174 protein-coding genes, 7 tRNA genes and 4 pseudogenes are annotated in these 190,613 nt (G+C 47.4%); 97 read left to right on the plus strand and 88 right to left on the minus strand.

The annotated features are described in order from the left end of the window. On the plus strand, window positions 1–417 hold a 417-nt coding region (locus C234_RS0100875; protein WP_027324204.1), incomplete at its 5' end, for a transposase. A gap of 416 nt (window positions 418–833) precedes the next feature. Here C234_RS0100875 and C234_RS0100880 read toward each other — a convergent pair. From C234_RS0100880 to C234_RS0100890, 3 genes are read right to left on the minus strand one after another with little or no spacing between them, the layout of a single operon-like run. After that, window positions 834–2,018: an AGE family epimerase/isomerase gene (locus C234_RS0100880; protein ID WP_027324205.1), complete on the minus strand. Its 1,185-nt coding sequence runs from the start codon at window positions 2,016–2,018 to the stop codon at window positions 834–836. An 11-nt stretch (window positions 2,019–2,029) separates the two neighbouring features. Next, window positions 2,030–2,947, minus strand: coding sequence for a dihydrodipicolinate synthase family protein (locus C234_RS0100885; RefSeq protein WP_027324206.1), 918 nt, complete (start codon window positions 2,945–2,947; stop codon window positions 2,030–2,032). A gap of 34 nt (window positions 2,948–2,981) precedes the next feature. Next, window positions 2,982–4,220 carry an MFS transporter gene (locus C234_RS0100890; protein WP_027324207.1) on the minus strand — a complete coding sequence of 413 codons (1,239 nt, stop codon included), beginning with the start codon at window positions 4,218–4,220 and terminating at the stop codon, window positions 2,982–2,984. A 355-nt stretch (window positions 4,221–4,575) separates the two neighbouring features. On the opposite strand from C234_RS0100890, the gene C234_RS0100895 reads away from it, so the two are divergent. Beyond that, complete coding sequence (locus C234_RS0100895; RefSeq protein WP_027324208.1) at window positions 4,576–5,784, plus strand: ROK family transcriptional regulator; 1,209 nt, start codon at window positions 4,576–4,578, stop codon at window positions 5,782–5,784. A 162-nt stretch (window positions 5,785–5,946) separates the two neighbouring features. After that, window positions 5,947–6,022: transfer RNA gene (locus tag C234_RS0100900), tRNA-Thr, on the plus strand. 270 nt (window positions 6,023–6,292) lie between these two features. Here C234_RS0100900 and C234_RS0100905 read toward each other — a convergent pair. Then, window positions 6,293–7,429, minus strand: coding sequence for an OmpA family protein (locus C234_RS0100905; RefSeq protein ID WP_034540471.1), 1,137 nt, complete (start codon window positions 7,427–7,429; stop codon window positions 6,293–6,295). Window positions 7,430–8,067: 638 nt separating this feature from the next. On the opposite strand from C234_RS0100905, the gene mltG reads away from it, so the two are divergent. The 5 genes from mltG (at window position 8,068) to xpt (ending at window position 13,272) form a co-directional block, all read left to right on the plus strand. After that, on the plus strand, window positions 8,068–9,099 hold the full coding sequence (mltG, locus tag C234_RS0100915; protein ID WP_027324210.1) for an endolytic transglycosylase MltG: 1,032 nt from the start codon (window positions 8,068–8,070) through the stop codon (window positions 9,097–9,099). Between the two features lie 83 nt (window positions 9,100–9,182). Continuing rightward, window positions 9,183–10,775 carry a thiamine pyrophosphate-dependent enzyme gene (locus C234_RS0100920; RefSeq protein ID WP_027324211.1) on the plus strand — a complete coding sequence of 531 codons (1,593 nt, stop codon included), beginning with the start codon at window positions 9,183–9,185 and terminating at the stop codon, window positions 10,773–10,775. 3 nt (window positions 10,776–10,778) lie between these two features. Next, complete coding sequence (locus tag C234_RS0100925) at window positions 10,779–11,360, plus strand: indolepyruvate oxidoreductase subunit beta (RefSeq protein WP_027324212.1); 582 nt, start codon at window positions 10,779–10,781, stop codon at window positions 11,358–11,360. A 12-nt stretch (window positions 11,361–11,372) separates the two neighbouring features. Then, entirely contained in the window at window positions 11,373–12,680 is a 1,308-nt protein-coding gene (locus C234_RS0100930; protein ID WP_027324213.1) for a phenylacetate--CoA ligase, read from the plus strand. 22 nt (window positions 12,681–12,702) lie between these two features. Beyond that, a complete protein-coding gene (gene xpt, locus C234_RS0100935; protein ID WP_027324214.1) occupies window positions 12,703–13,272 on the plus strand; it encodes a xanthine phosphoribosyltransferase in 570 nt (189 codons plus the stop codon). A gap of 679 nt (window positions 13,273–13,951) precedes the next feature. Here xpt and galB read toward each other — a convergent pair. The 4 genes from galB to C234_RS0100960 all read right to left on the minus strand — a co-directional run bounded on the left by galB (window position 13,952) and on the right by C234_RS0100960 (window position 23,551). After that, window positions 13,952–16,474, minus strand: a complete 2,523-nt coding sequence (gene galB, locus C234_RS0100945; RefSeq protein ID WP_021646495.1) for a beta-galactosidase GalB — start codon at window positions 16,472–16,474, stop codon at window positions 13,952–13,954. Window positions 16,475–16,488: 14 nt separating this feature from the next. Further along, a complete protein-coding gene (locus C234_RS0100950; RefSeq protein WP_027324216.1) occupies window positions 16,489–18,564 on the minus strand; it encodes a glycoside hydrolase family 20 protein in 2,076 nt (691 codons plus the stop codon). Continuing rightward, complete coding sequence (locus C234_RS0100955) at window positions 18,564–20,888, minus strand: glycoside hydrolase family 20 protein (protein ID WP_027324217.1); 2,325 nt, start codon at window positions 20,886–20,888, stop codon at window positions 18,564–18,566. Before C234_RS0100955 ends, C234_RS0100950 begins: the two co-directional genes overlap by 1 nt. A 74-nt stretch (window positions 20,889–20,962) precedes the next feature. Continuing rightward, window positions 20,963–23,551 carry a beta-mannosidase gene (locus tag C234_RS0100960; RefSeq protein ID WP_034536834.1) on the minus strand — a complete coding sequence of 863 codons (2,589 nt, stop codon included), beginning with the start codon at window positions 23,549–23,551 and terminating at the stop codon, window positions 20,963–20,965. Between the two features lie 617 nt (window positions 23,552–24,168). Between C234_RS0100960 and C234_RS0100965 the strand changes: the two genes are divergently transcribed. Both C234_RS0100965 and C234_RS0100970 read left to right on the plus strand, forming a co-directional pair. Next, the gene (locus tag C234_RS0100965) at window positions 24,169–24,861 is read left to right on the plus strand and encodes a HesA/MoeB/ThiF family protein (protein ID WP_027324219.1); all 693 of its coding nucleotides are present in this window, start codon (window positions 24,169–24,171) and stop codon (window positions 24,859–24,861) included. Window positions 24,862–24,923: 62 nt separating this feature from the next. After that, window positions 24,924–25,532, plus strand: a complete 609-nt coding sequence (locus tag C234_RS0100970; protein WP_027324220.1) for a thiamine phosphate synthase — start codon at window positions 24,924–24,926, stop codon at window positions 25,530–25,532. Between the two features lie 825 nt (window positions 25,533–26,357). On the opposite strand, the gene C234_RS0100980 is transcribed toward C234_RS0100970, so the two are convergent. From C234_RS0100980 to C234_RS0101010, 7 genes are all read right to left on the minus strand, one after another. Further along, the gene (locus C234_RS0100980) at window positions 26,358–27,071 is read right to left on the minus strand and encodes a porin family protein (RefSeq protein ID WP_027324222.1); all 714 of its coding nucleotides are present in this window, start codon (window positions 27,069–27,071) and stop codon (window positions 26,358–26,360) included. Window positions 27,072–27,238: 167 nt separating this feature from the next. Next, complete coding sequence (locus tag C234_RS0100985; RefSeq protein WP_027324223.1) at window positions 27,239–27,763, minus strand: outer membrane beta-barrel protein; 525 nt, start codon at window positions 27,761–27,763, stop codon at window positions 27,239–27,241. 142 nt (window positions 27,764–27,905) lie between these two features. Further along, window positions 27,906–28,142, minus strand: a complete 237-nt coding sequence (locus tag C234_RS15620) for a VOC family protein (RefSeq protein WP_051290105.1) — start codon at window positions 28,140–28,142, stop codon at window positions 27,906–27,908. Window positions 28,143–28,176: 34 nt separating this feature from the next. Next, window positions 28,177–28,905, minus strand: coding sequence for a hypothetical protein (locus C234_RS0100995; RefSeq protein ID WP_248596462.1), 729 nt, complete (start codon window positions 28,903–28,905; stop codon window positions 28,177–28,179). Beyond that, window positions 28,902–29,789: a carbohydrate kinase family protein gene (locus tag C234_RS0101000; RefSeq protein WP_027324225.1), complete on the minus strand. Its 888-nt coding sequence runs from the start codon at window positions 29,787–29,789 to the stop codon at window positions 28,902–28,904. The genes C234_RS0100995 and C234_RS0101000 overlap by 4 nt, the downstream gene beginning before the upstream one ends. 24 nt (window positions 29,790–29,813) lie before the next feature. Continuing rightward, the gene (locus tag C234_RS0101005) at window positions 29,814–30,860 is read right to left on the minus strand and encodes an NAD(P)-dependent alcohol dehydrogenase (RefSeq protein ID WP_027324226.1); all 1,047 of its coding nucleotides are present in this window, start codon (window positions 30,858–30,860) and stop codon (window positions 29,814–29,816) included. A gap of 17 nt (window positions 30,861–30,877) precedes the next feature. Next, entirely contained in the window at window positions 30,878–32,260 is a 1,383-nt protein-coding gene (locus C234_RS0101010) for an MFS transporter (protein ID WP_027324227.1), read from the minus strand. Window positions 32,261–32,445: 185 nt separating this feature from the next. Here C234_RS0101010 and C234_RS0101015 point away from each other — a divergent pair, with 185 nt between their 5' ends. The 23 genes from C234_RS0101015 (at window position 32,446) to C234_RS0101130 (ending at window position 55,240) form a co-directional block, all read left to right on the plus strand. Then, window positions 32,446–33,462, plus strand: a complete 1,017-nt coding sequence (locus C234_RS0101015) for a LacI family DNA-binding transcriptional regulator (RefSeq protein ID WP_027324228.1) — start codon at window positions 32,446–32,448, stop codon at window positions 33,460–33,462. 1,165 nt (window positions 33,463–34,627) lie between these two features. After that, a complete protein-coding gene (locus C234_RS0101025; protein WP_027324229.1) occupies window positions 34,628–35,212 on the plus strand; it encodes a type IV toxin-antitoxin system AbiEi family antitoxin domain-containing protein in 585 nt (194 codons plus the stop codon). Between the two features lie 68 nt (window positions 35,213–35,280). Next, window positions 35,281–36,075 carry a nucleotidyl transferase AbiEii/AbiGii toxin family protein gene (locus tag C234_RS0101030; RefSeq protein WP_345917261.1) on the plus strand — a complete coding sequence of 265 codons (795 nt, stop codon included), beginning with the start codon at window positions 35,281–35,283 and terminating at the stop codon, window positions 36,073–36,075. Between the two features lie 380 nt (window positions 36,076–36,455). Continuing rightward, on the plus strand, window positions 36,456–36,935 hold the full coding sequence (locus tag C234_RS0101035; protein ID WP_027324231.1) for a hypothetical protein: 480 nt from the start codon (window positions 36,456–36,458) through the stop codon (window positions 36,933–36,935). Next, window positions 36,916–37,263: a DUF4134 domain-containing protein gene (locus C234_RS0101040; RefSeq protein ID WP_034536820.1), complete on the plus strand. Its 348-nt coding sequence runs from the start codon at window positions 36,916–36,918 to the stop codon at window positions 37,261–37,263. Before C234_RS0101035 ends, C234_RS0101040 begins: the two co-directional genes overlap by 20 nt. A 90-nt stretch (window positions 37,264–37,353) precedes the next feature. Then, window positions 37,354–37,710, plus strand: coding sequence for a DUF4134 domain-containing protein (locus tag C234_RS0101045; protein WP_027324233.1), 357 nt, complete (start codon window positions 37,354–37,356; stop codon window positions 37,708–37,710). A 28-nt stretch (window positions 37,711–37,738) separates the two neighbouring features. Beyond that, window positions 37,739–38,041 carry a DUF4133 domain-containing protein gene (locus C234_RS16935; protein ID WP_081688085.1) on the plus strand — a complete coding sequence of 101 codons (303 nt, stop codon included), beginning with the start codon at window positions 37,739–37,741 and terminating at the stop codon, window positions 38,039–38,041. A gap of 127 nt (window positions 38,042–38,168) precedes the next feature. Further along, the gene (locus C234_RS0101055; RefSeq protein WP_027324235.1) at window positions 38,169–40,730 is read left to right on the plus strand and encodes a TraG family conjugative transposon ATPase; all 2,562 of its coding nucleotides are present in this window, start codon (window positions 38,169–38,171) and stop codon (window positions 40,728–40,730) included. 39 nt (window positions 40,731–40,769) lie between these two features. Beyond that, the gene (locus C234_RS0101060) at window positions 40,770–43,328 is read left to right on the plus strand and encodes a hypothetical protein (protein WP_027324236.1); all 2,559 of its coding nucleotides are present in this window, start codon (window positions 40,770–40,772) and stop codon (window positions 43,326–43,328) included. Beyond that, window positions 43,309–44,049 (plus strand): hypothetical protein, encoded by a 741-nt coding sequence (locus C234_RS0101065; protein ID WP_034536836.1) that lies wholly within the window; start codon window positions 43,309–43,311, stop codon window positions 44,047–44,049. The genes C234_RS0101060 and C234_RS0101065 overlap by 20 nt, the downstream gene beginning before the upstream one ends. 24 nt (window positions 44,050–44,073) lie before the next feature. Then, complete coding sequence (locus tag C234_RS0101070; protein WP_248596463.1) at window positions 44,074–44,847, plus strand: DUF5045 domain-containing protein; 774 nt, start codon at window positions 44,074–44,076, stop codon at window positions 44,845–44,847. Window positions 44,848–44,853: 6 nt separating this feature from the next. Continuing rightward, window positions 44,854–45,984 carry a hypothetical protein gene (locus C234_RS0101075; protein WP_027324239.1) on the plus strand — a complete coding sequence of 377 codons (1,131 nt, stop codon included), beginning with the start codon at window positions 44,854–44,856 and terminating at the stop codon, window positions 45,982–45,984. A 21-nt stretch (window positions 45,985–46,005) separates the two neighbouring features. Then, window positions 46,006–46,620 (plus strand): conjugative transposon protein TraK, encoded by a 615-nt coding sequence (traK, locus tag C234_RS0101080; protein ID WP_027324240.1) that lies wholly within the window; start codon window positions 46,006–46,008, stop codon window positions 46,618–46,620. A gap of 2 nt (window positions 46,621–46,622) precedes the next feature. After that, entirely contained in the window at window positions 46,623–47,045 is a 423-nt protein-coding gene (locus C234_RS0101085) for a hypothetical protein (RefSeq protein WP_027324241.1), read from the plus strand. Continuing rightward, entirely contained in the window at window positions 47,023–48,216 is a 1,194-nt protein-coding gene (gene traM / locus C234_RS0101090) for a conjugative transposon protein TraM (RefSeq protein WP_027324242.1), read from the plus strand. The genes C234_RS0101085 and traM overlap by 23 nt, the downstream gene beginning before the upstream one ends. 30 nt (window positions 48,217–48,246) lie before the next feature. After that, entirely contained in the window at window positions 48,247–49,098 is an 852-nt protein-coding gene (traN, locus tag C234_RS0101095) for a conjugative transposon protein TraN (protein WP_027324243.1), read from the plus strand. A gap of 4 nt (window positions 49,099–49,102) precedes the next feature. Further along, entirely contained in the window at window positions 49,103–49,618 is a 516-nt protein-coding gene (locus C234_RS0101100) for a hypothetical protein (protein ID WP_027324244.1), read from the plus strand. A 5-nt stretch (window positions 49,619–49,623) separates the two neighbouring features. Beyond that, complete coding sequence (locus C234_RS0101105) at window positions 49,624–50,271, plus strand: Lcl C-terminal domain-containing protein (protein WP_051290107.1); 648 nt, start codon at window positions 49,624–49,626, stop codon at window positions 50,269–50,271. Between the two features lie 99 nt (window positions 50,272–50,370). Further along, on the plus strand, window positions 50,371–51,240 hold the full coding sequence (locus C234_RS0101110; protein WP_248596464.1) for a fimbrillin family protein: 870 nt from the start codon (window positions 50,371–50,373) through the stop codon (window positions 51,238–51,240). An 81-nt stretch (window positions 51,241–51,321) separates the two neighbouring features. Beyond that, complete coding sequence (locus tag C234_RS0101115) at window positions 51,322–53,511, plus strand: type IV secretory system conjugative DNA transfer family protein (RefSeq protein ID WP_027324247.1); 2,190 nt, start codon at window positions 51,322–51,324, stop codon at window positions 53,509–53,511. A gap of 24 nt (window positions 53,512–53,535) precedes the next feature. Continuing rightward, window positions 53,536–54,171: a DUF4134 family protein gene (locus C234_RS16665; RefSeq protein WP_051290108.1), complete on the plus strand. Its 636-nt coding sequence runs from the start codon at window positions 53,536–53,538 to the stop codon at window positions 54,169–54,171. Window positions 54,172–54,188: 17 nt separating this feature from the next. Then, on the plus strand, window positions 54,189–54,722 hold the full coding sequence (locus C234_RS0101125) for a glycoside hydrolase family protein (protein WP_027324248.1): 534 nt from the start codon (window positions 54,189–54,191) through the stop codon (window positions 54,720–54,722). A gap of 140 nt (window positions 54,723–54,862) precedes the next feature. Further along, entirely contained in the window at window positions 54,863–55,240 is a 378-nt protein-coding gene (locus C234_RS0101130; protein WP_148295107.1) for a hypothetical protein, read from the plus strand. A gap of 229 nt (window positions 55,241–55,469) precedes the next feature. Here the strand turns inward: C234_RS0101130 and C234_RS0101140 are convergent, their stop codons facing one another. Next, window positions 55,470–56,357 carry a 2'-5' RNA ligase family protein gene (locus tag C234_RS0101140; RefSeq protein WP_027324250.1) on the minus strand — a complete coding sequence of 296 codons (888 nt, stop codon included), beginning with the start codon at window positions 56,355–56,357 and terminating at the stop codon, window positions 55,470–55,472. A gap of 256 nt (window positions 56,358–56,613) precedes the next feature. Between C234_RS0101140 and C234_RS0101150 the strand changes: the two genes are divergently transcribed. The 9 genes from C234_RS0101150 (at window position 56,614) to C234_RS15635 (ending at window position 69,830) form a co-directional block, all read left to right on the plus strand. Further along, complete coding sequence (locus C234_RS0101150; protein ID WP_027324251.1) at window positions 56,614–56,844, plus strand: helix-turn-helix domain-containing protein; 231 nt, start codon at window positions 56,614–56,616, stop codon at window positions 56,842–56,844. A gap of 24 nt (window positions 56,845–56,868) precedes the next feature. Next, complete coding sequence (locus tag C234_RS0101155; RefSeq protein ID WP_027324252.1) at window positions 56,869–57,903, plus strand: helix-turn-helix transcriptional regulator; 1,035 nt, start codon at window positions 56,869–56,871, stop codon at window positions 57,901–57,903. Window positions 57,904–57,936: 33 nt separating this feature from the next. Further along, window positions 57,937–60,516 carry a type I restriction-modification system subunit M gene (locus C234_RS0101160; protein ID WP_027324253.1) on the plus strand — a complete coding sequence of 860 codons (2,580 nt, stop codon included), beginning with the start codon at window positions 57,937–57,939 and terminating at the stop codon, window positions 60,514–60,516. 7 nt (window positions 60,517–60,523) lie between these two features. After that, a complete protein-coding gene (gene fic / locus C234_RS0101165) occupies window positions 60,524–61,399 on the plus strand; it encodes a protein adenylyltransferase Fic (RefSeq protein WP_027324254.1) in 876 nt (291 codons plus the stop codon). Between the two features lie 3 nt (window positions 61,400–61,402). Then, window positions 61,403–62,605, plus strand: coding sequence for a restriction endonuclease subunit S (locus C234_RS0101170; protein ID WP_051290109.1), 1,203 nt, complete (start codon window positions 61,403–61,405; stop codon window positions 62,603–62,605). A 21-nt stretch (window positions 62,606–62,626) separates the two neighbouring features. Next, on the plus strand, window positions 62,627–63,631 hold the full coding sequence (locus C234_RS0101175; RefSeq protein ID WP_027324256.1) for a virulence RhuM family protein: 1,005 nt from the start codon (window positions 62,627–62,629) through the stop codon (window positions 63,629–63,631). A 22-nt stretch (window positions 63,632–63,653) separates the two neighbouring features. Further along, complete coding sequence (locus C234_RS0101180; protein ID WP_027324257.1) at window positions 63,654–68,060, plus strand: type I restriction enzyme subunit R domain-containing protein; 4,407 nt, start codon at window positions 63,654–63,656, stop codon at window positions 68,058–68,060. A gap of 198 nt (window positions 68,061–68,258) precedes the next feature. Continuing rightward, on the plus strand, window positions 68,259–68,774 hold the full coding sequence (locus C234_RS0101185) for a hypothetical protein (protein ID WP_027324258.1): 516 nt from the start codon (window positions 68,259–68,261) through the stop codon (window positions 68,772–68,774). A 204-nt stretch (window positions 68,775–68,978) separates the two neighbouring features. After that, a complete protein-coding gene (locus C234_RS15635; RefSeq protein ID WP_052001836.1) occupies window positions 68,979–69,830 on the plus strand; it encodes a hypothetical protein in 852 nt (283 codons plus the stop codon). Between the two features lie 187 nt (window positions 69,831–70,017). Here the strand turns inward: C234_RS15635 and C234_RS0101195 are convergent, their stop codons facing one another. After that, window positions 70,018–70,686, minus strand: a complete 669-nt coding sequence (locus C234_RS0101195; RefSeq protein ID WP_027324259.1) for a M23 family metallopeptidase — start codon at window positions 70,684–70,686, stop codon at window positions 70,018–70,020. A gap of 281 nt (window positions 70,687–70,967) precedes the next feature. Between C234_RS0101195 and C234_RS0101200 the strand changes: the two genes are divergently transcribed. The 16 genes from C234_RS0101200 to C234_RS0101275 all read left to right on the plus strand — a co-directional run bounded on the left by C234_RS0101200 (window position 70,968) and on the right by C234_RS0101275 (window position 87,614). Next, the gene (locus C234_RS0101200) at window positions 70,968–71,723 is read left to right on the plus strand and encodes a DUF4099 domain-containing protein (RefSeq protein WP_027324260.1); all 756 of its coding nucleotides are present in this window, start codon (window positions 70,968–70,970) and stop codon (window positions 71,721–71,723) included. A 108-nt stretch (window positions 71,724–71,831) separates the two neighbouring features. Next, complete coding sequence (locus tag C234_RS0101205; RefSeq protein WP_027324261.1) at window positions 71,832–72,041, plus strand: hypothetical protein; 210 nt, start codon at window positions 71,832–71,834, stop codon at window positions 72,039–72,041. Window positions 72,042–72,064: 23 nt separating this feature from the next. Next, on the plus strand, window positions 72,065–73,699 hold the full coding sequence (locus C234_RS0101210; protein ID WP_027324262.1) for a hypothetical protein: 1,635 nt from the start codon (window positions 72,065–72,067) through the stop codon (window positions 73,697–73,699). A gap of 25 nt (window positions 73,700–73,724) precedes the next feature. After that, on the plus strand, window positions 73,725–75,197 hold the full coding sequence (locus tag C234_RS0101215) for a toprim domain-containing protein (RefSeq protein ID WP_027324263.1): 1,473 nt from the start codon (window positions 73,725–73,727) through the stop codon (window positions 75,195–75,197). A gap of 5 nt (window positions 75,198–75,202) precedes the next feature. Further along, window positions 75,203–75,694 carry a PH domain-containing protein gene (locus C234_RS0101220; protein WP_027324264.1) on the plus strand — a complete coding sequence of 164 codons (492 nt, stop codon included), beginning with the start codon at window positions 75,203–75,205 and terminating at the stop codon, window positions 75,692–75,694. After that, the gene (locus tag C234_RS0101225) at window positions 75,675–76,427 is read left to right on the plus strand and encodes a hypothetical protein (RefSeq protein WP_154656387.1); all 753 of its coding nucleotides are present in this window, start codon (window positions 75,675–75,677) and stop codon (window positions 76,425–76,427) included. The genes C234_RS0101220 and C234_RS0101225 overlap by 20 nt, the downstream gene beginning before the upstream one ends. A gap of 25 nt (window positions 76,428–76,452) precedes the next feature. Continuing rightward, window positions 76,453–77,166, plus strand: coding sequence for a hypothetical protein (locus C234_RS0101230; RefSeq protein ID WP_027324266.1), 714 nt, complete (start codon window positions 76,453–76,455; stop codon window positions 77,164–77,166). A 110-nt stretch (window positions 77,167–77,276) separates the two neighbouring features. After that, the gene (locus C234_RS0101235) at window positions 77,277–77,948 is read left to right on the plus strand and encodes a hypothetical protein (RefSeq protein ID WP_027324267.1); all 672 of its coding nucleotides are present in this window, start codon (window positions 77,277–77,279) and stop codon (window positions 77,946–77,948) included. A 25-nt stretch (window positions 77,949–77,973) separates the two neighbouring features. Beyond that, entirely contained in the window at window positions 77,974–78,804 is an 831-nt protein-coding gene (locus C234_RS0101240; protein ID WP_027324268.1) for a M23 family metallopeptidase, read from the plus strand. A 23-nt stretch (window positions 78,805–78,827) separates the two neighbouring features. After that, a complete protein-coding gene (locus C234_RS0101245) occupies window positions 78,828–79,109 on the plus strand; it encodes a hypothetical protein (RefSeq protein WP_027324269.1) in 282 nt (93 codons plus the stop codon). A 10-nt stretch (window positions 79,110–79,119) separates the two neighbouring features. Beyond that, the gene (locus tag C234_RS0101250) at window positions 79,120–80,523 is read left to right on the plus strand and encodes a hypothetical protein (RefSeq protein WP_027324270.1); all 1,404 of its coding nucleotides are present in this window, start codon (window positions 79,120–79,122) and stop codon (window positions 80,521–80,523) included. A gap of 10 nt (window positions 80,524–80,533) precedes the next feature. Further along, entirely contained in the window at window positions 80,534–80,974 is a 441-nt protein-coding gene (locus C234_RS0101255; RefSeq protein WP_027324271.1) for a DUF4494 domain-containing protein, read from the plus strand. Between the two features lie 16 nt (window positions 80,975–80,990). Continuing rightward, entirely contained in the window at window positions 80,991–83,417 is a 2,427-nt protein-coding gene (locus tag C234_RS0101260) for a MutS N-terminal domain-containing protein (protein ID WP_027324272.1), read from the plus strand. A 13-nt stretch (window positions 83,418–83,430) separates the two neighbouring features. Then, window positions 83,431–85,017: a glucosaminidase domain-containing protein gene (locus C234_RS0101265; protein ID WP_027324273.1), complete on the plus strand. Its 1,587-nt coding sequence runs from the start codon at window positions 83,431–83,433 to the stop codon at window positions 85,015–85,017. Window positions 85,018–85,041: 24 nt separating this feature from the next. Beyond that, window positions 85,042–85,653: a hypothetical protein gene (locus C234_RS0101270; protein WP_027324274.1), complete on the plus strand. Its 612-nt coding sequence runs from the start codon at window positions 85,042–85,044 to the stop codon at window positions 85,651–85,653. Between the two features lie 11 nt (window positions 85,654–85,664). Beyond that, window positions 85,665–87,614, plus strand: a complete 1,950-nt coding sequence (locus C234_RS0101275; protein WP_027324275.1) for an ArdC family protein — start codon at window positions 85,665–85,667, stop codon at window positions 87,612–87,614. Window positions 87,615–87,675: 61 nt separating this feature from the next. Here C234_RS0101275 and C234_RS0101280 read toward each other — a convergent pair whose 3' ends face one another. The 15 genes from C234_RS0101280 to C234_RS0101355 all read right to left on the minus strand — a co-directional run bounded on the left by C234_RS0101280 (window position 87,676) and on the right by C234_RS0101355 (window position 102,449). Further along, window positions 87,676–89,082, minus strand: coding sequence for a serpin family protein (locus C234_RS0101280; protein WP_027324276.1), 1,407 nt, complete (start codon window positions 89,080–89,082; stop codon window positions 87,676–87,678). Between the two features lie 2 nt (window positions 89,083–89,084). Next, entirely contained in the window at window positions 89,085–89,705 is a 621-nt protein-coding gene (locus tag C234_RS0101285; RefSeq protein WP_027324277.1) for a radical SAM protein, read from the minus strand. After that, window positions 89,702–90,250 carry a hypothetical protein gene (locus C234_RS0101290; RefSeq protein WP_027324278.1) on the minus strand — a complete coding sequence of 183 codons (549 nt, stop codon included), beginning with the start codon at window positions 90,248–90,250 and terminating at the stop codon, window positions 89,702–89,704. Before C234_RS0101290 ends, C234_RS0101285 begins: the two co-directional genes overlap by 4 nt. A gap of 60 nt (window positions 90,251–90,310) precedes the next feature. After that, complete coding sequence (locus C234_RS15640; protein ID WP_158330230.1) at window positions 90,311–91,273, minus strand: agmatine deiminase family protein; 963 nt, start codon at window positions 91,271–91,273, stop codon at window positions 90,311–90,313. A gap of 240 nt (window positions 91,274–91,513) precedes the next feature. After that, window positions 91,514–93,136 carry an A1S_2505 family phage non-structural protein gene (locus C234_RS17925; RefSeq protein ID WP_428829114.1) on the minus strand — a complete coding sequence of 541 codons (1,623 nt, stop codon included), beginning with the start codon at window positions 93,134–93,136 and terminating at the stop codon, window positions 91,514–91,516. After that, window positions 93,129–94,442: a hypothetical protein gene (locus tag C234_RS0101310; RefSeq protein WP_027324279.1), complete on the minus strand. Its 1,314-nt coding sequence runs from the start codon at window positions 94,440–94,442 to the stop codon at window positions 93,129–93,131. The genes C234_RS17925 and C234_RS0101310 overlap by 8 nt, the downstream gene beginning before the upstream one ends. 12 nt (window positions 94,443–94,454) lie before the next feature. Then, window positions 94,455–95,192: an NUDIX hydrolase gene (locus C234_RS15650; protein ID WP_081688088.1), complete on the minus strand. Its 738-nt coding sequence runs from the start codon at window positions 95,190–95,192 to the stop codon at window positions 94,455–94,457. Window positions 95,193–95,533: 341 nt separating this feature from the next. After that, window positions 95,534–96,883, minus strand: coding sequence for an OmpA family protein (locus tag C234_RS0101320; RefSeq protein WP_027324281.1), 1,350 nt, complete (start codon window positions 96,881–96,883; stop codon window positions 95,534–95,536). Between the two features lie 52 nt (window positions 96,884–96,935). Beyond that, window positions 96,936–98,393, minus strand: coding sequence for a MobV family relaxase (gene mobV, locus C234_RS0101325; RefSeq protein WP_027324282.1), 1,458 nt, complete (start codon window positions 98,391–98,393; stop codon window positions 96,936–96,938). Window positions 98,394–98,656: 263 nt separating this feature from the next. Further along, window positions 98,657–99,577 (minus strand): hypothetical protein, encoded by a 921-nt coding sequence (locus tag C234_RS16670; RefSeq protein ID WP_152532451.1) that lies wholly within the window; start codon window positions 99,575–99,577, stop codon window positions 98,657–98,659. A gap of 75 nt (window positions 99,578–99,652) precedes the next feature. Further along, window positions 99,653–100,150: a hypothetical protein gene (locus C234_RS0101335; protein ID WP_034536830.1), complete on the minus strand. Its 498-nt coding sequence runs from the start codon at window positions 100,148–100,150 to the stop codon at window positions 99,653–99,655. A gap of 25 nt (window positions 100,151–100,175) precedes the next feature. Continuing rightward, on the minus strand, window positions 100,176–100,583 hold the full coding sequence (locus tag C234_RS0101340) for a hypothetical protein (RefSeq protein WP_027324284.1): 408 nt from the start codon (window positions 100,581–100,583) through the stop codon (window positions 100,176–100,178). Then, window positions 100,573–100,935: a hypothetical protein gene (locus tag C234_RS0101345; protein WP_027324285.1), complete on the minus strand. Its 363-nt coding sequence runs from the start codon at window positions 100,933–100,935 to the stop codon at window positions 100,573–100,575. Before C234_RS0101345 ends, C234_RS0101340 begins: the two co-directional genes overlap by 11 nt. After that, window positions 100,935–101,390: a hypothetical protein gene (locus C234_RS0101350; RefSeq protein ID WP_027324286.1), complete on the minus strand. Its 456-nt coding sequence runs from the start codon at window positions 101,388–101,390 to the stop codon at window positions 100,935–100,937. The genes C234_RS0101345 and C234_RS0101350 overlap by 1 nt, the downstream gene beginning before the upstream one ends. A 12-nt stretch (window positions 101,391–101,402) precedes the next feature. Next, complete coding sequence (locus C234_RS0101355) at window positions 101,403–102,449, minus strand: hypothetical protein (protein ID WP_094398684.1); 1,047 nt, start codon at window positions 102,447–102,449, stop codon at window positions 101,403–101,405. 402 nt (window positions 102,450–102,851) lie between these two features. Between C234_RS0101355 and C234_RS0101360 the strand changes: the two genes are divergently transcribed. The 17 genes and pseudogenes from C234_RS0101360 (at window position 102,852) to C234_RS0101440 (ending at window position 113,216) form a co-directional block, all read left to right on the plus strand. Then, on the plus strand, window positions 102,852–103,502 hold the full coding sequence (locus tag C234_RS0101360; protein ID WP_027324288.1) for a recombinase family protein: 651 nt from the start codon (window positions 102,852–102,854) through the stop codon (window positions 103,500–103,502). 5 nt (window positions 103,503–103,507) lie between these two features. Beyond that, window positions 103,508–104,308: a YqiA/YcfP family alpha/beta fold hydrolase gene (locus tag C234_RS0101365; RefSeq protein ID WP_027324289.1), complete on the plus strand. Its 801-nt coding sequence runs from the start codon at window positions 103,508–103,510 to the stop codon at window positions 104,306–104,308. 2 nt (window positions 104,309–104,310) lie between these two features. Next, window positions 104,311–104,610 (plus strand): thioredoxin, encoded by a 300-nt coding sequence (gene trxA, locus C234_RS0101370; protein WP_027324290.1) that lies wholly within the window; start codon window positions 104,311–104,313, stop codon window positions 104,608–104,610. 4 nt (window positions 104,611–104,614) lie between these two features. Further along, window positions 104,615–104,911, plus strand: a complete 297-nt coding sequence (locus C234_RS0101375; RefSeq protein WP_027324291.1) for a nitrous oxide-stimulated promoter family protein — start codon at window positions 104,615–104,617, stop codon at window positions 104,909–104,911. Window positions 104,912–104,927: 16 nt separating this feature from the next. Then, window positions 104,928–105,563, plus strand: coding sequence for an HAD-IA family hydrolase (locus C234_RS16675; protein ID WP_158330231.1), 636 nt, complete (start codon window positions 104,928–104,930; stop codon window positions 105,561–105,563). A 4-nt stretch (window positions 105,564–105,567) separates the two neighbouring features. Then, the gene (locus tag C234_RS0101385; protein ID WP_027324292.1) at window positions 105,568–105,945 is read left to right on the plus strand and encodes a YccF domain-containing protein; all 378 of its coding nucleotides are present in this window, start codon (window positions 105,568–105,570) and stop codon (window positions 105,943–105,945) included. 66 nt (window positions 105,946–106,011) lie between these two features. Continuing rightward, complete coding sequence (locus C234_RS0101390; protein WP_027324293.1) at window positions 106,012–106,575, plus strand: flavin reductase family protein; 564 nt, start codon at window positions 106,012–106,014, stop codon at window positions 106,573–106,575. Next, window positions 106,575–107,327, plus strand: a complete 753-nt coding sequence (locus C234_RS0101395) for an MBL fold metallo-hydrolase (RefSeq protein ID WP_027324294.1) — start codon at window positions 106,575–106,577, stop codon at window positions 107,325–107,327. The genes C234_RS0101390 and C234_RS0101395 overlap by 1 nt, the downstream gene beginning before the upstream one ends. 26 nt (window positions 107,328–107,353) lie before the next feature. Next, a complete protein-coding gene (locus C234_RS0101400; RefSeq protein ID WP_005816310.1) occupies window positions 107,354–107,533 on the plus strand; it encodes a transcriptional regulator in 180 nt (59 codons plus the stop codon). A gap of 378 nt (window positions 107,534–107,911) precedes the next feature. Then, window positions 107,912–108,274: an HTH domain-containing protein gene (locus C234_RS0101405; RefSeq protein ID WP_027324295.1), complete on the plus strand. Its 363-nt coding sequence runs from the start codon at window positions 107,912–107,914 to the stop codon at window positions 108,272–108,274. An 83-nt stretch (window positions 108,275–108,357) separates the two neighbouring features. Beyond that, window positions 108,358–108,474: pseudogene (locus C234_RS17930) on the plus strand (alcohol dehydrogenase); the annotation flags it as partial. A 13-nt stretch (window positions 108,475–108,487) separates the two neighbouring features. Then, the gene (locus C234_RS16680) at window positions 108,488–110,260 is read left to right on the plus strand and encodes an alpha/beta hydrolase fold domain-containing protein (protein WP_052001842.1); all 1,773 of its coding nucleotides are present in this window, start codon (window positions 108,488–108,490) and stop codon (window positions 110,258–110,260) included. Then, complete coding sequence (locus tag C234_RS0101420; RefSeq protein ID WP_282705523.1) at window positions 110,260–110,520, plus strand: agmatine deiminase family protein; 261 nt, start codon at window positions 110,260–110,262, stop codon at window positions 110,518–110,520. Before C234_RS16680 ends, C234_RS0101420 begins: the two co-directional genes overlap by 1 nt. Before the next feature lie 22 nt (window positions 110,521–110,542). Further along, entirely contained in the window at window positions 110,543–110,746 is a 204-nt protein-coding gene (locus tag C234_RS17725) for a hypothetical protein (RefSeq protein WP_034540482.1), read from the plus strand. A gap of 53 nt (window positions 110,747–110,799) precedes the next feature. Then, complete coding sequence (locus C234_RS0101425; protein WP_027324297.1) at window positions 110,800–110,979, plus strand: transcriptional regulator; 180 nt, start codon at window positions 110,800–110,802, stop codon at window positions 110,977–110,979. A 228-nt stretch (window positions 110,980–111,207) separates the two neighbouring features. Then, a complete protein-coding gene (locus tag C234_RS0101435; RefSeq protein ID WP_027324298.1) occupies window positions 111,208–112,794 on the plus strand; it encodes a Y-family DNA polymerase in 1,587 nt (528 codons plus the stop codon). A gap of 59 nt (window positions 112,795–112,853) precedes the next feature. Beyond that, the gene (locus tag C234_RS0101440; protein ID WP_248596467.1) at window positions 112,854–113,216 is read left to right on the plus strand and encodes a YolD-like family protein; all 363 of its coding nucleotides are present in this window, start codon (window positions 112,854–112,856) and stop codon (window positions 113,214–113,216) included. 220 nt (window positions 113,217–113,436) lie between these two features. Here C234_RS0101440 and C234_RS0101445 read toward each other — a convergent pair whose 3' ends face one another. The 12 genes from C234_RS0101445 to C234_RS15680 form a co-directional block, all read right to left on the minus strand. Beyond that, complete coding sequence (locus tag C234_RS0101445; RefSeq protein WP_027324300.1) at window positions 113,437–113,934, minus strand: SLOG family protein; 498 nt, start codon at window positions 113,932–113,934, stop codon at window positions 113,437–113,439. After that, entirely contained in the window at window positions 113,931–114,512 is a 582-nt protein-coding gene (locus C234_RS0101450) for a type I phosphoribosyltransferase (protein ID WP_027324301.1), read from the minus strand. The genes C234_RS0101445 and C234_RS0101450 overlap by 4 nt, the downstream gene beginning before the upstream one ends. A 307-nt stretch (window positions 114,513–114,819) precedes the next feature. Then, the gene (locus tag C234_RS0101455; RefSeq protein WP_027324302.1) at window positions 114,820–115,086 is read right to left on the minus strand and encodes a hypothetical protein; all 267 of its coding nucleotides are present in this window, start codon (window positions 115,084–115,086) and stop codon (window positions 114,820–114,822) included. A 104-nt stretch (window positions 115,087–115,190) separates the two neighbouring features. Next, window positions 115,191–115,733: a hypothetical protein gene (locus C234_RS0101460; protein WP_027324303.1), complete on the minus strand. Its 543-nt coding sequence runs from the start codon at window positions 115,731–115,733 to the stop codon at window positions 115,191–115,193. Window positions 115,734–115,759: 26 nt separating this feature from the next. Next, window positions 115,760–116,218, minus strand: a complete 459-nt coding sequence (locus C234_RS0101465) for a DUF2958 domain-containing protein (RefSeq protein WP_235394646.1) — start codon at window positions 116,216–116,218, stop codon at window positions 115,760–115,762. A gap of 1,024 nt (window positions 116,219–117,242) precedes the next feature. Next, window positions 117,243–117,413, minus strand: coding sequence for a hypothetical protein (locus tag C234_RS17300; protein WP_154656388.1), 171 nt, complete (start codon window positions 117,411–117,413; stop codon window positions 117,243–117,245). Window positions 117,414–118,017: 604 nt separating this feature from the next. After that, the gene (locus tag C234_RS0101480; RefSeq protein WP_248596468.1) at window positions 118,018–118,368 is read right to left on the minus strand and encodes a hypothetical protein; all 351 of its coding nucleotides are present in this window, start codon (window positions 118,366–118,368) and stop codon (window positions 118,018–118,020) included. A gap of 287 nt (window positions 118,369–118,655) precedes the next feature. Further along, window positions 118,656–119,000: a hypothetical protein gene (locus C234_RS0101485; protein ID WP_027324306.1), complete on the minus strand. Its 345-nt coding sequence runs from the start codon at window positions 118,998–119,000 to the stop codon at window positions 118,656–118,658. Between the two features lie 5 nt (window positions 119,001–119,005). Next, complete coding sequence (locus tag C234_RS0101490; protein WP_027324307.1) at window positions 119,006–119,758, minus strand: ParA family protein; 753 nt, start codon at window positions 119,756–119,758, stop codon at window positions 119,006–119,008. 67 nt (window positions 119,759–119,825) lie between these two features. After that, window positions 119,826–120,767 (minus strand): toprim domain-containing protein, encoded by a 942-nt coding sequence (locus C234_RS15670; RefSeq protein WP_027324308.1) that lies wholly within the window; start codon window positions 120,765–120,767, stop codon window positions 119,826–119,828. Window positions 120,768–120,851: 84 nt separating this feature from the next. Further along, on the minus strand, window positions 120,852–121,928 hold the full coding sequence (locus tag C234_RS15675; protein ID WP_051290117.1) for an AAA family ATPase: 1,077 nt from the start codon (window positions 121,926–121,928) through the stop codon (window positions 120,852–120,854). Between the two features lie 173 nt (window positions 121,929–122,101). Next, complete coding sequence (locus C234_RS15680; RefSeq protein ID WP_052001927.1) at window positions 122,102–122,491, minus strand: helix-turn-helix domain-containing protein; 390 nt, start codon at window positions 122,489–122,491, stop codon at window positions 122,102–122,104. Between the two features lie 485 nt (window positions 122,492–122,976). Here C234_RS15680 and C234_RS0101515 point away from each other — a divergent pair, with 485 nt between their 5' ends. Both C234_RS0101515 and C234_RS0101520 read left to right on the plus strand, forming a co-directional pair. After that, the gene (locus C234_RS0101515; RefSeq protein ID WP_152532471.1) at window positions 122,977–123,693 is read left to right on the plus strand and encodes a hypothetical protein; all 717 of its coding nucleotides are present in this window, start codon (window positions 122,977–122,979) and stop codon (window positions 123,691–123,693) included. Window positions 123,694–123,864: 171 nt separating this feature from the next. Next, complete coding sequence (locus C234_RS0101520; RefSeq protein WP_027324311.1) at window positions 123,865–124,146, plus strand: MerR family transcriptional regulator; 282 nt, start codon at window positions 123,865–123,867, stop codon at window positions 124,144–124,146. 93 nt (window positions 124,147–124,239) lie between these two features. Here C234_RS0101520 and C234_RS0101525 read toward each other — a convergent pair whose 3' ends face one another. Both C234_RS0101525 and ppdK read right to left on the minus strand, forming a co-directional pair. Continuing rightward, window positions 124,240–125,700, minus strand: coding sequence for a tyrosine-type recombinase/integrase (locus C234_RS0101525; RefSeq protein WP_027324312.1), 1,461 nt, complete (start codon window positions 125,698–125,700; stop codon window positions 124,240–124,242). A 283-nt stretch (window positions 125,701–125,983) separates the two neighbouring features. Next, the gene (ppdK, locus tag C234_RS0101535; RefSeq protein WP_027324313.1) at window positions 125,984–128,704 is read right to left on the minus strand and encodes a pyruvate, phosphate dikinase; all 2,721 of its coding nucleotides are present in this window, start codon (window positions 128,702–128,704) and stop codon (window positions 125,984–125,986) included. 198 nt (window positions 128,705–128,902) lie between these two features. Between ppdK and rlmD the strand changes: the two genes are divergently transcribed. After that, window positions 128,903–130,321 carry a 23S rRNA (uracil(1939)-C(5))-methyltransferase RlmD gene (gene rlmD, locus C234_RS0101545; RefSeq protein WP_027324314.1) on the plus strand — a complete coding sequence of 473 codons (1,419 nt, stop codon included), beginning with the start codon at window positions 128,903–128,905 and terminating at the stop codon, window positions 130,319–130,321. Window positions 130,322–130,383: 62 nt separating this feature from the next. After that, on the plus strand, window positions 130,384–131,307 hold the full coding sequence (locus C234_RS0101550) for an RluA family pseudouridine synthase (RefSeq protein WP_027324315.1): 924 nt from the start codon (window positions 130,384–130,386) through the stop codon (window positions 131,305–131,307). Window positions 131,308–131,597: 290 nt separating this feature from the next. Here the strand turns inward: C234_RS0101550 and C234_RS0101560 are convergent, their stop codons facing one another. Then, a complete protein-coding gene (locus C234_RS0101560; protein WP_200865073.1) occupies window positions 131,598–132,443 on the minus strand; it encodes a mechanosensitive ion channel family protein in 846 nt (281 codons plus the stop codon). A 96-nt stretch (window positions 132,444–132,539) separates the two neighbouring features. Between C234_RS0101560 and C234_RS0101565 the strand changes: the two genes are divergently transcribed. Both C234_RS0101565 and C234_RS0101570 read left to right on the plus strand, forming a co-directional pair. Next, complete coding sequence (locus C234_RS0101565) at window positions 132,540–134,195, plus strand: B12-binding domain-containing radical SAM protein (RefSeq protein ID WP_027324318.1); 1,656 nt, start codon at window positions 132,540–132,542, stop codon at window positions 134,193–134,195. Between the two features lie 298 nt (window positions 134,196–134,493). After that, window positions 134,494–135,756, plus strand: a complete 1,263-nt coding sequence (locus tag C234_RS0101570; RefSeq protein WP_027324319.1) for a clostripain-related cysteine peptidase — start codon at window positions 134,494–134,496, stop codon at window positions 135,754–135,756. 452 nt (window positions 135,757–136,208) lie between these two features. On the opposite strand, the gene C234_RS0101575 is transcribed toward C234_RS0101570, so the two are convergent. The 5 genes from C234_RS0101575 to C234_RS0101595 all read right to left on the minus strand — a co-directional run bounded on the left by C234_RS0101575 (window position 136,209) and on the right by C234_RS0101595 (window position 142,673). Next, on the minus strand, window positions 136,209–137,090 hold the full coding sequence (locus C234_RS0101575; RefSeq protein ID WP_027324320.1) for a DUF3078 domain-containing protein: 882 nt from the start codon (window positions 137,088–137,090) through the stop codon (window positions 136,209–136,211). A gap of 297 nt (window positions 137,091–137,387) precedes the next feature. Then, entirely contained in the window at window positions 137,388–138,554 is a 1,167-nt protein-coding gene (gene purT / locus C234_RS0101580) for a formate-dependent phosphoribosylglycinamide formyltransferase (protein WP_027324321.1), read from the minus strand. Between the two features lie 59 nt (window positions 138,555–138,613). Continuing rightward, the gene (locus C234_RS16685) at window positions 138,614–139,816 is read right to left on the minus strand and encodes a bifunctional helix-turn-helix domain-containing protein/methylated-DNA--[protein]-cysteine S-methyltransferase (protein ID WP_152532472.1); all 1,203 of its coding nucleotides are present in this window, start codon (window positions 139,814–139,816) and stop codon (window positions 138,614–138,616) included. Window positions 139,817–139,901: 85 nt separating this feature from the next. Beyond that, window positions 139,902–141,140 (minus strand): acyloxyacyl hydrolase, encoded by a 1,239-nt coding sequence (locus C234_RS0101590; protein WP_027324322.1) that lies wholly within the window; start codon window positions 141,138–141,140, stop codon window positions 139,902–139,904. 15 nt (window positions 141,141–141,155) lie between these two features. Continuing rightward, complete coding sequence (locus C234_RS0101595) at window positions 141,156–142,673, minus strand: DUF4301 family protein (protein WP_027324323.1); 1,518 nt, start codon at window positions 142,671–142,673, stop codon at window positions 141,156–141,158. A 115-nt stretch (window positions 142,674–142,788) separates the two neighbouring features. On the opposite strand from C234_RS0101595, the gene C234_RS0101600 reads away from it, so the two are divergent. Continuing rightward, a complete protein-coding gene (locus C234_RS0101600) occupies window positions 142,789–145,005 on the plus strand; it encodes a RelA/SpoT family protein (RefSeq protein WP_027324324.1) in 2,217 nt (738 codons plus the stop codon). 17 nt (window positions 145,006–145,022) lie between these two features. Here the strand turns inward: C234_RS0101600 and C234_RS17305 are convergent, their stop codons facing one another. The 4 genes from C234_RS17305 to C234_RS0101615 form a co-directional block, all read right to left on the minus strand. Continuing rightward, a complete protein-coding gene (locus C234_RS17305; protein WP_148295195.1) occupies window positions 145,023–145,313 on the minus strand; it encodes a hypothetical protein in 291 nt (96 codons plus the stop codon). Beyond that, window positions 145,314–146,465: an MFS transporter gene (locus C234_RS0101605; RefSeq protein WP_027324325.1), complete on the minus strand. Its 1,152-nt coding sequence runs from the start codon at window positions 146,463–146,465 to the stop codon at window positions 145,314–145,316. Between the two features lie 8 nt (window positions 146,466–146,473). Then, complete coding sequence (gene panB, locus C234_RS0101610) at window positions 146,474–147,295, minus strand: 3-methyl-2-oxobutanoate hydroxymethyltransferase (protein WP_021646523.1); 822 nt, start codon at window positions 147,293–147,295, stop codon at window positions 146,474–146,476. A 108-nt stretch (window positions 147,296–147,403) separates the two neighbouring features. After that, a complete protein-coding gene (locus C234_RS0101615) occupies window positions 147,404–148,147 on the minus strand; it encodes an HAD family hydrolase (RefSeq protein ID WP_081688090.1) in 744 nt (247 codons plus the stop codon). Window positions 148,148–148,261: 114 nt separating this feature from the next. Between C234_RS0101615 and C234_RS0101620 the strand changes: the two genes are divergently transcribed. Beyond that, entirely contained in the window at window positions 148,262–149,626 is a 1,365-nt protein-coding gene (locus tag C234_RS0101620) for an MATE family efflux transporter (RefSeq protein ID WP_027324327.1), read from the plus strand. A 23-nt stretch (window positions 149,627–149,649) separates the two neighbouring features. On the opposite strand, the gene C234_RS0101625 is transcribed toward C234_RS0101620, so the two are convergent. The 6 genes from C234_RS0101625 to C234_RS18140 form a co-directional block, all read right to left on the minus strand. Further along, on the minus strand, window positions 149,650–151,965 hold the full coding sequence (locus C234_RS0101625; protein WP_027324328.1) for an ABC transporter permease: 2,316 nt from the start codon (window positions 151,963–151,965) through the stop codon (window positions 149,650–149,652). Between the two features lie 13 nt (window positions 151,966–151,978). Continuing rightward, window positions 151,979–152,653, minus strand: coding sequence for an ABC transporter ATP-binding protein (locus tag C234_RS0101630; protein ID WP_021646527.1), 675 nt, complete (start codon window positions 152,651–152,653; stop codon window positions 151,979–151,981). Window positions 152,654–152,709: 56 nt separating this feature from the next. Next, window positions 152,710–155,016: an FtsX-like permease family protein gene (locus tag C234_RS0101635; protein WP_027324329.1), complete on the minus strand. Its 2,307-nt coding sequence runs from the start codon at window positions 155,014–155,016 to the stop codon at window positions 152,710–152,712. 364 nt (window positions 155,017–155,380) lie between these two features. After that, the gene (locus C234_RS15690) at window positions 155,381–155,617 is read right to left on the minus strand and encodes an HNH endonuclease (protein ID WP_034538075.1); all 237 of its coding nucleotides are present in this window, start codon (window positions 155,615–155,617) and stop codon (window positions 155,381–155,383) included. 18 nt (window positions 155,618–155,635) lie between these two features. Then, window positions 155,636–156,130 carry an Abi family protein gene (locus C234_RS18135; RefSeq protein WP_278961365.1) on the minus strand — a complete coding sequence of 165 codons (495 nt, stop codon included), beginning with the start codon at window positions 156,128–156,130 and terminating at the stop codon, window positions 155,636–155,638. Then, complete coding sequence (locus tag C234_RS18140; protein ID WP_282705522.1) at window positions 156,102–156,665, minus strand: Abi family protein; 564 nt, start codon at window positions 156,663–156,665, stop codon at window positions 156,102–156,104. The genes C234_RS18135 and C234_RS18140 overlap by 29 nt, the downstream gene beginning before the upstream one ends. Before the next feature lie 458 nt (window positions 156,666–157,123). Here C234_RS18140 and C234_RS0101655 point away from each other — a divergent pair, with 458 nt between their 5' ends. Then, complete coding sequence (locus C234_RS0101655; RefSeq protein WP_081688092.1) at window positions 157,124–158,032, plus strand: metallophosphoesterase family protein; 909 nt, start codon at window positions 157,124–157,126, stop codon at window positions 158,030–158,032. A 34-nt stretch (window positions 158,033–158,066) separates the two neighbouring features. On the opposite strand, the gene C234_RS17315 is transcribed toward C234_RS0101655, so the two are convergent. Beyond that, window positions 158,067–158,297 (minus strand): hypothetical protein, encoded by a 231-nt coding sequence (locus C234_RS17315; protein ID WP_148295196.1) that lies wholly within the window; start codon window positions 158,295–158,297, stop codon window positions 158,067–158,069. Here C234_RS17315 and C234_RS0101660 point away from each other — a divergent pair. The 4 genes from C234_RS0101660 to C234_RS0101675 are packed head-to-tail and all read left to right on the plus strand — an operon-like array spanning window position 158,235 to window position 162,246. Beyond that, window positions 158,235–158,858, plus strand: a complete 624-nt coding sequence (locus C234_RS0101660; RefSeq protein WP_051290120.1) for a hypothetical protein — start codon at window positions 158,235–158,237, stop codon at window positions 158,856–158,858. The genes C234_RS17315 and C234_RS0101660 overlap by 63 nt on opposite strands. A 43-nt stretch (window positions 158,859–158,901) precedes the next feature. Next, window positions 158,902–160,248, plus strand: a complete 1,347-nt coding sequence (locus C234_RS0101665) for a sigma-54-dependent transcriptional regulator (RefSeq protein ID WP_027324334.1) — start codon at window positions 158,902–158,904, stop codon at window positions 160,246–160,248. Beyond that, complete coding sequence (locus C234_RS0101670) at window positions 160,245–161,558, plus strand: sensor histidine kinase (RefSeq protein WP_027324335.1); 1,314 nt, start codon at window positions 160,245–160,247, stop codon at window positions 161,556–161,558. The genes C234_RS0101665 and C234_RS0101670 overlap by 4 nt, the downstream gene beginning before the upstream one ends. A 19-nt stretch (window positions 161,559–161,577) precedes the next feature. Then, window positions 161,578–162,246 (plus strand): Crp/Fnr family transcriptional regulator, encoded by a 669-nt coding sequence (locus C234_RS0101675; protein ID WP_027324336.1) that lies wholly within the window; start codon window positions 161,578–161,580, stop codon window positions 162,244–162,246. Here the strand turns inward: C234_RS0101675 and C234_RS17320 are convergent. Next, on the minus strand, window positions 162,227–162,478 hold the full coding sequence (locus tag C234_RS17320; protein ID WP_034540857.1) for a hypothetical protein: 252 nt from the start codon (window positions 162,476–162,478) through the stop codon (window positions 162,227–162,229). The genes C234_RS0101675 and C234_RS17320 overlap by 20 nt on opposite strands. A 53-nt stretch (window positions 162,479–162,531) precedes the next feature. On the opposite strand from C234_RS17320, the gene hcp reads away from it, so the two are divergent. After that, window positions 162,532–164,163, plus strand: a complete 1,632-nt coding sequence (hcp, locus tag C234_RS0101680; protein WP_027324337.1) for a hydroxylamine reductase — start codon at window positions 162,532–162,534, stop codon at window positions 164,161–164,163. 335 nt (window positions 164,164–164,498) lie between these two features. On the opposite strand, the gene C234_RS0101685 is transcribed toward hcp, so the two are convergent. Continuing rightward, complete coding sequence (locus C234_RS0101685; protein ID WP_027324338.1) at window positions 164,499–165,683, minus strand: uracil-xanthine permease family protein; 1,185 nt, start codon at window positions 165,681–165,683, stop codon at window positions 164,499–164,501. 231 nt (window positions 165,684–165,914) lie between these two features. Between C234_RS0101685 and C234_RS0101690 the strand changes: the two genes are divergently transcribed. Both C234_RS0101690 and C234_RS0101695 read left to right on the plus strand, forming a co-directional pair. Continuing rightward, window positions 165,915–167,378, plus strand: coding sequence for a potassium/proton antiporter (locus C234_RS0101690; RefSeq protein WP_027324339.1), 1,464 nt, complete (start codon window positions 165,915–165,917; stop codon window positions 167,376–167,378). Between the two features lie 418 nt (window positions 167,379–167,796). Beyond that, window positions 167,797–169,461: a long-chain fatty acid--CoA ligase gene (locus tag C234_RS0101695; protein WP_027324340.1), complete on the plus strand. Its 1,665-nt coding sequence runs from the start codon at window positions 167,797–167,799 to the stop codon at window positions 169,459–169,461. 226 nt (window positions 169,462–169,687) lie between these two features. On the opposite strand, the gene C234_RS0101700 is transcribed toward C234_RS0101695, so the two are convergent. Further along, on the minus strand, window positions 169,688–169,954 hold the full coding sequence (locus tag C234_RS0101700; RefSeq protein ID WP_027324341.1) for a hypothetical protein: 267 nt from the start codon (window positions 169,952–169,954) through the stop codon (window positions 169,688–169,690). Between the two features lie 70 nt (window positions 169,955–170,024). On the opposite strand from C234_RS0101700, the gene C234_RS0101705 reads away from it, so the two are divergent. After that, window positions 170,025–170,387 (plus strand): thioredoxin family protein, encoded by a 363-nt coding sequence (locus C234_RS0101705; protein WP_027324342.1) that lies wholly within the window; start codon window positions 170,025–170,027, stop codon window positions 170,385–170,387. A gap of 257 nt (window positions 170,388–170,644) precedes the next feature. On the opposite strand, the gene C234_RS0101710 is transcribed toward C234_RS0101705, so the two are convergent. The 10 genes and pseudogenes from C234_RS0101710 to C234_RS0101750 all read right to left on the minus strand — a co-directional run. After that, window positions 170,645–170,717, minus strand: a tRNA-Gly gene (locus C234_RS0101710). A gap of 70 nt (window positions 170,718–170,787) precedes the next feature. After that, a tRNA-Leu gene (locus tag C234_RS0101715) sits at window positions 170,788–170,869 on the minus strand. Between the two features lie 29 nt (window positions 170,870–170,898). Further along, window positions 170,899–170,974, minus strand: a tRNA-Gly gene (locus C234_RS0101720). A gap of 18 nt (window positions 170,975–170,992) precedes the next feature. Beyond that, window positions 170,993–171,076: transfer RNA gene (locus tag C234_RS0101725), tRNA-Leu, on the minus strand. A gap of 26 nt (window positions 171,077–171,102) precedes the next feature. Beyond that, window positions 171,103–171,184 (minus strand) — tRNA-Leu (locus C234_RS0101730). Window positions 171,185–171,214: 30 nt separating this feature from the next. Further along, window positions 171,215–171,290 (minus strand) — tRNA-Gly (locus C234_RS0101735). 110 nt (window positions 171,291–171,400) lie between these two features. Next, window positions 171,401–172,540: a carboxynorspermidine decarboxylase gene (gene nspC / locus C234_RS0101740; RefSeq protein ID WP_027324343.1), complete on the minus strand. Its 1,140-nt coding sequence runs from the start codon at window positions 172,538–172,540 to the stop codon at window positions 171,401–171,403. A 658-nt stretch (window positions 172,541–173,198) separates the two neighbouring features. Beyond that, complete coding sequence (locus tag C234_RS0101745; protein WP_027324344.1) at window positions 173,199–173,867, minus strand: glycine zipper domain-containing protein; 669 nt, start codon at window positions 173,865–173,867, stop codon at window positions 173,199–173,201. Between the two features lie 23 nt (window positions 173,868–173,890). Further along, window positions 173,891–174,052: pseudogene (locus C234_RS18225) on the minus strand (hypothetical protein); the annotation flags it as partial. A 212-nt stretch (window positions 174,053–174,264) separates the two neighbouring features. After that, a pseudogene (locus C234_RS0101750) lies at window positions 174,265–176,227 on the minus strand (ATP-dependent helicase); the annotation flags it as partial. 198 nt (window positions 176,228–176,425) lie between these two features. Between C234_RS0101750 and C234_RS0101755 the strand changes: the two are divergent. After that, entirely contained in the window at window positions 176,426–177,043 is a 618-nt protein-coding gene (locus tag C234_RS0101755) for a superoxide dismutase (RefSeq protein WP_027324346.1), read from the plus strand. 71 nt (window positions 177,044–177,114) lie between these two features. Here the strand turns inward: C234_RS0101755 and C234_RS0101760 are convergent, their stop codons facing one another. From C234_RS0101760 to C234_RS0101815, 11 genes are all read right to left on the minus strand, one after another. Continuing rightward, window positions 177,115–177,360 (minus strand): hypothetical protein, encoded by a 246-nt coding sequence (locus tag C234_RS0101760; protein ID WP_027324347.1) that lies wholly within the window; start codon window positions 177,358–177,360, stop codon window positions 177,115–177,117. Window positions 177,361–178,074: 714 nt separating this feature from the next. Then, window positions 178,075–178,425 (minus strand): 50S ribosomal protein L20, encoded by a 351-nt coding sequence (gene rplT / locus C234_RS0101765; protein ID WP_027324348.1) that lies wholly within the window; start codon window positions 178,423–178,425, stop codon window positions 178,075–178,077. A 98-nt stretch (window positions 178,426–178,523) separates the two neighbouring features. Further along, window positions 178,524–178,721 carry a 50S ribosomal protein L35 gene (gene rpmI, locus C234_RS0101770; RefSeq protein ID WP_027324349.1) on the minus strand — a complete coding sequence of 66 codons (198 nt, stop codon included), beginning with the start codon at window positions 178,719–178,721 and terminating at the stop codon, window positions 178,524–178,526. Between the two features lie 68 nt (window positions 178,722–178,789). Beyond that, the gene (gene infC / locus C234_RS0101775) at window positions 178,790–179,395 is read right to left on the minus strand and encodes a translation initiation factor IF-3 (RefSeq protein WP_027324350.1); all 606 of its coding nucleotides are present in this window, start codon (window positions 179,393–179,395) and stop codon (window positions 178,790–178,792) included. A 74-nt stretch (window positions 179,396–179,469) separates the two neighbouring features. Then, window positions 179,470–181,410, minus strand: a complete 1,941-nt coding sequence (gene thrS / locus C234_RS0101780; protein ID WP_027324351.1) for a threonine--tRNA ligase — start codon at window positions 181,408–181,410, stop codon at window positions 179,470–179,472. Window positions 181,411–181,494: 84 nt separating this feature from the next. Further along, window positions 181,495–183,522, minus strand: coding sequence for a tetratricopeptide repeat protein (locus tag C234_RS0101785; RefSeq protein WP_027324352.1), 2,028 nt, complete (start codon window positions 183,520–183,522; stop codon window positions 181,495–181,497). Between the two features lie 77 nt (window positions 183,523–183,599). Then, window positions 183,600–184,154 carry a peptide deformylase gene (gene def, locus C234_RS0101790; RefSeq protein WP_027324353.1) on the minus strand — a complete coding sequence of 185 codons (555 nt, stop codon included), beginning with the start codon at window positions 184,152–184,154 and terminating at the stop codon, window positions 183,600–183,602. Between the two features lie 63 nt (window positions 184,155–184,217). Continuing rightward, a complete protein-coding gene (gene ruvX / locus C234_RS0101795; protein WP_027324354.1) occupies window positions 184,218–184,634 on the minus strand; it encodes a Holliday junction resolvase RuvX in 417 nt (138 codons plus the stop codon). Window positions 184,635–184,690: 56 nt separating this feature from the next. Beyond that, a complete protein-coding gene (locus C234_RS0101800) occupies window positions 184,691–185,596 on the minus strand; it encodes a PCMD domain-containing protein (protein WP_248596471.1) in 906 nt (301 codons plus the stop codon). 1,005 nt (window positions 185,597–186,601) lie between these two features. After that, window positions 186,602–187,093, minus strand: coding sequence for an SPOR domain-containing protein (locus C234_RS0101810; RefSeq protein WP_027324357.1), 492 nt, complete (start codon window positions 187,091–187,093; stop codon window positions 186,602–186,604). 113 nt (window positions 187,094–187,206) lie between these two features. Continuing rightward, on the minus strand, window positions 187,207–187,977 hold the full coding sequence (locus C234_RS0101815) for an SDR family NAD(P)-dependent oxidoreductase (RefSeq protein ID WP_027324358.1): 771 nt from the start codon (window positions 187,975–187,977) through the stop codon (window positions 187,207–187,209). 192 nt (window positions 187,978–188,169) lie between these two features. Here C234_RS0101815 and C234_RS0101820 point away from each other — a divergent pair, with 192 nt between their 5' ends. The 3 genes from C234_RS0101820 to C234_RS0101830 are packed head-to-tail and all read left to right on the plus strand — an operon-like array spanning window position 188,170 to window position 189,023. After that, window positions 188,170–188,379, plus strand: coding sequence for a YtxH domain-containing protein (locus tag C234_RS0101820; RefSeq protein WP_027324359.1), 210 nt, complete (start codon window positions 188,170–188,172; stop codon window positions 188,377–188,379). A gap of 26 nt (window positions 188,380–188,405) precedes the next feature. Continuing rightward, complete coding sequence (locus C234_RS0101825; RefSeq protein ID WP_027324360.1) at window positions 188,406–188,768, plus strand: phage holin family protein; 363 nt, start codon at window positions 188,406–188,408, stop codon at window positions 188,766–188,768. A 3-nt stretch (window positions 188,769–188,771) separates the two neighbouring features. After that, the gene (locus C234_RS0101830) at window positions 188,772–189,023 is read left to right on the plus strand and encodes a hypothetical protein (protein WP_027324361.1); all 252 of its coding nucleotides are present in this window, start codon (window positions 188,772–188,774) and stop codon (window positions 189,021–189,023) included. 31 nt (window positions 189,024–189,054) lie between these two features. On the opposite strand, the gene C234_RS0101835 is transcribed toward C234_RS0101830, so the two are convergent. Further along, window positions 189,055–190,026 carry a type I phosphomannose isomerase catalytic subunit gene (locus tag C234_RS0101835; protein ID WP_027324362.1) on the minus strand — a complete coding sequence of 324 codons (972 nt, stop codon included), beginning with the start codon at window positions 190,024–190,026 and terminating at the stop codon, window positions 189,055–189,057. A gap of 348 nt (window positions 190,027–190,374) precedes the next feature. Between C234_RS0101835 and C234_RS0101840 the strand changes: the two are divergent. After that, window positions 190,375–190,613 (plus strand): annotated as a pseudogene (locus C234_RS0101840) (ISL3 family transposase); the annotation flags it as partial.

Raw genomic sequence — 190,613 nt, forward strand, 5'->3', positions numbered from 1 at the left:
GAGAACGGTTTGGTGATAGCCGAGGAAACCACACCGGCTAACGAAAGTGACATCAAACATTTGGAAAAGCCATTAGAAAAAGCTAAACTTCCACAAGGTACACCTGTTTATGCCGACAAGGGTTATGATTCCACAGCAAACAAGGATGTACTTAAACGTATGAAGCTCAAGAGTCGTATCATGCACAAAGGAGTAAGGGGACGTAAGCTAACGGAAAGAGAGCAGCGTGTTAATGTAGCCATCAGCAAGACACGGTACAAAGTGGAACGTACCTTTGGATCTATTCACAGATGGTTTCATGGTGGGATAGCCAGATATGTAGGTTTAGCTAAGACTCACGCACAACACATCATGGAGGCTATTGCCTACAATTTATATCGAACTCCGGGGATAATTGTGTCTAATTCTCTCAAATAAGGGGAGAGTATGAGATGAAATAGAGCATATACAGCCTAAAAATCAAAAATATAGACTGAAGGTGAGCCAATAGTGCTCAAAAACAAGAATGATAGAGAATGGGGTAAGGTTTTGCAGAGGTCTCGAACTTCTATTCCATATATAGTCACCACGGTGTATATATATGGTTACCACGCTGGCAATATATGGCTACCACGCTGGCAATATATGGCTATCATGCTGGCAATATATAGCCATCATGTCGGTAATATATGTACACTATGAGAAGAATCTTCTTCTCTCCTATTCTCTCTGTTTCGGCAAATATCTAAAAATATTATCTTGCGGTGTGAGGAAACAAAATAAAAAAACTTTCTTCTTTTTCCCGGAAAGATGAAAAAGAAGAAAGTTTAAGAATGGATGGATAGAATTCGCTATTACCTGCTTTTAAGAATCTCCTCACAAAGCAAGTGACTGCGAATCATCATTCGAGGAATGTGAAAAGGCCCTTTGAAAATATTCCCTTTAGCAGGTTGCGCTACCGAACCGTCGCGATGAAGATATCCATACCACTCTCCATATTCCTTATCGGGGAAATGCGCATAAGTCCATTCACTAATTTGTTTATGCATTTCAAGGTACTTCTCATCGCAGGTCATTTTATAGGCGTAAAGAGTAGCGATGATAGCTTCGGTTTGCGGCCACCAAAATTTCATATCCTGCGAATAGTCTTGCGGAGGAAAGTTGCGGCAATCGCGGAAATTGATGATTCCGCCAAACTCTTTGTCCCATCCCCACTCCCATGACCAGTCGAGAATTTGGAGAGCCAACTGCATAAGCTCGTTGTCATCGTTCCGATAACGCGCTTCTTCCATAATAAACCATGCTGTTTCAATGCAGTGTCCCGGATTGATCACACGTCCGTTGCAAGTATCGATAAGTTCGCCCTGCGGTCCGACCATCTCAAGTAAGGCTTTAAACTCCGGATGAATGAAATATTTCCTCAATGCCGCAATCGATTCATCAATCTGCCTGTCCAACACCGGGTCGCTAATAACCTCACGAATGCGGGCAGCCGTATTAATCAGAATCATGGTAATAGAATGTCCGCGAGCCTCTAATGCCGGAAGATATTTAGGTTCCAGAAGTCCCGGAGTATTCAGAAAGTATTGTGTACGCTTAAATATTTCCAAAGCTCTCTCCGCATATATTTTCTCTCCCGTCGCCGCAGCGTATTCTGCCAGGGCAATGGCGGCAAATCCTTCGGAAAAGACATAGCGGCGTTTACGTAACGGGCGCCCGTCTTCGGTCACTTCGAAAAACATATGCCCGTCTTTGTCAAAACAATGGGTTTCAAGAAAGTCGATGCAACTCTTCGACGCCTCCAACCATTCGGGGTTCTTCTCAATATGATTGTAAGCATAAGCCGATATAAAGCCGAAACGGCCTTGGAACCATACAGATTTGGTAGTATCCATCAAAGTTCCGTCTCTATCGACACAAGTATACACACCGCCATGCTTACGGTCGAGACCGTTCTTAAGCCAGAACGGCATAATGTTATTTACCAAGTCATCTTTATAAGATGCAGACCATGATGTCAAGTATTCAGTCACGTTCATACACTTGATACTTAAAATTTATTGCATCGGTCGAAAAATCCGATAGCCTCCAACTCCAATTTCATTTGTCGCTCTTCTTCGTCGGTCATATTCTGGAAAGGAGTACGGTTTTTTCCCAAATCCAAACCTATTAATTTCATAATGCGTTTTCCGCCCACAATATTTCCCCGGAAATGGCAGATCACATTAATCACTTTCTGAGAGAAGTTCTGACGTTCGCGGGCCAATTCCAGATCGCCCTTCTCCCACGCTTCGATAATGCCTACCAACTCGCGACCATTGTAATTGGTTGTTCCGCCGATGCCTCCACGAGCTCCACCCATAGCGAGACATGGAAGAATTGTTTCGTCCTGCCCGTGCAGCATATCATATTTTCCATCCTTATACAAACGGCACTGATTATACTCATACATGCTTTCGAATGTGTATTTAATTCCTGCAAAATTCGGCACACGCCCGTCTACCGCTTCAAGCAATTTCACCATCGGCAAGAAAGCGCCGTTGAAAGCCGGTATATGATAATAATAAAAAGGAAGATTCGGAGCACCCGAAGCTATTTCTTCAATATATTTCACCAGCTCTTCAACACGTCCGATTTTAGGGAATGGAGGAGCCATGGCGCCAATGCCCCAAGCGCCGATTTTTTGCGCGTGTTCCGCCAACATCCGACTTGCTTTCACACAACAGCTTCCCACATGCACTATTACTTTAAAACCTTCGGGAGCAACAGAGATCCAGCGTTCGGCCAACTTCATTCTCTCTTCTTCGGTCAACATATACCCTTCACCCGACGAACCATTGATGAAAACTCCTTGCAGTCCGTTCTTTACTAACATTTTAGCATATCTTTCAATCGGTTCAAGATTCACTTCACCATTCTCGTAAAAAGGAGTGAACGGTGCATCGATAAGTCCAATAATTCGTTCCATAACCATACTATTTTTTTAACGTTATTATAAGTATTCAATCTTCCATATTATCCGTAGTGGGACGTAAAAAATAAATTTGCAATGCCAAAGCTACAGCTACCACTACACTCAACAGGGCAAATCCCAAACCTAAGTTACCTCCATCTGTCCATTTGCCCAATACTTCTGTCACCGCAGCTCCGGCAAAGACTCCCGTCATATTCATAATTCCATAAGCGGTTGCCCGATGCTTGGTCGATACAAACTGACAAAGAATAGGCATATTGTTAGCATCAAAAATACCAAATCCAATGCCAAAGAGCAAACCTGCACCGATCACACTGACAAAACTATGCCCAAAACCAAGTAGGAGTAAAGCCGGTATCGTCATACCCAAGCCGATAGCGCCGGTATAAACACGTCCACGAATATTTCTTTGCACCCAGCGGTCGGAAAGAATACCTCCTGATATCACACCGATAAAACAAGAAAGTGCGATGGTAATCGTAGAGATAGGTCCGGCCTCAGACATCGGGATTCCCAAACTGCTGGAGAATAAAGTAGGAAGCCAGTTTTTAGTAGCCCATCCCGGCAGACTCGGAGCTGCAAAATAAAACAGAATGATCCAGAATGCCCAATTAGAGAAGAGAAGAGACAGCCCTCCGAATAAAGAAGCTTTTTTCTTACCCGGTATATCAGACTGCTTTTGGGCCGTATTATGTATCCGGTTCTCATGTAGAAAGAATATCAAAACAAGAGAATAAAAAACTCCTACTACACCAAACCAATGAAAAGTAGCCTGCCACGAAAAAGCAGCGGCGGCCGTTGCTCCAAAACCTCCGATGGCTTGTCCGGCATAAAGCCCTGTCATATGCACTCCTACGGCCAAAGAGCGAGACTTTCCTTGGTGCCAATCCGCAATTAACGACAAACCTGCCGGAATATATAATGCTTCACTTATCCCCATTATGGCACGAAGCCAATACAACTCCCGGAAACTTTCGGCATATCCCATTAAAAAAGTAACAGCCGACCACACAAACAAACTTCCTATTACCAGCCATTTACGACTGACCCGATCGGCAATCATTCCTGCAACAGGACTCATAAACCCATAAATCCATAGAAAAACAGCCATTAAGGCTCCAAAAGCCTCAGCTTTATTTAATTCAACAATATCAGCCTTCATAGCCTCCTGCATGGTAGAAAGCATCTGACGATCCATATAATTAAGTAATGCCACTCCCCATAACAAACCAACTACTATCCAAGGATAAATATTTTTGTTTTTCATAAAAAAGATAATTTTATATTATGCAACTAAAAGTCTTGCAAACATAGAACTTTTTTCATCTACGCACAAGAGTTTAATAAAATATTTACCTATTAGCACCTCATTTAATTAAAAAGAAGAAGAATGATAATCCAAAGCGAATAGAGCAAGGCTGCAAAAGATAGTAAAAACTGTCAGTATGAAATATAATACCTTATTCAATATAATATCTCCATTGAGCACAAAAACACCCGCTATAAAACATAAGTAAATTCAAGAAAAAGCCGAAAATAGAAAATTATCTTATTTTATTTACAGTAAAATCGATTATAAAATTAGTATATTTGCGTTTATTAATATAAGAATTACTCAGAATATGAAACTGCATCTGCTAAAAGAAATAGAACTTGGCACCAAAAACGCCCTCCAAAAGAAAAAGATTATCAAGCATTATATATACAACGGAAGTTCTACCCTTACAGACTTGGCGCGGGAAATGGATTTAAGTGTTCCGACGGTTACCAAATTCATCAGCGAAATGTGCGAAGAGGGTTATATTAACGATTATGGGAAATTAGAAACAAGCGGAGGCAGACATCCAAGCTTATATGGTCTCAATCCGGAGTCAGGTTATTTCGTAGGCGTGGATATCAAACAATTCTCCATTAATATCGGATTGATGAACTTCAAAGGAGATATGGTAGAACTTGAAATGAATATTCCTCATAAGTTTGAAAACACACCGGATGCTCTTGATGCGCTTTGTAAACACATAATCTCTTTCATAGAAAAAATCAACATCAATCCGGAAAAGATACTCAACATTAATATAAATATATCCGGAAGAGTAAACCCCGAGTCGGGATATAGCTTCAGCCTGTTCAATTTTGAGGAACGACCATTAGCAGAGATCCTTACTGAAAAAATAGGGTATAACGTAAGTATCGATAACGACACACGAGCCATGACATACGGAGAATTTCTAAAAGGATGTGTAAAAGGAGAAAAAGATATCATATTCGTCAATGTAAGCTGGGGACTTGGGATCGGCATTATTATCGATGGTAAAATATACACCGGAAAATCGGGATTCTCAGGAGAATTCGGACATACCAATGTGTTCGACAATGAGATTATCTGTCATTGCGGGAAAAAGGGATGCTTGGAAACAGAGACTTCCGGCTCCGCTTTACACCGCATATTGATAGAGCGCGTTCAAAAAGGTGAAAATTCCATCCTATCCAAACGGATTACGATGAAAGACAATCCGCTGACTCTCGACGAGATTATCTCGGCAGTAAACAAAGAGGATGTGCTCTGTATCGAAATAATAGAAGAAATTGGACAAAAATTAGGTAAACAGATTGCGGGACTTATCAATATATTCAACCCCGAATTGGTGATAATCGGAGGAACACTTTCCATGACAGGAGATTATTTAACCCAGCCTATCAAAACAGCAGTCCGCAAATATTCTCTCAATTTAGTCAACAAAGACTCAGTCATCCTTACTTCTAAACTAAAAGACAGAGCAGGCATCATAGGGGCGTGTATGTTAGCGCGTAGCAGAATGTTTGAAAACTGAAAGAAGTCGAAAAGACAAGCAATAAACAAAGCGGTTTATGACAAAGGAGGGCGGAAAAACCTCCGAGGCCTATTATTTTAAACTTTGCATGCAAAAAGATTCAAAATCCTTTTGTTTTTTCAAATAAATCTGTAATTTTGCACGCCGTAAACGAAAGGAAACGCCGATATAGCTCAGTTGGTAGAGCAACGCATTCGTAACGCGTAGGTCACCAGTTCAAGTCTGGTTATCGGCTCCATAAAAAAGAGATAAGAAACAAAGGTTACACAACCATCTTTCTTATCTCTTTTTTTATAGAAGCAAGTCGAAAGCCATTCAAACAATACAAAAATATCGTAATGCACAATGCATCCAAAATCAGAGTCCGAACGTGCGAAAGGACATTTTTAGGATTAGTGTAATACCATATAAGAAAAGAGCCGTGCCATCATTTTGGCACAGCTCCTTTTTATCATCAATCAAACTTCTTAAATACAAAGAAAGATGATTTTATTGCTTACAAAACTATTTATTTTTGAGCTTCCTTGATAGTACAAATACTTACGCGATTCCAATCTGGTTCAGAGAACATATCACCCACACCTTGTCCTTCAGCGGTGATACGATCAGCAGAAATCTTATATCTCTTTATCAAAGTATTCTTAACAACTTCGGCACGTTGTCTAGCAATTCTGTCATTTACCTCCTGGCTACCTTCTGGAGATGCATATCCCTTGATAACTACTTTAGATTCGGGATATTTATTCAAATATACAGCAATACGCTCTACATTAGGAAGCTGAGAAGCGTCAATCGTAGTTCTGCCCTGACGGAACGTAACAACAGACTCCAACATGTGAGATTTCTCAGTAACAGTCTGAACGATCGGCTTTTTATTGCGACATTCTTCTAATTGCTGCTGCAATTCACCCACTCTGCGATTGGCTTCTACCAACGAAGCTTCCGCGTCTTGAGCCTGACCACGCAATTCATTCACTCTTGCGTTCAATCCGTCTACTTCAGCTTGATCGTAAGCCCTTCCGAATGACATGTGATGTTCGCCATTGCTTCCCTTGAAATGATAAACCAAACCCGCCAAAATTTCGACTGTTGCATTATTAGCATTATACTTTAATGCAGGCATCATGTGATTACCCCCCAAAGCATAGACCAATGCAGGTTTCAAAGCCAATGTCCAAGCTTTTCTTTCACCCAAATTAAAGTTGAAATTCAAACCTAATTTAGAAGTCAAGAAGTTGCGGCTTTCTAAAACATCTCCATAAAAACGCAACCAACCGGCACCGGCAACAGCTTCCATTTCAAAACAACGAGGAGCGCCTTGATATGCACCAAACAAGTTATTCAAGTTCACCCTACCCAATAAACTTACATTTGAATTGTCAAATGCTGTGCGACTTTCTGTAGTATTGATATACCCCATACCTTCGATGGTAAATCCAACAATCGGAGTCAATTGCTTACCGATTTCAACACCTACTGCAGGACGCATGTTTTTAAAAAACGCGCTGTGAGTAAGAGGAGTTACCCCACCGGCATTCAAGCCTACAGACCAATTATCAAAAACTTTACTGCCTTGCAATAAATTCTGGCTTGAAGCAGATAAAGCGACTAAGCCAAACATAGCGAAAATAAAAATCTTCTTCATAAAAATACTTTTTTTAAAAGTTACAATATATTCAACAATCAAATTAAAAAAAAGTTCTGTTATATTACATTTAAGCGAAAAGAAAAAGCGAACATTCCATATAAATAAATGTTTTAAAAGAAGAACTTAAACTTTTCATACGGCCATACAGTCTGTGAAGATAGTGGGCCGTTTTTCGTATTGTTCCCGAATCCAAACCGTATCCGTATAAGTTACATCTTAAAAATCACGATTACACAGAATCATATCCTGCACCATATTACAAGATTTACCGATTGAAGAAAACCGATGGGGGAAATTATAAATTTAACTATAGGAATCATATTTTTAAAAGCCAAAGAAAGCTCCATCATAATTTTATTCACTTTATTGTTAAGGCAAGAGGTTGATAAACAAATCAAGAATAACTAATCTTTAGAAAAGTGGCTCTCATCACTTTCAATGATTATTCAATTAACTGATCAACTTTATATAATCAAATAAAAAGACAATCAAAACAACCGAGAAGCCATCTCCAGTTATTTATCGTGAGACAAAGATATGAAAAAAAATACGAAATAACAAAAATCACTTTTCACAAACCATTCTATTTAATTTCTTTCTATCTTTGAACCGAATAAAAGATGAACCAATCTGTTATGAAAAAAAAGAAAATTATATTCCGGATTTTGACGGGAATCATTTTACTTAGCATTATAAGTGGGGGAATAGCATATTATTATTTATTCTACCCCCAATTTCATCCGCCTAAAACTGTATATATATATGTAGACCGAGATGACACAGCGGACTCCATATATAATAAGGTGAAAAAAATTGGGTATGCGGGCAACCTTATAGGATTCAAATGGTTGAGCCGATACAAAAAACCTGCCTTCGAAATTCATACCGGACGCTATGCGATTCGTCCGAAAGACAATGCATATCATGTTTTCAGCCGCTTATATCGAGGCTATCAGGAACCTGTGAATCTGACAATCGGAAGTGTCAGAACGTTGGACAGATTAGCCGGAAGCGTAGGCAAGCAACTAATGATAGACTCTGCGGAAATTGCCAGGCAAATGTTCGATCCCACTTTTCTCATTCAAATAGGATATACCAACGCAACTTTGCCTTGTCTTTTTATTCCTGACACCTATCAAGTATATTGGAACATGAGCGTAGAGGAGTTCTTCAAGCGCATGCAAAAAGAGCATGAACGCTTTTGGAATGACAAACGATTGGCTCAGGCTTCCGCTCTTGGAATGGCCCCCATAGAAATCTGTACATTGGCCTCGATTGTTGAAGAAGAAACAAATAATAACGAAGAGAAAACGATGGTAGCAGGACTGTATATGAACCGTCTGCATATGAATATGCCGTTACAAGCCGATCCGACTGTCAAATTCGCTTTGCAGGACTTTGCTTTGCGGCGTATCAGTAATGAAAATCTTCAGATAGACTCCCCATACAACACTTATATAAACACGGGGCTTCCACCCGGACCGATCCGTATTGCTACCAAGAAAGGAATTGAAAGTGTGCTCAACTATACAAAGCATGATTATATTTATATGTGCGCTAAAGAAGATTTTTCGGGAACACACAATTTCGCTTCCAATTATGCCGACCACATGATAAATGCAAGGAAATATTGGAAAGCGTTGAACGAAAGAAAGATTTTCAAATAACCTTATAATAAAGAAAACAGAAAACTTTATCTTTGTGGGATTAAACAGTGAACTGTGAATAACACTAAAAAACCTTAGAAGAAATGAGCAAACAACTCTTACTTGGCGATGAAGCCATTGCACAGGCGGCATTAGATGCCGGACTTTCGGGTGTATATGCTTATCCCGGAACCCCTTCTACAGAAATTACAGAGTATATTCAGGCGGCTCCCATCACTGCCGAACGACAGATACACAGTCGTTGGTGTACGAATGAGAAGACGGCAATGGAAGCTGCGCTCGGAATGTCGTTTGTCGGCAAAAGAGCTTTGGTGTGCATGAAACATGTAGGCATGAACGTAGCAGCCGACTGTTTCGTCAACTCGGCCGTTACGGGAATAAAAGGAGGATTGATCGTAGTAGCAGCCGATGATCCCAGCATGCACTCTTCGCAAAACGAACAAGACAGCCGGTTCTACGGAGACTTTTCACTCGTTCCGATGTATGAACCGAGCAGCCAACAGGAAGCTTACGACATGGTATACCATGGATTCGAATTTTCCGAAAAGACAGGAGAACCCTTATTGCTACGTATCGTAACACGTCTGGCACATTCCCGTTCGGGAGTGGAACCCAAAGAGCAAAAACCTCAGAATGAACTTTCTTTCAGTGACGATCCCCGACAGTTTATCTTGCTTCCGGGTATTGCGCGCAAGCGCTACAAAGCGTTGCTTGCCCGTCAGGAAGATTTCATCAAAGCTTCCGAGGAGTCACCTTACAATAAATACATCGACGGTCCTAATAAAAAGATGGGCATTATTGCTTGCGGCATCGGCTACAACTACCTGATGGAGAATTTCCCCGACGGATGTGAATATCCGGTACTTAAGATCGGACAGTATCCGTTGCCCAAGAAACAACTTCTCCGGTTGGTAGAATCTTGCGAAGAGATACTGGTGCTGGAAGACGGACAACCCTTTGTAGAAAAGCAGCTGAAAGGTTATTTAGGACTGGGCATCAACGTAAAAGGACGTTTAGACGGAACTCTTTCACAGGACGGAGAATTGAATCCGGATTCTGTTGCGCGTGCCGTAGGCAAAGAAAACAAGTCGATGTTCGGCGTGCCTGCCATTGTCGAAATGCGTCCGCCCGCTCTCTGTCAGGGATGCGGCCATCGCGACATGTATACCACTCTGACCGAAGTGCTCAGAGAAGAGTATCCTACCCACAAAGTATTCAGTGATATCGGATGCTATACATTGGGTTCCAACGCTCCTTTCAATGCCATCGACTCATGTGTGGACATGGGAGCGTCTATCACCATGGCGAAGGGAGCAGCCGATGGAGGACTTCATCCGGCGGTAGCCGTGATTGGAGATTCCACTTTTACCCATTCCGGAATGACCGGCTTGCTCGACTGTGTGAACGCGAACGCGAATGTAACCATCGTTATATCCGATAACGAAACGACAGCGATGACCGGCGGACAAGACTCTGCCGGGACGGGGCGCATAGAAGCTATCTGCGAAGGCTTGGGAGTATCTCCTTCACACATTCGCGTAGTGGTTCCGCTGAAAAAGAATTACGAAGAAATGAAGCAGGTCATACGCGAAGAAATCGAATACCGCGGCGTATCTGTCATCATCCCCCGCAGAGAATGTATCCAAACATTATCACGTAAAAAAAGGAGCAAATAAATCATGAAGAAAGACATTATATTGGCAGGAGTCGGCGGACAAGGAATTTTGTCCATCGCCACAGTGATCGGCAAAGCAGCGCTGAAAGAAGGTCTGTATATGAAACAGGCGGAAGTGCATGGCATGAGCCAGCGTGGCGGAGATGTTCAGTCGAATCTTCGCATCAGCGACCGCCCCATTGCCTCCGATTTGATTCCTTCAGGCAAATGTGATATCATTATCTCGCTGGAACCGATGGAGGGCTTGCGCTACCTCCCTTATCTCAGTCCCGAAGGATGGCTGGTGACCAACGATACTCCGTTTATCAACATCCCCCACTATCCCGAAGAGCATGTGTTGATGGCGGAAATCGATAAGCTTCCGCATAAAATTGTGCTGAATGTAGACAAAATAGCCAAGGAAACCGGTTCTGCACGAGTGGCGAACATCGTATTGTTGGGAGCCACCATTCCTTTCCTCGGCATCGACTACCGGAAAGTGCAAGAAAGTATTCGTGAAATCTTCCAACGGAAAGGGGAAGAAATCGTTGAAATGAACCTGAAAGCATTGGCTGCCGGTAAAGAAATGGCGGAAAAGCTGATGTAATAAACAACAACGATGGATAGAAAATACTGGGAAGAAGAAATAGAAACAATGAGCCGTGAAAAGTTGCACGAGCTGCAACTGCAACGGCTCAAGAAAACGATTCTCATCGCGTCGAACGCGCCTTATTATAAGAAAGTATTCCTTCAACACGGAATTACCGCCGACAGCATACAGTCGCCGGAAGATATTCGCAAACTCCCTTTTACTACCAAAGCGGACATGCGTGACCATTATCCTTTCGGGCTGGTGGCTGGCAATATGGAAGAAGACGGTGTACGCATTCATTCCTCCAGCGGAACAACCGGCAACCCGACAGTGATCGTTCATTCGCAACATGATCTCGATTCATGGGCAAATTTGGTTGCCCGTTGTTTATATATGGTAGGCATACGCAAAACCGATGTTTTCCAAAACAGCTCCGGCTACGGAATGTTTACGGGAGGACTCGGATTTCAGTACGGCGCGGAACGTCTCGGATGTCTGACGGTTCCGGCAGCAGCGGGGAACAGTAAACGGCAGATTAAATTCATCAACGATTTCCATACCACTGTTTTACATGCCATCCCCAGCTACGCCATCCGTCTCGCCGAAGTCTTTCAGGAAGAGGGCATAGATCCTAGAAAGAGCAGTCTTAAAACGTTGGTAATCGGCGCGGAACCGCATACAAACGAGCAACGCCGCAAAATAGAACAAATACTCGGTGTGAAAGCATACAATAGCTTCGGAATGACAGAGATGAACGGACCGGGTGTAGCCTTCGAATGTCAGGAGCAAAACGGAATGCATTTCTGGGAAGACTGTTATCTGGTGGAAATTATCGATCCCGAAACCGGAGACCCCGTTCCCGAAGGAGAAATAGGGGAACTGGTACTGACTACGCTCAATCGCGAAATGATGCCGCTTATCCGATATCGCACCCGCGACTTGACCCGTATTCTCCCCGGCAAATGTCCGTGTGGGCGTACGCATCTCCGCATCGACCGCATCAAGGGACGGAGCGATGATATGTTTATCATTAAAGGAGTGAACATCTTCCCCATGCAGGTAGAGAAAATTCTGGTACGTTTCCCCGCATTGGGGAGCAACTACCTTATCACGTTGCAAACGGTGAACCATCAAGACGAAATGGTGGTGGAAGTGGAGTTGAGCGACCTTTGTACCGACAATTATATAGAGTTGGAAAAAACACGCAAAGAAATCGCCCGCCGGTTGAAAGATGAAATCCTCGTTACTCCCAAAGTAAAACTGGTAAAGAAAGGCTCTTTACCGCAGAGCGAAGGAAAAGCCGTGCGAGTAAAAGACATAAGGAACAATCAATAACCACAAATAAATAACATATAAGATGCAATTATTGAAAAAGAGAATTCTGCAAGACGGGAAATGCTACGAAGGAGGAATCCTGAAAGTGGACAGTTTTATTAATCACCAGATGGATCCGGTCTTGATGAAATCGATAGGTGTAGAGTTTGTCCGCCGTTTTGCGGCAACCAATGTCAACAAGATTATGACTATCGAAGCGAGTGGAATCGCTCCGGCTATCATGACGGGCTATTTGATGGACCTGCCGGTTGTTTTTGCGAAAAAGAAATCTCCTAAAACAATACAGAATGTACTGAGTACGACTGTACACTCTTTCACGAAGGACAGAGATTATGAAGTCGTTATCAGCGCCGACTTTTTGACTCCCGACGACAACATTCTTTTCGTAGACGATTTTCTGGCTTATGGCAATGCCGCCTTAGGAGTCATCGATTTAGTGAAACAGGCGGGCGCCAATCTTGTCGGAATGGGGTTCATCATTGAGAAATCTTTCCAAGACGGACGAAGGATTCTGGAAGAGCAGGGCGTACGTGTAGAAAGTCTGGCTATCATCGAAGATTTATCGAATTGCTGTATTAAAATCAAGGAATAAAAGCCGGTTGTCTGTTGGCATGATAGGATGGAAAAACAAAGCATTCGCTTTAATTATTCACAACGGGAGCGGAAAGCTTTGGTTTCCTTTCAAAGAATACAGAAGAAGTTTTTTCATTCATTTTCTTTATTGAAAAAGATATCGCATTGTTTGATTTCATTCACGCACCGCCTTTGAAAAAAACATCACAGTGTTTGATTTCAATCACGCACGGCCTTTGAAAAAAACATCACAGTGTTTGATTTCATTCACGCAGCGCCTTTGAAAAAAACATCACAGTGTTTGATTTCAATCACGCACCGCCTTTGAAAAAAACATCACAGTGTTTGATTTCAATCACGCACCGCCTTTTTTTAAAGGCCTCAATCTATAAAAAAGAGCGATAACCAAATATGAAATCCTAAAGCAAAAAGAGTAATGATCCGCAGCACATCATTCTTTTCTATGTGAAACGAAAAGCCGCTTCAGCCGATATTTGCTCGCTGAAGCGGCTTTTCCCTATTGTTTTGTTTATAGTCGCGGCTTCGGGAGGTCCCACGAAAGGAGCCGTCACACCGCTTTCATAAACCTATCGTTACACTCTCAATCGAGGTTGTCCGGCAACATGAGGGACATTATTCGAGATTACCCCGTATGGAGAGAATGGTCCGGTTGGGGTTGTTCGACCACATGAGGGATATTATTCCGCAGTTTCCGAGCGGGAGGTGATGGTCACCGTTCCTTTCTTCAGTCCCTTTCCTGCGGCTTCCAATATTATCTCGCCTTCCTTCTCGGAGGAAGAAACCACGGCGGTCATCATTCCGTTGAAAACCTTCATCCTCGGTTGCTGGAACGACTCCAAAGAGGTGGGGTCGCCATTGGCCCCGGCACGGTAACTGCCGGCTCCTTTCACTTTAAAGCTGATGGAATGCGATGCCGTCGGGCAGAGATTTCCGTCTTTATCCACCACCTTCACCGTAACGAACGAAAGGTCTTTACCGTCCGCTTTGATGACCGAACGGTCGGCGGTCAGTTCGATACGATGGGGCCTGCCTGCCGTACGAAGTTCTTTCTCCGCCACTGCTTTTCCCTGCCCGTCGTATGCCACCACCTTTACGGTTCCCGGTTCGTATTTCGTATCCATCCACATCAACCGGTAGCGCGTTTGCCGCTTGAGATTCATCATCGACACCGAGTCGGCGCTGTTTTCAAGCGTCACCGTCAGGTCTTTGGTACGCTTGCCTTGGCTCTTTCCGTTGATAAACAGCTCTGCCGAAGGATAGTTGGTGTAGACAAACACAGGCGTCACCTCTCCTTCGCGCCCCTCCCAGTTCCAGTGAGGCAGAATGTGCAAAGTCTCCTTCTCTTTGTTCCAATGGCTGCGGTAGAGGTAGTAGCGGTCCTTCGGCAAGCCTGCAAGGTCGATGATACCGAAGAGCGACGAATGGCTGGGCCAGTCGCTGTAGTAAGGGGTAGGCTCTCCCAGATAGTCGAAGCCCGTCCACACGAACTCACCGATGCAATACGGCAGATCCTCGTGTTGCATGAAGTCGTCTTCCGGAAGATTAGACCATGAGCAATGTTCCACATCGTAAGAAGAAGACTGATGATCGTCGTATTTCTTCATCCACCGGCGGGCGACGGGGAATTTATATACTCCGCGCGAACTTACCGTCGAAGCCGTTTCGCTGCCCAAAATGATTTGCTGCGGGAGTTTGCGGTAGTTTTCACGATACTTGTGCGGGCGATAGTTGAACCCTGCCACATCCATCACCGCCGCCATATTATTGTTGACCACGGCATCGGGAGCGTCCATGCCTTGTGTCACAGGGCGCGTGGGATCTTCCCGGTGGCAGATATCCTGCAGGAAGCGCGAAAGTTTGGGACCACGCTCGCCATTCCACTGATCGGGCACTTCGTTGCCGATACACCACATCACCACGCTCGGATTGTTGCGATAATGATGCAACAGATTCACCAAATCCTTTTCCGCCCACTCGTCGAAAATCTTATGATAGCCGTTCTCCACTTTTCTGGCTTTCCATTCGTCGAAAGATTCCGGCATGAGCATCATTCCCATTTCATCGCATGCCTTTACCAATTCCGGCGCAGGCATATTGTGAGACGTGCGAATGGCATTGCAGCCCATGTCTTTCAATATGCGAACCTGCCGGCGGATGGCCGCATCGTTCACGGCAGCTCCCAACGGACCGAGGTCGTGATGGTTGCACACGCCTTTGAACACCGTTTTCTTCCCGTTCAGGAAGAAACCTTTTCCGGGAACAATCTCGATGGAACGGATGCCGAACACCGTGGTGTATTCGTCTTTCTGCACATTCCCCTCGTAGACTTTCGAAACCGCCGTATAAAGCGCCGGCGTATCGGGGCTCCACAACACGGGGTTCTCCACCGTAAAATCCTGAACAAAGAGAGCGCCGTCGAACCGGTTGCCCCGCTTCTCGTCCGTCGCCACCGTCTTCCCCGCCTTGTCGCGCAGTTCCGTCACAATGCGGTAAGCAGATATTTCCTTGCCTTCAGGCAGATTCAATTTCGTACGCAGATTTACCTTGGCAAACCGTTCATTTACCACGGGAGTCGTCAGCTGCGTTCCCCACACGGGCACATGCGCGTCTTCCGTCACCAGCAGGCGAACGTTCCGGTACAGGCCCGCTCCGGGATACCAGCGCGAAGATTCGGGCTGATTCTCCAGACGCACTGCCAAAGAGTTCACCGCTCCTTCTTTCAGGTAAGGCGTCACATCCAGCCAGAACGAGTTGTAGCCATACGGCCAGTAGCCCGCCTCCTGCCCGTTCACATATACGCGCGCATGACTCATGGCGCCGTCGAACATCAGCACCGCCCTCTTTCCTTCCGCGAAAGCGGGAGCCTCGAACGCCAGACGATACCAGCCCACGCCCACGAAAGGCAGTCCGCCCGTACGCCCGGCATGCTCCATCGCCTCCTTCTGACCGTCCTGAACGATGGCCACATTCTGCTTATCGTTGTTCACACCGAACGGCCCGTAAATAGCCCAATCGTGAGGAACGCTCACCGGTTGCCAGCGCGCATCGTCGTAACCGGGCTTCACAAAGTCCCGGTTGTCCTCGCGCGTAAACCTCCATCCCTTCTCCAATGTATAGGATGTGCGCACCTGCGCAGAAAGCACAGAAAGAGAAGAGAGCGCGATACATCCTATCAGATTCCTGATTCTTAAAGTATTCATATCATCCGTATTTCTTATTTGATTACTATTTCATCCGTAAAAACCCAACCGCCGTACTTCTTTCCGGGGCGCGCCGTATAGCGCACATACCTTCCTTTGGCGGTTCCTTCCCATCCGACGGTACGAAACCCGATCGCTTTTTCCTTGTCCGTTTCATCCCTTTGCACGTGCAACGGAACGAAGACCGAACCATCCGAAGAGATGGAGACAGAAACCTCCCCGGGCAGGAACACTTCCGCTCCGGCCACCTGCATAAAGTCGGCGGATATGGAGCGCACCTCCGTTTCCTTCCCCAGATCAACGGTCACATCCAATCCGTGGCGTGAGATGAATCCCTGCCACGCTCCGTCTCCATACGTCCAATCGCCGCGAATGCCATCCGTCAGGGCACTCTCTCCCTGTGCGGGATACGCCGTGCTGTAAGGCGCATGGTAAGTCACTTTCTTTCCAAGCGCCAGATGATCGACCGCTTCTCCGGATTCCGGGCGGCTGCCGACCTCACCCGCCGGATCGAAAGGATGATACCCTTTCGACTTCAGATGCGCCACCGCCTTCGGGACACGCTTATGGAAATCTTCCCACGCCCTGTTCTCCGGAGCCGACCATGCCACCTCCGACAATGCCAGTATGCGCGGATAAATCATATACTCGGCATGTTCGGGCGTAGCGATGTACTCCGTCCAGAGGTTAGCCTGCACCCCCCTGATCCGCTGCGCCTGTCCGGCAGGCAAGTCATCGGGAACGGGACGGTAGGCATACACCTTCTTCAACGGAAGATACCCGCCGATAGCTTCAGGCTGCGAGTATGGGGCGTCCTGATAACTATCGAAGTAGCAATAAGCACCGGGAATCATCACAGCGTCGTGCCCCGCACGAACCGCCTCCAAGCCTCCTTTCTCTCCGCGCCACGACATCACAGTGGAGCGGGGAGCCGGCCCTCCTTCCAGAATCTCATCCCATCCCAGCAGTTTGCGTCCGTTGGCATGCAGAAAATTCTCTATCCGCCGAATCAGATAGCTCTGTAATTCGTCCACATGCGAAAGGTGCTCCTCCTCCATCCTCCGGCTGCATTTCGGACAAGTGCGCCATGCCGCCTTACCCGCTTCATCACCTCCGACATGGATATACTCGGATGGGAAAAGCTCTATGACCTCCTTCAGCACATCCTCCAAAAAGGTGAAAGTCTCTTCATTGCCCACACAGAAGTCGGCATTCTTATAAGGTTTTCCCGCACAGGAGAGTTGCGGATAGACAGCCAGCACTTCTTCCGAATGTCCCGGCATCTCTATTTCGGGAATCACCGTGACGTGATGACGGCGCGCATACTCCACAATCTCACGGATATCCTCCTGCGTGTAAAAGCCTCCGTAAGCTCCGGGATCGTCGAAGCGGGCATACCTTCGGTCTCCGTTCCACCATTTTTTCCAGTTAGCCTCCGTGCGCCAGGCCGCCCGTTCCGTAAGCAAAGGATACTTCTTTATTTCGATGCGCCACCCTGCCGCATCCGTCAGATGCAGATGCAGGCGGTTGATCTTATAGAACGCCAAAGCGTCTATCTGCTTCTTCACAAACTCTTTCGTGAAGAAGTGGCGGGACACGTCGAGCATAAATCCGCGGTAAGCGAAGCGGGGAGCATCTTCTATTTCGACCGACGGGACAGCGTATCCGCCTTCCGGCAGAGGCTGTGCCAGTTGCAGAAGAGTTTGAACGGCATAGAACGCGCCGGCTCCCGATGCCGCCCGTATCTTTATCCGCTCCGGAGAAACCGAAAGCGTATAACTCTCGGACGAGGATAGCGACGGATCTCCTTCCGCCGGTTCAATCGACACGATATTCCGTCCGCCGTTCTTCCTCGCTTGCTTCCAGTCCACAGGCAATGCCTTCAGACTGTTTCTCAACAATGCCGCATCTTCCTCCGCAAATCCGGTGTAAAGCCTTACGCCGCCCGAAAGCGGAAAGGAGCCTATCCCCCGCTCCATCTTCAAAGGAGCGGGAATGACAGACTGACACTTTAAGGGATGTGCATACATGCACATCCCCATTATCCACAAGAAAAGATAAACCTGAACGTATCTGTTCTTTATTTCCATCAATCAATCACGATTTCGTCTACAAACAAGAATCCCGGCTTACCTTTTCCGCCGTGCCAGGAAGGTATCGCCTTTTCGGACAAGGCAACCACCCGCACGAACCGGGTTTTGACAGGCGTAAAGGCCAGCTTATGTTCGCATATGCCGTCGTTGTCCGATTGCTTCATCGCGGGATACTCTTCGGAGGCCACCTTCGTAAAACTCTTACCATCGTCGGAAACTTCCACCGCAAGTCCTCTGGCATCGAACACCCAGTCGCCTTTCGCCGCAAAGGCAGCGATCGAAACACTTGAGATTTCTGTGGGCTGACGCAAGTCGATAGTCATGTCCATATCGTTGTTGCGGAAAGCGATCCAGCGTCCCGTATTGTAGTTGTCGCCGCCTCTCAAACCGTCGACCAGCGAAGGAGCGCCTTTGAACATATACTGCCTGTTGACAGGCTGATTGGCTACAATCGGTTTCATCGAAGCTTTGTTGAAATGAAACTCTTCGGAAACCACACGGCTGTTGCCTGTCGGACGGATGGCAACCGCCATCAGCCGGGTGTCTTCTTTCAACTTCAGCACTCCCTCGTATTTGGGAGAAGAAGCGGTGGGTTCGCTGCCGTCGAGCGTATAATGGATGGGCGCGTTATCGACCGTAACCAATGTCACGTCGAGGGTTCCGTCTTCGGTATTCGGAGTAAACTCCGCCTTTACATCGAACACATGTTTGGCATAGTTGTATTCTTCCGCATCGTACCATTCGATCAGACGGGGCAAACGTGACAGGAAGTCCTCGTAATTCTTCTTATCGGGCATTGTCCACTGCACCTCCGCCAAAGCCGCCCAACGGGGCAATACCATATATTGAGCCTGTTCGAAAGTAGGAATGTACTCTGTCCATAGGTTAGCCTGCACGCCTTTGATGTATTTCTGCTGTTCCGGAGTGAGCGAAGAAGGCATCGGTTCATAGCCGTACACTCTTTCCACAGGCAGATAACCGCCGATAGCCAACGGCTCGTTCTTAGTGTCTTTGCTCTGGTAATAATCGAAATACAAATAGGTGTTGGGCGTCATGATGACATCGTGGTTCTGCTTCGCAGCTTCGATACCGCCTGCCTCTCCGCGCCATGACATCACCGTGGCGTTGGGAGCCAGCCCGCCTTCGAGTATCTCGTCCCAGCCTATAATCTGGCGTCCGTGCTCGTTCAGGAACTTTTCGGCGTGATTGATAACGAAACTTTGCAGACGCTCTTCCTTCGTATGCTCTTTATCCGACTTCAAACCGAGGGCTTTGATACGCGCCTGGCATTTGGGGCATTTCTCCCATTGAGTCTTCGGACATTCGTCGCCGCCCACATGAATGTATTCCGAAGGGAAAATCTCCATCACCTCGGTCAGCACATCGTCGATAAACTCCAGCGTACGGTCGTTGCCCGCACAAAGCACATTGTCGGATACTCCCCACTTCGTCCACACTTCGTACGGACCACCGGTACAGCCTAATTCGGGATAAGCCGCCAGTGCCGCCTGCATGTGACCCGGAAGGTCGATTTCGGGAATAACGGTGATGTAGCGTTCGGCCGCATACTTCACGATTTCTTTCGCTTCTTCCTGCGTATAAAAACCGCCGTGAGGCTTGCCGTCGAATTTGTCGAAGTTCTTGCCCACCATCGTTTCTTTACGAACCGAGCCTATCTCCGTCAGCTTGGGATATTTCTTGATTTCCAGACGCCATCCCTGATCTTCGGTGAGATGCCAGTGTAGGCGGTTCATGTTGTGCAGCACCATCATGTCGATATACGTCTTCACCTCGTCGAGTGTAAAGAAGTGGCGCGCCACATCGAAGTGCGCCCCGCGATAGCTGAAACGGGGATAGTCGTTGATTTCCGCCGCCGGCAAAGAGATTTCGGCATTCATCGCCACAGGCAACGACTTGCGCAACGACTGGATGCCATAGAACACTCCGGCTTCGGTAGGAGCTGCCACAGTGATACCGCTTTCCGCCACGCTCAGCCGGTAGGCTTCGGGATTCTCCGCATCCAAGCCCAGAGTCAGGACGATTGCATGCTTTCCTTCCGTTCCGGCTTCCATCGAAAAGCTCTTGCCTGTGGCTTCTTTCAGGTAACCCGCCAGAAACTCCGCATTGCGTTGCATCTTTTCGTTCCCTTCGGGATAAAGAATCTTCACGCCGCTTTTCAGCACGAACGGATTTCCCTGCGCGGTCGCAATCTCTTGCGGCAAAGGAATGATGCGGTAGTCCGCCTCTTTTTGTACCGACTGGCAAGACACTGCCAAACCTGCAATGGCCAAGCAACCGGTTAGTCTAAGGAGTTGTTTCATAAAATAAAAATTAGTGGTTAATAAATATAAGTATTTCATTTTTTCTTTTCAATAAGGCTTCCCCTGCCGGGACTTCAATCCATCGTTTGACGAAGATGCCTGATGCCGAAGGGCAGCTTCTCTCCTTTCTTGATCCGGGGCGAAGTGATGATTACTTTTTTCCGCTCGCCCGGCAAGAGGTCGAAGAAGTTGTCGCTGAAGCGGGCTCCCTGTATGGGCACTTCTATAAACACATCTTTTGCCAGTTCGGAAGCCGACAAGATGAGCTCGCACTGCCCGTCGGTCCGGCTGCTCCGCACGTCGATCGTTACCGCAGGGAGTTGCAGCTCTTTCGGTTTCCGGAAGAAGTGAACCGTTTCGGCAAGCTGCCTGCCCGCCGCATCCTTCAGGCGGATGTGCAGGAAGGAAGAAGCCGTCTCTTCAGTGCGAAGCAGTTCCGAAAGTTTCGTGCGGTGCACGCATAAGGAAGTATTGGCGGGAAGCTGCAAAGCGCGAAGCGTTGTTTTCCTGCCCACAGTCTTTCCTCCGAACGATTTGGTTTCCATTTCCAGCGTCAGGTTCGTCAGGCTTTCCAAGCGGTCGGATATGAGATAAACGCAAAGGCTGTCGTTCTGTTGGAGCGCATTCACCAGCACCGGTTCGAACGCCCGCTTCGCCTGATAGTGCAAAGCTTTCCAATTACCGTAGTAGTCGATGCCCGACCACGACACGACAGGCCAACTGTCGTTGAGTTGCCAATACAGCGTTCCCATGCAGTAGGGACGGTTGCGGCGGTGGGCTTCGAGTCCGCGACGGATGCCTCTGCCCTGCAACACCAGCCCCACGTACACAAAATCCTCGAACTTATGCGGAACCGCATAGTCGCGTTCCATATAGGTACGGATCAGCGCGTTGCCGATGCTGCTTTTCTGATGGGCGTTCATCACCTCCGATTCGATATGGTAGTCGTCGGGCGAAGCGAAAGCGGCGATGGTTTTCATCTCGGGAAACGATTGAAAGCCGAATTCGCTCATGAAGCGCGGCAAATCGGTGTCGAGCGATTCGAAAGCTTTCCTGCCGTACCACACGCCCCAATTGTGACTGTCGCCTGTTCCCCACGATTCGGGGCGTCCCCAGTTGGCCGCATAGGGAGAGCTGTGCAGATAAAACCGCCCTGCATCGAGCTGCTTCACTTTTTCGGGCAGCAGTTCCCGGAAAAATTTATCGTATCCGTCCCACATCAGTTTGTATGTTTCCGGAGAATATTTCTTTTGAAAGCCCCAGTACTTCAAGGCTTCGAGTATTTCATTGTTGCCGCACCACATGGCCAGCGACGGGTGATTCCGCAAACGGCGTATGTTGTATTCGGCTTCCGCCTCCACCCGTTGCAGGAATGCCGGGTCGGAAGGATAAGGTGTGCAGGCGAACATGAAATCCTGCCAAACGAGGATTCCGTTCTCGTCAGCCAGGTCGTAGAAGCGGTCGTCCTCATACACGCCTCCTCCCCACACGCGAACCATATTCATGTTGGCTTCCTTCATGTCGCGGAAAAGGTTGCGGTAGCGTTCGGCGGTAACGGCGGGAAGCATGGCGTCCTGCGGAATGTAGTTCGCCCCTTTGGCGAACATCGGGATGCCGTTGACTTCGAAATAGAAAGATTCTCCGTGCTTGTCTTTCTCGTTGACCAGCCGCAGGGTACGGAGCCCGATGCGGCGCGACTGCCGGGCTACTTCCTTTCCGCCGCACGATACCGTGGCGGAAAAGTCGTACAGAATGGGATCGCCCCAACCGTTGGGCATCCAACGCGCCGGTGAAAGGATTTCCAGAGGCACTTCAATGCGATTGGTTCCGGGAAGCAGCTTCACCTCCCGGCGTATTTCCCGTATCTCTTCTCCGTTCAAGGCACAGCGAATCTCCACGATGGCATCCTCCGCATGGGGAAGAATGTTTTCCACTTCCAGTTCATTGGATAGTTCCGCCCTTTCGTCTGTCAGCGAAAGTTGCTTCACGTGATAGTCGTTGATGGAGGCCACATCGTAGAAACGGAGCGCAACGGGACGCCATACGCCGCTGGTGACCATGCGGATGCCCCAGTCCCAACCGTAGCTGTACGGAGCTTTTCGCGAAAACACGCTCAGGTGTTTCTCGTGATGATCGTTGTCGGCGGGGTAATTGAATCCGTTGGACTCATACTGCGGCAACGTCTGGCGGATGGGCGAACGGAAACAGATGTGAAGGCGGTTCTCGCCGGCGCGAAGTACGGGCTTTACCGCCGCGGAATAGGCGGTGAACATATTGTCGGCCCGCAAGACGAGCGAACCGTTGAGGTATACGTCGGCATACGTGTCCAACCCTTCGAAAATCAAGCGGGCGTCGTCGCGCTCCAGTTGCTCACCGCTGACGGCAAACACGGTTCGGTACTCCCAGTCTTCGTTCTCCACCCACTGAATCTTCTCTTCGTTGGTACCGTAAAACGGGTTCGGGATCAAGCCGTGGCGCAGCAAATCCTGATGAACGGTACCCGGCACTTCGGCGGGCCGCCACTGCTCCGTGCCCGACCGGCAAAACTCCCAGCCGGTGTTCAGAAGCACGACATCAGAAACATCACGGCTTTGCGCATGCATCATCGTACAACAAAAGAGACCAAACAGTGTTTTCGACATGATTCCGAAGAGCTTTTTCATAATATATACAGTTTTCGGAGTAAAGATAGAACTTTTTCGGTAAAACTCCATACCTATGGAACCGGGGAGCAGCCGTTTTCACAAATTTAAAGCAAATAAAAGAAAAGGGTGCCGACCTCAAACAAAAAGAATAGGAACCGAAGTCGCCCCTACTCGCAAACAAAACAGAGAAAAGTCAACTCCAAGCGCTAACACACAACGTATAACACAACAGACTCTCCGCACACGCTTTATTCCATGCTTGCAGAACAAAAGTTTCATTTCGCCGAAATAAAGATTCTATTCGTACCAAACGAAAGCTCTATTTCGGCGAAGTAAAGGTTCTATTTCCCGCAAACGAAAGCTCTATTTCGGCGAAGTAAAGGTTCTATTTCCCGCAAACGAAAGCTCTATTTCATCGAAGCAAAAGGTTCCCATGTAAGTGCACGGATTCAGTTATTTCCTCATTCATTTATTTAGCCGATTAACGTAACCTCGTTGTCCACACGGATTGAATCAAAGAATCGGCTTTAAAACAATGTTTCATTTGCGAAACAAACCGTATATTTCCTTATATTTGCGCACCGGACAGGAGGGCGACAGAAAAAGCGGAAAACTCTCCGGAAAGCAGAACGATTATGCGATACGACAGGCAAACCATACTCCCCGAAATAGGAAAAACGGGGCAAGAAAAAATCGGAAAAGCGAAAGTGCTCATCGTAGGTGTGGGAGGATTGGGTTCTCCCGTCTCATTATATCTTGCGGGAGCGGGCGTAGGAACCATCGGACTGGCAGACGACGACACAGTCGGCATCAGCAATCTGCAACGCCAGATTCTTTATACGGAAGACGATTTGGAAAAACCGAAAGCGATCTGTGCGGCGGAACGGCTGTCGCGGCTGAACAGCGAATCGGTTTTCCGTCCGCACCCCGTGCGGCTCACACAAGAAAATGCCGAAGAGATGATCCGCCCGTATGACATCGTGGTAGACGGATGCGATAACTTCGCCACCCGCTACCTTATAGACGATGTTTGCAAAAAACAAGGGAAACCGTACGTGTACGGAGCCATTTGCGGGTTCGAAGGGCAGGTTTCGGTATTTCATTACGGAGAGAGAAAAAAGAGCTATCGCGATCTCTACCCCGATGAAGAAGAGATGAGACGCATGCCTACTTCATTCAAAGGGGTGATGGGAGTCACTCCTGCCGTAATAGGAAGCATTGAAGCAAACGAAACGCTGAAGATTATTTGCGGATTCGGAGAAGTGCTGGCGGGCAAGTTATGGACCATCGACCTGCGCACGTTGGAAACTAACAAATTTTCACTATAAACCCTCGTCTTCGAAGCAGTTTATTATTAATTTTGCTAAACAGTATCATTCAACCCGAAAAGATGAAACTAATCGTAGTCACTCCTCCGGCTTTCTTTGTAGAAGAAGATCAGATTCTTACCGCCCTTTTCGAAGAGGGGCTGGACATTCTCCACCTGCGGAAACCCGAAACTCCCGCCATGTATTCGGAACGTTTGCTGACACTGATTCCCGAAAAATACCGCAAGCGCATCGTGACGCACGAGCATTTTTACCTCAAAGAGGAGTTCGGACTGATGGGTATTCACCTGAATAAACGCAATCCAAGCGAGCCTCACGATTACGACGGACATGTCAGTTGTTCGTGCCACTCCATAGAAGAGGTGAAAAACAAGAAGCATTTCTACGACTACGTATTCATGAGCCCCATCTACAATAGCATCTCCAAAGAGAATTACTATTCGGCGTATACTGCCGAAGAATTGCGTAAGGCGCAACGGGAAAGGATTATCGACCCGAAAGTAATGGCATTGGGAGGCATCACTGCCGACAATTTGCTGGAGATAAAAGATTTCGGATTCGGAGGAGCGGTGGTTCTGGGCGATCTTTGGACTAAATTCGACCCTTGCACCGACCGCGATTATATCTCCATAATCCGTCATTTCAAAAGGCTCAGAGACTTGGCGGACTAAGTGGAAGATCAGCTCTGCAAGCCTCTATTGAAAGAAGACATCCGACAGTAAATGCGAAAGAAATTCGGCAGTCGCAAGATTTGTAAGCTCCTCTCATCGCGCTCCCTTATCACATGACGGAACTATCTGCATTTTACGAAGCGTCTTTCAAACGCACTTATCATCGGAGGCATTATTGCATGGCGGAGCCATCGACATTTTGCGAAGCGTCTTTCAAATGAACTTGCATTCGGGAGCATTACTGCATGGCGGAGCCATCATCTTTCTCAACTTTAAACTTCGGTTGCTCCGTCCCACCTTATCTTATAACGCACGAAACGTTAATCAGCAGTCCGCCGCCACTCTTTACTTACCCAGACCACCCTTGTGCTATAACGAAGACAACATCCAACGGAAGTCCGCCGTTACTCTTTACTTACCCAGACCACCCTCTTGTGCTATAACGAAGACAACATCCAGCGGCAATCCGCTGTTACTCTTTACTTACCCAGGCCATGCTTGGGTTATAAAGGGAAAACAACTTTTACAATCGCTGTGAAACTTGTATCTCTTCAGGAACCTCCCTCTCCGGAAAAAATCCCGCTTTGTAAAATAAAACCAAAAGCAGAGGAAAAACCGGATAGAGAACAGAAAAACCAAAAGAACTTACTTATACTTTGCCGGTTGAAAAACAGGAATCCCCTTGTTCCGACTCTCGTTTGCAACGATGCAAAGCCGGAATAAGGGGATTTATATTAAATAACTTTCAATCGGCAAGAATTTCAATCATCAAAAAACGCTTTAAGACACTTGCCTCGCCGCATCAGTCCTGCCGAAATTTTCTATTTAGAATTTATATCCTACGCTAACCGCATAATTCAGATTCTTAGGTCCTTTATCAGCCAGTTCCGTCAATCCGAATTGTCCGTCTAATCCGACAATGAAACGATTGAACTCCAGTGCAAGGCCGACTCCCAAACCAAAATCGAAACGGTTTAAGAACTTATTATCGTTATTTTCGAATTCGATATCGCCAAAATTGCCGACAAGCTCGCTCAAAGGCACATCTTGGGTCTTTCCGCCTTGCTCGATGGTCACTTTATCAACCTTGCCGAAAGAGTTGAATTTCATTTTCAATTTTTCATCATTCATTCTCAAATCAACTTTCGTTTTCCCGCCAATACCGTATCCGGCATAAGGACCTGCCGTAACAACCAGATTGGTTTTATTGGCTACATTGAAACGGGCTGCCAGCATCACGGGCAGTTCCAGATACATCTGATTGACTGTCACCTTAGCTTTCCCCCGTACATCCTCCAGTTCACCTTCGCTATCCGCCTTACATCCTTTAAGCGAAAAGAACAAAGAAGGCTGCAATGACAAAATATTGCTGAACATATATTCTGTTCCCACACCGGCTCTGAAACCAAGCTTGGTGTCCACCTCGTCCTCAGACCAACTGCTCAGATTCATGCCAACTTTGGCATTCCAACCGTTAAATTGCGAGAAACCCATAACCGAAACCATTGCAAACAGAACAAACAAAATACTCTTCTTCATATTTTTTAAGTTTTAATTTTACCGTGCAAATGTATCATCGTTCTCCGAACGGAACAAATTTTTCATCAAGAAATCTTTAAGAAATAGGAATTGTACATAAAAAAAGGGAATTCCCTATTTTAAGAAATTCCCTTGACTGATCTATAATTATATGTATCGCTCTCCGGCTAGAATGTGTAGTAAACGCCGAACGCCAAATCTTCACCGCTCAACGAGAACCCATAGCCGTCCATACCGTAGGCGTAATCGTCTCTATATCCCAGGAAGCCGAATTTGGCAACCAAGCTGAAACGCTTGTTCAGGTTGACGGCAATTCCGGGTTTGAAACCTATTTCGAAACCACCTTCGGAATCATGATGTTTCACTTTTGTCGACGACAGACCGATCGTTCCATCTACAAAAAGGCGAACTACCTTATTTTCATAGAAAGAATAACGGACGTAAGGAGCAAAGAACGCAGTCTTCCGATAGAGCGAAAAATCGTCTTTATCCCAACTGCGACGCGCAAAACCGAACGCCGCGCCCACAGTCCATTCCTTGTTCAGGTTGTAACCGATTTCGGGAGCAATCGCATAATACGTTTCATCGGCATCGTCATTGTGCCACAACGAAGTCGTTCCGCCGACATAGACCTGTGCTTTTACCGATAAGGCAGCAGCAACCATAAAGAATAAAATTAGAATCTTTTTCATACATTTTCAGTTTTAGTTAAACAATACGGATGTATCACATCCGGCTATATTTCATTTTACAAGCGACAAAAGTATGCACATTTATCGAAAACAACAACAAAATAAGTTGATTTGTTTGGAATCGGACAAAGGAGATGCTGCATTAAACAACCTTTTTGAATGAATTTACATTAATGGAGATATGGTCTATCGCTCCGGTTTGTAGCGTAGCAGAGTGATTTTCGTATGTCTCGATAATGAGATTATGAAGCTGCAGAAACGCTACCTTTTCATCGTTGTTTTGAGTCGACAATGCTACATCGAAGCCTAAACGTTTGTAGAACGCAATAGTAGCCTGAATATCGTTAGTGGGAATGCCTATGTGTTGGACTCCCGACAAAAGTCTTTTATATCCATAGTAACATTTTTATCATTTAGAATGAAAAGACTTGTGCGCCGATTTGCAGAAAAGCTCTATCTCCCTGTGGATTCCACATAGCACACGCATATAGCGGCATTTCCCACTTACCGATGTTTATACGATGTGTCACCTTCAACATGACATGTACGATGCCCGCCTTGTTGCCATAGAAATGCGAGGAGTCGCCCGAACGGTTCAGTGCGAATGCGCCACCGATGCCCATATCCACTTGCCAGCTCTCTTTTTGATAGATAGGGTATTCAGCGTAACAGAAGGTAGAATATTTGTTTTCCGTATTCTGCGCATTACGATCGCGACCGAAGATAACGGTGCTCCAACTCAGCAAGAGCGGAAACTTCTCATCGAAGCGATAGTCAACTATAGCATCAAGGAAACGCCCGGTTTCGCGTGCCCGGTAGTTGAAGAACTGACGATTATTGTAAGTTGCACCGGGTGAGAAATTATATATATCCCAGAAGCTAAGGGAAAGACCCCGATAGCGAAAGGAAAGATGATTGTTGAACTCCTTGTAGGTGCCGGTGGTGTTAGTACCGCCCCACAAACCGAAGTTAACCAATCCGTCTAACAAGGTGCAGTTGACGTCTGCCGTTAGCACCAGCCCATCTGCCACTTCGATACCTCTCCACAGGTGATTGTTCTTCACATCTGCACTGAAATGGAGTTGTGCCTGCGCTTGGCAGGCACAACAAAAGGCTAAGAGGAAAAAGAATTTTCTTATCATACACTTTCAGATAAAAAAGTTTCGGGCAGCAAAGGCATGGCACCATTTTGCGTACATACATATGCCGATACTTGTACTGCCAATTCGTGTGCTTGACGCACATTCTTCCCTCGCAGCAAGGCAGCGATGAAAGTAGCGGTGAACGAATCTCCTGCTCCCACTGTGTCCGCAACTACTACTTTGGGTGTTTCTACAAACGATATATGACCGGGAGTAAACACGTAGCTGCCATTGATTCCACAAGTCAGTATCAGCATCTTCAGGTTATACTTTCCCAACAATATCCAACACTTGTCCTGCAGATCAATGCCCGGATAACCGAACATACGACTGATAGCCACTAACTCTTCGTCATTAATTTTCAATATATTGCACTTCTGCATGGATTGACAGAGTATTTCTTTGGTATAGAATCCTTGACGGAGGTTGATGTCGAATATCTTCAATTCCTGACCTGTTCGAGGCATCATGTCCAGGAAGCTGTTGATGGTGTTTCTGCTGACCTCACTTCGTTGTGCCAATGATCCGAAGCATACGGCACGAGTATGAAGGGCAAGTTCCCGCAGTTCATCTGTGAACGGAATATTATCCCATGCTACTTCTTCCTTTATTTCATACTGGGGTACACCACCAGCATCGAGCGTTACCTGTACCGTACCTGTCGGATAAGCGACTTTAGGAAGAATGTGTTTTAACCGTTTGGCATTAAGGCTTTCTATGAATTCTTCTCCCAACTCATCTTCGCCTACCGCACTGACTGCACAGCTCTCCAAGCCAAACTGCGACACATGATAGGCAAAGTTAGCAGGAGCACCGCCCAGTTTCTTTCCGTCGGGAAGCACATCCCAAAGGGCTTCGCCGATACCTACTACTATATTATCCATAACTCTCTATATTTGGAAAGTTTATTATGATATTCTGACTACCGACTTCACGATATTGGCCTTGTCACGCACGCTACTATCCATTGCATTTTGGATATCATTAAGCTCGAAGATATTCGTTACGATACCTTTCAGATTGACCTTGCCCGATGCCACAGCTTCGATGGCCATCGGATAGATGTGACGATAGCGGAACACGGTCTTAAACGTCAGTTCTTTGTCGAGCGCAAGACTCAGTGGAAGAGTCATTTCCCCAGTTTTGGAGTAACCTACGAGAACAATAGTACCGCCCTTCTTGGTTATATGAATGGCTTGACGGGTGGTAATCTCCATACCTGCCGTTTCGATAACGAGGTCCACCCCTTTTCCCTCGGTCAGACGGGCGACAGCCTCCTGTATATCCTCCTCTTTGGAGTTGATAACACCGGTAGCACCCAGCTCTAATGCCTTATCCAGGCGCTTCTGCATAATATCCACGACATAGACTTTAGAAATCCCTTCGGCTTTTAATGCCATCATCGAAACCAGCCCGATGCAACCTGCGCCAAATACCACAGCCGTTTGTCCGGCATGTGCGTCTCCCTGGTTGGCAGCATGGAAGCCTACTGCAAGCGGCTCTATCAGCGCACCTTCCATAGTATCTACATTGTCGGGTAATTTGAAGCAAAGATCGGCTTCGTGGGCCACATATTCCTGAAACACACCGTCTACGGGAGGAGTGGCAAAAAATATCACATCCGAACAGAGATTATATTTCCCTTCACGACAAAACTCGCAGTGTCCACAAGTCTTTCCCGGTTCCAGTGCCACACGGTCTCCAACTTTAAGGTGTTTCACACCTTTGCCAACTTCCACCACTGTACCTCCGGGTTCATGTCCTAATACAAAGGGGGGCTTCACAATGTAGTCACCGATGCGTCCCGTTTCATAGTAGTGCATGTCTGAGCCACAGATGCCTACATACTCTAATTTCACCAATACTTCGTTATCTGCCGGTTGAGGGATGGGACGTTCTATAAAACCCATTTGCCCGATACCGTTCATGACTGCTACTTTCATTGTTCCTTTCATAATACTTTTATTTTAAGTTAAACTTCTTTATTACCTTTGCTCTTGTTGTGAGCTATTACTTTTATAATACGATTGTATATCTTCTTATTCATCGGATAGAAAAACAGGATGATACCTGTCAGCACCCAAAGTGCTCCGGGAATGGTGCTGAAAGAATGCCGCATAATAGAAATGACCTCTTCGTTTTGTACCGCATTCGATACATATCCTGCCGCTCCTAACACCAATGCCAGAAGCGAAGTGCCTAATGCCATACCTATTTTATTACCTAACGAAATGAATGCGTACTGAAATCCGTCGTTACGAATCCCTGTGCGCCACTCTCCGTACTCCACGCAGTCAGGGATAATGGCATAAATAGCCGTATTGAAACCGGAGAAGAAGAATTGAGACAATGCCGCAAAGACGTAAAACGGTATAGGCGAACTGTTAGGACTGAAAAAGTAGAGTGCCATCATCGTTGCACCTGTGCCCAAAGCAAAAACCGATGCCGACCAACCTTTATTAGACGTCCATCTGAACATCAGCGGGAAACAACCTGCTCCGATGATGGAAGGCACAATGATGGCCAGCGAGTAGAGAGAGAAGAGCGAAGCACTACCTTCCACATAAGTAAAATAATAGAGCATATCCGCATTTCTGCCGTAGAGTACAAAGCCGAACAGAATTTGTCCGAGTAAGGCAAGTAGATAAGGTCTATTCTTCAATACGGCTCTCAATTGTACTTTCAAGGGTATTTTCTGCTGTGCGGGAGGAATTTTCACCACTTCCTTGGTCTTGGCAAAACAGAAAAGATGGCAGGCTGCGAAAATCGCTCCATACAGAATAGCAATCCACAAATATCCCTGTTTCATATCACCATTACCGAAAAGCTCAATTAATGGAATAGTGATAATATTGATAATACCGATAGCTACCATAGCACTGACAGAGCGGGCGGTGTTGAGTTGAGCCCGTTCGTCCATGTTTTGAGTCATGGCGCCGCATAGTGTACCGTAGGGGATATTGACACACGTATATCCCAACACGAGTATACAGTAGGTCACCGACATGTATATAATCTTGTTGGTTTCACTCCACTGAGGATGTGCCCAAAAAGTCAATACCAAGACAAAAGCTGTCAGAGGTGCACCTACTAGCAGCCACGGGCGATAGCGTCCCCAACGTGTACGGGTTTTGTCACTCAGGCTACCGATAATCGGATCGTTGATGGCATCCCAAAAGCGGGAAAGCAACATCAAGGTAGCTACGGCACTCATGCTGATCCCGAATACATCTGTATAGAATATCATCAGGAAATTTCCAACAAACATCCAACTGAAGTTGCAGCCAACATCACCCATTCCATAAGCAAGTTTGCTGATGAAAGGTACTTTTGATGAATTTAATTCGCTTTTCATAATATTTTTCTTTAATGTTTTCTGCTGCAAAAATAAATCTATAAAATGCAGTAAAAACAATTATTTTAAAAGAAAAAAATCACAACCGTTCCCGAAACCGTTCCCATTTTTCGCAACCGATCCCGAAATAATAAAGAGAATATCGTATCTTTGCAAAAAAGAAGTCTATTAACCGTAAGAATGACATGAAATACACTACTATTATAGACATAGCCAAAGAATTAGGGATCTCCAAGTCTACTGTATCACGCGCTTTACGCGGGGATGATTATAATGTCAGTAAAGAAACTAGGCAGAAGATATTGGAAACTGCTAACCGCTTAGGCTACAAGCGTAACGAACTTGCAGTCAACCTACGTATGCAAAGTACCCGCACCATTGGTATTGTAGTGCCCGAAATGATTACCCCGTTCTACATGAAATTCATCACCCATGCTCAGGAAATACTAAACAAAGCCGGTTATCGGGTCACCTTGGCACAATCACACGAAGACCCTGAGGCTGAACGACTGAATTTGCAGATGATGGAGGATTATCGGGTAGAAGGTATTCTCATCAGCGTTTGTCACGACAAAAAGAACCGTGAATTCTACCAAAATTTTTTGGACAAAGGCATTCCATTGGTGTTTTTCGATCGTACAGTGGAGGATATTTCTGCTCCTAAGGTAAAGATAAATGATTATATCAAGGCATTCTTTATGGTAGAACATCTTATCCGTAACGGCAAGAAACATATTATTCACCTCGCAGGTCCTTCGTACATTCAGAATGCAAAGGAACGAAAAAAAGGCTATAAGGATGCGCTGGAAAAGTTTCGCTTGCCTTGTCCAGCGGAATATATCGTCGATGCAGGCGTCAACTTCACCGATGGTAAGCAAGCGGTGGAAGCACTTATTAAAAAAGGCATTCCTTTCGATGCCATATTCTGCTTTACAGAAATGTCGGCATTGGGTGCCAAGAGTTGTTTGCAACGATACAATTATCACATACCGGAAGAAGTGGCAATCTGCTGCATATCCGGTACAGAATTATGCATGTTGGTGCATCCTTCCGTCACTACTGTGGAACAACCGGTCATGTTGATGGCAGAGGAAGCCTCACGACTGATCATGGAGAAGATAGAAAATTTTTCCGTAGCAGATGAGACGGTGATACTGGAGGCGGAGATGGTAGTGAGAGGCTCAACGTTGCCATTGACTTAGGTCTTTTCGCTTTAATATGACAACGGATTGTCGAAAAAAAACATGGGGAGATCAAGACTTTGATCAAAAGTATAAGACATGTTTATCAGTAGACTGTCATCGATACTACTTATTCCAAAATTCCGGGTTGCAAATCTGTATAACAGGAAAAGATATACTTGCTACTACCCATATGCTCAACGATAGATTTATTCTTTTTTCAAACAGCATCACTTAAAAATCATGCGTATGCTGACTGACATTGCGAAAACAGAGAGAACCACGAAGATAAACGAATTTGGCCGTGTAGGATAATTTACTATTCCGAAATCAAAACGAAAAAATCTGCATACAAACGATATATGTAGACGATTCAATAGGACTGTGTAAATGAGTTCTATGGCATCAGATTCAAAAAGAGAATCTATAATCTATTGAAAATTAGGCTGTAATGCTCCGCGATTATAAGGAGATTACAGCCTAATTCAATAATTAAGTGGGATTAACGCTATCCCTCTATGGCAGCCTGCGCCGCTGCTAACGGGTACTGATTTTCAGCAACATATATCGGGATTGGGAAACATTTGGGAAACATTTAGAGCATGTACTGCACATTCTGCTTCCATGTGCCAATCGATTAATTTCTATTCTTTGCTATTGTCCTTTCTATTTTTTAGGGTTGATACTAATCGCTTCACATGCCTTTTAGCACGTTCTGCAAATTTTGCTTGCAAAATTAACGAATAATCTACAGAACACCAAACTTCCTGCAAGTTATTCGCGTTTTTCATGCAAAATAAGCCGTTTTATTGATAAACAAGCACCAAATCATATACTCCAGAGGGCAGTTCTCTTTCGGTAAAAAGAAAAGGCTTGCCAGTCCATGCAGTTTAGGTTTAAGTTTAGATGGGCTTATATATATAATAAGGTAGGTAAACTTGAATTGAGAACAGGCAAGTTTATTTTTCCAAGTTTGAAAGGGTCATGTATATATACATGGATGAATGTAAACTTAAACCTGCTGCCATATTTTCTCTTTTAATCGAAATGAGACTCTGATAAATACGAACACCTCATAAAATGTAGTAAACTACGGGGAATTTTTATATTCTCCGTAACTTTTTACGAATAACATTCGTGATTTTCGATAAATGATTGTAACTTTGCACCCAAAACAGTGAATGAGATGAATAGAAAAGACATCATAGAAACACTGCAAAAGCAAGGCGGTTTCATGACCACAGGTGAAGTGAAAAGCCGTGGTGATTACGAACACCTGCGCCGTGCCACAGTGGACGGAACGCTAATGCGAATCCGTCAAGGTGTTTATGCCGAGACTTCTGCGCTGGCAAACAATATGATTGATGTACTGCGCATAGTACCTAACGGGGTGCTTTGCCTTTATAGTGCATTTGCCCACTATGGACTTTCTACGCATGTGCCAGCAGCTACATGTATCGCCATCGATGCCAAGCGAAAGGTACGTCTGCCCGAATATCCTCCCATAGATCTATATTATTGGAAGAAGGAGAACCTTGAGTTTGGCGTTGTGGAAAAGGAGATTTCGGGATACAAGGTTCTTATCACAGACATGGAGCGATCTGTATGCGATGCCGTAAAGTACCGCAACAAGATAGGTCTTGACGTGTGCGGTGAGGTAATTGACAATTATCTCAAAAATGAGAATCGCAACATCACGCTTCTCCATGAATACGCAGGGAGACTAAGAGTAAAGAACATCTTGACTAAATATCTGGAGACCAGACTATGACAAAGAATATTGGAAAGTCAATTAAGACACGTCTGCTAAACCTGGCAAAAGAGGAGAAGCAGGATTACATGAAGGTGCTTGTGAGATACTTGCACGAACGCTTGTTGTTCCGCATTTCAGCAAGCCCTTATAAAAGTCACTTCTTGTTGAAAGGAAGTTCCCTGCTGTTTGCATTGGATGGTTTTAAGGCTCGACCCACCATCGACATTGACCTGCTCGGTGAGCGCATCAGCAATGATAGGGACAGTCTTAAAGAAGTGTTCCAAAAGGTATGCAGTGTGGAATGTGAGGATGATGGTGTCCGTTTTGATGCTGGTTCTCTTGAACTGGAACCGATAGCCATTGAGAAGAAATACCCAGGCACTTGTGTGAAGGTTGTGGCCCACTTGGACACTATAGTGCAGCAGGTATCTGTTGACATTGGCTTCGGTGATGTGGTTACGCCTTATCCTGTCTCATTGGATTACCCATTATTGCTTCCCGATGTTCCAGCTGTAGAAATCTATGCCTATTCGCTGGAAACGCTGATTGCTGAGAAGTTTCACACCATGGTTGACCGCGACGAGAGTAACAGCCGTATGAAGGATTTCTTTGATGTGTACCAGCTCTTCACCTATCATGAAATAGACAAAGCTCTTCTAGAAGAAGCCATAGTCAGCACCTTCAAGAACAGAAATACATCATACAAAGATAACCTCGCCCTGTTCACGAACACGTTTGCCCAAGACGATACACGTAATGCCTGGTGGAAAGCATTCTTGAAAAAGATTCGTTGGAAGGAACATATTGACTTCTCTGATGTAATGAACTGCATTAAAGAGAATCTACAAGAATATTGGAAGGAAGATGTCTTGGGACGATAACTGAACAATCGCCCCCGCTTCTTTACTACATATATAATAAAGCATTGAATCCTTGTCTGCAATAGGCAAGGATTTTTTGTTGCTTATACAGCAGCAAATCTTTTTTCCTTTACTGAGGCTCCTCAAATGGCTATTGCTTTTCGCTGGAGCCTTATTTCGTTGTTATGTACAGCAACTTGACCTCTATAGTATGATTATACAAAGAAAATCATACTTATTTTGTAATGTGTGTTAAGTATGATACGCTTAACCCTGAAATTTTTCTTTGTTCGTTGAATTATATGTTCCTTTGCACTGATTTTCGGGATAACACAGGACAAGCGTCTATCTTCCGAGTATGATAATTATTATATTGGATAACATAAAAATCAAATTGAACAATGTCAGGATTTGTAATATTTGCACTCGTCCTAACCTTTGCTTATGTGGTGTACTTCGCAGTGCAGATCACTTTAGACCTCCACGGAAAGAAAGTTGAAAAAAGTACAGAAGAAGAGACCTATGATGTCAGTGACATGGCCAACGAGGAGCAGCCTGTTGCGGTGGAAGAGCACAGCGATGACCCTGATTTAAGCGTCCCCACCTATACAGAACAGGTAACGGAGGATGGACTTAGGGTTTTGAACCCAACAGGTAAATCAGTAGTAGTCAACCCTCCTGTAGCTGAGGAAACTCCACAACCGTCCCAGACGGAGCAGCCCGTAACAAGCCAGGAACTCAATGAAGAGAATGATGCGCACTTGGAGCATATCGACCCCAAGGCTCAGTGCAGTTTCTTTGCTGATGAGTTTATGCAGAATCTCAACGAGAAGCATAACAAACGAAAAATAGAGAAGAAGAATGCCAGGGATAAGATGTAAATACAATCAATTGTTTGCCATTGCAGGCATCATGCTCCTCTTGCCCATGTCAGCTTCTGCCAAATGCGGTGGTGTTGATTACAGCTGGGGAGCTGATGCTCTTAGCAATGCCCACGATTTCACTGTGACCATGATGCTCTACGTGGTTTATCTCCTTTATGCCATATCAGCCATAGTTGCCATCATTGGCGCACTACAGATATATATAAAGATGAATACAGGCGAAGGAGATGTTACCAAGTCCATCATGATGCTTATCGGCGCATGCCTTTTCATGATAGGTGCCACCATCCTTTTCCCTGCCTTCTTCGGCTATAACATAGTATAGGTACAAAAGATTAAGGATAACAAAGACATCTCAACCTGCAGGAGAGATAATTGTGTGTAGTAACAAATTAAGTAAATCAAAAGAAAGCAAATGAAGAAAATCAAAACAATTGCGAAAAATCTGTTTGGAGCCAAGCGAATGAAGACGCTTGCTTTGATGCTCCTCTGTGGCACCATTGCCACCTATGCCCAGAACGCCGCTGGTGATTACACTGCCGGTACTGATGCTCTGGCAACCGTCACGGAGGAGATTGCCAAGTACGTGCCTTTCGTCGTGAAGCTCTGTTATGCCATCGCTGGCGTTGTTGCTGTGGTCGGTGCGATCTCGGTTTACATCGCCATGAACAACGAGGAGCAGGATGTCAAGAAGAAGATCATGATGGTCGTTGGCGCATGTATCTTCCTTGTCGCAGCAGCCCAGGCTCTGCCTCTGTTCTTCGGTATCTAACCTATCGTTCAAGCAATAGAGATACATCATGTCAGCAATAAACAACGATACTCAGTACGTCTGTTATCCCATGTTCAAGGGACTGCAAAAGCCCCTCGAATTTATGGGGTTTCAAGGTCGCTACATCACCTGGGCAGCCTGTGCCGTTGGTGGAGCCATTCTTGGCTTCATCATCACCTACTGCATCCTTGGCTTTGTGGCGGGTCTCCTCGTCCTTGCCGTTTCTCTCTGTACTGGTGCAGCCCTTATCTTCTTCAAGCAGAAGAAGGGGTTGCATACCAAGAAGGAGGATCATGGTGTGTTCATCTATGCTTGTTCGCATAGAATGTGATTAAACTCAATTCAAACGTAAACAAATGAGCAAGTGTGTTGAAATCTGAATAGTGTAACCGATAGGCTCACCCTTTCGTCAGGATGGGCCTATCTTCATATCAAGTTAATGTAAACCCAGAACAAGAATGATTCTATACGTTATCATAACATTCGTGGCTATCCTTATTGGTATGGCAATTTCCGTATCAGCCTTTGGTACAGGCGGTAAGCGCAAGAAGATATTCCAGGACATATACTTCTCCATCGAGGACGTGGATGGCATCGGTGTGCTCTATACCAAGACCGGTGAGTATTCTGCCATCCTGAAGATGGAGAACCCCGTACAGAAGTATTCTGCCAACATCGACAGCTATTATGAGTTCAACCATCTGATGACCTCCCTTGCCCAGACTCTTGGTGAAGGCTATGCCATCCATAAACAGGATGTGTTTGTCCGCAAGCATTTCCATGATGAGAGTAACGATAATCATGAGTTTCTGTCAGAGTCTTATTTCAGGTATTTCACAGGCCGTCCCTATACCGACAGTCAGACCTACCTTATCATTACTCAGGAGAACAAGAAGAGTCGCATCTTCTCTTTTGACAGCAAGAAATGGCGTGACTTTGTCGTGAAGATACGCAAAGTGAAAGACCAGCTGAAGGATTCGGGAGTATCGGCGACCTATCTTGACGGCACTACAGCCCGTGACTATGTTGACCGTTATTTCGCGATGAACTTCAAGGACAAGATAATCTCCATGACCAACTTCAAGGTAGATGAAGAGTCCATCTGCATGGGCGACAAGCGTTGTAAGGTCTATAGCCTTGTCGATGTCGATTGCATCAACACACCTTCCATCGTCCGTCCCTTCACCAATATCGAGGTGAACAATGTCGCCATGCCTGTTGACATGGTGTCCTTGGTTGACAGCATCCCGTCAGCCGATGTCGTGGTGTATAACCAGATGTTCTTCATACCGAACCAGAAGCGAGAGCTCTCCCTTCTCGACAAGAAGAAGAACCGTCATGCCAGTATGCCCAACCCCAGCAACCTCATTGCTGTGGAGGACATCAAGAAAGTGCAGGAAGTCATTGCCAGGGAGAACAAGCAGCTGGTCTATGCCCACTTCAACCTTGTTGTGGGTGTTCCTTTTGATGCCGACATCCAGAAATGCACCAACCATCTGGAAAACGCCTTCGGTCGTTTGGGCATCCACATCAGCAAGCGTGCCTACAACCAGTTGGAGTTGTTCGTCAACTCCTTCCCCGGCAACTGCTACGGCATGAATCCCGACTACGACCGCTTCCTCACGTTGAGTGACGCTGCTGCCTGTCTCATGTATAAGGAGCACATACAGCATAGCGAGGAGACCCCATTGAAAATCTACTATACAGACCGACAAGGTGTTCCTGTTGCCATTGACATCAGCGGCAAGGAAGGCAAGAACAAGATCACGGACAACTCAAACTTCTTTTGTCTGGGTCCAAGTGGTAGCGGCAAGTCTTTCCACATGAACAGCGTAGTGCGCCAGATGTGGGAGCAGAACACCGATGTGGTCATGGTCGATACAGGTAACTCGTATGAGGGACTCTGCGAGTATGTCGGAGGCAAGTATATCAGCTATACCGACGAGCATCCTATCACGATGAACCCCTTTGCCATCAAGCGTGAGGAACTGAATATCGAGAAGATTGGCTTCCTGAAGAATCTCATCATGCTTATCTGGAAGGGAACCCAGGGAGAAGTCACCAAGACGGAAGACCGCTTGGTAGAGCAAGTCATCACAGAGTATTTCGATGAATACTTTGTGAAGAAGCGCATCGACAACCTCTCGTTCAACACTTTCTATGAGTACAGCACTGTCCGCATCCCGACCATCATCAAGGAGAACAACCTTGCCGGCATCGACCTGGCAGCTTACAACTACCTGCTGAAGGACTTCTACAAGGGAGGCAGCCATGAACTGACCCTCAATGAGAACCTGGACACGAAGCTGTTTGACGAGACCTTCATTGTCTTCGAGATTGACTCCATAAAGGATGACCCGCTCTTGTTTCCTCTTGTCACCCTTATCATCATGGATGTCTTCATCCAGAAGATGCGTATAAAGAAGAACCGCAAGGTGCTGGTCATCGAAGAGGCATGGAAAGCCATTGCTTCCCCTATGATGGCAGAGTACATCAAGTACCTCTATAAGACAGCCCGAAAGTTCTGGGCAAGCGTAGGTGTGGTGACACAGGAGATTCAGGACATTGTAGGCAGTCCCATTGTCAAGGAAGCCATCATCAACAACTCCGATGTCGTGATGCTGCTCGACCAGGCAAAGTTCCGCGAGCGATTCGACGAGATTAAAGCCATCCTTGGCTTGACCGATGTCGATTGCAAGAAAATCTTCACCATCAACCGTCTGGAGAACAAGGAAGGGCGCAGTTTCTTCCGTGAAGTCTTCATCCGTCGTGGTTCTGTCGGTGCGGTCTTTGGAGTGGAAGAGCCCCATGAGTGCTATATGACCTACACCACCGAGCGAGCCGAGAAGGAAGCCCTGAAGCTCTACAAGAAAGAGCTGCAGTGTGACCATCAGCACGCCATAGAAGCCTACTGCCGTGACTGGGAACTTTCAGGAATATCCAAGTCATTGCCATTCGCCCAAAAGGTCAACCAGACAGGCCATGTGCTTCATCTCACTCCCCACAACCAATCTGAATAAGATATTGAAAGTAGAAACAACGAAACATTCATCCCAACAATGAAACGCTATCTGTTCATAATCATCCTCTTCGTCTGTGCTGCTGTACCAATGACGGCACAGTACTACAGTGTCAACTATGACAAGCGCACTGTAGCAGAGATGACAGCCGCCTTCGCGTCGGAGGCTGCCACCGAGGCGTATTATGCCGAACAGGTAGCCAAGATACGTGAATACTACCAAGCTGCGGAAGTGGCTGCTGCTGGTATCTTCACGTCCAAGTTCCTCGACCGCCGTGCCCTTACAGACTTAGGTCTATGGACAAGCTCCACAGAGAACTATTATTACCGACGCATCTACAACATGGTCTCCGCCAAGATTATGCCCAAGATCTGGACTGTGGCAGGCATGATGTTGCGTAGTCCGCAGAACGCCCTCTATTGGGGCAGCTATCTGTATAAGGTGTGCGAAGAGACAAAGACACTCTGCTATCAGTTTGAGTCCATTGTCACCAACAGTCGGCTTTCCTTCAGGGACATCGCATTCCTGGAAATCAACCAGGAACTTGCCGCCATCCTCAAACTGTCCGAACTGGGGGATGTGGATTGGAAGAACCTGCTCGACAAATTCTCCGACATAGGCTCCAACTTCACCAAGGACAATCTCAAAGCAGACATCGACAACCTCTATGCGATGGGAGTCAGCCTTGCCTCTGCAGGTGCTGGCAATGCAGTCAGTTCCATTGTCGGCAACAGCAATTTCAACGGCACACTGATGGACAAGACCAGCAGTGTCATTGAGATAGCAGAGAATACATACGACCTCTACAACGACCTCTCCACCAATGCCGGCAACACCCTGTTGCAATTCGTTGGTGGACAGGAAGGCATTGCCAACCTTTTCTCTTTGTCGAATTACAATACCACAGCATGGATTACTGACTATGCCCGTGAAGGCATGGGACAATACTATACACAGCGATGGTATATCTACAGTGTTGACCAAGGAAGCGAGAAGCTCTGCGACTACTATCCTCCGACAGATGATGATGCCATCCTGTATGGCGACCATTGGTATCGTATCAGTACAACAGATCCCGATTTCTATCCTTCCTCCTCACAACGGGAGGCAGCACTCCAGAACTCAGAGAATCATGCAGGCTGGAGCCGTAGCCGTGTGCAACAGCTCAATAACTCTAATGACGGCTACAACTACAATATCAGCTACTATTCGTCAGCATACATTCTCAGCAAAAAGAAAAGCGGTCAGTATGCCAAGGCATACGCCTACGAGATACATGTGACCAAGTCATGGTACAGGCAAGAAGTCAAATATGAGGATGTCTTCGATTCCTATTCCATGGACATGGCCACTTTCAGAGCAGGCTTGAACGCCCGTCTTGCCGACTACAATGACAACGAAGACGGCATCCGATACTACATTGGCAGTGACAGCAAGCGATACTATCAGGCCACCAATGCGGAGAAGATGGCAGGCTGCGAGACGGCAACCATCAGCGTCACCTGCCATGACGGCACCAAACTGGGTGAAGGTTCCACCCAATACAAGTGCTCTCAGTGCGGCGGCAGCGTCAATGCCCACACTAAGCAGTGCTCCATGGCTACCACCATCACTTCGGAGAGTGTCAATACCTCCGAGATTGATGCAAAGATTGCCGAGACAGAGGGCAGAATAGCATCCATTGATACAGAAATAGCCCGATTGGAAGCGGAGAACTCTAACCTCCTGAAGCAGATACAGACTTCCAGCGTTGAAGATGCCGCAAGGTATCGTCAGCAATACAACGCTAACAAAGACCGCATATCCGCATTGAAGTCCGAGAAAAGTGCAGCAGAAAAAGAACTTGCAGACTACAACCAAGCCAAGCAAGAGGCTGTTGATGGAGAGAACGCAGCCACTGACGACTACTACCGCATCCCGGCCATCATGCAGGACTGCAAGAATGCCTATAACCTCAGCTGGAACGGAGCAGGAGCATGGGAGGGCAACACTTTCGTGCGCACCGCCTCCATGCCCAATATCAACGGCACTATCACGTTCAAGGCCACCACCTCCATTGCAAGAAAGCCGAAATACTTCCTTGGCATCAAGATACACCGTGCCATCGTCCAGATTTCATGGACGCTTACCACAGAATACAGCGACACGCAGGTGGTGGCTGTCATCAACCTCGATCCGTCGAAGACAGACCAGGAGAAAGCCGATGAGGTCAATGCCAAGCTGTCAGAGATAGCCCGGGAATACCCTTCCTGTGAGCCAACGGTCGAATATGCCAAAAGCAGTCCTGTGGAATCAGATGACACAGAAGACACCTACCATCTGTTGTGGACAAGCGACCGCCTGGAAATTGCCCGTCAGATAGACAGCCGTCTCACGAAGATCTATGCCGACCTTGTGTCGTTGGAGAAGATGATGCACTACAAGCATTCCATCATAGACATCCTCCGCAGTATAGCCCCTCTCGACACAGACCAAGGCAGAAGGCTTACGCTCATAGAGAGATGCAGGAAGCGTTGGTTGCGCAATGCTGCCAACAGCGCACATTCAGATACGTATAACGGCAAATATGACGAAGAAGATGAAGAAGAAGAAGAATAAAAAGATTCTGGCTCTCATTGTATGCCTGCTGGCACTGTTGCCTTCCTCCATGTATGCCCAGTTCAGCTTCGATGTCACTTCAGTGGAAGCCTACATCAACGACCACAAGGAGCAGAGAAGCCTGCTGCTGGTCCGCTCCACGCTGGAGGCAAGCAACAAACTGCTGCATGACTATAGCGGTGATGCCAACAAAGGATTCCGAGACATCAACAAAGAGCTGGACAAATACACAAGAGCCTTTGATGTCATTGACGTGCTTTACCAGTCTCTGCGCACCAGTCTGAATGTGTACAACACCTACGAGAACATCAGTGACCGTATTGGGGACTATAAGGACATGCTCAGCGATTTCAAAGAAAAATGTCTGGAGCGAGGCAATATCGTGAGTACGGACACCATGATTGTCACCATCAACATGAGGGCACTTGCCAAGATAGCAGAGGAAGGCGACAAACTGTACAACTCCGTCAGCGACTTGGTGCTCTATGCCACAGGAGCAGCCGCCTGCACCACCTCAGACCTGCTCCTTGTCCTGACGAACATCAACAACTCGCTTGACAATATCCGCAAGCATCTGAACAAGGCGTACTTTGACACATGGAGGTACATACAGGTGCGCATCGGCTATTGGAAACGGCAGGTCTATCGAGCCAAGACAAAGCTGGAAATCGTCAACGATGCTTTCGGCAGATGGAAAGGGGCAGGCTATTTGGGATATTAGGATAACATTAAACAAAAGAAGAATATGTTTGAGATAACACTTTTACGTTCAGCGTCTTTTGTAGGTATGATGATGTTATGCCTTAACTCATCAGCACAGAGTTATGTGACCTACAACCACGATGCCACCAAGATGAACCAGATAACGGTTCAGGAGATTGGTGTAGGAGGGCTGACCCCAGCCTTCTACTATGATGTGTTCCACAACAGCTATCAGAAGAGCGCAGCTCGGAAGAACAAGCTGGGCTTCAGGTCGCTGGCAGGAGTGTCGTCCTATCAGCAGGTAGATGTTGCAGACAGCATCAAGACTTACCTTACCCAGAGAGCAGAAATTGAAGCCCTCAATGTGGCAGACCGCCAGATAGACATCGCCTGGCTTGCCGAGGGGAACAAGATAACGGACAAGCTCACAGCCTTCGAGGCAAACATCAACCGCATCGTTGGTGCAGGAGGTTCGTTGGCAGACAAGTCCCGATGGGAGGAATACTGCAATATGTACAAAACCGCCATCAAGGTGACACAGGATGCCTATATGCCCAACGCACAGAGGAAGAGACAGTACCTCGCCATCTATGCCGACATATCCCAGCAAAACGAGACCCTTGTCTCCTTCCTGGTACAGTTGAGCAACAAGGGTAAGACATCGTCCCTCCTGGCAGCACGGCTTGACAGACGCAGCAACGTGGCAGCCCACGCCTTGGCAGCACAGGAAAGGTGGCGTGATGCCGGACGCAGAAACGCTGGAGGCAACACTGGTGACGAAGACAATGATGATTCAGAAAACATAGTAGAAAGATAACGATATATGGCAGATTCAAATATCCTCTCGGATTTCGGTATCAATATCCTCGAACAGGAGATTGATGATGTGATATTCCAGACCAACGAGTTCCTATGTGATGCCACATTCACAGGCTCACAAGGTCCATTCTGGTGGATATTACAGATGTGTATGGCACTGGCCGCATTGTTCTCCATCATTGTTGCTGGCAGCATGGCCTATAAGATGATGGTGAAGCATGAGCCTATCGACATCATGAAACTCTTCAAGCCCCTTGTGGTCAGTGTCATACTCTGTTGGTGGTACCCACCTGCTGATACAGGCATTACCGAAGGAGGCAGCGACTGGTGTGTACTTGATTTCCTCTCGTATATCCCCAACTGCATAGGCTCATACACCCATGACCTGTATGAAGCAGAGTCAGCACAGATTGAGGACAAATTTGAGGAGGTACAGGAACTTATCTACACCAGAGACACCCTTTACACCTCTTTGCAGGCACAGGCGGATGTAGCCCATTCGGGAACATCTGACCCTAACCTCATAGAGTCCACCATGGAACAGGCAGGTGTAGATGAAGTGACGAATATGGAAACAGACGCTTCAAGGCTTTGGTTCACATCACTGACCGCAGGAGCTGTAGTAGGCATTGACAAGATCATCATGCTCATCGCCTTGATTGTCTTCCGTATCGGTTGGTGGGCAACCATCTATTGCCAGCAGATATTACTGGGTATGCTCACCATTTTCGGTCCAATACAATGGGCGTTTTCTCTTTTACCGAAATGGGAAGGTGCATGGGCTAAGTGGCTGATACGCTATCTGACGGTGCATTTCTACGGTGCCATGTTGTACTTCGTCGGTTTCTATGTCCTGCTGCTCTTTGACATCGTGCTCTGCATACAGGTGGAGAACCTCACAGCCATCACGGAGAGCGAGCAGACCATGGCAGCCTACCTTCAGAACTCCTTCTTCTCTGCCGGCTACCTCATGGCAGCGAGCATCGTGGCTTTGAAGTGCCTGAACCTCGTGCCCGACCTTGCCGCATGGATGATACCAGAGGGTGATACGGCATTCTCTACCCGTAACTTCGGTGAAGGTGTGGCACAGCAAGCCAAGATGTCCACCCAGGGCATGATAAACAAAGTGATATAAACAAGAAAAGCGATTGAAAATATGGTTATCAAGAATCTCGAAAACAAGATCAAGCTGGTTTTGATTATCTGCTCCCTCTTCCTTCTGGGCTGTATCATCATCAGTATCTCCAGCATTTGGACAGCCAAGGTAATGGTGTCCGATGCCCATCAGAAAGTATATGTGTTGGATGGCAATGTGCCCATCCTTGTCCAGCGAAGCACCATGGAGGAGACTCTCGATGTGGAAGCCAAGTCCCATGTGGAGATGTTCCACCACTATTTCTTCACCCTGGCTCCTGACGACAAGTACATCAAATACACCATGGACAAAGCCATGTATCTGGTTGATGAGACAGGTCTTGCCCAGTACAACACGTTGAAGGAGAAAGGCTTCTATTCCAATATCATGGGTACGAGTGCCGTGTTCAGCATCTTTTGCGACAGCATCAACTTCGACAAAGAGAAGATGGAGTTCACCTACTATGGCCGCCAGCGTATTGAGAGACGAACAAGCATCCTTACCCGAGAGCTTGTCACGGCAGGACAGCTCAAACGTGTTCCCAGGACGGACAACAACCCTCATGGCCTGCTCATCACCAACTGGAGAACGCTTCTCAATAAGGATATAGAACAGAAAACCAAATTGACGTACTGATTATGGGATGGAAGAAAATGCTCGTCGGAGAAAAGATGCCTGACAAGGATGATCCAAAGTACCGCCAGAGGTACGAGGAAGAGGTCAAGGCCGGTCGCAAGTTCGCACGCACTCTCAAACTCGATGTGTTAGCCATCAAGGTGCAGCAGTTTGCCAACAATCACAAACGACTGTTCCTTGCCCTTGTCTTTGGGTTTATCCTGCTCAGTTTCGGATTCAACATCTACAGGATGGTCGTGGTGTACAATCATCAGCAGTCCACCCAAAGTGCCACGGAGAGGCAGGAGCATCTGATGCAGCAGAGACGCAAGAAGGTCAATACAGCCATCAGCAATGCCCACACCATACTGCCAGTCATGAACAGAGATAATCAAAAGAACAATAACCAAAATACAGAAAACAATGGATGCACTGAAGAAGATTAACTGGAAGCAGCCGAAGTATATGATTCCGCTTATCATCTACTTTCCCCTGCTGTTCGTCGGTTACTTTGTCATAGACCTTTTCCACACGGAGAAGGCTGAGATTCCTGATGGTCTTGCAACGACCGAGTACCTCAACCCTGACCTGCCTGAGGCAAAGATGAAGGGCGATGGCATTGGCAACAAGTATGAGAGTATGCTCAAATCATACGGAAAGATAGATGATTATTCAGCATTAGGAAACATTGAACGCAATGAAGAAGACACCCGTGAAGAGTACGAATCCAAGTACACCGATGAAGAACGTGAGCAACTCGAAGCACAGGAAGCCGCGAAGCTCGTTGAGATGCAGAGACAGCTACAGGAGAGCGCACAGAAAGGTCAGGAAATCGCCCAAGGAGGTTCACCATCCGAGGAAGACCGCATAGCACGCAGCAAGCAACGTGAACAGGAAGCCATGGATGAGCTCAACCGTGCCATTGCCCAGGCAAGGCTCCAAGCGCAGCAATCTATGATGCCAGCTGCAACAGACACTGCTGATGCTGGACAAAGAGAAGGAAAAGTTGAAGCCTCTGACAAGAAGAAAACCGACGATGATGAGCCACAGGAGGTTGTGAAGAAGGTGAAGGTCACCTCCGACTACTTCAACACCCTCTGTGACAACGACAAGGAAACCAGCCTTATCAAGGCTATCATAGATGAGAATATCAAGGCTGTTGATGGGTCAAGAGTCAGGCTCCGTCTGCTTGACGACATCGAAATCAATGACGTTGTCGTGCCCAAAGGCTCATACCTATATGCTACAATGAGCGGATTCGGTTCACAGCGTGTGAAGGGCAATGTGCAGAGCATCATGGTTGACAATGACATCATCAAGGTCAGCCTCGCCCTGTATGACACTGATGGACTGGAAGGTCTTTATGTACCGAGCAGTCAGTTCCGGGAGACCACGAAGGATGTGGGCAGCGGTGCATTGAGCAACACCTCCAGTCTCACCAACAGTTCCACCACGTCAGGCAACAGCCTCGCCACTTGGGGAGCGCAGACCATCACCAATGCCGTGCAGAAGACCAGCAATGCCATCAGCAAAGCCATCAAGAAGAATAATGCCAAGCTGAAATACGGCACGTTCGTGTACCTGATCAACTCCCGTTCAAACAAAAAGGACAAATAACACCGAGCATAAACAAAAGAACAAATGAATATGAAGACTATCAAAAGAATTGGCGCATTAGCTGTATGCGCTCTGGCAGCTCTCCCCTCTTTGGCTCAGCAGACCTATCAGGAGATGGAGCAGCTCACCATCAATGAGAATGTCACCACGGTCATCACTGCATCCGAGCCTGTGCGCTTCGTTGACATCTCCACGGATGCCGTCGTTGGAGACCAACCCATCAACAACACCATCAGGCTCAAACCAAAGGAGGGAGCCGATGTTCATGCCGACGGGGACATCCTTGCCATTGTTACCATCGTGACGGAGCGTTACCGCACCCAGTATGCGCTCATCTATACTACACGCCTGCAGGAGGCAGTCACCGACAAGCAGATACAGCCGCATGAGAAGATTCCGTACCATAATCCTTCTGTTTCCATGAGTACTGAGGAAATGACAAAATATGCCCGAAAGATATGGAACTCCCCGGCAAGAATACGGAATGTGAGCACAAGGCAGCATCGGATGACCATGCGTCTGAACAACATCTATTCCGTAGGCGAATACTTCTTCCTGGATTTCAGTATTGAGAATCGCACCAATATCCGCTTCGACATCGACGAGATACGTGTCAAGCTCAATGACAAGAAGATGTCAAAAGCCACCAATGCGCAGATGGTTGAGCTGACTCCTGCCATGATGCTTGACCAGTCCGGAAGCTTCAAATATGGCTACCGCAACGTCATTGTCTTGAAGAAGATGACCTTCCCCAATGACAAGGTGCTGACCATTGAGATTTCTGAGAAGCAGATAAGCGGACGCACCATCTGCTTAGACATCGACTACGAGGATGTCCTTTATGCAGACTCGTTCAATTCATGCTTAATAAGGGAGGAATAGGACTATGAAGAGATACATATTATCATTGATGATGGGGCTATGCATGACAGTCGCGTCGTTTGCCCAAAGCCATAGCGACCGTATCAGCCTTGGTGTAGGAGCATTGTACGAGCGAGGACTTGACGCAACACTCGCATGGGAGCATGAGACCCGTTACCATAATGCATGGGAGTACTTCTTCAATGCCTACCTGAAATGGGACGAATGTGCTTCCTGCGGTCATGTCTGCCCAGAGTCTTTCTGGAACAACTACCGCACATGGGGCATCGGTGCCGCCTACAAGCCCTGTGTCACAAGAGGTCGCAACAACTACGGCAATCTGCGTATCGGAGCCAGTGCAGGCAGCAATACCGACAAGTTCGTTGGAGGTATTCATGTCGGCTACGAGCACAACTTCGCCCTCCGCCATGGTTGGGGATTGTTTGTGCAAGCCAAATGCGACCTGACCCTTCCCAAGCGAGAAGACCTGTTCAGGACAGGCATAGTGATAGGATTCAAGATACCAACCCTAAAGAAATAATAGCGATGAAGATAATCCATTTCATGTTTACTGCCGTCATAGCAGCCGTTTTCGCCTCATGTGACGCGCATATGGACTTTCCTGATACAGCGATGAAGATAGGTGACATTGTCTGCACTGACGGTGCCATTGTGCGCTATGAGGATGTAGATTCGTTACACAAGACACCTATTGCCGTTGTCTTCTACGTCAACCACAACGAGGATGTGGAAGGAAATGGCTATGCGGTATATCTTGACGACTTTGCCACCTTGGCCTATTCAGACTCTCTCGGCATCACACACAAAACATCCGCAGACCTTATGGCCTACGATGGTAATAGCAACACCCACGCCATGTATTCCACGGGCACTTCACCTGCTGCAAGTATGGTCATTGATATGTGGGCATACCGGCAGAGTGCCTATATCCCCTCTGTGGCACAGATGCGTCTGCTCTTTAGTGTCAAGAAGTCTGTCAACCCGCTGATTGAAAAGTGTGGAGGGACACCGATACCTGATGACGCAGACCTCTGCTGGTATTGGACATCGACAGAGGTACAGGGGCAGGAAACAGCCAAGGCATGGCTCTATTCTCTTGGAAGTGGCGCAATACAGGAAACGCCCAAGACACAGCCACACAAGATACGCCCAATTATCACACTAAACAATTGATTACTAAGTCATAGTAATATAATAATTCATCTTAATGTTTAACATCAAAAATTACAAGCAATGAAAAAGAATTTGTTTCTTATGTTGGGACTTGGAGCCATGCTCCTCACGTCCTGTGACCAAGACATCGTCAATGAGATCTACCTGCCAGGCGGAGGTGGTTCGGTGGTTGTGACCGACAGTACATCATCCAAGCAGCTACAGGTGTTTACCAACCTGGAGATGCTGCACCCAGCCGTATCGACACGAGCTGTGGACAACCAGTGGGAAGCTAATGACATGATTGGCATCTCCTCCACAGGGATGATGGACAACATGAAGTTCACTCGAAGTGGCAGCACCAACCAGTTTCTCGGTGCCAGCACCGTGTGGTTTAAGGACACAGACACCCACACCTTCAATGCCTACTATCCTTACATGGCAAATCCTACTAACGACATCATAGAGTTCCAAGTGCCGGAAGCAGCAGTACAGAGTGAGCAGAAGGTCAATGATTTCCTGTTTGCCAGTGGGACGGCATCATACGCCAGTCCGAGCCTTACATTGAACTTCACCCATCAGATGGTGCGTGTCATCATCAAGGTCTATACCTCACCCGAATACGGTTTCACCACCAACGATTTTGCAGGAAGCCTACTCACATTCATCGGTTATTTTGACAGCGGTACTTTCAATATCAAGACCGGAAAGGTGGAATGCAGTGACGAGTCTGTGACGACCTATTATTTCGGCGACCCTCAAAGTGACCACATGGAATATACGCTTTATGTTCCTGCACAGGTTATGCCGGACATGACATTGCAACTGAGTAATGGGGAGAACTTTGTATTCCTCACAAACGACACGTGGAAAGCAGGTCATTCCTACAGCTATTCATTGAAGCCTGTGCGTAACACCCTGGAGGTTATATCAGCAACTATCTCTCCGTGGACAGTAGAGTCTGAGAAGACCATCAACGGCTACGAATAAAACTTAAAAGAGGATTGGAGGGTGTCCACCGTGGCATCCTTCTTCCTTTTCTAATTATTACCCAACATCATAGTAAAGTAAATGGAAGAAAGCAAAGAGTTACAGGGGTTTTACAAGATATTCAGGGCGGTGATTTACGTCTCCATCCTAATGGAGTTCTTCGCCTACGCACTGGAGCCGGAACAGTTGGACTTCCTTGGTGGGTTGGTTACAGACATACACGGTCGCATCAAACGATGGATGATATACCATGACGGCAACCTTGTCTGGAGCAAGATAGCCACCATACTGCTTATCTGCATCACCTGCATTGGTACGCGCAACAAGAAACATTTGGAGTTCGATGCACGCAGACAGGTCTTATATCCTTTGGTCGGCGGACTCTTTGTTACCATATTGTCTATCTGGCTCTTCGGTCATCGAATGGACACACGGTTCTACACCATCACGCTGAACATCTGGCTCTATATGGCAGCCTCTATCCTGGGTACAGTCTGCATCCATGTGGCTCTTGACAATATCTCCAAATTCCTGAAGGAAGGGCTGTTGAAAGACCGATTCAACTTTGAGAATGAAAGCTTTGAGCAATGTCAGGAGCTGCAGGAGAACAAGTACAGCGTGAACATCCCCATGAGGTACTACTACAAGGGCAAGTTCCGCAGGGGATGGGTGAACATCGTCAATCCGTTCCGTGGCACGTGGGTGGTCGGCACGCCAGGTTCGGGTAAGACCTTCTCCATCATCGAGCCGTTCATCCGTCAGCACAGCAAGAAAGGCTTTGCCATGGTGGTGTATGATTACAAGTTTCCCACCCTTGCGCAGAAACTCTACTACCATTATAAAATCAACCAGAAAGCAGGCAACCTTCCTGACGGATGCAAGTTCAATATCATCAACTTTGTGGATGTAGAGTACTCACGACGTGTCAATCCTATCCAGCAGAAATACATTGGCAATCTTGCAGCTGCCAGCGAGACGGCTGAAACGCTCCTGGAGTCATTGCAGAAAGGCAAGAAGGAAGGTGGAGGTGGCAGTGACCAGTTCTTCCAGACATCTGCCGTCAACTTCCTGGCTGCCTGCATCTATTTCTTCGTGAACTACAAGAAAGTGCCATACGACAAGGATGGCAATGCCCTTATTGCAGAGATGACCACCGACCCCAAGACTTTCATCCAGAAGCCTACAGGACGTGTCTTTGACCATACAGGCAGGGAGGTGGAAGCTGCCTACTGGCTTGGCAAATATAGCGACATGCCCCATATCCTTTCTTTCCTCAACCAGGACTACAAGGTCATCTTTGAGGTGTTGGAGACCGACCCAGAGGTTGCCCCGTTGCTTGGTCCGTTCCAGACTGCCATGAAGAACAATGCCATGGAGCAGTTGGAAGGTATGATTGGTACGCTGCGTGTCTATACCTCTCGTCTCGCCACCAAGGAGTCGTACTGGGTATTCCACAAGGATGGTGATGACTTTGACCTGAAGGTGAGCGACCCGAAGAACCCCAGTTACCTGCTCATTGCCAACGACCCAGAGATGGAGAGCATCATCGGTGCCCTCAATGCCCTTATCCTCAACCGCCTTGTGACAAGAGTGAATACAGGTCAGGGCAAGAACGTGCCTGTCAGCATTATCGTCGATGAGTTGCCGACCTTGTATTTCCATAAGATTGACAGACTTATTGGCACAGCCAGAAGCAACAAGGTCAGTGTGGCATTAGGCTTCCAAGAACTGCCACAGCTTGAATCCGATTATGGCAAGGTGGGTATGCAGAAGGTCATCACCACTGTTGGTAATGTGGTGAGCGGTTCAGCAAGAGCAAAGGAAACCTTGGAATGGCTCAGCAATGACATCTTCGGCAAGGTCGTCCAACTCAAAAAGGGTGTCACTATCGACAGGGATAAGACCTCCATCAATCTCAATGAGAATATGGACAGCCTCGTTCCTGCAAGTAAAATCTCCGATATGCCGACAGGCTGGATATGCGGTCAGGCAGCCCGTGACTTCATCAAGACCAAGACCGGTCGGGGTGACAGCATGAATATCCAGGAGTCAGCAGAGTTCCAGACCTCGAAGTTCTATTGCAAGACAGACTTTGACATGAAGGAGATTGCCAAGGAGGAGGCAGACTACGAGCATTACAAGATACCGAAGTTCTACACCTTCCCATCGAAGGATGCCAAGGAACGCATCCTGTATCAGAATTTCGTAAGCGTCAATGCTGATGTCAAGGAAATGATAAAAACCATTTTGATGTTTAAGGTAAAGACTTAGTAAACAACGAAAAACAGATTATATATGAAGAAGTTATTCATGATAACGGCTACCCATGCATTAGCCATACCGGGTTTCGCACAGACAGGCTCGGAAGCATTATTGGGAGCATCGGACGGCATCTACAGTTATGTGCCGTTCATTCAAGGTCTTTGTTATGTCATTGCGGCACTTATAGCCATTGTCGGTGCAGCGTCCGTATATATGGCTATGCAGACCTCACCGCAACAGGTTTCAAAGCGAATTGTCACGAGTGTGGGCAGCTGCCTTTGTTTTGTCTGCATGGCTATCTCCTTACCTCAGTTCTTTGGCTATGAGTCATATTCTGTGGGCAACGGCTCCGACATCGCTATGAACGGAGCAGGAGGCTCATCCAATGGCTTCCTTACAACAGACAAGGGTGGCATTTCCCAAAGTGGCATCATCACAACCATTCCACCATTGTCTGACAAGGCGGGCAACTGGTTAACCTTCCCTCCAGGCTCGAATATGGACATCGCCAACAGTCTTATGGACATCTACAACCACATGGGTTCTGGTGTCACTGGCACTTATGGGCGTACACTTGACTATATCAACAATGAGTTCCGTCATGGAAATATCTCTCAGAGCACTTACGACCAAATGATTGCCATGGCAGGCAGCCTGCCGCAAAACTAAGATACGTCAAACACATAATGAGACTAAAGATTATCAGTATTATCGCTCTGATTTCAATAAGTTTATTGGTCAATGCCCAACCACAGACACCTACCGAGCGAAACGAGGCAGCATCAAAAACGCTCTTTGAACTATCCCCCTTCGAGCGAGCGGTTTGCTGTATCAGGTTCTATGAAGGGCTACACCGCAAGAAAGATTATCCATATGTCGGATATGGACACAAACTACGCCCAGGAGAGAAATACTCCTCCAATATGACTGCAAGGGAAGCGGAAGACCTGCTGCGGAAAGACCTCAGAGAACTCTGTGCCATGTTCCGCTCATACGGTCAGGACTCTCTGCTTCTTGCTGCATTGGCTTACAACATCGGTCCTTATAAGGTCCTTGGCTGCAAGGGCAAATACCCAAAGAGTACGGTCTTGAAAAAGCTGGAAGCCGGTGACAGGAATATCAGAGATGACTATGTAAAGTATTGCCGATGGAGAGGAAAAAGAGTCCCCTCCATCGAGCGACGACGATATATTGAACTCATGCTGCTTTTCATCCCATGACAGAAAATGAACCCATAAAAGCCGTATCAGGCGGCATCACTTTCCTATCCACTGGCAGATACTACGATGGTATCAACCAGTGGATAGCCCATAGTATAAAGGAGGGGGACACTGATGCCATTGACTATGCTGCAAGGAGAATGGCACCCCTCGTACCAGCCCATGTTGTCCTTGTTCCAATTCCCGGTCATCATGGAGTCGCAGACCAGACCCTACGTTTGGCACAAGCCCTCTCGTCTTATACTTGTCTCCCTTTCGTAGATGCCTTACGAGGCAGAGAGCATGAATCACAGTACGAGGCAAAGCAAAGAGGACATCTGCTCTCTGGTCGAGAAATGGGATTTCATCAGATAAGAGAACTGCCTGCTGGCCGCATTCCCTGCCTTATCGACAATGTGGTAGATACAGGAGCTACAGCGAAAGCAGCTGCCGAAGCATTGGGCAATGCCATGGTGTTATCATTCGCCATGAGTGATAACCTTCTACAAAGAGAAAAGCATATAGGATTCAAACGCTAAGACATTTCACGATGCCAAGACCAAAGAAAAGAAGACAGCAAACGCTCCAACCAGCTATCGTCTATCAATGTAAGGACTGTGCCAACAGCTATGACTGGCATAGCAAAGCTCTGGATGGCCATCTTATCCTATGTCGTTGCAAGTATAAACAGCAAGGAGGTCGGTATTGCATCTTCCTGAAAGATCCACAGTGTGAGCACTTCATCAAGCGTTCTGCTGGGCAGGAGGGCTAATACTCAAATATCCAAGACATATCATCGTATGGACACCACTTGCTAAACAGTGTCTCAATATAGAGAACCAACCCAAACTGATGCAAAGGCATCGACTTCGCGAACTTTAGCTTCTTACCTTTCAGCTTCACGATTACCTCCTGCGCTTGTTCTGCCCACATATCCATATTGATATGGTTGGTGCAGAACATCATTTCTCCATGCCAGAATTTCCCCTTGATGCCGTTCTCCCATTCTTTAGGACAAGATAGTTCACCATGGTAGTATTTGCATAGAGAAGCATATTCTTGCAATAAAGCAGGTTGTCTATGTACACCGCCCTCTTCTTGGACATTTGTCTTAGAAGATTTGCTGTTCCCTTTCAGAATGATTGTGTTGATGATAGACCCTCTAAAATACCTATATACAACTTCCCTAAGATAGACTGTATAGGGTTGAATCTTTACTTCATCAACCAGACGGCGAATATCATCTAATACTATACCTTCGCTCTTAATTCTTCCCAAAGTTACATGAAGATAAAAGTCCGAATATATTGCAGAACCTGTATTGATGATTTCCTCTCGGATTTTCTTGTTTAGCGATAGTAACTCTTCAGGGATATTGCTTGCAGCGAGATGAATGATGTGCATCCCCGAATGTGTAGTGAATACGCCAAACTTATCAAAAGTAATTTCTATCGGTGGAATATTAGCAAAGTATTTGCAAGTGATGTGTTTTATATCATCAACACAATGTGTCTCGTCTATAAAGGCCATTGTTATATGATAATAACCAAGTTGCCAATGAATAGGCAGACCTTCTAATCGGTGTCTGAGTCTATCAAAACAATCTGTCTGATAGGTAAACGGCACCTTGATTTCAATATAGCTTTTTATCTCCATGTACGATAAGCATAAAGTTTCCAGACTGCAAAAATACTATCAATTTGTGAACTCTATCTGCACAGAAAAGGACTCGGTGTTTATTATTCTTTACCGTTATTCTGTGTCTTACGTCCACAAAATTACGTAAAATCATAGATAAATTGATATAGAAATCAATTATTTTGCAGACAAAATGAATTTTTAGTACCTAAATCACTGGTTTTCTCAGCAAAATTATGTAATTTTGCAACGTATAAATATAATTAGAGGTTACATGGAAACAAAGCCCTTAAACAGAATCAAGGTAGTCATGGCAGAGCGTATGGTCTCCAATAAAGAATTAAGTGAGATGTTGCACAAGGACACTGCAACAATATCAAGATGGGTAACAAACACCTCGCAGCCCAATCTGGAGAGCCTTATTGAGATAGCCAAGGCCTTAAAATGCGATATTGGCGAATTGGTTAGAATGGATGATTCTACCATTCTAAAGAACCAGCCATAACTCTAAACACACAATTAGTTTTATATGCCGGTAAATAAGAATGCGCTATTGCGTTATAGAATATTAGACAGATGTTTCAGTGACCGCCATCACTATTATGACATCGATGAGCTTCTTGACAAAGTCAATGAGGCTTTTCTTGATATATATGGAAAGACTGTCAGCCTTCGTCAAATTCGGGCTGATATATCATACATGAAAGATAGAGTGTTTTATGATGCTCCTATCGAAGCTATTCCTTATGACGGAAAGAAATGCTACTATCGTTATTCCGATCCAGACTTTTCCATTTTCAACAGTGATTTGAGTAACGAGGAAGTCGAAAAACTTCGTACTACCATAGAGATGCTCGGACGTTTCAGAGGCATCCCTGGTAACGCATGGCTGGAAGAAGTGATTTCAAATCTTGAATACAGATTTGGTGTTAAGGCGAACAAGGGTGACTATATCGCTTTTGACCAGAATGAGCAGTTACAGGGATTGGAACATCTAACCACTATCATTGATGCAACTGTCAATCACCAGCCCCTATTGATTGAGTATCGTAGCTACAAGGGAAACGAGAAAACAGTGACTATTCACCCTTACCATGTCAAGGAATTCAACAACCGTTGGTTTTTGTTTGGGTTGGAGCAGTCCACTCACGGTGACAGAATAGCGAACCGCGCATTGGACAGAATAGTGAAGCTGTCACTCTCTGACTCAACATTCATCCCTAATACCACCATCAATTTCAAGACCTATTTTGACGATGTAATAGGCGTGACTGTCCCAGAGAATACGAAAGTTGAGCACATCGTGCTGAAATTTGAGAAAGGAAGATTTCCCTATGTCGTTTCGAAACCTATCCATCAGAGCCAAAAAGTCCTTTCTGAGGAAGAATGTATTTTGCAGATTGATGTTCGTCCTAACAATGAACTTACATCCAGAATCTTTTCATTCTTTCCAGATGTTGAAGTGCTTGAACCAGCATGGTACAGGAATGAAATCAAAGAAAAAATCATATTCAACATGCAAAAATACATGTCTGTGAAGTTAGATTGCACAGAAGGGCTGTAATTTTGCACCAAAACAATTATGAACAAGTGAAATATGAATAAGCAACAGTTAGCAAACAAGATATGGGCATCGGCGAACAAGATGCGCTCGAAGATTGATGCCAACGAATATAAAGACTATATTCTTGGTCTCATCTTCTACAAGTTCCTGTCAGACAATGAGGTGAACTATATCCTGAAGGACATGAAGGGGGCATCGGATGATGATAAACAAGCTGCCTTGGAGAGCCTTGTGGAGAACTACGAGGATGAGGATTCAAAGGTCATCATCGACTATTGCAAGAACAACATCGGCTATTTCATTGAATACAAAAACCTATTCTCCACTTGGCTGTTGCCCGACAGCAGCTTTACCGTGGCCGACCTCTCTGTGGCCCTCAACTCTTTCGACCGACTGGTCAGCTCAAACTATAAGGCTGTATATGACGGTATCTTCAAAACCTTGCAGGCTGGTCTTAGCAAACTTGGAGAGAACCCTGCCAGCCAGACACGCGCACTGAAAGACCTCATCAAGCTCATCAAGGACATACCCACCGACGGTTCGCAAGACTATGATGTGCTGGGCTATGTCTATGAATATCTCATCGGCAACTTCGCAGCCAATGCAGGAAAGAAAGCGGGTGAGTTCTATACGCCCCATGAGGTGGCCATCCTCATGTCGGAGATTGTGGCGGAGCACCACAAGGAGAAGCGGCAGATAGAAATCTATGATCCGACCTCCGGTTCTGGTTCACTGCTTATAACCATAGGTAAGTCGGTAGGACGACACATAGCCGACAAGAACCGTGTGAAATACTATGCCCAGGAGTTGAAGGAGAATACCTACAACCTCACTCGTATGAACTTGGTGATGCGTGGCATACAGCCCAGCAACATCAACACACGTTGTGCTGACTCGCTCGACGAGGACTGGCCAGTGCAGAAAATGGGCAGCGAGACAGGTCAGCCGCTTTATGTGGATGCCGTGGTCAGCAACCCTCCCTACTCGCAGCAATGGGATCCGAGAGACCGTGAGAACGACGCCCGTTTCAAAGACTATGGCGTGGCTCCCAAGTCGAAGGCAGACTATGCCTTCCTGCTCCATGAGCTTCATCACCTGAAACCCGATGGCATTCTGACCATCGTATTGCCTCACGGCGTGCTGTTCCGTGGAGGCGAGGAGGAGCAAATCCGCACCAACCTCATAGAGAAAAACAATATCGATGCCATCATCGGTCTTCCAGCCAACATCTTCTTCGGCACAGGCATTCCTACGCTCATCATGGTGTTGAAGCAACATCGTGAGCAGGACGATGTGCTCATCATCGATGCCAGCAAGGGATTCGTGAAAGACGGCAAGCAGAACCGTCTTCGTGCCTGCGACATCAAGAAGATTGCCGACACCGTGCGCGACCGTAAGGACATCACGGGCTTCTCCAAGAAGGTGAGTCGTGAAGAGATACGCAGCAATGGCTATAACCTCAACATCCCTCGCTATGTGGATTCGAGCGAGGCGGCAGAACATTACGACATCTACGCCACCATGTTTGGAGGCATTCCCAACACAGAAATTGACGCCCTGCAGAAGTATTGGGACGCTTTTCCTTCGCTCCGCAGCGACCTCTTCAAGCCTCATGCCGACAAGCCTTATGCCGACCTGAAGGTGGAGGATGTGAAGACGGCCATTGAGCAGAATACGGATGTGGAGCGGTTCACCATGCAATTCTCCGAAGCGTTCCATGGCTTTGCAGACCGCCTGCATCGTGTGCTCATTGACAACGTGATGCAGGTGCATGAGCTACAGGCACAGGACGAGATAGCCACCGACATCTTCCATCGTCTGGCCGACATCCCGCTCGTTGACAAGTATGCCGCCTATCAGGCCTTGGCCGACCAGTGGCAGGCTATCATCAGCGACATAGAGACCATTCAGGAAGAAGGCATGGATGCCGTCCGCACGGTGGAGACCGCCTACAAGTTGGTGAAGAAGAACGACGAGGACGTGGAAGTGCCCGACGGACTGAAGGGGCGCATCATTCCATTTGAACTGGTGCAGCAGGTGAAGTTCCAGACTGATTTGGATGCCATCGCTGCCCTGCAGTCGAGGGTGGAAGCCATCGACAGTGAGGTGGAAGAGGTGCGCGACAGCTTCACCGAAGAGGAACTGGAAGTCTATTGTGACAGCGAGAAGGAGAATGCGCTCGACAAGAAGAAGATAACGGCCGATGCCAAGCCCAAAGCGGATGTGGAAGCAGAGACCAAGGCGAAGCTCAAGCAGATGGTGGCACTGTGGGACGAGCAGACGAAAACCAACAAACAAATCAAGGCCGACAGACTTGCCTTGAAGGAGAAGACCATCCAAGCCATTGAGCACCTCACCGATGAGGAGATTGCCGATTTCCTGCACCGGAAGTGGATAGTGCCCGTATGCCAGGGCATCAACGGTTCGCTCACGGCTGTGCTCTCTGCCCTCGAAACCGCTGCCCTTGCCCTCAGCCAGAAATATGCCGTCAGCTATCAGCAGATTGACGACGAGGTTGCTCAAGCTAACGAAGAGTTCTCCCAATTGGTGAGCCAGCTCACGGGCGACGCATTTGCCATAAAGGGACTGGAAGCGTTAATCAAACAACAGTGACAAGCAAATGAACAAGGTATCTATTAGGTTTTATAACGACCGGGAAGTGCGTGCTATATGGGACGAAGAGAAAGGTCAATGGTACTTCTCCGTGCTTGATGTAATCGGTGCCATCAACGAACAAGACGACTATACCAAGACACGCAATTACTGGAAGTATCTGAAGACAAAGCTCAAGAAGGACGGGAATGAACTGGTTAGTGTCACTCACCAGTTGAAACTGTTGGCACCAGATGGCAAGTTGCGTCTCACCGACACGCTTGATGCACAGGGGGTGTCCAGTCTTGCAAAGTCTATGCCCAACCAGAAGGCGACAGCATTTCTTGATTGGCTTACATATAGCGACAACACCATCGACGGACAGAGTAGGAAGAAGGCTTACACCCTGTTTGAGAGCAAACTGATAGACTCTATTCCAGAGGGGACAGTGAAAGGTTTGCAACAAATACATAACTATCTCTTCGGAGGACTGTATGACTTTGCCGGACAGATACGCACAAAGACCATCTCGAAGGGTGGCTTTACATTCTGCCTTGCCCAATACCTACCCCAACAGTTGGAACTGATTGAGCGTATGCCAGAGAATAGCCTCGATGAGGTGTTCGATAAATATGTGGAGATGAATGTAGCGCATCCTTTCATGGAGGGCAATGGTCGCAGCACACGTATTTGGCTCGACCTGATGCTAAAAACACGCCATCAATGTTGCATCGACTGGAGCAAGATAGGTAAGTATGATTATTTGGAGGCAATGAGACAGAGTGTGGCAGATGCCTCACGCATCAAGCAACTGCTCCATCAGGCGGTAACCAACGACACTGGTAGTCGCGAGATGTTCATGAAGGGTATTGATTATTCATATTATTATGAGCAGGAGGATTGAACAATGAAAGAGCCTAAGATTAGATTTAAAGGATTTAGTGGGGAGTGGGAAGAAACGCCATTCTCTGAAACATTCGACTCTCTCAAAAACAACTCTCTCTCAAGAGCTGAGTTGTCAGATAGTGGTGAAGTTATGAATATCCACTATGGAGATGTGCTAATCAAATATGGTGAATGTGTTGATGTAATCAAAGAAGTTGAGACATTTGTTAAAGACGAAGAAGTTGCGAAGAAGTTACATCAGTCATGCGCTATAAAGAATGGCGATGTTATCTTTGCAGATGCAGCAGAGGATAATACTGTGGGTAAATGTTCTGAGGTTATTGCAAATAAAAATGATGCTATTGTTTCTGGGCTTCATACTATTGCTTGTCGCCCAAAGAAAGACTTTGCCCCCATGTATCTTGGATATTATTTAAACTCTAATGCTTATCATGACCAGCTTCTGCCTCATATCCAAGGTACAAAGATTTCGAGCATATCAAAGAAAGCAATCTCTCAAACAGAGATAAGTTCTCCTATCGATAAGAATGAGCAACAATCTGTAGCCTCTTACTTCCACCACCTCGATGTCCTTATCCAATCGACCACAAAGAAGATTGAGTCGCTGAAGCAGGTGAAGGCGGCAAGTTTGCAGTCCATGTTCCCACAGGAAGGAGAAACTACTCCACGTGTGAGATTCAAGGGATTTGAAGGGGAGTGGGAAGAAACCACTATCGGGAAAGTAACGTCAGTAAAAAGAGGCATTAGAGTTACACGTAAAAATTTGAGCGACCATGGTTTATACCCGGTTTACCAAAATACAGATTATCCAATGGGGTATTATAACCGCTATAATGTTGAATCAAACAATCCATTTGTTATTATAGGCGGTTCCGCTGGTTTGATTGGATTCTGTGATAAGGATTTTTGGGCAGCAGATGATTGTGCATATTTTTGTGATAGTGTCAAATTAGATAAATCCTATCTTTACCGCATGTTACTCAATAAGAATAGTGAAATCAAAAAGAATGTGAGAGGGTCAAGCGTTCCACGTCTTGATCGTCAAGTCATCAATGATTTGAATATTGTATTACCATCTATAGCCGAACAACGCGCCATTGCCTCCTACTTCACCAATCTCGACCGCCAAATCACCCTCCAGAGCCAACGGCTGGAGAAGCTGAAGCAAATCAAGGCGGCTTGCTTGGACAACATGTTTGTGTAACTTGTAATAAAGAAGCATACGATGAGCAAAGAGATACAATTTCTGTTATATAGCCTCCCCGATGAAGAGGGCAAGGTGCAGGTGGTCATCAAGGACGAAACGCTTTGGTGTACCCAAAAAGCAATGGCACAGCTCTTCGGGGTGGGTGTGCCTGCTATCAGTAAACATTTAGGGCATATTTTCGAAGAAGGAGAGTTGGATAGAACTACGACAGTTTCCAAAATGGAAATAGTCGTGAACAGAGGCTTTAGAGGTAGTGTGAATGAAGAGGTGGAGTTCTATTCCCTCGATGCCATCATTGCCGTGGGCTATCGCGTCTCTTCATTGAAAGCCACACGCTTCCGCCAATGGGCAACGAAGATTCTGCATGAGTATATCAAGAAAGGATTCGTGATGGACGATGAGCGGCTGAAGCAAGGGACAGCTGTCTTTGGCAAAGACTACTTCCGCGAACTGCTGGAACGTGTGCGCTCCATCCGTGCCAGCGAACGACGCATCTGGCAACAGATAACCGACATCTATGCCGAATGCAGTACGGACTATGACAAAAACGCCCCTACTACACGGGATTTCTATGCCATGATACAGAACCGCTTCCACTATGCCATCACGGGACAGACGGCAGCGGAGATTGTCTATACCAAGGCAGACCACACGAAAGAGCACATGGGACTGACCACCTGGAAGAATGCACCCGACGGACGTATCCTGAAATCGGATGTCAGTATTGCAAAAAACTACTTGCAGGAGAAAGAGATACGGCAGTTAGAGCGTGCCGTAACGGGGTTCTTCGACTATATAGAAGACCTCATTGAGCGTGAAAACACATTCAACATGGAGCAGTTCTCTGCCAGCGTGAACGAGTTTCTTGCGTTCCGCCGATACCAGATATTGCCCGACAAAGGAAAAATCTCTGCAGCCGAAGCCAAGCAGAAGGCGGAGAATGAATATGACATCTTCAACAGAACCCAACGCATAGACTCTGACTTCGACAAGGAAATCAGAGGAATGCTGGGAAATCAATGACAATCAAATATATAAGAAAACTATGGCTGACAACATACAGAGTTTCATTAAGGAACTGGCATTTGAAGAGGCATTGACCCACCACCTGCTCGGACACGGGTGGAACGAGGTAATCATGAACCCCACCGAAGAGCAACTGGTGGAGAACTGGGCACGCATCATCTACGACTGCAACCGTGAGATAGACAAACTGGGCAACCATCCGCTGACGGCATCGGAGATGCAGCAGGTGATGGACAAGGTGAACATGGTGGGCTCGCCCTACGAGATGAACCGATTCATCAATGCCCAAGAGGTGTGCATCAAGCGAGACAACGAGGCCGACACCAACAACTGCGGCAAGGAGGTGTATCTGAAGATATTCGACCCGATGGAGATTTCCTCGGGACAGAGCCGCTACCAGATAGCCCGACAACCAAAGTTCAAGACGGCCGACAAGATGGGAGGCGACCGCCGTGGCGATGTGATGCTCCTCATCAACGGCATGCCCGTGATACATATCGAACTGAAGCGAAGCAAGGTGGATGTCAGCCAGGCCTGCTTCCAAATCAAACGGTATGTGCACGAAGGGGTGTTCCAGAGCGGCATCTTCTCGATGGTGCAGATCTATGTGGCGATGACTCCCGAGGAGACACTCTACTTTGCCAACCCCGGCACGGAAGACCGCTTCCAGCCACAGTTCTATTTCCATTGGGAAGACTTCAACAACGTCATCGTGAGCGACTGGCGGCAGGTGGCCACCAACCTGCTCTCCATCCCTATGGCGCATCAGATGGTGGGCTTCTACACCATTGCCGACGACAAGGACAAGACGCTGAAGGTGCTCCGCAGCTACCAGTATTTTGCCGTGAGCAAAATCAGCGACCGGGTGAAGGAGACCAACTGGGACGACCACCTGCACAGGGGCGGCTACATCTGGCACACCACGGGTTCGGGCAAGACGATGTCGTCGTTCAAGAGCGCAGAGCTGATTGCCAAGAGCGGAGATGCCGACAAGGTGGTGTTCCTGCTCGACCGCATCGAACTGGCACTGCAGTCGCTCGACGAATACCGGGGCTTTGCGGGCGAGAGCGATGAGATACAGGACACGGCAGATACCTCTGTGCTGCTCGCCAAACTGAAGAGCATAGACAACGACGACCGCCTCATTGTCACCTCCATCCAGAAGATGAGCAACCTGAAGGAGGGGGCAGCCATCTCTAACGGCGGAACCATCACCAAGGAACTGCTCGACAAGATCGGCAAGAAGCGGTTGGTGTTCATCATCGACGAGTGCCACCGCAGTGTGTTCGGTGACATGCTCGTCAGCATCAAGCACACCTTCCCTCGTGCGCTGCTCTTCGGCTTCACAGGTACGCCTGTGTTTGAAGAGAATGCCAAGCACGAGATTACCACCGAGACACTCTTTGGCGACATGCTGCACAAATACACGATTGCCAGCGGCATCCCCGACGGCAATGTGCTGGGCTTCGACCCCTATATGGTGAACACCTACGACGATAACGAGTTGCGCGAACTGGTGGCATTCCATCAGATCGACCTGAAGCTCAAAGAGCGCAATCCGGAGGAAGTTGGCACGAAAAAGACGGTGGAGGAATATCTGCATCTCATCGACCAAGACGAAGAACTGGCCAAGATATACGACCGCTTTGTCAACCAGCTCCAGATGCCTGAGAGCTACACGGAGAATGGCAGGCCGATGCGGGGTATCGAGGCCTATCTGCCCAAGGACATCTACCAGTGTGACAAGCATCATATCGTGGTGGCCAACGACATCATGAAGAGTCGTGGGAAGTTGAGCAAGAACGGCAAGTTCCATGCGATGCTGGCCACGAAGAACATCCCCGAGGCCATTGCCTACTACCAGCTCTTCAAGCAGTATCACCCCTCGCTGAATGTGGTGGCGGTGTTTGACAACAACATCGACAACAGCGACGGTGGCATCGTGCGCGAGGATGCCATCAAAGAGATGCTGAACGACTACAATGCCCGCTATGGCATGAACTACAAACTGGCCAACTATGCGCAGTACAAGAAGGATGTGGCCAAGCGTCTGGCGCACAAGAAACCGTATATCGGCATTGAGAACGACCACACGAAGCAGATAGACCTGCTGATTGTGGTCACTCAAATGCTGACGGGCTATGACTCGAAATGGATCAACACGCTCTATGTGGACAAGGTGATGAAGTATGTCGATGTCATCCAGGCCTTCTCTCGCACCAATCGCCTGTTCGGTCCCGACAAGCCCTTCGGCACCATCAAGTATTATGCCTATCCCTACACCATGGAGCAGAACATCAACGATGCACTGGAGGTGTATGTCGACAGGCCGCTTGGCGTGTTTGTCGACAAACTGGAGAAGAATCTCTCCAACATCAACCAGCGATTCCTCTCCATCCGTGACATCTTCCGCTCGCACAACATCATGAACTTTGAGAAGCTCCCCGACACCCGCGAAGACCGCAACATGTTTGCCAAGTGTTTCAGCGAGATGACACATCTGTTGGAGGCTGCCAAACTGCAGGGCTTCGTGTGGGAGAAGAGCGAATATGAGTTCCAGCATGGCAGTACCTATACAAAGGTCAAGATTGAACTGGACGAGCAGACCTATCTCATCCTGCTTCAGCGCTACCGTGAGCTCTTTGAACCAGGTGATCCTGGTGACCCCAAAGACCCCTGGGAGTATCAGATTGATACCTATATCACGGAAACAGGTACAGGTACTATCAATGCGGAGTATATCGACTCCAAGTTTCAGAAGTTCATCAAGAACCTCTATACGGAGGGGCCGGGCAGCGAGATGACCAAGACCGCCTTGGAGGAACTGTGCAAGACCTTTGCTACCCTCTCGCAGAAAGACCAGCGCACAGCACTCATCATTCTGCATGACATCCAGAGTGGCGACCTTCATCTCGAGCAGGGCAAGACCATCTACGACTATATTGCCGAATACCAGATCAGCGAGCTGAAGAAGCAGATCATGAACCTGAGTGAGGCGACGGGTGTCAACGCCAGCCAGCTCATCAACATCATGAGCAGCGATGTGAACGAACAGAACATCAACGAGTTCAACCGCTTCGAGAATCTGAAGCTCACACTCGACCTGCAGAAGACCCGGGAGTTTCTGAAGAAGATTACCGGCACAGCCTGTCCTCCATTCCTTGTGATGCCAAAAGCCGACCAGCTATTGCGCAAGTTCATTCTCGACCCTGTGGCTCGCGAATATATTCTCTTGGCGTGGCTTCATGATGAGATTACCTTGGAAAATGCGGCCTCTTTCCCATCACCCGAAAAGACTACTGCAAATCCAGACGTGGAGTCTGCCGAAGAGCCTGTGCCGAATATCGACAAAATCAGGTGCGGCATCAAAAACATTCTCAAAGGCACTCTCGCTGATGTGGCATCATACATGCGCCCGCAGGAGGAGGTACTGGACAGTGTGTTCTTTGTTTTGGGGAAAGAAACGCTAGAAACTCTCGACGGTGTGGGACTCTTCATCAGCCGCGCCTTCTCCAATCTCTTTGTCAAGGAGGCTTCTATCGTGGACAAGCATGTAGCATTCAATCTGCTTGTCACCAAGTTTGAGGCCTACTTGAAGAAACTCTATTATCTGATGGAGGGGAAAGAGGTGGCTCCTCAACACGAGGGAGACCCAGTGACATGGAAGGATGTGATCCATGCTATTCGTCCGCTCTGGACATTGAAATACAGCGACAAGCCAGCCTATCAGACACTGTATCAATACCTCCTGATGGTAAAGGAGTGGCGTAACAATGAGGCACACATCTCACCTACTGCTTCAGAGCAAGAGATTGATGCTGCCATTAACATTGTCATCACCATGTACTTCTTTGCCACAGGTTCGTGCATCACAGAACTGGAAAGCAACGGGCATGATGTGGAGACTCATACCAACATCATTCCGCTCAACTCACGTCCTTCTAAACCATACTCTCTTGACGTAGAGAACTCTGCGGAATACGAGGATATTTATAGTGAGGGCATGATGATGGTAGCAGAACGTATGTCTGTACAGCATCTCGAAGAAGCAACTCGGTTGGAGATACTCAAAAGCTGTATAACCAAGCTGTTGAATTATAGCTATAATAAGAGAAACGCTGTCTTCTGTAAACTGCGTCATTGGGAAGCTATCTATCGTGTGGCTGTTGACTACGGCTTTACCATAGACGGAGACTACAGCTATTTCAAAGCAGTTATCGATGGCATGAATCTACAAGATTTACCCTATACTCTCACTCCCAACTTCCTTGTCAATCACCATGTCGGCATCTATACGAAAGACCTGAAGGACTGGACAAGTGAAGGACTTGAAGGTAAAGAACGGTCTGAGTACGAAGATATTAAGAAATGCGCAGACGTGTTTGAAGCGATAGTGAAAAATGGTATCAGAGAATATAAGGCTTAGTCTTTACAGATAAACAGGAGTGTTCACGACAGAAAATGTGATACCCAACAATGGTGCAGACAAAGACAAATATCCGTATATAATCACGAAAGTCAAATAATCCTCACAATGATAGATTTACCAAAGGATAATTTGCTTTAGAAATACGATGTCTATACTGCGTGGATTTAATCGCTTTTTAAAAATGACAATGATATTATGGTAGTAAGGAATAAAATATGGGAAGAGCTGAAACAGGCTCATGCTAATGTTCTTTGCCTCTGTTGGTACACAAACAAACAGAGGAAATATGAACGATGGTATCAAGCCTTTATAGCGTTGGTCGCATCAGGTGGAACTTTTGGCTACCTCATAAATGAATATGCCCCTCTTATTAGCTCTGGCATAATTGCGTTTATCTCCGTGGCAAAATCCCTCTTTCCACACTTCCTTCAACCAGAGAAAGAACTATGCATTTTAGATGGTTTGATGGATTACTACAACAAGTACATGAATGAGATGGAGCATCTATTCTATCAATTCGATCACAAAGAAATTGAAGAAAAGGAGGCCATTCAGAAAGTATATGAATTAAAGAAAGATGAGTGTTCACAGCAATCAATTATGAATCGCTTTGTGCGCTCTATTCCAGATTCACGGCATAAGAACATAGATAACGAGTCAACAGAGTATATTAACCGAGTATATTTTAATAAGTATGAGCAAAACAAATAATAGAACATCAATTCATGGCACTACCAATGGCTATGTAGGTTCAGAAGTACGTGGTGAAATGCCACGCGGTTCAAACACGCCCCCACCTCCACCACCAAGTCAAACATCAGATAAAAATAAATAATATGTCAGAACAAGTTCACCAAAGGGAGTTACCCAAGGGTTCCAAGACACCACCACCTCCCAGACCAAACAAGTAGGTATATGAATATAATAGACAATGTCATTAGTACAGAAGCTACAAGGCAGAATGTCAGACTTATGCTACCAGTCTTAATACACTGGGCTAAGTCTGGTCATAATGCGCACACCTATGGAGATTTAATCCATGCCATAGGGAAATCAAAATTCTCAGGCATAGGACACGCATTATATGCTGTACAAGTAGTGCTTAACAACCTGTCAAAGAAAGCCGGGAACAAAGATATTCCGACTCTAAATTCCTTATGCAAAAATTCCAAGACTATGCTACCTTCTGAGGGATTTGAGTTCGTCAGTCCCAAATACAACCAGCTTGACGAAGCAGGTAAACGTGTATTTGTAGAAGGTCTGGACAGCAAGGCTTGTAATTATCCGCATTGGGACTGGGTGCTTGACCAACTTGAATTAAAAGAGGCCACTCCTTTTACTGTTGAACAGTTGGAAGCTATAAAAAATACATGCAAGAACTTTGGCAGTGGAGAGGGAGAAGAACATAAAGCTGTGAAGGAATTTATAAGGAAGCACCCTGAAAGTCTGGGCTATTCTGATGTTGTACTTGCGGAAACAGAGCATATCTTACCTTCAGGCGATAGGTTGGATGTTTACTTTGAACTCTCTGATGGAACCCACGTTGCGATAGAGATAAAACCAAGCATATCCCCAGACCAAGATATAACTCGTGGTATCTTCCAGTGCGTAAAGTACCACGCTGTCATGGAAGCATTGAGAACCATCGAGTGTAAAGATTATGAAATTGAGGTTCTCCTTGTTTCCGTCTCGACATTGTCTTCTCATAATAGAACTCTGGCAGATGAGTTGGATGTAGACTACATTGATGAGTTCAAATGCAAATAAAGTTATTCGACACATGGTACATACTATGGTTCTGGATATTTTGACACAGGAAGTGGCACATGGTCTATTAAGGGCAACACGGTAAACACTTATGTTGGTGGCGAGTTGTACGCTTCTTATGAGATTATTTCTGTCACATCAACTACCTCAGAGCTGAAGATATTAATGGGTAGTGACGCAATATGGATTAAATGCAAAAAGGAGTAATCATTCCTTTCACATAGTTCAAAAGGATGGCTGGGTCGATGACCTTACCATCTTTTTTTGTTGTTAGGTGAAGGTGGGGTCCTGTTGACATGCCTGTATTCCCAGAGACGGCTATGACTTCTCCTGCATTGACGTATTGCGAATCACGAACAAAAATGGAAGACAGGTGACAATAGCTGATAGAATAACTATCTGTTTGTATAATGACATATTTGCCGGAACGTTTGTTGTGTCCAATGCTCACCACCTTACCGGGGAACATGGAAAACACATTTTCATAGTGAGCTTTCAAGTCCACCCCATTGTGCATACAGTACCTATGCAAGATAGGATGATGCCGCATGCCGAACCGAGAAGTTACATGAATGCTTTTCAATGGCAACGAAGCATGAAGGAACGGCAACAGACCATCCGAGAGATTTCTACGGTCTGTAACAGCTCCATTCATGCATTCTTCATCAGGCAAGCCCATCACGGAATCTATTGAAGCAACACTATCCACAGAAGCAGGCAGCACTGTTTCCTGTGGTTTTTTCTTTTTGTATATACTCTTACTCTTTACCTGTCCGATAGTGTTGAACTGGGCACGAGTAACAGAACATGATACCAAGAATAAGAGTATAGAAATAAGTATGCTTTTCGTTTTCATTCTGCAAAGATAGTCAGACTGGATTTTATATAACTAAAATCTAATGCACTGGCTTGTCTCCCTAACTTTATTTATGCTTATAGTATGATTATCGAGCAAAAATCATACTACTATCATAACGATATATAAAACTAACACGATAACAGCTGACGCATAAATCTACTTCAATATATCCACCGTAACTTTGCTTACGAATTGGCTGCCAAAGCAGCAATCAATCCTCGTGTAACAGCACTTTGAAGCGAGTCAAATAAAGAATAATGTATAATTGAAAAAAGCAAATGAATTACAGTTTTGAAGAGAACGAGATGCCTTTTGACATCCTCGAACGTTTCGGTCTGACGCAGACCATGATAGAAGACCTGCCTACCGATGTCCTCCAGAATATCTACAATGGCAGGAAGTCACCAGTCTTGCCTGTACATATCACGGCAGACGATGGTGAAGAAGTAAAGGCAAGAACCCGATTCAGTCTTGTTAGAACCGAAGAAGGCGGTGTCGATGTACTCTTCTATCCCCAACTTGACGAGTATGACCTCAAATTGTTCAATGAGACCCAGAGTCAGGACCTTCTTGCAGGAAAGCCTATCATTGGACATTTAGAAAGCAACGAGGTCGGCAAGGAGCTTGGTGGAAAATCTTTCTTCCAGCTTGACCCGGAAAGCAAGCAGGTCATGAGCGTTCCGACCCCTGTCATTGGTAGAAACATACAGTATATCGCCGACCGCTATCACCTCACTGGCGCAGAGATGCAGAAATTGCAGAACGGAGACATCCTTACCATTATTGAAGACGAGGAGGAATATTCCATTGGTATAGATCTCAATGCAAAGACTGGCATCCGTTTCGCAGCAGGCAACGACATGGTCTGGAAACGTGAAGGTAAGCGTGAATGGGACAAGTACAGTTTCGGCATCTTTGGCTGCTGGGCAATGGACGAAGCAGGCAACCTCGACTATGTACCAGAGGAAAGCTACACAGAAGAGATGTGGAACGAACTGAACAACAAGAGCAGAGCCAAAGCCATCAAGCTTTGAGCAGCACACCATCGTTGCACCCACATGCTCTTTCAACAATGAGAAAGTATAAGGGCATATACCAAACAAAAGGAAGCCTACAGTAACAACCCTCAAAAACAAAACAATATGGCAAATGTAAAATACTACCCAGAAGATGTGCTCGTGGAGAAAGTCCAGAGCGGAGAATACGGCTGGCTTGACTATATCAACCATCACTCACCAGAATGGCAGAAGGAATACACCGCTTACTGCATGGAGAGAAATCTCGTCGTGAATGAAGAATCGGCAGAGGAATTTGTCGATTGGAAGGGTGAGCAGATTGAAGCCGGTGAATAAGTAATGTAACACCATTATAGAATATGTCTATCAGATCAAACTCATTACCAGTAGGAAGAGACCTGTCTCCAGAACTTCAGGAGATACTCCGACGCAATGGAATGCAAGCCCACATCATCCGACAAGGAGAAGGTTATCAGCTTGCAGTCCAAGGACATGACTCTCCCCTGCTGACATACTCCATCACAGCACAGCAGATGAGAGACCTCGTTGACTGGGGCACCAATTCAGCCAACAAGAAAGCCTATAACACCTTTGCCTCCCTCGTGAGCAATGATTTCTATATGCCCCGCAATTTTGTACATGCCCGCAATGCCAACGGACGTGTGGCCATGGGACTTCACGGCTACCGTATTGGTGTTGGAGAGTATGGCCGACTGCCATGGGACAGACGATGTGCCCACATGATGATGGATCCATACCACGGACGTTTCCTTGGATGGACACCACGAAACCAGGAAGGATTCCACATGCGCCGTGTCGGTGGAGCCATGTTTATGCAAGGAGCACCTTTAGTGCCAGAACGCCCTGACGGCAGGATAAAACCAGGCGAAATGCAGAACGGTGGCTACGGCTTTTACTATAAAGGAGGACAACAGAACATGGTGCAGCAACCTTCACAGGACGTATTGTCAGACTTGCAATCTGTCATTCCCCCTGTGGAGGTGCGCCCTCGTTCTACAGAGCCCGCAAAGCCATACAACGAGCTGATTACCTCCAAGGTCTATTTTAGTAACGAGAAGTGGCAGGAGTGCCTTGCTTCTCATGGCATTGTTATTGACCCAACAAGCAAAACACTGACTATCCAGTCCACTGCGACAAGACAAGACTTTGTCTATGACCTTACCGACGAAGAGTTGAGAAAGCTCACCAGTAACTCCGTTAAGGAAGTGCCTGTTCAGAATCGAATTGACCTCATCAACAATGTCATCAAGAATGATTTTCAGGACAAGCTGACCATGGATATGCTCAACTCAAAAGAGCAGATAGGTCTGAAACTCACCCCCGAGGTTGAAGCGGAACTCAACAGCCGGCAACAGATTGTTATCGACCAATCACAGCCACTTGTTTATGACAATCAAGCAGTAGTCGAGCCTGAAGACCGCAGTGTAGCCCATGTCGATGGCAACAGCCTTTACGAGATAAACGAAGGCAAAGGATGGTTCCGCGAAGGCAAGCACGGACGAGAGGTACAGGTCGATGACATCAAGGTGGAGCCTGTCCGTGACGAAAAGGGCGAGATACAGAAAGACGAGAAAGGCAATTCCCTGTTCCGCATGACCGCCGTCATCAATGGCGAGAGCATCAGCCATGAGATAACCCAAAAGCAGTATGACAAATTCATGGCCATCGATGATTATCATCGCATGAAGCTCTTTTCTCATATCTTCAAGGAAGTTGATATGAAGAATGTGCCAGGTATGCAGTCAAACATCGGTGCAAAGATAGGAGGAGCCCTCCTTGCTGGCATTGCTGTCATGGGAGAATTAGGCAGAGACCGATACGCACCTGCCGTTTTTGTAGAACATCACCACGCCCCACATCCGCATGTATATTTCAAAGGCAGTGTTGACTCACCCCAAGACCTCGCTTCGAGAGCCTTCGACGCAGGGCTCAATGCAGGAGAACATGGCGTAGGCATGGGACATGGAAGATAAACAATAAAACACAGGTTTTCAGCCAATGACAGACGAACAGACATTTGAGAACTACCGTAATCGTCTTGACATCCGGGACGTGTTGGAAGACGCAGGCTACACGCTCTACAAGCGTGATGGCTTGCGCTATCCTGCCTATGTCCGTTTGGACAGTGACGGACGCAGAATCAGTGGTGACAAATACCTTGTCAGTCCTGGTCGCAACTGCTGTTTCCAGCCACCCACAATCAAGCTCTACTCCGTCACCTCCTTCATTTGGGAGCATCCAGACCTCTTCTCAGAATACAGGCAAGGTATCAAGGAGTCTGCCCTTGTCCATAAAGTGTGCCAGCGGCTTCTCAATATGCCTGTAGAACAAACAAGAAAGAGAGTCTTTGACCCCGTGCGTGATGGAAAGCCTTTCGATATGAAGGACTATCAAGTTCAACATTTCCATCCCAATGACTTTGACTCTCAGAAGCCATTCTATGTCTTCTTCAAGTCCAGAGGGATAGATTTTGCCACACGCTGTGCCTTTCATGATAGTTTTGTACTTGCTACAAAGACAGACAAAGATGGCAGCATCTACAAGAACCTTTCCTTTCCCATGCACATTCCCGGCCAACCAGACAGATGTGTTGGATTCGAGGAACGAGGTTATCCACGCAAGGACGGCACAGCCCGAAAAGGAATGGCAGCAGGCAGCAATGCAAGCGAAGGAGTATGGATGGCCAGCCCCAAGGGAACAGACCTGAAAGATGCCAAGCATGTCTTTATCTTCGAGAGTGCCTATGATGCCATGTCCTTCTATCAGTTGCGGATGAAGCAGGAATCGGGATTGGACTATCAGGGACGGCGTGAATTGAAATCGGCAGTCTTTGTCTCCACAGGAGGAAACCCAAGCTACGGACAGATTCATGGTCTCATCACCCACGCCCCCAATGCCACGTTTCACCTTGCTTTTGACAATGACATGGCAGGTAAACAGTTTGCCGACAACTTTGAGGAGATAGCGAGAGCCATGAGTCCTGTTGCCCCGGACAAAGTGGCGCTTGAGATGAAACCCTTTATAGAGAGCCTGCCAAAACCATTGGAGACAACGAAGGATTTGCTTGCCATTGATGACGAGCAATACGATGAACTTCCCAAACCGTTACGAGAGCTCTATCTCAAATATGACTCAGCAAGGGAAGAAGCCCTGGAGTATCACTATTCCCCTTTCTTATGTCAGGAAGACAAACAGGATGCTGCGGACAAGATGAATCTGGCATATAAAGAGTTCAAGGATGCATTGTTTGAGAAACTGAATGTGAAGGAGGGACAGAGTCTTCAACCTGTCAAGACCATACGGGAGACTCCATCAGAAGGTTATAAGGACTTCAATGACGAGTTGTTGGACAAGAAGCAGTATGCCCTCACCGATGTCATAGAAACAGCCTTTGACGATGACGGCATAAACCTGACTGTTGAGCGACAGGAGGAGAACGAAGAGACTAAACATCACGGATTTAAGCGATAAGGAATATGGAAGACATCATCCACAGATTCAAGGTTATCACGTTGCGCCCCCACTGGTCGCAATACATCATCTCTCAGGGCTTGGCGTTTATCATCAGCTGCGCCCTCTTTCTCGTAGCAGGACATGACAGCATCACCTACAAGTGGCCGTTTGTCGTTCTCGGTTCCATCATGACATGCTTCATGCTCTATGGATGCCTGTATCTCCACAAGCTGAGATACATCATCACCTCAGAGCAGCTCATCATCCAGCGTGGAGTCTTGACGAGAACCAGCGACTACATTGAGTTGTACAGAGTTGTTGACTTCAGCGAGAACCGTGATATACTTGAACAGCTGTTCGGCTTGAAGACCGTATGGATTTTCAGTGGCGACCGCACCAATCCCAAGCTCGACATCTACGGCATCAGGGAGAACATCGATGTGGTAAACATTGTACGTACAAGAGTGGAATACAACAAGCGAAGAAAGGGCATCTATGAAATCACCAACAGATAACATCATTATGCGTATCAGAACAATAGCCAAGGAATACGATGGCAGGTGGATGATTGTCTCTGCCATCGCCCTTGCCATGCTCCTGTTTGGGACAAGGGCACATGCCCAGATTGTTTCCAGCAATCCTCTGGAGTATGTTGCTTTGGCAGAGGGCAATGACCTTATCAATGGTCAAATCAAGCATCAGATTGAGGACCAACAAAAGACTGCACTTCTTCAAAACGCCATCGCAGCAGAGTTTACTCAGATACACAAATGGGAGAAGAAGTACAACAGCTATCTGAAAACAGCATCTGGCTATGCCTCCACGCTGAAAGCATGCACCTCATTATATGATGACGGAGTGAGACTCTTCATCAACCTTTGCTCTTTGCGAAAGGCTATCGCATCCAATCCCCAGGGCTTTGTAGCGACGATGAGTATGAACAACCTCTATATCGAGACAGCCACGGAACTCGTCACCGTATATACCACACTCAAAGAAGCCATAGCCAAGGGAGGCAACGAGAACATGCTGACAGGAGCAGAAAGAAGCAAAACCCTTTGGGAGTTGAACGACCGGCTTGCCCAGTTTAACAAGAAACTCACACGCCTGTGTCTCAGCATCCGCTATTACACCATGGCAGATGTATGGAACAATGTGACCGCAGGCATGATAGACAGAAGCAACGCAGAGATTGCCGCCCAGGCACTGGGAAGATGGCGCAGGTGTGCCAATGTAGTAACACCATAATAAAAGATTGTTTCAGGATAACAACATGAGTATTCGCATTTGTTCATACATAAGAATAGTTGTTCTCACCATCCTGTTCTTCGGGAAAGGCGTGAGTCTTCTTGCCCAGGGCAATGACCCTGTATTGGCAGGAATGATACTCATGTACACAGACAAAGCCAAGAAGGAGCTGAAGCAACAAGAGAAGATGATGCTTCTGGAATCCACAGGACATATCTGGATCAAGGAAGAGGTGGAAGGCACCTCTAACCTGCAGAAAGAGTTCAATGACTACCTCGACAAGTTCCACAGCATCATCACCTATGCTGCACAGATATATGGCTTCTATCATGAGATAGACCGTCTCATCGACCAGCTTGGGACATATTCCAACCAACTCGGCACTCACACCACCAATGCCCTTGCAGTAGCCCTTTCCTCCAACAGAAACAAGTTGTATAGGGAACTCATCATGAACAGCGTTGATATTGTGAATGACGTAAGGCAGGTCTGTTTGTCAGACACCAAGATGACAGAGAAGGAACGTCTGGAGGTATTGTTTGGCATCCGTCCCAAACTAAAAACCATGAACAGGAAACTCAAAAGGCTGATACGTGCAGTAAAGTACACTTCACTGGCAGATGTCTGGGCAGAGATTGACTACAATGCCAGGAGCGAAGCTGACAAACCCACTATCGTGCAGCAATGCAAAGAACGTTGGAAGAGAAATGCCAACCGAAGGAGCAGCGAGAGCCATTAAGCTCGCTTAAATGGCAGAGTCGCGTCTGAGGAAGACGGAGTCAAGGTTAGTTAAAGTATAAGACATATCAGGATAACAAAATAACAAACAATCAATTATATCATAGAACCATGGGTTGGGCATCATTATTGAAAGCAGCTCTCCGTCTTGGCGGTAGAGCAACAAAGGCGACATTCTCCACGATGGGCAGTGCCGCACTACATCCGCAACAGACGTTGAGAGGAATGGGCACGGCTGTAAAGTCTGCGACAGTCGGAGGAGCACTCGGCTATATCGGTTGGGAAAAGCTCACCACTGACAAGAGTGTGGTAGGCATTGTAAGCGATGCTGTCATTGGAGAAAAGACCACAGACAAGATTGGAGATACCATTTCAGACATCGGTGAAGGTGTCCGTGATATAAAAGACTCTGTCAATGGTCTCAGCAGCGGTGTCAATGGAGCCGTCGAAAGCATTGACAGCAAATGGGAAGGCATGTCAGGTTTCCTCCGTGCCATGTTCTCTGGTCATGGCGGTGACATGATGGGAAACTTCTTCAGCAACATTGGTCGTGGCAACGTTTCAGGACTGAGCATAGTAGGGCTTATCGTGTCTGCTCTGCTTGTGTTCGGACGTTTCGGGTGGCTTGGCAAGATAGCAGGAGCCGTTCTCGGCATGATGATGATAGGCAATAATTCCAGTCTGAATCAAGTATTTGGAGGCAGCAGGGCATCACATAACACTCCCTCAGAGAGCAAGCAACAAGAAGTCGAGCATACAAATGGTGGTGGAAGACGCAGATAAACAAAACAACATAAAAGAATATACAATGCAATTTACACAAGAAATGATGCTGCACTCCGACAGTGGCTATTGCATGCCATTCGAGGAAAGAAACGGAGACGTGCAGATGAGCCTTGGATATGGCAAGCAGAAACATCCGCAAACAGGAGAAACCTTCTTCAACCATGGAGTAGATTTCAAGGTTAACAACTACCTCCTTTCCGCTGTGGCTACCGGCAAGGTCACAGGATTGGGCAATGATGCCGTTCATGGTATCTATCAAGTCACACGCTACGGGGACTATGAAGTCATCTACAGCCATCTGAGCAATGTCTTTGCCAACTACGGGAAAGAGGTCAAGGCAGGTCAGGTTATTGCCGTCAGTGGCAGCTCACTGCACATCGAGGTGAAATACAAAGGAGAGGAACTCAACCCTTTGGAGTTTCTGACGATGATCTACAGCAACCTGAAGGTCATGGAGCAGCATGGCAGACCTGGTGCCGCGCCACAGTTCGTCACTTTGGACATGGATGTGCGCACTGCATACGACAAAGACCAGGAAGAGATTGAGAACTTGATGATGCGGTTTTTCCCAGACTACATGACAGACATGAGTAAGGGCATTTACGTCTTACCCGAGCATACGGAGCTTGCCTTGCGCAACATCTTCACCATGTCTGCCATGAAGCATTACTTCTTCGAGACCATTCCAAGCATGGCAAACCCACTGGGTATGGGTGCCAAGAGCATACCCATTGCAGAAAGAGTGCAGAACCTGCTGATAGCCGATTTCCTCAACTATCTTGCCTTGCGACATCAGATATTCCTATCAAGCATGAGTGCTGTCGAAAAAAAAAAGCCCAAGACAGAGCCATAGCGACGAGTGGTCTGGTGGATCCACTGGCGGGATTGGAGATTGACGTACAGAGTTTCGATATTCCCCGGCTTGTCAGTGTCTATCCCGACAAATCAGGTATCAGATGGTGGACAAAAGCATGGTTTAACAACAGCGAAGCAGGCGAAGCCGCCATCGAGATAGAACGTGAGCTCGCCATCAAGTTCATCAATGACAATATTGAGAAAGACGCATGGCTTGAAGAGTATTTCCCGAAGCAGATGGAAGTCTATCACAACGCCATCGAGCAGACCCGAGAACAAATCCTCAATCAATTAAACCTCTAACGTATCAAGTATGGCAGAGTCAGAACAAGACAAAATATTCAGAACAAAGGTAATCCCGATTATGGATAACGTTCGGGACAGGCTTTTGAGAAATCAGGCGGACGAGTTTAGGGAACACTCCTTTTCTTTCGGCAGCTTGATGGCCGGTGCCATTGGTCCAGACGGAGGTATGGCAGCAACCCAATCCTATAATGACAGGTTACGATATACAGGAAAGTGGAACTCCAAGACTACTGAGGACTATATCGAGATGGTCAAGAAAGAGTTGAAGCTCGTAGGAGTCACGGTTGATGCTGCCATGGAGAAGAAGATGATAGACAAGATGATAAAGGACAAGATTCCTCGCTCATCCATTGAATATATCATCAGGAAAGCAGCCACAAGCACCCTTTTCTACCTTCCCCAAGAGGTGGCGAAATCACCATTGGAAAAAAGCATGGATGCAGAAGCCGAGCGACGTTATAACCCGTCAGCATGGGAGAAGAACACAGGACGTGCCATAGGTTCTGTCACCGACCTCCTCTGTATGGGAGGTTTTGGCGGTGGCTGGAAGACTGCTGCCACCTGGGTCGGCGGCGATCTTGTCTTGTCTCATTTTGCAGATAAGCATGAAGACCGTTCCGATGTTCCCCTTGTCATCCGTCCTGGCATGGAAGAAGAATATCGTAAAGCACAGAAGGCGGTCAAACAGCAAGAGCAAAAGGAGGAGAAGCAAGGCTCCACAGCAGAAAGCAAGGAAGTCGCAGAAGAGGAAACGCCGACGGAAACACCCGCATCACCTGAGCAGACACCAGCAGAGCAAGCTGCCGGTACTCCAGAACAAACCAATATGGACGGTTGGCAGGGATTGCTCACTTCCTTTGGGCTGAATGGGATTGGTGACATAACCCATAACCTTGGTTATGTGCTGGCCATGCTTCCTGATATGCTTGTAGGATTGTTTACTGGCAAGACGAAGTCCATCAATCTGAAGGACAATATGATGCCCATTGTCTCCATTGTGGCTGGAATGTTTGTCAGAAACCCCATCCTGAAGTTGGTACTCATTGGCATGGGAGGGTTGAACCTCATCAACAAGGCTGGGCATGAAGCGATGGACAACTTTAAGGAACAGCAACATCCAGAGACAAGCCACTCACAGACTCATTACCGTGTCTATCCAGACGAGCCCCTCAATGGGCGTATCGTCAATCCTGAGATACGTGCCAACTGCCTTGTTGCGACGATAGACCGTGTGCCCTGCACCATTGCTCTTCCTGACAGGGTTGTTGATGCCTACACACAGGGAGCTTTACCGCTCAACACCCTCGCCAATGCCGTATTGGCAAGGCATGACCAGATGCGCCAGATGGCATCTGAGAACTATGAGGCAAACGAGCGACAAACTATTGTAAGACCACTTGCTCAAAGATAACATATCAGATATGAAAAGATATTGGTATAAGTTCCGTGTCAAGTACGGCAAAGTTCTCGACACAGGAAAACAGAAGAAAGTCAGTGAAGAGTATCTTGTCGATGCAGAGAGTTTCACTGAGACAGAGAAGCGAGCCACCAAGGCTGCTACCGACCTCATTGGTACAAGAGACTTCGACATCACGGCCATCTCACGTGAGCCCATCACTGAAATCCTCCACGAAGAGGAGAATGAAGACAATCACTGGTACAAGACCGTTGTATCATTGGTTAGTGAAGATGCCGAGACTGGGGTGAAGAAGTTCTCGCCGCAGACCATCTATGTCAATGCCTCAAATACCACAGAGGCAGACAGTCTGCTCAGGGAACATATGTCGGACACCCTGTCCGATTGGGAAGTAAAGTCCATCACAGAAACAAAGGTACTTGGAGTGCTGGGCTACAAAGGATAACAAAGACAGCTGAATTATGACAGAAAAGAATCAACAAGAGAAGATGGCCGCAGAACGTCAGGTGGAACTGTTCACCCATGCTTTTGAGAAAGCCAAGGATAATGGAGGCGTTTGGTTGGATAACAAAGGCCGTAAGGCTCCCGGACTCTACCAGAAGCATTTGCAGGTATCACCCTTCAATGCCATCATATTGGGTATGCACGCAGACCAGCACAACTACAAGACCAACCAGTACACCCTTTTCTCTGATGCAAAGAAGCGAGGAGAATCCGTACAGACCAAGGAAAAAGGCGTACCTTTCTTATGGTACAGCTGGAACGAGTATGTCAGCAAGAGCAATCCTGATGACAGGATTAGCCGTGCGGACTACCAAGCCCTGTCAGCAGAGCAACAGTCCGACTACAAAGGCATCCGTACCCGTGAGGTTCGTGCACTGTTCAATATAGAGCAGACCACATTACCCATGGTTGACAAGACTTCCTATGAGAAGGTGGTACAGGACTACGGACGTTTGGAAGACCGTGTCGATGTGGCAGCAGCCTCAGAAGAGATCCGTCATAGAGTAGAGAATTTGTTGGCAAACGCAGGTCAATATATGGTAGAAATCCGTTCCGACTCATCTGGAGTGGCACATTACGACAGCGCGAAGGATGTCATCTTCTTGCCAGAAGTCTCATCCTACGAGAACTATGAGGACTACGCAAGAGATGCCGTTTCTCTCCTTGTCTCTGCCACCGGTCATCAGCAACGCCTTGCCCGTGAGGGAATGGGGGTTAAGAACGGCAAGACCTCACCAGAAGATGCCGAGAAGCAGGAACGCCTGATTGTAGAGGTTGCCACTGCTGTCAAGTTGCAGGAATTGGGCATTTCGGCAAAACTCTCTCCTGAAAGCTTGAAGATGACCGATTATTGGTCAAGGGAACTCAGAGAAAACCCCTGTTTAGTGGACATCGTCGAAAGGGATGTCAACAATGCCGTTGATATGCTCCACAAAGCTGAAAGAGGAGAGAAAGTAGAGCTCAACAGCCAGGCAGCACAGAAACAGATTAACGCCATCCGCAGCATCCTTCCGAAGCATTTCTATGTGGCAGACGAAATCAAGACCTTGCCTAACAGGGACACCAAGGAGTTTGTCATCGTCAAAGACCCCAGCAGCAAGATGGCTGATGTGGTTCTTCCCGAAGGAGCGTCGTTGGGTGCAGACAATGATATTCCAGGAATGAACAAAGGACGTATCGAACATGCTTTGCAGAAAGAAGGTTATGACACGGTCACCTTCTACAATGCCGATGGCTCCATGGGCTATCGTCCTGACGACAGTTTCTTTGACGGAAAGGCTGTTTCCGTTGCCCGGCTCAACAAATGGAACTTAGACACCATCACCCTTCTCGACGTGTCGGATGCCGTCAAGCGTTCTGGTGCCGTTGACTTCGAGAGGATTCTCATGATGCGGGACGATGACGGCAAGTGGGCACTCTACATGAAGCCTGAGAACGAGAAGAGCTTCTGTGTCTATCCTGACAAAACAGATGTCAACCTCTTTTTCACGACCGTAAAGCAAGGTAACGAGGAAGTGACAGAGTCGATGCGTCAGGATATGGCGCAGAAATACTACCTTGCCACCACAGAGAAGCCCGAACAGAGGGTTGACATTTTCAAGAGCGATGCGACTCCCGAAGAACTCAACCAGATTGAGAGAGTCAACATCTTCAAGACCAAGGCCACCGAGACACAACCCAGTGTTATCCTCTGCTTGCCTACGGTGAACGGGGAGAAACTCAGACCTCGTGAGGTCACCCCCTCTCAATGGCAACGCCTTTGGCTTGCGGATGACATGCAGGACTACAAGAAGCATCTTGCTGCCAGTCTGTTTGCTGATGTTCTGCGTAAGGGTCGCACAGATGCTGTCGCTGTAGGTACAGACAAGTCCGAGCAGGAGGCACAGACTGAGGATGTCGCTCAGAAGCCTGTTCAGCAGGAAGATAAGACAGAGGAGGATTCCAAGAAGGAAGAGAAGCAAATAGAAGAAGCCAAGGAAGAAACGACAAAGGCAGAGACCAAGGCGGTGGCTGCTGCCAGCCTCTCTCCCATGCTTAAACAATTCTACGACCTCAAAGCCAAGCACCCGGATGCCATATTGCTGTTCCGCTGTGGTGATTTCTATGAGACATACTGCAATGATGCGGAAAAAGCTTCCAAAATACTTGGCATCACACTCACCAGGAGTAATCGCACCAAGGACATTGAGGGCAAGCCGCTCAGCATGGCAGGTTTTCCATACCATGCCCTTGACACCTACCTCCCCAAACTGATTCGGGCAGGCGAGCGTGTAGCCATCTGTGACCAGTTGGAGGCTCCTAAAAAAAATCAGGAATCCGCTGAAAACCAAGTGGTGGAAAGTGCCAGGCAAGAAGAGAGCAAATCATCTGGAAGACACCGCTAATGTTTAGACCGACATGTCAAAGAACAAAGAATACATAGAGAAGTATGCAGAGTATGCCATGGAGCAGATGCGCCGCTATGGCATACCTGCTTCTGTTACCCTGGCACAAGGCATCTGCGAGAGCGCAAGCGGACAGAGTGAACTGTCTCGTAAGGGCAACAATCATTTCGGTATCAAGGCTACCTCCAGTTGGATTCAGAATGGAGGCAAGTACCTTGTCTATACCGACGACCGTCCTAATGAGAAGTTCTGTCAGTATGCTTCTGTGGGAGACTCCTACGAGCACCACTCCAAGTTTCTGAAAGAGAACAAGCGATACGCAGCCCTTTTCAAGCTCTCCCCTGACGACTACAAGGGATGGACTGCTGGTCTGCAGAAGGCAGGCTATGCTTCCAGCGGCAAGTATGCTTCCACGCTTCAAAGCATCATTGAGGCTAACGACTTGCAGAAATATGACCGCATGGTCATGCAGGAGATGCAGGCGCAAGGCAAGTCTTTCGGTGTTGCAGCCAACCCTCGTAGCAACGAAGGGCAGACAGTTCAAGCTGTTGAAACGGACTCAGAGAACAAACATTACTCTTATCCCTTGAAACGCAGTGAGTTTATGCTTGTCACCTCGCCTTTTGGAATGAGGGATGACCCAATGAATCCTGGTGCAAAGCAGATGCACAAGGGCATTGACATCCAAGCGAAGCATGACGAAGTCCTTGCTACAGAAGATAAAGGTAAAGTCATCAAGGTGAACAACAACACTGATGGAGGTGCCGGTCGTTATGTCACTGTGGAATACAGCAGACCGAATGGCAACAAGTACCAATGCACGTATATGCACCTTAGCCGCATTGATGTCAAGGTTGGCGATGAAGTGAATGCCGGACAAAAGCTTGGCATGTCTGGCAATACTGGCACCCGGACAACGGGTGAGCACCTTCATTTCAGTGTCAAGAGTGTGTCATCTGATGGTACGAAAAGGGATATAGACCCTGCTGCCTATCTGGCGGAGATTTCTCAAAAAGGAGGAATTACTCTCCAGACCATGTATAACGGCAAGGATATTACAGCCCAGTATAAGGCACAAAATCCTATAGATGGAAACACTGTTAGTGAGGTTGCAAGCAATCCAGAGGACTGGATGAAGAAGCTGCTTTCTTCCGAAGACAGTGGCGTTAACATGCCTCTCGGAGACCCTGTGATAGAACTCATGATGACTATGTTCACCTCCCTCATGGCTCTTGCATTGCAGATTGACAACAAAAGTGAGGAGGAGAAGATGCAGAAGGCAACGGAAGCTGCCATCACCAAGTCCATCGACCTCACCTCTCTTCTTCCCTCTTATAGAATTTGTTCCATTACTCTACAGGGTAACAAGCCATTCCTTCAAGTGGACAATGGTAGCGTGCAGTTTTCCCGTGAGCTTACAAATGCAGAAATCGTTAAGATACAGCAGACCCTTGGCAACACAGCGTTAAGTCAAGAAGAAAAGCGAAGAACCATTGCCACCATCATCAACTCCGCTGTTGTCTCTCACCAAATGTCTCAGAATTATGAGAATGGCATGGGTGCTCAGGCAGACAGACAAGAATCAGTTCAAATCAGATAATTCGTACAACAAAACAATTCTATTATGATCAAATGTAACGTAACAGTATGTGGCACCGTATCACGCCAGGCGCAGATTCGTGCCAACAAAGAAGGGAAACAATTCATCTCGTTCGGAGTGAAAGTTGTTATCCCTGCCAAATCAGGTATCAACAAGACGATTGAAATCAGTGTTGCCAAAGACACGGACAATCAAGGCGAAGCCGTCAATTATCCTGTTGGTTCACGCATCGAGGTGGCTGGTGTACTCCAGTTTCACAAGAAAGGGGACATCGTCTATTACAACCTCTCCGCTACAGGTGTGAACAACTTCAACGCCAGTAGTCAGGACGCTATCACTGGCAGCATGGAGTTCCGTGGTACCATCGGGAAACAGGTTGATGTGAAGACGGACAAGAAGGGCAATCCCTATACTCTGTTCTCAGCTTACAGCAGTGAGAAAGACGGTGATGCTTACGCTTACACATGGGTGCGTTTCATGCAGTTCGGTTCAGCAAAAGAAGAATGGGTACAGGCAAAAGCTGGCATCAATGCCAAGGGAGACCTGCAAATAGGAGTCTTCAATGACCGCATAGACCTAACTTGCCGTGTGACAGAACTCACGCAGTGGGAGAAATCTACCAATCAGTCTAACTAAACGAAACTGATATGACAGAACAAAAGAAATACAATACAGATGGAAAGACCAGTGAAGACAGGGCTCTCGATCTCTTTGCAGACATGATGATTGAGCGCATCAAGTCGCTGAGCAGCAAAGATGGTTGGAAGAAGCCCTGGTTCACCGAGGGCTCGCTGTCATGGCCAAAGAACCTTTCTGGACGTGAATACAACGGCATGAACGCCTTGATGCTTATGATGCACTGCGAGAAGAATGGGTACAAGCTCCCGATTTTCTGTACTTTTGACCGTGTCGCCGGGCTCAACTTCACCAAGGACAAGCAAGGCAAGAGACAGCAGGCGAAAGGCAGTGGTGGTGAAGCTTTGCCACAGGTAAGCATTTTGAAAGGCGAGAAGAGTTTCCCTGTCTTTATCACGACATTCACTGTTGTGGACAAAGAGACCAAGGAGAGGGTGAAGTATGATGACTACAGACTGATGTCAGAGGAACAGAGACAGAAGTATAATGTATATCCAAAATTGCAGGTTTACAATGTCTTCAATGTTTCGCAGACCAATCTTCAGGAAGCACGTCCCGAGCTGTACAAGAAACTCGAGGAATCATGTAGGCAGTCAAAACCGATGGAAATGGGCGAAGACTTCTCATTCCAACCTGTGGACAAGATGATTAAAGAGAACGGGTGGATTTGTCCCATAAAGCCCATCTATGGCGACTCGGCATTTTATTCCATCAGCAAGAATGAGATTGTTGTGCCAGAGAAGAAGCAGTTCAAGGATGGGGAATCATTCTACTCCAATCTCTTTCATGAAATGACCCATTCCACGGGAGCAGAGGGGCAGTTGAACCGTATCAAACCTACATCTTTCGGTTCTGAAGAGTATGCCCGGGAGGAACTGGTGGCTGAACTGACTGCTGCATTGACAGCACAGCGATACGGTATGACCAAGCATCTGAAGGGTGATTCCGCTGCCTATCTGAAATCCTGGCTTGACTCACTGAAAGAGTCTCCTCAGTTCATAAAGACCACGTTGATGGACGTGAAAAAAGCCAGTTCGATGCTCACACAACACATTGACAAGATGGCGTTGGAGATTGAGAAGGAAGAATCCGTCAGGCAGGATAACGGAAATGGAAAAAGCTATCTGTCTGTAGAGGACGGAGACCATGCTGTCTTAGCCTATAATGGTTCCGCGGTGTACATCCAGCATCACGAGAAGGAGGACTCTGTGAAAGTCGCTGTCCCAACGGATAAAGGACTGGAGGTAAAGTTCACCCTTCCCTATGACCACACCAAAGACCTTGACCGAAACTTTCAGGAGGCTTTTGCTCAATACAAAAGTCAGACGGAACCTTCCGAAACGAAAGAGAAAGTCTATTATGCGTCCGTTGCCTACCTGCAATCGACCGATGACACCTCGGAATTGGACAAGCTGAAAGAGCGCGGTGACTATGATGGACTGCTGAGACTTGCCAAGAATTACTATGACGGAAACGGCATGGATGAAGAGCAGACCTATAAGAAACCATGTCAAAACAGGGGCGATGACCTGCTGATTGAGGACAAGGACTTCGCCGTGGTGTATAATGGTAGCGTGGGAGGTACTTATGAAGTATTTGCCAAGTATTCAGAGCAGGATGTCCGCAATCATATAACACGCTATGGCATCGGTCGTGCCAGTGAGGATGTGAAGGAGGTTGCACGGGAAATGACCCATGAGGCATTTACTGCAATGGCTACACGTAAGCTCCCCATCTTACACATGCCTAATGATTCTCTCCTCTATCTTCAGTACAACAAGGAGAAGGATAGCATAGATGTTGGAACCGTAACAAATATCGGATTATCTGTTAAGCATTCATTTCCCTACGACCACGACCAATCCATGGAAATGAACATTCAGGGAGTCCATGAACAACTCCAGGACATGAAGGAATATCAGCAAGAAGAGCATGTAGCTAAATCAGCCTTTCATCGGTAAAGTTTTACATGTCAACGAACAATTATCAGCCGCAAGATGTGTTGTCTTGCGGCTGATTGTGTTATTCCATGTTCCTTACGATACCCATAAAGAGCAATTCATCATATTCGCCTGTTATTGCAAACGCAAATGGTCTGTCAAGTTTCATGGTCACTGGTTCAGGCATTTCGTCTGGCGGTGGACAACCCACCTCGCATTCTGCTATGGTCAGAGCGGCAGCTTCAGTACCTTCTTCCTCCACATTGATGACGCACTGCTGCTTTATCTGACTGATATGCGCAGGTTGGTCTGTTATCTTTGGGAAGCAATCATCCTTGTCAAACATGTCACCAAGTCCCAACTCGCGTAGAACAACTTCTAATGATAGTGTATTGTCGAATTGGAAGCGTGGCATGTAAAAATCCACTTCACAAATGTCGGTCTCATCATCCACCCAATCAGCCGTTTCCATCACGCGCTCAATGCTTATTCCCTCTTTAGGCAGCACCAAGACCATGCTATGTGCATGATCCCGATAAGGCAGACGAATGACCTGATATTTTTCTGTCTCAGCGTATGCTGCCTCTTCCATGTTCTGATACATCATCTCAACGTCTGTCTCTGAACCATCTTCATTATAGAAGGTGTCCGTTTCAGTATAGTCAGAGTCGAACGGAGATTCCCATTTCCCATTCATGTAGATGGCATCGAGTACAAGCATCAAGGCATCCTGACTGATTTCTGTGTCGAGAGACTTTATCATCTGGTGGGTGTTGTCAGATACCCATTTGTCTATGTTCTGTTTCACCTGCTCCTTCTGAGCAAAGTTGGCATGATGAGCCTCTGCATCATAACTATTTTCAAGTTCGTCAATATAATCCTCATGAATGGCGCCCATCGACTTGTTATACCAGATACTTGATGCGTGCTCCAGTTTGAAGTTCTCATCATAGCTGGGTTCCAGGTTGCTATTAAACCCAAGGATAAGTTGATTAACCTTTTCATAGATAGAGCTATCATAATCCATACCTTCCTGAAGCATTTCAAGCATACGGCATAAGCCAACGGGCGAGAAGACGATGTTACCATCCGTCTTTGCCAATAGTTCTCTTGCAATGATTGCTGCAAAATCTGAGTTTGACGGAGCTGCAATGTCACCCATCAAGATATGCTCTGGAGGTGCAGGCATACCCTGTAAGACAAAATCTTCTGGTTCTTGGGGACTTTCCGGACAAATTGGTTTGATGTCAAAAGCTTGATGCAATTCCGCTTCACTCATCAAACCATCTACAACAACAGGTTTTCCTTCCTGTTCCCGTTGGTTAATGGATTCCATCAGGTAACGCAGCTCAGACTCGCATTTGGGACAAGTACCGGGGCAATCGCCCTTGTGGGTACACTCTTCTATTTCAAAAGGAATCTCGTTTGCATCTGCTATGCGCTTGCGAAGATTCTTCAGTGCTTGACAAATTCTTTTTCCTGTTTCCATGTCTAATGATTTCTTATTATGTAGGTAAATCTATCAATGTCTCGAACTCCCATCTTTTGAAGGATGGCAATGCTATGCTCTACATCAGCCTCGGTATTGAACGATGGTATCAACGGTACTCTGACTGTTATCTTCGCCTTGCTTCCAAGAAGGTGACGGAGATTGATGATGACCTGTCCGTTATCCTTCCCAGTATATGCTCTATAGATTTCGGGATTCATGTCTTTGATGTCCACTATCCATTGTTCAACAATTCCTTCTAATACTTCCACAAATACTTTTGGAACGTTAAGCGAGGTCTCGATGGTAATTTTCCAATCATGCCCTTTATCCCTGCATATCTTATGAAAGTGCAGTATCTCTTTGCATGAAATCAATGGCTCACCACCACCGAATGTCACTCCGCCTCCAGTTGCACGGAAATAGAGATCATCCTGCTTCACATGATTGTACAGTTCTTCGGGAGTATATCTCTTCCATACCCCATTTGGAGATAGAGCCTTAGGATTCAGGCAATACTGACATCGTAAAGGGCATCCGTGGAATGCCACAAGTGTTGTCACACCTTCGCCATCCACGCCGATTCGATGCCTGCTAAGTCCTATGAGAACAGATGATTTCACTTGCTTACTTTCTTTCCTTTTACTGTGAAACGCCAAAGTTTTTTGTGAGAGTCATCTTTACCAACAGCTATGCGAAGTGTAGGTTCGTCAAGTTCTATTATTCGTTTCTCCGGAATAACTACAGGGTTTGGGGCAGTTTCCTTAAATGCGCAAACTGTTTCTTCCCACATTTCATTGACGCATTTCACAGGACCGTCAAAGACATTGCCATAATTGTCTTCAACTGTTCTTATGAGGATGCCACCACCAAATTTCTGTTTCTCATTACTTTCAAAAGTCAAGTCAACGCCATAATCATGTATGTACCAACAACCAGCATTAGCATTTCTTGGGTAGGTAACGGTCGATTTTTTGTTTATTCTAAGATCATCATAATTAGCACCATAGAAGTAAAACTCAATCTCGTTTATGAAATACTTGTTGCCCTTACTTTTGATGCAATAGTTACCCATAAAGAACTTTGCCAAATTTGGGAACAAGGCATCAAGTTCAGATTCATTCAATGACTTGTTGACTTCAATGAGTCTTTTCATTAATTCTTTCATTGCTGTAATATGTATTTTATTTTTTTTCTAAAAGTTTTCTCTGAGTATGTCATCTTTCTCTTACTGATAATGAGGACAATCCTTGTTGTCTTCAAGACCGGCTAATGGTATTTGTACACCCTTGCAAAGATTCTTCTGATAGTTTTCCTTGATCGTCCATGTCAGACAATTCAATGCACCTCCATGTTCCTCAATGAACTCACGCATCTGCACCTGATAGATATGGCCTTTGTATTCAGGGAATAACTCCTTGTATTGCTTCAAGGCTTCTGCGTCCGTGATGGTATTGCCTATGCCAGGGATTATGATGAAGTCTTGCGTCTGTAGGCAGTTGATATAAGCCCAGCTCAAATCGTCATATTCACTAAGCTCCAGTTCGATAACATCAAAATGTTCACTGAGAGCATCGTACATCTGTTCTGCAATTTTCTCGTCATACAATTCAAGGTTAACCAAGACTTTGGGTCGTCCCAACGTATTGTAGCCAACGTATCTAACGATACCATCTGTATGTCCGAAAGTGTCTTCCTTGTCCCAAGGGAGCCATACAATAATCAGATTGGGTTCAAGAAATGCGTCTTTGAAAAGCTTTTCTATCTGCTTTTTACAGAGTTGTGGATTCTCAGCTAACACCTTTTCGGTCATAACGACGAATGCAGTCTCCTCGTGATCCTTATTTCCTTTGCAGAACACCAAGTTGCCTCCATCAAGAATGATAGGTATGTTTACAATTTTGTATTTCTGTGCAAAAGGGCTGTTCTTGATAACCTTATCAACGTCAGTAATGTATTTCTTTTTGTCTTGCAGATAATCCGGATTGAAGATGAACCTCACGAACACATCTTCATCCGCCTGTGCAGGCATGAAATCTCTGACCCAATAGTCTTTTGTATGACAGACCATTCCCACAGCTTTGTGATATGACCTCATTACGCCATGCAATTGTTCTTTTAACTCTGGGTAGTGCCTGAAGAGCAGACTTGAGAAAACCGCCAAACTCTTTTCTTTTTCTGTAATTATCATATTGTCGATTTTTGAATGAAACATGATGATTTGTCGACTAATCACGGTACAAAGGTACATCATTTTGCCTCTCAAAAACAAGAATTTTCGTTAAATCGGGTTAAGCTTTTTTGAGCATTTATTTACTGATTATCAATATATTATATTATGTTTTTATTGTATTTTATTGTTACGTTTTAGAACATTGGGAGTCAGATGGTTGAGAGATTCAAGAGTCATCTGTTTAAATCAAAGTTTGCCTCAAATAAAAATTTCACCAGACCTGACCTTTCTGACCAAATCTTCTTTGGGAAACTCTGGATTGTACCATTTATATGACACGATTCTACCATGCTCCCTGTCGAACTTATTTATTATATCTTTCATGTCCTCGGGCAGTTTGTTTATGCCAAATTCATATAAAGAAGCAGGTATCTGGTGGTAGTAGGCTCCTGCTATGGCACCCGTAATCGCCCCCATCGTATCAGCGTCACCTCCAAGAGAGATACAGAGTCGCAAGGCATCTTCATAGTCTTTGCTATCGAGGAAAGCAATGATAGACTCTGGCACTGTACCTTGACAGCTACCGTCAAAACTGTATGTAGGACGAATATCATCACAGGTTCTATTCAAGTCATAATCGAATGTCTCTGCTATGTATCGACGTATTTCTTCCTTGGTGTGTCCTGTGCGTGCCAGGAAGATTGCCGCCGCAGTTGCCTGAGCACCTTTTATTCCTTCCGGATGGTTGTGGGTAACCTCTGCGGACTTCTTCGCGACCTTCAAGGTCTCTTCCAATGTAGAGAAGGCAAAGCCAACAGCAGCAACTCGCATAGCAGCTCCATTGCCCCAGGATTTATAGGGCTTCGGATTGTCAGAGTGCAACCACTCTGAAAACATATTACCGTAGGCTCCCATGGGATGTGGGTATTTGCGTCCCCAAGCCTGCATACGTGCAACCAGCCCTTTCTTCGTCAGTTTTTTGTCGTTCAGAATCCAATCTGCTACCGCTACGGTCATGATGGTATCATCCGTATAGTCCATTCTGCTGTCCTGAAGAACGATGTCAGTGCTCTTGTTTGGACTGAACTCATAGATGCTACCTGCTATATCCCCAAGAACTGCGCTTATCAGCAGCGGATTATAGCAGTTCATTGATACATTGCGTGGTTCATTAACCTTTATCCGTGTATTGGTATAGTCGATGCTTTCATACCATCGTCGGAAGGTATCTGGAGTTTCTCCATATCCCCAATGACAGAAACGGTTGAAAAGAATCGCCTTCATTGAGATAGGAACTCCATCGTTAGCATGGAAATCCCCAAGACCATGCTGAATGTAACATACCGTTTCACTGTAAAGACCATTCTCATTGCCAAAATGAAAATAAACCCAATTTTTCTCATACATGTGTCCTACGTGCGCCCCATAATCCTCTGGAACATTTTTGCCATAATAGAAGCAATGCTTCAAGTAAGGCTCCAAAAGGATGTCATAGAACTTCTGAGGCAGGTATATGTTGCCTACGGGAACCGCCTTTCTGAAAAGAGGGGCTATCTCCTCGTCCTTGAAACCTGCGATACCGCATCCGATACGTGTAACGAGAAACTTCATGTCTGAATTTCTCTCAGCAAAATTTATAAACTGATCAACGTATGGCCTGATGGTTTCAACACCTCCCTGCATAGTCGGTATGGCGTATGACCTACCAGTGAGTCCTACACCTACTCCCCACTCGGCACCGAATTTCTTGTGAGCAGCTTTTGCTGAACCGCCCATGTGATGACCGGCGAGGTTGCTGCCAAAGACGAAAATCTCACCCTTTTCAAGGACATCTATTCTCTCTGAGGCAATATTGGGATCCTCTGTTCTGTTTTTATTCATGTTTGTTAGGCTTTAATATATTGACAAGTTTGTCGAATCCATTGTCTTTTTTGAGGTTCCCTCGTGTTATCTTCTGAGACATCCCTTTATGCCCCTTGGTAATCAAGCGACCTTCTTCTTCCAGTTTATTCCACACTTCTTCACCAAAGGTTTCCTTCCAGAGGGACTCAGAGCGTAGAATGAGAAAAGTCTTGTCTGTTTTCGTAGCAAGATACTTTGCCAACAGGTTGGTGAATATCGTCGAAGGCAAATGCTTTATACCTGCTGAGTACCTGAACTTCTCGGAGTGATAGCCGATGAGCTGAAAGAACGCAATGTCATGGTAGATAGGATGATATATCTCTGATGAAGGACTTCCGTATGCCTCCATTGCAAGTTGCTCAAAAGCCTTTTGCCAGTAATAATCACCTTGAACTCTCGAACATTCATATCCGTCATAAATGCCTTCTCCCTGAAAGGTCAATGCGTTTCTCATTAAGCTCAGCAACTGCTCTTTTTGGGCTGGTATCATTGCCATACACTGAGTTTTGTTGACCTTCTCCACATATCCAGGATTCAACGTCAGAATGACAACCTTGGCATCGAGAAGGTTACCTGAGAAAGGCATGGGAGGTACACCCACAACATACTTATACTTTGATTCAACCTTATTGTTGAAATCGTGAATGAATGAGTCATCGCCTGGATATATGCGTTCATCCTCTTCCTTGTCAGACCATAGAGTATACCCGTAAAGATCCTCGGCAAGCATTGCCCATCCGTTTTTCAAGTCCAGGTTGTACTTCTCTACTTCAATGTTACGGAGTGTTTCCTGAGAGGTTGAGATATACTTGATAAAGTCACGTTTTAATGTTGGCGAATTGGCATAGCGTGAGGCTATCTCATTGTAGCTATAATGCACATCATCGAAATGACACACTACCTTATCATCATTGACATTCTCCTCCCAATAGCGATAGAGTATCTCTTCTGTCAGTAACTGAAATAATTTCTTGAAGCTATTGCTTTCTGCTAACTCTATCGTAAAGATGTAGTTTTCGTCAATGCGCAGTAGTTCGATATAGGAAGCTATACTCTGCTTTGCCGTATTCTCATAGCTCTGATAAGCAGGGTGTTCCATGTGTCGCTCTATGTCTTCCAAAAAATCAGGCAATAGATTTGCTCCACGCTTTAGCCGATAAGCTAATTGTGCAATTTTTGTCCAAGGATCAGTCTCGGAGTATTCATGCGCACAGCCGTCTATGTAAGAGCGTACCGAATGAGGTAAACTCAAATCCGAAGTTCGGATAACTGTAATTGATTTCATAACCAGATATTATTAAAAGTCAAAAGGATATTTTCTCCATTCCTTGGATGCACTCGCCTTATCAAAGGCCTCTTCGTCAAAAGAATACACATAGAGGGTACGTTGGGAAGCAACTTCATCCATGTCATCAGGAAGCATAGTATTGCATACGCGATTATCTTCCTGTTCTTTTTTTGATAGAAAGCCAGAAGCCTCCATCTTACGCATGAAGTTACGTCGATCGTACTTCTTCTCATGTATCAGTTCGTAGATACGCTGCAGTTCGTCCATCTTAAACTCATTGTCTAATAGTTTGAAGGCGATGGGCGACACTCTCAGTTTCTCCTGTAGTTTCTTTCTCGCCATACTGATAATCTCAGCATGATCAAAGGCTAAAGGTGGGAGGTGATTCCACTCATGCCATTGCGCCTTGTTTGCATCGTCACCAGCCAACACCTTGAAGTCATTTTTGCTCACTAAGGCAAAGAATGCAACCGTCAGCACCCTTTCACGAGGGTCACGATTGACACCGCTGAATACATGGAACTGCTCCAGATAGACATCTTTTATATTTGTCTCTTCGCAAAGTTCTCGTTTGGCTCCCTCCTCTACCGTTTCGTCCATGCGGAGGAAACCTCCTGGCAAAGCCCAGCTACCTTTATATGGTTCCAGACCTCGCTCTATGAGGAGAATATTTATGCTTGACCCATCAAAGCCAAATATTACACTGTCTGTAGTGACAGCAGGATGAGGATATTTATATGTGTACATACTACATGGTTTTTCAATTACTGGTGCAAAGATACTGCGTTATTTTGACGCAACCAAATATTTTGGCGTAAAAATGACGCAATAAGCGAAAATTTTGATTATTCCGAGTTTTTTGAGCATAAATGGCGAAGAATTATCCGTTATCTTCTGTAATGTTGTCACCATAAAAGCAAAGGTGCCTACTCGTCACGAGCAAGCACCCAGTTATTATGAAAAAAGTTTTTAGTGCGTTCAATATCTATGGAACAGGCATTGTCTATGACTATGTACACATGTATATTTGTGTACATGTATTCATGTATTCATTAACACGCTATTGCTACGCCTGCTTCAAGCATAGGCTACTTGGACAGAACCACGATAGTGAATCGGTTGGCTTCATTCGCGTCGTACTTGTCTATACCACCATAATTCTTAATCTGTATCTGGGAGTCTTTTATACCACGTTCCACGAGAGACTTGGCAATATAGTTGGCACGTCGTTGGCCGAGTTCCTGGTTTCCTGACTGAGTACCTGTAGCACTGTCTGCTGCACCTGATATTGACACTTTCAGATTCTCATCCTTTGCGATACGCGCAATCTCATCGAGATTGACCATTTGAGAATCGTCAACGAGTTTGTCCGAGTTGATTTGAAAGAAGAAATACACAGGTGTTCCCAGACCTATTCTTATCTGGTTAGTGTGACCATCTTCATCTGTCAATCCCGCATTCTTGCCATTGCCGTCCGCTTTCCAATCCTCAGAGTCCATGTTGCTGTCCTGTAAGTTTGAAGAGTCTGACATGTTGAGACGGGCACGGAGAGAGTTGAGACCGCTGTAGCTGTTTTTCGGATAGATGGTTTTGACATCGTCTTCTCCAGCCAGTCGTTTTTGAAGACGGGCATTCTCCATTTTCATCTGGTCGATGTAGTCTCTCAGATATACATTTTCCTCAATATAGGGAGCAGCGTCAATGACACGCTTCCATCCTGTCTTGCCGATGGTAAAGGACAAGCCTGCTGAGACGGTAAGCATGTGGTCCCCGAATTTTGTTGAGGTGCCGATGTCATCAAAGTTCTTGGCTGTTGTCATTCCGCTTATCCCGGCAACGAGATGAAGACGGTCATTGAGGCGGTATCGTGCCTCGATACCATATGAAAAGGCGAACGGATGGCTGCCACTTGAACCTCCTGAGCAAGTACATGAGCCCGACCAGTCAGAGTTGTGTATCATACCAACTCCAAGATATGGTATCACATCCCAAAGAGGTATTCCACTCTCGTTACAGCGTATGCCGGATGTCAGGTTATACATGAAGTCAGCGTGAATGAACTGGTATTTCATGCTTTTGAACTCAGCATTCTTGAATGACAGTCCTTGGAATCCTATACGTCCACCGATTGCGGGTGTGAACCACTTGCCGAGTCCCACCTGCAATGCAGGCTTCACTCTGTCGAACACATCCCCACAACCGATGGGCGACCCAAGAAAAGCAGAAGCCCCGCCCTTTACTTCAATGAACCAATTTCTACCCCAGTTGGCTGCTTCGCTTACATTCTTGAGATATGTAGGATTGCCAGACAAGAGCATAGGCTCCTGACTGAACGTTTTCTGATGAATGATACTGTCCTCATACTGGTGGACAGGTTCTGCCTTTATCGTCATTGCTGCAAGGCAGGACATAGACATGATAAGAATTTTCTTTCTCATTTTGTGTTATGGATTTAATTGTTAATACGAGGTGTAAACAAACGAGCTGATGTCACATTTTCTTTTTTCTGCTGACAGAAGGCTTGCACATCTTACGAGCCATGGCCAGGCATCGGCGTGCCCACTCACGGTCATCTTCATCGGGACGTTGTCCCCAGCCGGAACTGGGACCACCTCCACCGCCACCATGAGTCTGAGCGATGGTTGTAGCATCATCGATGAAGCCACATACCAGATTGAGCGCAACCTTTACGACATGGTTCCCTTCCTCTGCCAGCTGCATGAGCAATGTACCGTCGAAGTCGAGTTTGACATCATCTGGCAGTTTGGGGAAACGCGAAGTGAACTCCTGTGCCATCGTATCAAGGATGACACCATTCAGATGATAGCTCATATTGTGAGCCCATGAAAGTTCAGACCTGTTGGCTTTCTCTTCCAGTTCACTTGCCTGCTGCTCTATCTCCGCTTTATCCTTGCGGAGAGTGTCAAGCAACTGGTTAGTCTCATCGAGCTTCTTCTCTTTGTCTGCCAGTTTCGTCTCAACCAAAGCCTTCTGCTGCTCCAGGTGCTGAATCTTACGGGCAATCCCCGCACTGATGCTATCGCTGTTGGCTTGCAGTTCACGTAACGGTCGGAGCTCATCCTCCAGCCTTTCCTTCTCTGCCTTCAGATTCTCTATCATTGAGGTGAACGACTTCTGTTTCTTCTGGGCAATAGCCAATTCGACATTGAGGTCTTTCAGAGCCCTTCGGGTGTTATCCATCTGAGCTTCGAGTGTCACACATTCGTTGGCGAGCCATCGCCGGTACTCTTCCGTCGAGCGGTGTCTGGCACCAGTCTCTGTTATCGACACCCCTCTTGTAAGACCCCATTTCTCGTTCACCTTAGCCAGCTCATCATGCAGCGCAAGCATGTAGTTCTTGAAATCAACACGGTTCTGACCATGGAAGATTTTCTTGAATGCGAACTTCTTTTCCTCGTCAATAGGAAGAAGCGCACAATGCACATGAGGGTTTTTCTCGTCACAGTGGACAATGAACGATATGATGTTTTCTTCACCATATTTGTCAGCCACGAAACGATAGATGTCCTTTGCCCATTCCTCTATCTCTGGCATTCTGCGGATATGCTCATTGTCCTTCTTACTCTCGAAATCCACCTCTTGGTTGCCAAAGGCTAACTCACGCATACGTTCTGTAGAGCCACCGAAGATGAAGTTGACCACTGTTCGGTAGCGTGGTTCATCCAGTCCCTCGTTGGGGTCTTTGATGCCACGTGAGGCAAGATTTTCTGCCATAAGTCTTGTTAACGGACGGCTCTTGTCTATTGGGGTCACGATGCCACCCCTCTGGATCTCGAAGTTGAGATGTTCGCGGCTTCTGTCGTAGTTTCCCTCACGCATAGCCTGCTCCCATCCCTTGTCCGTCCATGCCCTCAGCTCCTCGTTGCTTGACTGTGCAAGCCCCTTGGAGGTCTTGATGTCCATGACTTGTTTTCCTGCTTTACTCATATTCAAATGTTATTATGATACCATCTTCAAAGCCTTTTTTCAGTCGGCTAAACAACGTCTCTGAGATGAGCATTTCTGACCCAGCTTGCTGTTTATCTGGTCAGCCCTCCCGACAACGTTAGGAGGTCGGGGTATTAGGCTTCCCGAGACTGAAAAAAAGTGGCACGTGCAAGCACGCTGCCTATCGTTGCTTAACTCCATTCAGCGAAGTGCCTACGGAGCGTCTGAAACGCTTTGGCGAGATGGTTATTAGAAAGGATGATTCAATGGTCATTGTTTTCAGCAGGAGAAGAGACCGAAGGGGTCTGGGTCGGTGGCTGCTTATGTCCCCTAATTGAGGGGCATGGAGGGTTATCGTAATAGGTGGATTCCATACCTGAGCTGTAATGCTCAAAGATGCAGTCCATGAGGATTACCTCACCCTTGGAATACTCCGATGTCACTTCTGCCATAAAACTGGGCTTGCTGTTGGTACGTAATGCAGCAGCCATGATGCCAAGTGTAGCAATCACTTTGTGCCAGTCCCAGACATGGTCTTTACCGAACAGGAGCCCGACCGAGTCAGATAACTCTTCAGGCAATTGTTTGTGTGCATCGAGGACATGAAGCATCGATACTGCCAGGCCGTCGAATATGACAGTCTGCTCATTAAGCACGTGTCGTGCAGGTATTCCGCCATTCCCTTCTTTCTTCGCCATGTCCAACTTCAAGGCATAATACCGGTTGTAAGATTCCGCCACCTCCTTTGCTCTTGTCCTGCCTTTGAGATAGCGCACAAACTGCATGGCACAGAAGTCGAGAATATCGTCTGGTGTCTCAACAAAGAGAGACAGACGCTGTGAGAGGTTGACCGAAAAGATGAAGCTCTTGGAGTAAGGCTTGGCAGAAATATGTCCGAGGTTTGCCAGCCCTGCGATAAATTGCCGTACAGTGGCACGCTGCCATTTCCATTGGCGTGAAAGTTCTGAGATGGTGGCAACGAACTGGCCAGGCAGCAACTGCAACGCACCTTCGGCTTCAGGTGTGGCGTATGCACCTGCGGATGCTCTGGACAACAGGTCGCAATAGGCTTCGAGCTTGCTGTAACGTTCCTCCGATTTGGGTTTGAGAAACTCCAGCAATGAACGATCCACACTTTGTGGAGTCTCTCCCTCAGAAGAGACATGTTTTGATGATTGGTTCATTTGAGTCATTCTTTAATTTGATATGTTATTTACCAGAGCAAGTGTTGTCTAATCTCTGCCACAAACAAGTGGCATTTAATAGTAGTTTTTGAATATCTGTTCCAACCGTTCGTCATGCTTTTTGAGCGGTTCTGAATCATTGTAAAGCGCAAGCACTTTTTCAGATGGGTAAAAGACCGCTGCCATACTGAGTGTGAAGAACAGATGAAAGACACTGTTCATATACGGAATGGCATAGCAGACCATTGCCACAAATACAGTGAAGAACCAAAGCCGCTTCCTCTCATGCAAAAGTCTCAGTGCGCTAACCATAATTTTTCTGGATATAAGAATCAGAGTAATGAGACTGGAGAGAGCCACAGCTATATTTGGGTCTGTCATACAGCAGCACCAGTTGATGAAGATGAGAAGGAACGTAAGCATGCTGACATAGAAAAGCTTGCTGTTACGGAGTGAGACCATCTTCCACATGAATGTTTTCATGAACTTGTATTCCTTCTTGTATAGACAGAAGAATGCCACCAAGAGCAGGAAAGGGAAGATGAAACGAATGATGGTAAGAGTCAGTGTCATATTTAACCATTATTTTATTTGAGGATTATTTTGAGGCAGATTCCAATGACTCCAGTCGTGCAGCAATGTATCTGTTCAACTGGATGTTGTAACTGGGAGACATCTGGTCAATCTCTGGGTCTTTTGACAGCTTTTCATCTGCCTCAATCAGGAGACGAAGATACAGATCGACATTAGAGCCATGGTCAGTCTGAGCGTGGATGTCCTCCTTCTCAGTTTTTAGTAGAGAGCCGACAGGCTGCATTGTATCGGGGTCAATATCATCGGGCAACTGATAAGCATTCCGAATACTACGCATGACCAACAGACAGAAGAACACAATCAGGCACAGTATGGATTTGGCCATCAGGTTCAAGTCAAACACCATCATTGCAAGCACACTTAGCACTATGATGGTAATGTAGAAGGCATATACCTTTTTCTTAGTATTCATAATCGTCGAGTTCAAGTTTTATTATTCCAAAAGATGCTTTTTCGATAATGTATTCAACATCACGCAATGTGAGGGCATTCCTCTTGACACGTACAGATGCGGACGGGTCTTTCCTGCACAGGGCTGCCACTCCTTGGTTCAAGTCATATTCACTTATATTCCATGTGCGTGATTTGATGAAAGAGTAATGCTCTCTGTAACTTTGAAGAGTGATAGCCTTGTAGAACAGGGTTTTCAACACACCATCCTGAGGTATTCTCATCTCTATAAGCCTTTCCGTGTCTATGACCTTTATCCATGTCCTGTTTTTATGTATGATGTCAGCAATGAGATAAAACGTTCTTTTCTCCATCAAAGACCGCAGTTGAAGTCGTTCATGATTTGAACATGTTCACGTTTCACCTTGAAGGTTCCACGCTTCTCGTGAAGACGTAGGTCTTCAAAGAGGTCAGCTGACATCACCTCAATGGAGTTGTATATCGTGACATTGAGCTGGTGGACAAGTCCGTCAACATGTGTCTTGCAGTTAATCTTGAACATCCGTTCCGTGACGGGGAAGCAGTAGGCGCAGCTCTCATGGCCGAAGACCGTATCAACTGGTGGTTCCAGATGATAGAGGATGGCAAGATCAGCATTCATTTCCAACATTTCCAGGACATTCTCCATAGACTGAGGCTTGGGAACGTCATACAGAAGAATGGCGTAATCCTCATAGGAAGTGACCTTGCTGAGGAAAACATTATCTATGAGATCTGGCAGGATTACTGGTCCTGACGTTTTGAATTTGTAGATGGCTTCCTGTAACATTTTCGAGGTTGATTAGAGAGTTGATATGTATAAACGCATGAGCTGTGTTGGCAATTTATCGGACAGTTCCTTGTCTAAAAGATGTTTGCTGTCAAGCCTTGAAACAATCGCCTGGAAGTCCTTCGCAATATCTGTCATGGCTTGTGACTGTTCGGGAGTAAGCATTGCCACGCCAAAGGAATCCATCGACAGGTACGGCTGGAGCATCATCCACAAATAGGCATTGGCTTGAGGAGCATCTTTTATCTTACCTCTTTTTAGTACCTCGTGGCAGATCTTTGCATTGAGAATCAATCGGCGGTTGGTTCTCATGGACATATAAACCAGTGCTTCCTCTGCGGAAATTATCTTCTTGGAGGCATTTGAATATACATTTGTACAGATGTCGGTTGTCAGGTTCGTAATGCCAGTCATATTCATTGAGGAGCATTTGTCAAGATGCGCAAGAAAAGAGCGGAAGTGTCTGTCCTCATTGGCTATGTAATTGAGGAACTCTTTCTTTGAATGGATTCCCATCCTGTTCACCTCAGAAAGGTACTTGGAGTAGTCTGCAAGTATCTCATGTACATCTTTATTATAGATTGGATTCTTATCCAAGCTGGAATAGAAATTACCAGCAGCCTGTTTTAAGGAATCAAGTCCACTCTCTTCAGCATATTTAGATGTGTGTAATTTCACGTATGCCACATCGCTCAACGTGCATTTATCAGCCAGTCTTAGCAGAGCCGTGCGGATGGAGTCCGTGTTTTCCGCAAACACCATTGACAAGCCGGCATGAGCTGTGAACGCTGGGTCTTTCTCGATGTAATGAAGGACTGTATCTGACAACTCTTGCCACTGGTTGATGTAAGCAGCCATTTGTTCAGAATTGACTACTTGTTGTTCCTGTATGGAATGAAAGAAGCTATTATATTTCCTCAAAGCGTCCTCAGAAGACTCAAAATCATATTGAGTTCCAGTAGAACACGAAGAGGAAATAAATAAGGTACATAAAAAAAGCAAGTGAAAGATTAAACTCTTATGAGTCTTTTTTCTTTCACTTGCTTTACTTTCTTTCATTTCGCTTTTGAGACCTGAAGCAGAAGGGTTGCAAAGGCAACGCTGATAATGGAAACAGTGTGGTATTGTCCTATATTTCATTGGCATTTATGTGTTAAATTCGAGTGCAAAGATACGGATATTTTTCCATACCACAATGAAAATAATGCCACTTTAAATTATTTTGTTATTCATACTCCATAAAGTATGATAAATTACCAACCATGGAAAGCATTAAACAAGGTTAAATAATCAAGAAAGGTTAATTATATTGCCTCAGTATGATTATTATTCTGAATATAATTTGTAACTTTGCACGCAAAATAGAATGATGCGTATTACCAAACCTCACTACCACAAACGGATGGCTGTAAGGTTAGGTTGTATCTAACCATCATAATATCAGATAAATACCTTTTTACAATGGCAAAAATTGGCTACATCATGGCTATCTCCCAGTACGACAGACTGGAGGAAGACCGAAAGTGGATGAACGACTATGGTTGCATCCGTATCGTTGAAGAAAGTGACGAGAACGAACGCAACAGACCGCTCTGGAAACAACTGATGGTTGCCCTGCAAAGGGGCGACGAACTTGTTATATCCAAGTTTTCCAATGCCTTGCGTGGCAGTCGGGAACTGGCAACATTTCTGGAATTTTGCCGAGTCAAGGTCATCCGTATTGTAAGCATCCATGACCAGATTGATTCAAGGAACGAGCTGTTTCCCGAAACAAGGCCGTCCGATGTATTGGAAATGATGGGTGCTTTGCCGGAAGAGGTTCTTGCCCTGCGTAAGTCTGCGGAGCATGTCGTCAATTTACAGGAGAAGATGATAGTGTCACTACCTCCCGTCTCGTCAGCAAAGATGCAGAAGCTCGACAGAGAAAAGACAGTCATCAACCTGTATGTTGCAGGTCATCCCATTGATGAAGTATGGAGAGCCAGCGGTTTCAGAAGCCGAAGCTCTGTGTTCCGCATACTGAACAAGCATGGCATCAAGCTGAACCGTGGCAATCATTCTGGGCCAATCAAGAGAAAGGGCATATCTGACAATCCACAAGACAAAGAATAAATAGCATGAAAAAGATACTGTTCCTACATGGTTTCTTTGCTACTGGCAGCTGTCCGATGGCGAGAGTACTGAGGGAGGCCTTTGATGGGCAAGCCATCGTGCTGACTCCCGATCTGCCTCTCCATCCCAAGGAAGCACTGAAATACATACGCATGCTTATCGACAAGGAGAAGCCAGACCTGCTCATAGGCAACAGTTGCGGGGCTTTCCTTGCACAGATGCTTTCTCCTGTCGTGGGCATCCCTGCCTTGCTCGGTAATCCTCATTTCAAGATGACGGACTTCCTGAGAGAACGCATTGGCGAACATGAGTACAAGGCTCCGCGCATGGACGGTAATCAGACAATAGTCATCAACGAATCACTCATCAATGAGTTTGAGCAGCTCGAAGCCTTACAGTTTGACTATTGTAATCCGTATTACAAGGATCGTGTGTGGGGACTCTTTGGTGAACAAGACACACTGGCTCATTTTGAGCCGTTGTTCTTGCAGCACTATAACAACAGCTATCACTTCCCTGGCGGACACACGCCCACAGAGCAGGAAGTCAGGACTTGGTATGCCCCGTTGGTACAGAAGATGCTCATGGAGTATTCAGTTAAAGAAGAAAGATTTTTCCGTCACTTCAAGGGAGGAATGTACAAGTATATCCATTCCGCATATGACAGCGAGACTCAGGAACGCATGGTAGTATATCAAGCATTATATGGTGAGGAAGCATACTGGGTTCGTCCCGAGAAGATGTTTTTCGAGAAAATAACAAGAGACGGAAGGACATTTAACCGATTCACAGAAATAGACAGATAAAGATGGAAACATTCAAAGACGTTATATCAGGCGACCAACTTGTCTTGGTCGATTTCTTCGCCACATGGTGCCAGCCATGCAAGATGATGCACCACATCTTGGAGCAGGTGAAGACAGTGCTGGGTGACAGAATCCGCATCATCAAGGTGGATGTAGATAAGTACAGCGTAACAGCAAGCCAATACCGCATTCAATCCGTGCCTACGCTGATGCTCTTCCGAAACGGAGAAGTATTGTGGCGCACAAGCGGTGTGGTAGATAAAGCCGAACTGCTGGCTACGCTTGATCCATTCTTAAAATAAAAAGATGAAAAGAATAAAGGAAGAGCAGCGAGTTGTGGAGCAGATGATACGTTTGTACTGCAGGAAGAAGGAGGGCAATAATGAATTATGTCCTGGGTGCCAAGAGTTGCTACAGTACGCTACTGCAAGACTGGAACGCTGTAAGTTTGGCGAGAACAAACCAACTTGCAAAAAGTGTCCCATCCACTGCTATCGTCCTCAGATGAAAGAACGAATGTGCAAAGTGATGCGCTGGGGTGGGCCAAGAATGATTTTGTATCACCCGGCAGCTGCCATCAAGCATGTCATAAGAGAATTGTAACAATAAGAAAATGAGCATGAAACAGATAGAAACACTCGTCTTTGATTATGGAGGTGTCATCGTGAACATTGATGATGCTTCTGTTGTGAAATCCATGGAGAGCCTGGGCGTAACGGCGTTCAAGCGACTAATCCATGTCCGCAAGATCAAGAGACTGATGCACCAATATATTAATGGTCTTGTAGCGGAATCAGAAACATTGAAAGAGATGCTGAGTCTTTGCCGTAAAGGAACCACAACCGAGGATATTGAAAAAGTGCTCAAAGAGCTGTGTGGTAATCTGCCCGTAGAAAGACTGGAAGCGTTAGTCAAACTTCGGAAGCAGTACAAGGTCTATCTGCTCAGCAACATCAACGACACGCTTTGGCAGAAGTCGGTCTGTCTGATGAAGCAGCATGGATATTCCACGGACGAGTTGTTTGATGAAGTATTCCTCTCATACGCCATGCGGAAGGAGAAGCCATCCGTCGAAATCTATGAAGAGATGACGAAACAGACTGGATTGAATCCTGCCACCACCCTCTATTTCGATGACCGTGCCGAGAATGCCGAAGCTGGCAGAAACTTCGGCTTCCAGAGTGTACTGGTAAAGACCAATCATCTGGAGGAGCATCAGGAATGGCAAGAAATTAACAAGAATACAAAAGAATAATCTTATGCGCATAATAGGAAACTTACTTTGGTGGCTCTTCGGAGGTCTCGAAGCTGCCATCGGTTATTTCACCGGGAGTCTGGCTCTTGCATGTACCATCATCGGCATTCCCTTTGCAATACAGACATTCAAGATTGGTCTGCTCTGCCTATGGCCTTTTGGTTCTACGGTAAGAGAAACGAATAGTCCAACTGGTTGCATTCGCATCCCGCTGAATTTACTCTGGCTGATTTTCGGAGGTTTGTGGGCTTGCATCATGCATCTGTTCTTCGGCTTTCTCTTATGTATAACCATTATCGGCATTCCTTGGGGAAAACAGCATTTCAAGATGGCCGGGCTTTCGCTCGCACCATTCGGCAAGGATGTGGAGTTGGGAATTTAAAGTGATACAGATTGCGCTGATGGCGTATTTACACATGAATAGATAACAAAATAAAGAACGAAGCATATGAAAAGTTTTGCACCAAAGCCGTGGGTAGTACCACAGCCTGTGCTGATTATAGGCACATATAATAAGGATGGAGTTGCCAATGCAATGAACGCTGCCTGGGCAGGACAGTGGGACATGAAAGAGATTATGATCTCGATGGGAAATCACGTTACCACAGACAACCTAAAAAATGGCGGTGAGTTTACCGTTGCATTCGCTACCAAGAAAACCATGGTGGGTTCTGATTTCGTGGGTATTGTTTCTGCCAAGAACGATCCAAAAAAGATGGAGAAAACAGGATGGAACATCAAGAAGGCAACTATGGTTAACGCTCCCGTATTTACAGATTTTCCTATGACTTTGGAGTGTCGCATCAAGGAAAAGATTGACGAGTCGGAAGAGGGCTATTACATCGTGGCAGAGATAGTCAACATCCTTGTGGATGAGAACTATCTGGCAGAAGATGGCAAGCCCGACATGGAGAAGATGGAACTCATCGTGTTCGACCCGATACATCATGGTTACATCGAACTTGGCAAGACCATTGGAAAGGCATTCTCAGATGGCAAGGCTTTGAAATGATGACACTCAGATACATCTTCCATAGTGGTTTTCTGCTTGAAACGGCTCGGTGCATCCTGGTCTTTGACTACTGGATGGATCCTGCCGATGTCATGAGTGGCTACATGAATACATGTAAACATGTGTACGTGTTTTCAAGCCACTTCCATGAGGACCACTTCACGAAAGCAATCTTCAAATGGAAGAATAGCATCCCCAATATCACATACATCCTGTCAAAGGATATACTCAAACGCCGAAGAGCGCAGAAAGAGGATGCCGATGTATGGATGACCAAAGGAGCGGTATGGGAAGATGAGAACCTGAAAGTGTCAGCTACAGGCAGCAATGACAGTGGCGTGAGCTGGATTGTTGAAACAGAAGGTAAAACCATCTTTCATGCTGGTGACTTGTGTAACTGGTACGCACGCTTTCTTGTTGACGGCACGCCTGAAGGAGAGGTCTTCAGTGAAGAGTTTGGTCAATACATCAATCCTGTGGCAGAGGAAAAATGGTTCCTTGGTGAACTTAAAGACATCCGAAAGATTACCGACTCGTTTGACCTTGTGATGTTCCCTGTGGACGGACGCATCGGCAACGGTTATACGCTTGGAGGGCGTCAGTTTATCGAACGCCTCAAGGTTGGGATGTTCGTTCCAATGCACTTTGTCATGAGTGGGTTTGAGAGTGCTTGGCGCATGGAGCCTTTCTGCAAAGAAAAGGATGTCCCCTTTTGGTGCATCGGGCACGAAGGAGACAGCATAACAATATAATATTAACACATTAAATCGTTAAAACAATGGACGCAAAAGAAAAAGTATTAGCAACAATGAAAGAGGCAGGTCAGCCTCTCAACGCAGGTAAAATCGCAGAACTCAGCGGTCTCGACCGCAAAGAGGTAGATGCAGCCATGAAGCAGCTGAAGGCAGAGGGCGCAATCGTCTCTCCTGTTCGTTGCAAATGGGCACCTGCAGAGTAAAAACTTTAATGGCTTGGTACTGCGGTCTTGAATAACAGGCTGCAGTACCTTCCTTTCCTATCTGAACTTCTGTACCACCAATAGGATGATTACCCGACTGCAAAGGTATACCTTTGCTACGTTTTTTTTATAAAGTAACAAAACATTCGCCACATAGTAGCCATGCAAGATATTTGTTTGTCTTGTTATATGCGATTTTTTATGGAAATTTCATTGTTTTTCAAAAAAAATTCGTACCTTTGCACCGAAATGTCAGATACACATGAATACTGAACAAGTATGAGGTGACACAGAACAGGAAGAAATATATGGCATTACCAATAAACATCGACGAACTGCAGAAGGGGAAGACTATGGAATGGTCACTTCCTTACGACGGTGCCCGTACATCAGGCTTTTGTTGACGAGAAGGCTTATCTTGTCTCTATTGGCAAGGAACTGGATGAGGGTGGCAAGAAAGAAGGAAAGAAAGACAATGATTTCCCAAAATACTTCCCAAAAGAATCTATGGAAGAAATAACTGATAGACAGCGGATTATACTATCATTGGTGCAGAGTGATTGCACTTTAACTTCCCAAAAGATTTCCCAAAAGATTTCGGAAAAAGAACCTGTAACACAGAGAACGATAAAAAAAGATATTGCAGACCTGCAATCCAAAGGCATACTCTCTCGTGAAGGCGGTCGCAAGAATGGCCGATGGGTGATAACAAACAAAAATGACAACAAAAATCGTGAGTAGTGCAGAAATCAGAGTTATTGGCAACGCTTGACCCATTCTTAAGATAATGAAAGCATATACATATATAGATAAAGGCAGGTTTGAAGATTGACACCACACCGCTCATCACCCACCGTTTTCCGTTGGAGAGGATAGCTGAAGCCTATGAACTCTTTGAGCAGAAGCGAGATGGAGTTATCAAAGTGGCCATAACTCAATAACCAAATCAGACAAATGAAGATACATGAAATCATATTCAGCCCCACAGGTGGAACTCATCGAGTGGTCGAAATCCTACTCTTTCTGCTTCTTACCTTTTTCCTGGCTTATATCCAGACTACAGAGGCGAAAGGTCAATCCTCATGTTTTTCATATGGAGCAAGCATTATGAATGGGGATATATATTGCGGTCATCAGGAGGATAGTGCTTTTGCCATGCACAGCGTCATGAAATTTCCACAGGCTTTATACGTAGCAGACTACTTGCACAAGAAAGGACTGACACTGAGCGACTCTGTTCTTGTACACAAGGATAGTCTGGACGCTGAGACATGGTCGCCTATGCTTTCAATATTTGAAGGTATGCGTTATTTCACATTTGCAGAGTTAATAGAATGGTCATTGAAACAGAGCGACAATAATGCGTGCGACCTTTTGTTTGCATCATGCGGACAGCCGGATGCAGTAGAGAAATATATCCATACGCTTGGATTCAAAGACATCCATGTGCAACTGACGGAGAAGGAGATGAAAAAGAATCCTCATAGAGCCATAGAAAACTCAGCCACTCCAAAAGAAATGGCAAGGCTCTTGGAGTGGTTTTATCTTCATAGGGATGATAACAAGAATCTCTCCTTTATCTGGGATACAATGGCAGATTGTAATACTGGTAAGCAACGCATAGAAGCAGCCTTGCCCAAAGACGGCAAACTGATTCACAAGACAGGTTCTGGTTTTCCTTCTTCTGACGGAAGACAAGATAGAAACGATGTTGGGATCGTTCTGTTGCCCGACGGTTCTCACTTGTCTATTGCCATCTTCTTCCCAAAGTCAAAAGAGGAGAAAGAGGTGGCAGAGATTGCAGAACAATGTCTGATGCGCATCCAGGCGGATAATTTCCTTCTCAACATTCCGCCAGATCTACAACACAAACAGACATTGGCTATACTCAGAGCTATAGATGGAGATAACAAAGAGTTGACAGCTGTCCGCAATGCCCGGAATGCTCCACCCAAGTATTCTGACCATGTGGAAACAAAGATGATTACCCCAATCATGCGCCTTTATGAGCCCAAGGGAAGTCAAGACCAACACCTTCCAGTCTTGTTGTATCTGCATGGAGGTGGCTGGACTTTTGGCAGCATCAACAGTTGTGGAAGGTTCTGTGATGCCCTGGCTGCATCGGGCAAGATGAGAGTTATAGCTCCTGACTATCGTTTGGCTCCAGAGCACCCTTATCCTGAAGGACTGGACGATTGTATCTCTGCCGTGAATTACATCATCGACCATGCTGCAGAGCTGCATATTGATGTCAACCACATCACCATTGGCGGTGACAGTTCGGGAGGCAACCTTGCCCTGGCCACAGCTTTGTCAGAAACATGCCGCGGCAAAATAGAATCCTTGCTTCTGTTCTACCCTGTGACAAAGGCTTTTGACGATGGTTCGGAATCATGGAAGCAATATGGTAAAGGCTTTGGTTTGGATGCCGAAATCATGGAAGCTTTCAATCGGGCGTACACCATCAATGCAGACAACCGCTGTTCCTCCATCAGCGTAGGCCTGTGTAGTGATGAAGAGTTGAACATGCTTCCGAGAACCTTGCTCATAGCTGCAGAAAGGGATATTCTGCGCGATCAAGGATTGAATCTTGCAGAAAGAATGTGCGGAAAGATACAACGGATAGAATATAAAGGAGCCGTACATCTTTTCATCACAGTTCCCGGGCAGGATACGGCATTTGACAGAGCAGTCAAAGATGCCATTGGATTTATCTGTAACAAATAATAAAACAATTCTCTGTCACTGAAATGCGTTTCAACAATATTGTTACTTCTCCTTGTAAAGAACTTAACTGGGCATATATCAATTTTCTTCAGGTTGGAAAGCATATTGTTATGCCATCCTTCAATATCGAGGAAGACAATATAGCGTATCAGTATGTCAAAAATGCCTTTCCTGATTGTCATATACACCTGTTAGAAATGACGGAAATAGCAAAAGAAGGAGGAGCTTTGCATTGTATCAGTTGGAACATTCAAAGATGAGGACTGATTAAACCCAACAATAATGACCGCACCGAATATTGAATCATCCACACGAGAAGAGCGTTTGGATTATGTTCTGAATGAATGGAAATGCTTACACAACTGTGAGTTGTGCGGCAAATGCCATGTTCTTAAAGGCCGATGCGAAGAATTGCTCTATGCCGACTATATAGACGGCAAGCGGTCGTATATGGATATAACATTGGAAATAAGAAGCAACAGATGAGTCTATGACACTAGATACAACCTATAATAATAACACATTAAATCGTTAAAACAATGGACGCAAAAGAAAAAGTATTAGCAACAATGAAAGAGGCAGGTCAGCCTCTTAACGCAGGTAAAATCGCAGAACTCAGCGGTCTCGACCGCAAAGAGGTAGATGCAGCCATGAAGCAGCTGAAGGCAGAGGGCGCAATCGTCTCTCCTGTTCGTTGCAAATGGGCACCTGTAGAGTGATGGTACAGGACTCGACAACATATTATGTATGGATAGGCGGGTCATGTGACTACGGTCATAAAGAACCGACGCACGAAGCAAGATCAGAATCCCAAGCTCGCTTGGGTTATGCCTTGCAAGAAGGAGGAAGACGAAGTCAACGTGCTGGTGGTACATGACATGGCAACATAAGCATCAAGGAAATAGCAAGGATATGCGAGACATATCATCTTAACAATCAATAGTATTATGGCCGAGGACAACCGTACATATATAGCCATCGACCTGAAATCGTTCTTCGCTTCCGTGGAATGCGTAGAGCGAGGTCTCGATCCGCTCACAACCAATCTTGTTGTGGCAGACGTGAGCAGGACAGAGAAGACCATCTGTCTGGCCGTTTCCCCTTCCCTCAAAGCCTACGGCATTGGAGGAAGGGCACGACTGTTTGAGGTTATGCAGCGGTTGCGTGAAGTTAACCGACGAAGGAGCGAGCGGAGAGCCGAGCTTGCTCGGGCTATCCCGAGCGAGGAGGAGGAAGACGCAGTCAACAATGAGCGAAGGTACAAGAGCCCTTTCTGTCGCCTGACTGGAAAGTCGTGGAAGGACGAGGAACTCAAAGTTCACGAAGATTGGGAAGTTGACTACATTGCTGCCCCTCCTCGCATGGCCAAATACATTGAATACAGCACACGTATCTATCAGATATACCTGAAATACGTCGCTCCAGAGGATATTCACGTGTATTCCATCGACGAGGTCTTTATGGACGTGACGGCTTACCTTGACACATACAGGATGACGGCCCATGAACTTGCCATGACCATGATACGTGATGTACTGAAGAATACCGGGATAACGGCTACTGCCGGCATCGGCACAAACCTTTACCTCTGCAAGATAGCCATGGACATCATGGCAAAGAAGGCTCCTGCTGACAAGGACGGTGTGCGCATTGCGGAACTCAATGAGATGAGTTACCGGGAACAGCTGTGGGACTATACCCCAATCACCAAGTTCTGGCGTGTGGGCAAAGGCATAGCAGAAAAACTTGCTCAATATGGTATGTACACCATGGGCGATGTGGCTCTCTGTTCCGTAGAGCGTGAGGGACTGCTTTACAAGCTCTTTGGTGTAAATGCGGAACTCCTTATCGACCATGCCTGGGGATGGGAACCTGTCACGATGGACTATGTGAAAGCCTATCGACCTGAGACCAATTCGCTGAGCAGCGGACAGGTGCTTACAGAGCCCTACACATTCCATAAAGCAAGGGTCGTTGCCCAGGAGATGGCGGATGCCGTTGCTCTCGACCTTGTGAGCAAACGGCTCGTTACAGACCAACTGGTGCTGACAGTAGGCTATGACATCGAGTCTTTGACGAACCCAGACATTCGTGACAGCTACCATGGCGATGTCACGACAGACCATTATGGCCGTCAAGTACCAAAGCAGGCTCATGGAACCGCCAACTTGGACAAGCACACTTCATCTACCAGACAGATTATGAAGGCTGTAGCATCCCTCTACGACCGGATTGTCAACCCCAACCTGCTGATACGTCGCCTAACACTAACAACCAACCATGTCATCAGTGAAGAGAGTGCCAGAACAACGAGCTCCACTCCCATACAGTTAGACCTGTTCACCGACTATGAAGCATTGGAGGCACAACATAAAGCCGAGGAAGAGGCACAGGCTAAGGAGCGAAGGATGCAGGAGACACTGCTGAGTATCAAGAGCAAGTTCGGCAAGAACTCCATACTTCGGGGACTAAACCTTGAAGAAGGGGCTACAGCCATAGAACGCAATAAACAGATAGGAGGACACAAAGCCTAATGGATAAATACGCCCATATCATTGACTTGCCCCACCATGTATCAAAGGTCAGGCCACAAATGACCATGTATCAGCGTGCAGCTCAGTTCGCTCCCTTTGCGGCTCTAACAGGGCATAGTGCAGCCATCAGTGAAACGGCAAGACTGACAGACAAGGCGATAGAACTCGCTGAGAATGAGTGCGAAGTGCTCAACCAGAAAATCACATTACTTTTAGCGCACCTCGACGAACATCCGTATGTCCGCATTACATACTTTGTTCCTGACTTGCAGAAGGAAGGTGGCAAATATGAGACACATTCGGGTCTCATCAAGTCCTGGGATGAGTACGAACAAAAGATTACCTTCGACGACAACACGCAAATCAAGGCAAATGAAATCATTGACATAAAAGGGGAATTGTTCGATAACAGAGCATTTTGAATGTTCATCACCGATTGAAGTGTAGCCACATAATGCACCTGTAGAAGCATCCAATAAGGCTGCCACTACAATTCTTAGTCATTACATGTAGAACTATGACTATCTATCCCGTCTGAAATCATTGCGCTCGTCCCCATGCCACCATGCTCCTAAGAAAGCGAACAGCACGCGGAAGACAACGACAATGACAACAATATCAAATATCTCATTCATAAGCGTTCTAATATAAGTTTGTAACAGAAATACCCATCTCTCTTGCCTTTCTTATGGTGTAATAAGTTCCTCCTCTTTCCCTACCATCATAATAGGCAATAATCTGTGCTGCATTGCATACCATAAACTCATCCCTGTCAAGGAAACACCTCGGATAATAATGTTCCGACAATACAATCACCTCGTCTGCTTTTTCTATAAGTTCATCGTAACACCTCCTGTCATGTGTTTTGAACCTGCCAGCCTGTCCTCTGAAAGGTATTGCGGCGATGAGCACCATTCCTGGGTGAGAGAGCTTCAGAGACTGTACGGTCTGAGCTGCCATAAGGTCTATGCCTGTGGCAAATCCCGAAATGAAGTTTCGGATGCCATTGTCGTATGCTACGACAATGGCTCGTGACAGACGTTGCCTGATAATCTCTTTTCGTGAGAAGTCATAGTAACGATGTCCTGTGAAGGCTGCTGATTTAGCCCTGTCAAATGAGTTGTTGTTTCTTTTTTTCATTGCTGTACATATTTATATGATGTCTTGCCGAGGAATATGCCATCTGTAACATGCGCCCCGACCTGTTCTAATTGATTACTATAAGCACAAAAGGAAGAGCCGGTTGTCACCACATCGTCCCAAATGCAGACTATCTTATTCTTGAAGAAATCTGCATCCACCTCAATGTTCATACCCTCCTGTAATCTCTTCATGCGTAATTCTTTCTTTATTTTTGTTCCATGAACGGCAGTACGTTCCCCTCTTACTCTTACATGTGAAAAACCATCAATGGCACCCGATAGCCTGCATACAAGTTCGGAGAAATACTTGTTGCGAGCCTCGTTTCGTTCCTGGCTGCTTGCAGGAATACAAGAGAAGACTACCTTGCCTATCTTGCGTCCATACTTCTTCACCAACATCTTTGCAACACATTTGGCTACTTCTGCATGGTTGTGACCATCCTTGAAGTCATAGATGATTTGTCTGTCAAAAACAGCATCAAACCCAATGTTTTTTATTCTTGCAGGATAGTAACGTAAGAAACTGCTTAGGTTCTTGTCTTCTTGTCCTTTGATGTAAACCTTGACCATGTTCATTGTTCTTCTGATTTTTATTTCCCTCTCGTTAAATCCTTTCGGACTGTGATTGGGAAGATTTTCTGCATTCAGAAGTGCGGTCAAGGCAATCAGACAAGTCTGCCGTGAAGAATACTCTTTTTCTGTTAAAAAGGAAGATTGTCCACGAAGCACGACTTGCCATTTGCATTGAACAGTGGTAACTTCGCAGAAAATTCTCCCTAATCACCCGTCCGACAGGAAGTAAAGAGCATCTTTACGTGAACCCTACATGATAGGACTTGCCAAGATAGTAAAAGAGGATGTACTGCTTTTCGCTCTTTGTTAGTCATTCGGGGTCGTATAAGTTTAGATACCACTCATTGATGTTCCACACCTCAATGTCATAATTCGTCTCATAGCCTTGGGTCTGGTAGGCAATTTCAAGTTCCTTACGGAGTATGCGTCTTGCTTCTGCTTTCAGCACACGTTTTGAGGTTTGTTCTATCTCGTCCTTGTCGAAGAACTCTTCCAACTCTATGCGATGGTTCTTCACAATGGCATTCACTGCCGCCCATTTGCTTGTGAAAACGCCTGCACACTTTCGATGGTTCATGCTATGCCATGCACGGTTTCATAAACTACAAATATTTGTCTCATAATACTTTGTGATTATTAGGAATAGGCAGCGTTGTAGCCACCTATCCCTAAAGTGAATTACTATCCAATCTCTGAAATGATGAAGTCAATATGACCAGCAAAGATGTCATCTGCCTTAATCTCATGCTCATTGCCTCGGTCGTTCTTCTCATCACCAATGAAAGTGATGTCTCCGTCTTTATCCATTCTGACAGCAAGGATAACCACGTCACAAGGCTCATCATAGTCGTATGCGGCTACGATGGGACATTCTCCCTCAAAGTGCCACTCATAGCCATCATCCACCTTTTCACCATGAAGTCGAAGTGCAGTTGCAAGTTCTTCCTGCTCTCTGTTTTTCACTTCCTGCACACTGTCATAGATGGTAAAGTCTTTGAGCCTTGCGTGACGTGATGCATGCATAAACTCTCCGTTGGGTTGGCTGATGCTGTAATCATGGAATTGCACCGGCACAAAGTCAATGGGGGCTGCCATCCATGAAATGTTGTTAAGCGAATAATCATGCTCTGTCAAGAACTGCTCGATGTCCTCGTTTATCATGTGGTCGGGAACATTCAAAACTTCGATGCGAACATTTGCGCTGTCCATTACGATAATCTTCATAATCTGATATGTTTAAGGGTTATACATTAGTCTTTGTCATAGAGCCGTGAGAGGAATGCTTGCAGTTCTGCGTCCTCAATCTCTGCAAGGGTGCAGGGCTTGAAATCCTTGTCCTGCTCAATCCTCAAAGTGCCAAGTCCGTACTCGCTTGCATCATAGGTGATACTTTCCATTTCGGTTACAGACTGGTAGCCGTACTCCGTCTCTTGCAGTCCAGTAACGATGCCATAGAGCGTAAAGTCATTGCCTTCCTGCTGTCCTTCCATGATGTACCAGCGGATATTGCCAAGGTAAAACACAGCAATGCAGAGAGCATCCTTATGCTTGCCATCCTGTGAATAAAGAGGATAGTCTGCCAATCTCTTCTGCAACTCAGATGTTATCAAGCGGTTAGTCTTTGTTGCACACTCCTGGGTTCTTGCAGTGCTCGAACCTTGTTCGGCTCTGCTGTCATTGTTCTTTTGCATGTTCAAATCTGTTTTCATATCTCTAAGATTTTTTCTCCCTTTCGTTAAGTCCTTTCGGACAGGATTGGGAAGATTTTTCTGCTTTCAGAAGTGCGTACAAGACAATCATGCAAGTCTGACGTGAAGAATACTCTTTTTTGTAGAAAAAGGAAGATTGTTCACAAGGCACGACTTGCAAACTTGTTGAAGGACGCTATAACTTCGCAGAAAAATATTCCCGAAATCCTACGGACGACATGGAGGAACATTATAACTCAGAAAAGAAACCATAGTATCGCCAGAAAGGAAATCGGTTAAAACTGTATCGGGTGGGCTAATTCCAAATCATCTTGCTGTCAGTGGTGACAAAAGTGAAGTGTCATCAATACAAAGAGCCCACTTCAGAAAGAATGGAGTGTTTAGTTCCATCCTTACGGAAGTGGGCATGGATTGATGACTTTTCACGTCACCACCTTTTGAGGAGTGTCTTCTGTTCATAGTCGTTAGATCTTGAATGGAAGACTCTCACCAAAATTGCAACATGGTTTGGGATTGGTGTGGGGCGAAGCATTATAACAGCTGGGTGGGAATGTCCTTGCAGACACCAACAGCCAGTGCAACAATAATGAACTCTTCGTCTATCTCTGATGACGGAATGTTCATGTCGTACCTTTGATAGAGTGGCTTCCTGCCCATAGTCGATACACTCGACCATGGAGCAAGGAAGTCTCTCCATCAAACTGTTAGTGTTTGCGGACATCGGTGTGGGCGAAGGTTAAGCTAAAGAAAGAATTATACGTTATAGCAGGGAAAGAAGTATATTGAAACGAGGACAGCCATCTTTTTATAAGTTGTAAGAAGGGAGGGACAATGAAAGAATGCAGCTGTGAGCAAGAGCATCTTCTCGACGAATGGACATGCAGTATAGGCAAACTGATTAAGTGGGTAACGCTTGCGTCCCACCTACTCAGTTTGTTAGATACCGCATGTCGTTTCGTGATGCTCCTTCCTGCTGAGTGACCTGGCTTTACGTCATGCTCCGCTGACATAAATGAAAGGTCTTTCAGGTGGAACTCCAGTTGCTTCCTTCATGGTGTGGGGCGAAGCTGTAAAACATGTGGGTGGGAATGTCCTTGCAGACACCAACAGCCAGTGCGACAATAATGAACTCTTCGTCTATCTTTGATGACGGAATGTTCATGTCGTACCTTTGATAGAGAGGCTTCCTGCCCATAGTCGATACGCTCGACCATGGAGCAAAGGAAGTCTCTCCATCAAACTGTTAGTGTTTGCGGACATCGGTGTGGGCGAAGGTTAAGCTAAAGAAAGGATTATACGTTATAGCAGGGAAAGAAGCATGTTGAAACGAGGACAACCATCTTTATATAAGTTGAAAGAAGGGAGGGTCAATGAAGAATGTAGCTGTGAGCAAGAGCATCTTCTCGACGAATGGACATGCAGTATAGGCAAACTGATTAAGTGGGTAACGCTTGCGTCCCACCTACTCAGTTTGTTAGATACCGCATGTCGTTTCGTGATGCTCCTTCCTGCTGAGTGACCTGGCTTTACATCATGCTCCGCTGACATAAACGAAAGGTCTCTCAGGTGGAACTCCAGTTGCATCCTTCATGGTGTGGGGCGAAGCTGTATCTTGGTAAATGAAAATACTCTGGAAAAAGGATAACTCATCGTTTTCGACGAGATAAGGATTATAAAGGTCTTACAAAGAAGATTATACAGTTGTGTACATGTATTCACGTCCACATGAATACAACAACACAAAAGAATGATTGCCACCACCAGAACTGGAAAATCTGATAGTGGCAATCTTCATTATTTTAATAAACAAAGGAATAGTTCACGTTGAAACATACATCAGACACCTTCATGGTGGTAATGACCATAGACCTATCCTCGGTGGTGAAACAGTATTGGTAGGAAGTTTCATCGGATGCAGATACGAGAGTGTAGTGTTTCTTCAGATAGTCTATTATCAGACGGCTGTTGGAGATAAGTTCCGTATCAATGACTGAATACAGGGTGCTGTCGCTTCGCAAGAAACTATAGAGAATAGCCTCGTTGCCATTACCCGTCTTATATGCCAACTGAAAACTATCAGCGGTCTTGTTCTCTGCCTCGAAATGGTAACGCATCATTGTACCACTCATGTAAGTTGTTACTTCATCCAAGGACGCACCTTTGATGTGATACGGCTCAACCCATACTTTGAGCTCGGATGATGGTTTTTCAGTTTCTTCGATAATGTCATTATCACCACAAGAGGTAAACACTGTTGCCACCAACAATGATAGGATGGCGGTTAGGAAATACTTTTTCATTGTCTTTTTATTTTATTGTTTACTAATATTTTGAACTATGTTCTCACATCCACACATATATATGTATTCATGTCTATATGTATTCATGTCCACATGTGTACACGTCCACACATATACATGGCTACTTATCCACATGGCTACATCACCTCATGAATTTCTTTCGACCTGATTTTCTTCACCTTTCCATGCTTGGACTCATAAGCCTCTATACCTTGTTTCATGACATATTCCATAAAGGAACGGATAGTAAACCCTTCTTTGTGGGCAATGGCTTGCACCTTGTCCACAAGGGCTTTTGAGCATATAAAGGAGAAGTGTCGCCAAGAGTCATCAGACTGTTCCTTGGTTGTTGCTTTCGTAGATGGTGCTGGAGCATCATTCTCTGGTAAAGGAGCAGCCGGCTCTTCATACCTGTCCTGCGGCTTGATGGCAGCATTTCCCAAGATATTGCCAAGCAGGATGTCCATATTCTTCTTTCCCATTGTCTTTATTGATTACGTGAAATAATCTCCTCCGTCAACGCAAGGTAGTCTTTGGCTCCATTGGAGTTAGGGTCGTACTCGAAGATGCTTTTTCCGCTTCCTGCCGACTCGGCGAGGGCTATGTTCTCACGGATTCGGGTCTTCATGGTGATACTTTCGTAGCGAGACTTTACGGCTTGCTCAACTACCTTGTTCAGTTTTCGATGGTTGAAGCGGGCTATGAACACACCTCCCAGGCGAAGAGAGGGCTTCACTCTTTGGAGGTTGGTTACAAAAGCATCAAGCATCCTCATTCCTTTGAGCGGAAGCAGCTCAGGAGTCATGGGCACGATGATTTCATCGGCTGCAAGAAAGGCATTCGTGGTGACGATGCCCAATGAAGGTGGGCAGTCGATGAGGATGTAGTCATAGTCATGCCTGATTGGGTCAAGAAGCCTACTAAGCAGCTGTTCTCTTGCCAGGAGATTAGTCAGGGCAATCTCCGCACTCGCCATTTCAAGTGAAGATGGCACAAGGTCGAGATTGTCCCTGATATGCTTCACTGGCAATGGTGCTCCATCTACGAGAGCATCAAAGATGCTGGTCTCAACGTCATCTTCGTTAGGGATGAAATACAAGGTGAGATTAGCCTGTCCATCGAGGTCGATGAGCAGGACTTTCTTTCCCATTTGCGCCATGCAAGCCCCGATAGAGGCTGTGGAAGTGGTCTTTGATACCCCTCCTTTGTGATTGGCGAACGTAATGATTTTCTGTTTCATACTTATTTGTATATATGTATCAATGTTTACATGTACTCATGTACACATGAAATGAAAAGATGCATGATTATCGATGCATAGCCATAAGGCAGTCATTAAGATCATTGTAATCTCTATAGCGATATGACTCATCAATAACCTTACTGCCGTAAACATTCATAATTGACTTTGTGGCATTCTTGCCTGCGTCATCATTATCAAGATAACAGTGAATGGCCTTATATTTTTCCAAAAGAGGAATGAGTATTTTGATTTCACCAACTCCGTTGAGTACAAAGTAGTCAAATGAGCCATTGATGGAAATGCCGTTGAATTGAATTTCTGCTTGCATCGTAAGAAAAGAAAGCAAATCAAAGAATCCCTCAAAAACGCAGCATTGCTGTGGAGATGATCCGTCTGCATAAATTACAGAGATACTCTTCTTTCCAATACAACGCTTGCAGAATACATTGCGTGCTTCCATACCATTAGCTACATTCTTGAATGCAATGGCATAGTATCTTCTGCCCCGAAAAGTATAGTGAACCTCTTTACAGAATTGTTGAGCGATTCTATAACTGATACGTCTCTTGAAAATATAATCGGTTAAAGCTGGATGCGTCAGAGGTACAATCATTTCCACAAATGTCTCTTGGTTTAAGTTATCAGAAAATTCCTTTCTTTTTCCTTCTAACCATTGACGTTTGTTTTCCTCTTCTCTTAGCACAGCGTTATAATCTTTACTGTATAGCAGTTTCTTTTCTTCAATTTGCCTTTGAAGAAATGAAAGAACTTGATGTTCAGACCACGCAGGATGCAGACGTTCAACAAGGTTGATGAGATTTCCGCCAATGCCGCTTCCAAAATCATACCATAGGTTTTCTTTGATATTAACAGCAAATGAAGGGCTATTTTCTGGGCGGAGTGGGGAGCAATAGAAAATACTCTTGCCTTTTCTGACACCATCCCCATAATTATTCTCTTTCATCCATTGGTAAATACTTACAGATTTAATTTCTTCAATAGTCATGTTACATTGAGTATAAGTAATTGTACACGTGATTGCAGGTGTATGCGCGCGCGTATGTAATATATATACCTGTTAAACTTAAACCTAAACTTTCTTGCTTTCTTCAGTGCTTGGATTCACAAAACCCTCTGATTTATAAATATATGCATTATCTTGCTTCACAATAATACCTTTGCCTGAAAGAAGTTTAAGTAAGTCCTTGATTCCATTTGTTCCACGCTTATAACCTGCGTCCTCATATGCACGTGAGACCATTTCAACCAAATCACTGTATCGTGTAGGAGAGTTGTTCTTGAAAGCCTTGCTCAATATCTCCTGATGTACTTCGTTATCCAGGCTCACAAGAGACTTCTCCCTGCGTTTTACAACAGTCACAGAAATGCCATTGTCAAGAACAGGTAACTTGTTGTCATCAATATGGAATGCAAAGGTGCTGAACTCTTTATCTCTCATGTGCATAGGTCTAACCTCACTGATACTGTTATTTTGTAGGTTCTTACTGATAATCAGTACTGTTTCTGCCTTATTTTCAAGCTCAGTACCTATATGTCCACGTGGATTGTTATCGTTCTTGTTTAAGTGGAGTACAGTATGGATATGAAGGTCATACACACTTGTCCATGCCATGAGAACGGTCATCACATCCGTGGCTTCTTTACCATTGTTTATGTCATACATCAGATCTCTGAGTCCATCGATGATTACAAGACCGACCTCTTGGTGCTTTCTCAAAGCATAATCAATGAGAGCGATACGAAGTTTCGGCGTGTATTCACGCAACCCCCAAAACAGAAGGCGTGGGTCATCCTTCTTGACAGAAAGCCCTGACAGTTTATAGATTCGCTCCAGAACATTATGGCAATGATATTTGCTCTGTTCCGTATCGAAATAGAGAATCTTCCGTTTCCCCTCAGGAAGGCACGCCCGGTAGTTAAGCACTGTAGTATTTGTAACTGCAGCTGCTACCATTGCAGAGATGTTGAATGTCTTTTTACTTTTTGCCTTACCTGTTGAAGCACTGAAATTTCCAAACGTGGCAATGGTACAGTCTCCAACGAAGAGAATTTTGGGAGGTATTGTAACCTTGTCTGTTGCTTTGATTTCACCTTTTGATAGATAGGACTCCAACTCTTCATCACTGAAATCGTCCTTCTCTAACATTGAAACTTCCAGTGACTTATGTTCAAGATTCGATTTCTGAACTAATTGCACTGGTTTATCTTCTCTTTTTTCCATCTTGATTTTGCTTTTTTTTATTTGTCTCAATGTCCTTTACGGATATTGCACACCTGTCAAGCAACTCCACCAAACGAGAGTCTGGAAGGTTGGTACCATCAATGCTGTTCTTCTTTGACCGCTTCTTCATCTTTACTTGATTCTATTGATTCCATGTTTACGGACAGGTTGGATAACTCTTGGTCGTTTACCTTGTTTCTCTTAATCCACGCTATTAGCTCTTTCTTCTCAAAGAAAATCATTTTACCACGTGGCTTAAAATGAGGTATTTCACCACTACAAGTGAGCTTGTAAAGAAGACTTTTGGATATGTCAAGGTATTGGCACACATCCTTCATGTTAAGGATTTCCTTTGTGGTGTAAATCGCATCTTCTAACGATTTCAACTTTTCGTTCACCACACCTGGATCCACAGTCTTCAACTCTTTTATTTGCATTTCCAAGAATTCTATTCGTCTTGAAAGTTGCTCGATGTCTTTTTTCGCCATTTCTTTAATTGTTTTGAGTGATACAATAGAGGGAGCCACCCTCGTTGTGAATCGATTCGGATGCAAAGGTATATTGATAGTGATGCTTTATGGGATTATGTTACTATATAGGAGGAGTTATATAGTAAATATATAGCCACTTTCGTTTCATGTGGTTGGATTCCTATGTCTTTTCATCACTTATTTGCATCTGAATATATCATACTAATAGAAAACTGTAATATAATAAGGGTATATATTACTTTATGACATCAGTGCGAATAGGCTGCACCATGATTGTATAACTTTGCACTAATTTGCCCAAATATGCATGAGAAAAGAAAGAAAACATTATTATACAGTACTATGGCATACGTTTGTGTGGCATGTATTATTCTTAATATAAACTTAACACAAAAAGAAAATGAAGCAGTTAAAAAACAACTTCGTTCTCTCTCTTTTTGTGTCCATGCTATCCAAGCTGTACAAAGAAAGAAGAGAAAGAGTTGCCTGAGAATGAACTTTGGCAACTCTATCGTGCTGCTTATGAGCAGTACCAGTGTGAAATCCTCAAAGGAGAGAAGAACTACTCTCGTTTTGTGAATGATTTCTTTGCATACCATCTTCCTACATCGTGTACACGTGAAAAGCAAATGCGACTTCATGTGATGCACGTCTTTAGCATCAAGGAACTCCTTGAAGAACGTCGAGACCTTGTCAATTTCTTCTTTTCAAAAGGAAGTTTTGATGAGGAAGACTATCATCAGATGGAGCATCTGTTTAACACTGGCAGCAGCATCGAATCAGAAAGAGAGAGTCTTGCCAATTTCTCAGAGAAGCAGATCAGTCTCATCACGGATTTTGTCAACACTACAAAACTCTTCAGACAGGATGTCTCAGAGAATGACATGGCAAATCTATTCAAATGCAAACTGCACGCACCATTGCAAGCAAATGTCAATAGACATGTCGCACTATTCTTCGGTGCTCTTAGGCAATATGGCTTATTGCCTTTCTCATGGCAGATGATTATTGAGGAGAACAGGCTGATTTCTTCATCAGCCAATAACCAGCCACTTCGTGCCAGTCATCTCAGATGCGGGTTGTCACAGGCAAAGAATGTCAAACTCGCAAAGGAAAAGTCTTCCTTGAACAAGATGGAAGATATTGGCTTTGAAGCCACATGCAATGCTTTTGTAAAGAAGTTGAAAGAAAGTATCTAAGATGCAAGAAAGATAAGCAAATATGATATGTTCAGCGATATAACAACTATATTCCAGTACCTATATAGTTGATATTATTATTCTTATGATTCTGAGGGGCTACCTTTGCAATCGAATCGATTTAGATACGGAGGTAGCCTCTCCATTTACGTAATCATAAGCACATAGACAATGAACAATAATACAGAAATAATATTCTCGGATAAAACGGTCACTTACGACCAGTTTGTCACAGATCTTGCAACAAGGATTGCATTGAAGATACATCAAGTAGAAAAAGGTCAGCTTGAAATCAGCCAGGCCAAAGCGTTCAAGATGTTTGGTAGGGCAGATGTTGAACGGTGGATTAGGAATGGTAAGTTAAAGCCGTGTAGGGTGTCACCAGGCAAGAAACGCTACAGGTTGATAGATCTACAGAAACTCGCAAACATTCAGCAGAATTACATTCTGTAGCCAGGTTCGAGAAGTACATTAAAAAACTCAGATGCAGCACAATACTGTATCTGAGTTTTTTTGTATAAGTATCAGTTAAAAGAGAAAACTGTTTTATGGAATCAGACGTTGATACATCTGAGTCAAGTTTTTATCAACATTGGTTATCTTGAACTGAACTCGAGCATTGTGAATATTCTTAGGTAGGATAGTCACAAGTTTGTCCATTACCTGATCAACATTAGAAAAGCCTGTATCTTCTATAGCACAAACCTGTTTACCCATAACAAAGGCTTCAGCACGGACATAGTTGTACTTTGATATTTTCTCAAATGACTTATCCTCTTTTTCGATGTACTTTGACTCGTGATCAGTGAAGAACACAAAATCGATTACCTTTTCGTTAAGAATCCACGCAGGAGTGAAATCTATCTTGACATATACTTTTGCCATTCTGTTGATAGAATGGTTGAGTCCAAAATCAACATCATTCATTGTTGCTCCACATTCGTTCTGGGCTATGGTTGCCCAACTATGTCTAAAGGCATAGAGCGATGCTCTGTAACCTGGCTCTACCTTTTCCCAAATCTGCTTAATGCCCGTATTGACGTTTGCACAGAAAGAATCAGATGTTGCTAAACGATCGTGGAAGTTAAACAACCATGGGGAACGTTCATCTTTTGTGAGATACTTCTCAAATGTTGGTTTCAAGAATGCTGGTACACGAACTTCAAAGTAACCTCTGTCAGAACGTGTCGACCTCGTCTTCTGTCGTTCGTAGTGAAAGATGTTCCCATCGTACTGATCCTTCTTCGCATTAAAGATGTCCACAGCATTTAAGCCGCACATACAGAATGAAATCAATGCCACATCCTGACCAACTTCCATTAGTGGGTGAGTGAATTTACTTCTATCTGGAACGACATTGAAGAATGCACGCAATTTGCTTGCAGGAATGGCACGCTTCTCGGGCACATCACTTCTTGGGATAGTGACATTACTCCAAGGATTCTTCAGTTTAAGTATTCCTCGTTCTTCGTCATTGAATTCTCTTCTGGCAGCTTTGTACACCTCCCTCATACATACTGGATATTGTTCCTTGCTTCGAGTTGTGGTGGAAAGGGATTCTATCCATCGGTTAAGGAAAGCAGAAGTAAGACGTGAAAACATGATATTGTCTGTCCCTGCGAATCTTTCCATATGTTGCAGAGACCACTTATAGTTACGTGAAGTGCGTTCCTGTCCTCTTTTAATCAATTTCTCGATATGCGCTCTTGCGTAATCAGAGAAAGAAAGGTCTTTTCCATAGTCGGTCACATAAGTGAGTACTTCGTTTGCTGACCACGTAGAAGCATCAACTTGATTAAGCATATTATAAAACTTTTCTATCAAGATTGAAGTTTGCTGTATTACGAAGGGATCAATGATGTCTTTCTTATCATCACTTAATCCCTTATCGTTTACCATCCATGATGTTCTAACGTAAGCGAACTGTCTGTTTTGAGTAATACGGATATATACATTGTACATTCCGTTTCTTGTCCTTGACTTTACAATTGCTTTTAATGTTGCCATGCTGAAAATTGTTATTTGGGGTTATTCAAATTGTGATAAAATACCTGTTTGCAGAGTTCTAAAATCTGGGAAACACCGAGATTTTTTTGGGAAACATCCGGTGTTTTTTGGGAAACAAATGAATGGCTTGGGAAACACGCTCCTGATTTTTGGGAAACATTTGCCCTGATTTTGGCCTCTTATTCTGCATTTGGAACAGGCAGAATATGCACAAAAAACTAAGGGCAAGTACCTGTTTCCCAGATACTTGCCCTTTATATAGCTAATTTTCAGCACGTTTCGATTATTCTTCGACGGCGGCCTGCGCCGCCGCTAACCGTGCAATAGGAACTCTGAACGGAGAACAGCTTACGTAGTTCAATCCGACCCTGTGGCAGAATTTCACGGATGAAGGTTCACCGCCATGCTCACCACAAATGCCGCACTTGAGGTCCGGACGAATGGCGCGTCCTTTCTCGGTAGCCATGCTTACGAGTTGGCCTACGCCTTTCTGGTCGAGTACCTGGAACGGATCTACCTTCAAAATCTTCTTTTCCAGATAAACCGGCAAGAAAGAAGCGATGTCATCGCGGGAGTAACCGAAAGTCATCTGCGTCAAGTCGTTCGTTCCGAATGAGAAGAACTCGGCGGAAGAAGCGATTCGGTCGGCAGTCAAAGCCGCACGCGGAATCTCGATCATCGTACCTACCTTGAAGTCGATTCGGTCGCCCATTTCGGCAAACAGTTCTTCAGCCTCTTCACGGATAACCTTCTCCTGTTCTTTAAACTCATACAGAATACCAGTCAATGGAACCATGATTTCAGGATGCGTTTCCACTCCTTCTTTCTTCAATTCCAAAGCTGCGCCCAAAATAGCGCGCGTCTGCATCTGGGTAATTTCGGGGTACGTATTTCCCAAACGGCAACCACGATGACCCAACATCGGGTTATGTTCACACAGCGATTCTACCCTTTGCTGGATATATTGCAAGCTTACGCCCATTGTGTCGGCCATCTCCTGTTGTCCTTTCATATCGTGCGGAACGAACTCATGCAAAGGAGGGTCGAGCAGACGCACCGTAACCGGGAATCCCGCCATAGCCTTGAAAATTCCTTTGAAGTCTGCCTGCTGGTAAGGAAGTATCTTTGCCAGTGCTTTACGACGCCCTTCGGAGTTTTCCGACAAAATCATTTCACGCATCGCCTTAATCTTTTCTCCTTCGAAGAACATGTGTTCCGTACGGCAAAGACCGATTCCTACAGCACCAAAGTTACGAGCCACAGTAGCATCATGAGGAGTATCGGCATTCGTGCGCACCTGCAAACGGGTATATTTGTCGGCCAGTTTCATGAGATCGGCAAAATCACCCGAAAGTTCGGCGGCTTTCGTTTCTACTTCTCCTTTATATACTTCTCCCGTACTTCCGTTCAAAGAAATATAATCGCCTTCTTTCAGAACGATACCGTCCACTTCTACCGTACGGGCCTTGTAGTCGATATTCAATGCGCCGGCGCCCGACACGCAACATTTTCCCATACCACGGGCAACCACAGCCGCATGCGAAGTCATACCGCCCCGAGCCGTAAGAATACCTTGAGCCACAGCCATACCTGCCAAGTCTTCGGGAGAAGTTTCAATACGAACCATCACAACCCTTTTTCCTGCATCAGCCCATTCGGCAGCGTCTTCCGCAAAGAATACGATCTGACCGGAAGCTGCTCCGGGAGAGGCCGGCAGACCACGTGTCAATACTTTCGCTTGTTTCAAAGCCTCTTTATCGAATACGGGATGAAGCAATTCGTCCAATTTGTTGGGTTCTACACGGAGCAAAGCGGTCTTTTCATCAATCATACCCTCGCGCAGCAAGTCCATCGCAATTTTCACCATGGCCGCGCCTGTACGCTTGCCGTTACGTGTCTGCAAGAACCAGAGCTTTCCTTCCTGTACGGTAAACTCCATATCCTGCATATCCTTATAGTGGTTCTCCAGCTTGGTCTGCAAAGCATCCAATTCTTTATATATTTCCGGCATGGCCTCTTCCATCGACGGGAATTTTACGGCACGCAGCTCCTCTGTCACTCCTGCCAACTCGGCCCAACGTTGCGAACCTATCTTTGTAATCTGTTGCGGTGTGCGGATACCTGCCACTACGTCTTCACCCTGCGCGTTAATCAGGTATTCGCCGTTGAAAAGGTTTTCGCCCGTACCGGCGTCACGAGAGAAACACACGCCCGTAGCCGAAGTATCGCCCATATTGCCGAACACCATTGCCTGTACATTAACAGCAGTACCCCATTCATCGGGTATTCCTTCCATTTTGCGATACAGGATGGCTCGTTCGTTCATCCATGAATCGAATACGGCGCAGATAGCCCCCCAAAGTTGTTCGTACGCGCAAGTCGGGAAATCTTTTCCTGTCCGGGCTTTTACGGCAGCTTTGAATTTAGTCACCAATTCTTTCAGGTCTTCTACAGCCAGCTCATTGTCGAGCTTCACGCCTTTCGCTTCTTTCACCTCTTCGATAATCGCTTCGAACGGATCGATGTCTTCCTTGTTCGTCGGTTTCATACCCAACACCACATCTCCGTACATCTGCACAAAGCGACGGTACGAATCCCATGCGAAACGAGGATTGTTCGTCTTGCGCACGATTCCCTCCACCACTTCGTCATTCAAACCGAGATTGAGAATGGTATCCATCATTCCCGGCATGGATGCGCGGGCTCCCGAACGAACCGAAACCAACAAGGGGTTGTCTATGTCGCCGAATTTCGATTTCATCAGCACTTCAAGGTGAGCAATGGCTTTTACTACTTCGTCTTTCAGCAGTTCCACCACTTTATCGCGTCCCAACTTGTTGTATTCCGTACATACATCAGTAGTTATTGTGAATCCCGGAGGCACAGGAATTCCGATAAGATTCATTTCGGCAAGATTAGCGCCTTTACCTCCCAGAAGGTTTTTCATGTCGGCTCTTCCTTCCGCCTGACCGTTACCAAAGGTATAAACTCTTTTTTTGTCCATAATATTGTGTTTAAAGTTTCGCTATGTTTTCTTTCGGTCGCAAATCTAAGTATATTTCGCAAACCATAAAACTTTTCCATCAAAAACTTTCTTGCAAAATGCAATTTCGACTTTACAATTCCGAATATTTGTAAATACACGAAATATTTCCGGAAAAATATCTAATTTTGCGACCGAATTATTTAGACTGGTATAGAAGTGGCAAGAAAGAAAAAAGAGCTTCCCTTATTGGAGAAGGTTACAATTTTAGATGTGGCAGCCGAAGGGAAAGCCATCGCGAAAATGAATGATCTGGTGATTTTTGTTCCCTATGTGGTGCCGGGCGATGTGGTAGACTTGCAAATCAAGCGTAAAAAAAACAAATATGCCGAAGCCGAGGCGGTGAAGTTTCATGAATATTCTCCCAAGCGGGCCGTTCCTTTCTGCCAACATTACGGAGTATGCGGCGGGTGTAAATGGCAAGTGCTGCCTTATTCCGAACAAATCAGATATAAACAGAAGCAAGTGGAAGACAACTTGCGGCGGATAGGCAAAATCGATCTTCCGGAAATTTCACCCATCCTGGGTTCCGAAAAGACCGAGTTCTATCGAAATAAGCTGGAATTCACGTTTTCCAACAAACGCTGGCTGACTACAGAAGAAGTCCGTCAGGATGTGAAATATGAACAGATGAATGCCGTAGGCTTCCACATTCCCGGTGCGTTCGACAAGGTGCTTGCCATCGAAAAGTGCTGGTTGCAGGATGACATTTCCAACCGGATACGCAACGCAATACGCGATTATGCCTACGAACACGACTATTCGTTCATCAACCTGCGCACGCAGGAAGGAATGTTGCGCAACATGATCGTACGCACCTCTTCAACGGGCGAACTTATGGTGATTGTGATTTGCAAGATCACAGAAGAGCATGAAATGGAGCTTTTCAACCGACTGTTGCAGTTCGTGGCCGATTCGTTTCCGGAAATCAGCTCGCTATTATACATTATAAATAATAAGTGCAACGACACCATCAACGATCTCGACGTGCACGTGTATAAAGGAAACGACCATATCTTCGAGGAAATGGAAGGACTCCGTTTCAAAGTCGGGCCGAAGTCATTCTACCAGACAAATTCCGAACAGGCATACACTTTATATAAGGTGGCGAGAGACTTTGCCGGACTGACCGGAAACGAACTGGTGTACGACCTGTATACCGGAACGGGTACGATTGCCAATTTCGTGTCTCGTCGGGCACGACAGGTCATCGGTATCGAATATGTGCCCGAAGCGATTGAAGACGCCAAGGTCAACGCCGAAATCAACGGAATAGAAAACGCTTTGTTCTATGCCGGAGACATGAAAGACATACTGACGCAAGATTTCATCAACGAGCACGGAAGGCCGGACGTCATCATTACAGATCCTCCGCGTGCCGGCATGCATCAGGATGTGATCGACGTTATCCTGTTTGCCGAACCGAAGCGAATTGTTTACGTAAGCTGCAACCCCGCTACACAAGCGCGCGACTTGCAGTTGCTCGACGGGAAGTATAAGGTAACGGCCGTGCAACCGGTGGATATGTTCCCGCACACCCACCACGTAGAGAATGTCGTTTTGCTGGAATTGCGTTAATGCGTAAAAGCCTTGCACACCCATCGAAAGAAAAAGAATATACTGCCTCAAAGAATAAAGGAATGAAGAAAAGACCGAGAAGAACCCCTGCTGAGAAAGCACGTGCCCAATATACCGATTATTCGGTAAGCGAACCTATGGAGCTAATGGAGTTCCTTGCCGCCAAAATGCCGGATGCCAGCCGCACCAAACTGAAATCATTACTCAGTAAACGGGTGGTTTTGGTAGACAAAGTCATTACGACTCAATTCAACTTTCCGCTGAAGCCGGGAATGAAAGTGCAAATCAGCAAAGAAAAAGGGAAGAGAGAATTCCATAACAGACTGTTGAAAATCGTATACGAAGACAAGTATATCATTGTCGTCGAGAAGATGCAGGGACTTCTTTCGGTGAATACCGACCGGCAGAAAGAACGTACGGCATACACTATACTCAACGAATACGTGCAACGTTCGGGACGTCAGTACCGGGTACACATTGTTCATCGGCTCGACAGAGATACTTCCGGCCTGATGATGTTCGCCAAAGACGAGAAAACCCAGCGCACGCTACGCGACAACTGGCACGATATCGTGACCGACCGCCGATATGTAGCCGTAGTGGAAGGAACGGTGGAGAAAGATTACGACACCATTGTGTCATGGCTTACGGACAAAACGATCTACGTGAGTTCCAGCCGGTACGACGACGGAGGGGCGAAATCGATCACTCACTACAGAACAATCAAACGGGCCAACGGGTACTCTCTGATGGAGCTTGATCTGGAAACAGGAAGAAAGAATCAAATACGCGTACACATGCAAGATCTGGGACACCCCATTATCGGCGACGGACGGTATGGCGGCGAAGATTCACCCAACCCTATCGGACGACTGGCGCTTCATGCCTTCAAACTTTGCTTTTATCATCCCGTAACGGGGGAGTTGATGAAATTTGAGACTCCTTATCCCGCAGAGTTCAAAAAGCTGTTCTTAAAAAAGCAATAAAAACCGCTTTAACTTTGTCCTGAAGAGTTTATACCGCCCTTTGCCGGAAGCAGCGGGCATAAAAAGAACCGCATTGCTTTCGAAAACCTCATAATAAGGGCCCATATTGCCGGCAAAGACATGTAGAAAAAGAACCGCATTGCTTTCGAAAACCTCATAATAAGGCCCCGTATTGCCGGCAAAGACATGTAGAAAAAGAACCGCATTGCTTTCGGGACCTGCCGAAAGCAGCCGGCAGAGAATAATGGTTTTGTAAAAACGGCCCAACGCGTTTCGGCATACGGACGTGTTTAATCTCCGGAAGCGTTCTCCTGAATGTGCACCACACGTTGAGGAAAGGGAATCTTAATACCGTGAAAACGAAACTCTTTCAGTATCTTCCGCCGCACTTCGCTTTTGGTATTCTCTACCCGGAACATATTGGCACACCAAAAGTAAACAGTAAATTGCAAAGCATGTTCTCCAAAGTTGTTGAAACGTACAAAAGGTTTGGGCGTATCCAATATTCCCGGTTCCTTTTCGCAGACTTCCTGCATAATATGGCACACAAGATCGATATCGGAATCGTAATCGACTCCCACAGTCACATCGAACCGGGAAGAAGAAGTCGCATGCGTCCAGTTGATAAGTTCGTTTTTAGTCAGCTGCGTATTGGGGAGCAATATAAATTTGTCGTCGCGTGTCAATACAAGAGTGGTACGCAAATTAATATCTTTCACCTGACAAACCAGACCGTTGACTTCTATCACATCCCCTACCTTCACGGATGAATCTACCAACAAAATAATACCCGAAACAAAGTCGCTGAACAGATTCTGCAGACCCAATCCGATACCCACCAGCAAAGCAGCCGACCCAGCAAGCAATATCTTGATATTGAACCCGAGAATCTCCAATACAAAGCAGAAAGCGATGATCGTAACCACATATCGGATCAGGTTATAAAGAGCGTATTTCTTGCCCAAATCCAAACGAGTCACCTTGTAGACGCCTTTTTTAATCATGAAAAGCAGGAAAAAGGCAACCACAATCACAATCGCAATCTCAATTACCGATAACACATTGAGATTGAAACCTTCTCCCAATCTTAAGATAGAGAAATTGAGGATGTTGTCGAGTTTATCAGATCCTTCCATATCCGGATTATTTATCACAAATATAACATTTTCAGATTATGTAATGAAGCAAGGAACCGTTTTTTTTGTACTTTTGCCCGAGAATAAAAAATCCGCATGAAACTTCTTTGGCTCGATTTAAACAGTTCGTACGCTCATTCCTCATTAGCATTGCCTGCCATTCACGCGCAAATAGCCTGCGATACATCCATCGAATGGTGCGCCGTATCGGCTACGATCAACGAAAGTACCGGCAGTGTGGTGCAGCAGGTTTGCCGCCACCGCCCCGACATTCTTGCCGCCACCAACTGGCTGTTCAATCACGAACAGCTGCTGCACATCACCTCACGTGTCAAAGCATTGCTGCCGCATTGCCGGATCGTGCTCGGAGGTCCCGAGTTTCTGGGCGATAACGAAGAGTTTCTCCGCAAGAACAGGTTTGTCACCGGAGTTTTCCGCGGAGAGGGCGAAGAATCGGTTCCCCGTTGGTTGCGGCTTTGGGACCGGTGCAGCAAGGAGTGGAAGGAAATAACGGGCTTCTGCTATCTCGACGAGCAGAACGAGTATCACGACAACGGTCTGGCGCGTGTGGCGAACTTCGCCGGACTGACCGCTCCCGAAGAAAGCCGTTTTTTCAACTGGGACAAGCCTTTTGTTCAGTTAGAAACCACGCGCGGCTGTTTCAACACCTGCGCTTTCTGCGTGAGCGGCGGAGAAAAGCCCGTGCGCACGCTTCCCGTCGAAGATGTGCGCAAACGTCTGCAAGTCATTCATCGGCACGGCATAAAGAATGTGCGCGTACTCGACCGCACGTTCAACTACAACCACCAAAGGGCCAAAGCCCTGCTGGGCCTGTTCGGCGAATTTCCGGACATGTGTTTCCACTTGGAGATTCATCCCGCCCTGCTGTCGGAAGAGTTAAAGCAATATCTCGCGGCCGCTCCTCCGGGACTGCTGCATCTGGAGGCGGGCATTCAAAGCCTGCGCGAACCCGTGCTGCAACAAAGCCGGCGCATGGGAAAACTCGACGATGCGCTGGCAGGACTCCGTTATCTGTGCTCGCTGAAGAACATGGAGACACATGCCGACCTCATTGCCGGCCTGCCGCTTTACCGGCTATCGGAAATATTCGAAGACGTGCGCACGCTGGCGGGATACGGTGCGGGAGAAATCCAGCTGGAGTCTCTCAAGCTCCTTCCCGGCACCGAGATGCGCAGAAGAGCCGGCGAACTCGGGATACAATACTCCCCTCTCCCGCCCTACGAAGTGCTGCAAACCCGCGAAATTACCATCGAAGAGCTGCAAACGGCCCATCACCTGTCGCGGCTGTTGGACGGGTTTTACAACGCTCCCACATGGAGAAGCGTCACCCGCCTGCTGATTACGGAAAACGAAACGTTCCTGCACGACCTGCTACAGCATCTGGTCGGAACCGATGTGATAGACAGTCCGTTGAGCCTCGAACGGCGCGGACTGATTCTTTACGATTTCTGCAAAACACACTATCCGTCTTACCTCACCCAAGTCAGCATTGCATGGATAGAAGCGGGTATGTCGCTCAAAAAAGCTCCTGCCGAAAGAGTGAAGACGAAACATCAGGTTCCGCCCCCGCAGTGGAATACGGTCTACGGTTCGTATCACGAGAAGCTTCGTCTCTGCTTTCTGCCCGTCGACGAAGAAGGGCACGGATACTGGTTCGGATTCGAATCGGAAATCCAGAAGTCAACACCTTCATTCAGGGGCGAATGGCTTCCCGGTTCCGGCTGTGTGTAAAAACAGATGATAGATACATTCCTCAGACATCAATAAAAATAAATATCTCCGCCCCGATTTTCTTAATAAAAATAGAATCGGAGAAGAAAAGTATTAATCAATGTTATAAAACACATCTTTTAGGCAGACATGCTTGCAGGTTAGCAAAATGTCCGTATCTTTGCAATGTGTTTTTCATAGTATTAGATTTAAGGTTAACAAAGGTTGGAGTACAGCGGTACTCCTTTTTTTATGCCTGTACTTTAAAACAAGCTAAGGAAGACCGTTCCGGAAGAAACATCAAACTGAAAAACAACTCATGAAACCAAAGAAATATTACGACCGGCTAAAATCAGCCGTCTTATTTTTAGTTTTATCGTTCAGTGTGATCGCGTGTAAGAACGATGATCCCGATCCCATCGCAATAAAAAATGAGCAGACCGTATTTATGTACATGCCTTGGGCAAGCAATCTTCTGAGTGCTTTCCGTAGAAATATCGACGATATGGAAAAGGCTATATTGGAGCGCGGACTGAGGAACGAAAAAGTTCTTGTATTTCTGGCGGAAACACCCACACAGGCTTCCCTTTTCGAGTTCGTTTACAACAAATCTCCCTTTTACCCCGCCGAAAAGAAAAAAGTAACCCGTAAAGTGCTGAAAGAATATCGCTTTTCCTCCACCCCCGAATATACCACTACAGCCGGAATAAGTTCTATTCTGAAAGATGTGCGAAGTTATGCCGAAGCCCGCCGATACGGAATGGTGATCGGATGTCACGGCATGGGATGGCTGCCTGTGGTGCCGACGAAAAAGAAAACCCTGCGTAGCAGCCGACAGACAGACAAAGAGATGCCGGAGGTATACAAGAAGCATTGGGAATACACAGACAGGCCCATGACGCGTTATTTCGGAGGATTTGACAGCCAATATCAGACAGAAATCAAAACACTTGCCGACGCGATAGCCGATGCCGGAATGAAAATGGAATACATACTATTCGACGACTGCTACATGGCAACCGTTGAAGTAGCTTACGAATTGAGAAAAGCGACCGATTACCTGATCGGATCAACCTGTGAAATCATGGAGTATGGCATGCCGTACGACATCATAGGAAAACATCTGTTGGGCAATGTAAATTATAAAGCGATTACAGAAGGATTCTATTCTTTCTATTCGAATTACGTACTTCCCTACGGAACAATAAGTGTCACCAAATGTTCGGAGATGGATGAGCTGGTTGCCATCATGAGAGACATAAACCAACGGTTCACTTTCGACGAGGCCTTGCTCGGTACATTGCAAAAGCTGGATGGATATAACCCCGTGAAATTCTTCGATTGCGGCGACTATGCAGCCAAGCTCTGCCAAGATCCCGATCTGCTGAATCAGTTTAACAAACAACTTGAACGCGCGGTTCCTTACAAACAATATACGGAGTATTATTATTCCATGGGGCTTCCTTCTCCGGGAACAGCAAAAATTCATACTTTCTCCGGCATTACGATATCCGATCCGAGTATTCACCCAGCCACCATTACGGCGAAAACTGAAACTTCGTGGTACAAAGCCACCCATTAACAGAAGTTTTCAAAGCATGGTTTTCGAAGAAGAAAATTCTTAATAAAAATAGAAGCGAGAAACAAAAATATTAATCAATGTTATAAAACATATCTTTTCGATGAATATACTTGCAGTTTAACGAAAAACCCGTATCTTTGCAATGTGTTTTTCATAGTATTAGATTTAAGGTTAACAAAGGTTGGAGTACAGCGGTACTCCTTTTTTTATGCCCGTATTTCAACAAGGGGCTGTGCCTTAATGCACGATACAATCTCAAAGCAAAGCCGAAATTTGTGAAGGCATTTTTTCAACGACCGGCACAGAATGATACATGAAAAAAAGCCGTGTCGGCATTTTGACACAGCTTTTTGTAAGATAGTTCTGCCTATCGCAACAACTATACAGCTTCAAATGATACGTTGTTTTTACTGCCTGCGCCATCGGCTTATTGCCGGCAGCAATCCACTTTGTCAGAAATTGTATGCCAGACCGATACCGAGAACTTCCTTGAACTGAACTTTCGGTCCACGTTTATTCCCGTTATCGTCAAACGTCGGCACATCGTCGTCGTATTTCAAAGTCGTATTAATCGTTGCCGAAAGAAATTTGTTCACTTTCATGCTGATCAATACATCCCAATTCACATCTACATTGCCGAAATCTTTACTGTACGGAGTGAAAAAGTCGGCAGTGGAAATCATCTTCACGTTTTCCATCAAATCCATTTCCGCTCTTGCTTTCAGATAAGCTCCGGCTTCAATCTTAAAGCGTTTCCCCGGATCCACTCCGAAAGCTCCCAAATCCGACAGATAATCATCTTCCACAAAAGTCATCTTGGCGGATATAGGTGACAGGAAGATGGAATAATTACTCTTCGGACGGTACTCTATACCTAAAGAAACATTGGAATAAGCCGGCGCAAAGAAATTTGAAATATGATGCTCTTTATCGGGATAATTGTATCCTTTGGCAAATTGAGTATTCAAATCGCCCATAATCGTATAAAACCATATATTATCCGTGGTATATCCCAGCTGGGTGGACAGGCTTATTTTATCCGTATTCTTTCTCAATCCCTGCGATTTGGTTTTCGACAATCCATAATCGAGAACAAGATTGCTGACCCACAGCCAATTTCCTTTCTTACGGGTGAGAGAACCGTTCAGATAAGCATTTCCGGCAATCGAGTTCTCACCGCCGGCAGCCCAATTCGTCATGGCTGTTTGAGAGAGATTCAATCCTGTCACTCCTTTTAATACCCATTTTCCTTCTTCATAGCCTTTGTCATCGGTTTGGCTGTATGCTATTGTCGACAAAGCCGCAAACAGCATCATTAAACATGTACGTTTCATACTAAGTTGTAATTTTTAATTTAATCAAAAAATCCTGATAAGTAAACAATTTAAAATATCTTTTGTTCGCAATTCTTTTTTAATATCGCTTTATATGCTTTCTTAATTGCTCCGGATTTCTCACAACATCCGGCAAGAAGGCATTTTCTCCGTATCTTTTCTCTATAACGACTTGGGCAAACAGAGCCTGCGAAGAAGTCTGAGAAAGGCTCTTCCGATATGAAACAAAGCCTCTGTTCGCGCAAAACAGAGGCTTTGTCCGGATATACGGGCGTACTGCGTGTCGCGAAACGGCTCTTAATGTACTTTCACCATTGAGGCAACTCGTTTGGCTTTATCACGCAAGGCATCCATATCGCTTCCCACAGGTGCGTAGCAGAGCGCCACTCCCATCCGGCGGTTGACACGGGTAGCGGGTTTACCGAAGATACGAACGTAAGTGTCGTCCTCTTTCACCGCTTCTTCGAGACCGGCATACTGAGGCGCAGCCTCTGCGGCGATGTCCGACAGAATCACCGCGCTCACTCCCATCCGTTCGAGCTTGATATTCGGAATGGGAAGCCCGAGGACAGCACGCAGATGAAGCTCGAATTCGTTCAGGTTCTGCGTTCCTGCCAGTGTCACCATACCCGTATCGTGCGGACGCGGGGAGAGTTCGGAGAAATAAACTCCGTTTTCATGGCTGAGGAAGAACTCTACACCCCAAAGCCCCGCGCCCGTCAACGCGCGGGTTACCTTTTCCGCCATGGCCTCCGCTTCTCGCAGGTGTGCAGGATCGATATGCGCGGGCTGGAAACTTTCACGGTAGTCGCCTCCTTTCTGCACATGCCCGATGGGAGGACAAAACAGGGTCGGTCCGTTCTTCTGCGTCACTGTGAGCAAGGTAATCTCGCTGTCGAACCTGATAAATTCTTCGATAATCAATTCGCGGATATCTCCCCGACTTCCACTGCATCCGTACTCCCAGGCCTGTTGCAGCTCATCGGCACTCTTCACCAACGACTGCCCTTTGCCCGAAGAAGACATCAATGGCTTTACCACACAAGGGAAGCCGATTTTCTCGGCTGCCGCTTTCAGCTCGTCAGGGGTTTTCGCATAGAAGTAGCGGGCGGTCTTCAACCCGAGCTCTTTGGCTGCAAGGTCGCGAATGGCTTTTCTGTTCATCGTGAAGTTCACCGCACGCGCGCTGGGCACTACCTGAATTCCTCTCTCCTCGAACTCGTACAAACGCTCCGTACGAATCGCTTCAATCTCCGGAACGATAATGTCGGGACGGTGTTTTTCGACTGCCCTCTGAAGGGCTTCTCCGTCGAGCATATCGAATACTTCGCATTCATCCGCCACTTGCATTGCCGGCGCTCCGGCATACGAATCGCAGGCGATGATATGCTGTCCCTTGCGTTGCGCAGAAATCACAAACTCTTTTCCCAGTTCTCCGGAACCGAGCAACAGTATTTTTTTCATGTCTGAAGTGTTTAATTGAAATGCAAAAATAGTAGATTCCGGGCAACATTCCGCACCTTTCAGGCAGAAATAATATCGCGTCGTGCTCTTTCCCAACCTATCATGCAGGCTTTTCGCTCGCTCTTCCAGCGGTACTCGCCCACCGCTCCTTCTTTCCGTATCACACGGTGGCAAGGAATGATAAGTCCTACGGGGTTTCCCGCCACGGCGGAGGCAACCGCCCTTACTGCTTGTTTTCGACCGATTATGGAAGCCAATTCGCTATAAGTCAAAATATTACCTATGGGTATTTCAAGCAAGGCTTTCCATACTTTCATGCGGAAAGGAGTGCCCCTCAGGTGCAAGCGTAAGGGGACGATGCCGCCGGAGAAGACTTGCCGCACCACTGCGGCAGCCATTTCATCATTCTGAACATAATGCTCCGCCTGCCATTCGGCACGGAAAGACGCAAGTACCTCGTCCCTCGCACCGTCTGCGAAACAAAGCCGGCAGATTCCGAGCGGGGTGACTGCGATGAAACAAGAGCCGAAAGGAGTTTCGGCAAAACCATACTCTACGGGAAATAGTGTTGCAGCAGCTTCCCTGACGGGGCTCGTTATTGCTTCGGCAAAACCACACTCTACGGCCGATGCTTTACACCAATCTTGAGAATCTCCGCAAACATTTGCATCTGCGAAGCCATGCTCCGCACCCGATGCTTTACACCGGTCTTGAGAGTCTTCACAAACATTCGTATCCGAAAAGCCATGCACCGCACCCGACTCCTTCCCCTCCTTGTAAAAGTCTGCGGCACAATCTCCTTCCCTATCCCGACTCCCCCGTTCGCTTTCTACGAAGGCGTTGCAACAATCTTCCGGATGTTTTTCTTCCTTGTGCTTTACGGCAAATTTGCGTTCGAACGGAAGGTTGTAAAAGTCTACCACGTAATCTTGCTCCTTACCTCCGTTTCCCGGCTTATCTTGTCCCGAAGCGACCTCCTTTATCCTGACCGTCGGGAAACAGCCCTCCAAACCGGCCGGCCCCTCCGTAGCTTCCGCAGCTTCGATGAGTCGGCGCGTTCGCAGAATCTCTTTCTTCAACGATTCCGGCGCAAGATATTCCGCAAATTGTTCCGGAGTCACGCCCGCCCATTCGGCAAACATCTGCCGGAAATAAACAGGAGCGACGCCTGCGGCACGGGCAAGCTCGTCAGGAGAAAGATTCTCCCGCCGATGATCCATCAGGTATCTGACCGCCACAGAAATACGTTCATAATGATTCATACCATCCGTCGTTTGTTGTTCGTCTTCCAAAATACAAAACTTCGCGAGAGGTCGGCAATCCGGTTCGTGCCATCCCGCCTCGCCTCTAATGCCTGATTCGGGGATACTTGTTATGGAAACGGTACCCCATGCCGAGCATCAGGTAGTTGGGCGCCTTGAAGTCCTGAAGGTTATACCCGATGTGCAGGAAAGCGTTCCGGCTCATCTTTACTTTGAGCGCCAACACCTGATAAAGCCCTCTCATATCTCCTCTGGCTACCACGTTGGAGCCGATGCCTATGCCGATGGTGAAATAAGGCATGACATACTCGGTACGTCCCGACAGCCCCAAAGCCAATTGGCGGTGAACGCCGGGTTTGAAAAACTCTTGGGGAGGAGGAGCCTCACCGTAAGCGACGATAACATCTTCGGTATAAACATTCGCGCTTCCGTCGTACACCCCGTCGAGCGATAGTCCGAAACGGAGCTTATAACCCGCGTTATACATCGCGGCGAAATTAAGTCCTGCCACCGGATAAGCTTCAGGAGAAGCGTACTGTTTGCCTTCGAAAGCGACACCCTTTCGCCGCCACGAACCGAACAACACCAAATCGTAACTGAAATGTCGCGGGAAAGGAGGAACGAAAAGCCGGTACGCAGGTTTCATAATATCTTGTCTTTCGCGGTTGAAGTTGTATGCGACTCCCAGTTTCAGTCCGGCAAGATTGATGCCTGCATTGGGAAACTTGGTGTTCCCGTTGGAGAAATGAGTGAGATCTGCCCCAAGCATCAGGTCGAAACACCGGGAGACGGCCCAATTGAGCCAGATGCCGGCATTGATATAAGCGTTCAACCGCGAACCCACCGCCCCATTAAACGAATTTTCCACCGAATGATAGGGCTGCCATCCGCCCGATATGCCGAAGTTCCACTCGTAATTGAGCGAAAGCCGCGGACTGAACGCAGCGATACGCGCTCCTTGAAAAAGGTAGACTGTATAAGGGTCGCCCAACTCTTTCCTATTGCCGAATGTATAATATCCCGCTCCCACTCCCTGATATACGCCTCCGTACACCCGGTCGGCAAAAGTGTTGGGCCGGAATTTAAACGAATACTTCAGGTCTGCCCCGTTCCCCCACTCAACCGGCTTCCTTCTTTCATTCTCGCCTTTTACGAAAGGATTGGTAGGAAACACATACTGGGGACGGGCTTCAACCCTCAATTGATGGATAAAAGCGGTAGACAAGCTGTCGCGTGGAGGTTCCTGCCCCTTGACCGGTTCGGACAAGAGCAACAGAACTACACACCACACGAAAGCTTGCCACCGCAATCTTACAGATATCATATCCAATCACACTCCCTATTGATGTTGCTCACGAAGCAGATCATTCACAGTCTTCACCGGATTGAAAGTGGTGAGTGGCACTTCCACAAAAACAGTGCTCCAGTCGCTCATCGCCCCGTTCCACAGTCCGGGAAGTTCGAGCGCTTTCAACTCCTTGCCGCTCTTCGACTTATGGGAGATAAATCCGGTCGATTTATCCACATGCTTCGTCAAGTCGAATTTCCGTCCTTTATAATCGCGCACGGCGCATACCAAATCGACGGGGTTGAAGTGCGTTCCCCGCTCGAACATGGCTTTCTTCTCCGCATCGTTCATGTCTATCTGCGAGCTTTCGAGTATTTGCAACGAAATCGTTCCGTCGGCGTTGTATGCAAGGAACGGGCCTCCGCCCGGCTCACCGACGTTCTTCACCATTCCGCACACACGCATCGGGCGGTTCAGTTTCTTCTTCAGATAGATCACCAGCTCGGCATCTTCAAGCAGTTTCACTTCGGGATTCTTGCAACAGAGTTCCTTTTGCAGGAATTGGAGGACTTCCATCACCTGCTCGTGGGTGTATCTGCCGCTCTCGAGCAGTTCGAGATAGCGGAACGCCCGCTTCTGGAGCGAAACCAGCACCCCGGCTATCAACTTCTTGTACGTATTGGTATCCTCTTTCAGCCTGTCGGGCACTACGTTGTCTATATTTTTAATAAAGATGATATCGGCATCAAGGTCGTTGAGATTCTCGATAAGCGCGCCATGCCCTCCCGGGCGGAAAAGCAGTTCGCCGTTATCGCGGAACGGGCGGTTGTCCATATCCACCGCAAGCGTGTCGGTGCTCGGTTTTTGCTCGGAGAACGTAACATCGTAGTCCACCCCGTACCGTTTCGCAAACCCGTCGCTCTTCTCCTGCACCAACTTCCGGAACAACTCTCTGTGTTCGGGAGAAACAGTGAAATGCACATGCACCTTTCCGCTCTTTCCGCATGCGTACATGGCTCCTTCCACCAGATGTTCCTCCAACGGCGTCCGCATCTCCTCGGCATATTTATGGAATTTCAGAAGACCTTTGGGCAAAGATCCGTAGTTCAGCCCGGCAACATCGAGCAAAGCCGACACCACCGCCTTATACTCTCCCGCCTCTGTCAGTTCCGGGATCCCTTTGCCGTATATACGCTCACAGGCAGTGTTCAGGTCGTCGTAGAAAGCGAAATCCTTTATCCCTTCGAAAAACGCCTTCTCGAACGCAGTGGAGGGTTCGTCGCGTTCCGCCGAAAGAAATTCGAAGAGGTCTTTGAACATACGGCTTGCCGCGCCCGAAGCGGGAACAAACTTTATCACCTTTTTATCCGTACTCTTATATTCGTCCCACGCATTCAGATACGCTTTCTGTTCTTCGGCTGCGGGGCTCAGTATGCCTCTGCCTATGGAAGCGGCGGAGTCCAACCTTAAATAAGGGAAGCCCTTACGAAAACATTCCAATTGTTCGGCAATCCGTGTTTCCGTAATTCCCTTCCGGGCTAACAGTTCTTTGTCTTGTGTGGTTATCATAATATTTCATTTATTAATTGATTCCCAAAAATACAAAATGTTATTTACTTCTTACCGTATAACCGATAAAAAAAACTATTTTTACGTCGAATAAGTCGGATAACAAAGATTAACTATGAATCATTTTTTCACATCGGAAGAGAAAAAGCAGCTTTTTTCACTCTATAAGCAGTTGCGCCGGTCTGCCGGAGACAGTATTTCGGGCCGCGACAGCCGCCAATTAAAAAAGCATCTTACCGAAGCGGTGGAGTGCAATAGATTGCAACGCAACAGTTTCGGCATGAATCCCGTGATCAGGGATATGCAAACCGCCATCATCGTGTCCGAAGAGATCGGGATGAAAGGGTCGTGCCTCACCGGCATCATGCTCCACGAGATCGTAAAGGGAGGGATACTGAGCATCGGGCAGGTTTGCGACGAGTTCGGAGAAGATGTGGGCAGTATCATCAAGGGACTGGTGAAAACCAACGAACTGTATGAGAAAAGCCCCGCCATCGAGTCGGAAAACTTCAGGAACCTGCTTCTCTCTTTTGCCGAAGACATGAGGGTGATACTCATCATGATCGCCGACCGTGTGAACATCATGCGCCGGATTAAAGATGCGGAAGAGAAAGAAGACCGGCTGAGGGTGGCAAACGAAGCGGCGTATCTTTACGCGCCTCTGGCCCATAAGCTGGGGCTCTATAAGCTGAAGTCGGAGCTGGAGGATTTGTCGCTGAAGTATACGCAGCCCGACACTTATTACTTCATCAAAGACAAGCTCAACGAGACGAAAGCCTCGCGCGACAAATACATTGCGGCGTTCATCGAACCGATCAAAAGGAAGGTAACGGAGTCGGGACTGAAGTTCGACATCAAAGGGCGGACGAAATCCATCCACTCCATCTGGAACAAGATTCAGAAGCAGAAAACATCTTTCGAAGGGATATACGACTTGTTCGCCATCCGCATCATTATCGACTCCGCCCCCGATCCGGTGAAGGAGAAGCAGGAGTGCTGGCAGGCATACTCCATCGTCACCGACATGTACCAGCCCAACCCCAAGCGGCTGCGCGACTGGCTTTCGATTCCGAAGAGCAACGGTTACGAGTCGCTCCACATCACCGTGATGGGCCCCGAAGGGAAATGGGTGGAAGTGCAGATACGCACGCGACGCATGGACGAGATAGCCGAAAGAGGACTCGCGGCGCACTGGCGGTACAAAGGCATAAAAGGAGAAAACGGACTGGACGAATGGCTGGCTTCGGTGCGCGAAGCGTTGGAAAACGCGGACAGCGACTCGCTGAAAGTGATGGATCAGTTCAAGATGGATCTGTACGAAGACGAGGTGTTCGTATTCACTCCCAAAGGCGATCTGTTCAAACTGGGCAAAGGGGCGACGGTGCTCGACTTCGCCTTCCATATCCACACCAAGCTGGGAAGCAAATGCATAGGCGCGAAAGTAAACGGGAAGAACGTGCAACTGAAACAGAAGTTGAACAGCGGCGATCAGGTGGAGATCATGACATCCAACACGCAGACCCCGAAACAGGATTGGCTGAATATCGTAACCACCTCCCGAGCGCGCACCAAGATACGCCAGGCACTGAAAGAAATGGCGGCGGGGCAGTACGACTTTGCCAGAGAGACGCTGGAACGCAAGTTCAAGAACCGGAAGATAGAGTACGACGAACCCACCATGATGCGCCTCATCAAACGGATGGGGTACAAGAATGTCACGGAGTTCTACCAGCAGATAGCCGACGGGGCTCTCGACGCCAACGTCATTCTGGATAAATACATCGAACAGCAGAAGCGCGACAACGAGCCGCACGAAGAGATCACTTACCGCAGCGCGGAGGGATATAACCTGCAAATGGCTCAGGAAGAAGTCATGGGCAAGGAGGATGTGCTCGTCATCGACCAGAACCTGAAAGGGCTGGAATTCAAGTTGGCGAAATGCTGCAACCCCATTTACGGCGACGATGTGTTCGGCTTCGTCACAGTGACCGGAGGCATCAAGATACACCGCGCCGATTGCCCCAACGCGGCGCAAATGCGCGAACGCTTCGGATACCGGATCGTGAAAGCCCGGTGGGCGGGGAAATCGCAAGGCAGGCAATATCCCATCACCTTGCGGGTAGTGGGACACGACGATATCGGCATCGTGACCAATATCACCTCCATCATCTCGAAAGAGAACGATATCAACCTCCGCGCCATCGGCATCGACTCCAACGACGGTTTGTTCTCAGGCACGCTCACGGTAATGGTGGGCGATACGGGACGGTTGGAGGCTCTTATCAAGAAACTGAAAACCGTAAAAGGAGTGAAACAAGTAAGTCGAAACTGACGATTGAAGCCGTATCGTTAAAGCAAGCTCCACACATACGGAGCAGACAACAAAGGTAAGCCGCAACTGACAGTCGAAGCCGTATCGCTAAAGCAAGCTCCACACATACGGAGCAGGCAAACGTACGCCGGAACCGATGATTGAAGCCGTATCGTTAAAGCAAGCTCCACACATACGGAGCAGACAACAAAGATAAGCCGGAACCGACGGTCGAGACCGTATCGTTCAAGCAGGCTCCATACATACAGGCAGGCAAACGTGCGCCGGAACCGACGGTCGAAGACGTATCGTTCAAGCAGGCGGGGCAATCACCGGATTTTCTTCCTGCGGAAATAAGGATAGGCAACGAACACGAAAAACAGCATCGCAGCCACGGCAGCCACACGTGCCGCCGTCAGCAGCTCTCCCACATCCATGCGACACGAAGCGGCAATCCCAATGAATGTACCCGCTTCGCTTGCCAACAGGTGGGTAGTGTTTGCCGTCCCTCGCTGGCAATGCTCCGACAGCTTGACGAACATCAGCAGGAACTCCGGCATCACAAACCCCAGTCCCAGCCCCAGAAGAACGGCAGGAACGGCAATGCATCCATGCGTATCGAGCAGAAAGACGGCGAGAATCTCCAAGCCGATGCCTCCGACTATCAGCCGCAACATCCGTTCCCTAAGGAAAGGAAGACGTCTCAACAGCATGGAAAGCAGACATCCCGCTCCCGTAAGGGCGAAGAAAGGCACAAACGCCTCCATGCCCCACCACGTCATATTGTTCAGGAAGGGATGGGCAAGCGAAACGAGCAATCCGGGGACAAACGTTATCAGAACGAGATTGACGGCGAGCACCCATCCGCGAAGCAGCATGAAGCGGTCGAAAGAACAAGTCTTAGTGACGATCGGCGCGCGGAAAGGTACATACACCCCCGCCACAACCAATATCCCGATGGCTCCCGTAACAGCCGAAACGAGCACCAAATCCTCGAACGGATAATACCGGTGGACGCAGACGCCTGCAACCACTCCGATAATCATCCCCAGACGCACCACCCAGGAAAAGCTGATGTTGCCGACGCTGCGCAATGCCGAACCGGTAACGTCGATGGCAAGCGTGATACCCGACGAGGTGGCCATGCCGAACGCCATCCCGTGCCCGAGACTCAACAACATCAACTCCGTAATATCCGTTACGAAAGCATATCCCGCCGTAGCGGCTACCATTGCGGCTGAAGCGAACATATACACGTACTTGCGCTTATAAGCATCCACCAGATAAGCGTGGAAAGGACCGATAAGGAACATTCCCGCCATCAGGCAAAGAAAGATGCCTCCCGTTTGCGCCAAAGAGATGCCCGCACGGTCGCCCATTTCGATCGCGATCGCAGGAAACAGCATGTACAAAGACGCAAACAACAGCAAATTAGCTATACCTATCCGCATAAAATGAACCGTCCACAGTTTCACCGCCATATATCATATCAATATTGTTCCTTCTCGTTGGGAAAATAACAATTCTTCACGTCCGAGATGTAACGGCTGACGGCATCCGTCATCACCGTATACAGGTCGGCATACCGCCTCAGAAAGCGCGGACGGAATCCGTTGTTCATTCCCAGCATATCCTGAACCACCAACACCTGTCCGTCCACATTTCCTCCGGCTCCGATGCCTATCACCGGGATCGTGAGTTCCGAAGCCACTTTCGCGGCCAGCGTCGCCGGAATCTTCTCGAGCACCAGAGCGAAGCAACCCGCGTCTTCGAGCAAGTGAGCGTCGCGCACCAGCTTCTCCGCCTCCGCCTCGTCTTTGGCGCGCACGGTATACGTTCCGTATTTGTTGATCGACTGCGGCATCAGCCCCAGATGTCCCATCACCGGGATGCCCGCGCTCAGGATACGCTTCACCGTGTCGATCACCTCCTCGCCGCCTTCGAGCTTCAGCGCATCGGCATGGCTTTCCTTCATGATGCGGATTGCCGACGCCAGTCCTTCCATCTCGTTACCCTGATACGAACCGAAAGGCATGTCGACCACCACCATTGCGCGCTTCACTCCCCGCACCACCGATTTGCCGTGATAGATCATCTGATCGAGCGTGATGGGCAGTGTCGTCACATTCCCCGCCATTACGTTAGAGGCCGAGTCGCCTACCAGAATAACATCCATTCCCGCGCCGTCCACAATCTGCGCCATCGTGTAATCGTATGCAGTAAGCATCGATATTTTTTCGCCTCTCTGTTTCATTTCTATCAGGCGATGAGTAGTTACTTTCCGTGTATCATCAGCTATATAACCGGCCATATTTTCCAAAATTTAAGAATTAAAATAATGTTGAAGTTTTCAAAAATCGGATGCAAAGTTATAACATTTAATTCATAACGGACAAGGAAAAAAGGAAAATCCTTTCCGCTACGCCCCGCAAGAAAGCTCCCGGCATACCGCTGTCATCCGCTCGTACGTCATCTCGGTGAAGTCGTCTATCACATCATGCGTCTTTCCGGCTATGGCTTCGCGCGGATTTGTGGTGGCCAGCCCGATGACGGTGGCTCCGGAAGCTATTCCCGCCTGAATCCCGTGGAAAGAATCCTCGAACACGTAAGTCTGCTCGGGGGTCGCTCCAAACTGCTTCATACCCAGCAAAAAACAATCGGGAGCCGGTTTGGAACGGGGAAACATCTCCTCGGTGAGGATACAGTCGACCATCCCTTTCAATTCGGGATGCGCCTTATACACACGCTGCATCTTCACTTCGTTCGAGCTGGTCACGATGGCCGTCTTCACTCCCCGCTTGCGGAGTTCTTTCATAAACCGCGCCGCGCCGGGAACGTAAACGTACGACATTTGCTCTTCGAATGCGTTCAGCGCAGCCGTAATCTGCTTCTGCACCTCTTCCGCTCCCATAAAATAGTTGTGATAAATCTGCGTCAAAGTCTGTCCTTTGATGCGAGGTCCGAAATCTTCTTCGCCCAGATGCAACTTTCCCTGCCGGTTCCAGAAAACCGTGTACTGAGGTTCCGTATCCATAATCACTCCGTCGAAATCGAACAAGGCCACTACTTTCCCCACTCTATCCGCTCTATCCGCCCTATTCGCCTTCTTATTCCCGAACTCCGGCGAACCATTTCCCGGATTTTTCTCTTTTCCATTCGCCATATAAACCTCGCTTGTCTCTGTTGAGTTTAAACTTTCCGTATTCGTTACGCAAAGTTCCGAATAATCTTCGAATATGCCAAATTATTCGTACCTTTGGCAGGCAAAATCAAGAGAATGAGCAAAAACAACCCGCATATATTAGGCTCCGAGCCTGTGGGAAAGCTGCTGTTGCAGTACTCCATCCCCGCCATCATCGGCATGACCGTCACCTCACTGTACAACATCATCGACAGCATCTTCATCGGGCACGGCGTAGGCGCCATGGCCATCGCCGGACTGGCGGTGAGCTTCCCCATGATGAACCTTGTCATCGCTTTCTGCACCCTGGTTTCGGCGGGCGGCTCCACCATCGCCTCCATCCGTCTGGGGCAGAAAGACCACGAAGGAGCCACCGAAATCCTCTCGCACACCCTGATGCTTTGCATCACCAACTCGGTTTTCTTCAGCGTCGTGTCGTTCGTTTTTCTCGATCGCATATTGCTGTTCTTCGGCGCCAGCGGAGAGACACTGCCTTACGCCCGCAGCTTCATGCAGGTGATTCTGCTGGGAACGCCCGTGTCCTACACCATGATCGGGCTGAACAACGTGATGCGCGCCACGGGATACCCGAAGAAGGCGATGCTCACGTCTATGGTGACGGTATTCGCCAACCTCATCCTCGCTCCCCTCTTCATCTTCCGGTTCGGATGGGGAATGCGCGGAGCGGCCACGGCAACCGTCATATCGCAATTCATCGGGATGGTATGGGTGGTGAGCCATTTCCTCGACAAAGAGAGTACGGTGCACTTCGAAGGGAGGGTATGGAGGATGAAACGGCGCATCGTTTCCAACATCTTCTCCATCGGCATGTCGCCGTTTCTGATCAACGTATGCGCCTGCATCATCGTCATCATCATCAACAACAGCCTGCAAGCCCACGGGGGCGATATGGCCATCGGCGCGTACGGCATCATCAACCGCCTGCTGACGCTGTATGTGATGATTGTGCTCGGACTCACCATGGGCATGCAACCCATCATCGGCTACAACTACGGGGCCGGGAAAACAGACCGGGTGAAGCACACGCTGCGTCTGGGAGTATTTTCGGGCGTTGTCATCACCAGCACCGGCTTCCTTGTCTGCGAACTCTTTCCCCGTGCGGTTTCCGCCCTTTTCACCGACAGCGAGGATCTTATCGGTCTGGCGGCGGAGGGTGTGCGCCTCGCCGTGATGATGTTCCCGCTGGTAGGCGCGCAAATTGTCATCGGCAACTTCTTCCAAAGCATCGGCAAAGCCAAGATAAGCATTTTCCTTTCGCTCACCCGCCAACTGCTCTACCTGCTTCCCTGTCTGCTCCTCTTCCCGCAATGGTGGGGACTGAAAGGCATCTGGATAAGCATGCCTGTGTCCGACGCGCTGGCGTTTGTCACGGCCATCGTCAGTCTGGCGGTATTCCATAAAAAACGCCTCGCGGCATACACCGATGCCGCCAAGCGTTAAGAATCATACAGGTATGCGGCGAATCACTCCGCCTTGATGCTGTTTACCGGGTTTTCGCGGGCGATGCGCCATGCCTTCAGCACCACGCACACCACCGCAAGCAGCAGGATGAAGAGGGCCGTTCCGGCAAACAGGAGCGGATGCAGGCGGATATGCTCCGCAAACTGGCTGAGCCATGCCTTCCCCACAACATAAGAAGCAACCGTGCCGATGAGGACGGCAAAGACGGAGACGTACAGGATGTCGCGCACGAGCAGGCGAAGCACGTCGCCCACTTCGGCCCCGTTCACTTTCCGCACGGCGATCTCCTTGCTCCGGCGCCGGGTTTCATCGCTCACATATCCGATAAGCCCCATGACAATGATAAGCAGAATAAATCCCGAAGTGATCCAGACCGAATTTCGGAAACGGTAGACAGGCTTATAAATGTCTTTCAGCATGCTGTCGACCGACATAAAATTCAGCCCCGCAAGCGGATAAGTTTCTTCCATATACCGGTTCAGCCGCCTCAGGTTCTCGTCGTAAGGCTCTTTCAGGCGGACATTGAACACCAGACTCGCTTTTTCACCGGCTATCAGGGCAATCGGCGACTGGCCGCCGTAGAAGCTCTCGTTACGGATGTCGCGGAACACGCCCGTTATCGTCCCGTTCAAACCGTTCAACTTCTTGCCCACAGCCCCGTCGGTCCACCTCATGAGGCGCACCAACTCTTCATTCACCAAGATGTCTTCCTCCTTCCGGAAAGAAGTTCCCTCCACGATCCCGATGCCCATCACCTCCGGATAGTTGAACCGGCAATAGTTGAGGTTGAGCGTAGCGAGCCGCCTTCCGTCGTTGCTCATCAGTCCCTGCGTCCAATACTGGCCCAGCACGCTGTGCGTGGATACGGTCACCCCCTCAGCCATCGGCTGGCGGGCGAGAGCCTCTTTCACGTTCTCCGCCATCTCTTCCGGTATGTTGTTGCCGGCTTCCACCAGCCCCGGCACGTCGATTCCCATGTCGCGGCTCATCAGGTGCCGGTATTGCGAAATAGCCACAAGAAGCAGCCCCATGACGAACGAAGCACCCATAAACTGCACGAACAGCAGCGACCGCTTCCATCCTTTTTTCCCGTCGGTATGGCGACGGAACACCTGCGTGACCGGAATGCGCGAAAACAAATGCCCCGGCACACACCCCGCCAGCACGAAAAGAGTCACGACGACAAGTGCGGGAACCCACATCGTCTCCCACGCGAACAGCGAAGAAAGCTTCACCGACAGCAGGTCTTCAATAAGCGTCCGGGCATTGTAGATGCACAGGAAGCTCAGCAGTACGGATACCAGCACCAGAACGCCTGTCTCCGCAAGAAACATGCCGAAGATGTCCGCCGATCCCGCTCCGCTGCACTTGTACACGCCCACGCTTTTCGCTCTGCGGCCCAGAGCGGATACGGATATGAGAATGTAGTTCATGATGGCGGTAAAGAAGATGGAGAATCCGAGGAAACCGTAGATGAAAAGACGTTTCCGCACGGAAGCATCCTCCAAATGGAGCTTCACGATGGGAGTGACGCTGAAATCCATCTTCCAGCCGGCGTATTGTCCCGGCGTATATCTTTCTATCGCGCTTTGGATGCGCGCATTCAGCCGATCGATGTCGGAAGCGCTACGCAGCCTCAGAAAAGCGTTAAATACATCGTTGCCCTTCCAGCCGTTTCCATACATATACCCGCCGTCCCGGTGAACGCTCACGACAAAATCGTGGGTAAGAATCGTGTTTTCCGGCACGTCTTTATACACTCCGCGCACAGTCAGCTCGATCTTTCTTCCCATAGAGAGCGTTTTCCCCACAGGGTCGGCGTTTCCGAATACCTCCCGGGCGAAACGCTCCGAGACAAAAGCGCTGCCCGGCATGATGAGATCTTTCTCGTTCCCTTTCAGCACCGGTATGCCCATCGTGCGGAAAAAGCAAGTATCCGCAAAGATATAACCGGCATCTTTCAAAAGCCTGTCTTCATAATACACGTTCCTTTCCTGAATGGCGCACACGCAAGAAGCATGCTCCACCAACTCCGGGAGGTCTTGCGCCAGAGCCGCCGCGACAGGAGCGAAAACCGTGTAGTCCATCCCCTTGTCTTCGTATCTTACCACCTCCCCCGTGCTGAGGTTGGTCGTTCTGCATCCCACGAGCACGAGGCGTTCCGCGTCCGGGTAACCCCTCTCGTAGCTCAGTTCGAAAGCGATCTGCGAGAAAAGCAAGATGCCGACGATGAGTCCCAGCGAAAGCGAAATCACTTTGGTGACGTTCGCCCCCATTTCGCGCGGAAGTACCCGCAACGCATAGTATATGTGCTTCATCCGTCCCTCCCCTTTATGCAGTGATATTCGCCACAATGCTTCCGTCGAAAAGATGCACCGTGCGATGCGCGAACGACGCGTCGTGCTGCGAGTGCGTCACCATCACGATGGTCGTCCCCTCCTTGTTCAGCTCGGTGAGCAGGTTCATCACCTCCGCCCCGTTTTTAGAGTCGAGGTTGCCCGTAGGCTCGTCGGCAAGAATCAGCTTCGGAGCGGCTACGACGGCACGGGCTATCGCCACACGTTGCTGCTGCCCGCCCGAAAGCTGCTGCGGGAAATGCTTGGCGCGGTGGCCGATATTCATTCTTCTCAGCATTGCCTCCACCATCTCCCTGCGTTCGGACGCCTTGATGTCGAGGTACGTCAGGGGCAGTTCCACGTTTTCGTAAACGTTGAGCTCGTCTATGAGGTTGAAGCTCTGGAACACAAATCCCAGCTTCCCCTTCCGCACCCGCGTGCGCTGCTTCTCTTTCAGCCCCGCCACTTCCTCGCCTATGAGGCGGTAAGACCCTTCGGTCGGACTGTCGAGCAGTCCGAGGATATTGAGCAACGTAGATTTTCCGCAGCCCGACGGTCCCATCACCGCCACGAATTCTCCTTCGTTCACTTCGAGGTTCACCCGGTTCAACGCCACCGTCTCCACTTCCGAAGTACGGAAAACCTTGCTGATGTTTTCAAGTTTAATCATAGCTTTACTGTTTTGTTTTTAATATATTAATTATCAATTTATTATCACAAACACGATTACTCCATCCGAATGCTTCTTACCGGATCGTCCGAAGCGATGCGCCCCGCCCTTATCAGCACACATCCGGTAATCGCCGCCCATATCCCCAACGCCACATATACCAATGCCCGGACATCGGGATAGGCATACTCGTTGAATTGCTCCAGCCACTTCGCTCCTACCGCCCAAGAGGCGGCAATCCCGATGCAAAGCGCGGGAACGGCCACTCGCCATACCTCTTTCGCAAGCATCGCCAGCACTTCCGACGCTTGCGCCCCGTTCACCTTGCGGATGGCAATCTCCTTGCTTCGCAGCCGTATTTCATCATTCACATAGCCCAACAACCCCATCAAAGCAATCAGCAGGATAGACACCGACGCCAGCCATACGGCGTTGCGGAAACGGGCGATGCCGGAGTATTGCCTGTCGAGCTTCCCGCGCAGAGAAACGAACACCGCATCATCGGCGGGAAACGCCTCTTTCATCACTTCGTTGAGCTTGCGCAGGTTCTCGTCAAAAGGCTCTTTCAGCCTCAGATAATGATGCATCGACCCTCGCGTGGCTATCAGCATGATGGGCAGTTGCGACTCGTACGCGCTGCGGATGGAGTAATCGGGCACTACGCCCGCCACCGTCATTTTACTGCCGTCGTAATAAGACACTTGCCGGCCTATGGGGTCGCCTGTCCAGCCTGCCTGCCTCACGAACTCCTCACTCACCAGTATTTCGCCTTCGGCGGCGACGTCTCTTCCTTTCAGCAGCCTGATTCCCATCATGGACACGAAACCGGGATCCACCCATTCGATGCGCGTATCCACCTTGCGGTTGTCGCCCGCGTCGAACGTATCGCCGCTATACCCCGAACAAATCAGCTGGTTGGCGGCCCCGTAGCTCTCTACCATGGGCAGGTTGCGGAAAAAGGCTGCGGCATTGTCGTGCCCGCCTCCGAACTTGAACCAGCACGTCACCACCCTGTCGGGGTTGTAGCCCACGTCTTTCGTCATCACCATGCGGTACTGCCAGAGCACGAACACCAGAAAGCCCGAAACGAACGCCATCCCCGCAAACTGAATGAAAAGCAGCGGACGCTTCCACGAAGTTTTCCGTTCGGAATACCGCTTGAAGACCTGCGTCACAGGGACGGAGGCAAACAGCAGCGCGGGAAGCACGCCTGCCAAGGCGAAAACCAGCCCCACCGCCAGAGCGGGCGCCCATACCGTCTGCCACGTAAAGAGCGAGCTCAGGCGGGCGGAAGCCATGTCTTCGATGAAGTCGCGAAACTGCCACATCAGCAGCGCGACAAGCCCCAACGAGACGAGCAGAATGAAAAACGCCTCCATCAGAAACATCCTGAGCACATCGCCGTCGGTAGCTCCGCTGCATTTGTGCACCCCGATGGCTTTGGCCCGCTTCGCCAACGAGGAGACGGATATGAGCACATAGTTGAACGCCGCCACGAGCAAAATGCCGAAAGCCAGCACAGACATCACCACGATCATGGTGCGCACGGCGGAATTGTCGAAGTGCATCCGCTCCAAGGGATGAAACGCGAAGGTTATGTTTTTCCCGGTCTTCTTGCCGAAATCGGGGATATACCTCTTGAGCATATCGGGCAACCGCCCCTCTACCGCCTTCACCCCCGAAGAGGGGTTACGGAAACGGACAATCGAACGGTAGCTTATGTCGTAGCCCCATCCCCCGCGTCCGGCGTTCCACAGCACAGCCATGGGAATAACCGCATCGAAGGCTATGTCGGTATTATCGCCCATATCCTCGAAGACACCCCGTATGTTGAACGGCGTTTTGCGGTCGGCATACAGCACTTTGCCCACAGCATCCGCCGGATTGCCCGAACCCGCCACTTTCGACGCCAGCGCGCGCGAAACGAAAATCGCGTTCGGATCCGAGAGTTCTCCCGGTTTGCCCGCCAGCACGCCGATTCCCAGCGTCGGGAACAAATGTTCGTCGGCATACACCGTTCGTTCCGAAAGGCGCGTGTCACCGCAATAATATACCGATTCCCCCTTCTCCCTCAGTATCGTGGCGTCTTCCACCTCTTCGGGAAAATTCTCGCGCACAGCCGCAGAGAAAGGGCCGAACGTGTAGGGAGCGCCTTTCCCCTCACTCATCTCTTCAAATCCGCTCAGGTACGCCACATAAAGCTCGGCGGGGCGGTGCAGGAAATTGTAATAGCTCAGTTCGAACGCCACGCGGGCAAACAGCAGGATACCGACAAAAAGCCCCAGCGTGAGTGAAACCGTCTTGATGACGTTCGAGCCTCGTCCGCGCAGCAAAGTCTGAATGACATAGTAAATCTGTTTCATGGTTTGTCTCATTTTTTGGGCATAAACAGCCGCTTTCTATAAAGCAGAAAGCGTGCCAAAACACATAAGACATTGATAACCAGCATAAGCATCCGGTTGCTGCCCTGCCCCACTGTCTAATAATCATACACCGGCGTCTAAAATTCATACAGGCAAGACATCTTTAGCTTGCTTTTGCAGATAAGAATACCCATTAACATTGAAAGCATAAAATACTTTAGGACTACCTATGTCATATCTCGCAAATTTTCGGATTGAATCAAACATAGGATGATTCCCGTTTTTTGTTATAAAATGGTATTTTTGAAGAAAGATATAAAATAGACTTCGTTTGAATTGTCGAGTTATAATTGATGTCCTAAAATTACTTCTGATTTTTATAAGATGCTTTTTGTGATAATAGTTGAAGAAGAAAAACAAAGTCTAATGCTGGTTTACCTAATGTTGCAGTGCCAAAATAAGCATTGCAATCATCGCATATATCAAAACCTATTTCATCTCCGCCAAGGCTATGTGGTAAAATATGAGGTTTATTTTCAAAAGAAACTTCTGGCTCTTTTTTACCACACCAAATGCATTGTCCTGTTTCTGTATATTTCATAATCAAATATCATAAACTTTATTTCCATGCTTCCTCATTTTTCCAATCGTGGGTAAATCCCATTGCAGCTATATCTACTGAAAGAAAATCCGCCAACAATCCCGAAAGTTTTTCGTTGAAGTTATTATTGGGAGAAACCGAAAAGAGGAAATATCGGATTATGCACAAGCGATAGTAAATCCGTTTCTTATCAACTTTTGAGGTATCAATCCATGCATTTTTAGTCTTTTGGGGTTCGGCAGGATTCAACATAAAATCCCTGTTCCATACTCTCGCATGGTGACAACACATATTACGGAGGTTGGCAAGCACCGTCAGCCACGAGATAAAAACCTGTGGTTTCAGACCGAAATAACCGGCAATGTGCTTCATCAGTTGGTTGCTGGCTATATTGGAATAGATGTAGTTCAAGTTACCGAAAGACAATACTTCCGTTATCATCCATGCAGGAGGATAACTTTCGATATAGTTACACCTAAAATCTTCAATGTAATCTTCTTTGCTTGATGCCAATTCCTTCTTCTATGATTGTCAAAGTTTGGTTGAACTTTTCCTGATTGGCAAAACATTCCGGTTTCGTTATCCAATACCTGTCATTTAGTTCCTGGCATCCGATATTTGCTAATACGCTGCGAATGGCTACTTCTATTTTCTCTATTTCGTTGAAAAGTAGAATACGTAATTTCTTGTCAAAGCGATAGAGCGTCAAGACTTGTTCAAAAGTAGTTCCCTCTTTTAGTAGCAAATCCCTTTTGGGAGTTTTATAAAAAGGATAGATGTATGCTGAAAGACGATGATAACCGATATTCATCAGATATTTTTCTACCTTATGCTCATCTTTTATGAGCATTCCTCTTGATTTTAGTATTTGAACAATTTGTTTCGGAGAAGAATATGGTTTGGCGAAACTTGTTTTCATAGTATGTATAATAAAAAACGACCCGCCGATTTGAGCATTGTGAAGAGGCTTGGCAGGTTCTAATGATGCAAAGGTAGTAAAATGGTTTGGAATAGCCAAATAATCTGTGATAGAATGCTCAAAAAACATGAAAAACAGGTTAATTCATACAGGCGGGCCGTGCGCCCGCAAAGCTGCATCGCCGGACCTTCTTTTGCAGGAGACTTACAACGGGAAAAACAGAGGTTTCGATCAAAGAAAACGGAGCCGCCACTTGCGAAAAACAGAGGCTCTGTTGCGTCGAAAAAACGGCTTTTTCATCCGCCGGAAAAAGGGCTAAAATGCGGAACAGCAAATGGAACACTTTTTCGGCTTCATAAAGAATTGTTTCATAGACTATTACATCATTTTATTAAACAGAGGGCGAACGCCTAAGCGAACACTTAATAAATAAGGGATAATAAATGAATATATATTTAAAAATATATATTCTGATCGATTTCGCGAAAAATGGCGGAAAAAAACAGGTAAAAAGATTGACATCGCCCGTAAAAAAACGTATATTTGCACATAGAAAATCACATAAAAAATCACTGCTGAAACCGACTATGAAAAAAACGCCGCACACACTTCTCCGTCACATCCGCATACACCCGGCAACCGGACGCAGAACCCTGCGCACCTCCCTCCGCCTTGCCAACATACACCCCGCAAGCGGACGAAGCTCCCTGCTCGCACTCCTCTGCTGCATCCTGCTTACGGGATGCGACCTGATAGACTATCACCCCTACGACGTCCGCATCACCGGCGAAAGAGACGTGAACGCCCGCAACGCCGCACGGATAGAAGCTGCGTGCAAGGGCAAGAAAACCATACGATTCGTCACCATGGGCGATTCGCAGCGGTGGTATGACGAGACGAAGAAGTTCGTGACGGAGATAAACAAGAGAGACGACATCGACTTCGTGATACACGGGGGAGACATGAGCGACTTCGGGCTGACGAAGGAATTTCTGTGGCAACGCGACATCATGAACGGACTGAAGGTGCCCTACGTTGTCCTGATCGGCAACCACGACTGTCTGGGCACGGGCGAAGAGGCGTACCGCAAGATATTCGGCCCCACGAATTTCGCTTTCATCGCCGGAAACGTGAAGTTCGTATGCCTCAACACCAACGCGCTGGAATACGACTATTCGCAACCGATACCCGACTTCGACTTCATGGAGAAGGAATGGACGAACCGGAAGGGGGAGTTCGAAAAGACGGTGGTAAGCATGCACGTGCACCCCTATTCGGACGTGTTCAACAACAACGTGGCGAAGGTGTTTCAATACTACGTCACACAATATCCCGGCCTGCAATTCTGCACGGCCGCCCACAACCACAGCTTCAGCGACAAGATTCCGTTCGACGACGGAGTGCACTACATCGTGAGCGACTGCATGAAAAACCGCAGTTACCTTGTTTTTACCATCACCCCCGAAACATACGAGTATGAATTGGTTAAGTTCTGACAATATGCTCCGCCTGTGCGGCATCGCCCTGTTCTTATTTTCTACCTGCTGCCGTAACCTTCCCGCGCAACCCGTTCCCGTCGAGGATGCCCGCATTCCCGATTCGGTGACGCCGAGTCAGGCGCCCACCGCAGAAAACGCCTCCGAAAGCTCCCCCTGCACTGCCGACACGATAAAGCCGTGTCAGGCTCCGCTCGCAGAGATCACCTGCGACAGCGCCGTCTTCGATGCCGATCGGGTGATGCAGAAATCTCCCAAGCATCATAAGTACGACCGCCGCGTGCACCGCTTCCGCCGGAAATGGGAACAGCTCATACCGACGCACTCCAAAGTGCAGTTCGCGGGAAACATGGGGCTGCTCTCCTACGGCATGGGATGGGACTATGGCAAACGGAGCCAGTGGGAGACCGACCTGCTGTTGGGCTTCATCCCCAAATATTCGTCGAAAAGGCCCAAACTGACCATGACGCTCAAGCAGAACTATATGCCGTGGAGCGTGGGGCTGGGGGAAAGATTCTCCGCCGAGCCGCTGGCGTGCGGGCTTTACATGAACACGGTGTTCGGACACGAATTCTGGGTGAGAGAACCCGAACGCTATCCGAAAGGCTACTACGGCTTCTCGAGCAAAATCCGCTTCCACATCTTCGTCGGGCAGCGGCTGACGTACGACATCGACCCGCAGTGGAGGTTTATGGCGAAATCGGTCACTTTCTTCTACGAGATCAGCACCTGCGACCTCTATCTGGTGAGTGCCGCGACCAACAGTTACCTCCGTCCGCGCGACTACCTGAGCCTCTCTTTCGGACTGAAATTCCAGTGGCTATGAAATATTTTCGTACTTTTGTGCCTAATCCATATTTTTACCTGACATGACCCGACCCGGAACCATCGTCGTAGTAGACGACAACAAAGGCGTGCTGACCGCACTGCAAATGCTTCTGAAAGACCGATTCCGCAAAATCGTACTTCTCTCTTCGCCCGCTTCGCTCACGGCGACCATACGCGAGGAGAAGCCCGACGTATTGCTGCTCGACATGAATTTCTCCACAGGAATCAACACGGGCAACGAGGGGCTTTTCTGGCTGCGCGAGGTGAAGAAAAAGCAGCCGGAGCTTCCGGTGGTGCTGTTCACGGCATACGCGGACATCGACCTCGCCGTGAGGGGAATCAAGGAAGGAGCGGCGGACTTCATCGTAAAGCCGTGGGAGAACGCCAAGCTGGTGAAAACGGTGGAAGACGCCGTGGCATCTGCCCGTACCCGGAAGGGGAAAAAGAAAAACATGCCGCATGCCGCCGCAACGCCGGGAATGTACTGGGGAGAGAGCAAAGAGATGAAGCAGCTGCGCGCGCTCATCGGCAAGGTGGCGGCAACTGATGCCAATGTGCTGATTACGGGCGAGAACGGAACGGGAAAAGAGGTGCTGGCGCGCGAGATACACCTGCTGTCGGGACGCAGGGAAAGGGAAATGGTGGCGGTGGATATGGGGGCGATTGCCGAACCGCTGTTCGAAAGCGAACTGTTCGGGCACGTGAAAGGGGCGTTCACCGACGCTTACGCCGACCGTGCGGGAAAGTTCGAAACGGCGGACAAGAGCACGTTGTTTCTGGACGAGATAGGCAACCTGCCGTGCCACCTGCAAGCCAAACTGCTGACCGCCATTCAGCGCAGAAGCGTGGTGAGGGTGGGAAGCAACACGCCCGTGCCGGTGGACATACGGCTGATATGCGCCACCAACCGCAACTTGCAGGAGATGGTGGACAGGAAAGAGTTCAGGGAGGACTTGCTCTACCGCATCAACACCATTCACGTGGAACTGCCGCCCCTGCGCCGCAGGAAGGAGGATATCGTGCCGCTCGCCCGGCTGTTCGCGGCAAGGTTCTGCAAGCAGTACGGCAAAGAGCCGGTGGAGTTCACCCGCGATGCCGAAGAGAAGTTGGAGGCATACCCGTGGCACGGCAACATCCGCGAACTGGAGCACGCCATCGAAAAGGCGGTGATCATCAGCGACGGGACGCAGATTCCCGCCGAGCTGTTCCGACTCTCCGTCCGCTCGGCGGAACAACCGGAGAAGGCGGCTTCCACACTCGAAGAGATGGAAAGGCGAATGATACGCAAAGCCATAGGAACCTGCAACGGCAACCTCTCGGCAGTGGCGGCGCAACTGGGCATCACGCGGCAGACGTTATACAACAAAATGAAAAAATTCGGGCTATGAACGCACTATTCCGAAAAATGTCGGGGCACAGCCTCGTAGGCATACTGCTCACCGTCGGCCTCTGCTTCGCAACGGCGGCGGCAGCCTTCGGGGGCGAATACGCGGGGGCGGCCCTCCTCGCCGTCCTGCTGGCGCTGAGCATGGCATGGCAGATACGCATGTACCGCAGGCATACGCGCGAGGTGCTCTTCATGCTCGACGCGCTGGAGAACAACGACAACAGCTTCCGGTTCGACGAAACGTCGGGCACGGGCGAAAGCCGCGCCGTACACGAGGCGTTGAACCGTGTGGCGCAGATACTGTACCGCGTGAAGACGGAAACGGCGGAACAGGAGAAGTATTACGAACTGATACTCGACTTCGTGGATACGGGGGTGCTGGTGCTCAACGACAACGGGGCTGTGTACCGGAAAAACAGGGAGGCGATGCGGCTGCTGGGACTGACGGTGTTCACGCACGTCAGGCAGTTGCGCAACACAGACAGCCTGCTGGCGGAACAGTTGGAGGCGTGCCGGGCGGGCGACCGCATGCAGGCGACGCTCCACAACGAGCGGGGAACGGTGAATCTGGTGATCCGCGTGTCGGACATAACGGTACGGGGAGAGCACCTGCGCATCCTCGCGCTGAGCGACATCAACACCGAGCTGGACGAAAAAGAGGCGGAATCGTGGATACGGCTGACAAGGGTGCTGACGCACGAAATCATGAACTCAATCACTCCCCTCACCTCCATCAGCGATACGCTTCTGTCGGCTCCGGAAGGCAAAGACGCCGAAACAATCCGGGGCTTGCAGGCCATCAGCGCCACGGGCAAGGGGTTGCTCGCCTTCACCGATTCTTACCGCCGCCTCACGCGCATCCCTCCGCCCGAACCGGTGTTGTTCGACGTCAAGCCGTTCATCGAACGGATGATCGCCCTCGCCCGCCATCAGTATCCGTGCGGGCACATCCGTTTCGAAACGGAGATATGCCCCGAAGAGCTGATTCTGTATGCCGACGAGAACTTGGTGTCGCAGGTGGTCGTGAACATACTGAAGAACGCCATTCAGGCCATCGGAGACCGGGCAGACGGACGGATAGACATCAAAGCCTCGTGCAACGACAAGGAGGAAGTATGGATAGAGGTAGGCAACAACGGGCCCGCCATTCCACCCGAAGCGGCGGAGCACATCTTCGTCCCGTTCTTCACCACCAAGGAAGGGGGAAGCGGCGTGGGACTGAGCGTTTCGCGCCGGATCATGCGGCTTTCGGGCGGCAACCTCGTGCTGCTGCCGGGCAAGGAAACCCGGTTCAGAATGAACTTCAAATGAAAACCAAACCGTATCCGATATGTATTCGACACTCATAGACAATCCGCTGTTCAGGGGCATCGCGCCCGAAACACTCTCGTCGGCTCTGGCAGAGGTCAACTTCCGCATGCGCTCATACAGGAAAGGAGAAGTTCTGGCAAGGCAGGGCGATGTGTGCAACCGCCTCGTGATTCTCGCCAAAGGGAGCGTGCGGGGCGAGATGATCGACTATTCGGGACGGCTCGTGAAGGTGGAGGACATCGCCGCTCCGCGGGCTTTGGCTCCGTTATTTCTCTTCGGCGATGAAAACCGCTATCCAGTGGAGGTGACCGCCAATGAGCCGACGGAAACGATCGAAATACCGAAATCCGGCGTGTTGGAGCTGTTTCGCCGGAACGAACGCTTTCTGGAAAACTACATGAATCTTTCCGCCAATTACGCCCGCACGCTATCGGACAAGCTGTTCTTCATGTCGTTCAAAACCATCCGGCAGAAGCTCGCCTCGTATCTGTTGCGGTTGCACAGGCAGCAGGGGCAGTCCCGCGTCAGGCTCGATCGCTCGCAACAGGCGCTGAGCGACTACTTCGGTGTATCTCGCCCCTCGCTGGCACGCGAACTGGCACGCATGCAGGAAGACGGTCTGATAGCGGTCGACCGCAAGCTGGTGACCATCCTGCGGGCAGACGCCCTCACGCAACTGATACGGTAGCAGGCGGAGAACGGCACACACAAGCCGGTGAGTATCCTGCGGGCAGACCGCCTACCCAACCGATACGGCAACTGACGGCGGGCAGCGCACGCAAGCCGGTGAGCATCCTGCGGGCAGACGGCCTATCCAACCGATACGGCAAAGCTGCCGCCTGCATCGCTTTTCCCCTCTCAATCGGAAGCGAACCGAAAAAACGAGCCGTTGTAACATTGGTTACAGAACCGCCCGGCACTTCTCCCCTATCTTTGCACTCATAATGAAGAAACCAACTAAAACGTAGAAATTATGAGTATGTTCTGTTATCAATGTCAAGAAACCGCCATGGGCACAGGTTGCATCCTGAAAGGGGTATGCGGCAAAACATCCGAAGTATCGAACCTGCAAGACCTTTTGCTCTTCGTAGTGCGCGGAATCGCAGTCTACAACGAACGTCTGCGCGAAGTGGGAACACCTTGCGAAGAGGCTGATAAATTTATATACGACTCGCTATTCGTCACCATAACGAATGCCAATTTCAGCCGTGAGAATATCACCCAAAAGATAAAGACGGGGTTGCAACTGAAAAGGGAGTTGGGGAAGAGAGTTGCGGTGGACAACGCTCCCGACGAATGTCTATGGGACGGAACGGAGGAAGAATTTGCAGAGAAAGCGGCGACGGTGGGCGTGCTACGCACCGCCGACGAAGACATCCGCTCGCTGAAGGAGCTGGTGCACTACGGACTGAAGGGAATGGCCGCCTATGCCGAACACGCCGGCAATCTGGGACACAAATCGGCGGAGATTTTCGCTTTCATGCAGCATGCGCTGGTGCAGCTCACACGCACGGACATCGGCGTGGAGGAACTCATCGGGTTAACGCTGGAAACGGGAAGACACGGCGTAACGGCGATGGCTATGCTCGACGCCGCCAACACGGGCGCATACGGCAACCCGGAGATTTCGGAAGTGAACATCGGAGTGCGCAACAATCCGGGTATCCTCATCAGCGGGCACGACCTGAAAGACCTCGAAGAGCTGCTTCAGCAGACGGAAGGCACGGGAGTGGACGTGTACACGCACAGCGAGATGCTGCCCGCGCATTACTACCCGCAGTTGAAAAAGTACAAGCATCTGGCGGGCAATTACGGCAATGCATGGTGGAAGCAGAAAGAGGAGTTCGAGAGTTTCAACGGTCCCATCCTGTTTACGAGCAACTGCATCGTTCCTCCCCGCTCCAACGCCTCATACAAAGACCGCATCTACGTGACGGGCGCATGCGGACTCGACGGCGCGTTCTACATCCCCGAACGGAAAGACGGGCAACCGAAAGATTTCTCCGCCATCATCGCCCATGCCAAACGATGTCTGCCCCCTGTCGGCATCGAAAGCGGAACGATTACGGGAGGCTTTGCCCATGCGCAGGTGACGGCACTGGCGGATAAGGTGGTGGAAGCAGTGAAAAGCGGGGCGATACGCAAATTCTTCGTGATGGCGGGCTGCGACGGACGGATGAAAAGCCGCGACTACTACACCGAGTTTGCCCGCAGGTTACCCGCAGACACGGTAATCCTGACGGCAGGGTGCGCGAAGTACCGCTACAACAAGCTCGAGCTGGGCGAGATCAACGGCATCCCCCGTGTGCTCGACGCCGGACAGTGCAACGACAGCTATTCGCTCGCCGTCATCGCCCTGAAGCTGAAAGAGGCGTTCGGACTCGACGACATCAATCGCCTCCCGATTGTCTACAACATCGCATGGTACGAGCAGAAGGCGGTCATCGTACTGCTTGCGTTGCTTTCTCTGGGTGTGAAACAGATTCATCTCGGGCCTACCCTCCCCGCTTTCCTTTCGCCGAACGTCACGAAAGTGCTGGTGGAGCAATTCGGCATCGGAGGTATCAGTTCGGTAGACGAAGACTTGGTGAAGTTTCTGGCTTAAAAAGATTGCAGCGGAAATGAAGCTGCCTCATCACAGGATTTCGGGGCGGAGTGCTTGAAGCAAAGAGAAGATGAAGCGATCACTTTTGCATTTTGTAGTTATTCTGGAGTAGCACGCTTAAAGTAAAGCGAGGACAGAGCCAGACTCTTTCGGGCTTTGTTGCTATTTCGAGGCAGTCGGCTTAAAACAAAGTGAAGACAAAGCAATCGATTTCAAGCTTTGTATTACTTCGGGGCAGTCGGCTTAAAACGAAGCGAGGACAAAGCAATCGCTTTCGGACTTTGTATTACTTCGGGACGGCTCGCTTAAAAGTAAAGCGGGGCTGCCCCGAAATTTTACGCCTCTTTAGGTAAAATCAGGTTGAGCAACACTCCCACCAGTGCCGCCAGCCCGATGCCCGACAGAGAGAAGTTTCCCCAACTCAGCACCGCACCGCCGATGCCGACCGTCAACGTCAGCGAAACAATCACGATGTTTCTCGTACGGCTCAAATCGACGCAGTTGTTCACCAGACTCCCGATACCGGCACAGGCGATGGTTCCGAAAAGCAACAGCATGATTCCGCCCAGCACTGCGGCGGGAATGGACTTCAGCAACGCGCTGACTTTACCGATCACCGAAAACAAGATGGCGGTGACTGCGGCAATGCGAATCACTTGCGGATTGGTGATTTTGGTCAGCGACATGGCGCCCGTAACTTCGGAGTAGGTGGTCACGGGAGGACCTCCCACCAGTCCGGCGAAGAAACAAGCCAGACCGTCGCCCAATAACGTGCGGTGCAATCCGGGGTCTTTCACGAAATCTTTACCCGCAACGGTGTTCACCACATACACGTCTCCGATATGTTCTATCACCGGGGCAATGGCAACGGGAATCATGAACAGGACAGGCTCCCACGAGAAAGCGGGGAAGACGAATCGGGGAAGCCCGATCCAAGCAGCGTCTCTCACTCCCGAAAGGTCGAGCCCGTAGAACAGCCAAGCCGCAAGATAACCGACTATGATTCCGCAGAAGATAGGAATCAGCTTCAGAAGCCCTTTCGCCCTTATGGAGACGACTACCGCCGTCAGCAGCGAAAGGAGTGCCAGCACCCAGTTTTCTTTCGCCATATCGACTCCCGCGCCCGCCAGAGACAATCCGATGAGAATAATCACCGGTCCGATGACGACAGGAGGAAACAGGCGTTCGATGACTTTCACTCCCTGCCACTTGACGAGGGCGCTCATCAGGAAATAGACAAAGGCGACGCCGACCATGCCCGAAAGCGTGCCGGGCAGCCCGTAGAGTTCGGTGGCTTTGATGATGGGAGCGATGAAAGCAAAGCTGCTTCCGAGGAAGATGGGAACTTTCCCGCGGGTCACCGCATGGAAAATAAGCGTGCCGATACCGGCAGTGAATAACGCAGTAGAAGGGTCGAGCCCCACCAATAACGGCACAAGTACAGTAGCCCCGAATGCGACAAACAGGAACTGTACTCCTACCACCCCTTTCCGAAAGGGAGTAAGATTGTTTGAATCCATAAAGTGTAATATCGATTTATTTCGTACAAAATTAATCTTTTCAAATAAAATGACAGCTTTTTCAACAGAAAAATAATTGCGATTGGGGGAATAGGCAAAGGCGGAAATCTTTTCAGGCAGAACAATAAATATCTTCCGAAGAGATTTTATTTGTTTTCAAATAATGCGTACCTTCGCGCAAAATATAAAACTGACAAACAAACGATCATTTTACAACCATCTGATTCAATTATGGCATTTACAGCAGAAAACATCATATTGGTAGGTTCGATCCTGCTATTCGCCAGCATTGTTGCCGGAAAGACCGGCTATCGTTTCGGCGTGCCCGCTTTATTGCTATTCCTCATAGTAGGCATGCTATTCGGAAGCGACGGGCTCGGGCTACAGTTCCATAACGCCAAAGAAGCGCAATTTATCGGTATGGTGGCTCTTAGCGTCATTCTGTTCTCAGGCGGGATGGACACGAAATTCAGGGAAATAAAACCGGTGATGGCGCCGGGCGTCGTACTGTCGACGATAGGAGTGTTGCTCACGGCCCTCTTCACGGGTATCTTTATCTGGTGGCTGTCGGGCATGAGCTGGACTAACATCCACTTGCCTCTGACCACTTCACTGCTGCTCGCCGCCACCATGTCGTCTACCGACTCGGCATCGGTATTCGCCATTCTCCGCTCGCAAAAGATGAACCTGAAGCACAACCTTCGCCCCATGCTGGAACTCGAAAGCGGAAGCAACGACCCGATGGCTTATATGCTTACCATCATCCTGATACAGTTTATCCAGTCGGCGGGGATGGGCATAGGCACGATGCTCTCTTCTTTCGCTGTACAGTTCATCGTGGGAGGAGCATTGGGATACCTGCTCGGCAAACTCGCCATCCGCAAGGTGAACATGTTCAACATCGACAATCAGGCGCTGTATCCCATCCTGCTGCTCTCGTTTGTTTTCTTCACCTTCTCGGTCACCACGCTGCTGAAAGGGAACGGCTATCTGGCGGTCTATATCGCCGGAATGATCGTAGGAAACAATAAGATTACCAACCGGAAAGAGATTTATACCTTCATGGACGGGCTTTCGTGGCTGTTCCAGATCATCATGTTCCTGTGTCTGGGATTGCTGGTGAATCCGCACGAAATGCTTGAAGTAGCTGCCGTAGCTCTGCTTATAGGTATTTTTATGATATTGGTCAGCCGTCCGCTGAGCGTATTCATTTCGCTCCTGCCTTTCCGCGGCATCACCTGCAAGTCGCGTCTGTTTGTCTCGTGGGTGGGACTGCGAGGGGCAGTGCCCATCATCTTCGCCACCTATCCGGTAGTGGCGGAGATAGAGGAATCGAACCTTATTTTCAATATCGTATTTTTCATCACCATCCTTTCGCTGGTGATACAAGGCACTACGGTATCATTCGCCGCACGGTTGCTGCAACTCTCCACCCCGTTGGAGAAAACGGGCAATGATTTCGGCGTGGAATTGCCTGAGGAAATAGACACCGACCTGAGGGACGTGACCATCACCGCAGAAATGATCAAAAAAGCCGATACGCTGAGGGATATGAACCTGCCCAAAGGCACGCTGGTGATGATTGTGAAACGGGACGATGAATTCCTGATTCCCAACGGAAGCCTGAAACTGCACGAAGGAGACAAATTGCTGGTTATCTCGGAAAAGCCGAAAGAAGCAGCAACGAAGGAATAGAAAACTTGCCTTTCACACACGCTTCTCCGACATTCATGCAGAGAAGTATCCGACACATGCTTTCGATGGCGTTCGTCCGGAGAAGTATCAACACACCCTTTCGATGACGATTATGCAGGGAATTATGCAACGTAACGCTTTCGGTGGCATTTATGCAGGGAATTATGTAACATAACGCTTTCGATGACGATTGTCGAAGGGGTTTAGGCTCCCGCCGCAAAGTCCGTTGCAAAGACTTCGCATACGCACGGTTTTGATGGCTCACGGATGGTTTATCGTCTCAATGCCGGCACGCAGAGAGAGAACGGGAACAGAGTCTCCGTCCCGTTAATTTACCGTAAAAGTGAAATACAAAGTAGAGTTAATGTTAATGAAGTATTATTTTTGCACAGTTTTAAACCAAATGTGCAAAAACCTCATGGAACAAGGATATCAATTCATCGACTATATCGAACAAAGTATTATCGGCAACTGGGATAGGGACGCCCTGACAGACTATAAAGGAGTCACGTTTCAATATAAAGATGTAGCCCGAAAGATAGCCAAGTTTCACATCGTGCTGGAGAGTACCGGCATCCGTCCGGGCGACAAGATTGCGGTATGCGGACGCAACAGCGCTAACTGGGCTGTAAGCTTCCTCGCCACGATGACCTACGGCGCCGTAATTGTACCGATACTGCACGAGTTTAAAGCCGACAACATACACAACATCGTCAACCACTCCGAAGCCAAAATACTGCTTGTGGGCGACCAGATCTGGGAGAATCTGAACGAAGACTGCATGCCTTTGCTGGAAGGAATTGTATCGCTTGCCGACTTCTCTCCTCTGATTCTGCGGAACGAACGGCTGAGTTACGCGCTCGACCACCTGAACGAGATTTACGGGCAACGCTACCCGAAAAACTTCCGGCCGGAACATATCCGCTACCGGAAAGACCGACCGGAGGAACTGGCTATCATCAATTATACGTCGGGCACTACGGGCTATTCGAAAGGAGTGATGCTGCCCTACCGGAGCATTTGGTCGAATGTGGCTTATTGCCATGAGATGCGTCGCGTGAATCCGGGCGACCACATCGTCTCCATGCTTCCGCTGGGACATGTGTTCGGCATGGTGTACGACTTCCTCTACGGCTTCTCGGCAGGCGCGCACATCTACTTCCTCACCCGCATGCCCTCTCCGAAGATCATCGCACAATCGTTTGCCGAAATCAAGCCGAAGCTTATCTCGTGCGTGCCGCTCATCGTGGAAAAGATCATCAAGAAAGATATTCTGCCGAAAGTAGACGGCAAGATAGGAAAACTGCTGTTAAAAGTCCCCATAGTGAACGACAGGCTCAAAGCATCGGCACGGCAGGCTGCCATGGAGATATTCGGCGGAAACTTCGACGAGATCATCATCGGGGGCGCTCCTTTCAATGGCGAAGTGGAAATGTTCTTAAAGAAGATAGGCTTCCCCTACACCATCGCCTACGGCATGACGGAGTGCGGACCTATCATCTGTTCGAGCCGGTGGGATATGCTGAAGACGGCTTCGTGCGGGAAAGCGGCAAGCCGGATGGAGGTGCGCATCGATTCGCCCGACCCGCGCAACCAAGCCGGAGAGATTGTATGCAAGGGCATCAACCTGATGCTCGGTTACTATAAGAACCCGGAAGCTACGGCACAAATCATCGATACCGACGGATGGTTGCACACGGGCGACCTCGCCACGATGGACGAAGAGGGGTACATCACGGTGAGAGGACGCAGCAAGAACCTGCTCCTGACCTCTGCCGGACAGAACATCTACCCCGAAGAGATCGAAAGCAAGCTAAACAACCTGCCCTTTGTAGCCGAGTCGCTCGTCGTGTTGCAGCACGACAAACTGATAGCGTTGATCTACCCGGACTTTGAGGATGCTTTTGCCCACGGTCTCCAACAGGCGGACATTGAAAAGGCGATAGAGGAAAACCGTGTCGAACTGAACCGCCAACTTCCCGGATACAGCCAGATCGCGAAAGTAAAGATACACTTCGAGGAGTTTGAGAAAACAGCCAAGAAATCCATCAAACGCTTCATGTATCAGGAAGTAAAAGAATAAAAAACGCTAATGCAACAAGGACATTGAATAAAGTGTCCAATATTCAGATAGATTCAAAGGTTCAATCTCAATATTAAGCTATATAGACGAAAAACTCAAAAAATCGATATTATACGGGATAAAAGCTCAGGAAGACGTACTTTATTTAAATCTACAAGCAAAACGACAAGGGCCCTCACAAGACAGAAACTTTTTCAGCGGCCTCAATGTCAACAAGCCTTTCCGCTTATAAGCCCTTATCCATCAGCAAATGAAAGGTCAGAAACGGCTCGAGGAGCGCAGGCTTCTTCACCTCGAGACCCTTATCTCTCAGCAAGTGAAAAGGCAGAAACGGCTCGACAGGTGCAGGCTTCTTCACTTCGAGACCCTTATCTCTCAGCAAGTGAAAAGGCAGAAACGGCTCGAGGGGCGCAGGCTTCTTCACTTCGAGACCCTTACCTCTCAGTAAATGAAAGGTCAGAAACGGCTTGCGGCCAATTTTTCTTCGAAACATTTTCGGGTGCATAGTTGTATTATACAAAGAAATATTTTATTTCTCACGACATCTAAAAAAACGAAAATGTATGAAGACTATAGATTTGACCGAAAAGAGTTTTATAGAAAAAGTAGGAGATTATTCGACTTATCCCGACAACTGGCAATTTAAAGGCGACAAGCCTTGCATCGTCGACTTCCATGCCCCTTGGTGCGTATATTGCAAGAATCTGGATCCGATTCTGGAACAATTGGCCGACGAATATAACGGAAAAATAGACATCTACAAAGTGGATATCGACCAAGAACCGAAACTGGAAAAGGCATTCAACATCCGCACCGTACCTAATTTGCTGCTTTGCAACATGGATGGAAAGACGATGATGAAACTCGGCACGTTAAATAAGACCCAACTGAAAGAGCTGATCGAGCAAACGTTCTTTACTCGTTGAGCCGCAAAAAGAATAATATGTCCGAAAGCGAAAAACACGGGAAATCGTTCGACTACGCCTAAGGTCTCCTCACCCGACACCGTAAGTAAGCTGATAACATGTCTATAAAGAATGCATAAAAACAAAAAGCCGTCGCAGCGGATGATTTCAAGCTGCGACGGCTTTTAATGTTCTAATAAAGAAGCAATAAAAAAACAAATTGCCGATGAAACTACCTGCAATTTGTTTCGATCGCCCTCAAATCTTCTTCTCTTCTGAGCGGAAAACGAGACTCGAACTCGCGACCCTAACCTTGGCAAGGTTATGCTCTACCAACTGAGCTATTTCCGCAACAAAAAAACCTTTAAATCATTGCAAAGATATGAACTATTGAACTCCCGCGACATCACTGCCGCACTTGTGCCCAGAACAGGACTCGAACCTGCATGCCTCTCGACACACGCACCTGAAACGTGCGCGTCTACCAATTCCGCCACCTGGGCAAGTGATTCATTCAAAAACTCAAAGAAGTTGGAGCGGAAAACGAGACTCGAACTCGCGACCCTAACCTTGGCAAGGTTATGCTCTACCAACTGAGCTATTTCCGCATACACCTTAATTTGTTGTGAAGAGAAGGAGACTCGAACTCCCACGACATTGCTGTCACTACCCCCTCAAAGTAGCGCGTCTACCAATTCCGCCACCTCTCCATTATGCAATTAAAGCTCAATCTTTGTGCCCAGAACAGGACTCGAACCTGCATGCCTCTCGACACACGCACCTGAAACGTGCGCGTCTACCAATTCCGCCACCTGGGCAAAAGATTTATTCCAATATATCAAAGATGTTGGAGCGGAAAACGAGACTCGAACTCGCGACCCTAACCTTGGCAAGGTTATGCTCTACCAACTGAGCTATTTCCGCATTTGCGGTTGCAAAGGTAGCCATTTTCTGTAAATTTGCAAACATTCCATCATCTTTTTTACAAGATTCTAACAGCAGCCTGAGCACCGTAAAAACAATTGTTTTGATAATCAACTCATTCTGTCGCGATAGTCTTCATAAGAAAAACGTTTGTATATCTGTGCCTTTCCTTCTTTCGTCCATAAAGCGATGGCAGGATGATGGATACCGTTGAACATTGTGGTTTTCACCATCGTATAGTGAATCATGTCTTCGAATATGATGCGTTCGCCCGTTTGCAGTTCGTGGTCGAAACTCCAAAATCCCATATAGTCGCCGCTCAGACAGGAGTTGCCTCCCAAGCGGTAGATGTATTTTCCTTCATTTCCCGCCTCGGCTCCGCGCACTGCCGGCTGATAGGGCATTTCGAGGCAGTCGGGCATGTGGCAGGTAAAGCTCACATTCAGAATAGCCGTTTTAATGCCTCGATTTTCTACAATATCCACCACTTCGGACGTCAGCACTCCCGTTTGCCAGGTAAAGGCTGAGCCGGGTTCAAGGATAATCCGCAGATGAGGATAGCGCGACTTCAACTCTTTCAGCAGACGGATCAAATGCTCTGTGTCGTAGTCTTTGCGGGTCATCAGATGTCCTCCTCCCAGATTCAGCCATTTTATCTGAGGGAACCAACGGGAGAACTTTTTCTCCAGGTGATGCAAGGTGCGCTCCAGTTCAAAAGACGAGGATTCGCAGTGGCAATGGCAATGAAACCCTTCTATGCCATGCGGCAATACGTCGGGCAACAGGTCGGCAGTTATCCCGAAGCGGGTTCCGGGCGCACAGGGATTATAAAGCTCCGTCTCCACCTCCGAGTACTCCGGATTCACGCGAATGCCGCAGGAGATACGGTTGCCATCGGCCTCTATCATCGGGTAGAAACGCCGGAACTGACCGGGAGAGTTGAAAGTGATGTGGCTGCTGCAACGCATAATATCGGGGAAATCCTCCTCCGTATACGCAGGCGAATAGGTATGCGCCTTGCTTCCGAACTCCTCGAAAGCCAAACTGGCCTCGTATACGGAGCTTGCGGTAGAATGGTCTACATATTCGCGGAATATGGGGAAAGAGCGCCACATGGCAAATGACTTGAAAGCAAGAATAATCTCTACCCCCGCACGGTCGGCAACGCTTTTTATCAAACTCAAATTTCTTCTCAGAAGCTCCTCCTCCATGATGTAGCAAGGGGAAGGAAATTGTGTAAAATCTATCATAATTATATCGGTAAGATGATTGTGATTCAAATTCACAGTCACTTTATCTGCATGAATTGAGTTGCAAACTTACAATAAAAAGTAAAACTTTTGTTCCAAAACCCGAAATTAATTTGCCCGGGTCCGAGAGTTTGTTAACCTGAGTCCGAGTTGCCTGATGATACGCTGAAACCGAAAGTCGGTGATGTCCGAAAGTTTGTTCGGCCCGAGAATCATCAGTAACTCCCGGCAACTATAAATATGAGTCCGGGAATCAGATAGTTTGGTCGAACCACGCCGCTATTGCTTTTCCCGCAAACTACGGGCACGACACGGACAACATTGTAAGCCCCTTCACCTTTGCGCCGGACAATATTCCCACCGCACAGGAATAGAGCGTTCACCGCAGGAAAACTACTTTAGCATTACCGCTGCGAACCTTTCCCGCAAACTGCGAGCACGACACGGACAACATTGTAAGCCCTTTCAGCTTTGCGCCGGACAATATTCCCACCGCACAGGAATATAGCGTTCACCGTCCGAACATCTGCGCAGACACAGCCGAACTCCTATCAGCGACAACAGGCAGGCTGACGTCGATGTTCGTTCGCGGTGTAAATGCGAAAACAGATGTAAATGTCAGCGGCAACAGATGCAAATGTCAGCACCAACAGCCAGGCTAACGTCCCCGTGTAGGCAACGAAAATTCCTGAATGTCATAGATCTTTCCATCCTCTTGCGCTACGGCCACACGGAATAACACTTCTCCGTCTTTCAGTTTTTTCCCGGCATAAACGGTAGCCGTGTACTTAATGCCTTCGCCCGGAAGAATCTCTTCGATCATCACGGTAGAGGAAATGCCGATGTATCTGACTTTACCTACCGTTTCCACCACCGGAACGATGTTGTATACGGGGCGATCCCCTTCGTTCATCACCTCAAAGATAATCTTACAGTTCTCACCGGCATCGATCACATGATTCCGATTGTCGTCGATAAAGCGAAGCTTGCGCAGTTTTAAATGCGAAACGGCATGTTGTGCCGAAGGGTATCGTTCCACAACCTCAGGGGTATACCCCCTCTCCTCTATCCTGTCTTCTTTAGGAGCGGTCATCACATGCCCGATGGCGGCTCCCGCAACCGTACCCACAATCGTTCCGATGGCCGAACCGCGATATCCGCCTCTCCAGCCTCCTTCGCTTTCTCCGATAATTCCGCCCACGGCACCGCCGATGTTTCCTCCGATAGAGGCTCCCACACCGATAGCAGCAGGATTACACATACGGCCGGACGCGCATCCGCTCAATAAAAGAGCGGCCAATAAAATGGATGTCAATTGTCTGTTCATCATATTCGTCGTTTTAATTTAATTCATTCGATTACTTTAAAGCGTGCAAAACGCAGCAACAGCTGTTTCTCGCCTACATTTTCGAAACGGATGGTGGCCTTTGCGTTATCGCCGCTTCCCTCTACTTTCAGCACATCTCCCGAACCGAAACGTTCGTGCTCTATCCTCTGCCCCGCCCGCAATCCATACATGTTTGCCGGAGCCCCTTCCATCCCCGATGTGCCTTGCTCCATTCCTGCGCCCTGCAATCCATGCATGGCTGCCGGAGCTTGCGAAGCGGGAGAACGGTCGGCAAGCGCGACGGTCACCTTCTTCAGTTTTCTCGGAAGCTCGGAGCCTGCAACCTCCTCTCGGTGATACAACCGTTCGGGCTGCCGGCTTACGGAATGAGCGGAGGAGAGTTTAAGGTAGCGGGTGTCTATATCGCGGAGGAAACGGCTGGGAGTTCCGAATTCCATCTTTCCGTACCGGAAACGGGTTTTCGAGAAAGACAAGAAGCAATGCTCCTCGGCACGGGTGATGGCGACATAGAACAGCCGGCGCTCTTCTTCCAGCGCACGGGGAGAATCTCCCGCCATACCGCTCGGGAACAGGTTTTCTTCCAGCCCCACCACGAACACATTCTTGAACTCCAATCCCTTGGCGGAATGAACCGTCATCAGCGTTACTTTCTCCCCCTCATCCGTTTCGTCCGTGTCCAAGTCGGAGAACAGCGACACTTCAGACAAGAAATCGATCAGGGAGATATTCGGGTCGCCCTCTTCCTGCCGCAAGGCGCAAAAGTCATTCATCCCGTTTGCCAGCTCCTGAATGTTTTCCTGACGGCTCAGGTTCTCGGGCGACGAGTCCTGATACAGCTCGTTCATGATGCCCGACCGTCGAATGATATCCGTTCCTGCCTCGTAAGCGTTCTTCTCGGATTGATCGGCGATAAAGCTCTCTATCAGCTCGCGGAAGCCTTGCAGCTTGGCATGCGTACCTTTGTGAATTTCGAGCCCGTATGCCAGCGGCTCGCACACAACCTGCCACAGGCTCACCCCATGAGCCGTGGCGGCCGATATGATTTTTCCCACGGTAGTCTCGCCGATTCCGCGCGCAGGGTAGTTGACCACCCGCTTAAACGCCTCCTCATCGTCGGGGTTCACCACCAGACGGAAGTAAGCTATCACATCCTTTATCTCTTTGCGCTGGTAGAAAGAGAGTCCCCCGTAGATCTTATACGGTATGCCGCGCTTCCTCAACGCCTCTTCAAAGATACGGCTCTGGGCATTCGTGCGATACAATACGGCATAATCACCGTATCCGTACGCATACTCGCGGCGCAGACCGGCTATTTTGTTCACCACGATCTCCCCTTCTTCCACATCGCTGTATGCCTGAAACACGCCTATGGGTTCTCCCTTGTCTTTTTCGGAGAATACGGCTTTCGGTATCCGCCGCTCGTTCTTCTCGATCAGGCTGTTGGCAGCGCTCACGATCGTCTGTGTGGAACGGTAGTTCTGCTCCAGCTTAAAGACTTTGGTTTCGGGATATATCTTCGTGAAATAAAGAATATTATCGATGTCCGCGCCACGGAAAGAGTAGATGCTCTGGGCATCGTCGCCCACAACGCAAACCCGGCGGTTCGCCTCGGTAAGTTGCAGCACGATGGTATGCTGGGCGTAATTCGTGTCCTGATACTCGTCTACCAAGACATAACGGAACTGCTCGCGATAGCGTGCCAACACCTCCGGAAAGTCGCGGAACAGCATGTATGTGTACACCAGCAAGTCGTCGAAATCCATAGCCCCCGACTGTCGGCAACGCTCCCAGTACATCCTATATATATCGCGTATTGCCGGAACCCTCGCCGCCCTGTCCGCTTCGTAAGCTTCCCTGTTGGCGGCATATCCCGCCGGAAGCACCAGATGATTCTTCGCGTTCGATATGCGCGCCTGCACAAGCCCGGGCTTGTACACCTTCTCATCCAGCCCCATCTCCTTGATAACAGACCGCAGGAGGCTTTTGGTGTCGGCAGCGTCATAGATGGTAAACCGCGAAGTGAACCCGATATGCTGCGCTTCCGCACGCAGGATGCGCGAAAAGATGGAGTGGAACGTGCCCATCCACAGGTAGCGCGCCTTTTCGGCACCTACCCTTCGGGCGATACGCTCTTTCATTTCGCGCGCGGCCTTGTTGGTGAAAGTCAGCGCGAGTATATTCCACGGCTGATACCCTTCCTCCAGCAGGTAAGCAATCTTATACGTCAGCACGCGCGTTTTTCCCGAACCGGCGCCGGCTATCACCAGCGAGGGACCGTCGTTATAAACCACCGCAGCGTATTGGCCATCATTCAATTCGTCTCTATATTTGGTATCCATGCTCATTGTCCTAAAATCGTCCCGACGGATCCGCTCCGTATGGGCGCATTGCCACGAAGAATCCGACAGGACAAAAATAAACTATTATTGCGAGAATAAAGGGGTTTTGTATTATTTTAAGGTTGCCTTTCACAAACGGGGATGAACAATTCGGGCAAGAACACCGTTACTATAATATATCAATAAAAACGGAGAATTATGAACACTATATTAATTTCTTTAATAATGATAACTATGACTCATGAAATGCCAAAACTTCCATACGCAAACAATGCTTTGGAACCTGTAATCAGTCAGCAAACAATAGATTTCCACTACGGAAAGCACTTACAAACATACGTTAACAATCTCAACAGCCTCATTCCGGGCACCGAATTCGAAAGCAAAAGCTTAGAAGAGATTGTAGTATCGGCACCCGACGGTGCGATTTTCAACAACGCCGGCCAAGTATTGAACCACACCCTATATTTCCTTCAATTTGCACCGAAGCCTTCTAAGAATGAGCCGGGCGGGAAATTGGGAGAAGCTATCAAACGCGATTTCGGAAGCTTCGAAAACTTCAAGAAAGAGTTCAGCGCCGCTGCTGTCGGTCTGTTCGGTTCAGGATGGGCTTGGTTGTCGGCAGACAAGAATGGAAAGCTCCATATCACGAAAGAAGGAAACGGAAGCAACCCGATGCGCGCAGGATTGAAACCGCTTCTCGGTTTCGACGTATGGGAACATTCTTACTACCTCGACTACCAGAATCGCCGCGCCGATCACATCAAAGACCTGTGGAGTATCATCGATTGGGAGGTAGTGGAAAAAAGATTCTAACCGATAGGAAACGAAAAAAGGCAAATACTGCCTGCATACGCCAAGGGGCTGTCCGGAAAAACGACAGCCCCTTATTTATTATCCGCAAACGCACAGCCTTTGTTTGCCCATATAGAGCCTCTGTTCCACCCCGATGGAGCCTCTGTTTCGCTACAACGGAGCTTTTGCTTCATCCAACGGAGCATTTGTTTCATCCAACGGAGCTTTTGCTTCATCCGACGGAACATTTGCTTCATCCGACGGAGCTTAATTTCACTCCGACGGAGCTTTTGTTTCATTCCGAAAGCTCCTCCTCCTGTCTTTCCGTTGGCAAACATTCTTCTACCCGACGGAAGCTTGAATAATGGAAAAAAGAAAAGCCGGAGAACTTCCGGCAACTGAAAAATTTACATAAGCCCTCCCTTCGGGCGGGAGTATAAGAAAGCCGCACCGACGATGTGATGAAACTCTGATAGAACAAGATTTGAGTGCTCTTCCCCTTTGTAATCCACTGGCTTAAAGCTTCCCGAAGGAATTGTGGCCCGCCATTGGAGACCGAAGCGTTCTCGGTTTACCAGATTTAATTGATGAGTTTCCCGATCCAGTCGATACGGCTAATATTTTTACATCACAAATGTAATAAGAATCTTCGAGAATAGCAAACAAAAAGCAAGATTTGTTTCTAAACTCCTTTTTACAGCTGCCTGCACACAAACCTCGAACAGAGAAAAGAGCGGAACCGCTTTTGCCAAAAGGCAGCATCGAACAACGCTTTCAGACCGCCTCGACAAAGAAAGAACAAGATCGCTCTTGCCAAAAGGCGGCATCGAACAACGCTTTCAGACCGCCTCGACAAAGAAAGAACAAGATCGCTCTTGCCAAAAGGCGGCATCGAACAACGCTTTCAGACCACTTCGACAAAGAAAGAACAAGATCGCTTTTGCCAAAAGGTGGCATCGAACAACGCTTTCAGCCTGCCCCTCAAATAAAGAAAGAGCCGAACCGCTTTTTACAGCCGGTCGGCTCTTCTGTAAATCATAAGCTATTGAAACTTAAGCAGATTTCGCTTTTGCCACTACAGCTTTGAAAGCTTCGGGATGGTTCATCGCCAAATCGGCCAATACTTTACGGTTTATTTCAATACCGGCTTTGTGCAAACCGCCCATCAAACGTGAATAAGACATTCCTTCGAGACGTGCGGCAGCATTGATACGCTGTATCCAAAGAGCGCGGAAGTTTCTTTTCTTATTTCTACGGTCGCGGAACGCGTAAGTCAAACCCTTTTCCCAAGTGTTCTTAGCTACGGTCCATACATTTTTTCTTGCACCAAAGTAACCTCTGGTCAATTTCAAAATTTTCTTTCTTCTTGCTTTTGAAGCAACATGATTTACTGATCTTGGCATAGTTTTACTGTTTTTGAATGTTAGCGCCGTTACTTCACGCAACGAACTTCAGGCTAATGCATTCGGTTAATACTTTAATAATACGCTCACGCTTTCGATTACTTCATCGCTAAGAGTTCTTTCACCTGGTTCATGTCTGCTCCATTAACAGTCGTAGAATAACACAGGTTTCTTTTTCTCTTCTTGGATTTCTTAGTCAAAATATGACTGTGAAAAGCGTGCTTTCTTTTGATTTTACCTGTTCCGGTAAGGGCAAACCTTTTTTTAGCACCGGAGTTAGTCTTCATCTTTGGCATCTTAGTTATTTTTAAATTATTAAATATATAATGGCAACGCACTATACCTGCGCGTTACGCACTCTTCTTTATTCTTGTTCTTTATCCGCCTCCGGCTTGGCAGCCTTCGGAGACGGCTGTGCGGGCTTCGGAGCTTGCTTCTTCGGAGTTTCTTTCTTTTTCGGAGAGAGCTGGATAGTCATACGCTTTCCTTCGAGCACCGGCATCTGGTCTACTTTCGCATAATCTTCAAGGTCGTTGGCAAAACGCAGCAGCAGCACCTCGCCCTGTTCCTTGAACAGAATCGAACGTCCTTTGAAAAACACATAAGCCTTCACCTTGTCTCCGTCTTCCAGAAATCCCTTGGCGTGTTTCAGCTTAAAGTTGTAATCGTGATCATCGGTCTGAGGGCCGAAGCGTATTTCCTTCACGTTCACCTTTACCTGTTTCGCTTTCTGTTCCTTCTGGCGTTTCTTCAACTGATAAAGGAATTTGGAATAATCAATAATACGACAAACAGGGGGTTGGGCATTGGGTGAAATTTCTACAAGATCCAATTCTTTTTCCTCGGCCATCTTCAGTGCCTGAGAAATAGGATATACCTTAGGTTCGATATCATCGCCCACAATGCGGACTTCCTTGGCACGAATCTGTTCGTTGATTCTGTACTGCCCTTTTAAAGTGTCATTCTTCATTAAAAACTTTTACTTCCTGATTTGTACTTTAATTGTTATTCTACTAAATATATTTATACGAAACGGCTGCAAAGTTACCATTTATTTATCATATTCTGAACTTCTTCGTTGATATTTTTAGCAAAATCTTCGAATTTCATGGTTCCTTTATCACCTTCACCCTGCTTACGCACAGAAACTTCGCCGTTTTCGGCTTCTTTTTCACCGACAATAAGCATGTAAGGGATGCGTTTCATTTCGTTGTCGCGAATCTTGCGGCCGATTTTCTCGTTGCGGTCGTCGACGGTAGCGCGTATTTCGTGCGTCTTCAGATACATCTTCACCTGTTCGGCATAATCGTTGAATTTTTCGCTGATAGGCAGGATAACCACCTGGTCGGGGGTGAGCCACAACGGGAACTTGCCTGCCGTATGCTCGATAAGCACGGCGACAAAACGTTCCATCGATCCGAACGGCGCGCGATGAATCATTACGGGACGATGTTTTTGATTGTCGGTTCCCATATACTCCAGCTCGAAACGCTCGGGTAAGTTATAGTCAACCTGTATAGTACCCAACTGCCAACGGCGTCCGATGGCATCCTTCACCATAAAGTCGAGCTTCGGTCCGTAAAAAGCGGCTTCGCCATACTCTATTTTGGCAGACAATCCTTTCTCTTGGCAAGCTTCGATGATGGCCTGTTCCGCCCTGTCCCAGTTTTCATCGCTTCCGATGTACTTCTCACGGTTCACCTTGTCGCGCAAAGAGATCTGGGCTTCGAAATTGGCGAAATTCATCGAGCGGAACACGATGGAGATAATATCCATCACCCGCAGGAATTCATCTTTCACCTGATCGGGGCGGCAGAATATGTGCGCGTCGTCTTGCGTGAAACTGCGCACACGGGTCAGCCCGTGCAGTTCTCCGCTCTGCTCGTACCGGCACACGGTGCCGAACTCCGCGATACGCAACGGAAGATCCCTGTAAGAACGCGGAAAGTTCTTGTAAATCTCGCAATGGTGCGGGCAGTTCATCGGTTTCAGGAAGTACTCTTCACCCTCCTCCGGCGTATGTATAGGCTGGAACGCATCTTTTCCGTACTTCGCATAGTGTCCGGAAGTGACGTAAAGCAGCTTGTTCCCGATGGGCGGAGTGATGACTTCCTGATAATCGTAGCGGGTTTGGATGCGGCGCAGGAACTCCTGCAGGCGCAAACGCAACGCCGTACCTTTGGGCAACCACATCGGAAGCCCCTTCCCTACCGTTTCGGAGAACATGAACAACTGCATCTCCTTGCCGATCTTGCGGTGGTCGCGCTTCTTCGCTTCTTCAAGCAGCGCCAGATATTCGTCGAGCATCTTCTTTTTCGGGAACGTGATGCCGTATATGCGGGTCATCATTTTACGGTCTTCCTGTCCGCGCCAGTATGCGCCCGCCACGGTCATCAGCTTGATGGCCTTGATGGGCGCGGTCGTCATCAGGTGAGGACCGCGGCAAAGGTCGGTGAAAGCTCCTTGAGTGTAGGTCGTGATGTGTCCGTCTTCAAGTTCGGAAATAAGTTCGCACTTGTATGTTTCACCGCGCTCGCCAAACATCTTCAGGGCGTCCGCCTTCGAAATGCTCTGCCGCACAACGGCTTCTTTCTTGGCAACCAACTCCATCATTTTGGCTTCAACCGCAGCGAGGTCTCCCTCTTTAATCACCGCTTCGCCCGGGTCTACATCGTAATAGAACCCGTTCTCGATAGCCGGTCCGATGCCGAACTGGATTCCCGGATACAATTCTTGCAGGGCTTCCGCCAGCAAGTGCGCGCTCGTATGCCAGAACGCATGTTTTCCTTCTTCATCCTCCCATTTGTAAAGCACGAAATCGGCGTCTTCAGTAATGGGACGCCCCAAATCGTACGTTTCGCCATTCACTCCACAAGCCAAAACTTCTTGCGCCAGACGAGAGCTGATGCTCTCCGCAATCTGCAGGCCGTTTACTCCTTTATTGTACTCCCGAATGGAGCCATCGGGAAATTTTATCTTTATCATAATATGATGATGTTATATTTTCATAATTCGGTCGCAAAAATAGCGAAATCTTTTGAGTTATCTGTTTATTTTATCAAATAAATGTCATTCAGATCGATCTGTAAAACGCTTGATGACGTTATAAGCGGAAACGACGCCCAACTCGCCGGCTTTACTCAGATCCGAGATTCCCAATTTATTATTGCCTAAAAAGATATGCGTCAATCCGCGATTGAAATAAGCGTCCGCAAAATCGGGACTCAGTTCGATGGCTTTATCATAGTCGGCAATGGCTGCCCGGTAGTCTTTCAGCATGGCGGATAGGTTCGCCCGGTTGTAATAAGCGTACACGAAATCGGGAGCCAAAGCGATTACCTTATCCAAGTCTTTCTTCACCGCGTCGTACTCCATCGCAGTAAATTCCTTCGACCGGCTGTCGGCTTCCATATCCGACTCCGCCGTCTGCTCGGCCCTCTGATATTCCAACTGTTTGCAACGTATCAACGCTCGCATGAAATAGGCGGGGAAGAAGCCGTCGTCCAACAGGACGGCCTGAGTAAGATCGGAAATCGCGCTCGAGAAGTCCTGCACCAGATAGAAATCCATCGCGCGTGCGAAACGTTTCACCGCGTTGCTTTCGTCTTCCACCATAGCCGAAGTATGGGTATCGATCAGCGCAAAATGATCATTCACCTGCTCCTCCGTAAGCGGAGCTTCCATGTTCGTCAGACGAAGCCGTTGGGGCAATATCCCCGAACGGTTCAGGTCTTCAATAAACTTGTGGAAATTCACCGTACGCTTCACCTCGCTTGTCTTTTCATAATAAGTAAGAGCAAACATCGGCTCAAGAGTAATGTTTACGTTCCTATTCTGCACACGTCCGCGATAGTCGCTCTTATAGCGTCGTTCCGTTTCGGAGTCGTCGGCAATGACAATCTTCCGGTAGTTGTTCATGTTTTTATCCGACTTCTTGCGGGTGCTTCCTTCGCTTTCGTCGTTCTGCTCCCCGTCTTTGTTGCGGTCAACATCTTTTGTATTCCCTCCGGTTTGCCTGTCCAACTGAGTTTTCAGTAGCTTGAACTCATCCTGTTCGGCTCCTTTCCTGTCGCCGATTTTCTTACGCGCTTCCGCCCGGTGGTAATATCCGGCAAGGAAGTTCGGATACTGTTCGATGACAGTCGTATAATCCTTGATGGCGCCCCGGAAATCGCCTGTCTGGGCACGAAGCAGTCCGCGGTTGAAGACAGCCGGCATATTGTCCGGTTCCATTTGGATGACAAAGTCGAAATCCTCGATGGCGCGGTTGTCGTCTCCCACCCTTGCGCGCAACAGCCCGCGGTTGTAATGGCCGATAAAATGATTCGGGTCCATATCCAAAGCCAGGTCATAGTCGCTCATCGCCCCTCTGAGATTGTTCTGGTGAAATCTGGCGAGAGCCCGGTTGATATAGTTGCCCGCACTCTTCACGCTCAGCCTGATAGCCTCGTCGAAGTCCGCCTCCGCCTCGGCATATTTCGCCTGCTGCAATTTCACGATCGCCCTCGCCGTCCAAGCATCAGGGTCGTATTTATCCAGCTCGAGCGCCAGATTGAAATCTTTCAAAGCCGCCAACGTATCTTTCTGCTGCAAAGAAACCTCGCCCCTCATGAGATAAGCCCGGGTATAGCGCGGAGATATCTTCAGCAGGCTCTCCAGATCTGTACGGGCGGCGTCGTAATCTTTCTTCTGAATGTGGGATAATGTCAGGTTGTGCCACAGGGTAATATTTTCGGGGGCGTATCGCAGCGCTTCCCGATAGTCGCCGATAGCTCCGTCGAAGTTGTTCTGCCGTATCCTCGCCAGTCCGCGCACCTGATACGCGCCTACGACGAAAGGATTCCGACGGATGGCTTCGTCGCAGTCGGCTTCGGCTCCCCGGTAGTCTTCGAGGTTCAATTTCGCCAATGCCCTGAAGAAGTAAGGTTCATACAAATAAGGCTTGGCGTTGATTACCTGATTGAAATACTGAATAGACAATACGTAGTCTTCAAAATAAAGAGCGTTTCGGGCAATAGTCATCACCCGGTCTGTGTTTATCTGGGCACAAACCAGTGCGGGAAACAAAAATAAGGCTATCAGTATTCTTTTCATCATCGGCTTTGCAGGCTTGGTTACTGAAGCAAAAATAATGCTTTTCAGCCACTCGGCTGAAATATAAACGTTTTTTATCTTTATTTCACCTGTTTCATCTTATAGGAGCTGCGAGCCTTGCCTTTCAGCATCGCGTTCAGCTTCCCCCTGATCATTTGCTTGCGCAACGGCGATATGTGGTCGATAAACATTTTTCCATCCAGATGGTCGAACTCGTGCTGCATCACACGGGCGAGATAGCCTTCTATCTCTTCTTCGTGCTCCACAAAATCCTCGTCCATATATTTCACGCGGATTTTGTCTCCTCTCTTCACCGTCTCGTGAATACCCGGCAGGCTCAGGCAGCCTTCTTCCATGCTTACCTCCTCGCCGCTCACTTCGAGAATATGAGGGTTGATGTAGACCTTGCTGAAATCTTTAAACTCCGGATATTCGTCCGACAGCGGATCTAACGTAATAACCGCCACACGGATGGGCAATCCGATCTGGGGAGCGGCAAGTCCGACACCGTCGGCATTCTCCATCGTTTCGAACATGTTTGCAATCAATTCTTTCAAATTCGGATAATCCGGTGCGATATCTTCCGCCACTTTTCTCAAGACGGGTTGTCCATATACGTAAATAGGTAAAATCATACTGTTTTTGAGTTATTAAATCGTTATTTTTTTGCTATGTGAGCCTTTTTCGCCTTTCTTCCGTCAGAAGCGTCTGCTTTCGAGATAGGTCTGAAGAATGATAGTAGCGCTTATTTCGTCCACCAACGCTTTGTTCTGCCGGTCTTTTTTCTTCAGTCCGGCCTCCAGCATCGTGCGGTGTGCGAGAACAGACGTAAAACGTTCGTCAGCAAACTCCACAGGTATCTGCGGGAAACGCTTCTTGAATGAACGCACGAACGGCTCGATATGTTTCATGTTCTCGGAAACTTCATGGTTCATTTGCCTGGGCAATCCTACCACAAGCCGTTCGACAGGCTCTTTGGCTATATATTCGCCGAGAAAGTTGAGCAGCTGATGCGTAGGCACGGTGGTCAACCCGTTGGCTATCAACTGCATTACATCGCTTACGGCAATGCCTGTACGCTTTCTTCCATAATCTATTGCTACAATTCTGCTCATTGCGCGCAAAAATACAAAAAAAGAAGCTTACGACGAAAGGAAACGATGTTTTTAAATCAGTAGACCAGCTTCACGTTGTCTATCCACAACGAATTTCCGGGCGAACCGATATAGGCTCCTCCGTAGCTCGAAGCAAACTGAATGTAGAGATGAGTGGGCAAGTCGTCTTTATCTCCCCATGCCACCTCGTGTATGGGCACGCTCTCTCCCTTGCTGTTTACCGTATAATTTTCGGACACTTGCAGACGCATCATGTGCGGCTTGTAGTGGGGAGAATCCGTTATATCGCCGTACAGTATGCGGAAGGAGGCGTTGTTCACCCAGTCGGTCGAATGATAAAAATAGGTAACCATGGTACCTACCCTCTTGGCGTATATATTCCCTTGCGCATCTTCCCAACGCTTTTGCAGGAACAAGACGGCAACCGGGTAGTCTTTTCCCGCCACATCGGTGATTTTGCTGAATCCGGTGGCGCGTATACGGTTTTCGCGGTCGGACATTTTCACCTTATAGTCGAATTGAAGCGCCACGGGTTTCCCGGTAAACGGAATGCCTGTCTGCAATATCTTCTGGGGATTCTTCGTGCTTTTAATCGGCTCGTGCACCGATCCGGTGAACACAGACCCTGCGGCCAATACCGTAATGTTGACAATTCCGAGCACCTTCACGCTTTCCATCCGTGTATCGAGCCGGGCGCAATACCCGTCGCCCCGCTTTTCGGGGAAAACGGACGTGTTCGTTTTGGTGATTCCCGCCACTTTCGCCATCACGTTCGAGGTAGCCCACGGCGAGCCTCCCATGTTCTGATAAGCAGCGTCGCCTTTAATCACGGCGGCGGGACCTATCTCATACACATTCTTCACATTTCCCCCGATCACCCCCGACTCTTTTATCTGCCGGTCTATCCATTGGTTCATGTCGCCAAACGGTATCGTTTCCGCCTTTTGCTGCGCATTCGCCATAAAGCAGCAGGCAAACGACACGCACCACACCAATGAGAAAAAACAAATTGTTTTCCGTTCCATATATTCCTTTGCTCCTTTTACCTTTATTCTCAACTTCTTCTTGCAATTACTCTCACGCTTCCGAAAACGGCGGGCCGACATACGGTATCGGCGATGCAACCTTTCGCTTCGCGCTCGCTTGGGATCATCCCAAAGGCTCCGAGCCGAAACACAAAAGCTTTCTCCTTCCCTACGGAAACGGTTTACAGCCGGGCACCATTTGTTTTCGCCGGGTGATCCGAACGATTGTGGCACTGCAAAAACGCTTATCGAACCCGATGTTAAACGAACCGTATATCTTGCCGTTTCCGTCTACACGCTTATGCAGACAGCCTGAAGGCTGAATAACGGAAAGCGAAGACAAGATGCGGGCTTACCTTACCTGCCGCAAGAAGAGCGTTTGTTTCATTTTGTTTCCCAACGGGGAAACTTTTGTTTCATGCTGGGGAAACTTTTGTTTCACACTGGGGAAACTTTTGTTTCACAACGGGGAAACTTTTGCACTAAAGGGAAGCTTTTGTTTCCCAACGACGAAGCTTCTATTTCTCAACAACGAAGCTTCTATTTCCCAACAACGAAGCTTCTATTTCTCAACAACGAAGCTTCTATTTCCCAACAACGAAGCTTCTATTTCACACCGAAGAAGTTTCTCTTTCCCACCGACGAAGTTTTTCTTTCCCAAGCCGCGAACAAAAGTCTCTCCCTCGTGTAGCGGTCTCGAAATCGATGAACCGACGCAAAGCAATCCCGCAGGCATTTGCAAGTCAAAGAACGGGCAAATATAAAACTTTCTTTTTCTATAAAGTTTTATTCGCTCGTTTTATAACTTCTTTTAGTAGAAGGCAAAGGGTTTAATGAAGGCAAGGCTTACCCATAACGCAACAAAAAAGCAGTAACTTCACAGCTACTGCCTTTTAATTCGGAAAGAATCAACACGCTTTCCGATATATTACCAAAAAGAAATCAATAGAGGCGGTACAACAACCAGGCTCCTTGAAAATCCGAACGGTTCGGATATTTAGCCTTGAAGGCATCACGGGCGGCCGCCGCAGAATCTCTGTCTGCAAACGAGCTTACAATCACACGGTACATCGCTTTCTCGGCATTAAATGCAATCGTAGATTGGTAACCCTGTCCGTCCAACCATTCTTTCAAGCCGTCGGCATTCGCTTTCACACCGAAACTTCCTGCCACTACACTATAATCTTTCAAGCCATCTTCTCCGGAAACCACAGTAACTTTTTCCTGACGAACACCCGTAACATCGACAGCTTTAGGTGCGACAGGAGCGGCAACCACCGGTGTCACTTCAACGGGAGCATCCACTTGCGGCTCGGCCAATTCTTGTTGTTTTGCTTTCTCATAAGCTTTCTTATAGGCACTCTCACTGGACTTACAAGACGTAAATGCCAGCACCAAGCATATACCCATCCCAAATACAAACAATTTCTTCATAATTAATACGTTTTTAATTAATACTTCAATATCTTTGTCTATTCATTTTCTATTTCAGGGAACAAAATAATAGAATTTTTATCATCCTACAAAGAAAACGAACGAAAAAACGCTCATTCTTTCCTTTTCCTGTAAGAAATAGTACCCGTAGCCTGATTGGTCGGCATCAAAAGTACCTCGGCTATCTGTACATGCGCGGGAGCCGAAGCCGCGAAATATACGGTTTCGGCAACATCGTCGCCGCTCAACGGACGGATGCCTGCATAGAAATCGTCGGCCGCGCGCTTGTCGCCCCGGTAGCGGACAACCGAAAAGTTCGTTTCCACCATGCCCGGTTTGATGTTTGTCACTCTCAGCGCCGTATCTACCAAATCGATCCGCAAACCGTCCGAAAGAGCCTTCACCGCCGCCTTGGTGGCGCAATAAACGCTTCCGCCCGGATAAGCGGCATCTCCGGCAATCGACCCGATATTAATGATGTGTCCCTTTCCGCGCTTTACCATGCCGGGAACAATCAGGCGGGTGATACACAACAAAGCCTTTATATTGGTATCGATCACGACATCCCATTCGTCCAAATCGCCTTCGAACTCTTTGTCCAACCCGATGACCAGCCCCGCATTGTTCACCAATACATCGATCGGCTTCCATTCGTCCGGCAAACTCTCCAGCTGCTTTACCGCCAAAGTGCGATCGCGCACATCGAAAGGCAATACGAATACACGTATGCCATAAGCCTGTTCCAATTCAACTTTCAGATCTTCGAGCTTAGAAACGGTACGGGCATTCAAAATCAAGTTCCATCCCTGCGAGGCGAATTTACGCGCGCACCCTTCACCGATACCACTGCTGGCGCCGGTGATAAAAACAATTTTGTTTTTCATCTTGTCTGTTTTACGATATTGATACAAAAATACATCCCGACAGATATTCATTAGCATCGAAGTGTAGTTAAATAAGATTAAACCCGAAAAGAAAAAAAATTATAAAACAAAAGGTTTTCCGAACTTTGGCAGAACAACCGACCTGTAAATATGTTATAAAGGTATACATAACCATTTAAAAACGTATATATCATGAAAGGATTAAATGTATTGGCAGCTTTCTTAGGCGGCGCAGCCGTAGGCGCGGCGCTGGGTCTTTTATTCGCTCCGGAAAAAGGAGAAGACACCCGCAGTAAAATCGTAGAGATTCTGCGTAAAAAAGGAATCAAACTCAACCGCAACGATATGGAAGATCTTGTAGACGAGATTGCGGCTGAAATCAAAGACAAGGTAGGAGAATAATTAAAAACCAATAAAACAGAGCGATCATGTTTGCAAGCGACAAAAGTATTGAAAACTTTCAGCAGTTGTTTTCTGAAGTAAAAAAATATATTAAACTTCAAAAAGAATACACCAAACTGGAGATAGTCGAAAAGTTAAGTATCCTTATCTCAACTCTAATCACCATTTTAATACTCATCATCTTAGGCATGATAGCTCTGTTTTATCTTCTCTTCGCCCTGGCTTACGTGTTGGAGCCGTTAGTAGGAGGATTAACAACCAGCTTTGCCATCATAGCGGGGGTCAACATTCTGCTCATCGCAATCGTAGCGGCCCTTCGCAAACGGCTGATCATTGCTCCAATGGTAAACTTTCTGGCAAATTTATTTATAACCGATTCTAACGACTAAACCATGAACACGCAAACGCCTCGTAAATTTACTATCGAAGAAATTGTTCAACGCAGAAAAAACATTGAAGTTGAACTTCGCGCTCAAAAAAAAGAAATGGCAAACACCGCGCGTGCTTTATTTGCCCCACTTGCTCCCGTTACAACGAAAGCTGGTGCAATGGTGCGTGCGTTTAATACCGGTGCCGCCATATTCGAGGGTTTCATGATAGGAGTCAAAATTATGCGCAAATTGCGCCGCTTTCTGAGAAAATAAGAAAAACGAAGAGATAAAAACCTCTCTCTTCTTACACGTATGTTTCCAACAGCTTAACCCCTTCGGCGTCCGGTACAATCGTTATATCTTGCGTAGTGGCAGGCAATAAGACAGTCTCGCCGGCATCCAAAGTAAATTCGTTGCCTTCATTGTCTTTCATCCGGCAAGATCCTTCTACGCAGATGAATATCACAAATGAATCGAGCTCCGAGTAATCGCAACTGATCTCTTCGGTCATATCGTAAAGAGAAGTAGTGAAATACGGACATGCCACCAACTCTACCGGTTCATCTTGCAACATTTCGTATTTAGTGCGATAATCATCCAGCACTTCATAATTAATGGCTTCACGGGCCAAATCGGTATGCAACTCGCGCGTCTTCCCTTCGGCATCCTTACGATTGAAATCGTAAATACGGTAAGTAATATCCGAAGTTTGCTGTATTTCTGCGATGAACGCGCCTGCCCCGATGCTGTGCACCCGCCCCGCAGGAAGGAAAAACACATCGCCGGGATGGATCTCATATTCTTGCAAAACATCGGTAATTGTGTTGTTCAACACACGTTCTTTATATTCTTTCGGAGTAATCTCTTCTGAAAAACCGGAACGCAATTTAGCTCCCTTATCGGCATCCACTACGTACCACATTTCAGTTTTACCCATTGAATTATGACGTCTTTTCGCCAATTCATCGGAAGGATGAACTTGAATAGACAAATCTTGTTTGGCATCGATAAATTTAATGAGCAACGGAAATTTATTCCCGAAACGGGCGTAATTCGCTTCCCCGACCAATTCATCGCGATATCTCCTGACCATATCGGTCAGCGTAAGACCTTTATCCGGCCCGTTGGCTACTACAGATTCATTATCTTCTACACCGGAAATTTCCCAACTTTCTCCGACTCCTTTCAAGTCAGCATTCAAACGCTTGAACGGAATAATCTTATCGCCTCCCCAAAGAGTCTGCTTCAGGATAGATTCGAATTTTAATGGATACATTTTGTTTTTCTTGTTATAAACTTTAGATTAAATTCTTCAGGAGTTGTAAAACTCCGGGACAAACATACAAAAAAATAGTTCAATCGCATGAAACAAAACTAAAAAAACCATGCAAAAAGACCAAAAAAGCCCACATAAAGCCCACTCTGATATCGTTGTAAAAGGATTTTGCTTTTTAAAACGATGGAAATATCACAGAACACTTTTTTAAGAAGAAAAAACACAAAAAGAATACAAGCGATTCGCCCGAACGCTAAACTTTCCTAAAGCATACCCTACATTTAATTGGAATAATGGCTCTATAACGAATCGTGTGGGTAGGCTCACAAAAATCCCTATCTTTGCATTATGGACAGCAAGGAAATCTTCACATCTGCATTGGGGCTGCAATCCCCTTGGAGCGTAATTCGTGCCGAATTTCAAATAAATGAAAGCGGCACAAAAGAACTGCACTTATGGCTTGCCTTTGAAAAGGGCTTTCTGTTTACAGCTCCGGATGGCAGCCAATCTACTGCTTACGATACTCTCGATAAGACATGGCGTCACCTCAATTTCTTTCAGCACCATTGCTATATTCATTGCAAAGT

Source organism: Bacteroides pyogenes DSM 20611 = JCM 6294, from assembly GCF_000428105.1.
In the GTDB taxonomy this organism is placed as follows: Bacteria; Bacteroidota; Bacteroidia; order Bacteroidales; family Bacteroidaceae; genus Bacteroides; species Bacteroides pyogenes.

Excerpts from the sequence above, each read along its gene's own strand:
- panB (WP_021646523.1), bottom strand. The coding sequence starts at position 147,295 with ATGGCCGGTTATATAGCTGATGATACACGGAAAGTAACTACTCATCGC.
- C234_RS0101260 (WP_027324272.1), top strand. The coding sequence starts at position 80,991 with ATGACAGAAAAGAATCAACAAGAGAAGATGGCCGCAGAACGTCAGGTG.
- hcp (WP_027324337.1), top strand. The coding sequence starts at position 162,532 with ATGAGTATGTTCTGTTATCAATGTCAAGAAACCGCCATGGGCACAGGT.
- C234_RS0101320 (WP_027324281.1), bottom strand. The coding sequence starts at position 96,883 with ATGAGAAAGAAAATTCTTATCATGTCTATGTCCTGCCTTGCAGCAATG.
- C234_RS0101170 (WP_051290109.1), top strand. The coding sequence starts at position 61,403 with ATGAAAGAGCCTAAGATTAGATTTAAAGGATTTAGTGGGGAGTGGGAA.
- C234_RS0101665 (WP_027324334.1), top strand. The coding sequence starts at position 158,902 with ATGACCCGACCCGGAACCATCGTCGTAGTAGACGACAACAAAGGCGTG.
- C234_RS0101010 (WP_027324227.1), bottom strand. The coding sequence starts at position 32,260 with ATGAAAAGCGAATTAAATTCATCAAAAGTACCTTTCATCAGCAAACTT.
- C234_RS0101385 (WP_027324292.1), top strand. The coding sequence starts at position 105,568 with ATGCGCATAATAGGAAACTTACTTTGGTGGCTCTTCGGAGGTCTCGAA.
- C234_RS0101755 (WP_027324346.1), top strand. The coding sequence starts at position 176,426 with ATGAACACTATATTAATTTCTTTAATAATGATAACTATGACTCATGAA.
- C234_RS0101825 (WP_027324360.1), top strand. The coding sequence starts at position 188,406 with ATGTTTGCAAGCGACAAAAGTATTGAAAACTTTCAGCAGTTGTTTTCT.
- C234_RS0101265 (WP_027324273.1), top strand. The coding sequence starts at position 83,431 with ATGTCAAAGAACAAAGAATACATAGAGAAGTATGCAGAGTATGCCATG.
- C234_RS0101590 (WP_027324322.1), bottom strand. The coding sequence starts at position 141,140 with ATGATATCTGTAAGATTGCGGTGGCAAGCTTTCGTGTGGTGTGTAGTT.
- thrS (WP_027324351.1), bottom strand. The coding sequence starts at position 181,410 with ATGATAAAGATAAAATTTCCCGATGGCTCCATTCGGGAGTACAATAAA.
- infC (WP_027324350.1), bottom strand. The coding sequence starts at position 179,395 with ATGAAGAATGACACTTTAAAAGGGCAGTACAGAATCAACGAACAGATT.
- C234_RS0101810 (WP_027324357.1), bottom strand. The coding sequence starts at position 187,093 with ATGAAGAAATTGTTTGTATTTGGGATGGGTATATGCTTGGTGCTGGCA.
- C234_RS0100905 (WP_034540471.1), bottom strand. The coding sequence starts at position 7,429 with ATGAAGAAGATTTTTATTTTCGCTATGTTTGGCTTAGTCGCTTTATCT.
- C234_RS0101070 (WP_248596463.1), top strand. The coding sequence starts at position 44,074 with ATGTTTGAGATAACACTTTTACGTTCAGCGTCTTTTGTAGGTATGATG.
- C234_RS15670 (WP_027324308.1), bottom strand. The coding sequence starts at position 120,767 with ATGACTATTGAAGAAATTAAATCTGTAAGTATTTACCAATGGATGAAA.
- C234_RS0101195 (WP_027324259.1), bottom strand. The coding sequence starts at position 70,686 with ATGAAAACGAAAAGCATACTTATTTCTATACTCTTATTCTTGGTATCA.
- C234_RS0101605 (WP_027324325.1), bottom strand. The coding sequence starts at position 146,465 with ATGGCGGTGAAACTGTGGACGGTTCATTTTATGCGGATAGGTATAGCT.
- C234_RS0101455 (WP_027324302.1), bottom strand. The coding sequence starts at position 115,086 with ATGAACCATCGAAAGTGTGCAGGCGTTTTCACAAGCAAATGGGCGGCA.
- C234_RS0101655 (WP_081688092.1), top strand. The coding sequence starts at position 157,124 with ATGAAAAAAACGCCGCACACACTTCTCCGTCACATCCGCATACACCCG.
- C234_RS0101625 (WP_027324328.1), bottom strand. The coding sequence starts at position 151,965 with ATGAAGCACATATACTATGCGTTGCGGGTACTTCCGCGCGAAATGGGG.
- C234_RS0100965 (WP_027324219.1), top strand. The coding sequence starts at position 24,169 with ATGCGATACGACAGGCAAACCATACTCCCCGAAATAGGAAAAACGGGG.
- C234_RS0101375 (WP_027324291.1), top strand. The coding sequence starts at position 104,615 with ATGAAAAGAATAAAGGAAGAGCAGCGAGTTGTGGAGCAGATGATACGT.
- C234_RS0101690 (WP_027324339.1), top strand. The coding sequence starts at position 165,915 with ATGGCATTTACAGCAGAAAACATCATATTGGTAGGTTCGATCCTGCTA.
- C234_RS0100925 (WP_027324212.1), top strand. The coding sequence starts at position 10,779 with ATGAAGAAAGACATTATATTGGCAGGAGTCGGCGGACAAGGAATTTTG.
- C234_RS0101595 (WP_027324323.1), bottom strand. The coding sequence starts at position 142,673 with ATGATAACCACACAAGACAAAGAACTGTTAGCCCGGAAGGGAATTACG.
- purT (WP_027324321.1), bottom strand. The coding sequence starts at position 138,554 with ATGAAAAAAATACTGTTGCTCGGTTCCGGAGAACTGGGAAAAGAGTTT.
- C234_RS0101620 (WP_027324327.1), top strand. The coding sequence starts at position 148,262 with ATGAGCAAAAACAACCCGCATATATTAGGCTCCGAGCCTGTGGGAAAG.
- C234_RS0101450 (WP_027324301.1), bottom strand. The coding sequence starts at position 114,512 with ATGAACATGGTCAAGGTTTACATCAAAGGACAAGAAGACAAGAACCTA.
- C234_RS0101115 (WP_027324247.1), top strand. The coding sequence starts at position 51,322 with ATGGAAGAAAGCAAAGAGTTACAGGGGTTTTACAAGATATTCAGGGCG.
- C234_RS0101230 (WP_027324266.1), top strand. The coding sequence starts at position 76,453 with ATGAGTATTCGCATTTGTTCATACATAAGAATAGTTGTTCTCACCATC.
- C234_RS0100970 (WP_027324220.1), top strand. The coding sequence starts at position 24,924 with ATGAAACTAATCGTAGTCACTCCTCCGGCTTTCTTTGTAGAAGAAGAT.
- C234_RS0101225 (WP_154656387.1), top strand. The coding sequence starts at position 75,675 with ATGAAATCACCAACAGATAACATCATTATGCGTATCAGAACAATAGCC.
- C234_RS0101440 (WP_248596467.1), top strand. The coding sequence starts at position 112,854 with ATGACCATGTATCAGCGTGCAGCTCAGTTCGCTCCCTTTGCGGCTCTA.
- C234_RS0101615 (WP_081688090.1), bottom strand. The coding sequence starts at position 148,147 with ATGGCGAATGGAAAAGAGAAAAATCCGGGAAATGGTTCGCCGGAGTTC.
- C234_RS0100955 (WP_027324217.1), bottom strand. The coding sequence starts at position 20,888 with ATGAAACAACTCCTTAGACTAACCGGTTGCTTGGCCATTGCAGGTTTG.
- C234_RS0101185 (WP_027324258.1), top strand. The coding sequence starts at position 68,259 with ATGGTAGTAAGGAATAAAATATGGGAAGAGCTGAAACAGGCTCATGCT.
- C234_RS0101460 (WP_027324303.1), bottom strand. The coding sequence starts at position 115,733 with ATGAAGATTATCGTAATGGACAGCGCAAATGTTCGCATCGAAGTTTTG.
- C234_RS0101235 (WP_027324267.1), top strand. The coding sequence starts at position 77,277 with ATGGGTTGGGCATCATTATTGAAAGCAGCTCTCCGTCTTGGCGGTAGA.
- C234_RS0101600 (WP_027324324.1), top strand. The coding sequence starts at position 142,789 with ATGAATCATTTTTTCACATCGGAAGAGAAAAAGCAGCTTTTTTCACTC.
- C234_RS0101435 (WP_027324298.1), top strand. The coding sequence starts at position 111,208 with ATGGCCGAGGACAACCGTACATATATAGCCATCGACCTGAAATCGTTC.
- C234_RS0101180 (WP_027324257.1), top strand. The coding sequence starts at position 63,654 with ATGGCTGACAACATACAGAGTTTCATTAAGGAACTGGCATTTGAAGAG.
- rpmI (WP_027324349.1), bottom strand. The coding sequence starts at position 178,721 with ATGCCAAAGATGAAGACTAACTCCGGTGCTAAAAAAAGGTTTGCCCTT.
- C234_RS0101200 (WP_027324260.1), top strand. The coding sequence starts at position 70,968 with ATGAATTACAGTTTTGAAGAGAACGAGATGCCTTTTGACATCCTCGAA.
- C234_RS0101390 (WP_027324293.1), top strand. The coding sequence starts at position 106,012 with ATGAAAAGTTTTGCACCAAAGCCGTGGGTAGTACCACAGCCTGTGCTG.
- C234_RS0101635 (WP_027324329.1), bottom strand. The coding sequence starts at position 155,016 with ATGAAACAGATTTACTATGTCATTCAGACTTTGCTGCGCGGACGAGGC.
- C234_RS0101055 (WP_027324235.1), top strand. The coding sequence starts at position 38,169 with ATGATTCTATACGTTATCATAACATTCGTGGCTATCCTTATTGGTATG.
- C234_RS16665 (WP_051290108.1), top strand. The coding sequence starts at position 53,536 with ATGAAGAAGTTATTCATGATAACGGCTACCCATGCATTAGCCATACCG.
- C234_RS0101565 (WP_027324318.1), top strand. The coding sequence starts at position 132,540 with ATGAAACTTCTTTGGCTCGATTTAAACAGTTCGTACGCTCATTCCTCA.
- C234_RS0101670 (WP_027324335.1), top strand. The coding sequence starts at position 160,245 with ATGAACGCACTATTCCGAAAAATGTCGGGGCACAGCCTCGTAGGCATA.
- C234_RS0101400 (WP_005816310.1), top strand. The coding sequence starts at position 107,354 with ATGGACGCAAAAGAAAAAGTATTAGCAACAATGAAAGAGGCAGGTCAG.
- C234_RS0101425 (WP_027324297.1), top strand. The coding sequence starts at position 110,800 with ATGGACGCAAAAGAAAAAGTATTAGCAACAATGAAAGAGGCAGGTCAG.
- C234_RS0101220 (WP_027324264.1), top strand. The coding sequence starts at position 75,203 with ATGGAAGACATCATCCACAGATTCAAGGTTATCACGTTGCGCCCCCAC.
- C234_RS0101045 (WP_027324233.1), top strand. The coding sequence starts at position 37,354 with ATGAAGAAAATCAAAACAATTGCGAAAAATCTGTTTGGAGCCAAGCGA.
- C234_RS0101155 (WP_027324252.1), top strand. The coding sequence starts at position 56,869 with ATGCCGGTAAATAAGAATGCGCTATTGCGTTATAGAATATTAGACAGA.
- traM (WP_027324242.1), top strand. The coding sequence starts at position 47,023 with ATGGATGCACTGAAGAAGATTAACTGGAAGCAGCCGAAGTATATGATT.
- C234_RS17725 (WP_034540482.1), top strand. The coding sequence starts at position 110,543 with ATGACCGCACCGAATATTGAATCATCCACACGAGAAGAGCGTTTGGAT.
- C234_RS0101695 (WP_027324340.1), top strand. The coding sequence starts at position 167,797 with ATGGAACAAGGATATCAATTCATCGACTATATCGAACAAAGTATTATC.
- C234_RS0101270 (WP_027324274.1), top strand. The coding sequence starts at position 85,042 with ATGATCAAATGTAACGTAACAGTATGTGGCACCGTATCACGCCAGGCG.
- C234_RS15680 (WP_052001927.1), bottom strand. The coding sequence starts at position 122,491 with ATGGCGAAAAAAGACATCGAGCAACTTTCAAGACGAATAGAATTCTTG.
- C234_RS0101365 (WP_027324289.1), top strand. The coding sequence starts at position 103,508 with ATGAAAAAGATACTGTTCCTACATGGTTTCTTTGCTACTGGCAGCTGT.
- ppdK (WP_027324313.1), bottom strand. The coding sequence starts at position 128,704 with ATGGACAAAAAAAGAGTTTATACCTTTGGTAACGGTCAGGCGGAAGGA.
- C234_RS0101125 (WP_027324248.1), top strand. The coding sequence starts at position 54,189 with ATGAGACTAAAGATTATCAGTATTATCGCTCTGATTTCAATAAGTTTA.
- C234_RS0101575 (WP_027324320.1), bottom strand. The coding sequence starts at position 137,090 with ATGAAACGTACATGTTTAATGATGCTGTTTGCGGCTTTGTCGACAATA.
- C234_RS0101015 (WP_027324228.1), top strand. The coding sequence starts at position 32,446 with ATGAAATACACTACTATTATAGACATAGCCAAAGAATTAGGGATCTCC.
- C234_RS15635 (WP_052001836.1), top strand. The coding sequence starts at position 68,979 with ATGAATATAATAGACAATGTCATTAGTACAGAAGCTACAAGGCAGAAT.
- C234_RS0100920 (WP_027324211.1), top strand. The coding sequence starts at position 9,183 with ATGAGCAAACAACTCTTACTTGGCGATGAAGCCATTGCACAGGCGGCA.
- C234_RS0101340 (WP_027324284.1), bottom strand. The coding sequence starts at position 100,583 with ATGAATACTAAGAAAAAGGTATATGCCTTCTACATTACCATCATAGTG.
- C234_RS16680 (WP_052001842.1), top strand. The coding sequence starts at position 108,488 with ATGAAGATACATGAAATCATATTCAGCCCCACAGGTGGAACTCATCGA.
- mltG (WP_027324210.1), top strand. The coding sequence starts at position 8,068 with ATGAAAAAAAAGAAAATTATATTCCGGATTTTGACGGGAATCATTTTA.
- C234_RS0101035 (WP_027324231.1), top strand. The coding sequence starts at position 36,456 with ATGTCAGGATTTGTAATATTTGCACTCGTCCTAACCTTTGCTTATGTG.
- C234_RS0101820 (WP_027324359.1), top strand. The coding sequence starts at position 188,170 with ATGAAAGGATTAAATGTATTGGCAGCTTTCTTAGGCGGCGCAGCCGTA.
- traN (WP_027324243.1), top strand. The coding sequence starts at position 48,247 with ATGAAGACTATCAAAAGAATTGGCGCATTAGCTGTATGCGCTCTGGCA.
- C234_RS15640 (WP_158330230.1), bottom strand. The coding sequence starts at position 91,273 with ATGATAATTACAGAAAAAGAAAAGAGTTTGGCGGTTTTCTCAAGTCTG.
- C234_RS0101630 (WP_021646527.1), bottom strand. The coding sequence starts at position 152,653 with ATGATTAAACTTGAAAACATCAGCAAGGTTTTCCGTACTTCGGAAGTG.
- C234_RS0101815 (WP_027324358.1), bottom strand. The coding sequence starts at position 187,977 with ATGAAAAACAAAATTGTTTTTATCACCGGCGCCAGCAGTGGTATCGGT.
- C234_RS0101560 (WP_200865073.1), bottom strand. The coding sequence starts at position 132,443 with ATGGAAGGATCTGATAAACTCGACAACATCCTCAATTTCTCTATCTTA.
- C234_RS0101130 (WP_148295107.1), top strand. The coding sequence starts at position 54,863 with ATGGCACCCCTCGTACCAGCCCATGTTGTCCTTGTTCCAATTCCCGGT.
- C234_RS0101005 (WP_027324226.1), bottom strand. The coding sequence starts at position 30,860 with ATGAAAGGAACAATGAAAGTAGCAGTCATGAACGGTATCGGGCAAATG.
- C234_RS18140 (WP_282705522.1), bottom strand. The coding sequence starts at position 156,665 with ATGTTTTTTGAGCATTCTATCACAGATTATTTGGCTATTCCAAACCAT.
- C234_RS16670 (WP_152532451.1), bottom strand. The coding sequence starts at position 99,577 with ATGAACCAATCATCAAAACATGTCTCTTCTGAGGGAGAGACTCCACAA.
- C234_RS15650 (WP_081688088.1), bottom strand. The coding sequence starts at position 95,192 with ATGTACACATATAAATATCCTCATCCTGCTGTCACTACAGACAGTGTA.
- C234_RS0101105 (WP_051290107.1), top strand. The coding sequence starts at position 49,624 with ATGAAGATAATCCATTTCATGTTTACTGCCGTCATAGCAGCCGTTTTC.
- C234_RS0101345 (WP_027324285.1), bottom strand. The coding sequence starts at position 100,935 with ATGGAGAAAAGAACGTTTTATCTCATTGCTGACATCATACATAAAAAC.
- C234_RS0101110 (WP_248596464.1), top strand. The coding sequence starts at position 50,371 with ATGCTCCTCACGTCCTGTGACCAAGACATCGTCAATGAGATCTACCTG.
- C234_RS0101485 (WP_027324306.1), bottom strand. The coding sequence starts at position 119,000 with ATGGGAAAGAAGAATATGGACATCCTGCTTGGCAATATCTTGGGAAAT.
- C234_RS0100895 (WP_027324208.1), top strand. The coding sequence starts at position 4,576 with ATGAAACTGCATCTGCTAAAAGAAATAGAACTTGGCACCAAAAACGCC.
- C234_RS0100930 (WP_027324213.1), top strand. The coding sequence starts at position 11,373 with ATGGATAGAAAATACTGGGAAGAAGAAATAGAAACAATGAGCCGTGAA.
- C234_RS17315 (WP_148295196.1), bottom strand. The coding sequence starts at position 158,297 with ATGATGCTTGGGAGATTTCTGCATCACCCGATCGGCATCGAAGACGGC.
- C234_RS0101835 (WP_027324362.1), bottom strand. The coding sequence starts at position 190,026 with ATGTATCCATTAAAATTCGAATCTATCCTGAAGCAGACTCTTTGGGGA.
- C234_RS0101175 (WP_027324256.1), top strand. The coding sequence starts at position 62,627 with ATGAGCAAAGAGATACAATTTCTGTTATATAGCCTCCCCGATGAAGAG.
- C234_RS0100995 (WP_248596462.1), bottom strand. The coding sequence starts at position 28,905 with ATGATAAGAAAATTCTTTTTCCTCTTAGCCTTTTGTTGTGCCTGCCAA.
- C234_RS0101150 (WP_027324251.1), top strand. The coding sequence starts at position 56,614 with ATGGAAACAAAGCCCTTAAACAGAATCAAGGTAGTCATGGCAGAGCGT.
- C234_RS0101030 (WP_345917261.1), top strand. The coding sequence starts at position 35,281 with ATGAAGGTGCTTGTGAGATACTTGCACGAACGCTTGTTGTTCCGCATT.
- C234_RS0101275 (WP_027324275.1), top strand. The coding sequence starts at position 85,665 with ATGACAGAACAAAAGAAATACAATACAGATGGAAAGACCAGTGAAGAC.
- C234_RS0100880 (WP_027324205.1), bottom strand. The coding sequence starts at position 2,018 with ATGAACGTGACTGAATACTTGACATCATGGTCTGCATCTTATAAAGAT.
- C234_RS0101360 (WP_027324288.1), top strand. The coding sequence starts at position 102,852 with ATGGCAAAAATTGGCTACATCATGGCTATCTCCCAGTACGACAGACTG.
- ruvX (WP_027324354.1), bottom strand. The coding sequence starts at position 184,634 with ATGAGCAGAATTGTAGCAATAGATTATGGAAGAAAGCGTACAGGCATT.
- C234_RS0100890 (WP_027324207.1), bottom strand. The coding sequence starts at position 4,220 with ATGAAAAACAAAAATATTTATCCTTGGATAGTAGTTGGTTTGTTATGG.
- C234_RS0101085 (WP_027324241.1), top strand. The coding sequence starts at position 46,623 with ATGGGATGGAAGAAAATGCTCGTCGGAGAAAAGATGCCTGACAAGGAT.
- C234_RS16935 (WP_081688085.1), top strand. The coding sequence starts at position 37,739 with ATGTCAGCAATAAACAACGATACTCAGTACGTCTGTTATCCCATGTTC.
- C234_RS0101280 (WP_027324276.1), bottom strand. The coding sequence starts at position 89,082 with ATGGAAACAGGAAAAAGAATTTGTCAAGCACTGAAGAATCTTCGCAAG.
- C234_RS0101140 (WP_027324250.1), bottom strand. The coding sequence starts at position 56,357 with ATGGAGATAAAAAGCTATATTGAAATCAAGGTGCCGTTTACCTATCAG.
- C234_RS0101100 (WP_027324244.1), top strand. The coding sequence starts at position 49,103 with ATGAAGAGATACATATTATCATTGATGATGGGGCTATGCATGACAGTC.
- C234_RS0101760 (WP_027324347.1), bottom strand. The coding sequence starts at position 177,360 with ATGTTTGCCAACGGAAAGACAGGAGGAGGAGCTTTCGGAATGAAACAA.
- C234_RS0101685 (WP_027324338.1), bottom strand. The coding sequence starts at position 165,683 with ATGGATTCAAACAATCTTACTCCCTTTCGGAAAGGGGTGGTAGGAGTA.
- C234_RS0101065 (WP_034536836.1), top strand. The coding sequence starts at position 43,309 with ATGAAGAAGAAGAAGAATAAAAAGATTCTGGCTCTCATTGTATGCCTG.
- C234_RS0101000 (WP_027324225.1), bottom strand. The coding sequence starts at position 29,789 with ATGGATAATATAGTAGTAGGTATCGGCGAAGCCCTTTGGGATGTGCTT.
- C234_RS0101675 (WP_027324336.1), top strand. The coding sequence starts at position 161,578 with ATGTATTCGACACTCATAGACAATCCGCTGTTCAGGGGCATCGCGCCC.
- C234_RS0101215 (WP_027324263.1), top strand. The coding sequence starts at position 73,725 with ATGACAGACGAACAGACATTTGAGAACTACCGTAATCGTCTTGACATC.
- C234_RS0101705 (WP_027324342.1), top strand. The coding sequence starts at position 170,025 with ATGAAGACTATAGATTTGACCGAAAAGAGTTTTATAGAAAAAGTAGGA.
- C234_RS0101060 (WP_027324236.1), top strand. The coding sequence starts at position 40,770 with ATGAAACGCTATCTGTTCATAATCATCCTCTTCGTCTGTGCTGCTGTA.
- C234_RS0101240 (WP_027324268.1), top strand. The coding sequence starts at position 77,974 with ATGCAATTTACACAAGAAATGATGCTGCACTCCGACAGTGGCTATTGC.
- C234_RS0101255 (WP_027324271.1), top strand. The coding sequence starts at position 80,534 with ATGAAAAGATATTGGTATAAGTTCCGTGTCAAGTACGGCAAAGTTCTC.
- C234_RS0101250 (WP_027324270.1), top strand. The coding sequence starts at position 79,120 with ATGGCAGAGTCAGAACAAGACAAAATATTCAGAACAAAGGTAATCCCG.
- C234_RS17925 (WP_428829114.1), bottom strand. The coding sequence starts at position 93,136 with ATGAATAAAAACAGAACAGAGGATCCCAATATTGCCTCAGAGAGAATA.
- rplT (WP_027324348.1), bottom strand. The coding sequence starts at position 178,425 with ATGCCAAGATCAGTAAATCATGTTGCTTCAAAAGCAAGAAGAAAGAAA.
- xpt (WP_027324214.1), top strand. The coding sequence starts at position 12,703 with ATGCAATTATTGAAAAAGAGAATTCTGCAAGACGGGAAATGCTACGAA.
- C234_RS0101800 (WP_248596471.1), bottom strand. The coding sequence starts at position 185,596 with ATGGCGAATGCGCAGCAAAAGGCGGAAACGATACCGTTTGGCGACATG.
- fic (WP_027324254.1), top strand. The coding sequence starts at position 60,524 with ATGAACAAGGTATCTATTAGGTTTTATAACGACCGGGAAGTGCGTGCT.
- C234_RS0101290 (WP_027324278.1), bottom strand. The coding sequence starts at position 90,250 with ATGAAAGAATTAATGAAAAGACTCATTGAAGTCAACAAGTCATTGAAT.
- C234_RS0101445 (WP_027324300.1), bottom strand. The coding sequence starts at position 113,934 with ATGAAAAAAAGAAACAACAACTCATTTGACAGGGCTAAATCAGCAGCC.
- C234_RS0101465 (WP_235394646.1), bottom strand. The coding sequence starts at position 116,218 with ATGAAAACAGATTTGAACATGCAAAAGAACAATGACAGCAGAGCCGAA.
- C234_RS0101785 (WP_027324352.1), bottom strand. The coding sequence starts at position 183,522 with ATGATGAAAAGAATACTGATAGCCTTATTTTTGTTTCCCGCACTGGTT.
- C234_RS16685 (WP_152532472.1), bottom strand. The coding sequence starts at position 139,816 with ATGAATCATTATGAACGTATTTCTGTGGCGGTCAGATACCTGATGGAT.
- C234_RS0101350 (WP_027324286.1), bottom strand. The coding sequence starts at position 101,390 with ATGTTACAGGAAGCCATCTACAAATTCAAAACGTCAGGACCAGTAATC.
- C234_RS0101830 (WP_027324361.1), top strand. The coding sequence starts at position 188,772 with ATGAACACGCAAACGCCTCGTAAATTTACTATCGAAGAAATTGTTCAA.
- C234_RS0101210 (WP_027324262.1), top strand. The coding sequence starts at position 72,065 with ATGTCTATCAGATCAAACTCATTACCAGTAGGAAGAGACCTGTCTCCA.
- galB (WP_021646495.1), bottom strand. The coding sequence starts at position 16,474 with ATGAATACTTTAAGAATCAGGAATCTGATAGGATGTATCGCGCTCTCT.
- C234_RS17300 (WP_154656388.1), bottom strand. The coding sequence starts at position 117,413 with ATGGGCAGGAAGCCTCTCTATCAAAGGTACGACATGAACATTCCGTCA.
- C234_RS0101025 (WP_027324229.1), top strand. The coding sequence starts at position 34,628 with ATGAATAGAAAAGACATCATAGAAACACTGCAAAAGCAAGGCGGTTTC.
- traK (WP_027324240.1), top strand. The coding sequence starts at position 46,006 with ATGGTTATCAAGAATCTCGAAAACAAGATCAAGCTGGTTTTGATTATC.
- C234_RS0101205 (WP_027324261.1), top strand. The coding sequence starts at position 71,832 with ATGGCAAATGTAAAATACTACCCAGAAGATGTGCTCGTGGAGAAAGTC.
- trxA (WP_027324290.1), top strand. The coding sequence starts at position 104,311 with ATGGAAACATTCAAAGACGTTATATCAGGCGACCAACTTGTCTTGGTC.
- C234_RS0101550 (WP_027324315.1), top strand. The coding sequence starts at position 130,384 with ATGAAGAAAAGACCGAGAAGAACCCCTGCTGAGAAAGCACGTGCCCAA.
- C234_RS0101355 (WP_094398684.1), bottom strand. The coding sequence starts at position 102,449 with ATGAAAGAAAGTAAAGCAAGTGAAAGAAAAAAGACTCATAAGAGTTTA.
- C234_RS0101520 (WP_027324311.1), top strand. The coding sequence starts at position 123,865 with ATGAACAATAATACAGAAATAATATTCTCGGATAAAACGGTCACTTAC.
- mobV (WP_027324282.1), bottom strand. The coding sequence starts at position 98,393 with ATGAGTAAAGCAGGAAAACAAGTCATGGACATCAAGACCTCCAAGGGG.
- C234_RS0100960 (WP_034536834.1), bottom strand. The coding sequence starts at position 23,551 with ATGAAAAAGCTCTTCGGAATCATGTCGAAAACACTGTTTGGTCTCTTT.
- C234_RS0101570 (WP_027324319.1), top strand. The coding sequence starts at position 134,494 with ATGAAACCAAAGAAATATTACGACCGGCTAAAATCAGCCGTCTTATTT.
- C234_RS0101040 (WP_034536820.1), top strand. The coding sequence starts at position 36,916 with ATGCCAGGGATAAGATGTAAATACAATCAATTGTTTGCCATTGCAGGC.
- C234_RS0101335 (WP_034536830.1), bottom strand. The coding sequence starts at position 100,150 with ATGACACTGACTCTTACCATCATTCGTTTCATCTTCCCTTTCCTGCTC.
- C234_RS0101490 (WP_027324307.1), bottom strand. The coding sequence starts at position 119,758 with ATGAAACAGAAAATCATTACGTTCGCCAATCACAAAGGAGGGGTATCA.
- def (WP_027324353.1), bottom strand. The coding sequence starts at position 184,154 with ATGATTTTACCTATTTACGTATATGGACAACCCGTCTTGAGAAAAGTG.
- C234_RS0101075 (WP_027324239.1), top strand. The coding sequence starts at position 44,854 with ATGGCAGATTCAAATATCCTCTCGGATTTCGGTATCAATATCCTCGAA.
- C234_RS0101525 (WP_027324312.1), bottom strand. The coding sequence starts at position 125,700 with ATGGCAACATTAAAAGCAATTGTAAAGTCAAGGACAAGAAACGGAATG.
- C234_RS16675 (WP_158330231.1), top strand. The coding sequence starts at position 104,928 with ATGAAACAGATAGAAACACTCGTCTTTGATTATGGAGGTGTCATCGTG.
- C234_RS0101700 (WP_027324341.1), bottom strand. The coding sequence starts at position 169,954 with ATGTTTCGAAGAAAAATTGGCCGCAAGCCGTTTCTGACCTTTCATTTA.
- C234_RS0101310 (WP_027324279.1), bottom strand. The coding sequence starts at position 94,442 with ATGAAATCAATTACAGTTATCCGAACTTCGGATTTGAGTTTACCTCAT.
- C234_RS0100980 (WP_027324222.1), bottom strand. The coding sequence starts at position 27,071 with ATGAAGAAGAGTATTTTGTTTGTTCTGTTTGCAATGGTTTCGGTTATG.
- C234_RS0101745 (WP_027324344.1), bottom strand. The coding sequence starts at position 173,867 with ATGAACAGACAATTGACATCCATTTTATTGGCCGCTCTTTTATTGAGC.
- C234_RS0100950 (WP_027324216.1), bottom strand. The coding sequence starts at position 18,564 with ATGGAAATAAAGAACAGATACGTTCAGGTTTATCTTTTCTTGTGGATA.
- C234_RS0100985 (WP_027324223.1), bottom strand. The coding sequence starts at position 27,763 with ATGAAAAAGATTCTAATTTTATTCTTTATGGTTGCTGCTGCCTTATCG.
- C234_RS0101160 (WP_027324253.1), top strand. The coding sequence starts at position 57,937 with ATGAATAAGCAACAGTTAGCAAACAAGATATGGGCATCGGCGAACAAG.
- C234_RS0101395 (WP_027324294.1), top strand. The coding sequence starts at position 106,575 with ATGACACTCAGATACATCTTCCATAGTGGTTTTCTGCTTGAAACGGCT.
- C234_RS15690 (WP_034538075.1), bottom strand. The coding sequence starts at position 155,617 with ATGAAATATACAGAAACAGGACAATGCATTTGGTGTGGTAAAAAAGAG.
- nspC (WP_027324343.1), bottom strand. The coding sequence starts at position 172,540 with ATGATAGATTTTACACAATTTCCTTCCCCTTGCTACATCATGGAGGAG.
- C234_RS15675 (WP_051290117.1), bottom strand. The coding sequence starts at position 121,928 with ATGTTAGAGAAGGACGATTTCAGTGATGAAGAGTTGGAGTCCTATCTA.
- C234_RS0100885 (WP_027324206.1), bottom strand. The coding sequence starts at position 2,947 with ATGGAACGAATTATTGGACTTATCGATGCACCGTTCACTCCTTTTTAC.